Origin of the sequence: Streptomyces sp. NPDC088116, from assembly GCF_044741745.1 — a bacterium.
In the GTDB taxonomy this organism is placed as follows: Bacteria; Actinomycetota; Actinomycetes; order Streptomycetales; family Streptomycetaceae; genus Streptomyces.
The window spans coordinates 557935-741986 of record NZ_JBIUTF010000004.1 but is presented as its reverse complement, the minus strand read 5'-3'; the positions used below and the strand labels follow the sequence as shown (position 1 = coordinate 741986).

Genomic DNA, 184052 nt, shown 5'->3' with positions numbered 1-184052 from the left:
GGGCCCCGGTATCTTTTTATTTTTTTCTTATCCATTTCTTTTTTTATTGTTGTTTTTGGGTGTGCGTTGTGTACCCATCTCTGGGGGTGGTGTTGGGGGGGGGGGCCCCCCCCCCCCCACGGCTCCGGCGCGGAATGACTCGGTACGGTCGGTGTCAGACCGTCTCGGGAAGCTCGTCGAGGCCCTCGGAGACCAGCTTCGCCAGCCGGTCCAGAGCGGCGTCGGCGCCCTCCGCCTCGGAAGCGAGCACGATCTCCTCGCCGCCCTGCGCCCCCAGGCCGAGCACCGCGAGCATGGAGGCGGCGTTGACGGGGTTGCCGTCCGCCTTCGCGATCGTCACGGGGACGCCGGCGGCCGTGGCGGCGCGGACGAAGATGGAGGCGGGACGGGCGTGCAGGCCCTCGGCCCAGCCGACATTGACGCGGCGCTCAGCCATGGTGTTGCCCTTCAAGTCGCAAAAGTCTCCACATGATGCTTGCACCAGCCTCTCATGTGCCGCCGAAAGCTCCTCTGTCGGCCCCGAACCGGCCCCGAACCGGTCTCGTACGGCCTCTGGCCGGCCAGGGAGCCCGGCCCCGGCCACGGACCGGCCCCGGCCGGGCTCGCGCCGTACGCTTTGGACATGGAGAAGCCGCAGGATCACGTCTACCCCGCGCACTGGGAGGCGGACGTGGTGCTCCGCGACGGTGGGACCGCACGGATCCGGCCCATCACCACCGAGGACGCCGAGCGTCTGGTCAGCTTCTACGAGCAGGTCTCCGACGAGTCGAAGTACTACCGCTTCTTCGCCCCCTACCCGCGCCTCTCCGACAAGGACGTGCACCGGTTCACGCACCACGACTACGTGGACCGGGTGGGGCTCGCGGTGACGGTCGGCGGGGAGTTCATCGCGACCGTCCGGTATGACCGCACGGACCGGCGCGGACTGCCCGCGTCCGCGCCGGCCGACGAGGCGGAGGTCGCGTTCCTCGTCCAGGACGCCCACCAGGGGCGCGGAGTCGCCTCCGCCCTCCTCGAGCACATCGCCGCGGTCGCCCGCGAGCGCGGTATCCGGCGCTTCGCCGCCGAGGTGCTGCCCGCCAACAGCAAGATGATCAAGGTGTTCCGGGACGCCGGGTTCACCCAGAGGCGCAGCTTCGAGGACGGCTCCGTACGCCTCACCCTCGACCTCGAACCCACCGCCGAGTCCGTCGCCGTGCAGCGCGGCCGCGAGCAGCGCGCCGAGGCCCGCTCGGTGCAACGGCTGATCGCACCCGGCTCCGTCGCCGTCGTCGGCACCGGCCGCGCGCCCGGCGGCGTCGGCCGCACGGTCCTGCGCAATCTGCTCGACGCGGGCTTCACCGGCCGTACGTACGCGGTGAACAGCGCCTTCGCCGACGACCGGGGCGAGATCGACGGCGTCCCCGCGTTCCGCTCCGTGGCGCGGATCGCGGAGCCCGTCGACCTCGCCGTCCTCGCCGTACCCGCGGACCGGGTACCGGAGGCCGTCGCGGACTGCGGCCGGCACGGCGTCCAGGGCCTGGTCGTCCTCACCGCCGGTTACGCGGAGAGCGGCGATCCCGGAAAGGAGGCCCAGCGCGAACTGGTGCGGCAGGCACGTTCGTACGGGATGCGCATCATCGGCCCCAACGCGTTCGGGATCATCAACACCGCCGATTCCGTCCGGCTGAACGCCTCACTCGCGCCCGAACCCCCCGACCGGGGGCGCATCGGCCTCTTCACCCAGTCGGGCGCCATCGGCATCGCCCTGCTCTCCGGCCTCTACCGGCGCGGCGCGGGTCTGTCGTCGTTCATCTCCGCGGGCAACCGCGCGGACGTCTCCGGCAACGACATCCTCCAGTACTGGTTCGAGGACCCGCACACCGATGTCGCCCTGCTCTACCTCGAATCGATCGGCAACCCGCGGAAGTTCACCCGGCTCGCCCGCCGTACGGCGCTGGTGAAGCCGGTCGTGGTCGTCAAGGGAGCGCGCCACAGCGGCAGTACGCCACCGGGACACTCGGTCCCGGTCAGACGTATCCCGGACACGACGGTCTCGGCGCTGATGCGGCAGGCCGGGGTGATCCGTGTCGACACGGTCACCGAACTCGTCGACGCGGGACTCCTGCTCGCCTCCCAGCCCCTCCCGCAGGGGCCGCGCGTCGCGATACTCGGCAACTCCGAATCCCTCGGCCTCCTTACGTACGACGCGTGCCTCACGGAAGGGCTGAGCCCGCTGCCGCCCCTCGACCTCACGACCGCGGCGTCCCCGGCGGACTTCCGGGCGGCCCTCACGAAGGCTCTGACCAACCCGGCGTGCGACGCGGTCGTGGTGACGGCGATACCCAGGGTCGGCGAGAGCGCCACGATGGACCCCACCGACGGCGGCGCTCTGGGAAGCGCCCTGCGCGAAGCGGTGGCGAGCGCCCCGGCGAAGCCGGTCATGGTGGTGCACGTGGAAATCGGCGGCCTGACCGAGGCGCTGTCGGCGGTGGAGAACAGCCCGCCCACGTCAACGGCCGCTGACGGTGCTGACGGTACGGAGCCGAGACCCGACGGCGCTCCGGGCACGCGCTCCGGTGATCACGCTCCCGCGACCGGTCCCGCCCCCGGATCCACAACCGCGACGGGAACCGCAGCCGCTCAGCGCCCCCCAGCCGCCCCCTCCGGCCGCATCCCCGCCTATCCCGCCGCCGAACGCGCCGTCCGCGCCCTCGCCGAGGCCGTCGGATACGCACAGTGGCGACGACAGGCCGCCGAGCCCGGAAAAGTGCCCGAGGCCATCGACGACGCCATCGACGAGGGCGCGGCCGCCGCGCTGATCGACCGGCTGCTCGGCGGGGGTTCCGATCCCGGCGGCGCGCCCCTCACCGCCGCCGACGCGCGGGAACTGCTCGCCCTGTACGGCATTCCCGTACGGCAGGCGCTCCCCGCCCCCGGCCCCGACGAAGCCGCTTCCGCCGCGGCCCGGCTCGGCTACCCCGTCGCGCTGAAGACCACCGCGCCCCATCTGCGCCACCGCGCCGACCTCGGTGGCGTACGGCTGGACCTCCCCGACGAGGCACAACTGCGCCTCGCCCACCGCGAGCTGACCGAGACGCTCGGCACCGCCGCCGAGCTGCGGCCCGTCGTCCAGTCCATGGCACCCCGGGGCGTGGACACCGTCGTACGGGCCGTCATCGACGCGGCCGCGGGCGCCGTCCTCTCCTTCGGCCTCGCAGGAGCGCCCTCCGAACTGCTCGGCGATGTCGCGCACCGGCTCGTACCCGCCACGGACCGCGACGTCGCCGAGCTGATCCGATCCATCAGAACGGCGCCGCTCCTGTTCGGCTGGCGCGGTTCCACGCAGGTCGACACCGCGGCTCTGGAGGAGCTGCTCCTGCGGGTGTCCCGGCTGGTGGACGACCATCCCGAGATCATCTCCGTGGCCCTGGAGCCCGTCGTGGTCGCGGCCCACGGGCTCTCCGTCCTCGACGCGAGCGTCCGGCTGGCGCCTCCCCCCGCCCGCGACGATCTCGGCCCGCGCAGCCTCCCCAGCTACTGAGCGGTGGCAGGGAGCAGCCGATCGACCGAGGGGATCTGGAGGGGATCGACCGCGGGGATCAACTGACGGGCCGGCCGCAGGATCGCCAGGCCCTCCGGGCGTCTCCGGCAGCCGTCCCGTCCCCGTAGGATGGAGCCCATGGCGAAGACCGGTACGACGACCCAGGGGCTGCGCACGGCGATCGAGCGCAGCGGCTACTACCCGGCTCTCGTGGCCGAGGCGGTGGAGGCCGCAGTCGGTGGCGAGCAGATCGCGTCGTACCTGGTGCACCAGGAGACGACCTTCGACGCCAACGAAGTACGCCGGCATGTCACCGTCCTCGTGCTGACGGCCCACCGCTTCATCGTCAGCCACACCGACGAGCAGGCAGCCGACTCCAGCTCCCCGACGCCGTACGCCACCACCTCCACCGAGTCGGTGAAGCTCGACCGGATCTCGTCCGTCGTGGTCAGCCGCGTCGTCGCCAACCCGGAGTCGTACACCCCCGGCACCCTGCCCCGCGAGGTCGTCCTCACCATCGGCTGGGGCGCCGTCTCCCGGATCGATCTGGAGCCCGCCGCCTGCGGCGACCCCAACTGCGAGGCGGACCACGGCTACACCGGCAGTTCCACCGCCGACGACCTGAGCCTGCGTGTCAGCGAGGCCGGCGACGGCCCGGACACCGTCCGCCAGACGCTCGTGTTCGCCCAGTCCCTCTCCGAAGCCACCGCCGCGATCGCGGCGACCGGCCGCTGATGGCCGCCGAGGCCCTCTGGCAGGACCCCGTCCCGCTCGCCCTCGACACCGCGCCGCTGCCCGAGTACGGCAGCGGTTCGCTGGCCGACCTGCTGCCCACACTCGCGGCCGGCCAGGGCGTACCGGATCTGACCGCGACCATCTCCGAACTGACCCCCGCCGACCGGAACTGCGTCTTCCTGATAGACGGCCTCGGCTGGGAACAGATCAAGACCCACCCCGACGAAGCCCCGTATCTGACCTCCCTGCTCGGCACCTCGCGCGGGCACACGGGCCGCCCGCTCACGGCCGGCTTCCCGGCCACCACCGCGACCTCCCTCGCCTCCGTCGGCACGGGGCTGCCGCCCGCCGCGCACGGCCTGCCCGGCTACACCGTCCGCGACCCCGCGACCGGCGCGCTGATGAACCAGCTCCGCTGGAAGCCCTGGACCGAGCCGCACGTCTGGCAGCCGTACCCCACGGTCTTCCAGTTGGCCGAGGCGGCGGGTGTGCACACCGCGCAGGTGTCCGCCCCGGCCTTCGCACACACACCGCTCACCAAGATCGCGCTCAGCGGCGGGACCTTCCACGGCCGGCTCTCCGGCGAGGACCGGATGGACCTGGCCGCCGCCGAACTCGGCGCGGGGGACCGGTCGCTGGTCTATACGTACTACAGCGAGGTCGACGGCAAGGGCCACCGCTTCGGTGTCGACTCCGACGCCTGGCGCGGCCAACTCATGTACGTGGACCGGCTCGTCCAGCGGCTCGCCGAGCAACTGCCTCCCCGGAGCGCGCTCTACGTGACCGCCGACCACGGCATGATCGACATCCCCTTCGACGAGCAGTCCCGCATCGACTTCGACGAGGACTGGGAGCTGAGCGCCGGGGTCGCCCTGCTGGGCGGCGAGGGCCGGGCCCGCCATGTCTACGCCGTGCCGGGCGCCGAGGCCGACGTCCTCACCGTCTGGCGCGAGGTGCTCGGCGAGCAGTTCTGGGTGGCGAGCCGGGACGAGGCGATCGCCGCGGGCTGGTTCGGTCCGGCCGGTGCGATGGACGAGCGGGTGTACGGACGGATCGGCGATGTCGTCGCGGCGGCCCATGCCCCAGTCGTGATCACCGCTTCCGTCAAGGAACCGCACGAGTCGGCGATGGTCGGGATGCATGGCTCGATGACCCCCGTCGAGCAGCTCGTCCCGCTCCTCGAAGTACGCTCGTAGCCATCCGGGCGACACTCGCCCGACGGCCCGTGGCACCGAATCGCCGGGGCATTCGCCACCTCACGGAAGGGCCGGTGGGCGTCGGCGCCGCCCGGCCTGCTCGACCCGAAAGGTCACTCTCCACTGATGTCCGAATTGGTATTTTTCTCCGGCACCATGGATTGCGGGAAGAGTACGTTGGCGCTCCAGATCGGCCACAACCGTTCGGCCAGGGGACTCCAGGGTGTGATCTTCACACGGGACGACCGGGCGGGAGAGGGCAAGTTGTCCTCGCGGCTGGGCCTGGTCACGGACGCGGTCGAGGCCACCGAGGGGATGGAGCTGTACGCGTACCTCGTGGACCGGCTGTCGAAGGGCGGCAAGGCGGACTACGTGATCGTGGACGAGGCGCAGTTCCTGGCGCCCGAGCAGATCGACCAGCTCGCGCGGATCGTGGACGACCTGGGGCTGGACGTCTTCGCCTTCGGTATCACCACCGACTTCCGCACCAAGCTGTTCCCCGGCTCGCAGCGGCTGATCGAGCTGGCCGACCGGGTCGAGCAGCTCCAGGTGGAGGCGCTGTGCTGGTGCGGGGAACGGGCCACCCACAACGCGCGCACGGTCGGCGGCGAAATGGTCGTCGACGGTGCCCAGGTGGTCGTCGGTGATGTGCACCGCCCCGCCGAGGAGGTCGGCTACGAGGTCCTGTGCCGCCGCCACCACCGGCGCCGCATGACCAGCTCCTCGGCGCACGCCGGCGCACTGTCGCCGGACGTACTGCCGGTCACTCCCGGCTGACCGGTGGGCGGCCGCCGTCCTCCCCGGGGCCGGTGAGCGCCCCGCCCGGGTCAGCGACCGGCCGACCGTACGATCGTGAAGACCGCGCCCTCCGGGTCCGCGACCGTCGCGAGCCGCCCGTTCGCGCCGTCCCACGGCGGCCGGAGCACCTGCCCGCCCAGCCCGGTCACCAGCTTCGCGGCCGCGTCGGTGTCGTCCACCTCGAAATACGTCATCCAGTGCGCACCGCGGTCGCGGACGAGCGCCCGCCCCTTCCCCCGCAGTGAGGCGACCGGCCGCCCGTCCAGGCGCAGGGTCATCTCGTCGGAGTCGGCGGAGACCAAGGCCTCCACGTCATAGCCGAACAGCGACTTGTAGAACGTGGCGACCCAGGACGTCTCACGCGTGATCAGCTCGTTCCAGACCGGAGTGCCGTGGGCCCCGGCCACCACCGTCCCGGTGTGCGCCGCGGCCTGCCAGATCCCGAAGACCGCTCCCGTGGGGTCCGAGGCGATGGCCATCCGGCCCGCCTCCGCCGCGTCCAGCGGCCCGACGGCGACCGTACCGCCGTGGCTCCTGATCGTCTCCGCCGTCTTGTCCGCGTCGTCCGTCGCCAGATAGGTCAGCCAGGCCGTCGGCAGCTGCCGGCCGGGCGGCAGCTGACCGATGCCGGCGATCTCCTTGCCGCCCAGCAGCCCCCGGACGTACGGTCCGAGCTGCTGCGGTCCCGGCCGGAACTCCCAGCCGAACAGCGCTCCGTAGAACTCCTGGGTCTCCGCCAGGTTGTGCACCATCAGGCTCACCCAACAAGGCGTGCCGGGTGTGCGTCGGATCGCTGCCTCGGTCATCGTCACTCTCCTCGGACCATCGTGGTGGCCGTGCGGGGCGGGCGCGGGTCCCCGCCCAGGGGGATGGACGGTGCCGCTTTCGCCACACGCCCCTGGGGTGGAGGGGCCGCGCGTCCGAGCAGATGCTTCCACTAGGTGGCACGCGGTGCCGCACGACCGCGCCGCTTTTGGCGGGATCTCGATCCGGTGTTTACCGCCCGTTTCTCCGCCGTTACGTGTGGGCCCGGCCGTGCGCGAGGATGGCACCCATGACAGCCATCATCACCGCAGCCCAACTCGCGGGCGAGTCGGCCGGGTCGGCCGGCTCGCCTCCGCCCGTACTGCTCGACGTCCGCTGGCAGCTGGGCGGGCCGCCCGGCCGCCCCCAGTACGAGGCGGGACATCTGCCGGGCGCCGTCTTCGTCGACCTCGACACGGAGCTGTCGGGCCCGCCCGGCGCGGGCGGCCGGCATCCGCTGCCCGATCCCGCGGACTTCGGCGCGGTGATGCGACGTGCCGGGATCTCCCAGGACACCCCGGTCGTCGTGTACGACGGCGGACAGGGGTGGGCGGCGGCCCGCGCCTGGTGGCTGCTGCGCTGGACGGGCCATCCGGACGTACGGGTCCTGGACGGCGGTCTCGCCGCCTGGACCGGTCCGCTGTCCACCGACACCCCGTCGCCCGCCGAGGGCGACTTCACCCCGGCCCCGGGCGCGCTCCCACTGCTGGACGCGGACGAGGCGGCGGCCCTGGCCCGCGACGGGCTGCTGCTGGACGCGCGGGCGGCCGAGCGTTACCGCGGCGATGTCGAGCCGATCGACCGGGTCGGCGGCCATGTCCCCGGCGCGCTGTCCGCTCCCACCACCGAAAATGTGGCCGAAAACGGCTGCTTCCTCCCGGCTCGGGATCTCCTGGCCCGTTTCGAGGCCCTGGGTGCCACCCAGGGCACCCAGGTCGGCGTCTACTGCGGCTCGGGTGTCTCCGCCGCCCAGGAGGTGCTCGCCCTGGAACTCGCGGGTATCCCGGCGGCGCTGTACGCGGGCTCCTGGTCCCAGTGGTCGTCGGACGAGTCCCGGCCGGTCGCCACGGGCCCGGATCCCCTCTAGAGCCGACAACCGACAGCCGAGGGGCCCGTACTCACCACACGTGGTGAGTACGGGCCCCTCGGCGTACGTATGTACGTACGTGCAGCTCTCGCTCTTCCCGTCAGTCCTGCTTCTTGCGGCGTGTACCGAACACGATCTCGTCCCAGCTCGGTACCGCGGCCCGCCGGCCCGGACGCACGCCGTCCGCCTCGGCCTGGCGGTCCGTCGTGCCCGTCAGGCGGTCCCGGTGACCGGCCACCGAACGGGGCATCAGCACATCCGCGTACGCCGACCCGGCACCCGCCGAGGCGGCGGGCGCGATCGGCTCCTCGGCGTCCTCCGGCTCGTCCTCCGGATCCGTGGCCGACTCCGGCAGCGCGGGCCGCTCGGGCACGACCATGTCGCCCCGGAAGCTCGGCACCGCCTCCAACAGGCTTGTCAGGGAGTCCCGTTCACTGGTCTCCTCCGGCTCGGGCGCGGGAGGCCGCTCCAACTGCCGGTCGAGAGAACGATCGAGGGAACGGTCCAGCGGCCGGTCACGCGGCAGCCGCGCGATCCGGGGAACGAACGGGAAGCTCGGCTCCTGGGCGGTGACCGTGTCGTCCGTGTCACCGATCAGCGCGCGCGCCTCGTCGTCGACGGCCTGGACGAGCCGCCGGGGCGGGTCGTACGTCCAGCTCGCCGCGTGCGGCTCGCCCGCGACGCAGTAGACCAGCAGGACTTCCCAGGTGCCGTCGTCCCGGCGCCAGGAGTCCCACTGGACGGTGTCCTTCTCGGCACCGCGCAGCGTCAGCCGCTCCTGCACGGCCTCGCCGAGCTGGGGTCCGGTGTTCTCTCCGGGACGGCGCACCGCGGTCTTCCTGGCCCGCTCCGCCATGAAGGCGCGCTCGGCGAGCACCGGCCCTTCGAAGCGGCGGACCCGGTCCACCGGGATGCCGGCGTGCTGGGCGACCTCCTCGGCGGAGGCGCCTGCTCGTATCCGCGCCTGGATGTCACGGGGTCTGAGATGGCTCTCGACCTCGATCTCGATCTGGCCGAGGCGGGCGCGGTCATTGCGCACGGCAGCACGAAGCCGCTCATCGATCGGAAGCGTGTATTCCGTGCTGTCGGCAGCCTTGAGCACCAGTCGTGTGCCGTCGTTGGAGACGGCCACGACACGCAGTTCGGGCATGGGGACCTCCCGGGTGGTGCCTGCCGACGTCACGTGCGTCGCTGCTTCCGCTAGTCGAGTGTGACCTGCCCGGGTGCAGCCTGTCACAACCTTTCCGTACTACCCGGCGTGTCGGGCCGGGGCCCTGGTTCGCCGTTATGGCACGGTACCTGCTTGCGACGCAGAGTGACGAACCCGGTCACTCCATGCAGTAGGCGCCCGTGCGGTGCCGCGGCTCCGCCGGATCGAGTGCCACGTTCGGCCCCCTTCCCGTAGGTCCCCGGACGCCCATGAGGGAGTCCGGCCCCAGGGCTCGCCACAGTACTCCATTCGGGCCACGGGGGTGGACCGCCGCGCCGCTCAAGTTCTGTCCGGGCTGGGGAGTTGGGGTCCGGCGCACTCGGCGGCGGGTGTCTTGCTTCACAGAATCCCTGGAATCGGAACTATCCACTTCGCTCATCGGTCCCTTCTTGGTGCAAGGTGGGACAGATGGGTAAGCAGGGGCTGTAGATGGATTCGAAGCTGAGTAGCGGCACACGGCAGGAAGAGAGCGAGGCGCGCAAGGAAGGGCAGGAGCGGCGGCTCGACCTGAATCTGCCGCACGTCGCGGGCAGCGCGCTCGCGGCGGTCGCGGCGGCGGTGCTCGCCTCCCAGCTCGGCGTGTACGGCACGATCATCGGCGCGGGTGTGGTCAGCGTGGTCGCCACCTGCGGCGGTTCGGTCTTCCAGCACCTGTTCCGGCGTACGGGCGAGCAGATACGCGTGGTCACGGTCCAGGTGAAGCCCGGGGCCCGCCAGGTGCCCGTGCGGTACGACGAGGACGACCCGGTCGACACGTACGCGTCGGGCGATCCACCGGGCCGGAGCGATCCACCGGGCCGGAGCGATCCACCGGGCCGGAGCGAGCCGCCGGATCGGAGCGATCCGCCCGTCAGAGGTGGTCCGGGTGATCCGTACGCTCCTGTTGACGCGACCGGGATGCCGCGGCTGCCGCGCGGGCTGGACGGTGAGTTCACCGAGGCCACGACGCACGGCAGCCGGGTGCGCGGCTGGAAGCGCCCGGTCCGCGCGGCCGCCACCGTCTTCCTGGTCGCGATGATCGGCATCACCGGATACGAGGTGATCTCCGGTCAGGACCTGAGCGGCGGCAAGGGAACGACCGTCGGGTCCGCCGTGCGTGGTGGCGGCGAGCGCTCCGTACCGTCGGACACCCCCTCCGACTCCGAGGACCACGGTGTCGATCCGGGCCGGACGTCGGACAGCCCTACCCCGGACGGCGGCAGCGGCAGCGGTACGGATCCGAGCGCGTCGCCCGACGCCGGACAGAGCGCCGGCACGGGGCGGAGCGGTTCCGCCGACCCGTCGCGGACGCCGTCCACGGCTCCCTCGGGATCCGCCGACGGCAATGCCTCGCACACCCCCGTGCCGACACCCTCCGGCAGCGCCGGCGATTCCGCGACGGGAGGCTCCGGAACGGGGAACTCCGGAGCGGACGACTCCGGCAGCGGTGCCACGACGCAGGGCACCGGATCCGATTCCGGAACGGCCGGCCAATAGGGCCGGTAACGGGGGAGGTGTGGTGAGCATCGGCGGTCAGTCCCCGAGGACCCGCCGCAGATAGTCGTTCCCGAACAGCCGGTCCGGGTCCAGCCGGTCCCGTACCGCCGTGAACTCGCCGAAGCGCGGATAGACCCCGGACAGATACTCCGCGTCCCGGGTGTGGATCTTGCCCCAGTGCGGCCGGCCGCCGTGCGCGGTCATGATCCGTTCCACGGCGGTGAAGTACGAGCGGTAGGGCGTGCCCCGGTACAGGTGCACGGCGATGTACGCGCTCTCCCGGCCCGAGGCCGTCGAGAGCGCGATGTCGTCCGCGGGAGCCGTACGGACCTCCACCGGGAAGCTCACCCGAAGTGGTGAACGCTCGACCATCGCCCTGACCTCGCGCAGCGCTCCGACCACGGCCTCCCGGGGCAGCGCGTATTCCATCTCCACGAAGCGCACCCGGCGCGGACTCGTGAAGACCTTGTAGGGAAGGTCCGTGTAGACGCGGGCGGAGAGGGCGCGGCTGGAGAGTTTGGCGATGGCGGGGATGGTCGCGGGTACGGCCCGGCCGAGCGAACAGGTCACCCGGAAGAGGTCGTTGGAGAGGAACTCGTCGTCGAACCAGCCGCTGACCCGGCCGAGCGGAGCGGCGGGGCCCGCGCTGCGGTTGTTGCGCTTGGTATTGCAGTTGCCGGTGTGCGGGAACCAGTAGAACTCGAAGTGCTCGTTCTCGGCGACGTGTTGGTCGAATTCGGCGGTGACCCGGTCGAAGGCCATCGGTTCCTCGCGGGCCGTCAGCAGGAAGACCGGCTCCACGGCGAAGGTGATCGCGGTGACCACGCCCAGTGCGCCGAGCCCGATCCGGGCGACGGCGAAGACCTCCGCATTCTCCCGCGCCGAGCAGCGCAGCAGCGAGCCGTCCGCCGTGACGATCTCCAGGGCACGGATCTGTGCCGCTATCGACGCCGACTCACGGCCGGTGCCATGGGTGCCGGTGGAGGTCGCGCCCGCGACGGTCTGCTCCATGATGTCGCCCATGTTCGTGAGCGACAGACCTTCCCTGGCCAGCGCCGTGTTGAGCCGCTTCAGCGGGGTGCCCGCCGCCACGGTGACGGTGCCCGCGGCCCGGTCGATCTCCCGGATGCCGGTGAGCAGTTCGGGCCGGACGAGTACCCCGTCGGTGGCGGCGGTGGCGGTGAAGGAGTGCCCCGTGCCGACGGCTTTGACCTTGAGTCCGTCCTCGGCGGCCCGGCGTAATGCCCCGGCGAGTTCCTCCGCGGAGGCCGGTGACACCACACGGGCCGGCCGCGCGGTGACGTTCCCCGCCCAGTTACGCCACGCGTTCACGCCCGTCGTGGTCGCCGTGCTTGTCCGGTTTCTGGTCATCCGCCCCGCGCCCTCCCCGAATCGGCACCGGCTCGCGCAGCCGGCGATACCCCAGGAGCGCCACCACGGCCGCGGCCGCGCCCGCCGCGGCGGGCACCGCGTACCCCGCCCGTGCACCGGCCGCGTCGACCACCCAGCCGGCGGCCGATGAGCCGAGCGCCACGCCGACCGCGAGCCCGGTACTGGTCCAGGTCATGCCCTCGGTCAGCTTGGTGCGCGGTACGTGCGCTTCGACGAGGGCCATGGTCGTCACCATCGTCGGTGCGACGGAGAGGCCCGCGACAAAGAGCGCCACGGCCAGGAGCGGCAGGCTCCCGGCCAGTTGGAGGGGGATCATACTCACGGCCATCACGCAGACACCCACCAGCCACCTCCGGGCGGCCGGTCCGGTGAGATGGAGCAGGCCGAACACCATGCCGGCGAGGCAGGATCCCAGCGCGTAGACCGCCAGCACCAGGCTCGCCGCCGCCTTGTGTCCGTGCTCCTCGGCGAAGGCGACCGTCACCACGTCGATCGCGCCGAAGATCCCCCCGGTCGCCGTGAAGGTCAGCACCAGCACCCGCAGCCCCGGGGAGCGGAGCGCCGAGTCCCCGGTGTGCTGCTCACGCGGCTGCGGTACGGGCTCGGTGCCGCGCTGCGCCGTCAGCCAGAGGACGCCGGTCACCAGGAACACGACCGCGAGCAGCGGGCCCGCGGCCGGGAACAGGGCCGTCGAGAGCCCGATGGAGACGATCGGGCCGAAGATGAAGCACATCTCGTCGATGATCGATTCCCACGAGTACGCGGTGTGCAACTCGCGGGACGCGCCCTGGTAGATCGCCGCCCAGCGCGCCCGCACCATCGAGCCCACGCTCGGCACGGAGCCGGCGCCCGTGGCGAAGACGAACAGGATCCAGTCGGGGGCGCCCTGTTCGGCACAGACCAATAACCCGACGACGGCCGCCGCCGCGATCAGGGTCGCGGGGCGCAGCACCCGCCGCTGACCGTGCCGGTCGACCAGCCGGGAGATCCACGGACCGAGCACCGCGGCGGACATCGCCAGCGTCGCGGAGAGCGCTCCGGCCAGTCCGTACCGGCCGGTGAGCTGGGAGATCATCGTCACGACGCCGATGCCCAGCATGGCCAGCGGCATCCTGCCGATCAGGCCGGCCGCACTGAATCCCTTGCTACCGGGAGCGGCGAAAATCGCATGGTACGAACTGGGCAAGGGGGCGCTCCGGTAAGGAATGAACTGGGTGGGAACAGCTTACGGTCGCGCCCGCGCACCGCATTTCGTTTTCCGGTGAACGGGAGCGCGGCCCGCCGTCGGAACAGGGGCGCGGTTCCCGGTGCGACAGGGCTGGTGGCAGGATCGAATCATGCCCGAAAAGCTTGCGACTTCCCCCTACGACGCTCTGCTCCTGCTGTCCTTCGGCGGCCCCGAGGGCCCGGACGACGTGGTCCCGTTCCTGGAGAACGTGACCCGGGGCCGCGGCATCCCCAAGGAGCGGCTCAAAGAGGTGGGGAAGCACTACTTCCTGTTCGGCGGGGTCAGCCCGATCAATGAACAGAACCGCGTCCTGCTGGACGCGCTGCGCAAGGACTTCGCCGAGCACGGCGTGGACCTGCCGGTCTACTGGGGCAACCGCAACTGGGCCCCGTATCTGACCGACACCCTCCGCGAGATGGTCACGGACGGCCGGCGCCGGATCGCCGTCCTCGCCACCAGCGCGTACGCCTCGTACTCGGGCTGCCGCCAGTACCGCGAGAACCTCGCCGACGCGCTCGCCACACTGGTCGACGAGGGGCTCGAACCGCCACGGGTGGACAAGCTGCGGCACTACTTCAACCACCCCGGCTTCCTGCGCCCCATGGTCGACGGCGTGCTGGCCTCGCTCGCCGACCTCCCGGAGGACGTCCGCGCGGGCGCGCATCTCGCCTTCACCACCCACTCCATCCCGGACGCCTCGGCCGACACCTCGGGCCCGGCCGAGGCGCACGGGGAAGGCGGTGCCTATGTGGCGCAGCATCTCGACGTCGCCCGGCTGATCGTGGCCGACGTGCGCGAGGAGACCGGCATCGAGTACCCCTGGCGGCTCGTCTACCAGTCACGCAGCGGCTCCCCGCACACCCCGTGGCTGGAACCGGACATCTGCGACCACCTGGAGACGCTGCACGGCGAGGGCGTCCCGGCCGTCGTGATGGCCCCCATCGGCTTTGTCTCGGACCACATGGAGGTCCTGTACGACCTCGACACCGAGGCCACCGCCAAGGCCGCCGAACTGGGCCTGCCCGTCCGCCGTTCGGCGACCGTCGGAGCGGACCCGCGCTTCGCCGCCGCCGTACGCGATCTGCTGCTGGAACGCGCCGCCGCCGAGCGGGGATGCGCGGTGGAACGCTGCGCGCTGGGCGCCCTCGGCCCCAGCCACGATCTCTGTCCGGTCGGCTGCTGCCCCGCCCGCGCCCCCAGGCCCGCCGCCGCGGGCACCGACAGCCCGTACGTCTGAAGGAGCCCCCAGTGACCGACGCCCCGTCCGAACAGAACCAGGCCCGTGACACCCCGGCCGACGACGCCCTGATCGCCGAGCTGCTCCCGCTCGCGCTGGAGGCGGTGCGCCGGGCCGGCGCGCTGCTGCGCGACGGACGGCCCGACGATCTGGCCGTCGCCGCCACGAAGTCCAGCCCCGTCGATGTCGTCACCGAGATGGACATCGCCGCCGAGAAGCTGATCACCGGCTATCTCGCCGAGCACCGCCCCGACGACGGCTTCCTCGGTGAGGAGGGCGCCAGTTCGGCGGGTGACAGTGGCGTCCGCTGGGTGATCGACCCGCTGGACGGCACCGTCAACTACCTCTACGGGCTGCCCACTTGGGCCGTCTCCATCGCCGCGGAACGCGACGGCGAGACGCTCGTCGGGGTGGTCGGGATCCCGATGCGCGGCGAGACCTTCCGGGCCGTACGCGGTGGCGGTGCCTTCCTCAACGACCGGCCGGTCCGCTGCCGCCCGGCTCCGCCGCTGGAACGCGCCCTGGTGTCGACGGGCTTCAACTACGTCGCCACCGTCCGTACCCACCAGGCCGAGATCGCCCGGCAGCTGATTCCGCGGCTGCGGGACATCCGGCGCGGCGGCTCGGCGGCCGCCGACCTCAGCGATGTCGCGGCCGGCCGGCTGGACGGCTTCTACGAACGCGGACTGCACCCCTGGGACCTCGCCGCCGGCGACCTGATCGCCCGCGAGGCGGGCGCCCTCACCGGCGGCCGCCCCGGCACCCGGCCGGGCTGGGACCTCACGGTGGCCGCCGCCCCGGGCGTCTTCGAGCCCTTGCAGACGCTGCTGGAGGAGTACGGCGCCTGGCACGACTAGGGCCTCTCGTCTGGATCTTGCCGGGCTCGCGTGCCCCGGCACCGCGCCTCGTCGCGTTGTCGTCACTCCACGACGCTCCGCGTCGCCTCACTCCTGCGCCTTGCGATCCACGGCACCAGACCCCGCTCCCTGATCCGGCCTGATCCAAACGAAAGACCTTAGTGTCCTGTCCGGGTGGCACACGGAAGGGCCCCGGCGCCGTCCCCTCGGCGCCGGGGCCCTTCTTCGTAGGTATGTGGGTATCTACGGCTCGGTATTGTCCTGCGACTCTTGGTGTCCCTGAGACTGTGTCTGTGTGACCTGTCGGTACGACTCAGGTGTGCTGGTCAGACGCTGGCGGCGCCGACCTCCACACCATGCTCGGCGGCGAGCCGCCGAAGGTCTTCCAGCTCTTCCTGTTCGACATCCGCGAGGAAGTCGTCGCCCGTCTCCCGGGCGCGGGTGAGATCAGTTTCCGTGGCCTGTATGCGCTGCAGAAGCCCGGCGGTGAACGCGTCCATTGCGCCCCCTCGTCGTGGGTCGGTGGCACGGGGGTGTGCCGACGTCCTGGTCGGTGGCACGGGGGTGTGCCGACGGCGGGAAGATCACGCGCCCACTGCCTCTGGATGACAGATAAGGGTGTGGCATGCCACAAAGGGCGCGATCTCGGGTGTGAAGTCGTCATCCCCAGGCTTGGTGCGGGAGAAACCTCAACGCTTCAATAAATCCGTTCCTCCCCGGACGTGCCTGGTCGCCCCGCATTGCCTTACCGCCGGTTTATGGCCGTAACCGGCAGGATGGGGCCGCACAGACAGTGCTACGACCTGCCCTGATCACGGGTGACGGGCTCAGAGGAAGGAACAGCGACGTGCGCGTACTCGTCGTCGAGGACGAGCAGCTGCTCGCCGATGCGGTGGCCACCGGACTGCGCCGGGAGGCCATGGCGGTCGACGTGGTGTACGACGGCGCGGCCGCGCTGGAGCGCATCGGAGTCAATGACTACGACGTGGTGGTGCTGGACCGTGACCTCCCTCTGGTCCACGGTGACGACGTCTGCCGCAAGATCGTCGAGCTGGGGATGCCCACCCGGGTCCTCATGCTCACGGCTTCGGGCGACGTCAGCGACCGGGTCGAGGGGCTGGAGCTGGGCGCGGACGATTATCTGCCCAAGCCCTTCGCCTTCACCGAGCTGACCGCCCGGGTCCGGGCGCTGGGACGTCGTACGACCGTGCCGCTGCCACCCGTCCTGGAGCGCTCCGGGATCAAGCTCGATCCCAACCGCCGTGAGGTCTTCCGCGACGGCAAGGAGATCCAGCTGGCGCCCAAGGAGTTCGCGGTGCTGGAGGTCCTGATGCGCAGCGAGGGCGCGGTCGTCTCGGCCGAGCAGCTGCTGGAGAAGGCGTGGGACGAGAACACCGACCCGTTCACCAATGTCGTCCGGGTGACGGTCATGACCCTGCGCCGCAAGCTCGGCGAACCGCCCGTGATCGTCACGGTGCCCGGCTCCGGCTACCGGATCTGATGCCCGTGGCAACCACCCCGGTGCCCCCCGCGGCACCCCCGAAGCCGACCTGGGACCCGAGGCGCCCGGACCAGGCACTGCCCTGGGTACGGCCGACCATCCGGATACGTCTCACGCTGCTGTACGGCGGGATGTTCCTGATCGCCGGCATCCTGTTGCTCTCGATCATCTATCTGCTGGCGGCCCAGGCCCTGCACGTGGGCAGCGAGCTGCCGTTCAAGATCGTGACCGGCAAGGTGAGCAGCGACGTCTGCAACTTCCCGGACCAGGCACCGCCGGAACAGTTCAACGCGGCGATGAACAGCTGCGTCAACCACCAGCGCAAGCAGGCACTCGACGATCTGCTCAGCCGCTCGATCTTCGCCCTGGTGGGCCTCAGCGTCATCGCGTTCGCCTTCGGCTACGCGATGGCGGGACGGGTCCTGTCGCCACTGGGCCGGATCACCAGGACCGCGCGCCGCGTGGTCGGCTCCGACCTGGCGCGCCGGATCGAGCTGGACGGCCCCGACGACGAGCTCAAGGAGCTGGCCGACACCTTCGACGAGATGCTGGAGCGGCTGGAGCGCGCGTTCACGGCGCAGCAGCGCTTCGTCGCGAACGCCTCCCACGAGCTGCGTACACCGCTCGCGATCAACCGGACCCTGCTGGAGGTCCACCTCTCCGACCCCGGGGCTCCCACGGAGCTCCAGCAGCTCGGCAAGACCCTGCTGGCCACCAACGAGCGCAGCGAGCAGCTGGTGGAGGGCCTGCTGCTGCTGGCCCGCAGCGACAACCAGATCGTGGAGCGAAAACCGGTCGATCTGGCCGAGGTCGCGACGCGTGCGGTGGATCAGGCACTCGCGGAGGCGGAGGAGAAGGGGGTGGAGATGCGCGGGGAGTGCGTCCCCGCCGTCGTCCAGGGCAATGGCGTGCTGCTGGAGCGGATCGCCCTGAATCTGGTGCAGAACGCAGTCCGCTACAACATCGCCGAAGGAGGCTGGGTGGAGGTCACCACCGAGACGCAGCAGGGCCAGGCGGTCCTGGTGGTGTCCAACACCGGCCCCGTCGTGCCCGCGTACGAGATCGACAACCTCTTCGAGCCGTTCCGGCGGCTGCGTACGGAGCGGACGGGGAGCGACAAGGGCGTGGGCCTGGGCCTGTCGATCGCCCGCTCCGTCGCCCGCGCGCACGGGGGCCGTATCTTCGCGGAACCGCGCGAGGGTGGTGGTCTCGTGATGCGTGTCACTCTCCCGGTCTGAGAGACTGCGCGCAGTGTTCGGGCGTCAGATTGCTTTGTTCGCTTTGCGCGGAATTTTCGAGACCGGTCTCCAGCGAGGCCTTGTGTGATCGATCACAGGGTCGAATTCCCGCCTATCTACTCTGCGTGATCAAGCCTCCGTGGGAAAGCCGGTAAAGTCCGGGTTTCCAGGGGTCGGGATCACGGGAAGTACACGGGGTGGCGCCCGTGAGGTACGACAAGGGGACCGTGTACGGTCCCCCTCGCCACCCGAAGCCGATCACTCCTCCGGAGTCCGGTTGGGTGTCGATTGAGTAACAGACCTTGATGTGAGGCAAAATCTCCGCCTCAGGTCGGGCACAAGTCCGGCCTCTCACGCGTTACGAGCGCTTGAGACACCACAGACACCCAGAGGGGGAGAGCGACATGGCAACGGATTACGACACCCCACGCAAGACCGATGACGACGTCGATCAGGACAGCCTTGAAGAGCTGAAGGCCCGTCGGAACGACAAATCGACGTCAGCGGTCGACGTAGACGAGTTCGAGCAGGCCGAGGGCCTCGAACTGCCCGGCGCGGATCTCTCCAACGAGGAGCTTTCCGTCCGGGTCCTGCCGAGGCAGGCCGACGAGTTCACCTGCATGAGCTGTTTCCTCGTGCACCACCGCAGCCAGCTGGCCAGGGAGAAGAACGGCCAGCCGATCTGCCGCGACTGCGACTGAGGTCCGTCGGTCGTGACAGGTGATACACCGTCCCGGAAACGGCGCTTCCGGCGCAAGGGCAAGGATTCGCCGGAGGCGCATCAGGGCGGCACAGGCCCGGCCGAGGGCGATCAGCCCGCTGTCGAGCAGTCCGCTCCGACGCCTGGCGTGCATGACGACGAGCGAGGCCCGACGGCCTCGCTCGAAGCGGCACGGACAGGCCACGACGGCCCCATGACCAGGGGTCGGCGCCTGGACAGTGTCAAACGGGGAGTACGCAAGGGAAGCGACAGCGCCAAGGCGGCGCTGGCCCATCTCGCCGACCGGATCATCGAGAACGCACCTCGGATCCCAGTACGCGACCTCGCCACCTTGCGCGGCCAGTTCCCGGGCCTCGGTCCCGAGGAACTGGCGGACAAGCTGGTCGCGGGCGCCGCGAACAGCAGCTCGACGGTCGGTGCGGGGGTGGGTGCGGCCGCGATGATGCCGGTACCGCCCGCGATGCCGGCCGAACTGGCGGCCGAGATCACCGCCGTGGCAGCGATCGAGCTGAAGCTGATCGCGGAGCTTCACGAGGTCTACGGACTGCGTCCGCCCGGCACGCTCAAGGAGCGCAGCACCGCCTACCTGACGTCCTGGACGGAGGAGCGCGGGGTCGACATCACCAGGCCGTCCACCCTCAACGGAGCGCTGAGCGGCCGGATGAAGCGCGAGCTGCGGCAGCAGATCATGAAGCGCACGGTCCGCAGCCTGCCGAACCTCGTCCCGTTCATGATCGGAGCGGCCGTCGGCGCGATGATGAACCGGCGGGACACCAAGAAGGTCGCCGAGCATGTCCGCAAGGATCTGCGGGCCCGGCAGGTCCCCTGGGACGCGCTGCCTCAACTGCCGCCGCTGGAGCGGCCCAAGGAGCTTCCGCCCGAGCTGCCCGGGGAATTGGGGCACTGACCGGCCGGACGGACCCCGGGCGGACGGCCTGGGCCGAAGCTAACCGGCCCGTACGGCGTCCAGCGCCGCCGCGAGCCTCTTCGGGGCCCGGGTCGACAGATAGACGTACGGCGTCGGGTCGTCCGGATCCGTGATCTCCACGCGCAGCGCCGTCGGGACGTAGCTGCGCAGCAGCATGAAGGCACGGGGGTCGGCCTTGTGCAGACGCCAGGCCCGTGCCTCCTCGGCGTCGAGCACCTCGGCCTCGCCGAGCGCCGAGACCGGGATCCGGGCATCGCCCGCGACCAGCGAGTCCGCGACCACCCGGATCCGTGCGGAACCGTAGGAACTGACCCCGGCCGCCGCCAGCGCGCCCGCGCCGATCACCCCGCCGAGCAGGGGCAACGGCCCCAGGGGCAGCAGCATCAGGCCGCCCGATACGGCGATGAGAGCGGCGATCCCCCACCAGGAACGGGGGGCGGTCAGGCGTTCGTCGTAACGCGCGACGGAAGGGTCCATGAAGCCAAGCTTGGCACGGTGCGGTTCGTGGGCGACCGCGCGGGTAAGGTCTGCGCCTGTGAGTAACGTGCCATCTCCGGGGACGCCCCCCGGATCCCCCGCGGGGCCGTGCCCCCTGACGCCGCCGGCCGATGCCGTACCGCCGGTGAGGCATCCCGGTGCCCCGGCGCCCGGTGAGCTGCTCGGGTCGCACTACGAACACTGTTTCGGTTGTGGCGAGGCGCGGCCGCACGGGCTGCGCCTGCGGCCGCGGGCCGGTGAGTGTGTGAGCGTCACCCTCGCCCACCAGGGATCTCCCGGCCCAGGGGTGCGGACCGTGCCGGTGGGCACGCTGCTGCATCCGGAGGCCGGGGCCACCGCCGTGCACGGGCGGAAGACCCATCGCACCGCCACCGGCAGGATCGGCGGTCCCGGCGGGGCCGCCGCCGTCCGTGCCGACGCCTTCATCGAGGTCACGGTCGATCACTTCGTCGACAACGGCCGCCCGGAGGAGATCCGGGCGGCGATGGCCGATTCCGATCAGATCGAGCGCGCCCGCGCCTTCGAGGTGAACCCATGAGCCGTACCCCTGCCGGTCCCGTCGACGTACTGATCCGCCGCGTCGATCCGGAGGTGCCGCTTCCGTCGTACGCGCACCCCGGCGACGCCGGAGCCGATCTGGTCACCACGCAGGCCGCCGAGCTGGCCCCCGGTGAGCGTGCCGTGCTGCCGACGGGGGTGTCCATCGCTCTGCCGGACGGCTACGCGGCCTTTGTGCACCCGCGTTCCGGGCTCGCCGCCCGGTGCGGTGTCGCCATGGTGAATGCCCCCGGGACGGTGGATGCCGGGTACCGTGGAGAGATCAAAGTGATCGTGGTCAATCTCGATCCGCGCGAGAGCGTGCGGTTCGAGAGGTTCGACCGGATTGCCCAGCTGGTCGTCCAGCAGGTCGAGAAGGTGCGCTTCCACGAGGTGGCGGAGCTTCCCGGCTCCGCGCGGGCCGAGGGGGGCTTCGGGTCCACCGGTGGCCATGCCGCCGTGGGCGGCGTTCAGGGTGGGAATCGATACGCTTCGGTCGTATCCGACCGGGAAGGACAGTGACGTGTTCGGACGTCGCAAGAAAAGTGGTTCCGCACAGGACGCGGCGGAGGCAGCGGGCGAGGCCGAGCAGGTTGTCGACGAGGCCGGTACCGACGCTGACGACGCAGGCGAGACGGGTGACGCACCCCGTCGTATGAACCTCCCGCCGGCGCCCCGGCCCGACGGTCCCTGGGACATCTCCGAGGTCTCCAAGCCCGACGAGGGCCGGGTGGACCTGGGGGGCGTCTTCGTCCCCGCCGTCGAAGGCATGGAGCTGCGGGTCGAGGTCGCCGGTGACGCGATCGTCGCCGCCACGGTCGTCGTGCGCGACAGCGCCGTACAGCTCCAGGCCTTCGCCGCACCGAAGAAGGAAGGCATCTGGGGCGAGGTCCGCGAGGAGATCGCCTCCGGTATCACCCAGCAGGGCGGCATCATCGACGAGGTCGAGGGGCCGCTGGGCTGGGAGCTGCGCGCCCAGGTCCCCGTACAGCTGCCGGACGGCACCGGCGGTGTGCAGTTGGTGCGCTTCATCGGGATCGACGGACCGCGCTGGTTCCTGCGTGGTGTGATCTCCGGACAGGGCGCGGTGCAGCCGGAGGCCGCCGGGCTGCTGGAGCAGATCTTCCGGGACACCGTCGTCGTGCGTGGCGAGGGCCCGATGGCGCCCCGCGACCCGATCGTCCTCAAGCTGCCGGACGACGCGCAGATGGTGGCCGAGGGCGTCCAGCAGGACGAGCAGGAGGGCTCCCGCTTCTCCGGTGGCATGGGACAGCTCCAGCGCGGTCCCGAGATCACCGAGGTGCGCTGACCTCCTCGGAGCAGGAACGGACAGGCCGGTGGGCCGTACCCCTTCGTGGGGTGCGGCCCACCGGCGTTTTCACTGGTCACGGGCGCCGCCGTAGGAAATGCGTCAAGCCGGTGCCCCTGTGAGTATGAGATCCGTCAACGGATGTCGAATCCGCCGGATCGGCGGGTTTCCTCTGGGAGTCAGGTTTTTCCGTACTCATCCAGGAGCAACCGATGGCCGATCTGGCCTTCGTCGTCGCCACGATCGCGGTCTTCGCGCTGGTGGCTCTCGTCGCCAAGGCGGTGACGAAGCTGTGACCGCCGAGAACATCGTCGGCCTGGTCGTGGCCGTCGCCCTGCTGGGCTATCTCGTCCTCGCCCTCCTCTTCCCGGAGAGGTTCTGAGCGATGGGTCCCCTCCTCGCCGGCGTGCTCCAGCTGCTGGCGCTCCTCGTGGCGCTCGCACTGGCGTACCGCCCGCTCGGTGACCACATGGCCCGGGTCTACTCCTCCGACAGGCATCTGCGCGTCGAGAAGTGGCTCTACAAGGCCATCGGCGCCAATCCCGCCACCGAGATGCGCTGGCCCGCCTATCTGCGCGGTGTCCTCGCGTTCTCCGCGGTGAGTGTCCTGTTCCTGTATCTGCTGCAACGGTTCCAGGGCGGCCTGCCGGGGTCGCTCGGCTTCTCCTCGATCAGCCCGGCCCTGGCGTTCAACACCGCCGCGTCCTTCGTCTCCAACACCAACTGGCAGGCGTACTACGGCGAACAGACCATGGGCCATGTCGTACAGACCGGCGGGCTCGCCGTCCAGAACTTCCTCTCCGCCGCCGTCGGCATGGCCGTCGCGGTGGCGCTGGTGCGGGGCTTCGCCCGGTCCCGTACCGGTGAGCTGGGCAACTTCTGGTCGGACCTGGTGCGTGGCACCGTCCGGATCCTGCTGCCGATCTCGGTCATCGGCGCGATCGTCCTGGTGGCGTGCGGCGCGATCCAGAACTTCGCCGGGATCCACGAAGTGGGCCAGTTCATGGGCGGCTCGCAGCAGTGGAACGGCGGCGCCGTCGCCTCCCAGGAGGCCATCAAGGAGCTGGGCACCAACGGCGGCGGCTACTTCAACGCCAACTCCTCCCACCCCTTCGAGAACCCCAACGGGATCTCGAACCTCTTCGAGATCTTCCTGCTCCTGCTCATCCCGTTCGCGATGACCCGCACCTTCGGCAGGATGGTGGGCAGCGTCAAGCAGGGGTACGCGATCCTCGCCGCGATGGTGACGATCTGGATCGGCTTCACCGCGCTGATGATGTGGACCGAGTTCCACCACGGCGGCCCGGCGTTCGACATCGCGGGCGGTGCCCTGGAGGGCAAGGAGACCCGCTTCGGGGTCGCCGGCTCGTCGCTCTTCGGGGTGGCCACGACGCTCACCTCGACCGGTGCGGTGAACTCCGCGATGTCCTCGTTCACCGGCTTCGGCGGGGGTATCGCCCTGCTGGGCATGCAGCTCGGTGAGATCGCGCCCGGCGGTGTCGGCTCCGGGCTCTACGGCGCGCTGATCATGGCGGTCATCGCGGTGTTCCTCGCCGGACTGATGGTCGGCCGGACACCCGAGTACCTGGGCAGGAAGATCGGCGGCCGCGAGATCAAGTTCGCCGCCTGCTACATCCTGATCACCCCGGCGCTGGTGCTCTGCTTCACCGCCGTGGCCATGGCGCTGCCCACCCCGGGCCACTCCATGACCAACTCGGGTCCGCACGGCTTCTCCGAGATCCTGTACGCGTACACCTCGGCCGCCAACAACAACGGTTCGGCGTTCGCCGGGCTCGACGCGAACACCCAGTGGTTCAACTCCACCCTCGGTGTGGTGATGCTGCTGGGCCGCTTCCTGCCCATGGTGTTCGTCCTCGCCCTGGCCGGCTCGCTCGCCGAGCAGCGGCCCGTGCCCGGAACCGCGGGCACGCTGCGTACGGACAAACCGCTCTTCACCGGGCTGCTCGTCGGCACCATCATGATCGTCGCCGGCCTGACCTACTTCCCGGCACTCGCGCTGGGACCGCTGGCCGAGGGGCTGGCGTCATGAACGCTCGTACGAAGCGGGAGAACGCGATGTCCCCACTGACCGCGGCCCGCGCGCCGCACCAGGACGTACCCACCGGCCACGGTCCCGGCGACGGCCGGGTAGGCGGGGGGCTGTTCGACCCCAAGCAACTGCTCAGGTCCTTCCCGGAGGCGATACGCAAGCTCGACCCGCGGGTGATGGTGAAATCCCCCGTGATGTTCGTGGTCCTGATCGGATCCGTACTGTCCACGGTCTTCGCCCTGGCGGACCCGGGTGACTGGTTCGGCTGGGCCGTCGCCGGGTGGCTCTGGCTGACCACCGTCTTCGCCAATCTGGCGGAGGCGGTCGCGGAAGGGCGTGGCAAGGCGCAGGCGGACTCCCTGCGCAGGGCCAAGACCGACACGGTCGCCCGCAGGCTGGGCGCCGGCGGCGCCGAGGAGCGGGTGCCGGGTACGGAACTGCGCATCGGCGATCTGGTCGTGTGCGAGGCCGGCGACATCATCCCCGGCGACGGCGATGTGACCGAAGGCGTCGCCTCCGTCGACGAATCGGCCATCACGGGGGAGTCGGCCCCGGTCATCCGGGAGTCGGGCGGCGACCGTTCGGCCGTCACCGGCGGTACGAAGGTCCTCTCCGACCGCATCGTCATCAAGATCACCACCAAGCCCGGCGAGACCTTCATCGACCGGATGATCGGACTGGTCGAGGGCGCGGCCCGGCAGAAGACCCCCAACGAGATCGCGCTGAACATCCTCCTCGCGTCCCTCACCATCGTCTTCCTGCTGGCAGTCGTCACCCTCCAGCCGTTCGCCGTGTACGCGGGACAGCGGCAGTCGGTGATCGTGCTGATCGCGCTGCTGGTCTGTCTGATCCCGACGACGATCGGCGCGCTGCTGTCCGCGATCGGCATCGCCGGCATGGACCGGCTGGTGCAGCGCAATGTGCTCGCCATGTCGGGGCGCGCGGTCGAGGCCGCGGGCGATGTGTCGACCCTGCTGCTCGACAAGACCGGCACGATCACTCTCGGGGACCGTCAGGCCGCCGAGTTCGTCCCGGTCAGGGGGGTGACGGAGGCCGAACTGGCCGATGCGGCCCAGCTCTCCTCGCTGGCCGACGAGACACCCGAGGGACGCTCCATCGTCGTCCTGGCCAAGGAGAAGTACCGGCTGCGCGAGCGCAGGCAGGGCGAGCTGACCGGGGCCGAGTGGGTCGCCTTCACCGCGCAGACCCGGATGTCGGGCGTCGACCTCGTGGACGGCGGGACGCGGCATCAGGTCCGTAAGGGAGCGGCCGGTTCGGTCGTCGCCTGGGTCGAGGAGCGCGGCGGACGGGTGGCCGAGGACGCCTCCGCGCTCACCGAGGCGATCTCGGAGGCCGGTGGTACGCCGCTGCTGGTCGCCCTGGACGACGCCCGCGGCGCGCGAGTCCTCGGTGTCATCCACCTCAAGGACGTGGTCAAGGCGGGGATGCGGGAGCGGTTCGACGAACTGCGCCGGATGGGCATCAGGACCGTCATGATCACCGGCGACAATCCGCTGACCGCGCGGGCCATCGCTCAGGAGGCCGGGGTCGACGACTTCCTCGCCGAGGCGACCCCCGAGGACAAGATGGCGCTGATCAGGCGGGAGCAGGCCGGAGGCAAGCTCGTCGCGATGACGGGCGACGGGACGAACGACGCTCCGGCGCTCGCGCAGGCGGATGTCGGCGTGGCCATGAACACCGGTACCTCGGCCGCCAAGGAGGCCGGGAACATGGTGGACCTGGACTCCAACCCCACCAAGCTGATCGAGATCGTGGAGATCGGCAAACAGCTCCTGATCACGCGGGGCGCCCTGACGACCTTCTCGATCGCCAACGACGTCGCGAAGTACTTCGCGATCATCCCCGCCATGTTCGCCGTGGTGTATCCGGGCCTGGACACGCTCAACATCATGCGGCTGTCCTCGCCCGAGTCCGCGATCCTCTCCGCGGTCATCTTCAACGCGCTGATCATCATCGCCCTCGTGCCGCTCGCCCTGAAAGGCGTGCGGTACCGGCCGACGAGCGCGGACAGGCTGCTCCGCAGAAACCTGGGGATCTACGGCCTCGGCGGACTGATCGCCCCCTTCATCGGCATCAAGATCATCGATCTGCTCCTCTCCCTCATTCCCGGCATCGGGTGAACGGCATGACCTCTATGAACAACTCGGCGGGCAATGCCCTGCGGCTGCTCGGGGCGGGGCTGCGCGCCCTCCTCGTCCTCACCGTCCTGTGCGGTGTGCTCTATCCGCTGGCCGTCACCGGCCTCGCGCAGGGACTCTTCCCCCATCAGGCGAACGGCTCCGAGGTCGAGGAGAGCGGCAAGGTCGTCGGCTCCTCGCTCATCGGACAGCGCTACGACCTGCCGCTGAAGAAGGGCCAGGAGACCCCCGCGCCCGACCTCAAGTGGTTCCAGCCGCGCCCCTCCAACGGCCTCGGCACCAACAGCCTCAACACCCGGTACCGGCTGATCCTCTCCGGCGCGACCAACCTGTCGGGTGACAACAAGGACCTGATCAAGTCGGTCGAGGACGCCAAGGCGGCCGTCGTCAAGGACAACTCCACGCCCGGATACCGGGTGCGGGCCGCCGCCGTGCCCCCGGACGCCGTCACCTCCTCGGGCTCGGGGCTCGACCCGGACATCTCGCCCGCGTACGCCCAGCTCCAGGTCCACCGGGTGGCGGAGCGCAACCACATCTCCGTCGGGCGGGTGGAGCGGCTGGTCAGGGACCACACCCAGCAGCGCGTCCTCGGATTCGTGGGGGAGCCCCGGGTGAACGTCCTCGCGCTCAACACCGCGCTCCGGGAGCTGGTCGGCTGACCTGCCTGGTCAGCCGACCGTCAGAATCGTGTCAAGACCGGCTCGAGAGTCCGGTGCCGCCCTGTTCGCCGTCATCCCTGGCTGTAACTTCGAGACAGTCGGCGCGCCGGACGCGGTGGCTCTTCTGGAAGACAATGGGGCCATGGGACGCGGCAAGCTTCGGATCTATCTGGGCGCGGCACCGGGCGTCGGCAAGACGTACGCGATGCTCTCCGAGGCACATCGCCGGGTGGAGCGCGGCACCGACTGTGTCGTCGGCTTCGTCGAACACCACGACCGGCCGCGTACGGAGGTCATGCTGCACGGCCTGGAGGAAGTGCGCCGCCGTGAGCTGGAGTACCGGGGGAGCGTCTTCACGGAGATGGACGTCGACGCGGTGCTGGAACGACGGCCCGCCGTCGCCCTGGTCGACGAGCTGGCGCACACCAATGTGCCGGGATCGCGCAACGCCAAGCGCTGGCAGGACGTCGAAGAGCTGCTCCAGGCCGGGATCGAGGTCGTCTCCACCGTCAACATCCAGCACCTGGAATCACTCGGTGACGTGGTCGAGTCGATAACAGGTGTACGGCAGCGGGAGACCGTACCCGACGAGGTGGTCCGGCGGGCCGACCAGATCGAACTGGTCGACATGTCGCCCCAGGCGCTGCGCCGCAGAATGGCGCACGGCAATGTCTACAAGCCCGACAAGGTCGACGCGGCGCTCTCGCACTACTTTCGCCCCGGCAACCTCACCGCGCTGCGCGAGCTGGCGTTGCTCTGGGTCGCCGACCGGGTGGACGAATACCTCCAGCAGTACCGCGGCGAGCACAACATCCGCTCCACCTGGCAGGCCCGCGAACGCATCGTCGTCGGCCTCACCGGCGGCCCCGAGGGACGTACGCTCATCCGCCGCGCGGCCCGGATGGCCGCCAAGGGCTCCGGCAGCGAGATCCTCGCCGTCTACATCGCCCGCAGCGACGGTCTCACCGCCGCCTCGCCCAAGGAACTCGCGGTCCAGCGCACGCTGGTCGAGGACCTCGGCGGCACCTTCCACCATGTGATCGGGGACGACATCCCCTCCGCGCTGCTCGAATTCGCACGTGGCGTGAACGCCACCCAGATCGTGCTGGGCTCCAGCCGGCGCAAGGCCTGGCAGTACATCTTCGGACCCGGAGTGGGGGCCACCGTCGCCCGGGAGTCCGGGCCCGACCTCGACGTGCACATCGTCACGCACGAGGAGGCCGCCAAGGGGCGCGGACTGCCGGTGGCGCGCGGCGCACGCCTGGGGCGCTCCCGGATCATCTGGGGCTGGCTGGCCGGAGTCGTCGCCCCCGTCCTGCTCTCGCTGCTGCTGACCGACATGGGCAACACGCTCGGGCTCGCCAACGACGTCCTGCTCTTCCTCTTCCTGACCGTGCTGGCCGCCCTGCTCGGCGGGCTGCGGCCCGCGCTCGCCTCCGCCGCCGTGGGATCGCTGCTGCTCAACTTCTACTTCACCCCGCCCACCCACACCCTGAGCGTGCACGACCCCAAGAACCTGGTCGCCATCGTGATCTTCTTCGCGGTGGCCGTGGCGGTGGCCTCCGTGGTGGACCTGGCGGCCCGCAGGACCCATCAGGCCTCCCGGCTGCGCGCCGAGTCCGAGATCCTCTCCTTTCTGGCGGGCAGCGTGCTGCGCGGCGAGACCACGCTGGACGCGCTGCTGGAGCGGGTGCGCGAGACGTTCTCCATGGAGTCCGTGGCGCTACTCGAACGTACGAGCGATGTCGACCCCTGGACCCGTGCGGGCAGCGTCGGACCCCAGCCCGTCGACCGCCCCGAATCCGCCGACGTGGACATGCCGGTCGGCGACCACATGGCGCTGGCGCTCTCCGGCCGGGTCCTGCCCGCCGAGGACCGCCGGGTCCTCGCGGCCTTCGCCGCGCAGGCCGCCGTCGTACTGGACCGGCAGCGGCTGGTGGGCGAGGCCGAGCAGGCCCGTGCGCTCGCCGAGGGAAACCGCATCCGTACGGCACTGCTCGCGGCCGTCAGCCACGATCTGCGGACCCCGCTGGCCGGCATCAAGGCGTCGGTCACCTCCCTGCGCTCCGACGACGTCGAATGGTCCGAGGAGGACCAGGCCGAGCTGCTGGCGGGCATCGAGCACGGCGCCGACCGCCTCGACCATCTGGTGGGCAACCTCCTCGACATGTCCCGGCTCCAGACCGGCACCGTCACCCCGCTGATCCGCGAGATCGACCTCGACGAGGTGGTCCCGTGGGCCCTGGGCGGCGTACCGGAGAACAGCGTCGATCTGGACATCCCCGAATCGCTGCCCATGGTGGCCGTCGACCCGGGCCTGCTGGAGCGCGCGGTCGCCAACATCGTCGAGAACGGCGTCAAGTACAGCCCCGAGGGCCGACGCGTCACCGTCGCCGCCAGCGCGCTCGGCGAGCGGGTCGAGGTACGGGTCGTGGACCGCGGGCCCGGCGTCCCCGACGACGCCAAGGACCGGATATTCGAACCCTTCCAGCGTCACGGCGACGCCCCGCGCGGAGCGGGCGTCGGCCTCGGCCTCGCCGTCGCCCGCGGCTTCGTGGACGCGATGGGCGGCACCCTCGCCGCCGAGGACACCCCCGGTGGCGGCCTGACCATGGTCCTCACCCTCGCCGCGGCGTCCGGACGTGCGCCGGAACGCCCCGAATCACCCGCCCGGATCAATTCATGACCGGGACAGCAGAAAGGCAGACTTCTATGACCCGGGTGCTCGTGGTCGATGACGAGCCGCAGATCGTGCGCGCCCTTGTGATCAACCTGAAGGCACGCAAGTACGAGGTGGACGCGGCCTCCGACGGCGCGGGCGCGCTCGAACTCGCCGCCGCCCGTCACCCCGACGTGGTCGTGCTCGACCTCGGGCTGCCGGACATGGACGGCGTCGAGGTGATCAAGGGGCTGCGCGGCTGGACCCGTGTGCCGATCCTGGTGCTCTCCGCGCGCCACACCTCCGACGAGAAGGTCGAGGCGCTGGACGCGGGCGCCGACGACTACGTCACCAAGCCCTTCGGCATGGACGAGCTGCTGGCCCGGCTGCGCGCCGCCGTCCGGCGGGCCGAGCCGCTCGGCGGGGACGGCGACGAGACGATCGCGGTCGTCGAGACCGAGGGCTTCACCGTCGACCTGGCCGCCAAGAAGGTCCACCGGGAGGGCAGGGACGTACGGCTCACCCCGACCGAATGGCATCTGCTGGAGGTGCTCGTACGCAACACGGGCCGGCTCGTCAGCCAGAAACAGCTCCTCCAGGAGGTCTGGGGGCCCTCGTACGGCACCGAGACCAACTACCTGAGGGTGTACATGGCCCAGCTGCGGCGGAAGCTGGAGGCGGATCCCTCGCACCCCAGGCACTTCGTCACCGAGCCGGGCATGGGCTACCGCTTCGAACGCTAGACGCGTAGGGTCTTTCGTTTGGATCTGGCCGGATCAGGGAGCGGGGTCTGGTGCCGTGGATCGCAAGGCGGAGGAGTGAGGCGACGCGGAGCGTCGTGGAGTGACGACAACGCGGCGAGGCGCGGTGCCGGGGCACGCGAGCCCGGAAAGATCCAGACGAGAGGGCCCTAGGTCCGAAGTCCCTCTGCCCGGGAACGCCTGGCACGCACGCTCATGTGATCTCGTGTTGATTCGCGTGTCGGCGCTCCCCGGTAGGCTCTAGGCATGAGTGCTGAGAAGCCGACCGGCCGCTTTCGCCGGATGCTCGACCGGCTCTCCAGCTCCCAGGAGGATCTGGAGTCCGAGGAGTTGCGGGAGGACGCGCAGGCATCAGGGTGCACGCGTATCTCCGACTGTGACGACCGCCAGATCGTCCGGGTCACTGGTACGTTGCGGACCGTCACCCTGCGTCCGCGTGCCGGTGTGCCCGCGCTGGAGGCGGAGCTGTTCGACGGCACCGCGCCGCTGGACGTGGTGTGGCTGGGCCGGCGCTCGATCATGGGCATAGAGCCGGGCCGTAAGCTGATCGCCTCCGGCCGGATCTCCCTGAGTCACGGCCGGCGGGTTCTGTTCAATCCCAAATACGAACTCCGACCGCTCGGACAGGAGTAGCCGGTGACGTCATTCGACAAGCCCGCCGCCTCGCCCACTTCCCCCACCTCGCCCGTCTCCCCGGACAGCCCGTCCCCCGACGGCTCGTCCGGCCTGGACGGTGATACGAAGACCGTCACCGAGGCGGCGCTTTTCGAGGCCTTCGGCGGCCTGCGCGGCATGGTGGAGACCGTCCTTCCCGGACTGCTCTTCGTCACGATCTTCACCGTCAACAAGGACCTGCACACGTCGGCGATCGCGGCCCTCGCCGTCTCGCTGCTGCTCGTCGTGGTCCGGCTGGTCCGCCGGGACACCGTCAAGCACGCGTTCAGCGGAGTCTTCGGTGTGGCCTTCGGTGTCGTCTTCGCGATGATGACCGGCAACGCCAAGGACTTCTACCTGCCGGGCATGCTCTACACGCTGGGGCTGGCGCTCGCGTACATCATCACCACCCTCGCGGGCGTGCCGCTGATCGGGCTGATCCTCGGCCCGATCTTCAAGGAGAACCTCTCCTGGCGGACCCGTAACCCCGGGCGCAAGAAGGCGTACGCGAAGGCCAGTTGGGCCTGGGGGCTGATCCTGCTCGCCAAGTGCGCGATTCTCTTCCCGCTCTACTGGTGGGGGGACACCACACAGTTCGGCTGGGTGCTGATCGCGCTCAAGATCCCGCCGTTCCTGCTGGCCGTCTATCTGACCTGGGTCTTCCTCGCGAAGGCACCGGCGCCGATCGACGTGTTCGCCGAGATGGAGGCGGAGGAGCAGGCCGAGAAGGAGCGCAAGGCGGCCCGTGCGGCCGCCGCCGCGGAGACCGGAGAGCGCCCGGCGCCCCGCCACCGCAAGTAGGTACGCGCCCGTACGTGGGTACGCCGGTGCGCTGACCGTGCCGGCCGAGAGCCCGTCCGGCCGAGGATTCGTCCTCGGCCGGACGGGCTTCGCGCTGTGTACGGGCTTCGTGCTGTGCTCCGCCGGTACGTACCCCGTCGCCGGACGGGCCGGCGATCAGCCCGCCGCGTCCTCTTCCGCGCGGCGCACCGACAGCAGCTCCTCCAGCTGCTCCTCGCGGGCCTGGGCCGCGACGAACAGCAGCTCGTCGCCCGCCTCCAGCGTCTCCTCCGGACTCGGTGTGAGCACGCGCGTCCCGCGGATGATCGTGACCAGGGAGGTGTCCTCGGGCCAGGTCACATCGCCGACCTGAGTGCCGGTCACGGCGGACTCCGGGGGCAGCGTCAGCTCGACCAGGTTGGCGTCGCCGTGGCTGAAGCGCAGCAGCCGTACGAGATCGCCGACGCTCACCGCCTCCTCGACCAGCGCAGACATCAGGCGCGGCGTGGAGACCGCGACATCGACGCCCCAGGACTCGTTGAACAGCCACTCGTTCTTCGGGTTGTTGACCCGGGCCACCACGCGCGGCACGCCGTACTCGGTCTTCGCGAGCAGTGAGACGACCAGATTGACCTTGTCGTCGCCGGTCGCGGCGATCACGACGTTGCAGCGCTGGAGCGCGGCCTCGTCCAGTGAGGTGATCTCACAGGCATCGGCCAGCAGCCACTCGGCCAGCGGGACCCGCTCGACCGAGATGGCGGTCGGCGCCTTGTCGATCAGCAGGACCTCGTGTCCGTTCTCCAGCAGCTCGCCCGCGATGGAACGGCCCACCGCACCTGCCCCGGCAATAGCGACGCGCATCAGTTCCCGCCTCCGTCCGGGCCCTCGGCGAATGCCGCCTCGACCTTCTCGATGTCGTCGGTACGCATCATCACGTGGACGAGATCGCCCTCCTGCAGCACCGTCTGGGACGTCGGCAGCATCGCTTCGCCGAGCCGGGTGAGGAACGCGACACGTACGCCGGTCTCCTCCTGCAACGTACTGATCTTGTGGCCGATCCAGCTCGCGGACGTGTGCACCTCGGCGAGCTGCACACCGCCACTCGGGTCGCGCCACAGAGGCTCGGCGCCGGACGGCAGAAGCCGGCGCAGCATCTGGTCGGCGGTCCAGCGGACCGTGGCCACGGTGGGGATGCCCAGGCGCTGGTAGACCTCGGCACGGCGCGGGTCGTAGATGCGTGCGGCGACGTTCTCGATGCCGAACATCTCGCGGGCCACCCGGGCGGCGATGATGTTGGAGTTGTCGCCGCTGCTCACCGCGGCGAAGGCGCCCGCGTCCTCGATCCCCGCCTCACGCAGGGTGTCCTGGTCGAACCCGACCCCGCTGACGCGGCGGCCACCGAAGCCGGATCCGAGCCGGCGGAACGCGGTGGGGTCCTGGTCGATGACGGCGACGGTATGGCCCTGTTGCTCCAGGTTCTGCGCGAGCGCGGCACCCACCCGGCCGCAGCCCATGATGACGATGTGCACGCGCCTTACCCCGCAGTCCTGGTCATCTCGATGACCTGCGAAAACACCCTGTTCACTCTTCCTTTTCGACATGCCGGGTACCCAGCGGGACACCGTGTACGGCGTTCCCCTGGGTCGAGCTTATGCGGCACCACCGACGATGCCGTCATCCCCGTGCGCGTACGTCTCCGGGACGGAGGGGGTGGTGGTCGCACCGGGGGAAGTTCGAGCGCATACCATCCTCTCCGTGTCCAAACTGACCGACGTGCCCAAACGGATCCTGATCGGGCGGGCGCTGCGCAGCGACAAGCTGGGGGAAACACTCCTCCCCAAACGCATCGCCCTCCCCGTCTTCGCCTCCGACCCGCTGTCCTCGGTGGCGTACGCCCCGGGAGAAGTCCTCCTGGTGCTGTCCATCGCGGGTGTGTCGGCCTACCACTTCAGCCCGTGGATCGCGCTGGCCGTCGTGGTCCTGATGTTCACCGTCGTCGCTTCCTATCGGCAGAACGTGCACGCCTACCCGAGCGGCGGCGGCGACTACGAGGTGGCGACCACCAACCTCGGCCCCCGGGCCGGTCTCGTCGTCGCCAGCGCGCTGCTGGTCGACTACGTCCTGACCGTGGCCGTGTCGATCGCCTCCGGGGTGGAGAACCTCGGCTCCGCGATCCCCTTCGTCGTGGAGAACAAGATCCTCTGCGCCGTCGGGATAATCCTGCTGCTGACGGTGATGAATCTGCGCGGCGTACGGGAGTCGGGAAAGCTCTTCGCGATCCCCACGTACGTCTTCGTCGGCGGAGTGTTCCTCATGATCGCCTGGGGCGCGTTCCGGGGCCTGGTGCTCGGTGACTCCATGCACGCGCCGACCTCCGACTTCCAGATCAAGCCGGAGCACCAGGGGCTGGCCGGCTTCGCGCTGGTCTTCCTGCTGCTACGGGCGTTCTCCTCCGGCTGCGCCGCGCTGACCGGCGTCGAGGCGATCAGCAACGGCGTACCCGCCTTCCGTAAACCGAAGAGCAAGAACGCGGCGTCGACACTCGCCCTGATGGGCGCCCTCGCCGTCACGATGTTCTGCGGCATCATCGGCCTGGCCATGGCCACCGACGTGAAGATGGCGGAGTCCCCGGCCACGGACCTGATCCACAACGGTTCCCCGGTCGGCTCGGACTACGTCCAGAACCCGGTGATCTCACAGGTCGCGGCCGCCGTCTTCGGTGAGGGAACGTTCTTCTTCGTCCTCCTCGCGGCGGCCACCGCGCTGGTGCTGTTCCTCGCCGCCAACACCGCGTACAACGGTTTTCCGCTGCTCGGCTCGATCCTCGCCCAGGACCGCTACCTGCCGCGCCAGCTGCACACCCGCGGCGACCGGCTGGCCTTCTCCAACGGCATCGTGCTGCTGGCCGGCGCCGCCGCGCTGCTGATCGTCATCTACGGTGCCGACTCCACGCGGCTGATCCAGCTCTACATCGTCGGTGTCTTCGTCTCCTTCACGCTCAGCCAGACGGGCATGGTCCGGCACTGGAACCGTCATCTGAGGACCGAGCGCGATGCGGGCAAGCGCCGCCACATGATGCGCTCCCGGGCCATCAACACCTTCGGTGCCTTCTTCACGGGTCTGGTGCTGATCGTGGTCCTGGCCACCAAGTTCACCCACGGCGCCTGGGTCGCGCTCCTGGGCATGGTGATCTTCTACGGGACGATGACCGCCATCCGTAAGCACTACGACCGCGTCGCCGCGGAGATCGCCGCGGCGGAGGAACCGTCCGAGGACAATGTCCGGCCCTCCCGCGTGCACTCCATCGTGCTGGTCTCCAAGGTCCACAAGCCCACGCTGCGCGCGCTCGCGTACGCCAAACTGATGCGCTCGGACACCCTGGAGGCGCTCAGCATCAGCGTCGACCCGGCCGAGACGAAGGTGCTGAGGGAGGAGTGGGAGCGGCGCGGCATCAACGTGCCGCTGAAGATCCTCGACTCGCCGTACCGCGAGATCACCCGGCCGGTCATCGAGTACGTACGCGGCCTGCGCAGCGAGAGCCCGCGCGACGCGGTGAGCATCTACATCCCGGAGTACGTGGTCGGCCGCTGGTACGAGCACCTCCTGCACAACCAGAGCGCCCTGCGGCTCAAGGGAAGACTGCTCTTCACCCCGGGGGTGATGGTGACCTCCGTGCCGTACCAGCTGGAGTCCTCCGAGCTGGCGAAGAAGCGGGCGAAGCGCAGGGCGGTGTACAACGCGCCGGGCTCGGTCAGGCGCGGTCCCGTGGATACGAGGCCGAAGGATCCCGGTCGCAGCGGTCCTTCCGGAGGTTCCGGCGGCTCCGGTGGCAAGGGCTGACCGCCGACCCCGCCCCGGCCCCCGTGCGACATTCGTTGTGGCGGGCGGACGGGTGAGACGCACGTAGACTGGTGGGCTGCCGTCCCGCCGTACCCTTTGATCCATTGGAGCCACCCCCTCATGCAAACAGAACCCCAGGCTTCGCTGATCGGGGAGGAGTACGAGGTCGAGGTGGGCCCCGTCGCACACGGGGGCCACTGTGTCGCCCGTACCGACGAGGGCCGGGTGCTCTTCGTACGGCACGCGCTGCCCGGCGAGAAGGTCCGTGCCCGGGTGACGGAGGGCGAGGAGGACTCCCGCTTTCTCCGCGCCGACGCGGTGGAGATCATCGACGCGTCCAAGGACCGGGTCGAGGCCCCCTGCAAGTACGCGGGCCCCGGCCGGTGCGGCGGCTGCGACTGGCAGCACGCCAAGCCCGGCGCCCAGCGGCGCTTCAAGGGCGAGGTCATCACCGAGCAGCTGAGCCGCCTCGCGGACCTCACCCCCGAGCAGGCCGGCTGGGACGGCACCGTCATGCCCGCGCCCGGCGACAAGCTGCCCGCGGGAGAGGTGCCGGCCTGGCGCTCGCGAGTCCAGTACGCGATCGACGAGAACGGGCGCGCCGGACTGCGCAAGCACCGCTCGCACGACGTCGAGCCGGTCGACCACTGCATGATCGCCGCGGAGGGCGTCAACGAACTGGGCGTCGAGCGGCGGGAGTGGCCGCAGATGGCCTCGGTGGAGGCGATCGCCTCATCGGGCTCCGGCGACCGCCAGGTGGTCCTCACCCCGAAGCCGGGAGGCCGGCTGCCACTGGTGGAGCTGGACAAGCCGGTGTCGGTACTGCGGGTGGAGGAGCACGACGGGGGTGTGCACCGCGTCCACGGCCGCGCCTTCGTCCGCGAGCGCGCCGACGGCCGCACGTACCGCGTCGGCATGGGCGGCTTCTGGCAGGTGCACCCGCAGGCTCCTCAGCTGCTGGTCCAGGCCGTGATGCAGGGCCTCATGCCGAGGAAGGGCGACATGGCACTGGATCTGTACTGCGGAGTGGGCCTGTTCGCCGGGGCGATCGCCGAGCGCGTGGGCGAGAACGGCGCGGTGCTGGGCATCGAGTCCGGCAAGCGCGCCGCCGAGGACGCCCGCCACAACCTCCAGGACCTGCCCCGGGTCCGTATCGAACAGGGCAAGGTCGACCAGGTGCTGCCACGCACCGGCATCACCGAGACGGACCTCATCGTCCTGGACCCGCCGCGCGCGGGCGCCGGCAAGCAGACGGTCAAACACCTCTCGGGCCTGGGCGCCCGCAGGATCGCCTACGTCGCCTGCGACCCAGCGGCGCTCGCCCGCGACCTGGCGTACTTCCGGGAGGGCGGCTACAAGCCGCGCACGCTGCGGGCCTTCGACTTCTTCCCGATGACGCACCATGTGGAGTGTGTTGCCATCCTGGAGCCGGTCAAGAAGGACGCCTGACCTGCGCTTTTGTCGATGCGCATGGTGTGCGGTTTGGGCGTTGCGGGCGATATCCTGACGCTGAGATGACGATGTCGTACCTGGCCGCTGGAGGCCGAGGAGCTGTTCGCCGAGCGGTACCCGCAGATGGTCAATACCGGCCTGCCGGCCCCCGACGTGGAGGCGGTGCGCGTGGCGACCACCGACATGTGGGCGGACGAGCCCGGGGGTTGGGTGCACGAGTGGCCGGGACTCGCGGCGCGGTACGCCACGGCCGGATCTCGTGATCTTTCAGCGCTCGCCTACGGATGGGCGCGCTTCCCGACCCTGGCCGACGAGGCCAAGCGGGCCGCTCTCGCCCGCCAGACCGAGCAGTACCTGCTCGCTGCGCCCGGGTTCGGAGTGCCCTTCGCAGGGACGTTCTGGACCTGCCCTACCGGGGCGCCCTCACGCAGGTGCCGGTGCATGTCTTCACCCCGCCCGCTGCCGCGGGGAAGGGGCCGGTGCTGCTGGTCAGCGGCGGCGTCGACAGCTGGAAGATGGACATGCACGGCCTTCTGGTGACGCTCTGCTCGCACGTCGGCCTGCCGGTCGTCGCCTTCGACATCCCCGGGACGGGCGACTCGCAGGTGCCGATGAGCCCGGATGGCGCGGAGATCGCGCGCGGCCTGATCGCTCACGCACGAACCCTGGGCAACGGCATCGTCGCGCACGTGGGCATCTCGATGGGCGGCCACTACTCCGCCCGCTCCGGGCTGGCCGGTGAGGCGGATGCGGCCATCGTGCTGGGCGCGGCGGGGGGCCCTGTAGGGCGAGTCGGTCCGCTCTCCGGTCCCGACTCGCCCAGTGCGGCGAATGTGTGCACCGGCCGAGGGAGTCCACGGCCGTCGTACGTCACTTGCAAGGAGAGTGCGTGGGTCGCTACGGACGGCACGGTGTGTACCAGCTGTCGGCGGCCGGGGGGATGCCTCTCCTGAGGATGCCCCCGGCCCGGCGGGCGCTGGGCGTTATGCCTGGTGGGCCGCGGACATCTGGCCGACCAGAACGGCGAACGGCATGTCGAGGGCGGCGTAGAGGGCGCCCGAGTCGGGGGCGGCATTGTCCGCCAGGGCCTCGACCATGAGGGTGGCGTAGTCGGAGACGATGACACCTGCCTGCTGCATGCGGAGTAGACCGGCCTCCCGCTTGGCCTGGCTGAAGGTGCCGGAGGCGTCCAGGGTGACGTAGGCGTCGTACCCGGCGCCCGTGGCGGAGATCGCGGGTAGAGCCGCGCAGACCTCGAGCGACACCCCGGCGAAGATCAGTTTCCGTCGACCGGTGGCCTCGATGGCTTTACGGACCCGGTCGTCGTGCCAGGCGTTGACGGTGCTGCGGTCGATGATCTTCTGTCCGGCCGGCAGCGCCTGGACCAGTTCGGGAGTGGTCGGCCCCCACAGGCTGTCGGCCGCAGTGGTGGTGACGACCAATGGAATGTCCAACACGGCCGCCGCTCGGGCCAGCGCCACCACGTTGTGCTTCAGGTCGCCGACCGGGATGTCCCGGACGCCGGAGAGGAGGCCCACCTGATGGTCGACCAGCACGACGGCGGCGTTCTCCCGGGTGATCGGCTCATGGAACTTGCTGCGCTCGTTCATCTTCCGCTCCTTCGAGAATGGCATCCTGGGACACAGGCCAGTTGGTCACTAATCTTGATAGTCAATATCGGTGACTACTTTTAGGCTAGACCCCTGCTGCCCGGAGCGCAAGCGTCAGCCGCGAGGAGTCACCGCACACCAGGGGCGATGCCCGGCCACTCGGGCAGCGCTAAAATTGCCGGCCGGAGCAGAGCGGCAGGCATGCGCGGAGACTGGAGGGGTGTTGACCGGACGTCAGGCCAAGGAACCGGATCTCGGCGTACTCGCCGCCCAGGTCCTCTTCTCCGTCCAGCGCGAGTTGTTCACCATGCTCGCCGAGCAGGGCTTCGATGACATCCAGCCCCGCGCCGGCGCCGTCCTCGCCCATCTGCGGTCCGACGGCATCCGTGCGAGCGAACTCGCCCGCACCTCCGGACAACACAAGCAGGTCATCGGCACCCTCATCGACGACCTCGAACGCCTGGGCTATGTCGAACGCAAACCCGACCCCGCGGACCGCCGGGCCAAACTCGTCCACCCCACCGAACGCGGCCTGCTCCAGATGGAGGCCGCCGCCTCCAACATGCGAACGATCGAGGAACGCCACGCGAAGGCGCTGGGCAGACAGGAGTACAACGCCTTCAAGGCCGCTCTCCGCCAGGTGGCGGCACTCCAGTACGAGGTCGAGCACGGCGGCCAAGGCGGCGCCGTTACGCAACCAGGTCGCGGCCCGACCCACCCTCGGTGACGGCGCAGCGTCCTGGTCGTGTCTCTGGACGTGGTCCAGGGCCCTGTGGCCGTGTCCTGGTCGGCCTCATTCCCAACGCCATCCTCGGCCCGCGCGGCCGTCGTCCGGCTCGTACCCGTCCCTCCCGTTTGGCACGCCTACACATCGATGTGCGAGCCCATGATGACCGTGCGGTCGCGGGGCAGGCTGAAGTACTCGGCGGCGTCAGCCGTGATGTAGGAGGTGGCGATGAACAGCCGCTTGCGCCAGGGCGCCATCGTCGGGGCCTTCCCGCGGCGGAGTTCGATCTTCGACAGGAAGTAGGACGCCTGGTCGACTTGCAGCGGTCCTTCGGATTCGGCGGGGTCGAGCATGGCCAGTGTGCCGGGCACGTCCGGTGTCTCCATGTAGCCGAACCGGGCGGTGACGTGGATGATCCCGTCGTCGGCGTATCCGAGGTCGTCGACGACGATCCGCTGTTCGGCCGGGACGCGGGGCACGGGCTCGGTCCGGATGGACAGGATCACGACCTGGTCGTGTCGCACGTGGTTGTGCTCGACGTTGGCCCGCATGGCCAGGGGCGCGGTTTCCTTGCCCCGGTTCAGGAAGACGGCCGTGCCGGGCGCCCGGAGCGTCGGCTCCTGTCCCGTACGGAGGTGGTCGATGAACTCGGGCAGCGGACCTTCCTGGCGCGCTCGTTCCGCGGTGACGAGTTCGCGGCCGCGCTGCCAGGTCGTCATGACCGTGAACGCGGTGAGGCCGATCAGCAGCGGCAGCCACGCGCCGTGGACGAGCTTGGTGAGGTTGGCCGCCACGAACAGCAGGTCCACGATGAGGAGCGAGCCCGCGCCGATGGCGAGCAGCCACCGGGGCGTACCCCACTTGGCACGGGCGACATGGAAGAAGAGCAAGGTGGTGATGGTGATGGTGCCGGTGACCGCCATGCCGAACGCGTAGGCCAGCGCCGCGGAGCTGCGGAAGGCGAAGACCAGGGTGAGTACCGAGAACATCAGGAGCCAGTTGATCCAGGGGACGTAGATCTGGCCGATGGTGGATTCGGAGGTGTGCGCGATGCGCAGCCTCGGCAGGTAGCCCAGCTGGGCCGCCTGGGAGGCGACGGAGTACGCGCCGGTGATCACCGCCTGGGAGGCGATCACGGTCGCCGCCGTCGCCAGTACGACCATCGGCCAGCGTCCCCAGTCGGGCACGAGCAGGAAGAACGGGCTGCTGATGTTGTCGGGATCGTCGAGGATCAGCGCGCCCTGGCCCAGGTAGCTCAGGACGCAGGCGGGCAGTACGAGGAACAGCCAGCCTCGGGTGATCGACCGGCGGCCGAAGTGCCCCATGTCGGCGTACAGCGCCTCGGCGCCGGTGACCGCGAGCACGATCGCGGCCAGGGCGAAGAAGGCGGTGCCCCAATGACCGAACAGGAAGCCCAGGGCGTACGTCGGTGACAGCGCCCTGAGAATGTCCGGGTGGCCGGCGATGCCGACGACGCCGCACGCGCCGATGGCCACGAACCAGAGGATCATGACCGGCCCGAACACCCGGCCCACTGCCGCGGTTCCCCGGCGCTGTACCAGGAACAGCGCCACGATGATCAGCGCAGTGATCGGCACGACCGCGCTGTCCAGCGACGGTTCGACGACCTTGAGTCCTTCGACCGCGGACAGCACCGAGATCGCCGGGGTGATCATGCTGTCACCGAAGAACAGCGACGCGCCGAAAATGCCGAGCGCGGCAAGTACGACGGTGGCCCGGCGCCCACGCTGTGAACTCCACCGCCGCAGCAGGGTGATCAGCGCCATGATGCCGCCCTCACCGTCGTTGTCGGCGCGCATCGCCAGCAGTACGTAGGTGACCGTGACGATGATCATCACGGACCAGAACACCAGCGACACCACCCCGTACACATTGTCCGTGGTGACCGGGACGGGGTGCGGGTCGCGCGGGTTGAACACCGTCTGGAGGGTGTAGATCGGGCTGGTTCCGATGTCGCCGAAGACCACGCCGAGAGCACCGATGACCACTGCGAGGCGTACCGTGTCGTGCGCGCTCGCCGGACGGGCCCGCGGTGCCTGCGAGGCGGATCCGTCATCCGACGCGGTTCCCCGTCGGCGGTCGGCCATGGTGTTCCTCCTCCGTACTGTCCGCCGAGCCGCGGACCAGGGCATCGGGGCGGACGATACCGATCCCCTTCCGCAACGATCGGCAGGGGAGTCTCTTCGTCCCGAGTGGCGTCCCTGCCGATGTGGCCTTCGACGGGGACCGGGGGCGGCCCGCTCCCGCGCCGCTAAACGCCGACGTCGCGCCGCCGGAAGTCGTCCTGAGTCTCGCGGCGCACCAGCAGGCGCGCCGCGCCCTCGTGCACGGCGATGACGGGCGGTCGGCCGACCAGGTTGTAGGCGGAGGCCATGGACAACTGGTAGGCGCCCGCCATCGGCACGGCGAGCAGGTCGCCGGCGTGGACGTCGTCCGGCAGCAGGACATCGTTCGCGAGAACGTCGCCCGCCTCGCAGTGCCGGCCCACCACCGTGGCCGTGACCGGCTCGGCGGTCGAGGGGCGGCCGATCAGGCGCGGCGCGTAGCGGGCGCCGTACAGTGCGGGCCTCGGGTTGTCGCTCATGCCGCCGTCGACGGCCACGAACATCGTCGTCCCCGTGTGCTTGACGGCGAGTACGCGGTACAGCGTCACCCCTGCCGGGGCAGCGACGGCCCGCCCGGGTTCGACGGTGAGTCTCGGCACGGGCAGCCCCGCCGCCGCGCAGCTCGCGGAGAGTTCCCCGCCCATGCGGCGTGCGAGGGTGGTCAGGTCCAGAGACGGCTCCCCCGGCCGGTAGGCGACGCCGTGCCCGCCGCCCATGTCGAGTTCGGTGAACGTCACGTCGTGGGTGTCCTTGATACGGGCCATCAGCCCGACCATCCGGCGCGTGGCGACCAGGTACGGCTCGACATCGGTGATCTGGGAGCCGATGTGGCAGTGCAGGCCCGTCAGTTCGAGCCGCGACTGGCCAAGGACCTGGGCGATGGCACGCTGGGCGGACCCGTCGGTGGGTGACAGGCCGAACTTCTGGTCGTCCGTTCCGGTACGGATCTTCTGGTGACCGCCGGCGGACACCCCGGGCACCACCCGGACCATGACCTTCTGCCGCTCTCCAGGGTCGACCAGCGCGGCGATCCGGGCGATTTCCGAGGGGCTGTCCACGACGATCCGCCCGACCCCGAGCCGCAGTGCCGTTTCGATGTCGCGCGGAGACTTCGCATTGCCGTGCAGAACCATCCGTGCCGGCGGGAACCCGGCGGTGACGGCGAGTTCGAGCTCACCGGCGGAACAGACGTCGAGTCCCAGGCCCTCCTCCTCGATCCACCGCGCCATCGCCCGGGACAGGAACGCCTTGGCCGCATAGAGCACATCGGCGTCGGGGAAGGCGGCCCGGTACGTCCGGCACCGCGCCCGCACCTCCTCCTCGTCCAGGACATACGCGGGGGTGTCGAACCGGTCGGCGATGTCGGCGAGCGAGACTCCGCCGACGCTCAGGTGCCCGTGCGGGAGACGGGCGGTGGAGGCGGGCCAGACGGACAGATCGTCCGGTCCGGCCAAGAACTCGGTGAGAACGGGAGCGGACATGGAGGTACCTCCTCGCGAAGCGGGAATCGAAGCACGGGTCACAGGGAGCGGACAGGCTCTTCGGCTGTGTGTACCGGCTCCGTACTGACTGCCGCAGCCGAGAAGACCGGGTCGACGACGAGTCGGCTGACACCGAGAGGCGACGTGAGAGAGCGCAGGAGGGACTCGGCGAGCCTGATCGAGGGCTGCCCGGCGCCGAGCGTCGCGGCCAGCAGGTCCTGGCTGGTGAAACCGACGGCGGCGCGCTCGCCCAGCGCGGTGCGGAACATCCGCAGGGCTCGGCCCGCCGCTTCCGGCCGGACGGGTACGTACAGCAGCCCGGCCGGAACCTGTTCTTCGGGGTCGGGGTCGTCGTCGTACTGGAACATGCACATGGGTTGCCTCCAAAGGCAGTCACGATCGGCCGTCGCACGGCGGACGACGTCGAAGCTATGCCCGCCCCGCACGCAGCGCCCTGTCACCTGACGCGACCTTGACGGCTGTTGACCAGCCCATACGGAACGCTGACGTCCGACACCCCAGGGCGGGCGGCGGTTCATCGGGCTGGGCGGCGTAGTGCCCTCGGGAGGATGAACCACAGGCCGGTGAACATGACGAGTGTGATGGCCGTGACCGCGAGAGCGGCGGTCCGGCCGAGGACGACGTCCATGAGCAGGAGAACGGCGCCGTTGAGCGCGAGGGCGAGGAAGACCAGACCGATTTCGGCGAACTGAGCGGACAGGGCGACGATCTGGACCTTGGCGCCCCGGTGGAACAGACCACGGTGCAGTGCGACGGGAGTCGCGAGCACGGCCGAGGCAACCACTGTGAGCAGCAGCGTCACCACGTACGTGGTCCGTTCGAAGGTGTCGAGATGCGGGAATCGGCTGGTGAAGGCCACGCCGAGGAGAAAAGCGAAGACGATCTGCACACCGGTCTGTACGACTCTCAGTTCTTGCAGGAGTTCGATCAGGTTGCGGTCAGCCCGCTCGGCGGGTGTCTCCCCGCCAAGTGGAGGCAGATCGGGACCAATCGGTGGGATATGCGCCATGAGGCTCATTGTTCTCCGGCCGTCCGGTCGCATCGCGCGGCGCACCGCGGCGTGTCCGACCCCACGAACGGGGGCCGGCTCCGGGGCCCGCCGCCAGTGCCGCTGGACTGAGCACTGGTGAAGGAGGTGCCCAAGGGTGTGGAAACACCGCATCACCCAGCACGGCACTGACCCCCCGTAGCACCAGGGCGACGACAGGACTCCTACCGCGAGATGATCGACCGCCGGGAGTCAGGCGACACCGTGAGGCACGGGATCGGGTGCGGCGTCGCCGCGCTCTGCGCGGTACTGATGATTCCCGCGGCTTCGCGGTTGGATCCGTCCACGCCCTGGGGCACGAGGGCCGCCGGGCCCTGCCCGCGGTGCGGTGGGACGACGAACCCGCACACCAGACACCCCCACCACACCGAACACGCCGAACACACTGAACACACTGAAAACACCGGAGGTTGATCCATGTCCCTTCCCTATCGGTCGAGCCGACGCTCCGTACTCAAGTCCGGCATGGGACTCACACTCGCCGGAGCCGGTCTGTCGGCTGCCACGCCCGCCGTTGCGGCCGGGCAGCGCGCCACGCCGCTGTGCGACCAGCCCGGTGACTCGGCGAGTCAGCAGGGCCTGGGCTCCAGCGATCTCGGCATCCCGTACTACCGCGAGCACGACGGCAGTTGGGGCTACGTCTTCGGCGACTCATGGACGGGGATGCGGCAGAGCGGCGACTGCATCGGCTCCCCGGCGATGCTGAACCAGGCGAACTTCGATGCTTCCGGCGCGACACCGATCTCGTTCACCTGGGCGCAGCCGGCCGGCGGCCGGGCAGGCCAGCTGTTCGACTACCGGCACGACACGGACAACGGCCATGGCTTCGAGGTGAGCCGCATTCCCAACGACTGCATCGAGTTCGGCGGCCGCACGTACATCCAGTACACGTCCGTGGCCACCTGGGGACCGCCGGCCGGCCATGACGGTTCGCTGATGTCCGGTGTCGCCTACTCCGACGACCACGGGGTGACCTGGACGGACCACGACCACCACTGGGCCGGCGACACCCAGGGGGCGAACCAGTCCCTGTACGGCATGTGGTCGTTCGCGGGCATCGACCCCGACGGCTGGCTCTACATCTTCACCAAGCGCTGGAACGGCACCCACAAGAACACGGCCGACGGCGGAGCCATCCAGCTGTTCCGGATCAAGCCCGCCGACTTCCGCGACGGCAACTTCGGTGCCCAGCAGAACTGGACCCATCTCGGAGGTTCCTGGCAGTGGACCACCGCGGCGGCGCCGTCGGTGATCCTGACCGGGCACAACACCGGCGAGTTCTCCGTCAAACGGATCGGCGGCACCTACTGCATGAGCTACTTCGACGTCGACATGGGCGCGATCTGCACCCGCACCGCTCCCCGCCCCGACGCCGGGTGGAGCATCCCGATCCCGCGGATCACCGCCTTGACGGTGCCCAACCTCTACGGCGGCTACATCCACCCGGGCAGCGCGAGCGCGATCTCGCTGACCCTGCTCGTGTCGCAGTGGAACGGGACGCTGGGGCAGCCTTACCGGGTGCTGCAGTTCGACGGCATCAAGGCGTGAGGGGCGCCACCGAGGAGGCGGGCGTCGAGGTGCGCCATGCCGCTGTACCGGGACCTGATGACCGCGTACGGACCGCATGCACCGGGGACCGTCCAGGTGCGGTACGCGCTCGCACGTCTCCGCCTGCGCTCTCGCGTACTACCGGCAGCGGCCGGGCCGCGACGCGCACGTGACCGACCGTACGTGTCGTGGAGTGGACCGGTGAGTCGTTTCCCCGAAGAGGGAAGAGTCGGCTGAGAGTGATGTAGGAATAGCCGACGGACGGCCATCTGATGACGCCGTCTGCGACGGCCGCGCCGAACACACCGCCCATGTGCCAACGATGTGCGGGCCGTCGTGCCCTGCCATGCTGGGAGGAGAATCAATGTCGGATCCCCGATACCTGACGGCGGTCCTGGTCGGCGCGGTCGCGTCCACCACGCTGCTGGCCGTGCCCGCCTCGGCCTCCACCGCCTCGTCGATGCGGGCGGCCGTGATCAGACTGACCAACGTCGAACGGGCCAAAGTCGGCTGCCCGCCACTGAGGAGCAGCACCGCACTCAACAGGGCCGCCCAGCGCCACTCGTCCGACATGGCGGAGCATGACTTCATCGAGCACACCGGCTCCAACGGCAGCACGTTGACGCACAGGGCCGAGGCGGCCGGCTACACCGGCTGGAAGACGCTGGCCGAGAACGTCGTCGGCGGCCCGGAAACCGCCGCCGAAGCGGTCGATTCCTGGATGGACTCTCCTGGCCACAGGGCGAACATCCTCAACTGTTCGCTCAAGCACGTGGGCGTCGGCTACGTGAAGACGTCCGGCATCTACTGGACCCAGGACTTCGGCGATCTGAACTGATGCCCCGCGCCCTCCGGACGGCACGGGTTGGGAGACGACAGGCAGGAAGCCCATCCGGGCCGGAAGGTGCCAGGACGGCGACATGCGGGCCACCCTCAAGGTGCTGCGCCGGGAGGGAGAGGGCGGAGATGAGGGCTTCCGGCCGGTGCCTGGGCTGTCGGACCTGCCCGCTCTGATCCGGACGGCCGAGGCGGCGGGTGTACGTGTCGACCTCTCGTCCCGGTATGCCGAGGAAACCCGGACGGTGTCGCGCTGTCCGCGTACCGGATTGTCCAGGAGGCGCTGACCAACGTCATCAAGCATGCCGCGCCGAGTCGCTGCCGCCGAAGACCGCACTGTGCTGGTCTCCAGCCACCTGATGACCGAGATGTCCAAGGTCGCGGACCACCTGGTCGTCATCCACAGGGGTCGTCTCCTCGCGGACACCGGCATGCCGGACTTCATTCGACGTCATGGACGGACGTATGTACGCGTATGGGCCTCGAACCCTCAACTGCTCGGCCAGGAAATGGAACGCAACCGAGCCTCGCTGGTGTCCGCGCCGGACGGCAGCCTGGAGGTCGGCGGCCTGCCCGCGGCCGAGATCAGCAGACTGGCCACTGCCAACGGAGTCCTGCTCGACGAACTGAGTACCCATACGGAATCCCTTGAGGACACCTTCCTCGAACTCATCGGCAAGGGAGCGAGGAACACCCGTGTCTGAGACAGTCGCGGCCATCCGGGCCGAGTTCACCAAGCTGCGAGGCGTCCGCGGCACGTACACCGCACTGCTGCTGTTCGTCCCCTTCAGCGTCCCCGATCGCGCCCCGTGATGCGGGTCTCGCTGGTCGCCGTGCCCCGGCGCGGCCGCCTCCACGCGGCGAAAATGGCCGTCACCGCCGGCGCCGCCGCGACCGTCGCGGTCCCTGTCACCGTCGTCGGCTGCCTGGTCACCCAGCTCGCTCTCGGGCCCCACCGCTCCCCGATCGACGCGAGCGGTGGGGCCCGAGCTCTGATCGGGGCGGTCGTCCACCTGACACTGATGAGCCTGTTCGCGGCCGGCCGATGCTGGGGGAGCGCGGTTTCGGCAACGACGGAGCCGGCGGTCGATTCGCCTTCGGCGACGACGAGTTCGGTGTGAGCTTCGATTACACCGCCAACCGCGTGATCGGCCACGGCGATTCCCGTGCGAACCGCCTTGTCGCGGCTGTGCGCGACTGCCTGGCAGGCTGACACCCGCGAGCAGGCGGCGCACCGCCCCACGGCATTCGGGGCGGGGGCATCGAATTCGAGCGGTTCTCGGGTAAAAGGAAGTGCCGTAAAGGTTTCTGACTCCCGATCGTCGGGTTCAGTCGCAGCCGAGCGTGATTTCCTTGGGTGGGAGATCATAATTCTGAACGAGATGGCGACAGGCAGTCAGAAATGCAGCCGTCGCTGACCCATTGATGCCGCCGATGGTGAACCCGGACAGGAAGTCGCCCGGCGGGGGCGTGGAGACGGGCCGGGGAGAGGTGGTGCTGCCGCTCGGCAGGGCGAAGACTTCAGGCGCCAATATGGGCGATTTGCTCGTGTTCTACTTTAAGTCTTGTTTGGTGGATTGGCGTAACTTGATGCTCTCTGTTCGGTGTTGTGGCGCCCGTGATCACCTTGTCTGGTGATTCGCGTCACGCCCGGTGATGTGGTGCGGTTCCTGTCCGCCCGTCCACTTCGTCCACAGGGAAGGAGAGTTGAGTTTCCTGGCGTCGAATGAGGGAGCGGGATTTTCCCCTCCGGATTCCCTTATGGAGTGGCGCTGTGAATTCAGGACTTGTTTCGCCCGGACGTTCTCGTCTAGTTTCACGTCACTCCGGGTGGAACGCCGAATCCTGCCGCTGTCCGGAAACCACACCCACTCACCTACGGCAGGAGCGGGGAACCCAAGTAAGTCGCCGATCCGATACCGGACCGGCTAGGGGTGAAGTCGCATTCCCACCGCGGCCGGGCATCTCCCGCCCGAACCCGACAGCTCACCTCGCAGGCGACGGAGAGGAATTCGTCATGCCCGCAAAGGCCAAGCACCGTCGTCCCAGAATCAGCCCGCTCGCCCGAGGCCTCGTCGCCGTCGGTGCGGGTGGCGCCGTACTCGCCCTGCCGCTGGTGGCCGCGACCTCCGCGAGCGCCGCGCCGTCGGCCGGCCAGGTCGCCGCCGAAGCGGCTCCCGCGCCCGCCGCCGTCAAGGCCAAGGCGTCGACCTACTCCGTGGTCGCCGGTGATTCCCTTTCCAAGATCGCGCACGCTCACTCCGTGAGCGGCGGCTGGAAGAAGCTGTACCAGGACAACCGGAAGGCCGTCGGCGGCGACCCGTCGCTGCTCCACCCCGGCACCGAGCTGAAGCTCGGCGAGAAGGCCAAGGCCGCGACCGGCGCCACGCAGGCGAAGTCCGATACGAGCGGCACTGTCGTCCAGGCGGCGGCGAAGACGTACTCCGACAATCTGGACGGCTGGATCAGGGAGTCGCTGGACGTCATGGCCGCCCACGGCATTCCGGGCACCTACGAGGGCATCCACCGCAACATCATCCGTGAGTCCGCGGGCGACCCGGCGGCCATCAACAACTGGGACTCCAACGCCGTGGCCGGCACCCCGTCCAAGGGGCTCCTACAGGTCATCGACCCGACGTTCCAGGCCTACCACGTGCCCGGTACGTCGACCGACAGCTACGACCCGGTCGCCAACATCACGGCCGCGTGCAACTACGCCGCCGACAAGTACGGCTCGATCGACAACGTGAACGGCCCCTACTGACATTCGTCAGGACGCCGACAGGCAGGCGGCCCCGGCCGGAGCGGTGACCCGCGCCGGCCGGGGCCCGCGTGCTGACCGGGGCCCGCGTGCTGGTGGAGAGCGACAGGGCCGGGGAGTGGTCGGCGTCCGGGTTCACCCGCGGCGTGCGCGCAGCTCCCGCAGGCCCGCCGCCGTCAGTACGAGCGCCGCCGCACCCAGGGACCACAGCAGCTGCGGACGCGCCGTGTCGTCGGTCAGCATCAGCCCGAACAGGACCGCCATGGCGACCAGAGCCGCGATGGTCAGGCCAGGGAAGAGCCACATCTTGAGGATCAGGCGCTCCGGTGCCTCCTCCTCGATGCGCCGCCGCAGGCGCAGTTGCGACGCGGCGATCAGTGCCCATACGAAGAGGAGCACCGCGCCGACCGAGTTGAGCATGTAGAGGAAGACCGTGTCGGGCCACTTCAGATTGAGCAGCACGGAGACGAAGCCGAACGCCACGGAGGCCAGGACCGCCCGGCGCGGCACGCCTCCCTCGCTCACCTTCCGCAGCGAGCCCGGCGCCTCACCCCGCTCGGCGAGCGAGAAGACCATCCGGGACGACCCGTAGAGGTTGGCGTTGAGCGCCGAGAGCAGGGCCACGAACACCACGATGTTCATGATCTGCCCGGCGGACGGGACGCCGATCGCGTCGAGGACGGTGACGTACGGACTCAGCCCCGCCTTCTGTGCCGTCCACGGCAGCGCGGTGACGATGACCAGCATCGAACCGACGTAGAAGAACAGGATCCGGAACACCGAGCTGCGCACCGCCCTGGCCACCGAGCGGACCGGGTCGTCGGACTCGGCCGCCGCGATCGTGACGACCTCCAGGCCGCCGAAGGCGAAGACGACGGCGAGGACACCGGAGACGACGCCCTGCCAGCCGCCCGGCAGGAAGCCTCCCTGTCCGGTGAGGTTCGTGAAGCCGACGGGGTCGGTGTCGGGCAGGATGCCGAGGATCGCGAGCAGCCCGAGGACCAGGAACGCGACGATCGCGAAGACCTTCAGGGCGGCGAACCAGAACTCGAACTCGCCGAAGTTCTTCACGGCGGCGAGGTTCGTGCCGGTGAAGAGCAGCATGAAGAGCAGTACCCACGCCCACTGGGGTACGGACGGCAGCCAGCCGTTCGCGATCTGAGCCGCGCCGGTCGCCTCCACGGCGAGTACGACGACCAGCAGGAACCAGTACAGCCAGCCCACGCTGAACCCGGCCCACCGGCCCAGGGCCCGCTCCGCGTGTACGGAGAAGGACCCCGACGCCGGCATCGCGGCCGACATCTCGCCCAGCATCCGCATCACACACATCGCGAGCACGCCCGCGATCAGGTAGGAGACGACGATGCCGGGCCCGGCGACCGCGATCCCGGCCCCTGATCCGACGAAGAGTCCGGCTCCGATGACCCCGCCGAGCCCGAGCATGGTCAGATGCCGCTGCTTGAGCCCGCCGGAGAGCGGTTCGTCAGGTGTCCCCGTGTCCGGCCCCGATCCGGTCGTGGCCGACGGGGTGGACGGGAGGTGGTTGGCCATGTTCGGTCAGGCTGCTTTCGGGGGCTCGCGAGGCTGGCGGGAGCGTCCAGTGTCTCCGGGCCGCGGCCCCGCAGGCAAAACAGTTCGGTCTGTCGTCGGCCCGTGTGACGGGCGTCACCCGGGTCCGGCTCCAAGGCCGATCGCGGTCACCTCGCGCGGTCCGGGACCGTACGTGGCGGTGTCACGTCACGGGCGCGGCCGGTGGGAGCGCCGTCGGGGCCACTGCCGGGGCCATCGGGGCGACCGGCGGGAGTGACGGTTCGACGAGTCGGTCCAGGGCCTCCTCGACGCCGGAAGCGACCTGGATCACGACGCGCTCCTCCGGGCTGATGAAGGCGTCGGAGACCATGTTGTCCAGAAGCGTCAGCAACGGGTCGAAGAAGCCTCCCTGGTTGACCAGGACAAGCGGCTTGTGATGGATGCCGAGTTGGTTCCAGGTCGCCACCTCCAGCAGCTCGTCGAGGGTGCCGAAGCCGCCCGGGAGTACGGCGAACCCGGCCGCCAGGCGGTACATCAGCGCCTTGCGTTCGTGCATCGTCTCCACGACGATCACCTCGGTCCGCGACTCGTCGGGCTGTTCGCGTTCGTAAAGATGCCGCGGGATCACCCCGGTGACCGGGGCCCCGGCGTCCAGTGCGGCGTCCGCGACGGCGCCCATGATGCCGACCCCTCCGGCGCCGTAGACCAGTCCCGTACCGCGTCGCGCCAGTGCCCCGCCGAACTCGGTGGCGAGCCGCAGATGCTGGGGGCTGGCGCCGGGGCGGGCGCCGCAGAACACACCGACTCGTTCCACGCGAGCTGCTGGCACGGACATGTCTGTCTCCGTCTCTCCGGGTCTCTCTGTCGGCAGGGTCTCCACGGGCCTCGTCCGGGACGGCCGCCCGCCCCGGGGCTCCGGCCGTGCAACCCGGCCCGATCGAGGCGGCCCTGAAGGAAGATCTCGATGTGGGCCACGCAAAGTATCCGACTGGCTACCTTAGGCGATGAGCGCTTCTGGTGCCCTCTGCTCTCGGAGTCGGATATTTCCACTACAGATGCATTCGTAGTATTAAACCCCCAAATGGATTACTTTCGGGGTCATCTGGCGTAGGCAGGGGCATACCGGTACCGCGAGACGTTTGATGCGGAGCTCGGCGGGTGCATGCGACCCGCCCGCGGCGCGGCGGCCGGGTGGGTCGCCGCCCCGGTTCCGCTGGTCTCCCTTACCGCCGGGGCTGTTGGGGCCTACCGGTCCGGATCGAGATGTGGAGGCTGTTCGATGGTGCCCGTCATGCAAGGTGACGAACGCGAGCGGTTCCTGGCCGACATCCATGTCGGCGTCCTGGGTGTCACCGACACCCGTGGAACCAGCGCGCCGTTGCTCGTACCTGTCTGGTACCGGTACGAGCCCGGCAAGGACGTCGTGGTGCAGACCAGCCGTAAGTCGGTCAAGGCCCGACTGCTGCGCGGGGCCGGGCGGTTCAGTCTCTGTGTGCAGGACGAGACCGCCCCCTACCGGTACGTCAGCGTGGAGGGTCCGGTCGTCTCTGTCGCCGACCCGGCCGACGCGGTGGAGCGCGAGGCCATGGCCCATCGCTATCTCGCCGACGGCGAGGCACGCGACTACCTGGTGGCGACCCACGAACAACTCGTGGACGACATCACTTTCCGGATGCGCCCGGAGCGCTGGCGGACCGCGAACTTCGCCGCGTTCGCCGCAGAGTTCGCCGGTGCCGACGGCAACCGCTGACCCGTCCACGACAGCGCCGGAAGGCAGGACCGCTATGAGCACCGACCCCCGCACGGCCCCTCACCCCGACCTCGGTACGGCCTCCCGGCCCGACTCGGCGACGAGGCCGGGACCGGCCGCAGGGCCGCCCGAACCGGACCCCGGCCACGAGCCGGGCTTCAGCTACCCACGCGACCACGGCCTGCCGGAGCTGTTCGAGGCCCGGTCCCGGACCAACCCGCAGGCACCCGCCGCCCGTTACCACGATCACGTCATCACCTACGGACAACTCGGCGCGGATTCCGACCATCTCGCGGCGCGGCTGCTCGCGGCCGGTGTCGAGCCCGGTTCCGCGGTGGGGGTGTGCGGCAGCCGCTCGTTGGAAGCGCTGATCGCCTTCCTGGGCATCCTCAAGGCGGGCTGTGCCTACGTACCCCTCGACGAGGACCATCCACCGGCCCGGTTGCGGGCCATGGCCGAGGACGCCGGGGTCCATGTCGCCGTGATCCTCCCCGGCAGCACCCGTCGCATCCGCGGCCTGCACACCCGTATCGAGATCGACCCGGTGGCGGACACGGCTCAGGGCCCGGCCCGGCGTGAGTCTCCCCGGCAGCTCCCGGCCGGGGCTCCGCTGCCGGTCCCGAAAGCGACCGACCCCGCCTACGTGATGTTCACCTCCGGCTCGACCGGCCGGCCGAAGCCCGTCGCGATCCCGCACCGGGGTGTGGTCCAACTGGTGCTGTCCGAACCGGAACTGCCACCGCCCGGCCCCGGTGACGGGGTGCTGCACGGCTACGGCCTCTCGTCCGACGCCTCCACGATCGAGATCTGGCGCGGACTGCTCGGCGGCGCCTGCCTCGTACTGGTGGACCGCGAGGAACTCCTCTCCCCGGCCGCCCTGGAGGACTGCTTCCGCACCCAAGGCGTGACCGTCGCCTACTTCACCACCAGCGTCTTCCACCACCTGGCCAGAACCCGGCCTGCCGCCCTGCGCGGACTGCGGTTCGCCTCCGCCGGGGGAGAGGCGATGGACCCGGGCCTGGTCCGCGCCGTGCAGGAGGCGTGCCCGGACACCACCGTCGTCAATTTCTACGGCCCCACCGAGAACAGCGTGGTCTCCACCGCCTACATCCTGCCGAAGCTGGCCGAGGACGTGGCCGACGTCCCCATCGGCCGTGCCTTCGGCACCTCCACCTGCCATGTGCTGCGCCCGGACGGCACCCCCACGGCGCCGGGCGAGGAGGGAGAGCTGTACGTCGGCGGGGACGGCCTGGCGCTGGAGTACATCGGGGACGCGGAGTTGACGGCCGAACGGTTCGTCAGCCGGCCGGACGAGCCGGGCGGCCGCCTGTACCGGACCGGCGACCGTGTCGCCCGACGCCACGACGGGATGCTGGAATACCGGGGCCGGCTGGACCGGCAGGTGAAACTGCGCGGTCAGCGCATCGAGCTGGACGAGGTCGAGGCCCGGTTGCGCTGCCATCCCGAGGTCGGCGAGGCGGTCGTCGAACTCAGGGCCGACACCCTGACCGCCTTTCTCACCCCCGCGCGGCCCGGCGACACCGTGCCGGTGGACGCGCTGCGGCGGTACTGCGTGCAGTGGCTGCCCGCGCAGGCGGTACCGGCCCTCGTGGTCAAGGACCGGTTCCCCGTGACGAGCGGCGGCAAGGTCGACCGTAAACGCCTGCTGGCCGAGCCCCGCGCCGACGAGTCCGGCGCCGACCAGTCCGGCACCGAGGAGTCCCGCGCGGCCGGGTCCCGCGCCGGAGGGCAGCACGGCGAAGCGGCGGCCGGTGACGGGAAGGAGGGTCCCGCAGCGAAGGTCGAAGGACTGCTGGACGCGCTCGCCGAGGTGTGGCACCTGGTGCTGCGCGTACGGCCGGCGCCCGAGGACAACTTCTTCCACATCGGCGGCGACTCCCTGCTGGCCGCCGAAGTCGTCGCCCGTACGCTCGCGCTGCTGAGCCTCGACGCCGCCCTCGGCAGCGCTCTCATCCGCGCCCTGCTGGCCGACTCCACGCTGGAGGGGTACGCGGCGGCCGTCGCCGCCCACCGGGGCGGACACCCCGAGGCCCCGTCACCGGACACGGACATCGACTTCGTGCGCGAGACCGAACTGGGCTTCTCGCTGCCGCCCGCCGAAGGGCCGGAGCCCCACCCCGACGACCCCTCCGACGTGCTGCTCACCGGTGCCAGCGGATTCGTCGGCGCCTTCCTCCTGGACCGGCTGCTGCGGGACACGACGGCCCGTATCCACTGCCCGGTACGGGCCTCGGGCGCCGCACACGCCGAGAGGCGCGTACTGGCCGCGCTCACCCGCTACGGCCTGCACGCCGACGACGCAGCGCGGCGCCGGCTGGTCTGCTTCCCCGCCGACCTCGCCGCGCCGGGACTCGGTCTCTCCCCGGAACACACCGCCGACCTGGCCGCCTCCCTGGACCTGATCGTGCACAACGGCGCCCAGGTCAACTTCCTCTACCCGTACACCGCGCTGCGGGCCGCCAACGTCGACGGCACCCGGGAGATCGTCAGACTGGCCGCGCCCCGGCGGGTGCCGGTGCACTTCCTCTCCACGGTGGCCGTCCTCGCCGGCTTCGGCACGGCGGGCGCGCGGGAGGTCGACGAAGATGTCCCGCTGGCCTACGCGGACCGGCTCACCATGGGGTACGCGGAGAGCAAGTGGGTCGGCGAGGGCCTGCTGCGACGCGCGGCGGAGCAGGGTCTTCCGGTCGCCGTCCACCGGCCGTACGAGGTCACCGGGGACCGGCTGCACGGCGCCTGCAACACGGAAACAGCGATCTGCTCGCTGTTCAAGACCATCGCCGAGACGGGCCTGGCCCCGGACATCGCGCTGCCGATGGACTTCGTCCCGGTCGACCATGTCGCCGAGGCCGTCGTGCACATCGCCACCCACCACAAGGCGACCGACCGGGTCTACCACCACACCAACCCGCGTCCCGCCGTACTGGGCGACGTCCTGGACCGGATGCGCGCGGCGGGCTGCGAGATGCGGATGCTTCCGTACACAGAGTGGGTGGGCGAGTTGGTACGCCATGTCGCCCGGAATCCCACCAGCCCGACCGCGCCCTTCGTGTCCCTCTGCGTGGACCGGGTGAACAAGGGCGACATCTCGGTGAAGGAGATGTACCTGGAAGGGATCTTCCCCCGGCTGGGCCGCGGCAACATCGAAGAGGCCCTGGCCGGGAGCGGGTTCCAATGCCCGCCGGTGGACGCGGTGTTGCTCGACCGCTATCTGGAGTACTTCTTCACCTCGGGCTACATGACACGGCCCACGGCCGCTCCCTGTGACGCCTCGCGGGAGCCGGAGGGGCTGGTGGGGGCAGCGGTGACGTAGACGGCCCGCCACGTTCGCGGGAAGCGGAGGGGCCGGGGCGCGTCGCCCCTCCGCTTCCCGGAGGGCGGGTCCGGTCGTACGGCATGCCCTTCGGTGTGGCGGGACGGTCCTCGGCCCCGGCCGGTTGCGACGGTCCTCATAGCTCATCCGTCACGACGGGCCGGGGTGAAGGCCGGAAAGACCACTCGCAGGAGTGGTTGCGTTCCGCCGTCGCGGCGGGTCTCGGGAACAAGCCCTCATACGATGGGAGACGATCGCCTCTTCGCCGGGCCCACCCACCTCCACACCGGGGCACGGCGGTTCCGGAGGCCCGAACATGCGGATCCTGCTCGTCGCGAGCGCGTTCAACAGTCTCACGCAGCGTGTCTTCGCCGAATTGGGCGATCGCGGGCACAGCCTGCGGGTCCATCTGGCCGTGGGGGACGACCCCTTGAGGGATGCCGTACGCAGGCACGCGCCGGAGTTGATCGTGGCCCCGATGCTGAAGGCCGCGATCCCCCGGGATGTGTGGACCGCGCACACCTGTCTGATCGTGCACCCCGGGCCGCTCGGTGACCGTGGGCCGTCCTCGCTGGACTGGGCCATCCACGAAGGCCTGGACAGCTGGGGCGTGACCGTGCTTCAGGCGGACGAGGTGATGGACGGCGGCGCGGTCTGGGCCCATGCGCTCTGTCCGCTGCCGCCGGTGGGCAAGAGCGACCTGTACCGCAACGAGATCTCCGACGCCGTGCTGGAGGCCGTCCTTCGCGCGGTGGAGCGCTTCGCGGCCGGTGACTTCACTCCCCGCCCGCAGTACGGCGAGGACTGGGACGTCGAGGATCACCACCGGCCGTACCTGGACCAGACCGTGCGGCATATCGACTGGTCGTCGGACAGCACGGCCGTGGTGCTGCGCAAGCTCCGGGCGGCCGATTCCCAGCCGGGAGTGCTGGACGCGCTGTTCGGCGAGGAATGGTTCCTGCACGGCGGCCATCCGGAGGATGAACTGGACGGCGGCCCAGGTGAGTTGGTGGCGACGCGCGCCGGGGCGGTCTGCCGGGCGACGGTGGACGGCGCCGTATGGCTCCCGGAGCTGCGCAGGCGCCGGCGTACGGGCGGCTCGGCACCCTTCAAGCTGCCCGCGACCATGGCCCTGCGCATGGCCCTGGGGGACCGGCTCCCCGTGCTGCCCGAGGTGCCCGCGCCGCTCAGCCCGGCCGAGGACCGGCGCACCTGGACGGACATCGGTTACCGGGAGGACGGGCCGGTCGGATTTCTGCGCTTCTCCTTCCCCGGCGGGGCGATGAGCACCGCACACTGCCGACGGCTGCTGGACGCGTACCGATTCGCGTCGTCGCGGCCGACCTCGGTCCTGGTGCTGGGCGGCGGCCGGGACTTCTTCTCCAACGGCATCCACCTCAATGTCATCGAGGCCGCGGCGGACCCCGCCAAGGAGTCCTGGGCGAACATCAACGCGATGAACGACCTCGTGGAGCGGATCCTGAACACCACCGACCGGCTGGTGGTGGCCGCGCTCGGCGGAAACGCGGCGGCGGGCGGCGCGATGCTGGCCGCGGCGGCGGACGAAGTCTGGTGCCGCGACGGGGCGTTGCTCAATCCGTACTACCGGCTGATGGGTCTGTACGGCTCGGAGTACTGGACGTACAGCCTGCCCCGCCGGGTCGGGGCGGCCGCGGCCGTACGCCTCACCCAGCGGGCCCTTCCGGTGACCGCGGTCATGGCGCACCGCATCGGCCTGGTGGACCAGGTCGTCGAGGCGCCACCGCAGGAGTTCGCGCCGCGGGTCGCCCACCTCGCGAGCCTGCTCGCGACGACCTCCGACGTCCAGAAGCGCATCGCAGCCAAGAAGGCCGCCCGCGAGCACGACGAGGCGGTCAAGCCGCTCGCGGACTACCGCGCGGAGGAACTGGCCCTGATGCACCGGAACTTCTACGGTCCCGGCGAGCCGTATCACGCACTGCGTTCCGCCTTCGTCCGCAAGGAGCCCGTGCGCCGCGCCCCGCCGCATCTGTGACCGGGACGGAGCGCGCGCCCGTGCCACGGGCCCGACCCACGGTGCCGTGGTTTCTCAGGCGTCCGGCGTGCCCAGCGCGGCGAGGGCCGAGCGGACCTGGCCGAGTGGGTCCTCGCCGACCGGGCGGAGTACGACGGTGTCGGCGCCGCTGTCCCACAGACCGCGAATCCGCCGGGCCGTGGTGGCCGCGTCACCGGCGACGAGGAACACCTCTTCCGGCGGGACGCGGAGGAACTCGGTGTACTCCGCGACGACCGGCGCGCTCGCGGCGGTCACCCGTTCGGGATCGTCGTCCACACAGAGGTGGGTGAAGAGGACAAGTTCGTGCGGCCGGGCGGGGTCGGCCGTCTTCCGGCCCTTCGCGATGGCGTCGAGCGCGGCCGCGATCGCGCGCGGGCCCTGGCCCTCGGCCATGACCGTGCCGTCGGCCGCGCGGCCGGAGAGTTCCAGGGACCGTGGACGTACGACGCCCGCGACCACCGGCGGCGGCTCGGCCGGCGGGTGGACCAGACGTACCGCGTCGACCTGGACTGTCTGCCCGTCGAACGTCGTCGTCCCGCCGGCGAGCAGGGACCGTACGGCCGTGATCGTCTCCTCCAGCAGGGCCAGCTTGGTGGGGATGGAGGCGCCGACCTGGGCCATCCACTCCGGCGCTCCGTGCCCGATCCCCGCGATCAGCCGGCCCGGGAACGCCCTGGCGAGTGTGGCCAGTTCCATGGCGAGCAGCGCCGGGTTGCGCAGCGGCGCCGGCATGATGCCGATCCCGACACGCAGCCGCCGGGTGGCGGCCAGGGCGATGGCCGCCGAGGAGATGCCGCCCGCCCAGGCGAGGTCCTCCACGACCCACAGGTCGTCGGCGCCGAGTTCCTCCACTGCGGCGGCGAACTCCGCGAGATCTTCCGGGCGCTGGTCACGGTCGAAGATCACGCCGACGCGGCGCGCGGCCGGGGAAGTGACCGAATCAGTAGTCATTCCGTCACCCTAATGTTGCCCCGCATCAGACGACAGACGGCGAAGGGATCGGCCGGACCGCAGATCCTCGCGCCGAACTGGTCATCCGTACAGGGGTGTTCGGCATCGTCGAGTGAGCCTCAGGAGGCCCGCGCCCCGGCTCGCGCGCCTCCGCTCGTACGCGGCACGCGCGCCGGGGTCCGCGCCTCGGTGTGGGACTCCTCGCCGTCGCCGCCCTCGGGCCGTCAGCCGCTCTCCGACAGCACGCGCCGGTCCTGCCCGCTGCCGCTGTCCTGCCCGCCGCCCCGTTTCCCGCCGTCCCGCTCCCGCACCCGCGCGAGCAGGGCGGTGGGGTCGGGTTCCGCCTGGAGGGCGGAAAGGAGCAGCATCCACAGGTCGTGCAGCCCCTCCTCGATCTGACGGCGCCCCTCCAGGGCGTCGGAGACGGTGTGCAGCCCGAAGAAGGCGCACACCAGACCGTGGGCGGCCACCTGGGGCGTCACGCCCTTGGCCAGCTGCCCCTCCTGGCGGGCCTCTTCGAGCAGGCCGGTGACCGTCTCCAGCCAGCCCACGAAGGGGCGCGGCAGCGCGGCGTCGATGGCCCTTCTCTCCGCCCACAGCCGGGACCCGGCCCGGATGATGACGTCGTCGCGAAAAGCCCTGGCGACGTCGAAACTCAGGCCCACCAGCCGTTCCAGCGCCGGGAGACCGCCCGACCTGTGGCGGCCGATCAGCCCCGGCCAGGTCGCGAAATGTTCCTCCACAATGGCCAGCGCCAGATTCTCCTTGCTGGCGTAGTGGAAGTAGATGGCCCCGCTGGTGCGGCCGGATCGCGCGCTGATATCGCTGATGCTGGTGCCGGCATAGCCTCGTTCGTCGAACAGGAGTGCCGCCGCCTCCAGGAGAAACCTGCGCGTCGTTTTCGCACGAACCTGCTCAGCCCGAACCTGCACGTGTACCCCCGGAGTTCCGTTTCATAATGACCGTACGTAATGACGGCATGCAATGTAGCGCTTTTCGCGGGGGCGTGACGGGCCGGGGGCCGGCGTGCGCATCATGAAGAATTGCGATGTTCTTATCGCATGAAGACATCGGTTGGTGACGCGTCCCGGCGGACCACCGGAGGTGCCCGGCCGTTGTCCTGGTCGCGCACCGTCGCCCGCGAGCTGGTGCACCGGGACTCCGTGGCGGAGGTACTGCTCACCGACGTGCGCCGGGTGCGCGACGGCGGATACGAGGCCGCCGCCTCCTGGTCCCGGTCCCACCCGACCTTTCCGCGGGGCGGCGGGGATCTGCACAGTCCGCTGATGGTCGTGGAAACGCTGCGTCAGCTCGGCATCTATATTCCCCTGCGGTATTTCGCGGTCTCGCCGCACGCGCGTCTGCTGATCACCGATCTGTTCTTCGCCCTCGACCCGTCGGCCGAGCCGCGCGCGCTGTCCGGAGCCACCTGCGTCACCTGCCTGGTGCGGGCCGGGGAGGTGCGACGCGAACCCGACGGCACGGTCTGCGGTCTGCGGCTCCAGGTGTCCTACCTGGCCGGTGGGGTGCCGTTCGCCCGAGCCGGGGGCGGTGCGCGGTTCCTGAGCGCCGAGCGGTACGCCGCGGTGCGGTCGGGGCGTACCGCGCCGGCCGCGCCCCACCCGGTGGACGCGGCCCCCGTCACCCGCCCCGATCCGCGAAGTCTGGGCGTGCCGGGCGCGCATGACGTCGTGATCGCGACCGACGGCACGGCACTCCTGGTGGAACCGGCCGATACGAGGCATCCGTTCTTCTTCGACCACGCCACCGATCATGTGCCGGGCATGATCCTTCTGGAGGCCGCCCGCCAGGCCGCCGCCCTGGAAAGCAGTGGCATTCTGCTGCGCCCTACCGCCGGTCGGCTGAATGCCGCGCGCTTCGTCGAATACAGTCCGGCCGCCCGAGTCCTGTGTGTGCCGCACCACGCGACCTGCGTCTTTCGATTTATTCAGGACGGCGAGCAGAAGGCTTTCGGGGTCTTCGACTACCAATAAACATATAGAGACACTTAATGTGATTCCTTGACTGCGCAGAGTTTGCCTCTCTAGCGTAGTGATCGTTATGTTCTCCGGTGGTCGCCGGAACTCGCCTTTTCTGTAAGGCCGCGCCTGCCGGAATCGCGCCCGCTCGCCAGCGGGTAACCAACAACGCCCGCGGTGCTTCGCACTGTCGCGGCGGCCCGCGCTGCCGCTTTAAGGGCTCTCTTCGACAGAAAGCAAGCGGATGACAGCTCATCGCATTCTTTCCTGGACCCCCGCGGCCATCGTTTTCGACTGCGACGGCACCCTCATGGACACCGAAAGCCACTGGCAGGACGCGCGCATTCGCGCCCTGCGCGAGTACGGCTTCACCCCCGCGCCCGGGTTCGCGGAGCGCTCCAGGGGGCTGCACTACACCGAATGCGGACGGCTCATGGCCGAAGAGGCGGACCGCCCGGAACTCGACGCCGAAATGACCGGCCGGCTGCTCGCGCATTTCCTCGCGCTGGTCACCGACGACCCCGTCACCATGCCCGGCGCCCGTGAACTCGTCGAGGAAGTCGCGAAGTTCGCCCCGCTGGCCGTCGCCAGCAACTGCCCGAGAGAAGTCGTCGAAGCCGGTCTCGACACGGCAGGACTTCTCACCCGCTTCGACCACATCGTGGTGCCGGACGACGACATCCGGCCCAAGCCCCATCCGGACGTCTATCTGACGGCCGCGCGGCTCTGCGGCGCCGAACCGGCCGACACGCTGGCGATCGAGGATTCCCGTTGCGGCATCCTGGCCGCCGAGCAGGCCGGTATGCGGATCATCGGGGTCGGCCCCTGGCCCGGGGAGGAGACCGCGGTGCTCGTGGACCTGTGGGTCCGTTCGCTGGAGGAGCAGGAAGTACGAGGGTGGGCCGGTGCCCGTGTGCCGGTTCAACGGTCGGGCTGACGGTGGCCCCCGGCGGCCGCTGACGCGGATCCGGCGGGGGCCGTTCCGAGCGCTTCCGCGGGCCCGGCACCCCACCGTACGAGGTCCCGGCACCCCACCGTACGGAGGTACCGCGTGGCCACGATCCGGCCCCGCAGCCGGCGGGCCTGTCGGTGGGCCTGTCCGTGGACCCGCCCGTGAGTCCAGCCGTGGCCCTGCCCGTGGAACTCGCCCTCCCCGGGATTCGGCCTACCATGAGCCAGTAGGACATATCCGTCCAGAAGCCGCCGCACAGGGAGATGGCCATCGGATGGACGAGGAACGTGCCGGCCGTCTCGTGACGTCGCTGCGGGCCCGGGGGGTGATGGCCCACCTGGCCCACCTGGGGGTGTATCAGTGCGGCGTGCAGATCGTGCTCATCGAGGGGGGCGAGGCGGTCTGGGACATGGACGCGGTGCTGGGGCTGCGGGCGGAGGTCGTGGAGGACGGCGTGCTCATCGGGTTCGTACCGCACGTGCGGGGGTCCGAGAACTTCACCGACGAGCAACTCGTGGAGACCATCGCCACCACCCGGTACGCCAAGGAGGGGCTGCATCCTCCGGTGGACGACACCGTCGGCCCGACCGGTGAGGACTCGCCTCCGTACCGGGGTCCGGCCGTCGGTCCCGCCCTGCCGAAGCCGTCCGTCCGGCGGAGGTTCGGGCTGCCCTGGCGGCATCGGCGCCCCAGATAGTCGCCGGGGAGGGGCAACGGAAGGCGCGGGGAGGGATCCCGTACGTATGTACGGGTATGAGGCTGTGTCACGCGGTCGGCTGCTGTTTCCACGGATTCGCCCCGTGCGCCCGGTCGGAGTGGGCATGCTGGTGCGCATGGCAGAGCTTGGTGAGAACGTTCCCGCATACCGGACGATCCGGGTGTCAGGGCCGGACGGGCCGGTCGAGGCGGTCGCCGATGTGGAGGCATGGCAGGCGCGGGAGAGGTATCCGGACATCCTCTCGGCCGGCGGCCCGCTCTTCGGAGTGATCCGTGAACGGGAGGCGGGCGGCTGGGTGGTGGTCTCCTCGTTCTCGGGTCTGGCTCCGCAGGACGCCCGCGACAGCATGGGCTCGCAGTTCCGGATGCGGGCCCAGGAGGCCGAGAAGGCCGGTGACCTGGAGGGGAAGGCCGAATGCATGCGCGCGGCCGAACGCATGGAGTGGGAGACCGTCGACGAGATGACCGTGCTCGGCGTCCGCTACCGGGTCGCGCGGGCGGAGTGCTTCGTACGCTCGGGGCCCGAGGGACCCGAGCCGCCGAGGCCGACCGATCCGGACCCCATGGAGCCGGGCGAGGCGTACAGGGCCCCGGATCCCACGGCCGGGTTCGTGTTCGATCCCGTCATCCCCACCGGCATGTCCGAAGGCATCCTCAAGGTCGAACTGCTGTCGATGGTGCGCAAGGCGGGCACCGTGCCCGACGACATCCTGGAGGATTCCCGGCGCGCCGCGTACACGCACCCCGGAGGGATGATGCTGCCCGCGACATTCATGACGGCCGAGAAGGACCGGCGGGGCTGGCGGCCGGACTCCAGCGCGACGAGCACCACGCCCCAGGGCGCGCGGGACACCCTGACCATGGGGCTGCGCGTCATGATCCCCTGGCAGCTGGGGCTCGATCCGCAGGAGCGCGTGCCGTACTCCGAGGCGGCGGACCGGTTCGACGAGGAACCGGCCGACGAACTGGAGGTCGAGGGGCGCCTGTTCAGGGTCGTACGGATCGAACGGCTGGTGCGCCTCGGCCCGGACGGCCCCGAAGGCCCGCGCCCCTCCGACCACGACCCTCAGCCGCCCGTGATGGTCCAGCATCAGCAGCAGTTGGCGGCCGGTCTGATCCCGGAGGACGAGGACGAGAACGCGCCCATCGAACTCGACGAGAACACCCAGCGGCTGGCCGCGCTTTTCCACGAGAACGAGGCGCGTCGCAAGGCGGTGCGCGAACGACGGGAGGCGGGACGGTCGTCCGAGTCCCGTGACGCGTGATGCCCGGTCCGGCGCGTGATGCCCGGCCGTACGGTCGCGGGGCCCGGGAGGGCCGGGGCGTCGGCGGCGCTCTCAGCAGCGCTTGCCGACGTGGCCCGGCTCTCCCTCGGGCACGACGTCCCTGTCCCGTAGGACGATCGACAGCCGGTCCGCCCAGTTGCGGCAGGCGACGGTGAAGTCCGTCTCCCGGTACTCGACCACCAGCACCTTGTCGTCGTAGGAATCGGCGTAGTCCGCGCACTCGTCGTAACGCGCGCACTCCTCGGCGACGGCGAAGTCGAAGCCGGTGTCCTTCCCGAGCGCGGTCATCTCCGCCGCGTTCTTCTGACCGATCGCCAGTCCCGCCTCATGGGCGCGGGCGGTCAGCAGCCCGGCGAAGCCGATCGCCTGCCTCTGGTCGAGCAGTCCGTCCGACCGGAGGTAGGAGTCCAGGTTGTCAGCCTCGACGGCGTCGAATCCCTTGTCCGCGCAGCCGTCGATCCAGCCGCCGACGACTCCCGCCAGCCGGTCGCGCCGGCCGGCGGTGGAGATGTCCAGCAGCGGTTCGTCCCAGTCCTCGTCGACGACCAGCTCGCCGTCGGCATCGCGCAGCAGCAGGTCGGGGTGGTTGTCCTGCCACCACTTCACGGCGTCGTCCGGCTGGGTCTGGAACGCGTTGATGTAGCAGACGTTGTACGCGCCGGGGGCGGGGTCCGCCGTCCTGTCCCTGACGACCGTGGTCACCCCGTCGGGCGGGTCGTACGCTCCGCCGAGCTGGTAGTCGAAGGGCGCGTTCGCCTTCGGCGGCCGTGCGTTCGTGGAGGCCCCGGACCCGGAGTCGGACCCGGCGCATCCGGTGAGTGCGAGCGCCAGCGCGAGCAGCGGTGCCGCGATCGGCGCCAACGGTGCCCGGAGGATGGGGAGGTGGGGCAAGGCGGTCTCGATTCCGGAGCGGTCTGACGAATCCCTTCAGTTTCGCACCGGGTCTGACCAGGCAGGACTCCGCCCTTGCCCTGTCCTCGGCCGCCTTCGGCGGACAGGCGTCACCGCTCCTCACTCCTTCACGGCGCCCGAGTTGGCACCGTTCACGAAGTAGCGCTGGAAGCAGAAGAACAGCGCGGCCACCGGCACGGTGGAGAGCAGCGCGGCCGCCAGCTTCAGCGGGTACTGCGTGCCCCCGCCGAGCCCGCCCGAGACGAAACGGGCCAGGCCCGTGGTGAGCGTCTCGTACTGGCCGGACTGGGTGGCGACGAGGAAGTGCGTGAACTCGTTCCACGACCCCTGGAACGACAGGATCGTGAGGGTGATCAGCGCCGGCCTGGCCATCGGCAGGACGACCGACCAGAAGATCCGGAACACGCCCGCGCCGTCGACCCGGGCGGCCTCCTCGACCTCCCTCGGCACCGACTCGAAGAACTGCTTCATGATGAAGATGCCCGCCGCGTCCACCAGCAGCGGCAGGATCATGCCGGTGTACGTGTCGAAGATCCCGAAGGTGTTCAGCACCAGGAACTTCGGGATGAGCAGGGCCACTCCGGGCACCGCCATCACCGCGAGCACGAAGCCGAACAGCACCGAGCGGCCCCGGAAGCGCAGCCGCGCCAGCGCGTACCCCGCCATCGAGTCGAACAGCACCCGGCCCGCCGTCACCACCACCGCCACGAACGCCGAATTGCCGAGCCAGCGCAGGAACGGCACCCCGTCCGCCGACCGGCTCAGCCCGAACAGCCGCTCGTAGGCGGCCGTTGTCGGCGTCGTGGGCAGCAGCGACAGCGGATGCGCCGCCGCGTCCGGGTCCGTCTTGAACCCGGTCACCAACTGGAGCGCGAACGGCAGCAGGTAGAGCAGGGCGACCCCCACCACCAGGACGTATCCCGCCATCCGCAGCGGAACGGGGAACCGGCCCAGGACGGGCCGCCCCTGCTCGCGCGCGGCCCGGCGCAGACGTGCCCGCCCGGCCCGGCCCGCTTCCTCGGCTCCCTTCACACGGCCGGTCCGCCCCGCCTCTTCGGCGTCCTCGGCCCGGTCGCGTACGGCCGTACCACCGGTGCTCATCGGTTCCTCCCGGTGCGTGCGCCCCGCTCCCGCAGCGCCCAGCGCTGGAACGCGGTCAGCGTGAGAATCAGCGCGAGCAGCACGAACGCGATCGCCGCGCCCTGGCCGAAGTCCGCGTTGTCGAAGCCCGCGGAGTACGACAGGAAGGCGGGCGTGAGGGTGGTGTTGCCCGGGGCGCCCTGGCCCATCACGTACACCTGGTCGAAGACCTGCCAGGTGGCGATCAGCCCCAGTGTGAGGACCAGGAACAGCACGGGACGCAGCGCGGGGAGCGTCACGTACCGCAGCAGCTGGCGGCGGTTGACGCCTTCGAGGGCCGCCGTCTCCTCCAGCTCCCGGGGGATGTCCTGGAGCGCCGCGAGGAAGATCAGCATGAAGGTGCCGGAGGTGGTCCACACGGCCAGCAGGATGATCGTGCACATCGCGACCGAGGGCCCGGAGAGCCACTCGAACCACGAGAGTCCCATGAAGGAGTGGTCGGCCAGCGCCCCGGAGGGCCGCTCGGGATCGACGATCCCCAGCCCGCCCAGAAGGAGGGAGAACACCCCGCGCGGGTCCGCGAACCAGTTCGGTCCCTTCACCCCGATCCAGGACAGCAGGGAGTTGACGGCTCCGCTGCCCTGGAACAGGAAGAGGAAGACCGTGGAGACGGCGATGGAGCTGGTGACCGAAGGGAAGAAGAAGGTCGTACGCAGGGCTCCCCGCCCGCGCAGCAGCTTCTGGTTGACGATCAGTGCGAGGGCCAGCGCCAGTCCGGTCTGGAGCGGCACGGTCAGCAGGACGTAGTAGGCGTTGTTGCGCAGGGCGGTCGCGAAGAGCGTGCGGTCGAGTCCGTCCTGGGTGAACAGCGTCCGGTAGTTGTCGAGGCCCACGAAGTCGGCCTGGCCGCCGAAGGGGTTGGACTGCCCGTCCCAGTGCAGCAGGCTCACCCACAGCGCCATCAGGATGGGCAGGACCAGGAACAGACCGAGGACGAGCAGCATGGGGCTGACGAACAGCCAGCCCCAGGCGCTCTCCCCGCGACGGCCCGCGCGCGGGGCGCGGGCGCGGGCCGTCGCGGTCGAACCGGTCCCGCCGGGCGTGTCAGGTTCGCCCGGCGAGCCGGTCGTACGGGAAGTGCTGCTCGCGCGGCGGGTGTCGCCGTTCACACGGTGGGCGCGCTCGCCCCCACCGCGGGTACCGGTGCTCGCGCGCGTGGTGCGGATGGGCATGGCGGCTCAGTTGCCCTTCGCGATCGCCTGTTCGCCGTTGCGCTGAAGGTCGGCGAGGATCTTCTTCGGGTCGGCGGTACGCAGCGACTGGAGGTCGGTGTTGAACTGGCCGAGCACCTTGTCGAACCCGGCGATCGTCACCGGCGCCTGCGCGTAGGCGCTGCCGTCCACCCATGCCTTGACGCTCGGCTCCCGCTCGGCGTACGTCGCGAGCGCGCTCGTCCGCGTCGGCATCACACCGAACGCGTCGGCGAAGGCGAGTTGCTGGTCGGGGGAGGTCAGATGGGTGACGAGGTCGACGGCGGCCTCGCGGTGCGCGCTCTCGGAGGCGACGCCCCAGCAACTGCTGAAGGCGAGTGTGGCCCGGCCGGCCGGACCCGCGGGCAGCGGCGCGACGGCGTACTTCACGTCCGGGTAGTCGAGCTTCATCCCGCCGTCGAGCCAGTTGCCCTCGATGGTCATGGCGGCCTTGCCCTTGCCGAGCGCCTCGCCGCCCCAGCTGGTGTCCACCTGCTTGGCGAACTTCATGGAGCCCGACTTCAGCATGGACCGGACGAAGCCGAGACCTTCGGCGTTGCCCGCGCTGTCGGCGGTCATCTTCTTCTGGGCCGGATCGGTGAGCCAGCCGCCCGCCTGCTTCATGAAGACCCCGAGGCGCTGGTACTCGTCGCTGGTGACCAGGCCGGTCACGCCGTCGCCGGTGAGCTTGTCCGCGACGGCCTCGAGCTCTTTCCAGTCCTTCGGATAGTCCTTCTCGCTCAGTCCGGCCTTCTGCCACAGGTCGGTGTTGACGACGAGACCGAGGGTGGAGGTGTCCTTGGGCAGGCACATCAGCTTGCCGTCGTACGAGAAGGAAGCGCGCAGCTGCTCGGAGAAGTCACCGGTGTCGGATATCCGGTCCCCGTACGGGTACAGCGAACCGGCCTTGGCGTAGTTCGCGAACTGGTCGGAGTTGACGTAGAAGACGTCCGGCGGCTTGTGGCCCGCGAAGGACTGGGCCAGCTGCTGGTTCATGTCCTTGGCGACCTCGACCGTGACCGTGTCGCCGGACTTCTCGGCGTACGCGGCGGCCGCGGCCTTGACGGCCTTGGTCTCGGCGTCGCCCGACGTGGCGATCAGCACCCTCAGTCGCTGCTTGCCGCTCGCGTCCTGCTCGGGTTCCTCGGCGCTGCCGAAACTGGATGAACAGCCGGTGGCGGCCAGCAGCGCCGCGCAGGTGGCGAGGGCGGCGACGGCCGTGCGGGTGACCATGAATTCCTCCAGGAGAGATGGGACATACGGCTCGGCAGCCCGGAGAGGGCGTGCTGTTGATCGGGGGCCTCGACAGGGCGCGGGGCGGTGCGGGGCCGGCGGTCCTGCCGGCGGATGGCCGTTCCGGCCGCTGGTTCAGCCGGCCGGCGCGGGCGTGCTGTCGCGGACGACGAGGGACGGTTCGAGGAGTACGCGCTCGGGCGGGGCGCCGGGCTCCGACATCCGGGCGAGCAGCAGCCGTACGCACTCGCGGCCGACCGCCTCCAGCGGCTGGGCGACGGTCGACAGGCCGGGGGAGAGGAGGGCTGCCGCGGGCGAGTCGTCGAAGCCGATGACGGCGACATCCGTGCCCGGCACGGCTTTTCGCTCGCGCAGGGCGTGGTAGCAGCCCAGCGCGAGCATGTCACTGGCGGCGACCACGGCGGTCGCGCCCGCGTCGAGCAGCGGCTCCACGGCGGCCCGCGCCGAGGGGATGTCGTCGACACTCCATGCCCGCCGGCCGCGTACCGGCAGGCCGTGCCGCCGCATGGCGCGCTGCCAGCCGGAGGCGCGGTCGTCACCGACGCCGGAGCCGCGCGGCCAGCCGAGGAACGCGATCGCGCGGTGCCCGAGGCCCACCAGATGCTCGACGGCCGCGTCCGTGCCGCAGGCGCCGTCGACATCCGCCCAGTCGCCGATCTGCCGGCCCGACCACATCCGGCCGAAGCCGACGAACGGTGTGCCGCGCTTGGCCAGCCAGGACTGGCGCGGGTCGCCGCGGTCGGTGCCGCTCAGCACGAAACCGTCGACGTTGTGCAGATCGAGGAGGTCCTCGTGGCCGGCCAGGCTGGCGCTGCCCGGGGGCGAAGCGAACAGCAGGATCCGGTAGCCGGCCTCGTCGGCGGCCTCGGACAGCGCGTGCAGGAAGCGGTCCATGACCGGGGCCGAAGTGCCGGGTGCGGAGGGACGGATGCCGTAACCGATGAGTTTGCTGGAGCGGGTGCGCAGGGTCTGGGCGGCGCGGCTCGGCCGGTAGCCCATCTCGTCGATGGTGCGGCTGACCCGTTCCAGGGTCTCGGGACGGAGCAGGCCGGGGGAGTTGAGGGCGTTCGAGACGGTTTGCGGAGAGACCCCGGCCCGTCGCGCGACCATGGCCAGGGTTACCGGACCGGCCTTGGGCGAAGGGGAGTTGGTGGTGCGGGGCATGACTGTCTCCGGAACCGTTCGTGCGAATGTCTGAGTTCATTGGAGCGTTCCAAAAGCGTTGTCAGCGGCCTGAAGTCGTAGTTAGGCTTCTTGGAACGCTCCAATGCCTGAGAGGTTCTGCTCTTTTGGACACCACTGTCAAGACCCACGACATAACGAACCCGGGCGCGGGGGCCGGTCCCTCGGCCGAAGGCCTTCAGCCGTTCCTGCACGACGCCTGCGTGACGCTGTACGCGCCGAGCTTCGCGATCTCGCACGCGGACGGGCAGCTCGACGGCGACGCCGACGGCTTCTACCACGGCGACAGCAGGGCGCTGGCCCGGCTGACCGTGGCGGCCGAAGGCGTCGCGATCGCGCCGGTACGGGGAGCCCTTGACGGTGCGGACCGGGCGTCCTTCCGGGGGGTGCTGCGGGGGCTCGGCGAGGTGACGCCGGACCCGGCGGTCACGCTGCACCGGCGGCGCCGCGTCACGCCCGGCCGCCTGGAGGAGACCCTCGAAGTCACCAACGCGGGGGTACGGCAGGTCGGCGTCCGCCTGATCGTCACGGCCGCCACCGACCTCGCGCCGATGGAACGCGTCAAGTCGGGCCATGCGCAGAGCCTGGTCACGGCCACGGCGACCGAGGGCGGCGGACTCGGATGGTCCCGGGGGCCGTTCGCCGTACGGCTCGTCAGTACACCGGAGCCGTCGGCCGTCGACGCGGCGGCCGGGCGGATCGAGTACGAGATCGAGCTGGCACCCGGCTCGTCGTGGACCGCCGTACTGCGCTGTGACGCGGCCCATGAGGACGGCGACCAGTTCCCGGCGCCGACGGCGGGCAGCGTGCCGTGGCGTACTCCTGTACTGCGCAGCGCCGACCGGCGCTTCGACCACTGGCTGCGTCAGTCGGCGGCCGACCTGGACCGGCTGCGCCTGACCGATCCGGCATCGGGGTCCGGTTCCGATTCCGGTTCCGGCTCCGCCGATCAGTTCCTGGCCGCCGGAGCGCCCTGGTTCCTCACGCTCTTCGGCCGCGACTCCCTGTGGGCCGCCCGGATGCTGCTGCCCCTGGGCACCGGCCTGGCCGCGGGCACGCTGCGTACCCTCGCCCGCCGTCAGGGAGCGAAGTCCGGCCAGGACACCGAGGAGCAGCCCGGCAAGATCCTGCACGAAGTGCGCCGTGCCACCCAGAAGTTCACCGACGACTTCGCCCTGCCGCCCTGTTACTACGGCACGGTCGACGCCACGCCGCTGTGGATCACCCTGCTGCACGACTCCTGGCGCTGGGGCCTCGCCCCCGAGCAGGTCGAACAGCTGCTGCCGCACGCCGAATCCGCCCTCGCCTGGATGCGCGATCACGGCGACGCGGACGGCGACGGCTTCCTGAAGTACATCGACCGGACCGGCCGGGGCCTGGCCAACCAGGGCTGGAAGGACTCGGGCGACTCCATCCGGCACCGCGACGGGCGCCTCGCGACATCGCCGATCGCGCTGTGCGAAGTCCAGGCGTACGCGTACGAGGCGGCCCGGGGCGGCGCCGCCCTGCTGCGCGCCTTCGTCCGACCGGGCGCCGACGAGTGGGAGGACTGGGCCGAGCGGCTGAGCGACCGGTTCCGCGGCCGCTTCTGGGTGGAGGACGAGCGGGGTCCGTACCCCGCCGTCGCCCTCGACCGGGACGGGAGGCCGGTGGACTCGGTCACCTCGGGCTTCGGGCATCTCTTGGGTACGGGGCTGCTCAACCATGAGGAGAGCGCTCTGCTGGCCGCCCGGCTCAGCGCGCCCGACCTCGATTCGGGCCATGGCCTGCGGACCCTGAGCAGCGACTCCGTGGGCTACAACCCGTACGGCTATCACATCGGTTCCGTATGGCCGCACGACACCGCGATCGCCGTGCACGGGCTGGTCAGGGCCGGGTTCCCGGAGGAGGCGGCACCGCTCGCGGCGGGGTTGCTGACCGCCTCCACCGGTTTCGACGCGCGGCTTCCGGAACTCTTCGCCGGGCACGGCGCGGCGACCGACGCCGTCCCTTCGCCCTATCCGGCGTCCTGTCGGCCGCAGGCCTGGGCGGCGGCCTCGTCGGTCATGGTCCTCCAGTCCGTGCTGGGGCTCGCCGCCGATGTCCCGGGCGGGACACTGACCGTCGCGCCCACGTTCTCGCAGGCATACCGGCCGCTGACGGTGCGGGGCCTCGATGTCGGGGGCAACCGGCTGGACATCGCGATCGACGCGGACGGTGCGGCACGCGTCGAGGCGCCGGCGGGCCTGGAGGTGAAGCGACGTCACGCGACGGGCGGTTGACCTGCGACGGGCCCGGCCGGTGCGGCTTCGGGGCCCGTCCGGTTGTGGCACCGGTCGAGGCCGGCCCGGTTCACCGAACGGGGGTCGGCGCGGTGGCGCCGATCACGGTCGGCTAACCGGGCCGTGTCGCTGATTGGCCCGAACGGGTGAGGCGCGGGAGGATGGCCGGATGCAGACAACGTGTGCGGGCGAGGTGGTCCGGTGAGCAGGTACGACAGGTACGACGTCACCGACGAGCAGTGGGAGGGGCTGGCCCAGGTCGTTCCGCTGCGTGGCCGCAACGAGTGGCCCTCGCGGGTCGACCACACCACCGTGCCCCAGGACTACACGGCGGAGAACCGCCGCTTCATCGTCCTGAGGGTGCAGGTGTTCGCGGACGCGCGGGAGGTCGCCGACCATATGATCGCGAAGATTCCGGTGCTGCTGGATCTGACCGGTGCGGAGAGCGAAGTGGCCAAGCGCATCCTGGACTTCAGCAGTGGGGTGGTCTTCGGCCTCGGCAGCGGGATGCACCGCGTCGACAAGAACGTCTTCCTGCTGGCGCCCGCCGGTACGGAGGTCGAGGGGATCGCGGCGGACATCGTCCCCTGAGGCCGCGGGGTCCTGCCGCTGCCGTCGGCGCCGGGACCCCGTACCCCGGACTTCGTGCCCCGGACTCTGCGCGCCGGGCGGGCCCCATGCCCCGGGGCGGGCGCCGGTCCCCCGATCGTAGGAAGGTATTTCAGGCGGAACGGTTCGGCACCTTTTGTCCCGCATACGGTCCGGCCATGGAAGCTACCTGCACCCGCCCCGCCGTCACCGAACTGCGGCTCTCGGCCTTCACCTCGCACCGTGGAGCCGCCTTCCCGCTGGGCCCGATGACGCTCTTCACCGGGGCGAGCGGGAGCGGAAAGACCACGGCGCTGCGCGCGTACGAGTCCCTCGCCCGGCTCGGCGCGGGCGCCTCGCTCCGTGAGGTGTTCCCCGATCCGGTGGCCTGTGTTCCGGAACGGGCCGCCGCCGATGCCCAGGGGCGGCGCGGTTTCCGGATCGGCTGCACCGTGGACGGTCCGGCCGGTCCCGTACAGCTCGATCTCGCCGTACAGGCCGAGCCCGAACTCCGTATCGTCGGCGAGCGGTTGACCTGCGGCGGACAGACCCTGCTGGCGACGGCGCTGCGCGACCCGGGGCGCCGCTCGGTGCAGGCGGCCTGGCACACGGCGGGCGCGGCGCCGGTGACCCGCGCCCCGCTGCCCGACGACCGGCTGGGCACGGCGCTGCTGCCGCTGCGTGTCGCGGGCCGGACGGAGGGGCAGTTACAGGTGCTCGCCGCGGCCGAACAGACCGTGGTGGCGCTGCGCTCCGTCTTCGCCTGCGATCCGCAGCCGCAGCTCATGCGGCGGCCGGTGGCCGCGGACCAGGGCCGGCTGCGGCGCGGCTGCGAGAACCTGGCGGCGGTGCTGGACCGTACACGCGACCGGTGCGGGGGGAGCCACGACCGGCTGGCCGCGGCGGCGCGCGCCGGGTGCGCGGGGCCGGTGACGGAGCTGGCGGTCGAGCAGCTGGGCGACGGTACGGTGCGGGCGCTGCTCGCCCGGGACACCTCGGGGGCCAGGGTGGCGACCCCCGTGGACCGGCTCGGCGAGGGGGAGTTGAGATATCTCGCGCTCGCGCTCGTGCTGCTCACCGGTCCCGGTGTGCTGGCGGGGGACCAGGCCGTGGAAGTGCCCGCGGCGCTGCGGTCGCTCACGGTCCTCGCGGACGGATTCGACCGGAGCCTGGACCGGCGGCAGGCGCGGGAACTGCTCTCGCTGGCGGCGGCGGTCTGCGCGGAGGGGCCCCTCAGGCTGGTGGGGGCGGTCGGCGATGCCTCGTGCGTGCGTGCGGCCGCCGGTGTCACGGTGGTAGATCTGAACCCATGACGGATCTGGATGTAGCGGGACTGCAGCGCAGGCTGGCCGAGTTCGCGGCGGCACGGGACTGGGGGCAGTACCACACCCCCAAGAATCTGGCGGCGGCGCTGAGCGTCGAGGCCTCGGAACTGCTGGAGATCTTCCAGTGGTTGACGCCGGAGCAGTCGGCGCGGGTGATGGAGGACCCGGAATCCGCCCACCGGGTGGCCGACGAGGTCGCGGATGTCCTGGCGTATCTGCTCCAGTTCTGCGAGGTGCTGGGCATCGACGCGTTGGCCGCGCTCGCCGCCAAGGTGGACCGGAATGAGGTCCGATACCCACCCAAGGCGCCTTCTGCTGAGCCTGATTCCCGCTGATTGTCACTCTGTGGAGTTGGCGAGTTATGCACAACGAGCCTGCTGTCCACAGATTTCCGCATTGCTCTGGCGTTTCTGCCGCCATTACCTCACTCTGGGTAGTGGAGCGAGTGGGCAGGATTGTCGTACGAACGGGGGCTGCGGATGGATGCGGAACGGCTCATCGGAGTGAGTCGGCATGCTCTGGCCGGCAGTGCGGACGCGCTGGAGGTCATCGCGGAGGCCTGGCAGGCACAGGCTCTCGCCCAGGCGATCGGCAACCAACTGGCGCTGACCGGACCGAAAGAGCTGAAAGGCGCGGCCCGCGAGCTTGCCGAAGCGGGCGGGCGCGGGTGCGGATTACCGGACCAGCCGGGGCTGCGCACCGGCGGGGTACGGGGCGCCCAGCTCTCCGCGGTGCCGGACCCCGGAGCGGCTCTGGCAGGACTCGGAGTGCTGCTGGGCGAGGTGGGCATCGCGTTGGTCGCGGTGGCGTGTGACACGGACGAGGAGGCGTTGTACTGGCAGTGCATAGAGGCGATCGACGCCGCCGACGAGTCGAACGACCGGGTGGGCGGGATGCTGCGCCGGCTCGTGGCGATGGAGCGCGAGCGGGAACGGGAACGGGAGCGCGCGCGGGAGCGTGAGCGCGAACGGGGGTGGGAGCGTGAGCGAGGGCGGGAGTGGGACGGGCCGTGGGTCCGCTGAGCGCGGGGCCACTCGGTTCGCTGTCGGTGGTACGCGGGTCCGCCGCGGTGCCGTCCGGCTCGCCGGATCACCGCCGAGGTGGGCCACAGGACCGGGGGAACGCCGCGGAGGCATAGGCTCGACGTGGACCTCCCCCCCCAGTTCTGGAGCAACAGTGAAGCCCGCCCGTACCCTCGCCGCCGCACTGGGCCCTGTCCGGCCGGTCACTGCCGGGCCCGCAGGACCGGCCGGACAGGACCTCGCCGAGGGGATCGTCGTTCTCGACGGTGGTCTGTCCAACCAGCTCAAGGCGCAGGGCTGTGACCTGTCCGACGCGCTCTGGTCGGCGAGGCTTCTCATCGATGACCCCGGGCAGATCGAGGCCGCCCACACCGCGTACGTGCGGGCGGGCGCCCAGGTCCTCATCACCTCCAGCTACCAGGCGACCTTCGAGGGCTTCGCCCAGCGTGGTGTGGCACGCGACGAGGCGAGCGCGCTGCTGGGCCGCAGTGTGGAGCTGGCGCGCGCCGCGGGGGAGACCGGGGAGCGGGAGGTGTGGGTGGCCGCCTCGGTCGGTCCGTACGGGGCGATGCTCGCGGACGGCAGTGAGTACCGCGGCCGGTACGGACTCCCGGTGGCGGAGCTGGAGCGTTTCCACCGGCCGAGGATCGAGGCCCTCGCGGCGGCCGGTCCCGATGTGCTCGCGCTGGAGACCGTGCCCGACACCGACGAGGCGGAGGCGCTGCTGCGGGCCGCCGACGGCTGTGGAGTGCCGGTCTGGCTCTCGTACTCGATCGCGGGGGAGCACACCCGGGCAGGCCAGCCGCTCGCCGACGCCTTCGCCGTGGCCGCCGGGAACGATTCCGTGATCGCGGTGGGGGTCAACTGCTGCGAGCCGGGGGACACGGACCGCGCCGTCGAGATCGCCGCGTCGGTGACGGGCAAGCCGGTCGTCGTCTATCCGAACAGCGGCGAGGAGTGGGACGCGGTGGCGCGGGGCTGGCGTGGAGAGGCCGCGTTCGACGCGACCAGGCTGCGCTCCTGGCAGCGCGCGGGGGCACGGCTGGTCGGCGGCTGCTGCCGGGTCGGGCCCGCCGAGATCGCCGAACTCAGTGCGTCGGCGCGTCGATGACGCATCGAGAACACGCACTCGCCCGTGAGCCCCTCGGCCTGACGGCCCTGGCAGATTGGCCGACAGCGCATCGCTCCGGCGTGCCCGGGAAACGGTCCTCGTTGTTCCGGCCCTGGAATCGGAACCGCTGGATCCGCGGCTCTGACCTGCTGTTTCTTCCGGGCGTTCGGCGCCGCTCCGGCTCCGGGGTGGTGCTCGGCCCTGGGTGACGGTCCAAGGTCACCGAAAAACAAGGGACGATTCGGCCGTTCCGGCGGTAACAGAAGGGCCGGAGGAGCATCATGGTCGTGTTGACGAGGTTGTGACGAGCCTTTAGCGTTTCCTCCCCACCGCGTGAAGGATCGTCAAAATCCCTTGATCAACGGGGAATTGGTACAGGGAGAACACGCCGCGCAATCGGCGGTCCTTTCGCCGGTCGGGATGATGCCGCACGGGGGTGGCGCATGAGTCTTTTCGAACGTAACCGTTCGTTTCTTGACGCTCTGACGCCACACGACCGCTCCGCGCTGCTCGCCCTGGGGACCCGGCGTACCTACCTGCCGGGCGAATTGATGCTCAGGGAACGGGACACGACCACCTTCGTCCTGGCCCTCCGCTCCGGCTGGTCCGTCGTCTCCGTCGACACCGACCGGGGCGCCCGCCTCATCCTGGCTCTGCGTGGCGCGGGTGAGGTGATCGGTGACATGGCGGCCTTCGACCAAGGGCCGCGCAGTGCCACCGTGACCGCACTCGGCCAGGTCGAGGCGACGGTCCTGTCGGCGGAGCGGTTCCGCGGCTTTCTCGCCGCGCGTCCGCATGCCACATCGTTGATCATGCGCCAGTTCAGCGCCCGGCTGCGCAGTTCCGACGTCGAACGCCGCTCGCTGGCCTCCAGCTCCGTGCTTCAGCGCCTCGCCGCGCGGCTGGTGGAGCTGACCGAGCGCGTCGGCAGGGTCGGCAGCGAGGGCACGTCCGTCGAACTTCCGTTGCCCCAGCACGACTTGGCGGCCGCGATCGGTGCCACCAGGGAAGCCGTCGCCAAAGCGCTGCGCCTGCTGCGGGAACAGGACGTCGTGCGCACCGGAAACCGACAACTGCTCGTCACGGACATACAGGTGTTGCGTCTCCTCGCCGAAGGACAGGCGGCGCAGCCACCGCGTGGGGGACGGCCGGAGAAAACTCCTCCGACTGTGTAAACGACTACATCGCCGCTCGTGACAGGCGGCCAGGCTTGACCTGTCACCACGGCACAGGGGGACTCGGTGAACGGTGTGGAAGCAGTCAGCAGACTGGTGGTCTTCGGCGACGCCTGCGGTTCGGGCACGCTGGGGATGGCAGCCAAGAAGCGCATGCGGGACGCCCTGTACGGGGCGTTCGGCGAGGCGTACGGCTCGGTGGGGGTCGAGCTGGGCCGAATCCACCAGGAGGACCGGGGGGACGGCATCCTCACCGCTCTTGATCCGGGCACGCCTCCGACCCTGATGGTCGGACGCTGGCTGGAGACCCTGTACCAGTGCCTTCGTGAGCACAACTGGAGCAGTGCCGACCGGCTGCGCCTGCGGGTCGGGATGAGTCTGGGACCTGTGCTCGACGACGGCAGAGGGCTGGTGGGCAGGGCTGTCGACCTTGCCTGCCGGCTCTGTGACAGCCCCACCGCCAAGCAGATCATGGTCGATGCGCCCGGCGCGGATCTGCTGCTGGTCGTCACCGACTGGCTGTACGCCAACGTGGTGGCGGAGGGCGGGCGTTATGTGGAGCCCGAGCACTACCGGAGCGCTCGCGTCCGGTCCAAGGAGACGGACGAGACCGCCTGGTTCCACATCCCGCGGTTATCCGCGCCCCCTGTCCCACGGCTTTCCGAGCCGTCGGAGCCGGGGGGCACGGCGCGGCACAAGACCGGCGGTGGGCCGACATTGGGGGACGGCCCACCGCCACCTGGGCCCGGACCTGCGGATGGTCCACGGTTACCTGAGCCGGGACCCGGGGGCGGCCCACGGTCGGCCGGGCCCGCACCGGGCGAGCGCCCGCGGTCGTCCGGCGCCGGACGGACGATCAACGCCCAGGGCGACATGCAGTACTTCGAAGGCAACGTGATCCACGGGGGATTCACCGGATTCAGCAAGGGATCCGACCGATCCCAGCGATCCGACCGGTCCGACGATTCCGAGCGATCCGAGCGATCCGAGCGGTCCGAGCGATCCGACGGACCAGAGCGGCCCGACCGCACCACCGGCACGGAGTCCGGTGATGGCGCATGAGCGACCTGGACGAGGCTCCGGCCGCTCCCGAGGCGCCGAACGAGGAGCCCAGACCCGCACAGTCGAACAAGCCGGGCCAGGGCAACAAACCGGGCCAGGGCAACAAGCCGTCACCGGGCAACAAGCCGTCGCAGTCCTCGGGGGACGGCCAGACGGACAGTCCGGAGCAGCCCGAGGCCAATCCGTTCGACCACGCGGGGCGCAACCCGCTCGGGGACGCCGGCGGCACCGGAGGTTCCGGTACCGCGCACGCCGCCCGCCGTACGTTCGCGGCCGGCCACCCGGGGCGGACCGTCAACTTCGGCGCGGACGGTCAGTACTTCGAAGGCTCCACCTTCATCAGCCAGTTCGGTGTCGCCGGCGGCCATGTCATGGTCCAGGGACCCGTCCACGCCGAGGAACTGGCACGGCTCGGCGCCATCTACTGCGAGGCCGCCGGCTACCGGCGGATGAAGGAACACCTGCGCGAGCGCGGACTGCTGGTGCTGTGCGGGGAACACAACAGCGGGCGTACGACGACGGCCCTCGCCCTGCTCTCCGAGCTGGCGGACAACCGGGTGATCCGGCTGGACCCCAGCAGCAAGGTCCACGAGATCACCGGGATCAGCGAGGGGCACGGTCATCTCCTGGAGATCGAGGCCGACGACACCGGGTGGCAGGAGACGGAGCATGTCAACGGCCGCAGCCGCACACGGGTCCGCACCGCCGCACTGACCGAGTTGCATCTCGACGGCTTCAGGAGCCGGCTCGTCGCGGCGAACGCCTTCGGCGTGGTGCTGGTGGAGAGCGGCGATCTGGCGGACCGGCTGCTGCGCGGACGGTACGGAATGGCCTGCCCGCCGCCTCCCTCGGAGGACGTTCTCCTGCGCCACCTCCGGGTGGCGCTCAAGGACGAGCCCCGGGAGGCCCTCGAAGAGGCCCTGGACCTGGCCGCCCGGCCGGACGTCCAGGCGGCCCTCGGTCTGGACGAGCTGCGTCCGGGCGAGGCCGCGCGGCTCGCCGACCGTCTCGCCCTGCGTCAGAAGGGCGAGCTGACGGAGCAGCGGTTACTGGAGGACTGCTCGACCTTCGTCGGCGCGCAGGCCCGGTCCTGGTTCGCCGGGGCGGACCGGCCCGGCACCCTTCCCGAGGCCCTGCCGACGCTCAGCGCCTCCGCGTTCCGGATCGCCGTCGCGGTGTTCAACGGTTCGCCCTACAGCCTCACCGCCGAGGCCGGCGAGCAGCTGGCCTGGGAGCTGGCGGTGACCCTCGACCCCGGGACGCCCGTGGGCCGCCGGCTGTTCGGCACCCACGCGGAGGCCCGGCCGGTCGCCGCCCGGTCCGTGCTCAAGGACGGTGAACTCGACCTGGGGGACGCCCAGGTCCCGGTGCGGGCCATCCACTTGCAGGGGGAGGCGCTGGCCACCGCCGTGCTGCGGGAGGTGTGGCACGGACACCACAACACCCGTGGCCCGCTCGTGCGCTGGCTGCGGGCCCTGTGCGACGACGCGCGGCCCGTGCTGTGGGTACGGGCCTCCATCGCGGCGGGCGTGCTGTGTTCCTGGGACCTCGCCTACGGAGCCGATGAACTGGTCCTCCCCATGGCGACGGCCGACAGCCCCGTACAGCGGATGTCGGCCGCGACCGCGCTGGCCGAGGCCTCGCGGGAGCCGTCCGTACAACCGGCCGTGCGCAGCATCCTCAGGGGGTGGGCGGGCAGCGCCAACGACGAACTGCGGATCACCGCGGTCCTGGCCCACGGCTACGGGATGGCGGCCGGTTCCGTCTCCGCCTCGCTCGACGCGCTCGGCAAATCGGTGCGCGTGGACGAGGACGACGAGGACGACGACCGTACGGTCCTGCTGTCCGAGGCCTCGTTCAGTGTGACGCGGCTGCTGGCAGGACCCGATCCGGCGACCGTCGTGCACCGCCTCGAAGGCTGGCTGCGGGTGGGCCGGCGGGAGTCCGCCGACCTGGCGCTGCTGGCCGTGATCCGGGCGCTCAGGACACGTACGACCTTCCTGTGGGGCCTCCAGGACGTGCCCGGACTCGAAGGGCAGAGCGACCGGATGCTCGTCGTCGCCCTGCTGAAGGCAAGGCCCGAGCTGGCCGGGGAGCTGGCGGCCCTGGTGCGGCGCGCGCTGTCGACCGCCCGCTCCGGTGAGGTGACGCAGGACGCGCTGGCCGCACTGCTGCGCGCGGTGGCCGCAGACGGGGAGCAACTGGACCTCGCCTGCGGCCTCCTGGTCCGGCTGGCCCGGGAGCGCAGGGACCGCGACCGGCTGCGCCATCTGCTGGCGCGGCTGGTCAGGGACCCCGATGAACCACTGGACAGGACCGCCGCCCGCGCGATGTGGGACGCGGTGGGAGAGGGAGCCGAGGCATGAGTCCGTCACCGCAGTACGGAGAGCGGCGCGGGCGGGATGAGGATTCGTTCCGGCCGCGGGATGAGCACGACCGGGACGAGGAGTCGTTCCGGTCGCCGGAGCGCGACGGCCGTGACAACGGCCCGTTCCGGCCGAGGGAACCGCGTGACCGGGACGAGGAGCGGCCCCCGCAGAGGCAGCAGCAGGTCCAGGACCCGCTCCGCTCGCGCGGCCGGTACGAGGAGTCGGTCCGGCCGAGGGAGCGGCGCGGGCGGGACGAGGAGCTGTTCCAGCCGCGCGATCCCGGCGGGCCGGAGGACTATTCGCCGGACACGCGGGTCGAGCAGTACAACGAGAGTCCGGTGGGCCCGTTGGTACGGGAACGCCGGCCGCCCTACCGGCGCGAGAGCGGCCAGATCGTCGCCGTACTGCTGTACGCGAACGGTGGGCACAGCGTGGTGTGGCCGAACCGCCGCGAGGACCACGACAAGCCGATGCTGCGCCAGCCGTTCACGGTCTTCGAGGTGCTGCTGGGGCGGAACGTGACCTCGTTCGACCTGGCTCTGCCCGCCGCGGGCGACGCGCAGTTCTTCGACGCCCGGGTGGAGTGCCACTGGGAGGTCGACGATCCCTACGCCGTGGTCGACAAGCGGGTCTGGGACGTGCGCGAGCTGCTGCACGGCGAACTCCTCCTCGAACTGCGGCAGGTCTCCCGGCGTTTCCGGCTGACCGACGCGCAGCGAGCCGACGAAGCCGTCCAGGAGGAGCTGCGCAAGGGCCGTATCGAGCTGGGCCGGGACCTCGGTCTGCGCCTGACGATCCATGTGTTCATCGATCTGAGCGACGCCGTCAGGAGACGGAAGAGCGAGCGCGACGAGATCGACTTCGACATGACCAAGAACGAGGCACAGGCGGAGGCGGACCTGCGCAGGGAGGCGCTGGAACGGCGGCTGGTACGGGAGCGGGCGGCCGAGCTGGAATCGGTGCTCCGCCGGGGTGAGGAGGCCGAAATCATCAACCTCATGGCGAAGAACCCCGACAAGGAGTGGGAGATCCGCAGCGCGATCCGGGAGGAGAAGCGCGAGGGGCAGGCGGACTTCCTCAATCTCTTCAACCGGCTGCTCGACACCGGACATCTCGAACGCCATGACGTCGGTGACCAGATGTACGAGACCTTGCGGATGCTGCGGGAGAGCGGTGGGGCCGTGATCGGTGGGGTCACGGACCATTTGCTCCTCGGGCAGCCGCAGCGCCGGGAGTTGGAGGAGGGCCCCGGCTCGGGGGAACGACGACGGTACGGACGCGGCGATCGGGATCGCGAGCGAGACCGGGACCGGGACAGCGACGGGGACGGGGACGGGGACCGGGAACGGGGCCGAGAGCGGGACGGTGACCGTGACGGGCGTCGCGGCCGCGCCGAGGACCGTGACCATGACCGTGACTGGGATCGGGATCGGGATCGGGATCGGGGACGTGATCGGGACCGGGCCCCCGAGCCCCAGCGGCCCCCGTGGGACGACGAGCCCCGGGTCTACCGGCCGACGCGGGTCGAGTCCGCCGCGGAACGGGACCGTAACGACCGCCGGGACCGTGAGGAGGAACGCGACCGAGGGGACGAGCGGGGCGGCTCACGGCGTGCCGCCAGGCCGAGTTCCGACTTCGACGACTGGGGTGACGAATGAGCACAGCGACCACGGGGGCCGGCCTGTCCGAGCCCAGCGCCGACGATCTACGGTACGTGGCCGAGAGCCTGGTCACGACGGTCCGTGAGGACATAGCCAGGGCCGACACGAAGGCGGCGATCCTGCTCTCCGGGGCCATAGCCTTCTGCGCCGTCACGTTCTCCAAGGACGGACTGCCCCAGCCTCTGCCGCCGTTGACGCTGACCCTTCTGACCATCGGCGGACTCCTCTGTGTGGCCGGACTGCTGATGCTGATCTCGGTGGTCCTGCCGCGCACCCGGATCGGCGCGGACGCCACGTTCCTGCGCGATCTCACGACCGGCGCCCCGTCCGAGGCATTGAGGGCCCGGCTCACCGCGTCCGGCGAGGACATCGTGGGCTGGCTGCTGACCCAAGCGACCGTGCACGCCGCCGTGCTGGCCGCCAAGTACCGATGGCTGCGCCTGGGCGGTACCGCGCTGATGCTCGGCGCGGTGCTGATCCTGCTGAGCGAGTTGTGGTGAGAGACGATGCACATGAGAAGTAGCCGGAGAAACCAGAGAAACCAGCGGCACCCCATAAGCCTGAGCCGCCCCATGAACGGGGATCGCGGGAGAAGGGCGTCGCGCACGACGGCGCTGGCCGGCGTACTGCTGGCCCTGATCGGCACGTTCGCCGCGACGGGCGCGGTCCCCGGCAGCGCCACCGGGGCGCCGGGCGACACCCCGGCCGTCCGCGAGGGCGCCGACCCGATCGACTTCGTCGTGCTGGTCGACCAGTCGAAGAGCCTCTCCGACAAGGACCTGTCCCGCGAGGTGGAGGCCGCCGCGCTGCTCAGCCAGGGGGAGATCTCGGAGCGGTCGCGGGCAGCGGTCATCGGGTTCAGCAGCTCGGAGAAGAACGGCCAGTCAGAGGTTCGTGAGGTGTGCGAGCTGACGGTGGTCGACAAGAGTGGACGGGAGCATCTGAGCGACTGCGTCAAGCAGTTGTCCCGCCGGGACTCCACGTCCATGGGACCGGGCACCGACTTCCCGGCCGCCCTGCGCCAGGCGCTGACCCGGCTGAAGGAGAAGAGCCGCCCCGGCACGCCCAAGGTGATCTTCCTGCTCACCGACGGCCGGCTCGACGTACGGGACAGCCCGCAGTACGGAGCCGACCCGACGAGCCGTCAGAAGGAGGCGGCCGAACAGCTGACCGAGGAGCTGGGCCGGGCCCGCGAGGAGTCCGTACAGATCTGGCCGCTCGGTTTCGGCGGCGAGATCGACCGGGCCGCGCTCACCGAGATGGCCGCCGGCGGATTCCGTAACGGCTGCTCCTATCTGCCGTCCGCCACCCCGCGCATGCGGGTGCTCGACAGCTCGGCGGAGATCGACAAGGCACTTCAGGAGACCTTCGCCGCCGCGCGCTGCGCCCAGGTGGTCCAGGGGTCGATCGGCAAGCCGCCCGCCGATCTGAACGTGACCATTCCCAAGATCGCCACGGACGGGTCGATCACGGTCAGCAAACACGACCCCAAGGTGACCGCGACCTACTACGACCCGCGCGGCAAGAGGGTCCCCACGCATGGGCCGTTCGACGGATCGACCTTCGAGGTCACCGGGCAGGACGGTCCGGTCGAGGCGCTGCGGGTGAAGAACCCGCGCCCCGGCACGTGGCGTGTCCATCTGGAGGCGCCGGCTGGGCACGGCGACCGGGAGGTCGCCGTACGGGCCATCTGGCAGGGCAAGCTGCGCTCGTCCGTCCGGCTCACTCCCACCTCGCCGCGCCCCGGCGAACCGGCCGTGGTCGAGGTGCGCATGCAGACCCGGCGCGGGGTCGTCATCGACGATCCGGCCCAGCTGAAGGGGATCAAGGTCGCCGCCCGGCTCTCCGGCAGCGGCTTCGACGCGTTGACCGTGCCGCTCTCGGACAACGGCAAGGCGCCGGACGCGCGCGCCGGAGATGTCATGTTCAGCGGAAGGCTGACCGTACCGGACACGGCCACGGGGGATCTGGCGCTGACGGCCGAGATGACCGCGCCGGGGGTCACGGGCGATCAACGGCCGCTGAACGCGCGCATCACATCGGGTACGCCGCCGGTCACGGCCGAGTTGTCCGTCGAGCGGGGGAACGCGCACCCCGGTGACGTGGTGAAGGGCACCCTGGGCATCACCAACAACGGCAAGGAAGCGCGCAGGCTGCGGCTGGCCCTCGCCGACCAGGCGGCCGGATCCGGGCTGCGGATCAGCCCCGCCACGGTCGAGGTGGCGGCCGGTGAGCGCAAGAACGTCGGCTTCGGCATCACCCTCGGTTCCGCGATCGCTTCCGGCGAGGTCGGCGGCCGGGTCACGGTCGCCGACCTGGACGACGACGGGCGTGTCCTGGACAACACCTTCATCGGCGTCGTCGTGGAACCGGTACCCACCTGGTGGGAGCGGTGGTGGGGCGCCGTCGTTGCGGGAGCCGCCGTGCTGCTCGCCCTCGCCGTGTTCACGGTCGTACAGCTCGGGGCGAGGCGGCGCAGGCGCGATCTGGCCGGTGTACGGCTGGAGTTGCGCGGCGAGGGAGCCGCCTCCGACGAGCTGACCGTACGGCAGGGACAGAGCCCCGGCGGGGACTTCCACTTCGTGGTGGACCGCTCGCGGGGCGCGGCGCCTTCGCTCCAGCGCGGCGGACCGGCCGCGGCCGCCACGCACCGGCTGCGGCGCACCTCCGGCGGGGAGTTCCTGCTCCGGCCGCACCAGGGCAGGGAACGGACGCTGCGGCCGGGGGAGGCCGCGTCGCTGGGCGACGGGCTGGAGATCGTCGTTCACGACCGGCGGTCGGCCGGCCGGCCGGGCCGCCGCGACCGGACCGGTGACGACCGGAACCGCTCACGGACCGGTCGCCGTACGGCCGCGCCCGACCGTGACGGGCGCGGTGACGGACGACGGAGCGCGCGCGGTGAGGGACGGCGTGACGGACGCGGCGGGGGACGGGGACGGGGCGACGGAGGGCCTGAGGACCGGCGTGCGGACCGGCGTGAGGACCGGAGCGCGGACCGGCGTGACGGACGGGGACGTCCCGAGAACGACGACCGGCGCGACGACCGGCGCGACGACCGGCGGGGGGAGCGGCGGCGCGAGAGGGATGCGCCGCGCACCTCGGACGGCTCGTCCGGCCGTCCCCCACGCGCCCGGCGCCACGGAGACGACGGCGGCTCCCCGCCGAACACGGGGGAGCAGACCGCCGGTTCACGACCGTTCGACCCGAATTTCTGAGTGACGACGGGCCGCCGTCGCGTCGGCGGCGGCCCCAACGGGAGACGACATGAAGATCTACCAGCCCATGCTGTTCGTCGGTCTGGGCGGCACAGGGGGCAAAATCGGCGCCGAGTTGGAGCGGGGTCTGCGCCGGGAGCTGTGCGGTCCGGACGGCACCAAACTGGTGTCGGACGGCCGCCGCGCCCCGTTCCAGCTCCCGGACTGCCTCCAGTTCGTGTACGCCGACTTCAGCGAGGCGGAGCTGGAGCGACTGCCGCATCTCAGTGCCAAGGGCACCGAGGCCGCAGCGCACGCCCGTACCTCACGGGTCATCCACGATCTGCTGCCCGCCAACTACGACAGTTCGCCCGAGGTGACCCGCATGCTGCGGGTCGCCCTGCACGACGAGACGAAGGGGTGGCTGCCGCCCCACGACCGGCAGCCGCGGGTGGCGCCGCTGCACAACGGCGCCGGTCAGCTGCCCACCGTCGGCCGGGCCGCGCTCTTCGCCACCCTGCGCGGCGGGCTGGAACCGGTCCTGCGACAGCTGCGCGCGGCGATCGGCACGATCAGCCAGGCGGCCGGCGACCTGCGGGAGATGGGCGGAGGGCAGATCCGCGGCTGCGACGTGTTCGTGGCGTTCTCCGTGGCGGGCGGTACCGGCGCGGGCATCTTCTACGACTTCATGCATCTGATCGGGCACGAGTTCCGCAAGTCCAAGGTGCCCGGGGTGAAGATCTATCCGCTGGTGGTGATGCCCTCGGCGTTCCCGCCGGAGGCGGGCGGCGGCCGGGAGGCGGAACTGAACTCCGCACGGGCGCTGGTGGACCTCTCCCGGCTGGTGGACGACCAGAACGTGCCCGACGCGCAGGCCGACTTCGGGGACGTCGAGCAGCACGGCTCGCTCAGCGTGCGCTATCCGGGACAGGGCCTGGTGGCGCTGCGGCCGTCCACCGTACAGACCGCCTTCCTGTTCAGCCGGCCCTCCGGCATCAGGCCGGAGGACCTGCGCCGGTCGATCACCGCGATGGTGATGTCCCTGATCGGCACGGAGCTGGGGGACGACAACACCGCGGGCCGTACGGACGGCGACCATCAGTCGTTCGCCGCCAGCTTCGTCAACAAGAGCGTGGAGCGCTCCACCCCGTCCCGTTCCGGGATCGGGTACCGGGGCATGTCCACCAGCCTGGCGGCCTCCCTGACGGTGCCGGTGGACGACCTCGCGGAGATCGTGGCCGGCCGGCTGCTCGCGCAGGCCGTACGGGGCATGACCGACGACGCCCGGCGCGCCACCGACAACGGCACCGAGCTGGTCAGGGACATGTTCGAACGGTCCGGCATCGGGCAGCTGTGGAACAGGGACGCGCCGGAGATCGATCTGCCCGATCCGCTGCCCAAGGGCACCAAGGCGATCGGCCAGGCGCTGCGCGACCGGCTCGGTGACATGGAGGACGGACTCAGCCGGCTCGACCGGGATCTGGACCGGGACGTCCCCAGGCTGGTGGAGGACTTCAGACCGGGCAGTGGCGCCCGTGAACTGCTGGGCCAGCTGGGCCCGTTCCGGCTGGAGCGGGTGCTCACCGGACTGCCGGGGCACCCGCAGCGACCGGCCGAGGTGGGGTTCGCCGGGATGCTCGACAACCGTAAGAACGACCCCGAGCGGCCGGAGGGCGTCGAGCCGTCCGCCCCGCCGATTCCCCGGATCAGGCGCAGTGTGGCCGGCATGGTCCCGGCCCGCTGGGGCGACCCGGACGTCCAGGACGCGCTGGACGAGCAGGACGCCTGGTACCGCTGGCGCGCCAACCGGCAGTGGCATCGCGCCTGGAAGGACCACGAGTCCCGCTGGCGCCCGCCGCTGGTGCGCTCCATGAAGGAGATCGCGGAGCTGGTACGGGCGCTGCGCGCGCATGAGGAGGACGAGCGCAAGCTGTTCGCCGAACGCCGCAAGGAGCTGTACCGGGACGACCGCACCGGTGTCTCCTACCTGCTGCCTCCGCAGAACAACCTCCCGGCCTTCTACGACGACGTCTTCGACCGGCTGGCCCAGCACGAGAGCCTGCCGGAGAACACGGACGCCGCTGGACTGCTCGCCCGGCTGATCCAGCCGGAGGACTGGCAGCGCGCCCTGGACTCCGTACGCCGCTCCCCGCGCGCCGCCGTCAAGGAGATCAAGCAGGTCGTCGAGCGGCGCGTCAAGGCGCTGTTCGGTGAGGAGGGCGTGCTGGACGACCGTCCGCTGCTGCCGTCCCTGGGCGTACTGCTGCGAGCGGCGGCCGGCGACGAGGACGCGGAGGCCACCGTCGACAGCCGCTGGCTGGAGCAGTTCCGCTCCCAGCTGGCCGGCCTGCTGCCCGTGGGCTTCACGCCCGACGGCAGCGGCCCGCTGAAGGTCCTGATCGTGCACCCGCAGAGCGAGGCCGACGGCCGGGCCGCCCGGTATCTGGAGCAGCAGCTCAACCTGCCGCGCGATCCGGGCACCGCGCCGGAGTTCCGGGCCGTGGAGGCCGAGGCGATCACGGTCGTGCTGTTCCGCAGCGGGATGAGTCTCACGGACGTGTCCGAGGTCCGGCAGGCGCTGCGGCTCTGGGCGGAGGCGCGCGACGCGTCGGGCGGCGACGACTTCCTGCACTGGAGACAGCGTCTCGGCTTCCGTGACGACTGGCTGGCCAGTACGGAGGACGACCGGCGGCGCATCCTGCACCGCATCCTGAGCGCGATGTGGAACGGCCGCGTCGACACGGAGGGGGATCCCGCCTCGCCCGACCTGATCAGGATCAGGCTCCAGGACGGCGACTCCGCCACGATGACGCTGCGACTGGAGTCGTTCGACGACAACGTGTCCAGCTGGGCCGGGCTGCTGCGGGCGTACGAGCAGTGGGCCCTGCTGGACGAGGGTCAGATCATCGAGGACTTCTGCGACCGGCTGATGCGGACCCAGCCCGCCGGGCTCTCCACCACGCCCTCCGCTCCGGATCCGCTCTTCCGGATGCTGGTGCACGAGGTGGCGCCGCGCCAACTGGACCTGCTCGACGAGCTGTCCGGGCAGTTCACCGCGGAGGACGAGGAGTGGCTCGTACCGCTGCGGCACTTCTGGGAGGAGACCTTCAACGGGGCGCTCGACCTGCGCTTCCCGGGGGCCTCGCGGCCCACCCGGCCCACGCTGCGCGCGCTCGACCAGCGGCACGCGCAGGGACCGGGGGCCGCCCCTCGTACCAACGGGCACCATCGCGCGGCTCCGTCGGCGGGGCCGCGGCCTCGGACGGAATCCGCGGATGAGCGCGAGCCTTCGGCGGAATACGAGCCGCGTGGGTCGCGCGGGGCGCGCGGGACCTCAGGAGCGCGCGGGTCCTCTGAGTCTTCAGAGGCGCGTGGGCCGTCTGGAGCGCGTGGGCCGTCTGGAGCGCGCGGGTCCTCCGGGGCGCGCGGGGCACGAGGGGCGCGCGGGCCCGCCGGTGAGCGTGAGTTCTCCGAAGAGCGTGAGTACGTGGAGCCGCGTGAGTACACGGAGTCGCGTGAGTACGTCGAGCCGCGTGAGCCCTCCGTGCCGTCCCAGGGAGCCGACCCCTGGGACACCGGCCGTTGGGGCGACGGCAACCGGGACGAGAGGAGCAGGGACGAGAGGAGCAGGGACGACGGGAGCAGGAGCGACCGGAACAGGGACGAAAGGTATCGGGACGACCGGAACAGAGGCGAGAGGTATCGGGACGACCGGAGCGGGGACGACAGGCGCGGGGACGACGTCGGCTGGGGCGACGGAGACGAGGACGACGGCGGTTGGGGCGACGGCGACTGGAGCGACGCGACCAAGCGTGACGGCGGACAGGGGGGAACCCGGTCGTGATCTGGGACCACCGACACTCCACCGGGGTGGTCTGCCTCGATCTGCGCCACCGCGGCGACCCGGCGGCCGAGCGCGACGCCCTTCTGGACGTCGTGACCGAAGCGCTGGCGCGGACGCGGGCGTCCGAGGCCCGGCGTTTCCTCGTCCTTGACGACGCCGCCGAGCTGGCCGCGCATCAACTCCTCTACGAACGGCTCTACTCGTACGGACCCGCCCGGCTGCTGTGCCTGGCCGTCGACGGGCAGGACGAAGGCAAGCTGCTCCGGCCACTCGCCCTGGGACCGCCGGCCGCCGGAGTGCTCTGGATCCCCGAGGCCTTCGCCGGAGCCGGAGCCGGAGCCGGACATGGACCCGGACCCGGACCTGGACATGGACCCGGACATGGACATGGACCCGGCCCCGGACCTGGTGCCGGGCCACACGAGGGCCACGCGCTGTCGGCTTCCGAGGCGGAGACCGACGCGGCCCTGCGCCCCCTGGTCGAACTCCTCGCGGAGCCCTCCGTCTTCGACACGGTCCTCGGCGAGCTGAAACATGTTCAGCACGGGGTCGCGGTACCGGCCGTCCGGGTGCTGGAGCACGACCTGACTGAGGTGGCCAGGACCCGTGCCTGGCGGCAGGCGCTGGAACAGCTCATCGGTCAGGAGATCTCCACCCCGGCGCTCGTCACCGAGGGAGCACCGGGCACCGGTCCGGGGAGCGGCGACGCCGTCCCCGCCCAACTGGCGCCCCTGATCGGGCACGCGCTGCCCAGAAGCCTGGAGGGCCGCTCCTGGCTGGTGCCCGGCGGACCCGCCGAGAAGCGGCAGCTGGCCTGCGACCGGGCGCTGCGGGACACGGAGGACGGATACGAGCAAGTGCGCCGCGCCACCGGCCTGTTCCAGCCCCGGAGCCGCTCCGTCGACCTGCCCGAACGGCTGGAGCGGCTCGCCGACGAACTCGGTGACTACCGCGACACCATCGCGGGCGCCCTGAGCGACGGCGGCGGCGACCGGCTCCGTCCGGAGCAGCGTGCCCGCCTGCTCAAACGGGGCATCGATCTGCCGGAGATCGCCGAGGCCTCGCGCGGCACCGTCGGCCCGGGGCTGCGCACGTACACCGAGCGGCTGATCGCGTACGGACTCCCGCTGCGCTCGGTGGCGGCCCGGCTGGGCGCGCTGTCGGACCTGTCCGCCCCGGCGGGCAGCGCGGCCAGGCTCGCCCGGCTCGACGAGATCTGCTCGCCCCGGCGGCTGAGGGAGCTGGCCTCGCCCGTCCCCTTCGCGCTGAAGGGCTCGCTGTCCGTCCATGCGGCCCCGGTGTTCCTGCTGGCCCTCGTGGCCGGGCTGTGGCCGGTGTTCGGCTGGGCGCTGGGCCCGCTGACCGGTCTCGCCGCCGCGGGCGCGACGCTGTTCATGCTGCGGCGCAGGCCCAACCGTTCGTACGACGGCAGGCTGGACGGCGGTGGCAGCACCCGGTCCGGTATCCGGCTGCTCGCGGGCCTGGTGGGCGGCGTACTGGGCGCTCTGGCCGGTCAGCTGCTGGGCCTCCCGCCCTGGGCCGGGGCGACCGCGCTGTGCGTGGCCCTCGCCGCCCTGGTCCTGCTCGTCCTGCGTGACTGGACGGCGGCCGTCGACCTGTGGTGGTCGCGGACGGACGGCGAGTGGGCCGCGCGTGCCCTCGCGGACATCGACGACCTGCTGGCCGAAACGGCCGTCCACGACTGGCTGTTCGCCGACGCCCGCTACCACTGCTCGGACGGTGCCCGCGCGGTCGCCCGGCTGGTACGGAACCTGGCCGAGACCGCTGAGGAGCGGCTCGACGCCGCCGCTCCCGACGGGACCGGTGCCTGGGAGTCCGAGGCGGCCGCGCCCGCCGCCGGTCCGGTCGGCGGTGAGCCGTGGGACGCGGGCCGGAGCGAGGCCGAGCCCTGGAGCTGGGAGACCTGGGGCGACAGCGCCGCCGACGACGACTGGGCCGGAAGCATGACGCCGGCCGAACCGGCACGGGCAGCACCGGAACCGGAACCGGCTGGCGACGAGGCGCACCGGTACGGATCGGCCGCTCCGCGCGAACAGACCGGGACAGCCCTGGAGTACGACGTATCGGCGGGCTCCTGGCCGTCGGCTCCACCCGTCGACCCGCCCTGGCTGGAACGCGAGCGCGGCGACGGCGGCCCCGCCCTCGCCGGAACACTCCTCGGCGACCTCGCCGACGGAGTCTCGGGCATCCTCGCCACCCGCTGGGCCACCGTGGAGAACAATCCGGCGGAAGCGGGCCGGGCCTCCCTGCGGGCACCCATGGCCGAGGTGCTCGAAGAGGAACACGCCGCGCTGCTGCGCAACGGCGCCACCTCGCCGCCGCGCTTCGCCCGCGATCCCGGACAGCGCCCGGGGGCGGCCGAGTTGCTCGGTGTCTCCGCCGACCGGGTCGGCCAGCTGCTCGGCCCGGACGGTGGCGCGGACGGCGACGAGGCCGTGCCGCTGTGCGCGGCGGGGCACCGCCGGATGCTCTCCAAGGATCCGGCGGCGATACGGCAGATCAGGTTCGCCCCGGAGGCGATGCGCCGGGGCACCGAAGCGGATCTGCCGCACGACGGCTGGCATGCCACGGGCGAGGACGTCGTCTGGACACCGGGCGGGCGGCACGCGGGCGTACTGCGTCTGGTGCCGCTGCGCGGGGAGATCGTCCTGACCGTCCGGGGGGACCAAGGGGAAGGATCATGACCTCAGTTGACGCGGGCGCCTCGGGCCCCGCAGGTGACGACGGGGCGGGACTCGGCGCCCCACCGGAGCTCGGCTTCCTCACCCACGGCGGCGAGGCCGTCCGTATCGCCGCGCGGTGGCACGGGGACCGGCCGGCGCCGGAGACGGCGCCGCTGCTGGGCCGCGCGGTGACGCTCGGCGAAGGGTGGCGCGTCGTCCAGTACCGGCTGCCGCTCGCGGCCCAGAGCGACCCCGCCGCGTACGCGGCGCTGGAGCGCCAGGTGAGCGCCGGGGTCGCGGTGGAGCGGCGGTACGGCTCCGAGCGGTACGGCGAGGTGTTCACCCGCCTGGTCGGCTTCGACCTGGAGGCGTCGGAGCCGTTCGTCCTCTACCGCGTCCCCGACGGCGAGCCGATCGAGCGGCGCCGGGGGACGCTGACCGTCGCCGAACAGCAGCAGGTGATCGCCCAACTCGTCCTCGCCGTAAGGCTGCTGGCGGAGGTGGGGCTGGTGCACCGGGCGATCTCCCCGGGCACCGTCCGGTGGGACGGGACCCACGTACGGCTGGCCGAGCCGTACGGCGCGCTGCGTGCGGGCGAGCCCCGGGAAGCGTACGGCGCCGCCCCCTGGGCTTCGCCCGAGCAGCGGCAGGGCGTGGGACTCACCGACCACCGCGACGATCTGTGGTCCGTCGCCCAGCTCGTCTACTTCCTGCTGTCCGGCCGTCAGGGCCCCGGCTCACAACCGCCCGCCGACCTCGGTGAGTTCCGCCGGCTGGCCGCCCTCCACGAGGGCGGGGTGTTCGCCCCGCGCGCGGAACAGCGTCCCGCCGCGACCGAGTTGATGCGGCTGCTCAATGTCGGCGACCCGCTCGCCCACGCGACCACCGGAGCCGATCCGCTCAGCCGGGCACGCGCGGAGTTCGACGCCCAACGCGCCAAGAAACGCGAGGAGATGGGCTGGGACCGGCAGGCGTGGGAGGCGTGGGAGGAGCCGGGTTACGAGTATCCGCCGCCCCGGCGCACCCTGCGTTCCTGGCTCAGCGGGGGCGGCGCTGCCCCGCCTCCCGTGCGTGAGCCCGCCGCCGAGCCCCCGCCGCCGCCCCGGCGGCCCACCCTCTGCCCGCACTGCCTGCTGCCGGTCTCCCTCGACGACACCCGGCTGGTCACCCTCGACTCCAAGAAGGTGGCCAAGCCGCTGGACCTCAGCGCGGAACACCGGCCCATGCACCGGCAGGACGCCCTGCGGCAGGCCTACCAGATCTGCCCGCACGCGCCCGCGTCGGCGCAGCACTATCTGCCGGTCCCGTATCTCACCAACGGTGAGCCGCTCACCGTCGCGCTGGTGGGCAGCTCGGCGGCGGGCAAGACCCATCTGCTCGCCGCCATGCTGGGCGAGATCGAGCAGGGCGGCCTCGAACCGTACGGACTGAAATGTCTGCCCCTCAACCCCGACACCCACCGCGAGTTCCTGCGGGAGCGGGTCCAGCGCCTGCACCGGGGCAAGGTGCTCGAACGCACCGGCCAGGCGTCCTTCGCCCACTTCACCGACGGACTGCTGGTCACCGGCCCCGGCGGGACCCGGCCTGTCGTCTTCTTCGACCTCGCGGGCGAGGACCTCGCGGAGAACGGTGAGGTGACCGGCTTCCTCATGGGCGTCGGCGCGTTCATCTTCGTACTCGATCCGCTGCGGGCACTGCGCCTGCCCGCGCTCGATCCGGTGCGCGCGCGGACCAGGCTCCAGCAACGGGACCTGGGCGACGAGGCGTTCACCACCGTACTGAACCGGGTCCCGCGACCCGGCTCCTACATCGAGGCGCCGGCCGCCGTCGCGCTGAACAAGAGCGATCTCCTCCGCTTCGACCCGTCGGTCGACCGCTGGCTCGGCCGGGCCCTGCCGACGGAACTGGACGAGCGGACCTTCCGCGAGGAGAGCCGCGACGCCTACGCGTTCGCCGCGCACCACGGCAGCCCCGCCTGGCTGAAACCGTTCGACGACTGCGCGCGCTGCACGCTGCACTTCGTGGCGGCGACCGGCGCCCAGGAGCGGGGCGGCCTCTATCCGCACGGTGTCAGGCCACGCCGGGTCCTGGCACCGCTGTTGTCGATCTTCGCCATGTGCGGGCTCCTCCCCGGAGCGAATCTGAGTGAGGTGGGGACCTGATGGCCCGTCATGAGGAGCTGCTGGACCAGATCGTCTTCCGCTGGGAGGCCGACAACAGCATGGGCACCACCGGGTTCGGCCCGGTGGCCTGGTCGAACGGCCGGGACACGGCCGAGACCGTCTTCCGCCATGTCGCGCCCCTGCTGCGCACCACGGCCGCCGAGACGGTCCCGGCCCTGATCAGGCTGGAGAGCAAGGGGCGCGCCCTGCTGATCCACCGCGCCGCCCTGCCCGACCCGGACGGGCAGCCGAGCACCGTGTGCCACGCGCTGACCGGCGCGTCCGCCACTCTGGACGCCGAGACCTGCCTGGGCCTGCACGCCTGGTCGTGGGAGAACGGCGGGCTGCGGCTCGGCGAGGTGCGTGGCGGCCTGGAGCAGGTGCGGACGGCGGCGGTACTGGAGTCGGCCGAGGAGGGACGGCGCGCGCTGGTGCGCGGACTGCCGGCGCTGGAGGAGACCCTGAAGTCGGTGGCCGCCGAGATACTCCGGCGGCCGGGGCAGAAGTTCACCGTGCTGGACCGGCAGGGCGGCCGGGCCGCGCACCGGGTGCTGTGGGGGCTGTACGGGATCTTCCGGGGGATCAGGCCCAGCGGCTGGTCGTTCGCCACCCACGACACGATCGAGGAACGGTCGATCCAGTTCGTCTTCGTACGGAGCTGGGCGGGACCGGTACCGCAGAACACCGAACGGACCCGGACCGACCCCGGGGAACGGCTGGGGGACCGGGCGGAGGAGGTGGCCGGCTGGCTGGTCGACCACTATCTGCGCGGGGTCGAGCAGGGGGAGGAAAGGGAGTTCGGCGTCTCGGAGGCGCTGACCGCCGCCGTGAGCCGCCGGTCGCACCACCGCGACGGGGGCGCGCTGCTGGATGCGGCGGAGGAGGCCGTGTACAGCCTGCGCGGCCGGCCACGCAGGCTGTACACGCCGGAATCCGGTCGGTCGGAGCCGGTGCGGGAGGAGCCGGGCGGAGGCGGGAGCGCACGGGGCGAGTTCTTGCGCGACGAGTTTTTCCGGGATGAGTCTTCACGGGGCGATCGGGTGCGGCCCGACGCCGGGCGGCCCGGTCCCGTAGGAGGCGAGTCCGCGAGACCGGATTCGGGACGGCCGGAGTCTGTACGGTCGGATTCTGTACGGGGGGATTCGGGACGCCCCGACTCTGGACGAGCTGATTTTGTACGGTCGGAGCTGTCCGGGTCGGAGCCGCCGCGCACGGAGCCAGTACGCGGTGAGCCGCCGCACGCCGAGCCGGTACGCGGTGAGCCGCCGCGCACGGAGCCGGTACGCAGCGAACCCGTACGCAGCGAACCCGTACGCACCGAGCCCGTACGCAGCGAATCCGCACACAGGGCACCCGTACACGGTGACCCCGTGCACAGCGAACCCGTACGGACCGACCCGATCCGGTCGCAGCCGCCACGTGCCGAGCCGCCGCCCCGGGTTCCGTCCCCGTCCCCATCCCCATCCTCGTCTCCGTCTGCGGCGCCTCCTCCGCCGTCGAGCCCTCCCGCCCTGCGGCGGGTCGTTCCCGAGTGGCCGGACTACGCCGGGTCGGTCGGCCTTATCGCCCGCCGCCGCCTGCGGCGCGGGACGGTCGGCTACGACAAGCTCCTGGCCGTGCTGCGCACCCTGGAGGAACCGAACGCCGCACAGAAGAACGTCGCCCGCACCCTGCGCGGATGCTCCAACAGGGACCTGATCCAGGTCCTGCGGGAAGGCGGTCTGCACTACGCGGCGGTCACGCTGATCCTCAAGGAGACCGCCGCCCGGTACGGCGAGTGGGGCAAGGGGCTGCGGCTGGGCCTGTGCTTCGCGGTGCTGGACAGGAAACTGTTCGTGGCGGGCCGTCGGTGGCCGGCGTCCGAGACCCGGGCACCCCGTGAGGAGACCCAGGCCGCCAACGCCGCCGCGCTCTACCGCTGGGCCGTACGTCCACAGGCCTCACGCGATTCGCTGGTCAGCGGGCGGCTGACGACCTTGCTGCCCGAGTTGAGCAGTGGCCCGGACGCGGCGGGCCGGGCGGCGGTCCAGCAGATCCTGGAGGCGGAGAAGGGGCCGGGGATCCGGGACGAGGTCTGGCTGGCGCTCCTGCGGGCCGAGCGCCGCGACCGTACCCGGCAACAGCCGGAGATCGTCCACGAGCCTTCCCCCGACCACGAGCCTTCCCCTGCCCACGCCCCGTCCCCCGCCCACGCCCCTTCTCCCGACCGCCGGCCGCCGCGTGACCATGACACTCCACGGTCCTACGAGCCGCCCCTGTCGTACGAGTCAACTCCCGCACGGGGGCTGCCCCGTGGGTACGAGCCCCGCCAGGAGCGGTCCGCCGCCGTACCCACCGCGCCCCCGTCCCCGCCCGGTCCCGCCTCCGGACACGTCGACCATGACGAGCGTCCGTCCAGGATCGAGGACGGGCGGCTCATCGTCCTCGCCCTGACGGTCATCCTCGGGCTGGCGATCTTGGGACTGGTGGTGGTGCTGGCGATGTGATCGCGTCACGATGGGCCCATGGGATTTCGTGTGGACTCAGAGACCGGGCGGCTGCGCCGCGTCATTTTGCACCGGCCCGATCTGGAACTGAAGCGGCTCACCCCCGGCAACAAGGACGCGTTGCTCTTCGACGACGTGCTGTGGGTGCGCCGCGCCCAGGAGGAGCACGACGCGTTCGTGGAGGTGCTGCGCGGCCGGGGTGTGACGGTCCACCTCTTCGGCGATCTGCTGCGTGAGTCGCTGGAGCTGCCGACGGCGCGGCGGCTCGTACTGGACCGCGTCTTCGACGAGAAGGAGTACGGGCCGCTCGCCACCGGCCATCTGCGCGAGATCTTCGACGAGCTGCCGACGGCCGATCTGGTCGAGGCGCTGGTCGGCGGAATGACCAAGCGGGAGTTCCTGGAGCGGCACGCGGAGCCGACCTCGGTCCGCTTCCATGTGATGGGCCTCGACGACTTCCTGCTCGACCCGCTGCCCAACCATCTCTTCACCCGGGACACCTCCGCCTGGATCTACGACGGGGTGTCGATCAACGCCATGCGCTGGCCGGCCAGGCAGCGCGAGACCGTGCACTTCGAGGCGATCTACAAACACCACCCCCTCTTCACCGGGCCGGACGCCGGCGCCTTCGCCCACTGGTCGGAGGGGCAGGACGACTACCCCTCCACCATCGAGGGCGGCGACGTCCTGGTCATCGGCAGGGGAGCCGTGCTGATCGGGATGAGCGAACGCACCACGCCGCAGGCCGTCGAGATGCTGGCCCGGGGGCTCTTCGCGGCCGGTTCCGCCACCACGATCGTGGCGCTCGACATGCCCAAGCGCCGGGCGTTCATGCATCTGGACACGGTGATGACGATGGTCGACCAGGAGACGTTCATCCAGTACGAGGGTCTGGGCATGCTCCGTTCGTACACCATCCAACCGGGCGGAGACGGCAGCGAGTTGAAGGTCACCGACCACCCTCCGGAGCATATGCACCGCGCGATGGCGGCGGCCCTCGGGCTGCCGGAGATCCGGGTGCTGACCGCCACCCAGGACGTGCACTCGGCGGCGCGTGAGCAGTGGGACGACGGCTGCAACGTGCTCGCCGTCGAGCCGGGCGTCGTCGTCACCTACGAGCGCAACGTCACCACCAACACCCATCTGCGTACGCAGGGAGTCGAGGTGATCGAGATCCCCGGCAGCGAGCTGGGCCGGGGGCGCGGCGGACCCCGCTGCATGAGCTGTCCGGTCGAGCGGGATCCCGCGTAGGGGCCCCTGTCTCCGCGTCTCGCTCCGTATAGCAATGCGGAGCATCGTATATAGTTTCATGGTCTCTGTATGTGCCACCCCCCGATTCGCGTCCAGGAGCAGCCACCATGGCGATACACCTCGAAGGCCGCCACTTCCTCAAGGAGCTGGACTTCACGGCCGAGGAGTTCCGCGGCCTGATCGACCTGGCCGCGGAACTCAAGGCCGCGAAGAAGGCGGGCACCGAGGTCCAGCGGCTGCGCGGCAGGAACATCGCGCTGATCTTCGAGAAGGCGTCGACGCGCACCCGCTGCGCCTTCGAGGTGGCGGCCGCGGATCAGGGGGCGGCCACGACCTATATCGACCCGGCGGGCTCGCACATCGGGAAGAAGGAGTCGGCGAAGGACACCGCCCGGGTGCTCGGGCGGATGTTCGACGGTATCGAGTTCCGCGGCGACGCCCAGGCGACCGTCGAGGAACTCGCCGCCCATGCCGGTGTCCCCGTCTTCAACGGGCTCACGGACGAGTGGCATCCCACCCAGATGCTCGCCGACGTGCTCACGATGACCGAGTACAGCGACAAGCCCCTGACCGAGATGGCCTACGCCTATCTCGGGGACGCCCGCTTCAACATGGGCAACTCGTACCTGGTCACCGGCGCCCTGATGGGGATGGACGTGCGGATCGTCGCGCCGCGCGCCTACTGGCCGTCCGACGAGATCCTCACCCTGGCCCGCCAGGCCGCCGAGGTCAGCGGAGCCCGGCTCACCCTCACCGAGAACATCACCGAGGGCGTCGCGGGCGCGGATTTCGTGGCCACCGACGTCTGGGTGTCGATGGGGGAGCCCAAGGAGGTGTGGGACGAGCGCATCGCCGCGCTCGGTCCGTACGCCGTGACCATGGACGTCCTGCGCGCGACCGGCAACCCCGGGGTGAAGTTCCTGCACTGCCTCCCGGCCTTCCACGACCTGGGCACCGCGGTCGGGCGGGAGCTGTACGAGCGGCACGGTCTGACCGAGCTGGAAGTCACCGACGAGGTCTTCGAGTCGGCGCACTCGGTGGTCTTCGACGAGGCGGAGAACCGGCTGCACACCATCAAGGCCGTCCTGGTGGCCACCCTGGCCGCGGCGGCCACGTCCGGGGAGTCCGCGTAGTCCGGGCTCTGCGGGTGCTCGCGACTCACGTGTGGTTCACGCACTCTCCGCCCGGCGCGCGGGGAGTGTGAACCAGACGGCCTTGCCCTGATCGGTGGGGCGATGGCCGCAGGCCGCGCTGAGCGTGCTGATCAGCAGCAGGCCGCGGCCGTCCTCCTGCCAGGGATCCGGCATCGTCCCGGGGTGCGAGAGATTGCCCGGCGGAGCCGGATCGCCGTCGTGCACCTCCACCTGGCACCCGGTCGGCAGGATCTCCACGACCAGCTCGATGGGGGTTTCCCCGGTGGTGTGCTGAATGGCGTTGGCGACCAGTTCCGCGGTGAGCAGTTCCGCGGTGTCGCTGTGCGTCGGCTCGTCCAGATGTGCGAGCGCCGTACGGACCATGGCCCGCGCGAGGGGGACCGCCTCGACGCTGTGCGGAAGCGTGGCTCGCCAAGGAGAGGAGCCTGCGGCTTCGAGCATGGCGTGGGGTCCGATCGGGGCGCGGGTGCGGGCGAGGCGCGGCGGCGGGGCACTTGTATCAGGTTCAACCATACGGAGCGTGAGCGTATGGGCAAGGGGCTGGGGCCCACCGGACAAGGGACCTATGTCCTGACCGGAACGGGACCTTCGGCAGCCTACGGACGTCACCTCACGGACGTGTCACGGAAGGGTCGCAGGCGTATCGCGCGCTCGTGACGACGGTCACATCCGAGTGATACGGTTCCTGGGCGGGGCTTGTGCCGACGGGCCGTACCGGCGGCCTCGGCGGACTCGTACGGAGCGGCACGGCAGACGGCACGGCAGGCAGCGCGACAGAGCATCCGCAGCATCAGCTGAAGGAGGCCGCACTCCATGAGCCACTCCCCGAATCCCTCCCCGAGCCAATCCGGGAGCCCCTTTTCCGGCTCCGCGCCCCGTACTCAGGAGTGGCGCCATCTCCGGCTGACGCGGGACCCGGACGACGGGGTCGCGACCGTCACCCTCGCCCGCCCCGAGAAGCTCAACGCGCTCACCTTCGGCGCCTACGCCGACCTGCGCGATCTCCTCGCCGAGCTGTCCAGGGAGCGTTCCGTACGCGCTCTCGTCCTGGCCGGGGAGGGGCGCGGCTTCTGCTCGGGCGGGGACGTGGACGAGATCATCGGCGCCACACTCGCCATGGACACCACCCAGCTGCTCGACTTCAACCGGATGACAGGACAGGTCGTCCGGGCGATCCGCGAGTGCCCCTTCCCGGTGATCGCCGCCGTGCACGGAGTCGCCGCGGGCGCCGGTGCCGTACTGGCGCTCGCCGCCGACTTCCGGATCGCCGAACCCTCCGCCCGGTTCGCCTTCCTCTTCACCCGCGTCGGTCTCTCCGGCGGTGACATGGGCGCGGCCTATCTGCTGCCCCGGGTGGTCGGGCTCGGGCACGCGACCCGGCTGCTGATGCTAGGCGAGCCGGTACGCGCGCCGGAGGCCGAGCGGATCGGCCTGATCAGCGAGCTGACCGACGAGGGCCGGTCCGGCGCACGGGCCGCCGAGCTGGCCCGCCGGCTCGCCGACGGACCGGCCCTCGCCCACGCCCAGACCAAGGCCCTGCTCACCGCCGAACTGGACATGCCGCTCGCCGCCGCCGTCGAACTGGACGCCGCCACCCAGGCGTTGCTGATGAACGGCGAGGACTACCGGGAATTCCACGCCGCATTCACCGAGAAGCGGGCGCCGAAGTGGCAGGGCCGCTAGCCGTGGCCCGCGCCCCGCGCGTCGCGGTCATCGGCGGCGGACCCGGCGGGCTGTACGCGGCGGCCCTGCTCAAACGGCTCGACCCCGCCCGCGAGATCACCGTCTGGGAGCGCAACGCCCCCGACGACACCTTCGGCTTCGGTGTCGTCCTCTCCGACGAGACCCTCGGCGGTATCGAACACGCCGACCCCGTCGTCCACCGGGCGCTCCAGGGCGAGTTCGTCCGCTGGGACGACATCGACATCGTCCACCGCGGCCGGACCCTCACCTCGGGCGGCCACGGCTTCGCGGCCCTGGGCCGGCGCAGACTGCTGGAGATCCTGCACGAGCGCTGCACGTCCCTCGGCGTACGGCTCCGCTTCCGCACCGAGGCGCCGCCCGCCGCCGAACTCGCCTCCTCCTACGACCTGGTGGTCGCCGCCGACGGCGTCCACAGCCTCACCCGTACCGCCCACGCCGACGTCTTCAGGCCCACCGTCACCACCCACCGCTGCCGTTATGTCTGGCTCGCCGCGGACTTCGCGTTCGACGCGTTCCGCTTCGAGATCGCCGAGACCGCGCACGGCGTGATGCAACTGCACGGCTATCCGTACGCCGAATCGGCGAGCACCGTCATCGTCGAGATGCGCGAAGAGGTCTGGCAGGCGGCCGGATTCGCGGACCTCGACGAGCGGGAGTCCACCGAACGCTGCGCCAAGATCTTCGCCGACGCCCTCGGCGGGCGTCCGCTCCGCTCGAACGCCTCGTCCTGGACGGCCTTCCGTACCGTCGTCAACGACCGCTGGAGCCACGGCAATACGGTGCTGATCGGCGACGCCGCGCACACCGCCCACTTCTCCATCGGCTCCGGCACCAAGCTCGCCGTCGAGGACGCCCTCGCGCTCGCCGCCTGTATCGAGGAGCAGCCGGATCTGCCGTCCGCGCTCGCCGCGTACGAGAACGAGCGCCGCCCGGTCGTCGCGTCCACCCAGCGCGCTGCCGCGGCCAGCCTGCGCTGGTTCGAGGAGCTGGCCACGTACACCGGCCAGCCACCACGCCAGTTCGCCTTCGGCCTGCTCACCCGCAGCCGCCGGGTCACCCACGACAACCTGCGGCTGCGCGACCCCGCCTTCACCCGGACCGTGGAGGAGGACTTCGGCTGCCCGCCCGGCACGCCCCCGATGTTCACCCCCTTCCGGCTGCGCGGACTGACCCTGCGCAACCGGGTCGTCGTCTCACCCATGGACCTGTACTCCGCGGTCGACGGCGTCCCCGGCGACCTCCATCTCGTCCACCTCGGCGCGCGCGCCCTGGGCGGCGCGGGCCTGGTGATGACCGAGATGGTCTGCGTCAGCCCCGAGGGCCGGATCACCCCGGGCTGCACCGGCCTCTACACCCGCGAACAGGGCGACGCCTGGCGCCGCGTCACCGCGTTCGTCCACGCGTCCTCACCCGGCACCGCCATCGGCGTCCAGCTGGGGCACGCGGGGCGCAAGGGCTCCACCCGGCTGATGTGGGAAGGCATGGACGAGCCCCTGCCGACCGGCAACTGGCCGCTGTCCGCCGCCTCCCCGCTGCCGTACCGGCCGGGCGTCAGCCAGATCCCGCACCAGCTCGACCGCCGCCAACTCATCGAAATACGCGAGCAGTTCGCCTCCGCCGCCCGGCGCGCCCAGCGCAGCGGCTTCGACCTGCTGGAACTGCACTGCGCCCACGGCTACCTGCTCTCCGGCTTCCTCTCCCCCCTCACCAACCGTCGTACGGACGCGTACGGCGGTTCGACGGCGGCGCGGCTGCGCTTCCCCCTCGAAGTCTTCGACGCCGTACGCGCGGACTGGCCCGAGGACCGGCCCATGACGGTCCGGATCTCCGCCACCGACTGGGCGCCGGGCGGGACCACCGCCGAGGAGGCCGTCGAGATCGCCCGCGCCTTCGCCGCGCACGGCGCCGATGCCATCGACGTCTCGACCGGCCAGGTGGTGCCCGACGAGAAGCCCGAGTTCGGCCGTTCGTACCAGACGCCGTTCGCGGACCGCATCCGCAACACCCTGTCCGTCCCGGTCATCGCCGTCGGCGCCATCTCCTCCTGGGACGACGTCAACTCCCTTGTGCTCGCGGGCCGTACGGATCTGTGCGCGCTGGCGCGTCCCCATCTGTACGATCCGCACTGGACGTTGCACGCGGCGGCCGACCAGGGATACGAAGGCCCGGCCGCGCCCTGGCCGTTGCCGTACCGCGCGGGCAGCCGCACACCCCCGGCGGGCCGCACCGACGATCCGAAGCCGCGCCTCACTCTGCGGTGAGCGGGCGCTGTACGAACTCCAGCCCGGCGTCGCGCAGCCGGGTGTGCAGCTGGGCGAAGACATCGGCGGACCGTTCGCCCGGCCAGTTCTCCGGCAGCAGTTCGGCGGGCAGGCCGGGGTCGGCGTACGGCAGCCGGCGCCAGGAGTCGAGCGCGAACAGGTAGTCGCGGTAGGCGTCGGTGTTCCGCTCCAGCGCCCTGTCCCGCTCCTCCGTCATGTTCCGCTCCTCCCACCCGCGCAGTACCGGCTCGTGCGCGGCCAGGAACTCCTCGTGCAGGGCGGCGATCGCGTCGAGGTCCCACCAGCGGGCCACCGCGCGGTCCGTCGCCTCGAAACCGAGGTGCTCGCCGGTGAACAGGTCGACGTACGCGTCGAGTTGGAGCCGCCGCAAGGTGTGCCGGGTCTCCTCGTACAGCCGCCCCGGCGCGATCCAGACACCGGGCGCCGCCGTCCCGAAGCCGAGCCGCCCCAGCCGTGAACGCAGCAGATGACGCTTGTGGCGCTCGGCCTCGGGGACGGAGAAGACGGCCAGCACCCAGCCGTCGGAGAGCCGGGGCGAGGGGCGGGCGTAGATCCGCCGGTCGCCGTCGTCGAGCAGCTGGCGGGCCTCCGCCGACAGGACGTATCCGGCCGCGCCGTCCACCGTGCGCTCCGGGATCAGCAGACCGCGCCGCTTGAGCCGGGAGACGGCCGAGCGCACGGAGGGCGCGTCGACGCCGAGGGCTCCCAGCAGGCGGATCAACTCCGCGACGGGGAGCGGGGATTCGTCCGGTGTGCGGCCGTACGCGCCGTACAGGGTGACGATCAGGGAACGGGGAGTGTGCTGCTCGGCCACGTGATCACCTTAGGTCCTCCCCGTTCTGCGTGATCACCTCAGGGGGTGCCGTACGGGCCCGGACCGCGCAGCCGGAAGCGCTGGAGTTTGCCGGTGGGGGTGCGGGGGAGGGCGTCCAGGAAGACGATCGCGCGCGGGCACTTGTACGGCACCAGCCGGGCCCTGACGAAACCACGCAGCGCCTCGGCGGTGCCCTCGTCGCGCGCCACCCCGTCCCGCAGTACGACATACGCGGCGACGATCTCGCCGCGCAGCGCGTCCGGACGGCCGACCACCGCCGCTTCCACCACATCGGGATGGGCCAGCAGCGCGTCCTCGACCTGCGGGCCGGGGATGTTGTAACCGGCCGAAATGATCATGTCGTCGGCGCGGGCGACATAGCGGAAGTAGCCGTCCGGCTCGCGTATGTAGGTGTCGCCGGTCAGATTCCAGCCGCCCTGTACGTACTCCAGTTGGCGCGGATCGGACAGATACCGGCAGCCCACCGGGCCGCGTACGGCCAGCAGTCCCGGCTCCCCGTCGGGCACCGGCGCACCCGAACGGTCCACGACGCGCGCCTGCCACCCCGGCACCGGCACCCCGGTCGTGCCCGGCCTGATCGCGTCGTCGGCGGCCGAGATGAAGATGTGGAGCAGCTCGGTCGCCCCGATGCCGTTGATGACACACAGCCCGGTCCGCTCGTGCCAGGCCCGCCAGGTGTCGGCGGGCAGATTCTCACCCGCCGACACACAGCGCCGCAGGGAGGAGATGTCGTACGGCTTCGACCTCAGCTCGTCGAGCATCACGCGGTACGCGGTCGGCGCGGTGAACAGGACCGACACCCGGTGCTCCGCCACCGCCGCCAACAGCTGGGCGGGGCGGGCCTGTTCGAGCAGCAGCGCCGATGCCCCGGCCCGCATCGGGAAGAGCATCAGCCCGCCGAGGCCGAAGGTGAAACCGAGCGGCGGACTGCCCGCGAAGATGTCGCCCGGCTCCGGGCGCAGCACCTGACGCGAGAAGGTGTCGGCGACGGCCAGCACATCGCGGTGGAAGTGCATGCACCCCTTGGGCCGGCCCGTCGTCCCCGAGGTGAAGGCGATCAGCGCCACATCGTCCGCCGCCGTCTCCACCGCCGCGTACCGCTCCGGCCTGCCGTCCGCCAGCCGCAGCAGATCGTCCGGCGCGTCCCCGCCGTACGCCGTGATCCGCAGCCCCGGCACCTCCGCCTTGACCAGGTCGTCCAGCGACCGGATGTCACACAGGGCGTGGCGGACCCGGGCGATCTCGCACATGGTGGCCAACTCGTGCGCCCGCTGCTGGGCCAGTACGGTGACGGCCACCGCACCCGCCTTGAGCACCGCCAGCCAGCAGGCCGCCAGCCAGGGGGTCGTGGGCCCGCGCAGCAGCACCCGGTTTCCCGGCACCACGCCCAGATCGGAGGTCAGGACGTGGGCGATCCGGTCGACCCGCCCGCGCAGCTCCCCGTACGACCAGATCTCCCCCGAGGGCGTCCGGAAGACGGGGCGGTCCGCGCCGAACCGCTCGGCCGTGCGGTCCAGCAGCTCGGCGGCGCAGTTGACCCGGGCGGGCGAGCGCGTCCCGGGCGGCAGGGGGAGGAGGTGGGGCCACTGCTCGGCGGGCGGGAGATGGTCGCGCGCGAAGGTGTCGATGTGGGCCGACGGGGTCAGCTCCATGGTTCGCCCCCTGGTCATCGTCGGGGTCGTTCATCGAGCGTATCGTGAAGTTGACGACAGTCAACGGTCCGCGATAAAGGCGTAGGAAGTGGGAGCTGGGATGCCCGTATTCTCGCTCGATCCGGTACAGACCGACTGGTGCGCGCAACTGCGGGCCCTGGCCGAGGAGCAGCTGCGCCCGCTCGTGGAGAAGGGTGAGCCGGGCCGGGTGAACCGGCCCCTGATCGCGGCGCTCGGCGAACTCGGCCTGCTGGAAAAGCTGTTCGGGCGCGCGAACGCGGACGACCAGGGAGCCGGAGCCGGCGCGCTGGACCTCTGCCTGCTGCGCGAATCCCTCGCCCAGGGCTGTACGGAGGCCGAGACCGCGCTCGCCCTCCAGGGCCTCGGTACGTACCCCGTCGTCCAGGCCGGTACCGACCGCCAGCGGGCCCACTGGCTGCCCGAGGTGCGCGCCGGCCGCGCCGTGGCCGCCTTCGCGCTGAGCGAGCCGGGCGCCGGTTCCGATGCCGCCGCGCTCGCCCTGCGGGCCGTACCCGACGGCGACGGCTGGCTGCTGACCGGCGGGAAACGCTGGATCTCCAACGCCCCCGAGGCCGACTTCTACACCGTCTTCGCCCGCACGGAGGAGGGCGCAGGAGCGCGCGGAGTCACCGCCTTCCTCGTCCCCGCCGACCGGCCGGGACTGACCGGCTCCCCGATCGAGATGCTCTCCCCGCACCCCATCGGCGCCCTCGCCTTCGAGACCGTGCCCGTGTCCCGCGACGATGTCCTCGGCGAGGTGGGCGGAGGCTTCCGGGTCGCCATGAACACCCTCAACCTCTTCCGCCCCAGCGTCGGCGCCTTCGCCGTCGGTATGGCGCAGGCGGCCCTGGACGCGACGCTCGGCCACACGGCGGACCGGACCGCGTTCGGCGGCCCGCTCAAGGACCTGCAATCGGTCGCGCACCAGGTCGCGGAGATGGCGACCCGTACCGAGGCCGCGCGGCTGCTGGTGTACGCGGCGGCCGAGGCGTACGACACCGGCGCACCGGACGTGCCCCGGCGCTCGGCGATGGCGAAGCTGTTCGCGACCGAGACCGCGCAGTACGTCGTCGACGCCGCCGTGCAACTGCACGGCGCCCGCGCCCTCCAGCGCGGACACCCGCTGGAGCACCTGTACCGAGAGGTCCGGGCGCCACGGATCTACGAGGGCGCCACCGAGGTCCAGCGCACCATCATCGCGAAGGAGTTGTACGGATGAGCCTGGAGCGCGTCAACCCCGCCGGTCTCTCCCCGGCCACCGGTTTCTCGCACGCGGTCACCGCCACCGGCGGCCAACTGGTCCTCCTGGCCGGACAGACCGCGCTCGACGGGGCCGGGAAGGTCGTGGGGGAGACACTTCCCGCCCAGTTCGAGCGGGCACTCGGCAACCTCCTGACCGCACTCGCGGCGACGGGCGGCGGCCCGGACGACCTCGCCCGGGTGACCGTCTACGCGACGGACATCGCCGACTACCGCGCCCACGCCGCCGAACTCGGCCGCGTCTGGCGCCGGTTGGCGGGCCGCGAGTATCCCGCGATGGCGGTGATCGGGGTCGTACGGCTCTGGGACGAACAGGCCCTGGTCGAACTGGACGGGATCGCGGTCCTGCCGCATCCGAAGCCGTAGCGGACATGCGGGCCGCCGCAGGCGCCGCCGGCAATGTGCGGCCGGCGCCGACGGCGGTGGAAGAACCGGCGGATGCCCGCGGCGAGTTGAACCTGGTCGCGAACCCGGTTACCTGTGGAGAGGGGCGAAGGAAGCCGGGTTGTCACGGACGGAAATCGTCGGCGTGGTCCTGCGCCCACTCCGGGAACGTCTGGGCAGGCATTCCGGTGAGCTTTTCGACGATGGCGGAGGTCTCGGGGGTGGTCTCGGCGCCGGCCTCCCACGCGCGCATGATCGCCTCCACTCCCATCGCGGGCATCGTCCTGCCCAGATCGGCCCGCGCCTGTTCGGGTGTGACCGTCTCGATGGCGATCTTCCTGCCAATGGCCGAGCCGATGTGCCCAACCTGTTCACGCAGGGTGAGTACCTGCGGCCCGAACAGTGTGTACGCCTGTCGCCCATGCCCCCGTTCGGTCAGCGCCGTCACCGCGAGGGCGGCCATGTCCCGCTCGCTGACGGGAGCCGTCAGCGCCTCCGGGTACGGAAGCCGCACAGCTTCCCCGCCCTTGATCGCCTGTGTCCACCACCATCGGGTGTTGGTCGCGAACATTCCCGGCCGGACGAAGGTCCAGGACAGCCCGGACTCCTCCAGTGCCGATTCCACGACCCGATGATCCCGAGCGATCGGATTACGGTCGGCGCCGGGCTGCACGACCGCCCCGGACGACAACAGCACCACGTGCCGCACCCCGGCCGCACGAGCGGCCGCCACGAACCCGTCGATGCCCGTGGGTTTGGCGTAGAGAAAGACCTGCGACGCGCCCTCCAGCGCGGCGGGCAACGTCTCCGGCACGTCCAGATCCGCCGCCACGTGGGCGGCGTCCCCTGTCCTGCTCGTCGACCGGACCGGCACGCCCAGGGCCGCCAGACCTCCGGCGACAAGGCGGCCGACGTTCCCCCGTGCGCCGAAAACAACCGTGACCATCGTGCGGGCCTCCCCTGAATGCGGTGTCTCGGGACGTTGGTTCCCGAAGTCCTCGTCCCAGTATTGATCAGGTTCACACTTGCATGTTGAATCGAAAAGTTTCAACATAGAAGAATGTCGATACAGGAGCCGGTGATGCTCGGCCAGGATGGCGCCGGTGCGGACGGATGCCGCCCCACCCTGCTGACCGCGCCGATGGACGAGGGCCAGGCCGAGACGCTGGCGAAGGTGTTCAAGGCCCTGGGCGACCCGGTGCGGCTGCGGCTGCTGTCGATGATCGCCTCACGCGCGGGCGGGGAGGTCTGCGTCTGTGACCTCACCCCGGCCTTCGGCCTGTCCCAGCCGACGATCTCCCACCACCTCAAGCTCCTGAAGCAAGCCGGGCTCATCGACTCCGAGCGGCGCGGGACGTGGGTGTACTACCGGCCGCTGCCCAGGATGACCGACCGCCTGGCCGCGATCCTCACCCGCCCCGCCGAACCCGAATCCGCCGGGGCCGTCTCGTGAGCACCGAAGTCACCACCACGGCGGCGCCCGCAGGGCCGGTGGCCGGACAACTGTCGTTCCTCGACCGGTTCCTCGCTGTGTGGATCCTGATCGCGATGGCCACCGGCCTCGGCCTCGGCCGCCTTGTTCCCGGCCTGGGGGACGCGCTCGCGAAGGTCACCGTCACCGGCGTCTCGCTGCCGATCGCGCTCGGCCTGCTCGTGATGATGTACCCGGTCCTGGCCAAGGTCCGCTACGACCGCCTGGACACCGTCACCCGCGACCGACGCCTGCTCATCCCGTCCCTGGTACTGAACTGGATCGTCGGCCCGGCCCTGATGTTCGCTCTGGCGTGGGTCTTCCTCCCGGACCTGCCCGAATACCGCACCGGCCTGATCGTCGTCGGCCTCGCCCGCTGCATCGCCATGGTCATCATCTGGAACGACCTCGCCTGCGGCGACCGCGAGGCCGCCGCCGTCCTCGTCGCCCTGAACTCGGTGTTCCAGGTTTTCGCGTTCGGCCTGTTGGGCTGGTTCTACCTGAGCGAGCTGCCCGGCCTGCTCGGCCTGGAGCGGACCGCACTCGACGTGTCCGTATGGGAGATCGCCCGCAGTGTGCTGATTTTCCTCGGCATCCCCCTGCTGGCCGGGTTCCTCACCCGTCGCCTCGGAGAGAAGGCCAAGGGGCGCACCTGGTACGAGACGGAACTGATCCCCCGGGTCGGCCCGTTCGCCCTGTACGGGCTGCTGTTCACCATCGTCGTGCTCTTCGCCCTCCAGGGCGACGCGATCACCACCCGCCCCCTGGACGTCCTACGGATCGCACTGCCACTGCTGGTGTACTTCACCGTGATGTGGGCCGGGTCCATGGCCGTCGGCCGAGCGGTCGGCCTGGACCACCCGAAGGCAACCACGCTGGCGTTCACCGCCGCGGGCAACAACTTCGAGTTGGCCATCGCGGTTGCCATCGCCACCTTCGGAGCCACGTCCGGCCAGGCCCTCGCCGGGGTCGTCGGTCCCCTCATCGAGGTCCCTGTCCTGATCGGCCTGGTCCATGTCGGCCTGACAGCCCGCCGCTTCTTCCCTCAATCCGCACCGGAAGGTTCCGTCCGTGCCTGAGAACCCGAAGCCGACCGTACTGTTCGTATGCGTCCACAACGCCGGCCGCTCGCAAATGGCCGCCGCGTTCCTGACCCACCTCGCACACGGCCGCGTCGAAGTACGCTCAGCGGGCTCCACACCGGCCGGCACCGTGAACACGGCCGTGGTCGAGGCGATGAACGAGGCCGGCATCGACATCTCGGCCGAAACCCCGAGGGTACTGACCGTGGAAGCCGTACAGGCGTCCGACGTCGTGATCACCATGGGCTGCGGTGACACCTGCCCGGTGTTCCCCGGCAAGCAGTACCTGGACTGGACGCTCGACGACCCGGCCGGGCAGGCCATCGAGGTGGTACGGCCCATCCGCAACGAGATCGAGCGACGCGTCCGTGTGCTGCTCGCCGAACTCACCGCCTCCTGAAAACCGGCCCAAGCTCGAGCCCGAAGGCGCTCATCCGTACTTCGACGGTGCCGCCTCGGACGGGGAAGGCGGCAGGAAGTCCGGACTCGGCGCGCGACACCCGCCAGGTACAGGTGGGCTTCGGCCTCGCCGGACGACTGATCCGCTCCCGGCCGCGCTACTCGCTCGGCTCCGCCGCGCAGGCGAGGTCCTGCGGCGGGCGCTGTCCGGCGGTCAGGAAGGTCGTCACCGCGTCCTTCGCGCATGTGTTGGGTCCGAACGGATGGACACCGTGCCCGCCCTGGTCGCCGGTCACCATCGTGGCCCGCTGTCCGAACGCCCGCCGCAGCTCCTGGGCGCCGGCCGGCGGCGTTCCCGGGGCGCGTTCGTTCGGCTCGCCCAGCGCCGCCCGGGGTCAGCAGCACGCCGCGACGCTGCGAGGGCTCCTTGCTCGCCGGCCGGGAGATCGCTATCTCGATCTGCCGGCCGCCGGGATCCCGGTAGTCCAACGGGACTTCGAGCGTCGAGCACTCGAGCCGGGGCGCGGCGACCTTCTCCGGGCACGCGCCCCAACGCACGGTGTCCGGCGTCGCCGCCACCGACACTCCCGGAATCGTGGTCGCCGCCACCGCCGTGGCGGCGAGGGCGAGGGACAAGGTTCTGCGCATCTGATGTCCTCCTGAAAGGGCGTACGTTGGCGCACGGGCGCACACGTACGGCGGGAACGGGCGGGCTCGGGACGGCGCCGCCCCAGGGTCTTTCGTGTGGATCCGGCCTGATCCAAACGAAAGACCCTAGGTGTCGAGCACCGACTGGCCCAGGACCTGGCTCATGACCACGACCGGCGAACGGTCGGCCGCCGGGACAACCGCGTCGGCGACGGCCCTGCCCAGATCGGGTGGGAGATCGGTCGGCGCGGACCGGTCCAGGATCACGGCGATCTGGGAGCGCATCCCCCGCAACCGTTCGATGGACGCGGCCAGTTCGGTGTCCAGCGCGCGCAGCGCCTTCTCGGGGTGTTCGTCGGCGTCGCCCAGCTCGGTGATGTGCTTGAGCGAGAGCCCGAGCCCGGTCAGGCGTGTGATGCGCAGTACGCGGACGAGGTGGGACACGCCGTACCTCTTGTAGCCGTTGGCCCCGGCGTTCGGGCTCGGGGAGCAGGCCGGCCTCGTGGTAGTGCCGTACCGCGCGCAGCGTCGTGCCGGCCGGCTCGGCGAGTTGACGGGTACTCCACCCTACGATGTCCCCCCGGACCCAGGTTCTCCGCGACGCGGACGCGTCGATGCCTCCAGCGGAACCCATGCCGCTGCGGCATGGTCAAGGCGATCTCGCGGGTGGGCCGGCGGCTCTCCTGAAGGCGTGGCCTTACGTGGTGGGGCGGAGGAGTCGTTCGTGGCGGCGGAGAGCTTCGGCGAGCCCGTCCGGCACGTGGCCGAACGGGCTGGGCCGCCGGTGGGATCCGCGGGGGCGTCGACTCGGTCTACGGTCAGACGCCGTCGATCAGGCGGACCGCGATGTCCGGACTGAACACCCCGGCCGGGACCGTGGGGGCAATGCCGCACTGTCCGTCCGAGTTGCCCGGCGTCTTGATCCAGAGCAGCATGTCCGCTCCGCCGCCGGTCTGGGGCGGTGTGCCCAGCTTGCGGCCGGCCGGGTTGCACCACTCGCCGCTGGAGCCCTTGCCGTTGCCGTTGCGGCTGGTGTCGACGACAAAGCCGGCGGCGCCGCCGAGTTCCGAGTCGACGGAGGAGGCATACGAAACGGACGCGCCGGTGCTGTAGTAGTTGGAGACATTGACGGAGAAGCCGCGGATGTTGTGCACGCCCGCCGAGTTGAGACGGCTCGCCATGGTGGCCGGGGCAACCCAGCCGGCGTTGCCGCCGTCGAGGTAGGCGGAGGTGTTGGGCGCCTTCTCCCGGAATTTCTCGGTGGCGTAGCGGAGCATGTCCAGGCGTTCCTGGATCTGTGCGGCGGACATGCAGGCGAAGTCGCCGAGCGCGTCCGGTTCGATGACGACCACCGCGGGCTTCGTCCCGATGGCCGCGGCGAAGGACGCGATCCAGGTGCGGTAGGCGCCGACGCTTCCCGCACCGCCGCCCGAGTGGCCGCCGCAGGCGTCACGGCCCGGGATGTTGTACGCCACGAGGACGGGGAGCTTGTCGTGGCTGTCCGCGGCACCGACGTAGCTCGCGACACTCGACGCGCTGCTGCCGGTGCCGAACCAGCGGGCGATCGGCCGCGAGCCTATGGAGGAGTGGATACGGGCGGCCCGCGAGTCGCCGGGGTTGTCGCGGGCCCAGGCGGCCGGTGAGGAGTCCGGGCTGACGTAGAACCCACTGGTCAGCGTGGTGGGGTCGGCGGCGGACGCCGGGTGGGGGACGAGGAGTGACATGGCGCCGAGGGCGACCGCGAGGGCAGCACCCGCGAGCAGGCGGGGCATACGTCGGGATACGGATCGCACAGGCACACGTGACTCTGCGGTCATGGCGAATTCTCTTTCTGCGCAAGGGTGTTGCGGGGCAAGGAACACACTCCACCGGCGTCGGCGGGCTGTCCACACGTCCGCGGCGAGCGGCCCGTCCGTTCCAGCGCGTCGCGCGGTCGCGGCCGAGGCCCTTGAAGGGCAGCCCACAAGCCGGCCGGCGAACCCGTCATCACCTCGCCGTGCTTGAGGAGTCGTCATGCCGAACGGCACCCATGCAACGCCACGCATGCAACGGCACCCATGCAACGCCGCGCATGCAACGGCACCCATGTAACGCCGCGTGTAAAGGCGCTCACATATCGCCGCTCGCCATGGCGATACTCACATGGCGATACTCACATGGCGATGCTCTCGTAACGATCCGCGACACATCCCGCGCGCATATCGCGCCGACCCCGCCCGGGGAACCGTCCCCGGGCGCGGTCGCGATTACCGGGAAAATAGAGGCAGTTCGGCGACGGAGCCCGAGAGTTCATGAACATTCGGCGAAGTGTATTCACTTCCCGTCCATATGTTGCACACGAAATGGACCGCGTTGCTGATCGCTTTTCAAGGGGTGCTCACAAGCCCGTAGTTGAAGGGTGCATTATGCGGGCTAGTATTTCGGCACCACTTGCGCCGTCCCCCTCACCTTTGCGAACAGGAGTGGCTCAGCCGTGCAGAGAATTGAGACCGATGTCCTTGTCGTGGGCACTGGTCCCGCGGGGGCAGGCGCGGCGCTCGCCCTCAGCACCTACGGTGTGCCGAACATCGCCGTGACCCGCTACGGCTCCCTCGCGGACACGCCCCGGGCGCACATCACCAACCAGCGCACGATGGAAGTCCTGCGCGACCTCGGAGTCGAGGACCGGGTGGTGGCGCAGGCCACGCCGCAGCACCTGATGAGCAACACCGTCTTCTGCTCCAGCCTGGCCGGTGAGGAGCTGGGCCGGCTGCGTTCCTGGGGCAACGACCCGCTGGTCCGCGCGCGCCACGAACTCGCCGGCCCGAGCCGCATGTGCGACATGCCCCAGCATCTGCTGGAACCGGTGCTCGTCGAAGCCGCCGTATCCCGTGGCACCTCGCTCCGATTCGATACCGAGTATCTGTCGCACGAGCAGGACGACGAAGGCGTCACCGCGCTGGTCAAGGACCGGCTGCGCGGCGACCGTTACGAGATTCGCGCCAAATACCTCATAGGCGCCGACGGCGGTCGCAGCAGAGTCGCCGAGAACTCCGCCCTGCCGGTCAATGGCCGCACTGGCATCGCGGGCAGCCTCAACATCGTCTTCGAGGCCGATCTCAGCGCCTTTACCGCCCACCGTCCCGGCACCCTTTACTGGGTACTCGCCCCCGGAGCGACCGTCGGCGGGATAGGCGCGGGGCTGGTGCGCTGTGTCCGCCCCTGGAACGAATGGATGGTGGTCTGGGGTTACGATCTGGACCAGGGCGCGCCCGAACTCACCGAGGAATACGCACTGTCGGTGATACGCCCCCTCATCGGCGACGACACCGTACCCGTGAAGATCACCTCCACCTCGTCGTGGACGGTCAACCAACTCTACGCCGAGCGTTACCGGGACCGCCGGGTGCTGTGCGCGGGCGACGCCGTGCACCGTCATCCGCCGTCCAACGGTCTCGGCTCCAACACGTCCATACAGGATGCCTACAACCTGGCCTGGAAGCTGAAACTCGTCCTCGACGGCACCGCTTCGTCCGCCCTGCTGGACACCTACGACGCCGAGCGGGTCCCGGTGGGCAAGCAGATCGTCGAGCGCGCCAACAAGAGCATCGGCGAGACCCTGCCCCTCTTCGAATCGCTCGACCTGCTCTCGACCGACGACCCGGACGAGTTGTGGGGCCGGGTGGAGGCGCGCAAGGCCGCCACACCCGAGGGCGAGTCGGCCCGGGGCAGGCTCCGCGAGGCCATCGCCGCCAAGGTGTACGAGTTCAACGCGCACGGTGTGGAGATGAACCAGCGCTACGACTCGGCGGCGGTCGTTCCCGACGGCACCCCCGATCCCGGTTTCGCGCGGGACGCCGAACTGCACTACCAGCCGACGACCCGGCCGGGTGCGCGGCTGCCCCACGCCTGGATCACACGCGGACGGACCGGTCTGTCCACACTGGACCTCGGCGGACAGGGCCGGTTCACCGTGATCACGGGCATCGGCGGCGACTGCTGGCTGGAGGCGGCCGAGGCCGCCTCCCGGCGCTGGGGACTGGAGATCGCCACCGCGGTCATCGGCCCCGGGCAGGAGTACGAGGACCCGTACGGCGACTGGGCGCGACTGCGGGAGACCGGTGACGGCGGCTGCCTGCTGGTACGCCCCGACAACCACATCGCCTTCCGCCACCCCGGCGCGGATCCCGCGGCGGCGAAGCTTCTCACCCTCGCACTGGGGCAGATCCTGGCCCGGGACGGTGAGTGAGACGTAACGAAGACCGCCACGCACGCCACGAGCACCACCCGCTCAATGACCACCACGCACACGAATGAAGGGTCACCATGGGCCTCTCGCTACTCAGGCGCAACAAGGCGAAGGGCAGCCGCAAGGAAACCCCGCTGCTGTCCCGGGTCCCTCTGACCGCAGGAGTTCTCGCCCTCGAAGTCGCCGGTCCCGTCGGTCATCCGCTGGACGGCGCCGAGGTCCAGGTGAAGGCGAACCACACCGGACACGTGGTGATGAGGGGCCGTACCGACCCGTTCGGCACGCTCACCATCGGCCTGCCCACCGGGCGCTACTCCGTACTGATCACGGCCGACGGTCTGCTGCCCGTCCAGACCACGGTCGAGATCTTCGCCGGCCGGCAGAACCTGTCGCGGATCGCGATGGAACACTCCCGCCCGCTGGAGCCGCCGGAGCCCGGCATCTGGCTCTTCGACCCGCCGCACACCGCCATCCGGTTCATCGCCCGCCACGTCGGTATGGCCAATGTGCACGGCCGGTTCACCCGCTTCGAGGGCGGCGTACAGGTCGGGGAACGGCCGCAGGACTCCTACGCGGAGTGCACCATCGACGCCTCCAGCCTCACCACCGGAAACAAGACCCGCGACGACCACCTGCGCTCCGCGGACTTCCTCGACGTGGAGAACTACCCGCACATCTACTTCGTCAGCCACCGCTTCCAGCCCCGGCCGGGCAACAAGTGGACCATCCACGGCAGCCTCACCCTGCACGGCAACAGCCGCTCCGTGCAGCTGGAGACCGACTACCTCGGATCCGTCAACGGCGGCTACGGCGAGGAACTGCGGTGCGCCGCCAAGGCCCGGACCGAACTCCACCGGGAGGAGTACACGCTGAATTGGGGGAATATGCTCGCCAGGGGCATCGCGATCGTGGGGCCCACCGTCCAGCTGGAGCTGGACGTCCAGGTGATGTACCGCTGCGACGAGACCCCGACCCCGCCGGAATAGCCTCCGGTCCGCTGCTCGGCTGTTTGCTCTCGCCGTCTCCGACCCGCTTTGATGCCGGTGGTCGGCGTGCGGCTGTTCGGGGCGGCGAGAGGCGTATCGGGGATGGCGGGCAGACGGGCGCTGGGGCGCCCATTCGGTTGGTTATGGGCGTCGTTCGCGGTCAGCTCGTACGGCACAGGGCTCGGGTTCGGCGCGTTCGCCCTGATCGCGGTCCTCGCGCTGGACTCCGGACCGGCCCAGGTGTCGGCGCTGGCCGCCGCGGGGCGGGCCGTCGGAGCCCTGGTCGCGGTGCCGCTCGGCCCGTGGGTGGAGTTCCGCCGTAAACGGCCGGTCATGGTGGCGATGGACCTGATCCGCTTCGCGGCGCTGATGAGCGTCCCCGCCGCGTTCGCGCTCGGCCGGCTCGGTTTCGCCCAGCTCCTCGTCGTCTCCGTCGTCGTCGCCGCGGCCAACATCGCTTTCAACGCGGCCAGTGGCGCGTATCTGAAGGCGCTCGTTGCGCCGGAGGACCTGCTCGTCGCGAACAGCCGGTTCGAGTCCACGACATGGACCTCGACCATGCTCGGACCACCGCTCGGCGGGGTCGCGATCGGGCTGTTCGGCCCCGTGACGACCGTGGTGGCCAACGCGGCCGGCTACCTGCTCTCGGCGCTGGGCATCCGCGCCATCGGCGGTACGGAACCGAGCCCCGCGCGAACCGGTGCACCGCGGCTGCGAGCACGCGATCTGCTCGAAGGCTGGCGTCATATCCTCGGCCACCCCACGCTGCGTCCGCTGTTCTTCAACTCGATCCTGGTCAACGGCCTGATCATGGCCTCCGAGCCGCTGCTCGCCGTCATCCTGCTGGACCACCTCGGGTTCGCACCCTGGCAGTACGGTCTCGTCTTCGCGGCCCCGTGCGTCGGCGGCCTGGTCGGCTCACGCCTCGCGCACCGGCTCGTGGCCCGGTTCGGGCAGCACAAGATGATGCTCACCGCCGGAACGCTGCGCGCGTGCTGGCCCCTCGGACTTGCGTTCGTCCAGCCCGGAGTCCCCGGGATCGTGCTCGTCATCGCCGTCCAGCTCGGCCTGGTGACCTGCTGCGGCCTGTTCAACCCGGTACTCGCCACCTACCGGCTCGGCCACACCGAACCCGACCGGGTCGTCCGCACCCTCTCCGCCTGGTCGATCAGCAGCAGCGCGGCCATCGCGGCCCTGACCGCCCTGTGGGGCCTGCTGGCCGCCGTCACCGGCCCCCGCACCGCGATCGCGGCCGCCGGAGTCCTCCTCCTGGCCACCCCGCTGCTGCTCCCGCGCCGCGAGAACGCGCCCGGCGGCAAGCCCGCCGTAGTCCAGGAAGCCGTCGACCGCGCCTGACACCGGAGCCTCGACTCCGGTTCCGGGCGGGCCGGGTGGCCCGGGGGAGCACCGAGCCTTGGCATGCGGCTCGGCGTGCCTACGGGGTGGGGAGGATCGGTCGGGACGTGCTGTTCCGGGGACAGACCCACGAGGCGGTGCCGTTCACCACTCGGGCCGTCGCCGGGTGGGTGTGGCGGGGGACCGGGCAGGGGGGCGCCGGGGAGCCGCCGGTGTTCTCCAGCACGCTGTCCTGCAACTGGTCGGCCAGTAGCGCCACCGCGTCGTCCTCGCTCATGGCCAGGTCGACGAGCACACTGGTCGAGGCCTCGTCCGCGTACTCCAGAGTCACGCGCACAACAGTGACGTCGTCCTCCGGCGTGCCCTGCGCGCGGCTGCTCACGCCCCCGTGCGTCCGCAGGCTGGAGGTGAACCCGGCCGGTCCGCTCGCGAGGCCGGGGGCGTCCGCGGACTCCGCCGGTGTGACGTCCAGCGTGTGCCCGGGAGGTGCGTCGAGCTGGCGGAGGATGCTCTCGGCCCAGTCGCGTACGGAGTCGGTGTCGAGGTTCATCGTGGGCCGGCTACTTCTTCGCCTTGACGTCCGCGGCCCAGGTGAGGGTGCCGGTACCGGGCTTCCCGCCGATGTTCACCCGGAACGTCATGTGGTCCTGGAACTGCACGTGGTCACCATGCTTCACCGGCTTGAGCGTGCCGTGGAAGTGATAGTTCTTCGCCACCACATGGCCCGCGTTGTTCGGCTTCCGCTTGCCGTTGTTCCACCATGACACACCCTTCTCGGTGACCTTGCCGGTGATGACGGCCCGCACCTGCGCGGAGATCTTGTAGCCCCAGTTGATCGTGTGGTGATGGCAGTTGAAGCGGGCGTTCAGGGTACCGCGGGCGTCGCTCCAGCTCGGGTTCTTGTCGCATCGTAATGTCGCGGGGCCTTTCGCCCTGCCGGTGGCGTCCGGTCCGCCGGCGGCGTCGGCCGACCGGCCGGAGTTGAGTTCTCCGACCGGTGCACCGAGGAGGCCGGCGATCCGCCTGCGGTCGGCCGACGACAGCTTCTGGGGTGTGCCGCCGGTGGCCGCGTCCAGGGTGAGGCTCAGCGTGGACTCCGTCGCCTCGGTGAACTGTGTGGCTTTGAAGGTCTGTTCTCCCGCCCGTGGCGCCTGTGCGGCCGCGCGGTCTCCCGTACGTGTCTGACCGGCGGCGCCCGCCAGGGCGGTGGTGATCCCGGTTGCCGAGATCGCCAGGGCGGCACAGGTCGTGACGGCGGCCTTTGTCCACGAAAGACGCATGATGCGGTTCCCCTCGTTCGCTCGCTGCGATGACGTCCGTGATTTTTCCACCCGGGAGTTCCGATCATTGGTGAAACATGAATGAAAGGTGTGTTCGAGACAGAGGGGTGAAGGTGATCCGCCGTACCTCAGATGCACCCGTGTGCGAATCGCCCGTGATGACGATGCGTCAGAAACGTATCGGTCGAAGGGTGGAGCGCCGGCGGCCCGTCGGAAGGATGCGCCACCCGACCGGAGTTCGGAAGAATCGTCCCTTCGTGGAGCGAGCGGACGGGAGGAGTGGCCGGATGGCAGGCGACCGGACGGCGCGTGAGCTGGCTCCGAATGAATTGGCGTCATATTCCGTGGTGGCACGCGACGTTGTGCCCCATGGCAAGAAGCCGCATGACGTGATGACACGTACCGCGATGTCGAGTGACCGGATGCCAGGAGAGAGACCCGCATGAGATTCGCCCGGATCGTAGGCGCCGCTGTGGGCGCCGCACTGTTGTTGACCACCTCCGTGTCCACGGCCTCCGCCGCGTCGGACACCGGGGCAGGACTGGACCGGGGCGCCCTGCGCGGCAGCCTCGACGCCGTCCACGCGGCCGGCATGTACGGCGCCTTCTCCTCCGTGCGCGAGGGCGACCAGCGGTGGACCGGAGCCACCGGGGTGGCGGACGTGGACACGGGGCGCCCGGTCGAGCCGGGCATGCGCCAGCGGATCGGCAGCATCTCCAAGACGTTCACTGCGGTCGCCGTACTCCAGCAGGTGGAACGTGGCCGGATAGCCCTCGACGCGCCCGTCGCCGACTATGTCCCGGACCTGATCCCGGGGGAGCGGGGCCGGACCGTCACCGTACGGATGCTCCTCAACCACACCAGCGGCATCGGCGATTACATCGTCGGCGCCTTCCCCTCCCTCGCCGACGACTCGGTCGCGAGCCTCGACGAGGAGCGCTTCCGCTCGATCCGCCCCCAGGAACTCGTACGGTTCGGCCTGGCGGCCCCCGCCACCGGCAAGCCGGGTGAACTCCCCGGTACGTACGCCAACGCCAACTATGTGATCGCCGGACTGATCCTGGCGAAAGTCACCGGCCAGGACGCCGAGACGTACATCACCCGCAACGTCATCGACCGGGCCGGGCTGCGCCACACCGGCTACCCGCGCACTCCGTACATCGCCGGACCGCATCCCCGGATGTACGAGTCCTGGTACGGCCTGATCGACCCGCCCCGCGACTACAGCGTCTACGACATGTCCTGGGCGAACACCGCCGGCGCGGTCGTCTCCACCACGGACGACCTGAACCGCTTCTACCGCACCCTGCTCGGCGGCGGGCTGATCGGCCCCGCCGCCCTCACCGAGATGCTCCGCACGGTCCCGGTGAGCGGGATGAAGTACGGGCTCGGCATCTACGCCCTCGACCTGCCCTGCGGCCGTTTCTGGGGCCATGACGGGGCGGTCTTCGGTGCCGGGACGTACGCACTGTCGAGCCGCGACGGCAAGCGCCAGTTCTCCATGGGCTGGAACCTGATGAAGTACCAGCGGTTCAACGCGGACGGCACGGCTCAGCCGAGTCCGATCGACGACGCCATCGTCGGCCATCTGCTGAAGGCGCTCTGCCCGGACGCGCCCGCGACCGCGCGGCAGTCCCTGCCCGAGGGCCTGCCCGGCGCGGATCTGTAGCGGCCGGGGGGCCGGGGGCGGTGGTCCGTCCCCGGCCGATGCCCTTGCAGGTACGTGCAGTTGGCAAGAGCTGAAGTGTTGCCGAGGAGGGCGAGGGGCGCGGGTCAGCGCGGTTGCCGCAGTCCTGCGATGAGCCGCTCGACCAGTCGACGTGCGTCGTAGTCGGGATCGCCGTCCGCTCCGATGCAGAGATTCCCGACGCCGCGCATCAGCTCGTAGGCCGTCAGGTCGGACTGGATCTCACCGGAACCGGTCGCGGCGTCGAGCAGTCGGGTGCACACCGGTACGAGGCGGTCGAGGAAATAGGCGTGCAGTGTGTCGAAGCCGGCGTTGTCCGACTGGAGCACGGCGGCGAGTCCGTGTTTGGTGACCAGGAAATCGACGAAGAGGTTGATCCACCGGCCCAGCGCGGCGTGCGGAGTCGCGCTGGTCGCGAGCAGGGCGGGACCGGCCTCGGCGCAGGCGTCGACCTGGTGCCGGTAGACGGCGATGATGAGGTCCGCGCGCGTCGGAAAGTGGCGGTAGATCGTGCCCAGTCCGACGCCCGCCTCGGCCGCGATGTCGCGTACCGGCGCTTCCACGCCTGAGGTGACGAAGACAGCGGCGGCCGCCTCGAGCAGCGTCTCCTTGTTGCGCCGGGCATCCGCCCGCCTGGACGGGGCCACTTGCCCCGTGCCCTCGTCGCTGCCGTTCACCGCGCCGCTCCCTCCGCTGCCGAGCCTGTCCCATGGGCGATATTCCGTATCGCTCCTTCTGGAACAAAGTTCCGTTTTCTTATGATGTCAGAGCAGGGTCCGACGGCCAAGCCACGCGTTGTCGCGGTGGCGCACGCGGAGCTACGAGCGGGGCCGCCGGCTCCTGGCCTCGGCCGCGGCGTTCCGGAGCGGTCCCCCGGCCGCCGCCGCACCCCCTCCTGCCCCGCGGCCTCGCGGGTCGGACACGGTGCGGCGGCGGCCGCCCTTCAGATGTCGCGGAAGATGTCGATCTGCGCGCCCACCGAGTTGAGCCGCTCCGCCAGATCCTCGTAACCGCGGTTGATGACATAGACGTTGCGCAGTACGGATGTGCCCTCCGCCGCCATCATCGCCAGCAGCACGACCACCGCGGGCCGCAGCGCCGGCGGGCACATCATCTCGGCCGCGCGCCAGCGGGTCGGCCCCTCCACCAACACGCGGTGCGGGTCGAGCAGTTGGAGGCGGCCACCGAGGCGGTTGAGGTCCGTCAGATAGATGGCGCGGTTGTCGTAGACCCAGTCATGGATCAGGGTCTGCCCTGTCGCCACCGCGGCGATGGCCGCGAAGAACGGCACATTGTCGATGTTGAGGCCCGGGAACGGCATGGGGTGGATCTTGTCGATCGGCGCCTCCAGTTTGGAGGGCCGTACGGTCAGATCCACCAGCCGCGTACGGCCGTTGTCGGCGGAGTACTCGGGGGTGCGGTCGTGGTCGAGCCCCATTTCCTCCAGTACCGCCAGTTCGATCTCCAGGAACTCGATCGGGACCCGGCGGATGGTCAGCTGGGACTCGGTGACCACGGCGGCGGCGATCAGGCTCATCGCCTCGACCGGGTCCTCGGAGGGGGAATAGTCCACGTCCACGTCGATGTTCGGCAGGCCGTGCACCGTCAGGGTGGTCGAGCCGATGCCGTCGACCCGTACGCCCAGCGCCTCGAGGAAGAAACAGAGGTCCTGCACCATGTAGTTGGACGAGGCGTTACGGATGACGGTCGCGCCGTCGTGGCGGGCGGCGGCCAGCAGGGCGTTCTCGGTGACGGTGTCGCCGCGCTCGGTCAGGACGATGGGGCGGCCCGGTGTGATCGAGTGATCCACCTGTGCGTGGTACAGGCCCTCCGTCGCGGCGATGTCGAGCCCGAACCGGCGCAGCGCGATCATATGCGGCTCGATCGTGCGCGTACCGAGGTCGCAGCCGCCCGCGTACGGCAGCCGGAAGGTGTCCATCCGGTGCAGCAGCGGGCCGAGGAACATGATGATGGAGCGGGTGCGGCGAGCCGCCTCCGCGTCGATCGCCTCCATGTCCAGCTCGGCGGGCGGCACGATCTCCAGGTCCACCCCGTCGTTGATCCAACGGGTGCGTACGCCGATGGAGTTGAGCACCTCCAGGAGGCGGAACACCTCCTCGATACGCGCCACCCGGCGCAGTACCGTGCGCCCCTTGTTGAGCAGCGAGCCGCAGAGCAGCGCCACGCAGGCGTTCTTGCTCGTCTTGACGTCGATGGAACCGGAGAGCCGGCGGCCGCCGACCACGCGCAGGTGCATGGGCCCGGAGTAACCGAGCGACACGATCTCACTGTCGAGCGCCTCACCGATGCGCGCGATCATCTCAAGGCTGATGTTCTGGTTGCCCCGCTCGATGCGGTTCACGGCGCTCTGGCTGGTAGCCAGGGCCTCGGCGAGTTGGCTCTGTGTCCAGCCACGATGCTGACGGGCGTCACGGATGAGCTTGCCGATGCGTACGAGGTAGTCGTCTGCCATGGGTGAAGGCTATCTCATATGTGAGATAAGAGCCTTGCTGGGATGGGCCGTCGGGGTGACGGCAGCCCGGACTCCGATCCTCCGAGCCCGGGGCAATGCCTGCCACCGATGCGCCGCCGAACGGGGTACGGAAACCGCCGTACGGGGTAGGGGCACCAGCCGTACGGCGTGCGGGAATCGCCGTACGGCGGTGCGGGAACGGCAGCCTCAGCGGTCGCGCCGCTTGGTCGTCGTCCTGCGCCATCCGAACGGTCCCGGCAGATCCAGCGACGTCGTCCGCCGCCCGGTGCTGCTCGTCGTGTGCCGAGGGCCGTGCTTGCCGCCACCGGTGGTGATGGACCAGGAGCGCCGGTTGATGTTGAGCCGTACCCCCGGCAGGATCCGGAAGCTCTTGCGGAATGTGAGCGGCATCTGCGCCTCCTTCGTCGGGAGTACGTGTTACCCGCGTGCGCCGATGCATGTCCTGACGGCCGGTCCGACGTCTCTCCGGATCCGCCGTCTCTCCGGATCCGCCGACTCTCCGGAACCGCTGTCTCTCCGGAAAGCCGTACGTGTGACGGTCTACTGCGGCTTGAAGGAGCGGATCTGGTAGCTCCCCTGGAGGTTGCCGCCCTGTCCGGCCGGGGTCGAACCGACCCGTGCGTTGTAGTTGGTCTTTGTGTAGTACTGAACGCGATGGCCGGTCGAGTTCCACAGGGAGCGGACATTCTGCCCCCGCTGGATGAAGGAGCAGTTGTCGGCAGTGTTGGCTTTCCTGCTGTCCGGCCATTGGCAGCGTGTTCCGCCGCCCTTCCAGTCGCTGTAGATACAGAAGTTCCCGGGAGAGCAACTGTATGCGGCCTGCGCGCTGTTGGTGGCTCCGGCGCGGTCGGTCGCGGTCGCGGTGGGGCCGGTGCCGAGGCCACCTGCCAGGGCGATCGAGGCCACGACGAGCGCGGTGATCCGGTTCATGGGAAGAACCCCTTTTCCTGATGGCGTCCGGGACGGTAGAAGCCTGGCACGGGCGGGACATGCGCGGGCAGAGGCGAAACGGGGGCGCCCGAAGCGCACACCGCCGCCCGCGGCACGCCTCTGCCCCCGGCGCGATCTGCCGCGCTTGCCGCCTCCCCGCCGCCTCGCCACGCGCCCGCCGCCTCGCCACGCGCCCAAGGGCCCGGAAGCGCCCCTGGGCGCGTGGCGATGAGTTCTCACCGCCCGGGGAGTCAAAACGGGTACAAGCGGATATCGAGTGCAGGCGGATACCTGGTACCGGGCTCCGGCGGATTCCGCACACCACCCCGAAAGGCGGCATCATGAGCAAGCTGATCGTCACCGCGTTCGTCACCCTGGACGGCGTCATGCAGGCACCGGGCGGTCCGGGCGAGGACGTCGACGAAGGCTTCGAGCACGGCGGCTGGCAGGTCCCGTACGTCGACGAGGATTTCATGGACCTCATGATCGGGATCTTCGAGCGGACCGCCGACCATCTCCTGCTCGGCAGGGAGACCTACGACATCTTCGCCGGCTACTGGCCCCGCGTCACCGACGAGAACAACCCGATCGCCGTGAAGCTCAACTCCATGCCCAAGTACGTCGCCTCGCGCACCCGGGACAACCTGGAGTGGAACAACTCCCACCTGCTGAAGGGCGAGGCCGCACAGTCCGTCGCACGGCTCAAGGAGCAACTCGACGGCGTGATCATGACGCAGGGCAGCAGCGCTCTCATCGGCACCCTCCAGGAGCACGACCTCGTCGACGAGTACCGGCTGCTCGTCAACCCCGTGATCCTCGGCACCGGCAAGCGGCTCTTCCACGAGGGTGCCGCCCCCGCCGCCTGGAAGCTCACGGAGTCCCGCACCAGCAGCGTGGGCGTGCAGTACTGCGCCTACGAACGGGCGGGGAAGCCCGTCTACGGATCCTTCGAGCTGGACGAGCAGGAGTGAGGATGCCCGACCTTCCCGGACGGCAGGCCGGGTTCGTCCGCCTGGCTACTCACCGGTCGGTGAGATCCACGGATCGGCGGCCCACCCCTACGCCTGCCGGAAGAAGCCGGTCAGCTTTTCGACCGCGAGCCCGACGTACGGCTCCTTGTCGTAGAGATCGACGTGACTGGCGCCGTCGATCCAGTGGAGTTCCTTCGGGACGCGGGCGTTCTGGAACGCTTCCACGCTCATCCAGGAGGTCACCGCCTCGCGTCCGGCGATCATGAGGAGCGGGCGGGGCGCGATCAGCTGGGCGAAGCGGAAGGCGTCGAAGCAGGCCATGCGGTCGATGCTGGACCAGGTGAAGGCCTTCGCCGAGCGTGAGTGCTGAGCGCGGTCGGAGCAGTAGTACTCCCAGCCCTCCACGGCGTGACGGCCACCCAGCGCGCGGGCCTGCTCGGCCGTGTCGGGGAAGAGCGGGAACGTCTGGACTCCCTCACCGCGGGCCTCGGCGGTCCGTGCCGCCGAGGCCGCGGTGAGCATGTCCTGGAAGACGGCCGGGTCCTGGGTGCCGTCGGCGCCTTCGCGGAACTGGCGGGCGATGTCCGTGGCGCTGACGGTGGCGACGGCCTTGATCCGGTGGTCGGACGCCGTCGCGGCGAGGGCGTAGCCGCCGGAGGCGCAGATGCCCAGCGCTCCGACGCGGTCCGCGTCGACCTCGTCACGGGTGGTGAGGAAGGAGACCGCGGCCTTGATGTCCTCGACCCGGTGGGCCGGGTCCTCCAGGCCGCGTGGCTCGCCCTCGCTCTCGCCCTGGTAGGCGGCGTCGAACGCGAGGGCGACGAAGCCTTGCTCGGCCAGGCGAAGCGCGTACAGGGCGGCGGTCTGCTCCTTCACGCCGCTGCCGGGGTGGCCGACGACGATCGCCGGGCGCGGGCCGACGGCCCCGTCGTCCGGCGTGTACAGGTGGCCGGCGAGGTTCAGACCGGCGCTGGGGAAGGTGACGTCGGTTCTCACGATGGTGCTCCGATCACAGAGGGACAGGCTCACAGAGGGACGGCTCGCGGTGGGACGGGCTCGCGGTGGGCGGGCTCCGGTGGCCTCCCGCCTGGCGGCCACACATCCACGGTGGCGTCGGCGCGTGAGGGGTACCAGGGAGGGCGCTGCCTATGCACGCCAGTACCAGGCGCGCGGCCGTCCGTCTGCGGACACTTGAGTCATGGAACTCCAGGACAACGCTTCCGGCGGCAACGAGCTCGGCGACTTCCTGCGTTCCCGCCGCGCCGCCCTCACCCCGCACCAGGTCGGCCTTCCCGACGACGGCCGTCCACGCCGGGTACCGGGCCTGCGCCGCGAGGAGCTGGCCCAGCTCGCACACGTGAGCATCGACTACATCGTCCGCCTGGAGCAGGGGCGCACCCGCCGGGTCTCCCGCCCGGTCCTTGACGCGCTCGCCGACGCACTGCGACTCGCCGCGGACGAACGCGCCTACCTCTTCACCGTCGCCGACGTCGCCCCCGGCGCTCCCACGCCGAGACCGGGCAGGCAGCAGGTCGACCCGCAGCTGCGGCAGATGCTCGCGGCCATGCACGACATCCCCGCCATGATTCTCAACCGGCGCATGGACGTCCTGGCCTGGAACCGGGGCGCGGCGGCCCTGCTCACCGACTTCGGCGCGCTCGCCCCGCCCGAACGCAACCTGATCCGGCTGACCTTCCTCGACGACGCCTACCGCGCGCTGTACGCGGACTGGCCGCGCGCCGCGCGCGAGTGTGTGGCCGTTCTGCGCATGGAAGCGGGCCGCCACCCCGAAGATCAGGTCATCGCCGCGCTGATCGGCGAGTTGAGCATGCGCGATCCGGACTTCCGTACCTGGTGGGCCAGTCACCGGGTCCGCGGTCCGCGACAGCTCACCAAGACCTACGTCCACCCCGTCGTGGGGAGCATCACCCTGGATGTCCAGCAGTTCTCCGTCGACACGCAACCCGACCAGCAACTGGTCGCGTACACCGCCCCACCCGACTCTCCCTCCCAGGAAGCACTGCGTTTCCTCCTCCAGTGGGCGGCCCGCCCCGACCAGGCGAACGGCAGGCCGGCCACGTACGACAGCCGCCACGGGAAGTGATCAGGGGCGCGCGCCCCGGAACGAGCCAGGCGGTGAAGAACGCGACGCCGCCGCGCGGCGTACGGGGCCGAGAGGTCGGACCGACCCGAGCCTGGGCATGACCGAGCGGCGGTCATGTACTAGAGTTATCTCGACATCGAGATATCTACCGAAGGCGTACCGCAGCCGCCGATCTGTAAGGGTTACCTAACTAAGCCTTACCTTAGCGGATCGACGAAGAATCGTGGCGGCAGCATGGCAGTAGTACGCGCACATTGATGAAGGAGACTGTCGTGTCGGCGAACAGCTTCGACGCCCGCAGCACGCTGCGCGTGGGCGACGAGTCCTACGAGATCTTCAGGCTGGACAAGGTCGAGGGGTCAGCCCGCCTCCCTTACAGCCTGAAGGTGCTGCTGGAGAACCTCCTCCGAACCGAGGACGGCGCGAACATCACCGCCGACCACATCCGCTCCGTCGGCTCCTGGGACTCCCAGGCGCAGCCGAGCCAGGAAATCCAGTTCACCCCGGCCCGCGTGATCATGCAGGACTTCACCGGTGTGCCCTGTGTCGTGGACCTCGCCACCATGCGTGAGGCCGTGAAGGAGCTGGGCGGCGACCCGGCGAAGATCAACCCGCTGGCCCCGGCCGAGCTGGTCATCGACCACTCCGTCATCGCCGACAAGTTCGGTACGGCGGACTCCTTCGCGCAGAACGTGGAGTTGGAGTACGGCCGTAACAAGGAGCGCTACCAGTTCCTGCGCTGGGGCCAGACCGCCTTCGACGAGTTCAAGGTCGTCCCGCCCGGCACCGGCATCGTCCACCAGGTCAACATCGAGCACCTGGCCCGTACGGTCATGATCCGTAACGGCCAGGCGTACCCCGACACCCTCGTCGGCACCGACTCCCACACCACCATGGTCAACGGCCTCGGCGTGCTGGGCTGGGGCGTCGGCGGCATCGAGGCCGAGGCCGCGATGCTCGGCCAGCCCGTCTCGATGCTCATCCCGCGCGTCGTCGGCTTCAAGCTGACGGGCGAGCTGCCCGCCGGCACCACCGCCACCGACCTGGTCCTCACGATCACCGAGATGCTGCGCAAGCACGGCGTCGTCGGCAAGTTCGTGGAGTTCTACGGTGAGGGCGTCGCCGCCACCTCCCTCGCGAACCGCGCCACCATTGGCAACATGTCGCCGGAGTTCGGCTCGACCGCCGCGATCTTCCCGATCGACGACGAGACGCTGAAGTACCTGCGCCTGACCGGCCGCAGCGACCAGCAGGTCGCCCTGGTCGAGGCGTACGCCAAGGAGCAGGGCCTCTGGCTCGACCCGGCCGCCGAGCCCGACTTCTCCGAGAAGCTGGAGCTCGACCTCTCCACGGTCGTCCCGTCGATCGCCGGTCCGAAGCGCCCGCAGGACCGCATCATCCTGGCCGAGGCCAAGGAGAAGTTCGCGCAGGACGTACGCAACTACGTCTCCGAGGACGAGGAGGCGGGCAAGGAGTCCTTCCCGGCCTCCGACGCCCCGGCCTCCGCCAACGGCGTGCCGAGCCGCCCGACGCTGGTCACGGCCCCCGACGGTTCGACGTACGAGATCGACCACGGCGCCGTCACCGTCGCCGCGATCACCTCCTGCACCAACACCTCGAACCCGTACGTCATGGTCGCCGCCGCGCTGGTGGCCAAGAAGGCGGTCGAGAAGGGCCTGACCCGCAAGCCGTGGGTCAAGACCACCCTCGCCCCGGGCTCCAAGGTCGTCACCGACTACTTCGACAAGGCGGGTCTCACCCCGTACCTCGACAAGGTCGGTTTCAACCTCGTCGGCTACGGCTGCACCACCTGCATCGGCAACTCGGGACCGCTGCCGGAGGAGGTCTCCAAGGCCGTCAACGAGCACGACCTGGCCGTCACTTCGGTGCTCTCCGGCAACCGTAACTTCGAGGGCCGGATCAACCCCGACGTCAAGATGAACTACCTGGCGTCGCCGCCGCTGGTCGTCGCGTACGCCCTGGCCGGCTCCATGAAGGTGGACATCACCAAGGACGCCCTGGGCATCGACCAGGACGGCAAGCCGGTCCACCTCGCGGACATCTGGCCCACCGAGGCCGAGGTCAACGACGTCGTGGCCAACGCCATCGGCGAGGACATGTTCAACAAGTCCTACCAGGACGTCTTCGCGGGCGACGCGCAGTGGCAGGCGCTGCCGATCCCGACCGGCAACACCTTCGAGTGGGACCCGCAGTCCACCTACGTCCGTAAGCCCCCGTACTTCGAGGGCATGACGATGGAGACCAGCCCGGTCGAGAACATCACCGGTGCCCGCGTGCTCGCCAAGCTGGGCGACTCGGTCACCACCGACCACATCTCCCCCGCCGGTGCGATCAAGGCCGACACCCCGGCCGGCAAGTACCTCAACGAGCACGGCGTCGAGCGCCGTGACTTCAACTCGTACGGTTCCCGACGGGGCAACCACGAGGTCATGATCCGTGGCACCTTCGCCAACATCCGCCTGCGCAACCAGATCGCGCCTGGCACCGAAGGCGGCTACACCCGCGACTTCACCGTCGCGGACGCTCCGGTCTCCTTCATCTACGACGCCTCCCAGAACTACCAGGCCGCCGGCACCCCGCTGGTCGTCCTGGCGGGCAAGGAGTACGGCTCGGGCTCGTCCCGCGACTGGGCCGCGAAGGGCACCGCGCTGCTCGGCGTGAAGGCCGTCATCGCCGAGTCCTACGAGCGCATCCACCGCTCGAACCTGATCGGCATGGGCGTGCTCCCGCTCCAGTACCCGGAGGGCGCCTCGGCCGAGGCGCTGGGCCTGACGGGTGAGGAGACCTTCTCCTTCACCGGAGTGACGGACCTCAACAACGGCTCGACCCCGAGCACGGTCAAGGTCACGACGGACACCGGCGTGGAGTTCGACGCGGTCGTCCGTATCGACACCCCGGGCGAGGCGGACTACTACCGCAACGGCGGCATCATGCAGTACGTGCTGCGCAGCCTGATCCGCAAGTAACGGGCAGGGAAGTAGCGGAGAAGGGCGGCGGGTTACCTGTTACGGGTCACCCGCCACCCGGCCGGGGGCCGTGTCCCGTACCTATGTGTACGGGGCGCGGCCCCTCCGCATAGGGGGCGTGCCGGGAAGATCCGGTGGACGTGCGAACCGGTCGACATGCGAACCGGCGGACCTGGGAACGATGAATGGGCCGGGGGCGCCGCCGGTGATGGCGTGAACTCGTTCCCGGCGTGTGTTGCTCTGTGTAATCAGTCACATCTATAATGTTGAGCAGTTTCGCGCTCAACCAATCTCAGATGGAGGCAGGCGTGACACGTTCCTGGGAGGCCGACCCGTCCGCGTTATTCGAGCGGCGACTGGGAAAGTCGGCCAAGGAGCTGGGTATCTCCGACAAAGGAGATGAATGCCCGGACATCTGGCAGCTCGACAACGGTGATATAGCGGTGATCGGCAGGGACCTCACTTCCCACTACGCCCCGCGACTTCCCGAGGGTGTCGCTCTCGCCGCCGACGAACGACTGGTCGTCATTCCCGGGAACATGCTCAGTTCGGCGAAGACGGATATCGCCGATGCTTGACCTCCATGCACCGGTCCTCCGCCCCGAGTTCGGCGAGCGGCTCGTACGAGAAGTCTACCGACGTGATTTCCGGGAACGTGACGCGGCGATTCAAGGCCGGGACTCCTGGAAGCTGGAACGCCGACAGCACTTCGAGGAACAGGGAAACGCCAGCAGGGACGCCCTCTCCCGAGGCAGCTGTACGTCAACCTGCGTGGCTACGACCCGGGGGAGCCGGTCACGGCCCAGGAGGCACTGCACCGCTTCATGCCCGCCCTCGGCATCGACGCCCGGTCGGTGCCGCAGGATCCCGACGCCGCGGCCGCGCTGTACCGCTCCCTGCTGGCCGATCGCCGGGTACTGATCGTCCTCGACAACGCCGCCACGGTCGGCCAGGTCCGTCCGCTGCTGCCCGGCAGCCCGGGGAGTTTAGTCGTCGTCACCAGCCGGAGCCGGCTCTCCGGCCTGGCCGTCCGCGACGGCGCGCGTCGGCTCACGCTGGGCACACTGCCGCAACCGGAAGCCGTCGCCCTGCTGCGCGCCGTCACCGCCGGATACCGGCCGGAGGACGACCAGGCCAAGCTCACCGAGCTGGCCGAGCTGTGCGCGCGGCTGCCGCTGGCCCTGCGGATCGCCGCCGAACGCGCCGCGAGCCACCCGCACATGCGGCTGGACGACCTCATCGCCGACCTGCGGGACGAGAGCGCCCTGTGGGACGCGCTCAGCACGGGCGACGACGAGGAGGCCGAAGCGGTTCGTACCGTATTCGCCTGGTCCTACCGGGCCCTGCCCGACCGGGCCGCGCGGCTGTTCCGTCTGCTGGGGCTGCACCCCGGTCCCGAGTTCGGCCTCCACGCCGCCGCCGCCCTCGCCGGACTGACCGTCGCGCGGACCCGGCAGCTGCTGGACTCCCTGGTCGGCGCCCATCTGCTGGAGCAGACCGCGCCGGACCGCTACCAGTTCCACGACCTGCTGCGGGCCTACGCCACCGACCAGGCGCAGCACGAGGAGCCGGCCGAGGAGCGGGAGGCCGCGCTGCGGCGCGTGCTGGACTGGTATCTGCACACCGCCGACGCGGCCCAGAGCTGGATCAGCCCCGCCGAACCCCACCTGGAGCTCGACCCGCCGTCGGACGGCGTGCGGCCGCTGTCCTTCGCCGACTACGACACCGCCGTGGACTGGGCGGAGCGCGACCACGTCAACCTGCTCCAGGCCGTACGGGCCGCGGCGAACGGACACGACCGGCTGGCCTGGCAGTTGGCAGCCGTCCTGGCGAGCGCCCAGTTCCCCTCGGCTCCCGTCGCCGACTGGCTGACCGTCGGCCACATCGGCCTCGCGGCGGCCCGGCGGTCGGGCGACCGCGCCGGAGAAGCCCAGCTCATCACCGAGAACGGCGTGAACTGTACGCGGGTCAACCGCCATGCCGAGAGCCGGGCGAGCCATATCGAGGCGCTGGGGATCCGGCGTGAGCTGGGCGACCGGTCCGGTGAGGCGCACTCGCTCAACCTGCTCGGTCTGAACCACCTCCGTGTCAGGGAACTGACCGAGGCCGCCGACCACTTCGAGCAGGCCAGCGCACTCTTCCAGGAGCTGAACTCCGCCCACTGGGAGGCCACCACCCTCTCCAACCTCGCCAGCACCCACTACCGCGCGGGTCGCCTCCCGGAGGCCACCACCGTCGCCCACCAAGCGCTGGAGGCACACCGCGCCCTCGACAACCAGCGGGGCGAGGGCAACATCCTGCGCCTGCTGAGCCACCTGGAGTGCGAGCAGGGAGAAACGGAGAAGGGGCTCGAATCGGCGCGCGAGGCACTGGAGATCGCCCTCACCCTGCGTGATCACCGGCTGGAGGGCTACTGGCTCCTCACCCTGGGCGACGCCCAGCAGGCGAACGGCCAGTTCGGCGAGGCGCTGACCTCGTACCAGAGATCGGCCACGCTCCACCGCCGCCTCGGCAACCAGAGCCGGGAGGCACTGGCCTGGCAAGGGGTCGGCCGGACGTACGTCCGACTCGACCGCCAGGAAGAGGCGGCGCAGTTCCACCGCCAGGCCGTCGCCGCCCACCACGAACTCGGCGATACGTGGGACGAGGCGATGGCCCTGGACGGCCTGGCCGAGGCATTGCTCGACAAGGACCCGGACGAGGCCGTCCGGCACTGGACGGAGGCGCTGCAACTCCTGGCCGGGTATGACGACCCCCGGGCTGTCGGAACGCGCGGAGACATCGAGCGGAAGCTGTCCGAGGCCGGTTGAACGGTGCCGTACGGATCAGAGCCCGTCTGTCCTGATCGCGTTGACGAAGGATGTCCAGCCGTCGGCGCGGAAGATGAGGGCGGGGCCGTCGGTGCGCTTGCTGTCGCGTACGGGGACCACGTCGGGGATACCGTCGGCGACCTCGACGCAGTTACCGCCGGTGCCGTCGCTGTAGGTCGACTTGCGCCAACGTGCCTGGATCAGAGCGTGTGTTGTGCTCATGGGGTCTTGTCGTCCTCCGCCATCGATGCGAGTAGGGCCCGGGAGGCCGCTGGTGACATGGCGGCGGCCCTGGCGAGATCGTATGCCCGCTGGTTCTGTTCGACCAGGGCCGATTCTTCGATCAGATGGCCGCTGCCTCCGCCCTCGGTGTAGACGACGGGCGGAGAGTCGTGGAAGGTCATGATCGAAACCATGCTGTCCATGAACGCCTCCCTCAGCCGATGAAGGGCATGATCTGGACCACCACCTTGGGCCTCTTCATCAACTCGGTGATGTGCAGGAGCTGTTGGCGCATCACGTCAGGACCGCCGATCGGTGCCAGGAGTACCGCCTCGTGCAGAATTTCCCAGACGACGGGTGCCGTATCGCTGTCGAGGATCTTCTGACGGTCCATCCGGGCCCGTACCAGTTCCTCCACGTACTCTTCCGACGCGAATGGATTCGCCGTACGGGTGAGAGCCCGCGCGTAGGCCTCCGTCTGCAACAGGCCCGGTACCAGCACCGGCGCGTATTCGCAGATGACTTTGGCCAGTGGCTCAAGTGCGGCCGCTTCCGCGAAATACTCCGCGACCTTCGACGCGCGGGCCAGCTTCGCCAGCCGCTGGAGATGCTTGCCGCTTCCCAGTACCTCGTCCATCGTGCGCGACAGGTCCACTTGAGGCCGTCTCAGCACCGCCTCGAACTGGCCGATGTAGCTGCCCGAGCAGAAGGCCCGCATCCCGAGTTGCGCCTGAGTCAATCCGGCGTCCTCGCGCAACCGGCGAAGTTCTGCTCCGTAAAACGCTCTTGGGTTCGCGTACGGGTCCTGGTCCTTGGAGTGAGTCATGTAACTCAACGTATCTCTACAGTCGCTCCTCGTGTGCGGAAAGCGCGAAAGAGCGGGGCACCGGCGCGCGCCGGTGCCCCGCTCCCTCAACTCACGCTCCTACCGCAGCAGTTCCACCTCCGCCAGGCTCGCCGGAGCATCGCTCACCAAGCGGTACTTCTCGTACGTCCCCGGCTTGGCCACGGTGAAGACCCGGGTCTGTTTGTCCCAGGTGAAGGACTGTTCCGACCGGCTGTCCAGGGTCTTCCAGGCCGTGCCGTCGGCCGACCCCTGGAGCACCCAACTCCCCGGCGCCTGAGCCGACTTGGACGATGTCAGCGTGTACTGGACCGCCTTCGTGGCCGACGCGACCGGCAGGTCCACCGACTCGACGGCTCCCTCCGTACGCGACGAGTTGTCGAAGAGCGCGCCCGACCCGGTCAGCGCGTCCGTGCGCGGTGTCGGCGTCCTGTCGTCCGTGGTGATCGAGACGGGGGCCGCCTTCTTCCCCGTACCCCAGGACGACGGCTTCGGGCCCATGGCGAACTCGATCGTGCCGCCGCGTGCGACCACCTTGTGCGGAAGCGCCGTCGAGTTCCAGGACTTGCCGTTGACCTTCAGCCCCTGCACGTAGATGTTCTTCGCGCTGTTCTTCGGGGCCTTGACCACCAGCTTGCGGCCGTTGTCCAGGCGCACGGTGACCTTCTTGAAGAGCGGCGAGCCGATCGCGTACTCCCCGGAGCCCATCACCAGCGGGTAGAAGCCGAGAGAGGAGAAGAGGTACCACCCCGACTGCTCGCCGTTGTCCTCGTCGCCGTGGTAGCCCTGGCCGATCTCGCTGCCGGTGTACAGGCGGTCCAGGACCTCGCGGACCTTCTCCTGGGTCTTCCAGGGTTGCGAGGCCGCGTTGTACATGTACGTGGCGTGGTGGGCGACCTGGTTGGAGTGGCCGTACATCCCCATCCGTACGTCGCGCGCCTCGGTCATCTCATGGATGACCCCGCCGTACGAGCCGACGAACTCGGGAGCGGCCGTCTCGGGGGTGGAGAAGTACGTGTCCAGCTTCTGCCCGAGGCCCGCTCGCCCGCCGTACAGGTTGGCCAGGCCGCGCGAGTCCTGGGGCGCGGTGAAGGCGTAGCCCCAGCCGTTCGTCTCCGTGTAGTCGTAGCCCCAGATCCTCGGGTCGTACGTGTCCGAGGGCACCCGCCAGTCGCCCTTCAGGTTCCGGCCCTGGAAGAAGCCGGCCTTCTGGTCGAAGAGCGAGACGTACTCCTGGGCGCGGTTGCGGAAGTACGCCGACTCCTCCCGGTAGCGCTTCTTCTTCGTCTTCTTGTAGAGCGCCTCGCCCATCTCGGCGATGCCGTAGTCGTTGAGGTAGCCCTCCAGTGACCAGGAGAGCCCCTCATGGGTCTCCGTGGAGGCGTAGCCGAGGAACGGCGACGTCTCCATGCCCTTGCGGCCGACGCCCGAACTGGGCGGCGCCACCGTCGCGTTCTTCAGCGCCGCTTCGTACGCCGCCTCCGCGTCGAAGTCGACGCCCTTCACATAGGCGTCGGCGAAGGCCACGTCCGAACTGGTGCCGGTCATCAGGTCGGCGTAGCCGGGGGAGGACCAGCGGGAGATCCAGCCGCCGTCCTTGTACTGCTGGACGAAGCCGTCCACCAGCTTGCCCGCCTTCTTCGGGGTGAGGAAGGAGTACGCGGGCCAGGTGGTGCGGTACGTGTCCCAGAAGCCGTTGTTGACGTAGACCTCGCCGTCGACGATCTTCGCGCCCGTGTGCGTCGGAGTGTCGGGGCCGGTCTTCGGGGAGAAGGGGCTGGCGTACTGCTGCCTGGGGCGGGACTTCGATCCCGTGTTCTCGAAGCCGGAGTTGGGATACAGATACAGCCTGTAGAGGCTGGAGTAGAGCGTGGTCAGCTGGTCGTGGTCCGCGCCCTCCACCTCCACCCGGCCCAGGATGTCGTCCCAGGCCTTCTGCGCCCGGTCCTTGACCCGCTCGAATCGCGTGCCGGCGGGGATCTCGTCGGCGAGGTTCTTCTTGGCCTGGTCGACGCTGATCAGCGAGGTCGCCAGGCGCAGCGTGACCGTACGGTCCTCGCCCGCGTCGAAGCGCAGATAGCCGGTGACGTCGGGGCCCGCGCCGCCGGTCGGCTTCCCGCTCGCGGTGACGGGCGCGTCGAAGACGCCGTACACGAAGAGCCGGGTCGCACCGGCCGACAGGCCGCTCTTCACGTCGGAGAAGCCCGTGAAGGAACGGGTCTGAGGATCGAGGGTCAGGCCACCGGCGTTGGAGATGTTGTCGAGGACCATGCTCGCGTTGTCACCTGGATAGGTGACGCGCATCATCGCCGCGTGGTCGGTCGGCGTCATCTCGGTCTTGAGGCCGTTCTCGAACGTGACGCCGTAGTAGTGCGGCTTCGCCGTCTCGTTCTCGTGCCGGAAGGGCAGCGCCCGAGCCGTACGGGACGCGTCGGGCGTGCCCTCCGCGACCGACGGCATCATCTGGAAGGTCTGCCGGTCGCCCATCCAGGGGCTCGGCTCATGGCTGGTGCTGAAGGCCTGCACGGTCGGCAGATTGTCGGCGTTGTTGCCGCGCGCGTACTCGTACAGCCAGCTGGTCGAACCGGCGTTGGTCACCGGCGTCCAGAAGTTGAAACCGTTGGGCACGGCGGTCGCGGGGAAGTTGTTGCCGCGCGAGAAGGAGCCGCTGGAGTTCGTGCCGCGTGTGGTGGACGCGTAGTCCGACAGGTGCGCCGGCGGCTTCTCCGGGGCCTTGGGGGCGATCGAGATGTCGTCGATCCAGCCCTGGAACTTCGCGGGGCCCTTGGGGGAGTCGTACGCCACCAGGATCCGGTCGACGGTCCTGCCGGCGGCGACGGAGCCGATCCGGGAGTCGACCTGGTTCCACTGGTTGACGTAGAGGCGCTTGGCCGCGCCCTGGCCCTGCGGGGTCAGCGGCCCGCCGTGCGCGTCGACGGCCTTCAGATCACTCAGATAGGTGCCGTCGGTGAACGCGAGATCGACCGACACGTTGGTCGCGGGGTAGTTCAGGTCGGTCTCGGGGAGGGCGGGGAAGATCCGGTACGAAAGCGCGGTGTCGCGGCGCACGGCCGTGTGGACGTCGAAGACCTTGTTGTACGAGTACGCCCGCCCGTCCGGCTTGTGCGTGCCCGCGTACTTCAGCGCCCTCTTCCCGGTGAACCCGGCGCCGGCCTTGGCGGTGGGGGAGCCGGCCGGGCCGCGGTCGGTCCGGGTGTGCATGTCCTGTGGCGCAGGGGTGCTCGTATCGCCGTCGGAGAACTGGACATCGGCCAGTTGTGTCGCGTCGGAGGCGCCGTTGTTGGCGGTGATGTCGAGCCGGTAGTGCTGGTACGCGGTCGCGTTGGCGATCTCGTACGACGTTGTCCGGAACCGCTCCTTGAAGGTCTCGCCCTTCCGGGAGTCCAGGTCCTGCCACCGCTTCCCGTCGGTGGAGCCCTGGAGCGTCCAGTCCTTGGGGTCGCGCTCCGCGTGGTCGTTCGCCGAGGTCAGGGCATAGGTGACGACCTTGACCGGCTGGTCCAGGTCGAACTCGGCCCAGGCGGTGGGGGTGAACGCCAGCCATTTCGTGGCCGACTGGACATCGATCAGGTTTTCCTTGGTCTCGCCACCGTTGGTGTTCTCGCCGCTCGCGCGCAGGTCGACGACCCGGTCGGTGACATTGCCCGGAATTCCTCCTGTGAAGCCGCCGTCGACGCCTGATGCCCGTTTCTTTCCATCGGGTCCCACTTCGACGGTGTTGCGCCAAGCCGGTTGCGGATCTTCCTCCTCGAATGAGGAGGAGAATTCCTTTTCCGCCGAACGGGGTTGGGCGGGCTGCGCTATGGCGGCGGACGGCGCTGTCACGACGAGCAATGAGGCGGTCGCCACCAGGGCGGCTGTATGCCATTGTCTGCGCCGGGGTCCGGTTCTCTGCTGCATACCGAGCCTTTCCTCCTGCGTACCAATTTGGACAACGTTGTCACGTGGGAGCGCAGGGTCAAGTAGGGGTCAAGTGTGCAGAGGTGTCAAGGGTGTTGGTGATACGGCGTGTCCGGAATTGGACATTCCGGGATGGCCGGCGTGGTCGAATGGGTACACAACCGGCTCAGGTATCCACGAGGTCTCAACTAGGGAAAGTCTGCCGCCCAAACCTGCTTACGATCTTGCCCAGTTGACCGGAAGTGGACTATACCTGTCGGCATCTGCACCGGTCTTCACGATCGAGACGGCCGACGCGTCCACAAACGACGCGCCCTCATCGACGCACTCGCACAGACGCACTCGCACGGACGCACTCTCATCGACGTATCCAGTACGCACGAGAACCCCCGCACGACCCAGCTGCAATTGACCGCGGTGGCAAGGCCCTTCGCTCGGACGAGAAGGACGGGCGGCCCGTACACCGCCTGAGTCCTGAAGAAGGCGAGGACTTGAGCATGGGATTCACCTCCGCTCAGCACAACGAGGGCCTTGGCCGTCGTGACGTGATCAAGCGGTCTGCCGCGATCGGTCTGGTCACCGTCCCCACGATGAGCTTCCTGGCGTCGTGCGCGAGCAGCGACAGCGGGACGGACCAGAAGGTCGACAAGGGCAAGACGTCCGCGAAGAACCCGCTCGGTGTGAACGACTCCGCGCCGCTCGACTTCGTCGTGTTCGACGGCGGTTTCGGTACGGCCTACGCGAAGGACGCTGTCGCGCAGTACGAGAAGGGCTACCCGAAGGCGAAGGTGAAGTTCAGCTCGACCGAGAAGATCCAGTCCACGCTCCAGCCCCGCTTCAACGGCGGCACCCCGCCCGACCTGATCGACAACAACGGCGCCGAGCAGATGGACATGGGCGTCCTCGTCGGGAAGAAGCAACTCGCCGATCTGACACCGCTGTTCGACGCCCCGTCGTACGACGACCCCTCCAAGAAGGTCCGCGACACGCTGCGGCCCGGAGTCGTGGAGATGGGCCAGTTCGACGGCGACCCGGTGTGGATCATGTACTACGCGTACACGGTCTACGGCGTGTGGTACTCGCAGACCGCGCTCGACCGGCTCGACGCCGAGTACCCCGAGGACTGGGACGCGATGCTGGCCCTCTGCGCGAAGGCCAAGAAGAAGGACATCGCGGGGTGGACGTACGCCGGCAAGTACCCGTACTACATCCCTTTCTCGCTCTACCCGTTCATCGGGAAGATCGGCGGCCGCGAGGTCCTGGACGCCATCGACAACCTGGAGCCGAACGCCTGGAAACACCCGGCGGTGAAGTCCGCCTTCGAGGCGTACTACGAGCTGTTCAAGAAGGGGTACATCCTCAAGGGCACCCCCGGTCTCGACCACATCCAGTCACAGACCGCGTGGACCGAGGGCAAGGCGCTGTTCATCCCGAACGGCTCCTGGGTGGAGAACGAGGCGGCCAACACCACGCCGAAGGACTTCCAGATGAAGGTGGCGGCGCCGTCCGGCCTGGACAGCTCGGACAAGCTGCCGTTCGGCACGATCTGGGCCTCCGGCGGCGAACCCTTCATCGTGCCCGCGAACGCCAAGAACCCCGACGGCGGCATGGAGCAGCTGCGGATCATGCTGAGCGAGGCGTCGTCGAAGAACTTCACCTCCAAGGTGAAGTCGCTCAGCGCCTTCAACGGCGGCACCGACGGCCTCACCCTCACCACCGCGCTCCAGTCCGGAGTCGACGCGCTGGCCAAGGCGGGCGACAACGTACTCAACCCGCGGCTTCAGGACTGGTACGTCGCGCTACAGAAGGAAAAGATCGGGGTGAGCGTCCTCGGCGAGCTGATGGCGGGGCGCATGACCCCGGCCGAGGCCGTCACGAAGGCTCAGGCGTACGCGGACGCGGCGGCCAAGGACGACTCCATCAAGCACTACAAGCACCAGTAGGGGGAGGGACCGGGAGTCCCGACGGGGCTCCCGGTTCCGGCTCGTCGTACGGGCCGGAACCGGCCCGTCGGACGGGCCCCAGGCCGGCACGGCGGTACCCGCGGGAGATTCGGGGTCGGGAGACATGCAGCACGGCAAGTACGGGTTCATCGTGGGGTTCTTGGTCGCCCCGCTGGCGATCTACGCCCTCTTCGTCATCTGGCCGTTCATCCAGTCCATCTACTACTCGTTCACCGACTGGACCGGTCTCAGCCCGGACTTCACGATGGTCGGCCTCGGCAACTACACCCGGATGCTCGACGACGAGACCTTCTGGAAGTCCCTCCAGCACAGCCTCACCTTCGCGCTGCTGCTGCCTGTCGTGGTCCTCGGGATGGCGCTGTTCTTCGCGTTCATGCTGAACGTCGGCGGGCGCGCGCGTAAGGGAGCCGCCGTCGCGGGCGTCCGCGGCTCCGGGTTCTACAAGATCGTGTACTTCTTCCCGCAGGTGCTCTCGATCGCGATCGTCGCCCTGCTCTTCCAGTTCGCGTACAACCCGCACAGCGGGGCCATCAACTCCGCGCTCGGCGCCGTCGGTCTGGACGGTCTCCAGCCGGACTGGCTGGGCGATCCGGGCCTGGCGCTGTGGTGTGTGATGGCCGTCCTGGTGTGGAGCCAGGTGGGCTTCTTCGTGGTCCTCTTCTCCGCGGGCATGGCGTCCATCCCGAAGGACTTCTACGAGGCGGCGCTGCTGGACGGCGCCAACCGCTTCGTCACCTTCTTCCGCATCACCCTGCCCCTGCTCTGGGACACGGTGCAGTCAGGGTGGGTCTACATGGGCATCCTCGCCCTGGGCGCGGAGTCCTTCGCGGTCGTGCAGATCATGACCGTGGGACCGGGCGGGCCCGCCGAGTCCACCAACGTTCTGACCCTGCTCGTCTACCAGAAGGCGTTCCGCGACGGTCAGGCGGCCTACGCGACCACGATCGGTGTCGCCCTGCTCGTCGTCACGCTGGCCTTCGCCGCCCTCGTGATGCGGCTGGGCCGACGCGAGCGGCTGGAGTACTGATGAAGACCACCGACACCCCTCCTCCGCTCGGCCCCGGCTCGGGGGCCGGTCCCGGGACCGGCCCGGCCGACGCCGGCCCGGTGAAGACGCGGCCCGCCGTGACGAAGAACGACACACCGCCGGCGGGGCAGAAGGGCGGCGGCGTCCTCAACGTCTTCTCGCACGGCGTGCTCGTCATCTGGGCGATCCTCGTCGTGATGCCGCTGCTGTGGGCCGTGATGACGTCCTTCAAGGACGACAAGTCCATCTTCACCTCGCCCTGGGCACTGCCGGACACGCTGCACTTCGAGAACTGGACCCGCGCCTGGAACCAGGCGCACATGAGCGACTATTTCCTCAACACCCTTCTGGTGGTGGCCGGTTCACTGGTCGGCACACTGCTGCTGGGCTCGATGGCCGCCTACGTACTGGCGCGCTTCGAGTTCCCGGGGAACCGCTTCATCTACTACCTGTTCATCGGCGGGATGAGCTTCCCGATCATCCTGGCCCTGGTCCCGCTGTTCTACGTCATGAACAACATGGGGCTCCTGAACACGATCCACGGCCTGATCCTCGTCTACATCGCCTACTCGCTGCCGTTCACCGTCTTCTTCCTCACGTCGTTCTTCAGGACGCTGCCCACCTCGGTGGCGGAAGCCGCGATCATCGACGGTGCCTCGCACACCCGGACGTTCTTCCAGGTGATGCTGCCGATGGCCAGGCCGGGCCTGATCAGTGTCGGCATCTTCAACTTCCTGGGGCAGTGGAACCAGTACCTGCTGCCCACGGTGCTGAACACCGATCCGGAGAACAAGGTGCTCTCCCAGGGGCTGGTGCAGCTCGCCGTGAGCCAGGGCTACAAGGGCGACTGGTCCGGGCTCTTCGCCGGCCTGGTGATGGCGATGCTGCCGGTGCTCGCCGCGTACATCGTCTTCCAGCGGCAGGTCGTGGCCGGTCTGACGGCGGGAGCGCTGAAGTAGCGGGCCGTCCGGGAAGCGGCGAAAAGCGAGAACACAGCGGGAAACCGTCCGTCGGCTCTGAGCCGGCGGACGGTTCGCTGCGTAGAGCGTCGGCAGAGGGTCCGTGGACGCCCGTAGAGCGCCCGGACCCGGACTTGGTTCGGTCCAAGGCCGCTCATCCGTAGCCGTACTCGCTCAAGGTCTTGACGGGGGGCGGCCCCAAAGGCTGAGCTTAGAGTTCACAAGTTGGAGATACGTCGGGGTCTCATGGTCGCGGCCCCGGCCGGGGGCGGTGGTCGTGCCGTCCGCCGAGGGCAGGAGTGGATGAGTCGTGGAGACTCCAGGGTCGCAGTCGTCTCTGCACCGGGCCAACCTCGAACGGGTCGTGCGCGCGGTGCGCATGGCCGGTTCGCTCACCCAGGCGGAGATCGCGCGGAGCACGGGACTGTCGGCGGCCACGGTCTCCAATATCGTCCGTGAGCTGAAGGACGGCGGAACGGTCCAGGTCACGCCCACGTCGGCGGGTGGCCGCCGGGCCCGCAGCGTCTCGCTCAGCGGGGACGCGGGCATTGTCGTCGGAGTGGATTTCGGCCATACGCATCTACGGGTGGCCGTCGGGAACCTCGCCCATCAGGTGCTCGCTGAGGAATCCGAGCCCCTCGATGTGGACGCCTCCTCCGCCGAGGGATTCGGCCGGGCCGAGGAACTGGTCGAGCGGCTGATCGTGACCACCGGCGTCAGCCGTCAGAAGGTGATAGGTGTCGGCCTCGGTGTCCCCGGGCCGATCGATGTCGAATCGGGCACGCTCGGCTCCACCTCCATCCTGCCGGGCTGGACCGGCATCAACCCCAGCGACGAACTGGCCGAGCGCCTCGGCGTACCGGTGTACGTCGACAACGACGCCAACCTCGGCGCGCTCGGCGAGCTGGTCTGGGGGAGCGGTCGCGGGGTCAGGGACCTGGCGTACATCAAGGTCGCCAGCGGTGTCGGCGCCGGTCTGGTGATCGACGGGCAGATCTATCGCGGTCCCGGCGGTACGGCCGGCGAGATCGGGCACATCACGCTCGACGAGTCGGGCCCCGTCTGCCGTTGCGGCAACCGGGGCTGCCTGGAGACCTTCACCGCGGCCCGCTACGTACTGCCGTTGCTCCGGCCCGGCCATGGCGCGGATCTGACGATGGAGCGCGTCGTCCAGCTCGCCAGGGAGGGCGATCCCGGCTGCCGCCGCGTGATCGCCGATGTCGGCCGCCATATCGGCAGCGGCGTGGCGAATCTGTGCAACCTCTTGAACCCCAGCCGGGTGGTGCTCGGCGGAGATCTGGCGGAGGCTGGGGAGCTGGTCCTCGCGCCGATCCGCGAGTCGGTCTCCCGGTACGCGATCCCGAGCGCGGCCCGCCAGCTCTCGGTTCTCCCCGGGGCGCTCGGCGGCCGTGCCGAAGTGCTCGGCGCACTGGCCCTCGTACTCAGCGAGATGGGCGATTCGACCCTTCTGGACGGCACCCTTCCTGTCGGCGCGCCTGCCTTCACTTAGATAACGAATGGCACCGTTGTCATCTCGTTAAGAATTTACTCCTTGACGCTGCCCCCGGACCCGAGTTGACTTCCAGCCACCTCGGCCGCAACGACGCGGCCTCGTCAGGGAGGTTTTTGAAGTGAACGCAATGATGCGTCGTGCCGCCGTGGTTACAGCCGCTTCCGCGATGGCCGTCTCACTCGCCGCCTGTGGCAGCGCCAAGGAGTCCGGCGACAAGGCCGAAGCGTCCAAGTCGGACAAGAAGGGCCCGATCACCGTCGGGCTGCTCCTGCCGGAGAACGAGACCGCCCGGTACGAGAAGTTCGACAAGCCGCTGATCGAGAAGAAGGTCGGCGAGCTCACCGACGGCACGGGCAAGGTCGTCTACGCCAACGCCAAGCAGGACCCGACGCTGCAGAACCAGCAGGTCGACACCATGGTGACCAACAAGGTCGACGTGCTGATCGTGGACGCGGTCGACTTCAAGGCCATCGCCGGTTCGGTCAAGAGGGCGAAGGAGGCCGGCATACCGGTCGTCGCCTACGACCGGCTGGCCGAGGGGCCGATCGACGCGTACACCTCCTTCGACAACGAAGAGGTCGGCCGGGTCCAGGGCAAGGCCCTCCTCGACAAGCTGGGCTCCAAGGCCTCGTCCGGTGACATCGTCATGATGAACGGCGCCATCACCGACCCGAACGCCGCGCAGTACAAGAAGGGCGCGCTCTCCGTGCTGGAGGGCAAGGTGAAGATCGGCAAGGCGTACGACACCAAGGAATGGAAGCCGGTGAACGCCAACTCCAACATGGAGGCCGCCATTTCCGCCCTCGGCAAGGACAAGATCATCGGCGTCTACTCCGCCAATGACGGCATGGCGGGCGGCATCATCACCGCCCTCAAGGGCGCCGGCTTCTCCACGCTCCCGCCGGTCACCGGTCAGGACGCCGAACTCGCCGCCGTCCAGCGCATCCTCGCGGACGAGCAGTTCATGAGCGTCTACAAGTCCTACCCGCAGGAGGCGGCCACGGCCGCCGAGATGGCGGTCGCGCTCGCCAAGGGCGAGAAGCTCGACTCCATCACCAAGGGCAACACCGTGGACAGCGCGACCACCAAGAAGGTGCCCTCCGTCCTCGTCCCGGTCGTCTCGCTGACCAAGGACAACATCAAGGACACGGTCATCAAGGAAGGCATCTACACGACCGGTGAGATCTGCGCCGGCAAGTACAAGGCCGACTGCGACAAGGCCGGTCTGAAGTAGGCCTGAGCCAGGCCGGCTTGGCCCCGAGCCAGGCCCGGCCCCGGGCCGACGCGGATCTCTTCCGGTGCGGAACCGGAGCAGGTCTCCTCCGGCGGGTCCTCCCGGACGCGTAGGAGCCCCCTCCGGCGACCCGCCCCCGGTGAAGCCTGTCCGGCACCCCGCCCGTCAACGCCCCGCAGCTGGGGCGGGGTGCCGGATGGAACAACCACTCCGCGGGACCGCCCATCGGCCATCGGCCCCCTTTCGTTCTCTTCTGCTCGACCTCCGCGCCCTCCTCCGGCGCGGTATCCCCGCCGGTCAGGCGGCGAAGGAGATGGTTCACGTGACCGCTACGCCCGTGCTGGCGTTGCGCGGGGTCTCAAAGCGATTCGGTGCCGTCCAGGCGCTCACCGACGTAGAGCTTGAGGTCCACTCCGGTGAGGTGGTCGCCCTCGTGGGCGACAACGGCGCCGGGAAATCCACGCTGGTGAAGACCATCGCCGGTGTGCACCCCATCGACGAAGGTGTCATCGAGTGGGAAGGCAGGCCCGTCTCGATCGGCCGGCCGCACGACGCCCAGAATCTGGGCGTCGCGACCGTCTACCAGGACCTCGCCCTGTGCGACAACATCGATGTCGTCGGCAATCTCTTCCTCGGCCGTGAGCTCCGCAAGTGGGGTGTCCTCGACGAGGTCGAGATGGAGCGCCGTTCACGCGAACTGCTCACCACGCTGTCGATCCGTATCCCCAGTGTCCGTATCCCGATCGCCTCGCTCTCCGGCGGCCAGCGGCAGACCGTGGCCATCGCCCGGTCGATGCTCGGCGAGCCGAAGCTCGTCATCCTCGACGAGCCGACGGCGGCCCTGGGCGTGGAGCAGACCGCCCAGGTGCTCGACCTGGTCGAGCGGCTGCGGGAGCGCGGCCTCGCCGTGCTCCTCATCAGCCACAACATGGCGGACGTGAAGGCCGTCGCGGACAAGGTGGCCGTGCTCAGGCTGGGCACGAACAACGGCGTCTTCGACGTCGCGGCCACCTCGCAGGAAAGGATCATCGCCGCCATCACCGGAGCCACGGACAACGCCGTGACCCGCCGCGCGTCGCGCACCGTGGAGGTTCAGAAGTGAGTACGGACAAGACCTCCACGTCGCTCGACAAGGACCCCGGCAAGAGCCCCGGCGGCAAGGGCGCCGACGCCACGGTTTCCGTCGGCAGGATCCCCGCCCCGGTGGACGCCCCCGCCGCCGCGGACGGCGCGGTCACCGCCGTCGACCCGCGACTGCTCGTACGCGAACAGGGATTCGCCGGCTATCTCTCGGAGTTCGGGCGCAAGATGCGCGCCGGCGATCTGGGCTCCGTCCCGGTCATCGTCGGCCTGGTCATCATCTGCGCCGTCTTCCAGAGCCTGAACTCGAACTTCCTGTCCGCGGAGAACCTCAGCAACATCTCCGTGGCCATGGTCGGCACGGGCATGATCGCCGTCGGTATCGTCTTCGTGCTGCTGCTCGGCGAGATCGACCTGTCGGTCGGCTCGGTCAGCGGTGTGTCCGGCGCGATCTTCGCCGTACTGAGCGTCACCCATGGCATGAACGAGTGGCAGGCCTTGGTGATCGCCATCGTCAGCGGCGCCGTCATCGGCGCGATCCACGGCTTCTTCTTCGCCCGGGTCGGCGCGCCCGCGTTCGCCGTCACCCTGGCGGGACTGCTCTTCTGGCTCGGCTTCATGCTCCAGGTGCTGGGTTCCAACGGCACCATCAACCTGGACTCCGACGGTCTGGTCGCCCAGCTGACCACGTACTACTTCAGCGATGTCGCGGCCGCCTACGGCCTCGCGGTCGTCGCGGTCGTGGTGTTCTTCCTGACCTCGTTCCTGGAGAACCGCCGCCGGGAGGCGGCCGGAGTCCCGTCCCGCCCGGTCAGCGAGACCGTGCTGCGTACGGCCGTCCTCGCGGTCGTGGCCTTCGCGGCGGCGTTCATGTTCAACCAGTACAAGGGCCTGCCGCTGGCGCTGGTCATCTTCCTGCTGGTGCTCGTGGGAACCGACTTCGTGCTGCGCCGCACCACGTACGGACGCAAGGTCTTCGCGCTCGGCGGCAGCGTCGAGGCCTCTCGCCGCGCCGGTATCAACGTCACTCTGATCCGGGTGTCGGTCTTCTCGATCGCCGGTACGTTCGCGGCCATCGGCGGTCTCTTCATCGCCTCCAAGATCGCCGCCGCCAACCAGGGCGCCGGTACCGGCGACCTGCTGATGAACGCCATCGCGGCGGCCGTCATCGGCGGCACCAGCCTCTTCGGCGGCCGGGGACGCACCTGGAACGCGCTGCTCGGTGTCATGGTCATCACATCGATCCAGTACGGGCTGGCTCTGGAGGGCATCGAGACCCCGACCCAGTACATGATCACCGGTGGTGTGCTGCTCGCCACCGTCGTCATCGACTCCGTCACACGGAAGACCCAGAAGACCGCGGGCCGCGCCTGACGCCGGTTCGCGCGGCTGTGCCCGGCACCCGGACCCGGGCGCCGGGCACAGCCATGCACGGGTTCGTGTACGGGGCCAAGATCGGTCCGGGTCCGGGCCCGAGCCCGCCAAGCACGGCTGGATCCTGCCTGCCGTCCATATGACCTACATACAGCCGTTCAGGTGATGTACAACTCACGGCCCACTGACGGACCGGGCGGTCGGAACATTAGACTCGGCGGATCGGCATGCTCGACCAGCTCAATCGCAAGGAGGCACGGGTGGCGTTGCTGACCCACATCAGGGAACCGCGCGATCTGGACCGGCTCAGCCCGGAGCAACTGGAGCAGCTGGCCGGAGAAATCAGGACATTCCTGGTGGAGGCGGTCTCCAAGACCGGCGGCCACCTCGGACCCAATCTCGGCGTCGTCGAGCTGACCATCGCCCTGCACCGTGTTTTCGAGTCCCCGGCGGACAAGGTCCTCTTCGACACGGGCCACCAGTCGTACGTGCACAAGCTGCTCACCGGCCGTCAGGATTTCTCGAAGCTCAAGAGCAAGGGCGGGCTCTCCGGCTACCCGTCCCGCGCCGAGTCCGACCACGACATCATCGAGAACTCGCACGCCTCCACCGTGCTGGGCTGGGCCGACGGCCTCGCCAAGGCCAACGAGGTCCTCGACAAGGACGACCATGTGGTCGCCGTGATCGGTGACGGCGCGCTCACCGGCGGGATGGCCTGGGAGGCGCTGAACAACATCGCCGCCGCCAAGGACCGCCCGCTCGTCATCGTCGTCAACGACAACGAGCGCTCGTACGCGCCGACCATCGGCGGTCTCGCCAACCATCTGGCGACCCTGCGCACCACTGACGGCTACGAGCGTTTCCTGGCCCGCGGCAAGGACCTCCTGGAGCGCACTCCGGTCGTCGGCAAACCCCTCTACGGCACCCTGCACGGCGCCAAGAAGGGCCTCAAGGACTTCATCGCCCCGCAGGGCATGTTCGAGGACCTCGGTCTGAAGTACGTCGGCCCCATCGACGGCCATGACATCCAGGCCCTGGAGTCCGCGCTGCTGCGCGCCAAGCGCTTCGGCGGCCCGGTCATCGTGCACTGCATCACCGAGAAGGGCCGCGGCTACCAGCCCGCCCTCCAGGACGAGGCGGACCGCTTCCACGCCGTCGGCAAGATCCACCCCGACACCGGACTGCCCATCGCCTCCTCGGGCACCGACTGGACCTCGGTCTTCGGCGAGGAGATGGTCAAGCTCGGCACCGAGCGCGAGGACATCGTCGCGATCACGGCGGCCATGCTCCAGCCGGTCGGCCTGGACAAGTTCGCGAAGGCGTTCCCCGACCGCGTGTACGACGTCGGAATCGCGGAACAGCACGGCGCGGTCTCCGCGGCGGGCCTCGCCACCGGCGGCGTCCACCCGGTCTTCGCCGTCTACGCGACCTTCCTCAACCGCGCCTTCGACCAGGTCCTGATGGATGTCGCCCTGCACCGCTGCGGTGTGACGTTCGTCCTGGACCGGGCCGGCATCACCGGCACGGACGGCGCCTCGCACAACGGCATGTGGGACATGTCGATCCTCCAGTGCGTGCCGGGGCTGCGGATCGCCGCCCCGCGCGACGCCGACCAGGTCAGGGCCCAGCTGCGCGAGGCGGTGGACGTCGAGGACGCCCCGACCGTGGTCCGTTTCTCCAAGGGCGCGGTCGGCCCGGCGGTCGCCGCCGTCGGCCGGATCGGCGGCATGGACGTGCTGCGCAGGACCGAGGAGGGCGTCGCCGACGTGCTGCTGGTCTCCGTCGGCGCGCTCGCCCCGATGTGCCTGGAGATCGCCGACCTGCTCGCCAAGCAGGGCATCACCACCACGGTCGTGGACCCGCGCTGGGTCAAGCCCGTCGACGAGGCACTCGCCCCGCTCGCCGAGCAGCACCGCGTGGTGGTCACCGTCGAGGACAACAGCCGTGCCGGCGGTGTCGGCTCCGCCGTCTCCCAGGCGCTGCGCGACGCCGGCGTCGACGTACCGCTGCGGGACTTCGGAATCCCGCCGCGCTTCCTCGACCACGCCTCCCGCAAGGAGGTCCTGGCCGAGATCGGGCTGACCGCACCGGACATCGCACGCCAGGTCACCGGCCTGGTCGCGAAGCTGGACGGCCAACTGGAGGACTCACCCACCGATGTGGCCCGCGACTGAGCGGACCGTCCTCGGACACCACCCCGGACACATCCTGGGAACAGCGACACGGCTGCCGATGGGCCGGTCGGACCACCCCGTACAGGGCGGACCGACCGGCCCATATGTGTGAAAAACGCCATGAGCGGGTACCTGGCCGCCGCAACCTCTCGATCGTTGCCGGATGAACGCGCATACGGAGGTACGCCGGTGAGCACGCGACAGGACCCGGGTTCAGTCAGCAAGGGCATGTTCCGCACCAAGAACGTCGAGCAGTCGATCCGCGACACCGAGGAACCGGAGTACGCGCTCAAGAAGACCCTCTCCGCCCTGGACCTGACGGTCTTCGGCGTCGGCGTCGTCATCGGTACGGGCATCTTCGTCCTGACCGGTGTCGTGGCCAGGCAGACGGCCGGCCCCGCCACCGCGCTCGCCTTCGTCGTCGCCGGTGTCGTCTGCGCCCTGGCCGCCCTCTGCTACGCGGAGTTCGCCTCGACGGTGCCGGTCGCCGGATCCGCCTACACCTTCTCGTACGCCTCGCTCGGTGAGCTGCCCGCCTGGATCATCGGCTGGGACCTCGTCCTGGAACTGGCCCTGGGCTGCGCGGTCGTAGCCGTCGGCTGGTCCGGCTACATGCGCTCGCTGATCAGCAACGCCGGCGGGAGCCTGCCCGACTACCTGTCCGGCACCCACGACGGGAAATTCGGCTTCGACCTGCTCGCCTTCCTCCTCGTGCTCATCCTGACCGGCGTTCTCGTCGCCGGGGTGAAGCTGTCCTCGCGCGTCACGACCGTCATCGTCGCCATCAAGGTCACCGTCGTCCTCCTCGTGATCTTCGTCGGCGCGTTCTTCATCACCGGCTCCAACTACAAGCCGTTCATCCCGCCGTCAGAGCCCACCTCCGGCGGCAGCGGACTGGCCGCCCCGATCGTCCAGCTCATGTTCGGCTTCACCCCCAGCAACTTCGGCGTCATGGGCATCTTCACCGCCGCGGCCGTCGTCTTCTTCGCCTTCATCGGCTTCGACATCGTCGCGACCGCCGCCGAGGAGACCCGCAACCCGCAACGCGACGTCCCGCGCGGCATCCTCGGCTCCCTCTTCATCTGCACCGTGCTGTACGTCGCCGTCTCGATCGTCGTCACCGGCATGCAGAAGTACACCGAACTGTCGGTGGACGCCCCGCTCGCCGACGCCTTCAAATCGGTCGGCCACCCCTTCTGGGCCGGGCTGATCAGCTTCGGCGCGGCCGTCGGGCTCACCTCGGTCTGCATGATCCTGCTGCTCGGCCAGACCCGGGTGTTCTTCGCGATGAGCCGCGACGGACTGCTGCCCAGGACCTTCTCCCAGGTCCACCCCAAGTTCGGCACGCCGTACCGCTCCACGATCCTCCTCGGGCTGATCGTGGCGGTCGTCGCCGGCTTCACCTCCATCGAGGAACTCGCCGAACTGGTCAACATCGGCACGCTGTTCGCCTTCATCGTGGTCGCCCTCGGCGTCATCATCCTGCGCCGGACACGCCCCGACCTGCCGCGCGCGTTCCGTACCCCGCTGGTGCCCTTCCTGCCGATCGCCTCGGTACTCGCCTCGCTGTGGCTGATGTTCAACCTGCCCGCAGAGACCTGGCTGCGCTTCGCCATCTGGATGGTCGTCGGCTGCGTCGTGTACTTCGTGTACGGACGGAGCCACAGCCGCGTCGGCAAGGCGGGCTGACTCCGCGGGCCCGGTCCTGCGCAGACCCTCTATCTATCCTCGCCCGGCAGCGGGCGCACGGCTCTCGGCCCGGCGCACCGGGCGCCGTGCTCCTCCACCCGCCGGCGCAGCTCCCGGTCGGCGGTGACGACGACACACCCCGGACCGTCCGCCGCCGCCCGCGCGGCCAGCTCCACGATCCGGTCGTCCCCGCTGCCGTCCGTCGGCTCGACCCGTACGCCCGGCACCGACTCCACACCCCGGGCCGCGCCCTCCACGACCAGCACGACCTCAACAGGCCCCGGACACCCGGCGATTCCCCGCCCGGCGTACGGCACCAAGCTGTCGCGCAGCCGCTCCGTGGCCCCGCGCCGGTCGCGCCACCAGCCGTCGGGGACGGAACCGACCACATTCGCCGCGTCGACAATCAGCTGAATCCGCACCCCGGCAGCGTGCCACAAGGACCACGCCGAAGGACGCCCCGTGCGATCGCAACCCGCCCTCGGGCGTGGTACGGAAGTCCCGCCTGCCCGCGACGCCCGGCACGCACGCTCGCCGCGTTGTCGGAGTCGTCCGAGTACGTCCAGTACACGGGCGATCCTCCGCCTTGCGAGCGCACGCACCGGACGCCGCAGGCCCCGCCCTCAGGACGGACGGCGCTACTTTCGCAACCCGCCCTAGTACCATCGGCCTCCGGGTTTCCTGCGCTCAGGAAGGCGGCAGCGGGACATGACACCGAGGTCCGGACGGACGTCCAAGGGATCGGGCGACGCCGAAGGGAACGCCGCCGAAGCGGCACAGGAGCCCCTGCCCACGCCTCCCGCGCCCCCTCCGTACACCTCCCTCCCCCCGACCACCGGCTGGTTGCTGCGCGGCAAGGACGGCAGGCTCACGGCCTATGCCCCGACGGCCGACGGGTTGCTCCGCTGGACCGAGACCCGGGTGGGCGGCCCCCACTGGTCCGGTCCCGATGCGCTGGCCGCCCGCGGCCTGTTGCCGTACCTGTCCGTCGCGCAGAGCGCCGAGGGCTACGTCCACCTGCTGGGGGTACGGAAACGACCACGCGCCGACGGGCCCGGCGACACGGATCTCGTGCACGCGGTCCAGTTCCAGACCGGCCGTCCCCTGCGGGACTGGCAGTCACTGGGCAACCCGCACGGCAAGGACCGGGAGAAAGGGGCGCGGATCGGGCTGCCGTCCGCCGTACTGGACACCACCGGCTCGGTGCACCTGTTCCTGCGCAACGCGAACGGCGGCCTCTCGGCCAAGAACCAGTCACCGACCGGCCGTTGGCAGCCCTGGGGCGGGGCCGATCCCGACGGCACGACGCTGACCGGCGAGGCGTCCGCCGCCGTGACCGACCGCGGACGGATCGACCTCCTCGTGCCGGCACCGGGCGCCATGGTGCGCTGGCTGAGGGAGAAGCCCGACGCGAAGCTGGAACGCGCCGAGGACGAACCGGCGGGCGAGGTCGCCCCCGGCACGATCGGCGCCGAGCGCACCGCCGGTGGCCGCCTCACCCACTTCTGGCGCGACGCGCCGGACGGCACGGTCCGCGCCTGGCGGCCGGGCGCGGAGCCTGCCCGGCTGGGCGGCCGGGGCACCGGCCCGCTCGCCCTGCTGCGTACCCCGGTCGACGGCGTCGACTGCACGATCCTGGCCCAGCGCGGCACCGACGGCCACCCGCACATCGCCGCCTACCCGACGGAGACCGAGGAGGCGGGCCTCAACTGGACCCGCACGGGCGAACGCTGCGTCGGCGCACCGGCCCTGGCACTGGACGGCGAGGGCCGGGTGGTGCTGGCGGTGCTCGGCGAGGACGGCACGCTACGGGTGGCGAGGCAGAAGGAGGAGCCGGGACTGGCGCTGGAGGCATGGACCCGGATCTGACGTACGGCCGCTTCTCCCCACCGTGAACGGGCCGGTACGGGAGTCTCCTCCCGCACCGGCCCCGCCGACGTCAACTCGCGTTGCTACGCGGGCACGCTCGCCACGCCCGGCGCCAGGAACGGCTTGCCGTTCACCCGCTCCGAGACACCCTCCCGGTCCAGGTACGGCGTGATGCCGCCCAGGTGGAAGGGCCAGCCCGCGCCCGTGAGCAGACAGAGGTCGATGTCCTGCGCCTGAGCCACGACACCCTCGTCCAGCATCAGACCGATCTCCTGCGCCACCGCGTCCAGCACGCGCTCACGCGTCTGCTCCTCGGTGAGGACGACATCGCCCTGCTTGAGGAGCGCGGCGACCTCCGGGTCCAGCTCCGGCTGCCCGGAGTCGTACACGTAGAAGCCCCGCTTGCCCGCCTTGACGACCGCCGCGAGGTTCGCGGAGACGGTGAAGCGCTCCGGGAACGCCCCGTGCAGGGTCTCGGAGACATGCAGACCGATCGCCGGGCCGACCAGCTCCAGCAGCACCAGCGGAGACATCGGCAGCCCCAGCGGCTCCACCGCGCGCTCCGCCACGTCGACCGGGGTGCCCTCGTCGATCACGTTCTGGATCTCGCCCATGAAGCGGGTGAGGATGCGGTTGACGACGAACGCCGGGGCGTCCTTCACCAGCACCGCCGACTTCTTGAGCTTCTTCGCCACCCCGAACGCCGTGGCCAGCGCCGCGTCGTCGGTCCGCTCACCGCGCACGATCTCCAGCAGGGGCAGGATCGCCACCGGGTTGAAGAAGTGGAATCCGACGACCCGCTCGGGGTTCTTCAGCTTCGACGCCATCTCGGAGACCGACAGCGACGAGGTGTTGGTGGCGAGGATCGCGTGCGCCGGGGCGACCGCCTCGACCTCCGCGAACACCTTCTGCTTGACGCCCATCTCCTCGAAGACGGCCTCGATGATGAAGTCGGCGTCCGCGAAGCCCTCGGCCTTGTCCAGCACACCCGAGACCAGGCCCTTGAGCCGGTTCGCCCTGTCCGGGTTGATACGGGACTTCAGCAGCAGCTTGTCGATCTCGGCATGGACGTACGAGACGCCCTTGTCGACGCGCTCCTGGTCGATGTCCGTGAGAACGACCGGCACCTCCAGGCGGCGCAGGAAGAGCAGCGCCAGCTGCGAGGCCATCAGGCCCGCGCCGACGACACCGACCTTGGTGACCGGCCGGGCCAGCGACTTGTCGGGGGCACCCGCCGGCCGCTTGGCGCGCTTCTGCACCAGGTTGAAGGCGTAGATCCCCGAACGCAGCTCGCCGCCCATGATCAGATCCGCCAGCGCCCGGTCCTCGGCGTCGAAGCCCGCCTGGAGGTCGCCGTCCTTGGCGGCGGCGATGATGTCGAGCGCACGGTACGCGGCCGGGGCCGCGCCATGCACCTTGGAGTCGGCGACGGACCGCCCACGCGCCACCGCCTGGTCCCAGGCCTCACCCCGGTCGACCTCGGGACGCTCGACCGCCAGCTCGCCCTTCAGCACGGACGCGGTCCAGATCAGCGACTGCTCGAGGAAGTCGGCACCCTCGAAGAGCGCGTCGGCGATCCCGAGGTCATAGACCTGACCCCCCTTGAGCTGCTTGTTCTGGTTGAGCGAATTCTCGATGACCACCGAGACCGCGCGGTCGGCGCCGATCAGATTCGGCAGCAGCACACAGCCGCCCCAGCCCGGTACGAGGCCCAGGAAGACCTCGGGCAGCGAGAACGCGGGCAGCGCGGCGGACACCGTGCGGTACTGGCAGTGCAGCCCGATCTCGACACCGCCGCCCATCGCCGCGCCGTTGTAGTACGCGAACGTCGGCACCGCCAGCGTGGCGAGCCGCTTGAAGACCTCGTGGCCGCCCTTGCCGATCGCCAGCGCGTCCTCGTGCCGCTTGAGCAGCTCCACACCCTTGAGGTCCGCGCCGACAGCGAAGATGAACGGCTTGCCGGTGACACCGACACCGACGATCTCGCCCTCCGACGCCTCCTTCTCGACCTGGTCGATGGCCGCGTCGATGTTCGCCAGCGACTGCGGGCCGAAGGTGGTCGGCTTGGTGTGATCCAGGCCGTTGTCCAGCGTGATGAGGGCGAACCTGCCCGCCCTCACCGGGAGTTCGAGGTGGCGTACGTGCGCCTGTGTCACGACCTCACCGGGGAAGAGCTCTGCCGCGCCCTTCAGGAGTTCAGCGGTAGTCACTTGTTGCCTCCGTCGAAGTGCGGGTTCTCCCAGATGACCGACGCGCCCATGCCGAAGCCGACGCACATGGTGGTCAGCCCGTAACGGACCTGCGGCCGCTCCTCGAACTGCCGCGCCAGCTGCGTCATCAGCCGTACGCCGGAGGAGGCCAGCGGGTGGCCGAACGCGATGGCGCCACCGTACTGGTTGACACGCTCGTCGTCGTCCGCGATGCCGTAGTGGTCCAGGAAGGCCAGCACCTGTACCGCGAAGGCCTCGTTGATCTCGAACAGGCCGATGTCGGAGATCGACAGGCCCGCCTTGGCGAGGGCCTTCTCGGTCGACGGGATCGGTCCGTACCCCATCACCTCGGGCTCGACGCCCGCGAAGGCGTACGACACGAGCCGCATCCTGACCGGCAGGCCCTGCTCCCGCGCGAAGTCCTCGGCCGCGATCAGCGAGGCCGTGGCGCCGTCGTTGAGCCCGGCCGCGTTGCCCGCCGTCACCCGGCCGTGCGGCCGGAACGGAGTCTTGAGACCCGCCAGCGACTCCAGCGTGGTGCCGGGACGCATCGGCTCGTCGGCGGTCGCCAGACCCCAACCGGTCTCGCCCGCTTCGGCGTTGGTACGCCGGATGGAGATCGGCACCAGATCCTGCTGGATCAGGCCGTTCGCATACGCCTTGGCCGCCTTCTCCTGCGACCGCACCGCGTACTCGTCGGCACGCCGCTTCGTCAGATGCGGGAATCGGTCATGCAGGTTCTCGGCCGTCATCCCCATGAACAGCGCGGAGTCGTCGACCAGCTTCTCCGACACGAAACGCGGATTCGGGTCGACGCCCTCACCCATCGGGTGCCGGCCCATGTGCTCGACACCGCCGGCCACGACGATGTCGTAGGCGCCGAACGCGATGGAGCCCGCGGTGCTCGTCACGGCGGTCAGCGCGCCCGCGCACATACGGTCGATCGAGTAGCCGGGAACGGACTGCGGCAGCCCGGCGAGAATCCCCGCCGTCCGCCCGAGCGTGAGGCCCTGGTCACCGATCTGCGTCGTCGCGGCGATCGCGACCTCGTCGATACGGGCGGGATCGAGGTCCGGGTTGCGGCGCAGCAGCTCCCTGATCGCCTTCACAACGAGATCGTCGGCGCGAGTCTCGTGATACATGCCCTTCGGGCCCGCCTTGCCGAACGGGGTGCGGACGCCGTCGACGAAGACGACATCCCTGACGTTACGAGGCACGATGGCTCTCCTCCAGGTGCGGGACGGCACTGCTCCGGGGCACGCCGACGACGCGCTCCCACCCCCATGCTACTTACGAGTAACCATGCTGCCCAGCCCCTCTCTGTTTTTTGAGGGCTCGGTTCGCCTCCGGCGCGCTTGCTGTGTCAACACCCCGGCCGGACGGCGCCACCGCACCCCCGCCGGACGGCGCACCGCCCACTCAGCCCGACGAAGACGCCGACAGCGCCCGAGTCAGGAGCGGCGCCACCTGTTCCACCTGCCATACCCGCGCGCCATGCGCGCCCAGCGCCTCCGCCACGCTCGCCTCTGTAGGCTCCTGCGGCGGCTCCCAGCACACCCGCCGCACGGTGTCCGGCGTGATCAGGTTCTCCTGCGGCATGTTCAGCCGTTCCGCCAGCTCGGAGACCGCCGCGCGGGCCGCCGACAGCCGTGCGGCCGCGTCCGGGTCCTTGTCCGCCCAGGATCGCGGCGGCGGCGGGCCGGAGACCTGCTGGCCGGGTTGCGGCAGCTCCGTGTCGGGCAGTGCCCTGGCCCGGTCGACCGCGGCCTGCCACTGTTCCAGCTGGCGCCGCCCCATCCGGTGGCCGAAGCCGGGCAGTGCCATCAGCGCGTGCACGTTCGCCGGCAGGGACAGCGACGCCTCGATGATCGCGGTGTCGCTCAGCACCTTGCCGGGCGAGATGTCACGCCGCTGCGCGACCTTGTCGCGGGTGGTCCACAGTTCCCGTACGACCGCCATCTGACGGCGGCGCCGTACCTTGTGCATTCCGGATGTCCGGCGCCAGGGGTCCTTGCGCGGCGGGGCCGGCGGGGCCGAGGCGATCGCGTCGAACTCCTGGTGGGCCCAGTCCAGCTTGCCCTGCCGGTCCAGCTCCTTCTCCAGCGCGTCCCGCAGGTCGACGAGCAGCTCGACGTCCAGTGCCGCGTAGCGCAGCCAGGGCTCGGGGAGCGGGCGGGTCGACCAGTCGACGGCGGAGTGGCCTTTCTCCAGCGCGTAGCCGAGAACGTTCTCGACCATCGCGCCGAGGCCGACCCGGGGGAAGCCCGCCAGCCGGCCGGCCAGCTCCGTGTCGAAGAGCCGGGTGGGCATCATGCCTATTTCGCGCAGGCAGGGAAGATCCTGGGTGGCGGCGTGCAGGATCCACTCGGTGCCGTCGAGGGCCTCGCCGAGGCCGGAGAGGTCGGGGCAGCCGACCGGGTCGACGAGTGCCGTGCCCGCGCCTTCGCGGCGGAGCTGGACGAGGTAGGCGCGCTGCCCGTACCGGTAGCCGGACGCGCGCTCGGCGTCGACGGCCACGGGGCCGGTGCCGGCGGCGAACGCCGCGATCACTTCGGCCAGCGCGTCGTCGGTGGCGACCACCGGCGGAATGCCTTCGCGGGGCTCCAACAAGGGGATCGGCGCCGATTCGACGTCGTCCGGGGGAGCGCCCCCGGTGGTTCGCAGTGCTGGGTCTGCTGCGGTCTCTTGGGCGTCGGTCACCTGTCAAGGGTATCGGTGAACAGAAGGCGCCCGCCGACGGAACGTTCCGTCGGCGGGCGATGGGGGGCGAGAAGCGGTCAGTGGATGATTCCGGTACGGAGGGCCACGGCGACCATTCCCGCCCGGTCACCCGTGCCGAGCTTGCGCGCGATACGGGCGAGGTGGCTCTTGACGGTCAGTGCGGACAGCCCCATGGAGACGCCGATGGCCTTGTTGGACTGGCCTTCGGCGACCAGTCTGAGCACCTCGACCTCACGGCCGGAGAGCTCGCGGTAGCCGCCCGGGTGGCTCGGGGCGCCCGGGGGGCGGCGGTGCATCCGTGCTCCCGCGCCGATGGGGGCGGCGCCGGGGCGGGTGGGGTGGCCGATATTCGTACGTGTGCCGGTGACGACATATCCCTTGACGCCGCCCGCGAGGGCGTTGCGCACCGCGCCGATGTCGTCGGCGGCGGAGAGGGCGAGGCCGTTGGGCCAGCCCGCGGCTCGGGTCTCGGACAGCAGGGTCAGCCCGGAACCGTCGGGCAGGTGGACGTCGGCAACGCAGATGTCGCGCGGGTTGCCGACGCGGGGGCGTGCCTCCGCGATGGACGACGCCTCGATGACGTCACGTACTCCAAGGGCCCACAGGTGGCGGGTGACGGTGGAGCGGACGCGTGGGTCGGCCACGACGACCATGGCCGTCGGCTTGTTCGGGCGGTAGGCGACCAGGCTTGCGGGCTGCTCGAGGAGAACGGACACCAGGCCTCCTGGGGAAGGTGCGGGACGCAGCCGGCTCGGGGGATGAAGCCGGGGCGATCCGTGCTTGAAGGGTCATTGACCTCTTCGGCAGCAACCTCGCCCGCCTTTAGAGAATGATCACGATTTGGTGAGTAACAATTCGGGCAATTAGGACGGGTGATCGAGCGCCCTATGACTGGTCCCCATGCGAGGGGTGTACGGAGGGCACGCTGCGGCGGTGCCGTGAAGGGACGTCAGGGCGCCTGCGAACGTCAGGGTGCTGGTGATGCGGAGGCGAGCCGGAACGGCGGGAACAGGGGAAGCGCGGTGGGAACAGGGAAGCCGGGACCCCCGCGCCGGGGCCACGGTGCGTGGCTGCGTCAGCGGGCCTGGGGGCCGCGTCGTTGCGGCAGTGACACCACGCCCGCGGCCGGTCCCGCGTCGCCGGGTCCGGTGAGCGGCCCGGGAGCGGCCGGCGGCAGCCCCGCGACCTGGCAGAGCAGATCGCACCAGGCCGCCAGGTGTGCCGCCGAGTCCGGCACCGAGCCCAGGCCCTCGCGCGGCGTCCAGGACGCCCGGATCTCGATCTGTGTCGCGGGCCGGCGCTCCGACAGGCCGCCGAAGTAGTGCGATCCCGCGCGGGTGACGGTGCCGCTCGCCTCGCCGTACGACAGTCCGCGCGCCTCCAGCGCGCCCGTCAGCCAGGACCAGCACACGTCGGGCAGCAGCGGGTCGACGGCCATCTCCGGCTCCAGTTCCGCCCGTACGAGCGTCACCAGCCGGAAGGTGCCGTGCCAGGCGTCGTGCCCGGCCGGGTCGTGGAGCAGGATGAGCCGGCCGTCCGCCAGGTCGTCCTCGCCGTCCACGGCCGCCGCCTCCAGGGCGTACGCGTACGGCGCCAGCCTTTTCGGCGGCGGGGTCGGGTCGATCTCGATCTCGGGGCGCAGTCGCGCAGCCCGCAGTGCTTCGACCGCCGTCCGGAACGCGGACGGGACGGAGCCCCCCTCCCCGCTGCCCTTTCCCTCGGTGCCGTTGGAATGATCGGAAAACTGTCCCTGAGCCGCAGCCATGCGGGGAAGAGTAGGCGGAACCCGCGTCTCGCGCAGGGAGGGACACCCGGGCCGGGGCGGCCGCTTCCCCGTTGCATGCGAAGATTCTGGGCGTGAGCGCCATTGACCGCCCTTCGGGCCAGCAGACGAAGACGTACGAATCGGCCTTTATGAAGGCGTGCCGACGTGAACCGGTGCCGCACACACCGGTTTGGTTCATGCGCCAGGCGGGGCGTTCGCTGCCGGAGTACCTGAAGGTGCGCGAGGGGATTCCGATGCTGGAGTCCTGCATGCGGCCCGACTTGGTCACGGAGATCACGCTCCAGCCCGTACGGCGTCACAAGGTCGACGCCGCGATCTACTTCAGTGACATCGTCGTCCCCCTCAAGGCGATCGGTGTCGATCTCGACATCAAGCCGGGTGTCGGTCCCGTCGTCGCCGACCCGATCCGCTCCCGCGCCGATCTCGACCGGTTGCGCGACCTCACGCCGGAAGACGTCTGGTACGTCACCGAGGCGATCGGCATGCTGACGGCCGAGTTGGGATCCACCCCGCTCATCGGCTTCGCCGGTGCGCCGTTCACCTTGGCGAGCTATCTCGTGGAGGGCGGCCCGTCCCGTAACCACGAGCACACCAAAGCGATGATGTACGGCGACCCGGAGTTGTGGGCGGACCTGCTCGACCGGCTCGCGGACATCACCGGCGCCTTCCTGAAGGTGCAGATCGAGGCGGGCGCGAGCGCGGTACAGCTCTTCGACTCCTGGGTGGGCGCGCTGGCCCCCGCCGACTACCGCGGTTCCGTCCTGCCGGCCTCGGCCAAGGTCTTCGACGCGGTCGCCCCGTACGGCGTGCCGCGTATCCACTTCGGTGTCGGTACAGGCGAGTTGCTCGGCCTGATGGGCGAGGCCGGCGCGGATGTCGTCGGTGTCGACTGGCGTGTGCCGCTGGACGAGGCGGCCCGCCGGGTCGGCCCCGGCAAGGCGCTCCAGGGCAACCTCGACCCGGCCGTCCTCTTCGCCCCGGCCGAGGCGGTCGAGGCCAAGGCCCAGGAGGTGCTGGACGCGGCGGCCGGCCTGGAGGGCCATGTCTTCAACCTGGGCCACGGCGTGCTGCCGAGCATGGACCCGGACGCCCTGAGCCGGCTCGTGGAGTACGTCCACACGCGGACCGCCCGGTAGCCCTGTCGCCGTCTTCGGAGGCGTCGGGGAGGCGGGTCAGATTCCCGCCTCCCTCACCGCCGTCGTCGCCTTGCGCGCTGCGACCAGGATCGGGTCCCAGACCGGGGAGAACGGCGGGGCGTAGCCGAGGTCGAGTGTCGTCATCCGCTCCACCGTCATTCCGGCGGTCAGCGCGACCGCCGCGATGTCCACGCGCTTGGCGGCGCCCACGCGGCCGACGATCTGGACGCCCAGCAGCCGGCCCGTACGGCGCTCCGCGAGCATCTTCACCGTCATCAGGGCCGCGCCCGGGTAGTAGCCGGCGCTGTTGGTGGACTCGATGGTCGCGGTGACGAACTGGAGGCCCGCCCGGTGGGCGTCCTTCTCCCGCAGGCCCGTGCGGGCGATCTCCAGGTCGCAGACCTTGCTGACGGCCGTACCGACCACACCGGGGAAGGTCGCGTAGCCGCCGCCCACGTTCGCGCCGATGATCTGGCCGTGCTTGTTGGCGTGCGTGCCGAGCGCGATGTGGCGGGTGGTGCCCGAGACGACATCGAGGACCTCGACACAGTCGCCGCCCGCCCAGATGTTCTCGTGGCCGCGCACCCGCATCGAGAGATCGGTGAGCAGTCCTCCGTGCGGTCCGACGGGCAGTCCGGCGGCCTGGGCCAGGGTCGTCTCCGGTTCGACGCCGATGCCGAGCACGACGACGTCCGCCGGATACTCCGCGTCCTCGGTGGCCACGGCTCGCACCCGGCCGTCGGCGCCGGTGAGGATCCCGGTGACGGCAGCCCCGCCCACGGTGGTGATGCCCATGCCGTCCATCGCCTCGTGGACCAGCCGTCCCATGCCGGGGTCGAGCGTGGCCATCGGCTGCGCGTCGCGGTGGACGACGGTGACCTCGTAGCCGCGCTTGAGCAGCGCCTCCGCCATCTCCACCCCGATGTAGCCCGCTCCGACGACCACCGCCCGGCCGCGCTCCGTACCGGCGAGAGTGTCGAGCAGCGCCTGGCCGTCGTCGAGGTTCTGCACCCCGTGCACGCCCGGCGCGTCGATCCCGGGCAGCGCGGGCCGTACCGGGCGCGCGCCGGTCGCGACGACCAGTTTGTCGAAGCGCGTCCAGCTCTCCGTACCGTTCCCCGTGCCGTCGGAGAGTTCGCGTGCGCGGACCCTGCCCGCCGGATCGATCTCCACGACCTCCGTGCGCATCCGCAGGTCGATGGCGCGCTCGCGGTGCTCCTCCGGCGTACGGGCGATCAGGTCGTCGCGCGACGGTACGTCGCCGCTCACCCAGTACGGGATGCCGCACGCGGAGTACGAGGTGAAGTGGCCGCGCTCGAAGACGACGATCTCCAGCTCCTCCGGGCCCTTCATCCGGCGGGCCTGCGATGCGGCGGACATGCCCGCCGCATCGCCGCCGATGACCACCAAGCGCTCTGCCGCCATTGCGCGTCCCCTCGGTCGTGTCCGCGTCGGTCATGTCCACGTAGGTCATGTCCGTGTCCGTGTCCGTGTCCGAGGGGAACGCTACGCGGGCGCCGGGGGTCAGTCCCGCCCGGCCATGCCCTCGGCCGCTGTTCCCCCTTCGCCCGCCGTGACGGGGGTGGCCGCCGGTGCGGGCCGTCGGGGCAGCCGGCCGTGTATCAGCCGCCACAGCAGGTAGAGCACGGCCAGTGCGGCGGCGAACGGCGCCACCGCGCCGATTACCACGGTGATCCAGCGCAGGGTCGCGGTGAACGCGTCCCAGCCGCCGTCCAACGCGTCCAGGAATCCCGGTCCTTCGTCCGCCTTCTCCTCCTCGGAGGCCGGGGTCTCGGTCAGTTCGAGGGTGATGGTGGCCAGGGTGGTGCGGTCCTTGAGGGACGCCTGCTGGGCGAGCAGCGACTCCAGCGCCGACTGACGGGTGCTCAACTCCCCTTCCAGCGCCACCACATCGCTGAGACCGGTGGCCCGGTCCATCAACTTCCGTACGCGGTCCACGCTCACCCGCTGCGAGGCGACCCTGCTGTTCACGTCGACCACCTGGTCGGTGACGTCCTTGGCCTCGCTCCGGCGCGCGATCAGGGTGCCGGTGCCCGCCAGTTCGGCCAGGACCGAGTCGTACGAGTCCTGTGGCACGCGCAGCACGACACTCGACATCACATGGTCGTCCTCGACCCGCTCGGTGGACTCGTTCTGCACGAGACCGCCGGCCTTCTCGGCCGCGTCACGCGCCGTGGTGAGCGCCTTCTGTGTGTTCTTGACACGCACGGTGAGCTGGGCGGTGCGGATCACATGGCTCGCGGCCGGTGTGGACGTCCGCGCCTTTTCCCCCGTGGCGCCGGGCGCCGCCGACGGGGCACTGTCGGCCGCGGACCCGGCCCCCGCCGGGCCCTCCTGCCGCTCCTGGGCCGGTTTCGCCGCGCTGTCCGACGCGGTGCTTTTCTCGTCGCTCGCGGAACATCCCGCGAGCGCGAGTGAGGCGGTGAGAAGTGCTGCGGCAAGCGCCGGCATCGCACGCATGATGGCCCCCCTGGGACAGATCTCTTGAATGGCGCCGGTTCGACGTGCGGGGCCCCTGTGCGGGTTGCTCATTTCCGGTTCCGAAGAGGTCACGGTCAGGACTCGGTACGGACCTCGATACGGGAGCCGGTACGGAAGTTGGTACGGGAGCCGGCACGCGCCCCGGCCGGGGCGGCACCCGTTCCGTGACGAGGCGACCGGCGGAGGCGGCCCGGCGCCGGTTTGAGAGAGTGGAGGGCATGGAGTCGAGCGCGCAGCACATGGACACGCATATGGGCCATGTCGTGGTCATCGGGGGCGGTATCGCCGGTCTCGCGGCCGCGCACCGGCTGCTGGGCGCCGGGATCAGGGTGACCCTGCTGGAGGCCGGCGACCGGCTCGGCGGAAAGCTCAGGACGGGGGAGATCGCGGGCGCTCCCGTCGACCTCGGCGCCGAATCGATGCTCGCGCGCCGCCCCGAGGCCGTCGATCTGGCCCAGGCCGTAGGGCTCGGCGAGCTGCTCCAGCCGCCCACCGCCACCACCTCCTCGGTCTGGACGCGTGGCGAGCTGCGGCCCATGCCCAAGGGCCATGTGATGGGCGTTCCCGGCGATCCCGCCGCCCTCGCGGGGCTGCTCTCCGCCGAGGGCCTCGCCCGCATCGCCCGGGAGCCGGAACTGGCCCCCACCGCGATCGGCGACGACGTCCCGGTCGGCGAGTACGTCGCGGAGCGCCTCGGCCGCGAGGTCGTCGACCGGCTGGTGGACCCGCTGCTCGGCGGGGTCTACGCGGGCGACGCGTACCGCATCTCCATGAAGGCCGCCGTCCCACAGCTCCTCGACGCCGCCAGGAACCACGACTCGCTGCTGGAGGGCGTCCGGGCGGTCCAGGCGAAAGCCGCCCCACGGCAGCCGGGCGGCGCTGTCTTCACCGGCATCGAGGGCGGTGTGGGGCGGCTGCCAGGCGCCGTCGCGGACGCCGTACGGGCAGCGGGCGGCGAGATCCTCATGGAGACGCCCGTACTCGGCCTCACCCGCCCCCACAGCCCTGAGGGCGCACGCGGTGCCTCCGCCACCGGCGGCTGGCGGATCCGTACCGACCGGCGGACCCTGACGGCCGACGGCGTGGTCCTGGCGACCCCCGCGTGGTCCGCCTCCGCACTGCTCAGCGACGAGTCCCCGGTCGCCTCGGCGGAACTGGCCGAGGTCGAGTACGCCTCGATGGCCCTGGTGACGATGGCGTTCCGGCGCCGCGATCTCACCACGGTCCCCGAGGGCAGCGGATTCCTCGTGCCGTCCGTCGACGGCCGCACGATCAAGGCGTCGACCTTCTCCACCCGCAAGTGGGGCTGGGTCGCGGACGCCGCGCCCGACCTCTTCGTCCTGCGTACGTCCATCGGCCGGTACGGCGAGGAGGAGCGGCTGCACCACGACGACGCCGATCTCGTCGACGTCTCGCTGCACGACCTCGGCGAGGCCGTCGGGCTCTCCGCGAGGCCGGTGGCGACCGAGGTGACCCGCTGGATCGCCGGTCTGCCGCAGTACCCGGTCGGCCACCAGGAGCGCGTCGCCCGGGTCCGCGAGGCGGTCGCCAAGCTGCCCGGACTGCGGCTCTGCGGCGCGGCGTACGACGGCGTCGGCATCCCGGCCTGTATCGCGAGCGCCCGGCGGGCCGCCGACGAGATCATCGCCACGTCGACCCTGGCGCGGGGCACCGGCCGAGGCGCGGGAGAATAGCCCCATGACTGCTGCTCCAGAGAAGACCGCGAACGCGGGCAAGAAGGCCAAGGACCTCAACGAGGTCATCCGCTACACGCTGTGGTCCGTCTTCAAGCTGCGCGACGTGCTGCCCGAGGACCGGACCGGCTACGCGGACGAGGTCCAGGAGCTGTTCGACCAGCTCGGCGCCAAGGACATCACCGTACGCGGGACGTACGACGTGTCCGGGCTGCGCGCCGACGCCGACGTCATGATCTGGTGGCACGCCGAGACCGCGGACGAGCTCCAGGACGCGTACAACCGCTTCCGCCGCACCCGGCTCGGGCGGGCGCTGGAGCCGGTCTGGTCGAACATGGCGCTGCACCGTCCCGCCGAGTTCAACAAGTCGCACGTGCCGGCCTTCCTGGCCGACGAGAAGCCCCGCGACTATGTGAGCGTCTACCCCTTCGTGCGCTCGTACGACTGGTACCTGCTGCCCGACGAGGAGCGGCGCCAGATGCTCGCGGACCACGGCAAGATGGCCCGCGGCTACCCGGACGTGCGCGCCAACACCGTGGCGTCGTTCTCGCTCGGCGACTACGAGTGGATTCTGGCGTTCGAGGCCGACGAGCTGTACCGGATCGTCGACCTGATGCGCCATCTGCGGGCCTCCCAGGCGCGGTTGTACGTGCGGGAAGAGGTCCCGTTCTACACCGGCCGCCGCAAGTCGGTGGCGGACCTGGTGGCGGGTCTGGCGTAAGGCTCCCCCAAAGCCTCGCCGCTCGTGTGCATGCGAGCGGTGATCTGTGCGAGGCTGGAGGGATGTGGATTTGGTGGCCGGGACCGCTCCGTACGAGCGAACCCGGCCATCCCGCCCGGAAGATCAGATGATCGGCGACAGCCTCCAGCTGTTCGACCGGTCGTCCAGCGACACCGGGTTCGGCTCCGGGTTCCCATCGGCCGCCGACTCGCGGAACGTGGCGACTTGCGGGGAAGAATCTCGTTCTTCCCCGTTCTGGCCCGTTCCGCGTCGATCGCGGCCGATGGAACCCGGGTCGATGCTTCCCCGAGAGCACACCCTGCCCTGCCCGCGAGGTCGCTGAGGCCCGGTCAGATCACGCGGAACAGGTCGGCGGCGGCGTGGACATCGGTGAGGTCGTCGATGGACCGGAGGTTGTCGCACAGGGCCTCCAGGACCGAACCGGCCTCGGTGGCGCGCGGGGCGCCGATGGCCACGCCGAAGACCCGGAAGCCCAGCAGGCGCTTGGTGTCGTTCCAGCCGCGCATCCATTCCTCGGTGACGCCGCATTCGTCGTCGGTGATCATCACGATGTCGCCGCGCGCGCGTGCCGCGTCGTTGAACTCCTCCTCCAGCAGTTCACCGGCCGCTGTCAGCGGCCTCTGGTAGCTGGTGCCGCCGCCGAGGAAGGTCTCCGCGAAGTCGAGCACCCGGGCGATACCGGCGGGCCGGTCCGCCGGGAAGCGGAAGACCTGGATCCTGTCGGCGGCGGAGAACAGGATGCCGACGAAGTCACGCTTGGCATGACGCGCCTGATCCAGCAGCGCGAGGGCGCACGCCTTGGCCCACGCCTCCCGGGTGACTCCGCCGGGCCCCGCCTCGTACATGGAGTGCGAGGTGTCCACGCACGCGATGACGGCGCCCTGGCCGGTGCTCTGTTCCCCCTGGCTGTCGTAGAGCATCAACTCCCCGGCGGCGTAGCGCGCGGCGAACACCGCACGCAGCGCGGGCAGACCGAGGTTGGTCAGCTCGGAGGGGATGACACGGGAGAGGTCGTTTCCGAGCGTGACGCCGACCAGTTCCCCGGTGGCGTTTTCCACCTTGCGAGCGCGCTCACCGCCGGCCATCTGCCGGAAACGGCCGATCAGCCCGGCCCACTGCGCGAGACGGCTGGTGCGCAGCCGCTCCGCGAGGCCGGCGCGCCGGTCGAACGGCATCCGCTCCAGCTCGCCGGGAGCAACGCCCCATGCCCGCATCAGCGCGGCCTCCTCCCGTACGGCCTCGGCGGCCTTCGCCGCCGCGTTCCGCGCGCCGGCACGGATGCCGGGGGCCGCCGCCGCGAGGGCCTGCGCGGCGTCCTGGGCGGCCTGTTGAGCGGCGGCCTTGGCAGCCTCGGCGGCATCGATCGCCTGTCGTACGGCGTCGGCGGCCGGGGCCGGTACGGTGCCGTCCTCGTCGGCTCCGTCGGCGGCCCGCTGGAGCGCCTCGCCCACGGCGGTCGCCGCGCCTTCGGCGTCCTGCCGGGCCTTCTTCGCCCGCTCGGACTGCTCCTGGGCGTTCCGGGAGCCCGCCGGCATCCGGCGCAGCGCGGCGGCCTGGGCGAGCACGGCCATGGCGGCGGCGTAGGCGTCGCCGGCCGTCTCCCGGCGCAGCTCGGCGAACTCCGGTGACTCCATCAGTGAGGTGATGACCTGATGGTTGACCAGCCGGGAGGGGTCCATCTCCGCACGCTCGCGCAACCGCGGGCCGGCCTTGTAGGCGGCCAGGAACGTGTCGGTCAGGAGGTCGGTGGTGTGGTCGTAGCGCTCGTTCAACTCCTCGGCCAGCTCGCGCAGTCCGGCCGACTGCTCGTAGGTGTCGCGCCATGCGATCTGTTCGAACCGGTCCGCGACCACGGCCGCGGTGTGCCGCTCGGGAGCGGCGCCGGACAGGCCCAGCCACTTCCCGGCCGGGCCCGCCAGCTCGTTGAGCCTGCTCGGTGTCCTGCCCATGGTCCTTATCCCCCCCGGTGTTCAGAGCTGCGCCTGCACCATGCTCGCGTCCAGGCCGAGTGCCTCGGTGAGAACGCGGGCGCGGACGGCGCGCTGGCGGCCGGTGACCCGGTCGATGGCGGCGGTGGAGCGGCCGGCGCCCGCCGCCTCCTCGCGCAGCTTCTCCAGCCGCTTTCCCGCCATGGCGAGCTTGTTGTGTGCCTTCTTGATGACCCACTCGCTCAGCGCCTCGCGGGACTGCCCGGCCATGGCGTCGAGCTGGGCCTCCAGCTCCTCGATGGCGTCGGCCAGTTCGAGTGCCTCCTTGGCGTCGGGGTTGATCAGTTGCAGCACCTCGCGCTCGACGGCCGGGCGCTCGGCGGGGGAGTCCCACAGCACATGAGTCAGCACCGACAGGTCGGTCTCGGCGACCGCCGGGCGGCCGTCGAGGTACGCGGACGCCTGGAGCAGGCCCACCGCCTGGCGCCAGCGGCGGTCGGAGGCGACGAGTTCCTTGCGGCGCAGGGCGGCCCGCAGCGTACACACCGCGTCCACGATCACGTCGGGGACGTCCACGGCCGGGACGGCTTCGCTCACCGCGTGCTGTAACGCGGCCAGTTCGATGGTGGTACGTGCCGGTGCCGCCGGGCGGTTGACGGCGGAGCGGACCAGCGCGGCGAATTTCGAGGGGTCGGCCAGGTACCCGACCTCGATCCGCACCAGCAGCCGGTCGTAGATCGCGGCCGAATCCTCGCCGCCGGGCAGTTCGTTGCTCGCCGTGATGGCCCCGATCAGAGGGCAGCGGATCGGCTCGCCGCCGCTCTCGGGGTGGTATATCCGCTCGTTGAGGTAGCCCAACGTCTCGTTCAGCGCCGCCGTGGAGCACTTGAAGATCTCGTCGATGAACGCGACATGCGCGGTCGTGGCGCGGCCGTCGTAGACCTGGCGGTACTCGCCCCGGGCCAGCGCGGCGACGTCGATGGGACCGAACATCCTGGTGGGCGCGGTGAACTTCGACAGGAGTATCTCCCAGTAGGCCGCCCCCTCGACCCTGCCCGTGAGCTCCCGGGCCATCTCGGACTTCGCGGTTCCGGGCGGGCCGAGCACCAACGAGTGCTGTCCGGCCAGCAGCGTCACCAGCAGCGTCCGCACCACGTCGTCCCGCTCGTAGAAACGGTCCGACACCTCGTCGCTGATCGCCCGCAGCCTCTTGGCCGTGTCGTGCGCGTGCTGCGTGTCCGGCCCGTTCTGTGTGTCCTGCGCGTTCTGTGTGTCCTGCGCGCTCATCTCGACTCCCTGCCTGTGACGCCTTGTCGGGCTGATGGGACGGCCCTCGCCCTGAAGCTACGACGAAGTGACAAGTATCCGAGGGCGGATCCTGGCGGTCCGCCTCCCCGAGCCCGCCGTCTGAACGGAGTGCGGGCCCCGCAGAGCACTGCGAGGCCCGCACTACCGGTGGCGGATCACGGTCAGGGCGGCATGGCGTTGTTCGCGTGCGTGTGCCATGAGCCGCGGAGATGGGCCCGTGCTCCCAAGCGTTCACGAACGAGGATCCGGATTGAGCTTTCTTTGCAGGTCGACAAACCTCTTGGCTGATTTGGGCGCCGCCGGTTTCGGCTCCGGGTGCGGTGCGCATTCCGTGCGTCGTGCGGGCGCCTTTCCGGCCAGCAGGTAGTTCTCGACGTACGTGTTGACGCAGGCGTTCCCGCCGCCTGCGACTCCGTGCGTACCGGCGTTCCGTTCGGTCACCAGGGACGAGCCGGCAAGACGCCGGTGGAGTTCCAGCGCCCCCTCGTACGGTGTGGCGGCGTCGCGTTCGGCGGCCAGGATCAGGGTCGGGGGCAGCTCGCCCGGCCGGGTGCGGAGGTCCACCGGCCTCTGCCGGGGCGCGTGCCAGAAGGCGCACGGCAGATTCATCCAGGCGTTGTCCCAGGCCTCGAAGGGTGCGACCCGGGCGAGTTCGGTGTTGTCGCGGTCCCAGACCTGCCAGTCCGTCGGCCAGGGCGCGTCATTGCACTCGACCGCCGTGTAGACGGCGTTGCTGTTCTCGCTGTCGGCCGCGGCCGCCGGCTTCGGGGCGGCCTGGGAGATCAGCGGCTTGGGGTTGCCCTTCAGATACTCGGCGAGAGCGGTGGCGCGGCTCGCCCAGTAGTCGTCGTAGTAACCGGCCCCCAGCATCGCCGCCTGGAGCTGACCGGGACCGACCTTCCCACCGGCCGGCTCACGGGTGATCCCGGCGCGGACCTTCTCGTAACTGCGCCGTACCGCCTCCGCGTTGGCGCCCAGGTGGTACGTCTTGTCGTGCTTGGCGACCCAGGTACGGAAGTCGGCCCAGCGCCGTTCGAACGCGACCGACTGGTCCATGTTGTTGCCGTACCAGATCTGCCGCGGGTCGGGGTTGACCGCGGAGTCGAAGACCATCCGGCGTACGTGGGACGGGAAGAGCTTCGCGTAGAGCGCGCCGAAGTACGTTCCGTACGACGCTCCCATGAAGGTCAGCTTCCGCTCGCCGAGGGCCGCGCGCAGCACATCCAGATCGCGGGCGTTGTTGAGCGAGTTGTAGTGGGGGAGCGCGGCGCCGGCGTGACGGGCACAGCCTTTGGCGTACGCCTTGGCTTTGGCGATCCGCTCCCGTTTGTAGGACTCGGAGGGGTGTACCGGGGACTGGGTGGGGACCTTGGCGAAGTCCGCCGGGTTCTGGCAGGAGAGCGGGGCGGAGCGGCCGACTCCACGCGGGGCGTAGCCGACGAGGTCGTACGCCCTGGCGATCCGCTTCCACCCGGGGAGAGCGGCGGCCAGCGGGAAGTACATGCCGGAGGCGCCGGGGCCGCCGGGGTTGAAGACCAGGGCTCCCTGCCGTTGGCCGGTCTTTCCGCTCGCGCGGACGCGGCTGACGGTGAGACTGATCTTCCGGCCGTCGGGCTCGGCATAGTCGAGCGGGACCTGGACCTTGCCGCAGGTGATGGGGGCGGGCAGACCCTCGGCCTTGGGGCAGGCGCGGAACGTGATGCCGGCGCCTCCGGCGCGCGCGACGGCGCGGATGACGCCGTGGGCCTCGGGGGCGGTGGCGTTCCGGGGATCGGCGCTCCTGGCCGCGGCGCCTCGGGCAGTGACGTTCTGGAGGGCTGCTCCTCCCCTGGTGACGTCGGCGCCGTCCGCGGGGGCGACAACGAGGGTCGACAGGACCAGGGAGCCGAGGGTCGTCAGAGCCCCGTACTTCACTACCGCTCTCATCGCGTTCCCTTCGTGCGAGCGGCTGAGGGTCAGCCGCACGCCGAAGGGTCGGCACAGGGGCGGGGCGTCGCAAGGACTTGTACGCGGTGTCGGGGGCAATGACCCCGGTGCGCCGTGCCGCCACCCGGGAGGGCCTCCCGGAGTGCGGGACGGGGCGGACTGTGCAGGTGGGGGTCCGGCAGGGGGTGACAGGGGTGGGGCGTGACGGCGAGTCGTACGGGCGGCTTCCCCGATGCGGGTCACCTGGTCCAACGCCGTTTCGGTGGGCGGGTGTTCAGGAACCCCCGCCGCCTCCGCCACAACTGCTTCCTCCGCCTCCACCTCCGCCGCAGCTGCTGCTGCCGCTGCTTCCCCCACAGCCGCTGCCACCGCCGGAAGCACCTCCGCCTCCGCAGGACGCGACGCCGCATCCGGACCCGGCGCCGCCGCACCCCGTACCGGAACCGGGCTCCGCGCCGGAACACCACGCCACCGTCGCGGCGGCCGTGTGCGGTGCCGGTACATAGTCCCGCCCCGGCCGCATCCGTGCGGCCACCCGCAACTGCTCCCGCAGCAAGGGGTCCGGTATTCCCGCGAGACCGTGCGCCGCGACCAGTTGGGCGACCGGGGGCTGCGTCAACGACGGCTGACCCGTCGGAAGCGAGGCTCCGTACGGAACCCCTGCCTGGAAGTTCAGCAGTGCCCGCCGTCCGCCGTGGGTGACGCGATGCCGAGCGGCCGACGCGCAGGTCGAGCCGAAGAGCCCGCCCACGAACAGAATCGGCAGAACGGAGAAGGCGAGCGCGCCGCTGCCGCCGCGAGGGCCGTCGGCGACGGCGACGGCGACGATGGACAGGACGAGCGCCACCGGCAGGGACAGGAAGCAGACCGCCGCCTGGATGACGCCCCACTTGCGCACCGTACGGCACTCGGCCGGTGCCACCAGCAGCCCACGGGCCGCGAGAACGTCCCCCACCTGCTGCACGGCCCAGCCCCGCATCACCGCCAGACGCAGCGTGTGCAGGGCGCCGCTGGGCGCCGCCGCATGCTCCTGGAGCACCAGCTGTTCCACCGGGTGGTGGGCGACCGCCCGCTGTACGGCGACGATGCCCGGCCCGCCGACGGTCAGCCGGCCGTCCGCGTGCATCCCGGCTATCGCGGCGTCCGCGACCCGGCCGGGACCGCCGCCGAGGAACGCGGCCTCCATCGCGTCATGGATGGCACTGTCCGAGCCCCGGGCGCGCAACTGCCTGACAGCGACGAGGAGCAGGACGGTCGAGACCGCGACGCCCAAATGGACCAGCAGAACGAGAGCGAGCGTCATGGGTCACCTCCCCATGAGCGCGGCGCGCGCCACTCGGACGAGATGGGTCGCCCTGCGGGGCGGACGCGCGCCGGCGCGCTCCTCCCACCAGAGCGTCAGCCGCCGCCGGGCCGCGGAGCGCTCGGGCCGCCCGTCGATCAGCAGATGTTCGGTGAAGTCGAGCGCGTCGCGGCGGTATCCGGCGCTCATGGGCCGGTGCGCGGCGTACGCGAGGAAGGCCGGGCGGTATCCGGCGCCGAGGATCTCCGGAAGTTCCGGTGCCACCTTGGCGATCACGTCGGCGCGCTTGGCGGCGAGGGCGCGGCTCTGCACGTCCAGCCGCCGGGGGTCGAATCCCGGCGGTACGGGCGCGCCGGCGACCAGGGCGGAGAGGAGGGCGGTCTGGCCGAGGGCGAGACGCTCGCGGGCGCCGTCGGCGACTCCGGTCGCGGGCACGGAGTCGGCGGCGGGAGCTGGGGGCGTGGCCCAGGCCTCGGTCTCGCTCCCGGGCTCTGCCTTGATGTTCGGCCCGGGGGCCGTGGTGGCCGGTCCCGCGGTGGCCGTGATCGTCTCGCGGATCACGGTCAGTTCACCCGCCAGCTCCGCCGCCGGAGGGAAGTCGTCGTCGCGCTCCAGCAGTACGCCCGGCGGGGCGACCCGCGAGCGCAGCTGCGCCAGTACATCGAGCACCGGCCGCGTGACCGGGTGGGCGTGGGTGTCGTGCCAGACGCCGTCGCGCTCGATGCCGCCCGCGACATGGACGTACGCGATGGCCTCGACCGGCAGTTCGTCCAGGGCCTTCGCAGGGTCCTCGCCGCGGTTCACGTGATTGGTGTGCAGATTGGCGACATCGATCAGCAGCCGGACGCCGGTGCGCTCGACCAGCTCCGCGAGGAACTGCCCCTCGCTCAACTCCTCGCCGGGCCAGGAGATCAGCGCGGCGATGTTCTCCGCGGCGAGCGGCACGGGCAGGGAGTCCTGGGCGATCCGTACGTTCTCGCAGAGCACGCGCAGCGCGTCCCACGTACGCGGGACCGGCAGCAGATGACCGGCTTCCAGCACGGGGGAGCCGGTGAGCGCTCCACCGGCCCGTACGAAGGCGATGTGCTCGGTGACCAGCGGCGACCCGAGGGCCTCGGCTCGCTCGGCGAGGTCCCTCAGGCGCTGTGCGTCCGGGCGGTCCGCGCCGCCGAGCCCGAGCGAGACCCCGTGCGGGACGACGGTGACACCGCGCTCGCGGAGGCGTACGAGGGAATCGGGCAGGTGGCCGGGGCAGAGGTTCTCCGCGACGGCTTCGACCCAGTCGACCCCGGGCAGCGCTTCGACCGCGTCGGCGATCTCCGGCCGCCAGCCGATGCCGATCCCCAGCTGTGGCGTGTTGCTCAAGGCTCCCCCTCTACGGTCTCCTCGGCGCGCGTCACGTCGTGGTTCTGGGGTCATGACCCCGGCGCGCGCCGGTGAATCCGTAGAGGGAGACGTTCAGAGCTTGATTTGAGGTTCCATCGAGCGGTGAGCCCTGAGGTGTCGGAATCCCGCGACCAGTGTTACGCGGTCTCCGGGCCCGGTGCTATGTGGTCTCCGGGTCCGGCCGGTTGGTGTTGACCGCGGTCGGGGCGCCCGGCTGGGTGGAGGGCTCGGAGGTGAAGCTCCCGTTGCCCGTCGGCTCGACGGCCTTCGGCGCGGGCGGCAGGTTGCCGTTCGGGGGCGGCGGGCCGGTCGGGCTGGCCGTCGCGGTGCCCGCGGCCTCGTTGGCGAGACCGTCGAAGTCGACCATGCCGGTGGCCTCGAGCATCGTGATGTGGTCCAGCACGGTCTGGTTGGTGTCCGAGGCCAGCTGCCGGATGAGCGTGTTCCGGGTGGTGTGACGTACCTGGGCGATCAGGGCGAAGACCTTGCCGTGCGCGTTGCGCAGCAGATTGGCGAACTTCCTCTCGTACTCCTGGCCGCTGGCCGCCGAGAGCTCCCTGAGCCAGCCCTGCTGCTGTTCGTTGGGCTGGTTCGGCAGCTGGACACCGAGCTTCGCCGCCACGTTACGGGCCCGCTTGTCGAGGTCGGTATGGCCGACGACAAGGTGGTCACCGCAGTCCTTGATGGCCTTGGTGGGGGCCCGTTCGATGGCCTGCTGCCCGGCCGGCAGCTCCCAGAGTCCGGCCAGCCGCACCTTGACCAGGAAGTCCCGGTCGGTCGCGGAGAGCGGGCCCCACTGCGTCGCCACCGAGGAGGCGTTGAGGTTGGCCTGGCCCGTACCGGAACGGTCGGCGTAGGACCAGACGGGGAAGGCCAGCGCCCCGACTGTGACGGCCAATGCCGCGATGATGAGCGCCGTACCGTTGATGCGTCGCAACAATGTGCTGCCTCCCGAACCGAATTGTGACACCGCTGAATCAACCGCTGACCGAAGGGCCGTTCAACCTACTTGGCGGCATGGGGAGATACGTACGACAGAGGCGGAGCGTTCAGCCCGCGGTGACGGATGATCAGCCGGGGCCTGTCCGGGGCCGGACAGGCCCCGGCTGTAGCGCGGCGATCACTCGCGCGGGAGGGGGCAGAGGCGACTGCCTCCTTCGACCGCGACAGTCTCGCCGGGGGCGATCTCCGTGAAGCCGGCGTCATGGACCACCGGCAGCCCGCCTGCCGTGAGTTCGTGCCAGCGGTGGGCGTCGGCCGTGCGTACGGCGAGCGGGAATCCGGCCTCGCGCCAGGCCTTGCGGTCGGTCTCCGACAGTTCCCACCAGGCGAGTTGGGCGCCGTGGCCGACCTGGGCCATGGTCTTGCCCGCCGACATGTCCAGCTCGGGGTTCAGCCACAGGACGGGGTGTGCCGGGTCCGGTGCGGGCGGTGGTTCGGGGTCGTCCAGGTCGGTGCCGGAGACCTGGAGCTTGGCCAGCTCCTTGGGCCAGCCGTCCAGCGGAACGGGTGGGAAGACGCGTACCTCGGCGGGTGGCACCGGCGTCGCCGCTGGTTCCGGCGCTGTGGCGGGCCCGCTGTCCCCGGCCGTGGGTCCCTCGGCCGTGGATCCATCGACCGTGGGTCCCGTGACCGTGAGGCCCGGGAGTGCCGAGGCGCGGCGCCACTCCGCGCCACGCGCCCGCCGTACGACCTTACGGATCTGGGCGTCCTGCCAGTCGCGCATGGCCTGGGCCCACTCGCCCTCGCCCAGCGACCGTTCGTCGGAGAGCATGACGAGCACCGCGCGGGCCGCGGTCTCCAGGGCGTCGGTACGGGCGGGAGGCGAGGCCTTCTCGATCCGGACCACCAGCGGCAGTACGTACTGCGGAGCGGTATCGCGGGAGGCCTGCTCGTGCCGCAAGGGCCGGGAGGGCCGGGAGGCACCGTCGGGGCTGCCGCCGTCGGTGCGACCGCTGTCGTCCGTGCGGTCGGGGCGCTTCGTCTCGTTCGTATCGCTGGTGTCGCTGCTCACGGTTCCAGTCTGCCAGCCGCACCCGCGCCCTTTCCCGGCCGAACCCTCCTTGGCAGAAGGCGGGCCTCGGGGCGACGATGCACGGCATGAAGAGCGATCTTTTCTCCACGGAGCACATGGCGCAGGCGGCGACCGTCCCCGGGATGACCCTCCAGAACGCCAAATCGATCAAGTACGCCGTGAACGGCGAGATGTATGCACGGCAGGGATCCATGGTCGCCTACCGCGGCGGCCTCCAGTTCGAGCGCAAGGGCCAGGGCCTCGGCGGCATGTTCAAGCGGGCCGTCACGGGCGAGGGGCTGCCGCTGATGGCCGTCAAGGGGCAGGGCGAGGCCTGGTTCGCGCACGAGGCCGCCAACTGCTTCATCGTCGACATAGAGCAGGGCGACGCGCTCACGATCAACGGCCGCAACGTGCTCTGCTTCGACGCGACCCTCTCGTACGAGATCAAGACGGTGAAGGGTGCCGGAATGACCGGCGGCGGCCTCTTCAACAGCGTCTTCTCCGGTTACGGGAAGCTCGGGGTCATCTGTGAGGGCACCCCCATCGTGATCCCCGTCAGCGCACAGGCGCCGGTGTATGTCGACACGGACGCGGTCGTCGGGTGGAGCGCGCATCTCGACACCTCGCTCCACCGGTCGCAGTCCGTCGGCTCGATGATCCGAGGGGGTTCGGGCGAGGCCGTCCAACTGATGCTCCAGGGAGAGGGCTTCGTGATCGTCCGGCCGAGCGAGGCCACTCCGCAGAAGCCCTCCGCGTAGGGCCTGTCCGGGGCACCGAACCGCCCCGGAAGTCCAATTGCCCCGGGCACTGAACCGACCCGGGTGTTGAACCGTACTGGGATCATGTGGTGAAGAAACTCCAGAGCGTGGGCCGCCGTTACGGCCTCCGCGGACCGTGGGTGCTGCGCGGGATCGATCTCGATCTGCCCGCGCGCGCCCTGGTCCGCGTCGAGGGCGCCAACGGCAGTGGGAAATCAACCCTGTTGCGGTTACTCGCGGGCATCGAGGCACCCACGGAGGGGCGCGTCGCCGGACGGCCCCGCACGGCGTACGTCCCCGAGCGCTTCCCGGTCTCCCTGCCCTTCACGGCCACCGGCTATCTGGTCCATCTGGGCCGGATCCACGGGCTGGGGCGCGAGGCGGCGGAGGCCGGCGCCGACGAGTGGCTCGAACGGTTCGGGGCGGCGGAACACGCCTATACGGAGATGTCCGAGCTGTCCAAGGGGACCAGCCAGAAGGTCGCGGTCGCCCAGGCGCTGCTCGCCGAACCGGAGTTGCTGGTGCTCGACGAGGCCTGGACCGGGCTCGACGTCTCGGCCCGCAAGGAACTGGACCGGGCGGTCGCCGAGCGGATCGCGGCGGGCGGCTCGGTCGTGTTCGTCGACCACGACCCGCGTCGGCTGGCGGGCGTCGAGGACGAGGTGTACGTGGTGACGGAGGGCGGCCTGGTGCGCCGTACGGGCTCCGGGGAGCGTGCGGACGGTACGCGCGAGCGCCCGGGGGCCGAAGCCGTGCGGGGCCCGAGGGTACGGATCGTGGCCGAGGGGCCGTCGGGAGCCGCGCCACCCGACGGACTGCCGGGCTCACCGGCGTACGAGACGGGCCCGGAGGACGGCTCCATACTGCTCACGGCACCGGCGGCGCACTCCGACACGCTGCTGCGGGCGTTGCTGACGGCGCGTCCGCCCTGGCACATCAGGGAGGTGGGATTCACCGGGCCCGCAGAGCCCGTCGATCCCGCAGGGCCCACCGAGGCCGCTGGGTCTGTCGACCCCGTCAAGTCCTCTGGGCCCGCAGAGGCCGTCGGGCCTTCTGCGCCCGCGGAGTCCTCCGAACCCGCGGAGTCCTCCGATTCTGCCGAGTCCTCCGATCCCGCCGCTCGCGGAGCCATTGGTGAGACCGTTTCCGTCACCACCTCCGCAAGCCCGGACACGACGACGAGGGGCCCCTCCTCATGACGGCCCTGCTGCGCTATCAGATCGCCCTGCTGCTGCGTTCGCAGCGCTGGCTGCCGCCGGTTCTTCTGTACGGGGCATTTCTCGGGGTCGGGGTGCAGGCCGGGCAGCCGATCCTGGACTCGCTCGGCTACGCGGCTGCCGCGCTGCTGCCCGTCACCGCCTGGCTGGTCCGGGTCTGTGTCACGCAGGAGCCGGCCGCCGCGCGTGCCGTCACCGCGGCCGCGACCGGGCCGTACCGGACCCACCTCGCCGCTCTGCTGGCCGCGACCGCCCTCGCGGGCGCGCTCGCGACGGCCGGCACGCTGATCGTCCTGGTGATCAGCGAGCCGCTGAACGCCGACCACACGGTGGACGTCCCCCTGCTTCCCGCCGGGACGGCGGGACTGCTCGCGGCCGCTGTCTGTCTGCTGCTCGGTCTGGCGGTGGGCACGCTGTGCAGTCGGCCGCTGCTGCGCCGCCGGGGCTGGTCGATCGCGGTGAACGTGGTGGTGGCTCTGGTGGCTCTGGTGGCCGGCGGGTCACCGGCGAAGTACGCGATCAGCGGACTGGTGACCGGCTCGCTGACGGGCGCGGTCCACGTACCGGCCCTGCCGTTCGTCGCGGCGGCCCTGCTGGCGGCGGTGGCGGCGGCCACGGCCTGCGCGGTGGCCGTGCGGCGGGGCTGAGCCGTGGTGGTGAGGCTGAGCCGCGGTGGTGAGTACGCTCGGTGGCATGGCCGAAGGGACAGCTGCCGCACCGGAGTCGCACGAGCCGCAGGGGTCGCACGAGCCGCACGAGCCGCAAGTGGCAGAAGTGGCAGAAGTGGCAGAAGTGGCGCAAGCGGCAGAAGTGGCAGAAGCGGTGGAAGCCGTCGCGTACGCCGACTGCGTGCTGTGCGCGAAGCCGACCGAGTACCCGCGGACGGTCAGGGGCGCGACGCTCTGTCCCGTCTGCGAATGGCAGGAGGCCCAGCGGACGGCGTGCTCGGGCTGAGCGCCTCCGCGGTCGGGTCTCGGCCGCGCCCGCGACGTCCCCTGGGCGCCGGACATACGCGTACGCCCGTACACGTACGCACGCCGGGGCTCACGCTCACCGCTTCATCAGCTCGGAGACCTTGACGAAGCGGTAGCCGCGCTCGCGCAGTTCGGGAACGATCCGCCGCACGGCCTCCTCCGTCACCGGCGCCGCGCTGCGCGTGCAGTGCATCACCACCAGTGAGCCCGGCTTCACGTCCTTGAGTACCTGCTCGGCGACGGCGTCGGCGTCCGTGGCGAAGGCGTCGCCGCTGACGACGTCCCACTGCACCGCCGTCACCTTGGCCGGGGCGAGAGCCCGGAGCGACGCCTTGTCGTAACAGCCTCCGGGGAAGCGGAAGTACGGCACCACATTCGTCGCCCCCGCCGCACGGAACGCGGTGAAGGCACGCTGTACGTCGGCGTTCATCTGCTCGCCGCCGACCCTCGGCAGCCCGTAGCAGTCCGCGGTGAACGCGTAGTGGCTGTAGGAGTGGTTGGCGATCTCGAAGAGCGGGTCGTTGCCGATCGCGTTGGCCTGGGTCGGATACTCCTCGGCCCACCGTCCGGTCATGAAGACCGTCGACGGGACTTCGAGCCGTCGCAGCAGAGCGATCAGCGAGGGATTGTCGAAGCGTTCGCCGCGCGCCGCTCGCGGGCCCTGATCGGCCGTCATGTCGGCGTCGAAGGTGAGCGCCACGGTCTTCCCGGCGGCCGGGCCGCCGCGCTTGAAGACGGGCGTCAGACCGCCGGGAGCGGGGGCCAGGGTCGGGGGCCCCTTCACGGCGGCGGCTCCGGGGGAGGCGGACTGGGGGGAGGCGGGGGACCCGGGGGTCACGGGCTTTTCGGCGCTGCCACCGCACCCGGCGAGGGCGACACCCAGGACGACAACAGTGGCGAGCGAACGCGCAAATGTGATCATTCACGGAAAATATATGATGATCTGTCCGGAATGGGTGTACGGCACTCACCCGCGAGCCGAAGCCACCGAGCGGGGTCAGGACACGGCCGGGAGCAGGTTCGGGGCCCCTCCCGCCCGGACCGGGATCAGGGCATCGCCAGGAGCTCTTCACGGGCTTGCCCGACGTCGAAGCCGGCCGTCGGATAGCTCGGGGCGAGCGCTTTCAGGTGCTCCAGCAGCAGCGTGCTGATCGCCCAGTTGCGGTACCACTTACGGTCCGCGGGGACCAGGTACCAGGGTGCCGCGGCCGTCGAGCAGCGGTGCAGGGCCAGCTCGTACGCCTCCTGGTAGGCGGGCCACAGGGCACGGTCCTCGATGTCGGACGGGCTGAACTTCCAGTGTTTGTCCGGGTTGTCGAGGCGGGCCAGAAGGCGGGCGCGCTGTTCCTCGTAGCTGATGTGGAGGAACACCTTCACGATCGTCACGCCGTCATCGGCGAGTCCCTGTTCGAAGCGGTTGATCTGCCCGTAGCGGCGGCCGAGGTCGCGCCTCGGCACCAGTTCGCGGACACGGGCGATCAGAACGTCCTCGTAGTGCGAGCGGTCGAAGATGCCGATCTCGCCGAGGCCCGGGAGCGCCTGCCGGACGCGCCACAGGAACGGGTGCCTCCGCTCCTCCGTGGTCGGGGTCTTGAACGCCTTGATCCGGCAGCCGGCGGGGTTGAGGTGGCCGATCACATGCTTGACCGTGCCGCCCTTGCCGCTGGTGTCCATGCCCTGGAGGACCAGGAGGACCCGGCGGGTGTCGCCCGCCGTGCTGGACGCGTACAGGCGTTCCTGGACGCCCGCCAGGTCTTCCCCCAGCCGGGTGAGGGCCGCGAGGGCCGTCGCCTTGTCCTTGGGGCCGCCCGGGGTGGCCCGGGAGTCGTACGAGGAGAGGTCGACCGAGTCCGCCTCGGGGATACGCAGCAGGTCGCGGAGAGCCGGTTTCGGCGCCTTCCGCTTGTTGTCCTTCCTCGCCGACTTCTCAGTCGGCTTCTTCGCCACCTTCTTGACCACTGCGCACCCCTTCCGGTCGGTTCTCCCGAGGGTGCGTCTGATGTTCGCGGTCCGCGACCGCTGGTGGAACGGCGGCCGCGGACGCGCGCCGGTACGGCTGTTGCTATGAGCGCCAGGGGCCGGTCACGGCAAAGGTCGTCCCCGGGTGGTAGCAGTTCATGTACATCGTCTCGCCGTCCGGCGAGAAGGTGACTCCGGCGAATTCGCCCCACTCCGGTTTCTCCGGCGTGCCGACGTTCTGCGCGCCGCGCGCCATCGCGTACACCTCGCCCTGCCGCGTCACCCCGTACACATGCTGCGCGCCCCCGCCGTCCTCGCACACCATCAGGCCGCCGCTGGGCGCGAGGCAGATGTTGTCGGGGGACTCGCCCGGCAGCTGGATGTCCGTGTCCGGGCCGAAGACGATCACGAGCGTGAGCCGGCGCCGCTGCGGCTCGTACTTCCACACCTGCCCGAAGTGGGTCGCGGCCGAGCCCTCCGAGCGGTGCGCGAAGCTGGACACGAAACAGACCGAGCGGCCGCCCCAGTAGCAGCCCTCCAACTTCTGCGCGTGGGTGATGCCTTGGGGGCCGAAGTCCTGCAAGCGGATGGGGGTCTCTTTCGCCAGCGGGTCCGGTACGGGGACCCACTCGATGCCGTCGAAGCTCGCGCCCGTCTCCTGCACGGTCGAGAGGTCCGGCACCCCCGGCACCCGCATGGCCTCCAGGGCGCCGCCCGCGCGCAGCGAACCGATTCCGCCGCGCGGCTTTTGGGGCAGGAAGCGGTAGAAGAGCCCGAACGGCTTGTCGAACGCGTCCTCCGTCTCGTACACCGTGCCGTTGCCGGGGTCGATCGCGATCGCCTCGTGCTGGAAGCGGCCCATGGCGGTCAGCGGTACGGCTCCGGTGCGGCGCGGATCGGCGCCGTCGACCTCGAAGATGAAACCGTGGTCCTTGGTGTAGCCGTTGGTGCCGGCCCGGTCCTCGGTCTCCTCGCAGGTGAGCCAGGTGCCCCAAGGCGTGGGCCCGCCCGCGCAGTTGACGGCGGTGCCGGCGATGGCGACGTGTTCGGCGAGAACGTTGTTGCGGGCGTCCAGTTCGAGCGCCGTACAGCCGCCCTTGCCCATCGGGTCGTATGTGATGCCGGAGACGGTCGGGACGGAGATCGGGGCCGTGGGCCGGTTCTCGTGGTTGCGTACGAGGTGGACCCGGCCGCGACGGCCGGCGAACGCGGCCATGCCGTCGTGGTTGCTGGGGACCTTGCCCTCGCCGGAGCGGAGCTGGTCGCCCTCTCTGGACAGGACCTTGTAGCGGAATCCCTTGGGAAGATCGAGCAGGCCGTCCGGGTCGGGCACGAGCGGACCGTAGCCGCTGTGGCCCAGTCCCTGAGCGTGTGCGGTGCCGGTGAAGAGTTCCGACACGGCACCGCTGAAGGCGATACCCGCGGCGGTCGCTCCGGTACGGGCGAGGATCTGACGTCGTGTTGCGGACATGAGGCAACTCCCTGCTGGCGGACAGGAGATGTGACCCGCATGTGTGTATCACGTGGTGTCGGACACGTGAACCACGCGAGTCACCGCCGGCCTCGGGTGTCGCGTGGTGCGGCTGCTTCCGACGATCCGCCGGACGGCTGATTCGCTTCGGGTCCGAACCAGGTTCGGACCCGAAGCGAATGCAACACGAACCCTGATGCGGTCCGAGTCAGGCGAGCTCGGCGCTCAGCGTGATGGTCGTCCCCGCCAGCGCCTGGCTGACCGGGCAGTTCGCCTTGGCATCGGCGGCCGCGGCCTGGAACGCCTCGGCGTCCAGACCCGGGACCTCACCCTTCACGGTGAGGTGGATGCCGGTGATGCCCTCGCCCGGCTGGAACGTGACATCGGCCTTGGTCTCCAGCTTGGTCGGCGGAGTGCCGGCGCCGGTCAGGCCGTGCGAGAGAGCCATCGAGAAGCAGCTGGAATGGGCGGCGGCGATCAGCTCTTCCGGGCTGGTCTTGCCGTTCGCCTGCTCCGCGCGGGACGGCCAGGAGACCGCCTGGTCGGAGATGCCCGAGGAGTCGAAGGAGACGGTGCCCGAACCCTTGAGCAGCTCGCCTTCCCAGACCGTGTGAGCGGTGCGAACAGTAGCCATGGTGGTTCCTTCCGATGGTCAAGGATGGTCACGGGGGACCGCCGCCCCTGAAGGGTTGCCGCCCCCAAAGCCCCCAACCTACTGGGTGACCAGCCCTTTCGCGTCCCTCGCCAGGGCAGTCAGACGGGAGATGGCACGGAAGTACTTTTTGCGGTAGCCGCCGTTCAACATCTCTTCACCGAACAGCCGGTCGAAGGGCAGGCCGGAGGCGAGCACCGGAACCTCCCGGTCGTACAGCCGGTCCGCGAGGACGACGAGCCGCAGCGCCGTCGACTGGTCGGGCACCGGCGAGACATCCGTGAGGCAGACGGCCCGCAGTCCGTCCGTGAGCGCCCCGTACCGGCTCGGGTGGACCGTGGCGAGGTGGTCGAGCAGACCGGGGAAGTCGTCCAGGCTGGCGCCCTCGGTGGCGTACGCGGCCTTGGTCACCTGCTCGTCGGTGTACGGGGGAGGGGCCTCGGGCAGCCCGCGGTGGCGGTAGTCCTCGCCGTCGATACGCAGTGGCCGGAACTGTGCCGCCAGGCCCTGGATCTCCCGCAGGAAGTCGGCGGCGGCGAACCGGCCCTCGCCGAGCTTGCCCGGCAGGGTGTTGGAGGTCGCGGCCAGTGCGACGCCCGCGTCGACCAGCCTGCTGAGCAGGCTGGAGACCAGGACGGTGTCGCCCGGGTCGTCCAGTTCGAATTCGTCGATGCAGAGGAGCCGGTGGCCGCTGAGCGTCTGCACGGTCTGCTGGAAGCCCAGCGCGCCGACCAGGTTCGTCAGCTCCACGAACGTGCCGAACGCCTTCAGCTCCGGCGCGGCGGGGGTGGCGTGCCACAGGGACGCCAGCAGGTGCGTCTTGCCGACGCCGTACCCGCCGTCGAGATAGACCCCGCGCGGGCCGGTGGGTGCCTGTGGTTTACGGGCGAACCAGCGCTTTTTGGCCTGCCCCGGCCCCTGGCCCTTCCGGGCCGCGTGCGATCCGCCCAGTCCCGCGGCGAAGTCGCTCAGGACGGTGACGGCCTCGGGCTGGCTCGGCTGGTTCGGGTCGGGGACGTACGTATCGAAACGTACGGAATCGAAACGCGGCGGCGGCACCATCTCCGCGACCAGCCGGTCGGCGGGAACGCGCGGCTCACGTGCGCAGAGGGAGAGCGGGGCCGCGCCGGTGAGCGAGGAATGGCCGGAAGCGGCGGTGGAGTACGACACAACTCTTCACTCTATGCGCCGTGCCAGACTGCTCGACATGCGACGCCTGTTCCCTGTGACCGATCAGACAGTCTCCGCTCGGACAGTCTCCGCCGCGGACCGTGAATGGACGCTCGGCGAGCTGGCCGACGCCTACGCGTACCCGACGGCGGCCACCGCCACGGGGTCGGGCGAGCGGGTGGAGGCGGGGGCTGATTCCGGCCACGCGGGGCAGGAGGGCCGTGATGGACGCCCCGGCCGCGACGGGCACCCGGCCGCCCCGCTCTGGCTGCGGGCCAACATGGTCTCCACCCTGGACGGCGCCGCCCACCACGAAGGCCGTTCCCAGGCCATCTCCTCCCCGGCGGACATGCGGATCTTCGGCACCCTGCGGGCGCTCGCCGACGCGGTGGTGGTGGGGGCGGAAACGGTACGTCTGGAGGGTTACCGGCCGGCCCGTGCCCGGGAGGCCTTCGCCGAGCGGCGGGCCGCGGCCGGTCAGGGACCCGCGCCGGTGATCGCCGTGGTCAGCGCGAGCCTGGAGCTGGATTTCTCGCTGCCGCTGTTCAGCGGCCCCCTCGTCCCCACGCTCGTACTGACGGGAGCCGCCGCGTCCCGGGAGCGGATCCTGGCCGCCGAGAAGGCCGGCGCCGAGGTGGTGATCGCCGGAGACGGTCCGGGCGTGGACCCCGCCCGTGCCGTACGGGCCCTGGCTGACCGCGGTCTCGTCCGGCTGCTCACCGAGGGCGGGCCCCGGCTGCTC

General features: G+C 70.5%; 149 protein-coding genes, 3 pseudogenes and 1 riboswitch (1 of these 153 running past the window's edge). Of the genes and pseudogenes, 91 read left to right on the top strand and 61 right to left on the bottom strand.

Translation table 11 applies throughout. From position 1 onward, the window contains the following. Window positions 1-154 precede the first annotated feature (154 nt). Window positions 155-436 carry an HPr family phosphocarrier protein gene (locus tag ACIOJD_RS20170; protein ID WP_401884319.1) on the bottom strand — a complete coding sequence of 94 codons (282 nt, stop codon included), beginning with the start codon at window positions 434-436 and terminating at the stop codon, window positions 155-157. 186 nt (window positions 437-622) lie between these two features. On the opposite strand from ACIOJD_RS20170, the gene ACIOJD_RS20165 reads away from it, so the two are divergent. The 4 genes from ACIOJD_RS20165 (at window position 623) to ACIOJD_RS20150 (ending at window position 6231) form a co-directional block, all read left to right on the top strand. Then, window positions 623-3523, top strand: coding sequence for a GNAT family N-acetyltransferase (locus tag ACIOJD_RS20165; protein ID WP_401915277.1), 2901 nt, complete (start codon window positions 623-625; stop codon window positions 3521-3523). A gap of 138 nt (window positions 3524-3661) precedes the next feature. Beyond that, on the top strand, window positions 3662-4258 hold the full coding sequence (locus tag ACIOJD_RS20160; RefSeq protein ID WP_401884316.1) for a DUF5998 family protein: 597 nt from the start codon (window positions 3662-3664) through the stop codon (window positions 4256-4258). Next, the gene (locus ACIOJD_RS20155) at window positions 4258-5454 is read left to right on the top strand and encodes an alkaline phosphatase family protein (RefSeq protein ID WP_401915274.1); all 1197 of its coding nucleotides are present in this window, start codon (window positions 4258-4260) and stop codon (window positions 5452-5454) included. The genes ACIOJD_RS20160 and ACIOJD_RS20155 overlap by 1 nt, the downstream gene beginning before the upstream one ends. Before the next feature lie 126 nt (window positions 5455-5580). Continuing rightward, window positions 5581-6231 (top strand): thymidine kinase, encoded by a 651-nt coding sequence (locus ACIOJD_RS20150; protein WP_401884313.1) that lies wholly within the window; start codon window positions 5581-5583, stop codon window positions 6229-6231. 50 nt (window positions 6232-6281) lie between these two features. Here the strand turns inward: ACIOJD_RS20150 and ACIOJD_RS20145 are convergent, their stop codons facing one another. After that, a complete protein-coding gene (locus ACIOJD_RS20145) occupies window positions 6282-7058 on the bottom strand; it encodes a VOC family protein (RefSeq protein WP_401915271.1) in 777 nt (258 codons plus the stop codon). Window positions 7059-7306: 248 nt separating this feature from the next. Here ACIOJD_RS20145 and ACIOJD_RS20140 point away from each other — a divergent pair, with 248 nt between their 5' ends. After that, complete coding sequence (locus ACIOJD_RS20140) at window positions 7307-8143, top strand: sulfurtransferase (protein WP_401915269.1); 837 nt, start codon at window positions 7307-7309, stop codon at window positions 8141-8143. A 100-nt stretch (window positions 8144-8243) separates the two neighbouring features. On the opposite strand, the gene sepH is transcribed toward ACIOJD_RS20140, so the two are convergent. After that, complete coding sequence (sepH, locus tag ACIOJD_RS20135) at window positions 8244-9293, bottom strand: septation protein SepH (protein WP_401915267.1); 1050 nt, start codon at window positions 9291-9293, stop codon at window positions 8244-8246. A 489-nt stretch (window positions 9294-9782) separates the two neighbouring features. Here sepH and ACIOJD_RS20130 point away from each other — a divergent pair, with 489 nt between their 5' ends. Next, complete coding sequence (locus ACIOJD_RS20130) at window positions 9783-10829, top strand: hypothetical protein (protein WP_401915264.1); 1047 nt, start codon at window positions 9783-9785, stop codon at window positions 10827-10829. Window positions 10830-10865: 36 nt separating this feature from the next. Here the strand turns inward: ACIOJD_RS20130 and ACIOJD_RS20125 are convergent, their stop codons facing one another. Further along, entirely contained in the window at window positions 10866-12200 is a 1335-nt protein-coding gene (locus tag ACIOJD_RS20125) for a D-arabinono-1,4-lactone oxidase (protein WP_401915262.1), read from the bottom strand. Next, complete coding sequence (locus ACIOJD_RS20120) at window positions 12145-13407, bottom strand: MFS transporter (protein WP_401915260.1); 1263 nt, start codon at window positions 13405-13407, stop codon at window positions 12145-12147. Before ACIOJD_RS20120 ends, ACIOJD_RS20125 begins: the two co-directional genes overlap by 56 nt. Before the next feature lie 151 nt (window positions 13408-13558). On the opposite strand from ACIOJD_RS20120, the gene ACIOJD_RS20115 reads away from it, so the two are divergent. Then, window positions 13559-14686, top strand: coding sequence for a ferrochelatase (locus ACIOJD_RS20115; protein WP_401915257.1), 1128 nt, complete (start codon window positions 13559-13561; stop codon window positions 14684-14686). Then, the gene (locus tag ACIOJD_RS20110) at window positions 14683-15543 is read left to right on the top strand and encodes an inositol monophosphatase family protein (protein ID WP_401915571.1); all 861 of its coding nucleotides are present in this window, start codon (window positions 14683-14685) and stop codon (window positions 15541-15543) included. The genes ACIOJD_RS20115 and ACIOJD_RS20110 overlap by 4 nt, the downstream gene beginning before the upstream one ends. A 326-nt stretch (window positions 15544-15869) precedes the next feature. On the opposite strand, the gene ACIOJD_RS20105 is transcribed toward ACIOJD_RS20110, so the two are convergent. Then, window positions 15870-16043, bottom strand: a complete 174-nt coding sequence (locus ACIOJD_RS20105) for a hypothetical protein (protein ID WP_401884300.1) — start codon at window positions 16041-16043, stop codon at window positions 15870-15872. 347 nt (window positions 16044-16390) lie between these two features. Between ACIOJD_RS20105 and ACIOJD_RS20100 the strand changes: the two genes are divergently transcribed. The 4 genes from ACIOJD_RS20100 (at window position 16391) to ACIOJD_RS20085 (ending at window position 19910) form a co-directional block, all read left to right on the top strand. Beyond that, a complete protein-coding gene (locus ACIOJD_RS20100; RefSeq protein ID WP_401884299.1) occupies window positions 16391-17044 on the top strand; it encodes a response regulator transcription factor in 654 nt (217 codons plus the stop codon). Between the two features lie 5 nt (window positions 17045-17049). Then, entirely contained in the window at window positions 17050-18282 is a 1233-nt protein-coding gene (locus ACIOJD_RS20095) for a sensor histidine kinase (RefSeq protein ID WP_401915254.1), read from the top strand. A 404-nt stretch (window positions 18283-18686) separates the two neighbouring features. After that, complete coding sequence (locus ACIOJD_RS20090) at window positions 18687-18983, top strand: DUF4193 domain-containing protein (protein WP_030350183.1); 297 nt, start codon at window positions 18687-18689, stop codon at window positions 18981-18983. A gap of 12 nt (window positions 18984-18995) precedes the next feature. Beyond that, window positions 18996-19910: a hypothetical protein gene (locus ACIOJD_RS20085; protein WP_401915252.1), complete on the top strand. Its 915-nt coding sequence runs from the start codon at window positions 18996-18998 to the stop codon at window positions 19908-19910. Window positions 19911-19949: 39 nt separating this feature from the next. On the opposite strand, the gene ACIOJD_RS20080 is transcribed toward ACIOJD_RS20085, so the two are convergent. Further along, a complete protein-coding gene (locus tag ACIOJD_RS20080; RefSeq protein ID WP_401915249.1) occupies window positions 19950-20408 on the bottom strand; it encodes a DUF3093 domain-containing protein in 459 nt (152 codons plus the stop codon). A 58-nt stretch (window positions 20409-20466) separates the two neighbouring features. Between ACIOJD_RS20080 and ACIOJD_RS20075 the strand changes: the two genes are divergently transcribed. From ACIOJD_RS20075 to ACIOJD_RS20025, 11 genes are all read left to right on the top strand, one after another. Next, window positions 20467-20967 carry a PaaI family thioesterase gene (locus ACIOJD_RS20075; protein ID WP_401915246.1) on the top strand — a complete coding sequence of 167 codons (501 nt, stop codon included), beginning with the start codon at window positions 20467-20469 and terminating at the stop codon, window positions 20965-20967. Beyond that, window positions 20964-21488: a dUTP diphosphatase gene (dut, locus tag ACIOJD_RS20070; protein WP_401915243.1), complete on the top strand. Its 525-nt coding sequence runs from the start codon at window positions 20964-20966 to the stop codon at window positions 21486-21488. The genes ACIOJD_RS20075 and dut overlap by 4 nt, the downstream gene beginning before the upstream one ends. A 1-nt stretch (window position 21489) precedes the next feature. Then, entirely contained in the window at window positions 21490-22275 is a 786-nt protein-coding gene (locus ACIOJD_RS20065) for a DUF3710 domain-containing protein (RefSeq protein WP_401915241.1), read from the top strand. Window positions 22276-22567: 292 nt separating this feature from the next. Continuing rightward, window positions 22568-22657: a K(+)-transporting ATPase subunit F gene (kdpF, locus tag ACIOJD_RS20060; protein WP_037727062.1), complete on the top strand. Its 90-nt coding sequence runs from the start codon at window positions 22568-22570 to the stop codon at window positions 22655-22657. Between the two features lie 3 nt (window positions 22658-22660). Next, complete coding sequence (gene kdpA, locus ACIOJD_RS20055; protein ID WP_401915238.1) at window positions 22661-24325, top strand: potassium-transporting ATPase subunit KdpA; 1665 nt, start codon at window positions 22661-22663, stop codon at window positions 24323-24325. A 26-nt stretch (window positions 24326-24351) separates the two neighbouring features. Beyond that, on the top strand, window positions 24352-26466 hold the full coding sequence (gene kdpB / locus ACIOJD_RS20050) for a potassium-transporting ATPase subunit KdpB (RefSeq protein WP_401915569.1): 2115 nt from the start codon (window positions 24352-24354) through the stop codon (window positions 26464-26466). A gap of 14 nt (window positions 26467-26480) precedes the next feature. After that, complete coding sequence (locus ACIOJD_RS20045) at window positions 26481-27143, top strand: potassium-transporting ATPase subunit C (RefSeq protein WP_401915567.1); 663 nt, start codon at window positions 26481-26483, stop codon at window positions 27141-27143. Window positions 27144-27285: 142 nt separating this feature from the next. Then, entirely contained in the window at window positions 27286-29829 is a 2544-nt protein-coding gene (locus ACIOJD_RS20040; protein ID WP_401915236.1) for a DUF4118 domain-containing protein, read from the top strand. 26 nt (window positions 29830-29855) lie between these two features. Beyond that, window positions 29856-30545, top strand: coding sequence for a response regulator (locus tag ACIOJD_RS20035; protein ID WP_401915234.1), 690 nt, complete (start codon window positions 29856-29858; stop codon window positions 30543-30545). Window positions 30546-30809: 264 nt separating this feature from the next. Then, window positions 30810-31196 (top strand): OB-fold nucleic acid binding domain-containing protein, encoded by a 387-nt coding sequence (locus tag ACIOJD_RS20030; protein ID WP_401884288.1) that lies wholly within the window; start codon window positions 30810-30812, stop codon window positions 31194-31196. Window positions 31197-31199: 3 nt separating this feature from the next. Next, window positions 31200-32018 (top strand): DUF3159 domain-containing protein, encoded by an 819-nt coding sequence (locus ACIOJD_RS20025; RefSeq protein WP_401915231.1) that lies wholly within the window; start codon window positions 31200-31202, stop codon window positions 32016-32018. A 156-nt stretch (window positions 32019-32174) separates the two neighbouring features. Here the strand turns inward: ACIOJD_RS20025 and ACIOJD_RS20020 are convergent, their stop codons facing one another. Beyond that, on the bottom strand, window positions 32175-32858 hold the full coding sequence (locus ACIOJD_RS20020; RefSeq protein ID WP_401915230.1) for a potassium channel family protein: 684 nt from the start codon (window positions 32856-32858) through the stop codon (window positions 32175-32177). Further along, a complete protein-coding gene (locus ACIOJD_RS20015; protein WP_401915227.1) occupies window positions 32858-33526 on the bottom strand; it encodes a potassium channel family protein in 669 nt (222 codons plus the stop codon). The genes ACIOJD_RS20020 and ACIOJD_RS20015 overlap by 1 nt, the downstream gene beginning before the upstream one ends. A gap of 226 nt (window positions 33527-33752) precedes the next feature. On the opposite strand from ACIOJD_RS20015, the gene ACIOJD_RS20010 reads away from it, so the two are divergent. The 3 genes from ACIOJD_RS20010 (at window position 33753) to ACIOJD_RS20000 (ending at window position 38242) form a co-directional block, all read left to right on the top strand. Beyond that, window positions 33753-35837 carry an APC family permease gene (locus tag ACIOJD_RS20010; RefSeq protein ID WP_401915224.1) on the top strand — a complete coding sequence of 695 codons (2085 nt, stop codon included), beginning with the start codon at window positions 33753-33755 and terminating at the stop codon, window positions 35835-35837. A 120-nt stretch (window positions 35838-35957) separates the two neighbouring features. After that, a complete protein-coding gene (locus ACIOJD_RS20005; protein ID WP_401915221.1) occupies window positions 35958-37286 on the top strand; it encodes a class I SAM-dependent RNA methyltransferase in 1329 nt (442 codons plus the stop codon). A gap of 440 nt (window positions 37287-37726) precedes the next feature. After that, the gene (locus ACIOJD_RS20000) at window positions 37727-38242 is read left to right on the top strand and encodes an alpha/beta fold hydrolase (protein ID WP_401915219.1); all 516 of its coding nucleotides are present in this window, start codon (window positions 37727-37729) and stop codon (window positions 38240-38242) included. 30 nt (window positions 38243-38272) lie between these two features. Here ACIOJD_RS20000 and ACIOJD_RS19995 read toward each other — a convergent pair whose 3' ends face one another. Beyond that, window positions 38273-38899 carry an isochorismatase family protein gene (locus tag ACIOJD_RS19995; protein WP_401915216.1) on the bottom strand — a complete coding sequence of 209 codons (627 nt, stop codon included), beginning with the start codon at window positions 38897-38899 and terminating at the stop codon, window positions 38273-38275. 223 nt (window positions 38900-39122) lie between these two features. Between ACIOJD_RS19995 and ACIOJD_RS19990 the strand changes: the two genes are divergently transcribed. Further along, window positions 39123-39626, top strand: coding sequence for a MarR family winged helix-turn-helix transcriptional regulator (locus ACIOJD_RS19990; protein WP_401915214.1), 504 nt, complete (start codon window positions 39123-39125; stop codon window positions 39624-39626). Between the two features lie 137 nt (window positions 39627-39763). Here ACIOJD_RS19990 and ACIOJD_RS19985 read toward each other — a convergent pair whose 3' ends face one another. The 4 genes from ACIOJD_RS19985 to ACIOJD_RS19970 form a co-directional block, all read right to left on the bottom strand. Then, window positions 39764-41734 carry a potassium transporter Kup gene (locus ACIOJD_RS19985; protein ID WP_401915211.1) on the bottom strand — a complete coding sequence of 657 codons (1971 nt, stop codon included), beginning with the start codon at window positions 41732-41734 and terminating at the stop codon, window positions 39764-39766. A 164-nt stretch (window positions 41735-41898) separates the two neighbouring features. After that, on the bottom strand, window positions 41899-43233 hold the full coding sequence (lysA, locus tag ACIOJD_RS19980; protein ID WP_401915209.1) for a diaminopimelate decarboxylase: 1335 nt from the start codon (window positions 43231-43233) through the stop codon (window positions 41899-41901). 38 nt (window positions 43234-43271) lie between these two features. Further along, a complete protein-coding gene (locus tag ACIOJD_RS19975; RefSeq protein WP_401915206.1) occupies window positions 43272-43607 on the bottom strand; it encodes an SAV_915 family protein in 336 nt (111 codons plus the stop codon). 161 nt (window positions 43608-43768) lie between these two features. Then, complete coding sequence (locus ACIOJD_RS19970; protein ID WP_401915204.1) at window positions 43769-44263, bottom strand: DUF6328 family protein; 495 nt, start codon at window positions 44261-44263, stop codon at window positions 43769-43771. Between the two features lie 456 nt (window positions 44264-44719). Between ACIOJD_RS19970 and ACIOJD_RS19965 the strand changes: the two genes are divergently transcribed. From ACIOJD_RS19965 to ACIOJD_RS19945, 5 genes are all read left to right on the top strand, one after another. Beyond that, window positions 44720-45850: a DUF4185 domain-containing protein gene (locus ACIOJD_RS19965; RefSeq protein WP_401915201.1), complete on the top strand. Its 1131-nt coding sequence runs from the start codon at window positions 44720-44722 to the stop codon at window positions 45848-45850. Between the two features lie 364 nt (window positions 45851-46214). Beyond that, window positions 46215-46688 (top strand): CAP domain-containing protein, encoded by a 474-nt coding sequence (locus ACIOJD_RS19960; RefSeq protein ID WP_401915198.1) that lies wholly within the window; start codon window positions 46215-46217, stop codon window positions 46686-46688. A gap of 301 nt (window positions 46689-46989) precedes the next feature. After that, window positions 46990-47391 (top strand): hypothetical protein, encoded by a 402-nt coding sequence (locus tag ACIOJD_RS19955; RefSeq protein ID WP_401915195.1) that lies wholly within the window; start codon window positions 46990-46992, stop codon window positions 47389-47391. 105 nt (window positions 47392-47496) lie between these two features. Further along, on the top strand, window positions 47497-47808 hold the full coding sequence (locus tag ACIOJD_RS19950) for a hypothetical protein (RefSeq protein ID WP_401915192.1): 312 nt from the start codon (window positions 47497-47499) through the stop codon (window positions 47806-47808). A gap of 705 nt (window positions 47809-48513) precedes the next feature. Beyond that, a riboswitch (cyclic di-AMP (ydaO/yuaA leader) is annotated at window positions 48514-48700 on the top strand. A gap of 4 nt (window positions 48701-48704) precedes the next feature. Then, a complete protein-coding gene (locus tag ACIOJD_RS19945) occupies window positions 48705-49451 on the top strand; it encodes a transglycosylase SLT domain-containing protein (protein ID WP_401915189.1) in 747 nt (248 codons plus the stop codon). Between the two features lie 132 nt (window positions 49452-49583). On the opposite strand, the gene ACIOJD_RS19940 is transcribed toward ACIOJD_RS19945, so the two are convergent. Next, window positions 49584-50999, bottom strand: coding sequence for an amino acid permease (locus tag ACIOJD_RS19940; RefSeq protein WP_401915187.1), 1416 nt, complete (start codon window positions 50997-50999; stop codon window positions 49584-49586). Window positions 51000-51180: 181 nt separating this feature from the next. After that, on the bottom strand, window positions 51181-51813 hold the full coding sequence (locus tag ACIOJD_RS19935) for a TIGR00730 family Rossman fold protein (protein ID WP_401915184.1): 633 nt from the start codon (window positions 51811-51813) through the stop codon (window positions 51181-51183). A gap of 456 nt (window positions 51814-52269) precedes the next feature. Here ACIOJD_RS19935 and ACIOJD_RS19930 point away from each other — a divergent pair, with 456 nt between their 5' ends. The 3 genes from ACIOJD_RS19930 to ACIOJD_RS19920 all read left to right on the top strand — a co-directional run bounded on the left by ACIOJD_RS19930 (window position 52270) and on the right by ACIOJD_RS19920 (window position 58076). Next, on the top strand, window positions 52270-52728 hold the full coding sequence (locus tag ACIOJD_RS19930; RefSeq protein WP_401915181.1) for a pyridoxamine 5'-phosphate oxidase family protein: 459 nt from the start codon (window positions 52270-52272) through the stop codon (window positions 52726-52728). Between the two features lie 34 nt (window positions 52729-52762). After that, window positions 52763-56062, top strand: coding sequence for an amino acid adenylation domain-containing protein (locus tag ACIOJD_RS19925; protein WP_401915178.1), 3300 nt, complete (start codon window positions 52763-52765; stop codon window positions 56060-56062). Window positions 56063-56378: 316 nt separating this feature from the next. Next, a complete protein-coding gene (locus ACIOJD_RS19920; protein WP_401915175.1) occupies window positions 56379-58076 on the top strand; it encodes a hydrogenase maturation protein in 1698 nt (565 codons plus the stop codon). 54 nt (window positions 58077-58130) lie between these two features. Here ACIOJD_RS19920 and ACIOJD_RS19915 read toward each other — a convergent pair whose 3' ends face one another. Together ACIOJD_RS19915 and ACIOJD_RS19910 are read right to left on the bottom strand one after the other, a co-directional pair. Next, complete coding sequence (locus tag ACIOJD_RS19915) at window positions 58131-59048, bottom strand: LLM class flavin-dependent oxidoreductase (protein ID WP_401915172.1); 918 nt, start codon at window positions 59046-59048, stop codon at window positions 58131-58133. Between the two features lie 224 nt (window positions 59049-59272). Beyond that, window positions 59273-59980, bottom strand: coding sequence for a ScbR family autoregulator-binding transcription factor (locus ACIOJD_RS19910; protein ID WP_401915169.1), 708 nt, complete (start codon window positions 59978-59980; stop codon window positions 59273-59275). Between the two features lie 129 nt (window positions 59981-60109). Between ACIOJD_RS19910 and ACIOJD_RS19905 the strand changes: the two genes are divergently transcribed. The 4 genes from ACIOJD_RS19905 to ACIOJD_RS19890 all read left to right on the top strand — a co-directional run bounded on the left by ACIOJD_RS19905 (window position 60110) and on the right by ACIOJD_RS19890 (window position 63961). After that, complete coding sequence (locus ACIOJD_RS19905) at window positions 60110-61042, top strand: ScbA/BarX family gamma-butyrolactone biosynthesis protein (protein WP_401915166.1); 933 nt, start codon at window positions 60110-60112, stop codon at window positions 61040-61042. A 229-nt stretch (window positions 61043-61271) separates the two neighbouring features. Continuing rightward, complete coding sequence (locus tag ACIOJD_RS19900; RefSeq protein WP_401915163.1) at window positions 61272-61964, top strand: HAD family hydrolase; 693 nt, start codon at window positions 61272-61274, stop codon at window positions 61962-61964. A 289-nt stretch (window positions 61965-62253) separates the two neighbouring features. Then, the gene (locus ACIOJD_RS19895; RefSeq protein WP_401915160.1) at window positions 62254-62676 is read left to right on the top strand and encodes a hypothetical protein; all 423 of its coding nucleotides are present in this window, start codon (window positions 62254-62256) and stop codon (window positions 62674-62676) included. Window positions 62677-62812: 136 nt separating this feature from the next. Further along, window positions 62813-63961: a DUF5954 family protein gene (locus tag ACIOJD_RS19890; protein ID WP_401915157.1), complete on the top strand. Its 1149-nt coding sequence runs from the start codon at window positions 62813-62815 to the stop codon at window positions 63959-63961. Window positions 63962-64033: 72 nt separating this feature from the next. On the opposite strand, the gene ACIOJD_RS19885 is transcribed toward ACIOJD_RS19890, so the two are convergent. The 5 genes from ACIOJD_RS19885 to ACIOJD_RS19865 all read right to left on the bottom strand — a co-directional run bounded on the left by ACIOJD_RS19885 (window position 64034) and on the right by ACIOJD_RS19865 (window position 69642). Next, complete coding sequence (locus ACIOJD_RS19885) at window positions 64034-64843, bottom strand: endo alpha-1,4 polygalactosaminidase (RefSeq protein ID WP_401915154.1); 810 nt, start codon at window positions 64841-64843, stop codon at window positions 64034-64036. A 150-nt stretch (window positions 64844-64993) separates the two neighbouring features. Continuing rightward, window positions 64994-65821, bottom strand: coding sequence for a carbohydrate ABC transporter permease (locus tag ACIOJD_RS19880; RefSeq protein WP_401915564.1), 828 nt, complete (start codon window positions 65819-65821; stop codon window positions 64994-64996). Window positions 65822-65991: 170 nt separating this feature from the next. Next, window positions 65992-66978, bottom strand: coding sequence for a carbohydrate ABC transporter permease (locus ACIOJD_RS19875; protein WP_401915561.1), 987 nt, complete (start codon window positions 66976-66978; stop codon window positions 65992-65994). Between the two features lie 234 nt (window positions 66979-67212). Beyond that, entirely contained in the window at window positions 67213-68457 is a 1245-nt protein-coding gene (locus tag ACIOJD_RS19870) for an extracellular solute-binding protein (RefSeq protein WP_401915151.1), read from the bottom strand. 135 nt (window positions 68458-68592) lie between these two features. Continuing rightward, window positions 68593-69642 carry a LacI family DNA-binding transcriptional regulator gene (locus ACIOJD_RS19865; protein ID WP_401915148.1) on the bottom strand — a complete coding sequence of 350 codons (1050 nt, stop codon included), beginning with the start codon at window positions 69640-69642 and terminating at the stop codon, window positions 68593-68595. Window positions 69643-69767: 125 nt separating this feature from the next. Between ACIOJD_RS19865 and ACIOJD_RS19860 the strand changes: the two genes are divergently transcribed. The 18 genes from ACIOJD_RS19860 to argF all read left to right on the top strand — a co-directional run bounded on the left by ACIOJD_RS19860 (window position 69768) and on the right by argF (window position 98988). Further along, window positions 69768-71921 (top strand): glycogen debranching N-terminal domain-containing protein, encoded by a 2154-nt coding sequence (locus ACIOJD_RS19860; protein ID WP_401915145.1) that lies wholly within the window; start codon window positions 69768-69770, stop codon window positions 71919-71921. A 201-nt stretch (window positions 71922-72122) separates the two neighbouring features. Next, window positions 72123-72512 (top strand): cell division protein SepF, encoded by a 390-nt coding sequence (locus ACIOJD_RS19855; RefSeq protein ID WP_401915142.1) that lies wholly within the window; start codon window positions 72123-72125, stop codon window positions 72510-72512. 176 nt (window positions 72513-72688) lie between these two features. Then, on the top strand, window positions 72689-73822 hold the full coding sequence (locus ACIOJD_RS19850) for an ATP-binding protein (protein WP_401915139.1): 1134 nt from the start codon (window positions 72689-72691) through the stop codon (window positions 73820-73822). After that, window positions 73819-74169, top strand: coding sequence for a nucleotide pyrophosphohydrolase (locus tag ACIOJD_RS19845; RefSeq protein WP_401915136.1), 351 nt, complete (start codon window positions 73819-73821; stop codon window positions 74167-74169). The genes ACIOJD_RS19850 and ACIOJD_RS19845 overlap by 4 nt, the downstream gene beginning before the upstream one ends. Window positions 74170-74313: 144 nt before the next feature. Next, window positions 74314-74856, top strand: coding sequence for a DUF6099 family protein (locus tag ACIOJD_RS19840; protein WP_401884215.1), 543 nt, complete (start codon window positions 74314-74316; stop codon window positions 74854-74856). 154 nt (window positions 74857-75010) lie between these two features. After that, window positions 75011-75967 (top strand): homocysteine S-methyltransferase, encoded by a 957-nt coding sequence (gene mmuM, locus ACIOJD_RS19835; protein WP_401915134.1) that lies wholly within the window; start codon window positions 75011-75013, stop codon window positions 75965-75967. 443 nt (window positions 75968-76410) lie between these two features. After that, complete coding sequence (locus ACIOJD_RS19830; protein WP_401915132.1) at window positions 76411-77142, top strand: Crp/Fnr family transcriptional regulator; 732 nt, start codon at window positions 76411-76413, stop codon at window positions 77140-77142. Window positions 77143-77208: 66 nt separating this feature from the next. Further along, complete coding sequence (locus tag ACIOJD_RS19825) at window positions 77209-78204, top strand: hypothetical protein (RefSeq protein WP_401915130.1); 996 nt, start codon at window positions 77209-77211, stop codon at window positions 78202-78204. Continuing rightward, window positions 78201-80570, top strand: a complete 2370-nt coding sequence (locus ACIOJD_RS19820) for a hypothetical protein (RefSeq protein WP_401915129.1) — start codon at window positions 78201-78203, stop codon at window positions 80568-80570. The genes ACIOJD_RS19825 and ACIOJD_RS19820 overlap by 4 nt, the downstream gene beginning before the upstream one ends. After that, window positions 80567-82231, top strand: coding sequence for a hypothetical protein (locus ACIOJD_RS19815; protein ID WP_401915126.1), 1665 nt, complete (start codon window positions 80567-80569; stop codon window positions 82229-82231). The genes ACIOJD_RS19820 and ACIOJD_RS19815 overlap by 4 nt, the downstream gene beginning before the upstream one ends. Then, the gene (locus ACIOJD_RS19810; RefSeq protein WP_401915124.1) at window positions 82228-82734 is read left to right on the top strand and encodes a Pycsar system effector family protein; all 507 of its coding nucleotides are present in this window, start codon (window positions 82228-82230) and stop codon (window positions 82732-82734) included. The genes ACIOJD_RS19815 and ACIOJD_RS19810 overlap by 4 nt, the downstream gene beginning before the upstream one ends. Window positions 82735-82806: 72 nt before the next feature. Then, window positions 82807-85449 (top strand): VWA domain-containing protein, encoded by a 2643-nt coding sequence (locus ACIOJD_RS19805; protein WP_401915121.1) that lies wholly within the window; start codon window positions 82807-82809, stop codon window positions 85447-85449. Window positions 85450-85498: 49 nt separating this feature from the next. Beyond that, complete coding sequence (locus ACIOJD_RS19800) at window positions 85499-89272, top strand: tubulin-like doman-containing protein (protein WP_401915119.1); 3774 nt, start codon at window positions 85499-85501, stop codon at window positions 89270-89272. Continuing rightward, on the top strand, window positions 89269-91977 hold the full coding sequence (locus ACIOJD_RS19795; RefSeq protein WP_401915117.1) for a hypothetical protein: 2709 nt from the start codon (window positions 89269-89271) through the stop codon (window positions 91975-91977). Before ACIOJD_RS19800 ends, ACIOJD_RS19795 begins: the two co-directional genes overlap by 4 nt. Continuing rightward, window positions 91974-94118, top strand: coding sequence for a hypothetical protein (locus ACIOJD_RS19790; protein WP_401915115.1), 2145 nt, complete (start codon window positions 91974-91976; stop codon window positions 94116-94118). The genes ACIOJD_RS19795 and ACIOJD_RS19790 overlap by 4 nt, the downstream gene beginning before the upstream one ends. Continuing rightward, the gene (locus ACIOJD_RS19785) at window positions 94118-96604 is read left to right on the top strand and encodes a hypothetical protein (protein ID WP_401915113.1); all 2487 of its coding nucleotides are present in this window, start codon (window positions 94118-94120) and stop codon (window positions 96602-96604) included. Before ACIOJD_RS19790 ends, ACIOJD_RS19785 begins: the two co-directional genes overlap by 1 nt. An 18-nt stretch (window positions 96605-96622) precedes the next feature. Then, complete coding sequence (locus tag ACIOJD_RS19780) at window positions 96623-97855, top strand: arginine deiminase (protein WP_401915110.1); 1233 nt, start codon at window positions 96623-96625, stop codon at window positions 97853-97855. Between the two features lie 107 nt (window positions 97856-97962). Further along, window positions 97963-98988 carry an ornithine carbamoyltransferase gene (gene argF, locus ACIOJD_RS19775; RefSeq protein WP_401915109.1) on the top strand — a complete coding sequence of 342 codons (1026 nt, stop codon included), beginning with the start codon at window positions 97963-97965 and terminating at the stop codon, window positions 98986-98988. 36 nt (window positions 98989-99024) lie between these two features. Here the strand turns inward: argF and ACIOJD_RS19770 are convergent, their stop codons facing one another. Further along, window positions 99025-99450 (bottom strand): ATP-binding protein, encoded by a 426-nt coding sequence (locus ACIOJD_RS19770; RefSeq protein ID WP_401915559.1) that lies wholly within the window; start codon window positions 99448-99450, stop codon window positions 99025-99027. Window positions 99451-99822: 372 nt separating this feature from the next. Here ACIOJD_RS19770 and ACIOJD_RS19765 point away from each other — a divergent pair, with 372 nt between their 5' ends. Beyond that, window positions 99823-100692 carry an enoyl-CoA hydratase family protein gene (locus tag ACIOJD_RS19765; RefSeq protein ID WP_401915106.1) on the top strand — a complete coding sequence of 290 codons (870 nt, stop codon included), beginning with the start codon at window positions 99823-99825 and terminating at the stop codon, window positions 100690-100692. After that, window positions 100677-102974 (top strand): bifunctional salicylyl-CoA 5-hydroxylase/oxidoreductase, encoded by a 2298-nt coding sequence (locus tag ACIOJD_RS19760; RefSeq protein ID WP_401915104.1) that lies wholly within the window; start codon window positions 100677-100679, stop codon window positions 102972-102974. Before ACIOJD_RS19765 ends, ACIOJD_RS19760 begins: the two co-directional genes overlap by 16 nt. Here ACIOJD_RS19760 and ACIOJD_RS19755 read toward each other — a convergent pair. Together ACIOJD_RS19755 and ACIOJD_RS19750 are read right to left on the bottom strand one after the other, a co-directional pair. Further along, on the bottom strand, window positions 102961-103809 hold the full coding sequence (locus ACIOJD_RS19755) for a PaaX family transcriptional regulator C-terminal domain-containing protein (protein ID WP_401915103.1): 849 nt from the start codon (window positions 103807-103809) through the stop codon (window positions 102961-102963). The genes ACIOJD_RS19760 and ACIOJD_RS19755 overlap by 14 nt on opposite strands. Before the next feature lie 38 nt (window positions 103810-103847). Next, window positions 103848-105482, bottom strand: coding sequence for an AMP-binding protein (locus tag ACIOJD_RS19750; RefSeq protein ID WP_401915100.1), 1635 nt, complete (start codon window positions 105480-105482; stop codon window positions 103848-103850). 100 nt (window positions 105483-105582) lie between these two features. Here ACIOJD_RS19750 and ACIOJD_RS19745 point away from each other — a divergent pair, with 100 nt between their 5' ends. Both ACIOJD_RS19745 and ACIOJD_RS19740 read left to right on the top strand, forming a co-directional pair. After that, window positions 105583-106722, top strand: a complete 1140-nt coding sequence (locus ACIOJD_RS19745; RefSeq protein WP_401915099.1) for an acyl-CoA dehydrogenase family protein — start codon at window positions 105583-105585, stop codon at window positions 106720-106722. Beyond that, the gene (locus ACIOJD_RS19740; protein WP_401915096.1) at window positions 106719-107129 is read left to right on the top strand and encodes a RidA family protein; all 411 of its coding nucleotides are present in this window, start codon (window positions 106719-106721) and stop codon (window positions 107127-107129) included. Before ACIOJD_RS19745 ends, ACIOJD_RS19740 begins: the two co-directional genes overlap by 4 nt. Before the next feature lie 142 nt (window positions 107130-107271). On the opposite strand, the gene ACIOJD_RS19735 is transcribed toward ACIOJD_RS19740, so the two are convergent. After that, complete coding sequence (locus ACIOJD_RS19735) at window positions 107272-108093, bottom strand: NAD(P)H-binding protein (RefSeq protein ID WP_401915094.1); 822 nt, start codon at window positions 108091-108093, stop codon at window positions 107272-107274. 114 nt (window positions 108094-108207) lie between these two features. Here ACIOJD_RS19735 and ACIOJD_RS19730 point away from each other — a divergent pair, with 114 nt between their 5' ends. The 3 genes from ACIOJD_RS19730 to ACIOJD_RS19720 are packed head-to-tail and all read left to right on the top strand — an operon-like array spanning window position 108208 to window position 110100. Next, window positions 108208-108600, top strand: a complete 393-nt coding sequence (locus tag ACIOJD_RS19730) for an ArsR/SmtB family transcription factor (protein WP_401915092.1) — start codon at window positions 108208-108210, stop codon at window positions 108598-108600. Further along, window positions 108597-109697 (top strand): ACR3 family arsenite efflux transporter, encoded by a 1101-nt coding sequence (gene arsB, locus ACIOJD_RS19725; RefSeq protein WP_401915089.1) that lies wholly within the window; start codon window positions 108597-108599, stop codon window positions 109695-109697. The genes ACIOJD_RS19730 and arsB overlap by 4 nt, the downstream gene beginning before the upstream one ends. Beyond that, window positions 109690-110100, top strand: a complete 411-nt coding sequence (locus ACIOJD_RS19720; RefSeq protein WP_401915086.1) for an arsenate reductase ArsC — start codon at window positions 109690-109692, stop codon at window positions 110098-110100. Before arsB ends, ACIOJD_RS19720 begins: the two co-directional genes overlap by 8 nt. Window positions 110101-110257: 157 nt before the next feature. On the opposite strand, the pseudogene ACIOJD_RS19715 reads toward ACIOJD_RS19720, so the two are convergent. The 3 genes and pseudogenes from ACIOJD_RS19715 to ACIOJD_RS19705 all read right to left on the bottom strand — a co-directional run. Next, a pseudogene (locus tag ACIOJD_RS19715) lies at window positions 110258-110476 on the bottom strand (alpha/beta hydrolase); the annotation flags it as partial. A gap of 397 nt (window positions 110477-110873) precedes the next feature. Further along, window positions 110874-111191: a hypothetical protein gene (locus ACIOJD_RS19710; RefSeq protein ID WP_401915084.1), complete on the bottom strand. Its 318-nt coding sequence runs from the start codon at window positions 111189-111191 to the stop codon at window positions 110874-110876. A 374-nt stretch (window positions 111192-111565) separates the two neighbouring features. Beyond that, window positions 111566-112519, bottom strand: coding sequence for a glycoside hydrolase family 6 protein (locus ACIOJD_RS19705; protein ID WP_401915081.1), 954 nt, complete (start codon window positions 112517-112519; stop codon window positions 111566-111568). 701 nt (window positions 112520-113220) lie between these two features. Between ACIOJD_RS19705 and ACIOJD_RS19700 the strand changes: the two genes are divergently transcribed. From ACIOJD_RS19700 to ACIOJD_RS19690, 3 genes are all read left to right on the top strand, one after another. Then, on the top strand, window positions 113221-114975 hold the full coding sequence (locus tag ACIOJD_RS19700; RefSeq protein ID WP_401915079.1) for an FAD-dependent oxidoreductase: 1755 nt from the start codon (window positions 113221-113223) through the stop codon (window positions 114973-114975). 77 nt (window positions 114976-115052) lie between these two features. Continuing rightward, window positions 115053-115961 (top strand): YceI family protein, encoded by a 909-nt coding sequence (locus tag ACIOJD_RS19695; RefSeq protein ID WP_401915076.1) that lies wholly within the window; start codon window positions 115053-115055, stop codon window positions 115959-115961. 102 nt (window positions 115962-116063) lie between these two features. Beyond that, window positions 116064-117317, top strand: a complete 1254-nt coding sequence (locus ACIOJD_RS19690) for an MFS transporter (RefSeq protein ID WP_401915073.1) — start codon at window positions 116064-116066, stop codon at window positions 117315-117317. A 79-nt stretch (window positions 117318-117396) separates the two neighbouring features. Here ACIOJD_RS19690 and ACIOJD_RS19685 read toward each other — a convergent pair whose 3' ends face one another. Next, on the bottom strand, window positions 117397-117867 hold the full coding sequence (locus tag ACIOJD_RS19685; RefSeq protein ID WP_401915070.1) for a hypothetical protein: 471 nt from the start codon (window positions 117865-117867) through the stop codon (window positions 117397-117399). Between the two features lie 10 nt (window positions 117868-117877). Continuing rightward, window positions 117878-118597: a hypothetical protein gene (locus ACIOJD_RS19680; protein WP_401915067.1), complete on the bottom strand. Its 720-nt coding sequence runs from the start codon at window positions 118595-118597 to the stop codon at window positions 117878-117880. Window positions 118598-119039: 442 nt separating this feature from the next. Here ACIOJD_RS19680 and ACIOJD_RS19675 point away from each other — a divergent pair, with 442 nt between their 5' ends. Then, window positions 119040-120266 (top strand): serine hydrolase domain-containing protein, encoded by a 1227-nt coding sequence (locus ACIOJD_RS19675; RefSeq protein ID WP_401915066.1) that lies wholly within the window; start codon window positions 119040-119042, stop codon window positions 120264-120266. A 104-nt stretch (window positions 120267-120370) separates the two neighbouring features. Here the strand turns inward: ACIOJD_RS19675 and ACIOJD_RS19670 are convergent, their stop codons facing one another. From ACIOJD_RS19670 to ACIOJD_RS19655, 4 genes are all read right to left on the bottom strand, one after another. Then, window positions 120371-120961 (bottom strand): TetR/AcrR family transcriptional regulator, encoded by a 591-nt coding sequence (locus ACIOJD_RS19670; protein ID WP_401915064.1) that lies wholly within the window; start codon window positions 120959-120961, stop codon window positions 120371-120373. Window positions 120962-121227: 266 nt separating this feature from the next. Next, window positions 121228-122757, bottom strand: coding sequence for a helix-turn-helix domain-containing protein (locus tag ACIOJD_RS19665; RefSeq protein ID WP_401915061.1), 1530 nt, complete (start codon window positions 122755-122757; stop codon window positions 121228-121230). A gap of 207 nt (window positions 122758-122964) precedes the next feature. Beyond that, complete coding sequence (locus tag ACIOJD_RS19660) at window positions 122965-123168, bottom strand: DUF4236 domain-containing protein (protein ID WP_401915059.1); 204 nt, start codon at window positions 123166-123168, stop codon at window positions 122965-122967. Between the two features lie 150 nt (window positions 123169-123318). Next, window positions 123319-123708 (bottom strand): peptidase inhibitor family I36 protein, encoded by a 390-nt coding sequence (locus ACIOJD_RS19655; protein WP_401915056.1) that lies wholly within the window; start codon window positions 123706-123708, stop codon window positions 123319-123321. Window positions 123709-124049: 341 nt separating this feature from the next. Between ACIOJD_RS19655 and ACIOJD_RS19650 the strand changes: the two genes are divergently transcribed. After that, window positions 124050-124679 carry a dihydrofolate reductase family protein gene (locus ACIOJD_RS19650; protein ID WP_401915055.1) on the top strand — a complete coding sequence of 210 codons (630 nt, stop codon included), beginning with the start codon at window positions 124050-124052 and terminating at the stop codon, window positions 124677-124679. An 87-nt stretch (window positions 124680-124766) separates the two neighbouring features. Here the strand turns inward: ACIOJD_RS19650 and ACIOJD_RS19645 are convergent, their stop codons facing one another. Further along, a complete protein-coding gene (locus ACIOJD_RS19645) occupies window positions 124767-125678 on the bottom strand; it encodes an alpha/beta hydrolase (protein ID WP_401915557.1) in 912 nt (303 codons plus the stop codon). Between the two features lie 199 nt (window positions 125679-125877). Between ACIOJD_RS19645 and ACIOJD_RS19640 the strand changes: the two genes are divergently transcribed. From ACIOJD_RS19640 to ACIOJD_RS19625, 4 genes are all read left to right on the top strand, one after another. Beyond that, window positions 125878-126783, top strand: coding sequence for a helix-turn-helix transcriptional regulator (locus ACIOJD_RS19640; protein ID WP_401915052.1), 906 nt, complete (start codon window positions 125878-125880; stop codon window positions 126781-126783). Window positions 126784-127055: 272 nt separating this feature from the next. Next, window positions 127056-129770: an aconitate hydratase AcnA gene (acnA, locus tag ACIOJD_RS19635; RefSeq protein WP_401915049.1), complete on the top strand. Its 2715-nt coding sequence runs from the start codon at window positions 127056-127058 to the stop codon at window positions 129768-129770. Window positions 129771-130078: 308 nt separating this feature from the next. Next, a complete protein-coding gene (locus ACIOJD_RS19630) occupies window positions 130079-130348 on the top strand; it encodes a hypothetical protein (protein ID WP_401884081.1) in 270 nt (89 codons plus the stop codon). A 246-nt stretch (window positions 130349-130594) separates the two neighbouring features. Further along, the gene (locus tag ACIOJD_RS19625) at window positions 130595-132580 is read left to right on the top strand and encodes a tetratricopeptide repeat protein (protein ID WP_401915046.1); all 1986 of its coding nucleotides are present in this window, start codon (window positions 130595-130597) and stop codon (window positions 132578-132580) included. A gap of 15 nt (window positions 132581-132595) precedes the next feature. Here the strand turns inward: ACIOJD_RS19625 and ACIOJD_RS19620 are convergent, their stop codons facing one another. The 4 genes from ACIOJD_RS19620 to ACIOJD_RS19605 form a co-directional block, all read right to left on the bottom strand. Continuing rightward, window positions 132596-132802 (bottom strand): DUF397 domain-containing protein, encoded by a 207-nt coding sequence (locus tag ACIOJD_RS19620; RefSeq protein WP_401915044.1) that lies wholly within the window; start codon window positions 132800-132802, stop codon window positions 132596-132598. Then, a complete protein-coding gene (locus tag ACIOJD_RS19615; protein WP_401915041.1) occupies window positions 132799-133005 on the bottom strand; it encodes a Scr1 family TA system antitoxin-like transcriptional regulator in 207 nt (68 codons plus the stop codon). The genes ACIOJD_RS19620 and ACIOJD_RS19615 overlap by 4 nt, the downstream gene beginning before the upstream one ends. Window positions 133006-133016: 11 nt before the next feature. Continuing rightward, a complete protein-coding gene (locus tag ACIOJD_RS19610; protein ID WP_401915039.1) occupies window positions 133017-133541 on the bottom strand; it encodes a DUF5753 domain-containing protein in 525 nt (174 codons plus the stop codon). 186 nt (window positions 133542-133727) lie between these two features. Continuing rightward, window positions 133728-137567 (bottom strand): GH92 family glycosyl hydrolase, encoded by a 3840-nt coding sequence (locus tag ACIOJD_RS19605; protein WP_401915037.1) that lies wholly within the window; start codon window positions 137565-137567, stop codon window positions 133728-133730. A 497-nt stretch (window positions 137568-138064) separates the two neighbouring features. On the opposite strand from ACIOJD_RS19605, the gene ngcE reads away from it, so the two are divergent. The 9 genes and pseudogenes from ngcE (at window position 138065) to ACIOJD_RS19560 (ending at window position 150581) form a co-directional block, all read left to right on the top strand. Then, window positions 138065-139510: an N-acetylglucosamine/diacetylchitobiose ABC transporter substrate-binding protein gene (gene ngcE / locus ACIOJD_RS19600; protein WP_401915035.1), complete on the top strand. Its 1446-nt coding sequence runs from the start codon at window positions 138065-138067 to the stop codon at window positions 139508-139510. Between the two features lie 107 nt (window positions 139511-139617). Continuing rightward, window positions 139618-140558, top strand: a pseudogene (locus ACIOJD_RS19595) (carbohydrate ABC transporter permease). Then, a complete protein-coding gene (locus ACIOJD_RS19590) occupies window positions 140558-141517 on the top strand; it encodes a carbohydrate ABC transporter permease (RefSeq protein ID WP_401915033.1) in 960 nt (319 codons plus the stop codon). The pseudogene ACIOJD_RS19595 and the gene ACIOJD_RS19590 overlap by 1 nt, the downstream one beginning before the upstream one ends. Window positions 141518-141827: 310 nt before the next feature. Then, a complete protein-coding gene (locus ACIOJD_RS19585) occupies window positions 141828-143027 on the top strand; it encodes an ROK family protein (RefSeq protein WP_401915031.1) in 1200 nt (399 codons plus the stop codon). Window positions 143028-143160: 133 nt separating this feature from the next. Beyond that, the gene (locus ACIOJD_RS19580; RefSeq protein ID WP_401915554.1) at window positions 143161-144264 is read left to right on the top strand and encodes a substrate-binding domain-containing protein; all 1104 of its coding nucleotides are present in this window, start codon (window positions 143161-143163) and stop codon (window positions 144262-144264) included. A gap of 313 nt (window positions 144265-144577) precedes the next feature. Then, window positions 144578-145366, top strand: coding sequence for an ATP-binding cassette domain-containing protein (locus tag ACIOJD_RS19575; protein ID WP_401915030.1), 789 nt, complete (start codon window positions 144578-144580; stop codon window positions 145364-145366). Further along, window positions 145363-146718 (top strand): sugar ABC transporter permease, encoded by a 1356-nt coding sequence (locus ACIOJD_RS19570; RefSeq protein WP_401915027.1) that lies wholly within the window; start codon window positions 145363-145365, stop codon window positions 146716-146718. Before ACIOJD_RS19575 ends, ACIOJD_RS19570 begins: the two co-directional genes overlap by 4 nt. A 227-nt stretch (window positions 146719-146945) precedes the next feature. Then, a complete protein-coding gene (gene dxs, locus ACIOJD_RS19565) occupies window positions 146946-148892 on the top strand; it encodes a 1-deoxy-D-xylulose-5-phosphate synthase (protein WP_401915024.1) in 1947 nt (648 codons plus the stop codon). 228 nt (window positions 148893-149120) lie between these two features. Further along, complete coding sequence (locus ACIOJD_RS19560) at window positions 149121-150581, top strand: amino acid permease (protein ID WP_401915551.1); 1461 nt, start codon at window positions 149121-149123, stop codon at window positions 150579-150581. A 29-nt stretch (window positions 150582-150610) separates the two neighbouring features. On the opposite strand, the gene ACIOJD_RS19555 is transcribed toward ACIOJD_RS19560, so the two are convergent. Then, window positions 150611-151003 carry an NTP pyrophosphohydrolase gene (locus ACIOJD_RS19555; RefSeq protein ID WP_401915021.1) on the bottom strand — a complete coding sequence of 131 codons (393 nt, stop codon included), beginning with the start codon at window positions 151001-151003 and terminating at the stop codon, window positions 150611-150613. 286 nt (window positions 151004-151289) lie between these two features. Between ACIOJD_RS19555 and ACIOJD_RS19550 the strand changes: the two genes are divergently transcribed. Beyond that, on the top strand, window positions 151290-152450 hold the full coding sequence (locus tag ACIOJD_RS19550) for a hypothetical protein (RefSeq protein ID WP_401915019.1): 1161 nt from the start codon (window positions 151290-151292) through the stop codon (window positions 152448-152450). Window positions 152451-152533: 83 nt separating this feature from the next. On the opposite strand, the gene ACIOJD_RS19545 is transcribed toward ACIOJD_RS19550, so the two are convergent. The 5 genes from ACIOJD_RS19545 to ACIOJD_RS19525 form a co-directional block, all read right to left on the bottom strand. Further along, window positions 152534-154660: a 3-hydroxyacyl-CoA dehydrogenase NAD-binding domain-containing protein gene (locus ACIOJD_RS19545; protein WP_401915016.1), complete on the bottom strand. Its 2127-nt coding sequence runs from the start codon at window positions 154658-154660 to the stop codon at window positions 152534-152536. Then, the gene (locus ACIOJD_RS19540; RefSeq protein WP_401915013.1) at window positions 154657-155877 is read right to left on the bottom strand and encodes a thiolase family protein; all 1221 of its coding nucleotides are present in this window, start codon (window positions 155875-155877) and stop codon (window positions 154657-154659) included. Before ACIOJD_RS19540 ends, ACIOJD_RS19545 begins: the two co-directional genes overlap by 4 nt. Before the next feature lie 202 nt (window positions 155878-156079). Continuing rightward, complete coding sequence (locus ACIOJD_RS19535) at window positions 156080-157360, bottom strand: HRDC domain-containing protein (RefSeq protein ID WP_401915010.1); 1281 nt, start codon at window positions 157358-157360, stop codon at window positions 156080-156082. A gap of 77 nt (window positions 157361-157437) precedes the next feature. Then, window positions 157438-158097, bottom strand: a complete 660-nt coding sequence (locus ACIOJD_RS19530) for a LuxR C-terminal-related transcriptional regulator (RefSeq protein ID WP_401884048.1) — start codon at window positions 158095-158097, stop codon at window positions 157438-157440. 359 nt (window positions 158098-158456) lie between these two features. Then, entirely contained in the window at window positions 158457-159146 is a 690-nt protein-coding gene (locus ACIOJD_RS19525; protein WP_401915008.1) for a DUF3000 domain-containing protein, read from the bottom strand. Between the two features lie 92 nt (window positions 159147-159238). Between ACIOJD_RS19525 and hemE the strand changes: the two genes are divergently transcribed. Beyond that, complete coding sequence (hemE, locus tag ACIOJD_RS19520) at window positions 159239-160303, top strand: uroporphyrinogen decarboxylase (protein WP_401915006.1); 1065 nt, start codon at window positions 159239-159241, stop codon at window positions 160301-160303. A gap of 36 nt (window positions 160304-160339) precedes the next feature. Here the strand turns inward: hemE and ACIOJD_RS19515 are convergent, their stop codons facing one another. Next, window positions 160340-161728 (bottom strand): FAD-dependent oxidoreductase, encoded by a 1389-nt coding sequence (locus ACIOJD_RS19515; RefSeq protein ID WP_401915005.1) that lies wholly within the window; start codon window positions 161726-161728, stop codon window positions 160340-160342. 99 nt (window positions 161729-161827) lie between these two features. Further along, entirely contained in the window at window positions 161828-162784 is a 957-nt protein-coding gene (locus ACIOJD_RS19510; protein WP_401915004.1) for a DUF4349 domain-containing protein, read from the bottom strand. Window positions 162785-163023: 239 nt separating this feature from the next. Between ACIOJD_RS19510 and hemG the strand changes: the two genes are divergently transcribed. Continuing rightward, window positions 163024-164499, top strand: coding sequence for a protoporphyrinogen oxidase (hemG, locus tag ACIOJD_RS19505; RefSeq protein WP_401915000.1), 1476 nt, complete (start codon window positions 163024-163026; stop codon window positions 164497-164499). A gap of 4 nt (window positions 164500-164503) precedes the next feature. Beyond that, on the top strand, window positions 164504-165220 hold the full coding sequence (hemQ, locus tag ACIOJD_RS19500; protein WP_401914997.1) for a hydrogen peroxide-dependent heme synthase: 717 nt from the start codon (window positions 164504-164506) through the stop codon (window positions 165218-165220). Between the two features lie 350 nt (window positions 165221-165570). Here hemQ and ACIOJD_RS19495 read toward each other — a convergent pair whose 3' ends face one another. The 7 genes from ACIOJD_RS19495 to ACIOJD_RS19465 form a co-directional block, all read right to left on the bottom strand. Then, window positions 165571-167190 (bottom strand): VWA domain-containing protein, encoded by a 1620-nt coding sequence (locus ACIOJD_RS19495; protein ID WP_401914994.1) that lies wholly within the window; start codon window positions 167188-167190, stop codon window positions 165571-165573. A 21-nt stretch (window positions 167191-167211) separates the two neighbouring features. Continuing rightward, window positions 167212-168456, bottom strand: a complete 1245-nt coding sequence (locus ACIOJD_RS19490; RefSeq protein ID WP_401914991.1) for an AAA family ATPase — start codon at window positions 168454-168456, stop codon at window positions 167212-167214. A gap of 252 nt (window positions 168457-168708) precedes the next feature. After that, a complete protein-coding gene (locus ACIOJD_RS19485) occupies window positions 168709-170403 on the bottom strand; it encodes an alpha/beta hydrolase (RefSeq protein ID WP_401914989.1) in 1695 nt (564 codons plus the stop codon). A gap of 274 nt (window positions 170404-170677) precedes the next feature. Beyond that, window positions 170678-171706 carry a TIGR04222 domain-containing membrane protein gene (locus ACIOJD_RS19480; protein ID WP_401914986.1) on the bottom strand — a complete coding sequence of 343 codons (1029 nt, stop codon included), beginning with the start codon at window positions 171704-171706 and terminating at the stop codon, window positions 170678-170680. 3 nt (window positions 171707-171709) lie between these two features. Next, window positions 171710-173071, bottom strand: coding sequence for a DUF692 domain-containing protein (locus tag ACIOJD_RS19475; RefSeq protein ID WP_401914983.1), 1362 nt, complete (start codon window positions 173069-173071; stop codon window positions 171710-171712). Between the two features lie 181 nt (window positions 173072-173252). After that, a complete protein-coding gene (locus ACIOJD_RS19470; RefSeq protein WP_401914980.1) occupies window positions 173253-174029 on the bottom strand; it encodes a DUF4142 domain-containing protein in 777 nt (258 codons plus the stop codon). Between the two features lie 183 nt (window positions 174030-174212). After that, the gene (locus tag ACIOJD_RS19465) at window positions 174213-174995 is read right to left on the bottom strand and encodes a peptidyl-tRNA hydrolase (RefSeq protein ID WP_401915548.1); all 783 of its coding nucleotides are present in this window, start codon (window positions 174993-174995) and stop codon (window positions 174213-174215) included. 197 nt (window positions 174996-175192) lie between these two features. Between ACIOJD_RS19465 and ACIOJD_RS19460 the strand changes: the two genes are divergently transcribed. From ACIOJD_RS19460 to ACIOJD_RS19445, 4 genes and pseudogenes are all read left to right on the top strand, one after another. Beyond that, on the top strand, window positions 175193-175867 hold the full coding sequence (locus ACIOJD_RS19460) for an AIM24 family protein (protein WP_401914978.1): 675 nt from the start codon (window positions 175193-175195) through the stop codon (window positions 175865-175867). A 140-nt stretch (window positions 175868-176007) separates the two neighbouring features. Continuing rightward, window positions 176008-176805 (top strand): annotated as a pseudogene (locus ACIOJD_RS19455) (ATP-binding cassette domain-containing protein); the annotation flags it as partial. A gap of 257 nt (window positions 176806-177062) precedes the next feature. Beyond that, entirely contained in the window at window positions 177063-177731 is a 669-nt protein-coding gene (locus ACIOJD_RS19450; protein ID WP_401914976.1) for an ABC transporter, read from the top strand. Window positions 177732-177777: 46 nt separating this feature from the next. Beyond that, on the top strand, window positions 177778-178038 hold the full coding sequence (locus ACIOJD_RS19445; RefSeq protein ID WP_401915589.1) for a hypothetical protein: 261 nt from the start codon (window positions 177778-177780) through the stop codon (window positions 178036-178038). Window positions 178039-178134: 96 nt separating this feature from the next. On the opposite strand, the gene ACIOJD_RS19440 is transcribed toward ACIOJD_RS19445, so the two are convergent. The 5 genes from ACIOJD_RS19440 to zapE all read right to left on the bottom strand — a co-directional run bounded on the left by ACIOJD_RS19440 (window position 178135) and on the right by zapE (window position 183310). After that, the gene (locus tag ACIOJD_RS19440) at window positions 178135-178980 is read right to left on the bottom strand and encodes a polysaccharide deacetylase family protein (RefSeq protein WP_401914974.1); all 846 of its coding nucleotides are present in this window, start codon (window positions 178978-178980) and stop codon (window positions 178135-178137) included. 125 nt (window positions 178981-179105) lie between these two features. Further along, window positions 179106-180017, bottom strand: coding sequence for a PPK2 family polyphosphate kinase (locus ACIOJD_RS19435; protein WP_401914973.1), 912 nt, complete (start codon window positions 180015-180017; stop codon window positions 179106-179108). Between the two features lie 103 nt (window positions 180018-180120). Then, the gene (locus ACIOJD_RS19430) at window positions 180121-181488 is read right to left on the bottom strand and encodes an alkaline phosphatase PhoX (protein WP_401914970.1); all 1368 of its coding nucleotides are present in this window, start codon (window positions 181486-181488) and stop codon (window positions 180121-180123) included. Window positions 181489-181696: 208 nt separating this feature from the next. Further along, window positions 181697-182122 (bottom strand): OsmC family peroxiredoxin, encoded by a 426-nt coding sequence (locus ACIOJD_RS19425; protein ID WP_401914968.1) that lies wholly within the window; start codon window positions 182120-182122, stop codon window positions 181697-181699. A gap of 78 nt (window positions 182123-182200) precedes the next feature. After that, on the bottom strand, window positions 182201-183310 hold the full coding sequence (gene zapE, locus ACIOJD_RS19420) for a cell division protein ZapE (protein ID WP_401914966.1): 1110 nt from the start codon (window positions 183308-183310) through the stop codon (window positions 182201-182203). A 37-nt stretch (window positions 183311-183347) separates the two neighbouring features. On the opposite strand from zapE, the gene ACIOJD_RS19415 reads away from it, so the two are divergent. Then, window positions 183348-184052 carry the 5' portion of a pyrimidine reductase family protein gene (locus tag ACIOJD_RS19415; protein WP_401914964.1) on the top strand. 180 nt of this gene lie beyond the right edge of the window, so the window shows 705 of its 885 coding nt (coding positions 1-705); it begins with the start codon at window positions 183348-183350; the stop codon falls past the right edge of the window.

What these genes read in the sequence shown, in the direction of transcription:
- ACIOJD_RS19745 (WP_401915099.1), top strand. Translation starts at nt 105,583, where the DNA reads ATGCCCGTATTCTCGCTCGATCCGGTACAGACCGACTGGTGCGCGCAA.
- ACIOJD_RS19940 (WP_401915187.1), bottom strand. Translation starts at nt 50,999, where the DNA reads ATGGCCAACCACCTCCCGTCCACCCCGTCGGCCACGACCGGATCGGGG.
- ACIOJD_RS19660 (WP_401915059.1), bottom strand. Translation starts at nt 123,168, where the DNA reads ATGCCGCTCACATTCCGCAAGAGCTTCCGGATCCTGCCGGGGGTACGG.
- ACIOJD_RS19605 (WP_401915037.1), bottom strand. Translation starts at nt 137,567, where the DNA reads ATGCAGCAGAGAACCGGACCCCGGCGCAGACAATGGCATACAGCCGCC.
- ACIOJD_RS19695 (WP_401915076.1), top strand. Translation starts at nt 115,053, where the DNA reads ATGGGCCTCTCGCTACTCAGGCGCAACAAGGCGAAGGGCAGCCGCAAG.
- ACIOJD_RS19730 (WP_401915092.1), top strand. Translation starts at nt 108,208, where the DNA reads ATGTCGATACAGGAGCCGGTGATGCTCGGCCAGGATGGCGCCGGTGCG.
- ACIOJD_RS20020 (WP_401915230.1), bottom strand. Translation starts at nt 32,858, where the DNA reads ATGCGCGTCGCTATTGCCGGGGCAGGTGCGGTGGGCCGTTCCATCGCG.
- ACIOJD_RS19765 (WP_401915106.1), top strand. Translation starts at nt 99,823, where the DNA reads ATGAGCCACTCCCCGAATCCCTCCCCGAGCCAATCCGGGAGCCCCTTT.
- ACIOJD_RS19525 (WP_401915008.1), bottom strand. Translation starts at nt 159,146, where the DNA reads ATGGCTGCGGCTCAGGGACAGTTTTCCGATCATTCCAACGGCACCGAG.
- ACIOJD_RS19445 (WP_401915589.1), top strand. Translation starts at nt 177,778, where the DNA reads ATGGCCGAAGGGACAGCTGCCGCACCGGAGTCGCACGAGCCGCAGGGG.
- ACIOJD_RS19590 (WP_401915033.1), top strand. Translation starts at nt 140,558, where the DNA reads ATGAAGACCACCGACACCCCTCCTCCGCTCGGCCCCGGCTCGGGGGCC.
- ACIOJD_RS20125 (WP_401915262.1), bottom strand. Translation starts at nt 12,200, where the DNA reads ATGACCAGAAACCGGACAAGCACGGCGACCACGACGGGCGTGAACGCG.
- ACIOJD_RS19935 (WP_401915184.1), bottom strand. Translation starts at nt 51,813, where the DNA reads ATGTCCGTGCCAGCAGCTCGCGTGGAACGAGTCGGTGTGTTCTGCGGC.
- ACIOJD_RS19790 (WP_401915115.1), top strand. Translation starts at nt 91,974, where the DNA reads ATGACCTCAGTTGACGCGGGCGCCTCGGGCCCCGCAGGTGACGACGGG.
- ACIOJD_RS19810 (WP_401915124.1), top strand. Translation starts at nt 82,228, where the DNA reads ATGAGCACAGCGACCACGGGGGCCGGCCTGTCCGAGCCCAGCGCCGAC.
- ACIOJD_RS19575 (WP_401915030.1), top strand. Translation starts at nt 144,578, where the DNA reads ATGGTTCACGTGACCGCTACGCCCGTGCTGGCGTTGCGCGGGGTCTCA.
- ACIOJD_RS19905 (WP_401915166.1), top strand. Translation starts at nt 60,110, where the DNA reads ATGAAGACATCGGTTGGTGACGCGTCCCGGCGGACCACCGGAGGTGCC.
- ACIOJD_RS19460 (WP_401914978.1), top strand. Translation starts at nt 175,193, where the DNA reads ATGAAGAGCGATCTTTTCTCCACGGAGCACATGGCGCAGGCGGCGACC.
- ngcE (WP_401915035.1), top strand. Translation starts at nt 138,065, where the DNA reads ATGGGATTCACCTCCGCTCAGCACAACGAGGGCCTTGGCCGTCGTGAC.
- ACIOJD_RS19690 (WP_401915073.1), top strand. Translation starts at nt 116,064, where the DNA reads ATGGCGGGCAGACGGGCGCTGGGGCGCCCATTCGGTTGGTTATGGGCG.
- ACIOJD_RS19735 (WP_401915094.1), bottom strand. Translation starts at nt 108,093, where the DNA reads ATGGTCACGGTTGTTTTCGGCGCACGGGGGAACGTCGGCCGCCTTGTC.
- ACIOJD_RS19440 (WP_401914974.1), bottom strand. Translation starts at nt 178,980, where the DNA reads ATGATCACATTTGCGCGTTCGCTCGCCACTGTTGTCGTCCTGGGTGTC.
- ACIOJD_RS19850 (WP_401915139.1), top strand. Translation starts at nt 72,689, where the DNA reads ATGGAAGCTACCTGCACCCGCCCCGCCGTCACCGAACTGCGGCTCTCG.
- ACIOJD_RS20115 (WP_401915257.1), top strand. Translation starts at nt 13,559, where the DNA reads ATGCCCGAAAAGCTTGCGACTTCCCCCTACGACGCTCTGCTCCTGCTG.
- ACIOJD_RS20040 (WP_401915236.1), top strand. Translation starts at nt 27,286, where the DNA reads ATGGGACGCGGCAAGCTTCGGATCTATCTGGGCGCGGCACCGGGCGTC.
- ACIOJD_RS19960 (WP_401915198.1), top strand. Translation starts at nt 46,215, where the DNA reads ATGTCGGATCCCCGATACCTGACGGCGGTCCTGGTCGGCGCGGTCGCG.
- sepH (WP_401915267.1), bottom strand. Translation starts at nt 9,293, where the DNA reads ATGCCCGAACTGCGTGTCGTGGCCGTCTCCAACGACGGCACACGACTG.
- ACIOJD_RS19895 (WP_401915160.1), top strand. Translation starts at nt 62,254, where the DNA reads ATGGACGAGGAACGTGCCGGCCGTCTCGTGACGTCGCTGCGGGCCCGG.
- ACIOJD_RS19650 (WP_401915055.1), top strand. Translation starts at nt 124,050, where the DNA reads ATGAGCAAGCTGATCGTCACCGCGTTCGTCACCCTGGACGGCGTCATG.
- ACIOJD_RS19930 (WP_401915181.1), top strand. Translation starts at nt 52,270, where the DNA reads ATGCAAGGTGACGAACGCGAGCGGTTCCTGGCCGACATCCATGTCGGC.
- ACIOJD_RS19705 (WP_401915081.1), bottom strand. Translation starts at nt 112,519, where the DNA reads ATGCCCCGCCTGCTCGCGGGTGCTGCCCTCGCGGTCGCCCTCGGCGCC.
- ACIOJD_RS19955 (WP_401915195.1), top strand. Translation starts at nt 46,990, where the DNA reads ATGCCGCGCCGAGTCGCTGCCGCCGAAGACCGCACTGTGCTGGTCTCC.
- ACIOJD_RS19750 (WP_401915100.1), bottom strand. Translation starts at nt 105,482, where the DNA reads ATGGAGCTGACCCCGTCGGCCCACATCGACACCTTCGCGCGCGACCAT.
- dut (WP_401915243.1), top strand. Translation starts at nt 20,964, where the DNA reads ATGAGCCGTACCCCTGCCGGTCCCGTCGACGTACTGATCCGCCGCGTC.
- ACIOJD_RS20140 (WP_401915269.1), top strand. Translation starts at nt 7,307, where the DNA reads ATGACAGCCATCATCACCGCAGCCCAACTCGCGGGCGAGTCGGCCGGG.
- lysA (WP_401915209.1), bottom strand. Translation starts at nt 43,233, where the DNA reads ATGTCCGCTCCCGTTCTCACCGAGTTCTTGGCCGGACCGGACGATCTG.
- ACIOJD_RS19780 (WP_401915110.1), top strand. Translation starts at nt 96,623, where the DNA reads ATGGGATTTCGTGTGGACTCAGAGACCGGGCGGCTGCGCCGCGTCATT.
- argF (WP_401915109.1), top strand. Translation starts at nt 97,963, where the DNA reads ATGGCGATACACCTCGAAGGCCGCCACTTCCTCAAGGAGCTGGACTTC.
- ACIOJD_RS19805 (WP_401915121.1), top strand. Translation starts at nt 82,807, where the DNA reads ATGAACGGGGATCGCGGGAGAAGGGCGTCGCGCACGACGGCGCTGGCC.
- ACIOJD_RS19995 (WP_401915216.1), bottom strand. Translation starts at nt 38,899, where the DNA reads ATGAACGAGCGCAGCAAGTTCCATGAGCCGATCACCCGGGAGAACGCC.
- dxs (WP_401915024.1), top strand. Translation starts at nt 146,946, where the DNA reads ATGCTCGACCAGCTCAATCGCAAGGAGGCACGGGTGGCGTTGCTGACC.
- ACIOJD_RS19580 (WP_401915554.1), top strand. Translation starts at nt 143,161, where the DNA reads ATGCGTCGTGCCGCCGTGGTTACAGCCGCTTCCGCGATGGCCGTCTCA.
- hemG (WP_401915000.1), top strand. Translation starts at nt 163,024, where the DNA reads ATGGAGTCGAGCGCGCAGCACATGGACACGCATATGGGCCATGTCGTG.
- ACIOJD_RS19820 (WP_401915129.1), top strand. Translation starts at nt 78,201, where the DNA reads ATGAGCGACCTGGACGAGGCTCCGGCCGCTCCCGAGGCGCCGAACGAG.
- ACIOJD_RS19515 (WP_401915005.1), bottom strand. Translation starts at nt 161,728, where the DNA reads ATGGCGGCAGAGCGCTTGGTGGTCATCGGCGGCGATGCGGCGGGCATG.
- ACIOJD_RS19785 (WP_401915113.1), top strand. Translation starts at nt 94,118, where the DNA reads ATGGCCCGTCATGAGGAGCTGCTGGACCAGATCGTCTTCCGCTGGGAG.
- ACIOJD_RS19640 (WP_401915052.1), top strand. Translation starts at nt 125,878, where the DNA reads ATGGAACTCCAGGACAACGCTTCCGGCGGCAACGAGCTCGGCGACTTC.
- kdpA (WP_401915238.1), top strand. Translation starts at nt 22,661, where the DNA reads ATGGGTCCCCTCCTCGCCGGCGTGCTCCAGCTGCTGGCGCTCCTCGTG.
- ACIOJD_RS19840 (WP_401884215.1), top strand. Translation starts at nt 74,314, where the DNA reads ATGGATGCGGAACGGCTCATCGGAGTGAGTCGGCATGCTCTGGCCGGC.
- hemQ (WP_401914997.1), top strand. Translation starts at nt 164,504, where the DNA reads ATGACTGCTGCTCCAGAGAAGACCGCGAACGCGGGCAAGAAGGCCAAG.
- ACIOJD_RS19945 (WP_401915189.1), top strand. Translation starts at nt 48,705, where the DNA reads ATGCCCGCAAAGGCCAAGCACCGTCGTCCCAGAATCAGCCCGCTCGCC.
- ACIOJD_RS19560 (WP_401915551.1), top strand. Translation starts at nt 149,121, where the DNA reads ATGTTCCGCACCAAGAACGTCGAGCAGTCGATCCGCGACACCGAGGAA.
- ACIOJD_RS19675 (WP_401915066.1), top strand. Translation starts at nt 119,040, where the DNA reads ATGAGATTCGCCCGGATCGTAGGCGCCGCTGTGGGCGCCGCACTGTTG.
- ACIOJD_RS19425 (WP_401914968.1), bottom strand. Translation starts at nt 182,122, where the DNA reads ATGGCTACTGTTCGCACCGCTCACACGGTCTGGGAAGGCGAGCTGCTC.
- ACIOJD_RS20090 (WP_030350183.1), top strand. Translation starts at nt 18,687, where the DNA reads ATGGCAACGGATTACGACACCCCACGCAAGACCGATGACGACGTCGAT.
- ACIOJD_RS19925 (WP_401915178.1), top strand. Translation starts at nt 52,763, where the DNA reads ATGAGCACCGACCCCCGCACGGCCCCTCACCCCGACCTCGGTACGGCC.
- ACIOJD_RS20160 (WP_401884316.1), top strand. Translation starts at nt 3,662, where the DNA reads ATGGCGAAGACCGGTACGACGACCCAGGGGCTGCGCACGGCGATCGAG.
- ACIOJD_RS19510 (WP_401915004.1), bottom strand. Translation starts at nt 162,784, where the DNA reads ATGCGTGCGATGCCGGCGCTTGCCGCAGCACTTCTCACCGCCTCACTC.
- ACIOJD_RS19450 (WP_401914976.1), top strand. Translation starts at nt 177,063, where the DNA reads ATGACGGCCCTGCTGCGCTATCAGATCGCCCTGCTGCTGCGTTCGCAG.
- ACIOJD_RS20005 (WP_401915221.1), top strand. Translation starts at nt 35,958, where the DNA reads ATGCAAACAGAACCCCAGGCTTCGCTGATCGGGGAGGAGTACGAGGTC.
- ACIOJD_RS19845 (WP_401915136.1), top strand. Translation starts at nt 73,819, where the DNA reads ATGACGGATCTGGATGTAGCGGGACTGCAGCGCAGGCTGGCCGAGTTC.
- ACIOJD_RS19985 (WP_401915211.1), bottom strand. Translation starts at nt 41,734, where the DNA reads ATGGCCGACCGCCGACGGGGAACCGCGTCGGATGACGGATCCGCCTCG.
- ACIOJD_RS19655 (WP_401915056.1), bottom strand. Translation starts at nt 123,708, where the DNA reads ATGAACCGGATCACCGCGCTCGTCGTGGCCTCGATCGCCCTGGCAGGT.
- ACIOJD_RS20130 (WP_401915264.1), top strand. Translation starts at nt 9,783, where the DNA reads ATGGATTCGAAGCTGAGTAGCGGCACACGGCAGGAAGAGAGCGAGGCG.
- ACIOJD_RS19625 (WP_401915046.1), top strand. Translation starts at nt 130,595, where the DNA reads ATGCCCGCCCTCGGCATCGACGCCCGGTCGGTGCCGCAGGATCCCGAC.
- ACIOJD_RS19550 (WP_401915019.1), top strand. Translation starts at nt 151,290, where the DNA reads ATGACACCGAGGTCCGGACGGACGTCCAAGGGATCGGGCGACGCCGAA.
- ACIOJD_RS19480 (WP_401914986.1), bottom strand. Translation starts at nt 171,706, where the DNA reads ATGACGCTCGCTCTCGTTCTGCTGGTCCATTTGGGCGTCGCGGTCTCG.
- ACIOJD_RS20045 (WP_401915567.1), top strand. Translation starts at nt 26,481, where the DNA reads ATGAACAACTCGGCGGGCAATGCCCTGCGGCTGCTCGGGGCGGGGCTG.
- ACIOJD_RS19880 (WP_401915564.1), bottom strand. Translation starts at nt 65,821, where the DNA reads ATGGCGGGATACGTCCTGGTGGTGGGGGTCGCCCTGCTCTACCTGCTG.
- ACIOJD_RS19865 (WP_401915148.1), bottom strand. Translation starts at nt 69,642, where the DNA reads ATGCCCCGCACCACCAACTCCCCTTCGCCCAAGGCCGGTCCGGTAACC.
- ACIOJD_RS19770 (WP_401915559.1), bottom strand. Translation starts at nt 99,450, where the DNA reads ATGCTCGAAGCCGCAGGCTCCTCTCCTTGGCGAGCCACGCTTCCGCAC.
- ACIOJD_RS19975 (WP_401915206.1), bottom strand. Translation starts at nt 43,607, where the DNA reads ATGTGCATGTTCCAGTACGACGACGACCCCGACCCCGAAGAACAGGTT.
- ACIOJD_RS20165 (WP_401915277.1), top strand. Translation starts at nt 623, where the DNA reads ATGGAGAAGCCGCAGGATCACGTCTACCCCGCGCACTGGGAGGCGGAC.
- ACIOJD_RS20145 (WP_401915271.1), bottom strand. Translation starts at nt 7,058, where the DNA reads ATGACCGAGGCAGCGATCCGACGCACACCCGGCACGCCTTGTTGGGTG.
- kdpB (WP_401915569.1), top strand. Translation starts at nt 24,352, where the DNA reads ATGTCCCCACTGACCGCGGCCCGCGCGCCGCACCAGGACGTACCCACC.
- ACIOJD_RS20170 (WP_401884319.1), bottom strand. Translation starts at nt 436, where the DNA reads ATGGCTGAGCGCCGCGTCAATGTCGGCTGGGCCGAGGGCCTGCACGCC.
- ACIOJD_RS19870 (WP_401915151.1), bottom strand. Translation starts at nt 68,457, where the DNA reads ATGGTCACCCGCACGGCCGTCGCCGCCCTCGCCACCTGCGCGGCGCTG.
- ACIOJD_RS19815 (WP_401915126.1), top strand. Translation starts at nt 80,567, where the DNA reads ATGAGTCCGTCACCGCAGTACGGAGAGCGGCGCGGGCGGGATGAGGAT.
- ACIOJD_RS20035 (WP_401915234.1), top strand. Translation starts at nt 29,856, where the DNA reads ATGACCCGGGTGCTCGTGGTCGATGACGAGCCGCAGATCGTGCGCGCC.
- ACIOJD_RS19615 (WP_401915041.1), bottom strand. Translation starts at nt 133,005, where the DNA reads ATGGACAGCATGGTTTCGATCATGACCTTCCACGACTCTCCGCCCGTC.
- ACIOJD_RS19965 (WP_401915201.1), top strand. Translation starts at nt 44,720, where the DNA reads ATGTCCCTTCCCTATCGGTCGAGCCGACGCTCCGTACTCAAGTCCGGC.
- ACIOJD_RS19830 (WP_401915132.1), top strand. Translation starts at nt 76,411, where the DNA reads ATGAGTCTTTTCGAACGTAACCGTTCGTTTCTTGACGCTCTGACGCCA.
- ACIOJD_RS19875 (WP_401915561.1), bottom strand. Translation starts at nt 66,978, where the DNA reads ATGCTGCTCGTCCTCGGTCTGTTCCTGGTCCTGCCCATCCTGATGGCG.
- ACIOJD_RS19430 (WP_401914970.1), bottom strand. Translation starts at nt 181,488, where the DNA reads ATGTCCGCAACACGACGTCAGATCCTCGCCCGTACCGGAGCGACCGCC.
- ACIOJD_RS19490 (WP_401914991.1), bottom strand. Translation starts at nt 168,456, where the DNA reads ATGAGCGCGCAGGACACACAGAACGCGCAGGACACACAGAACGGGCCG.
- ACIOJD_RS19485 (WP_401914989.1), bottom strand. Translation starts at nt 170,403, where the DNA reads ATGAGAGCGGTAGTGAAGTACGGGGCTCTGACGACCCTCGGCTCCCTG.
- ACIOJD_RS19970 (WP_401915204.1), bottom strand. Translation starts at nt 44,263, where the DNA reads ATGGCGCATATCCCACCGATTGGTCCCGATCTGCCTCCACTTGGCGGG.
- ACIOJD_RS19920 (WP_401915175.1), top strand. Translation starts at nt 56,379, where the DNA reads ATGCGGATCCTGCTCGTCGCGAGCGCGTTCAACAGTCTCACGCAGCGT.
- ACIOJD_RS20030 (WP_401884288.1), top strand. Translation starts at nt 30,810, where the DNA reads ATGAGTGCTGAGAAGCCGACCGGCCGCTTTCGCCGGATGCTCGACCGG.
- ACIOJD_RS19890 (WP_401915157.1), top strand. Translation starts at nt 62,813, where the DNA reads ATGGCAGAGCTTGGTGAGAACGTTCCCGCATACCGGACGATCCGGGTG.
- ACIOJD_RS19800 (WP_401915119.1), top strand. Translation starts at nt 85,499, where the DNA reads ATGAAGATCTACCAGCCCATGCTGTTCGTCGGTCTGGGCGGCACAGGG.
- ACIOJD_RS20105 (WP_401884300.1), bottom strand. Translation starts at nt 16,043, where the DNA reads ATGGACGCGTTCACCGCCGGGCTTCTGCAGCGCATACAGGCCACGGAA.
- ACIOJD_RS19915 (WP_401915172.1), bottom strand. Translation starts at nt 59,048, where the DNA reads ATGACTACTGATTCGGTCACTTCCCCGGCCGCGCGCCGCGTCGGCGTG.
- ACIOJD_RS19495 (WP_401914994.1), bottom strand. Translation starts at nt 167,190, where the DNA reads ATGGGCAGGACACCGAGCAGGCTCAACGAGCTGGCGGGCCCGGCCGGG.
- ACIOJD_RS19900 (WP_401915163.1), top strand. Translation starts at nt 61,272, where the DNA reads ATGACAGCTCATCGCATTCTTTCCTGGACCCCCGCGGCCATCGTTTTC.
- ACIOJD_RS20080 (WP_401915249.1), bottom strand. Translation starts at nt 20,408, where the DNA reads ATGGACCCTTCCGTCGCGCGTTACGACGAACGCCTGACCGCCCCCCGT.
- ACIOJD_RS19620 (WP_401915044.1), bottom strand. Translation starts at nt 132,802, where the DNA reads ATGAGCACAACACACGCTCTGATCCAGGCACGTTGGCGCAAGTCGACC.
- ACIOJD_RS19680 (WP_401915067.1), bottom strand. Translation starts at nt 118,597, where the DNA reads ATGCGTCTTTCGTGGACAAAGGCCGCCGTCACGACCTGTGCCGCCCTG.
- ACIOJD_RS19665 (WP_401915061.1), bottom strand. Translation starts at nt 122,757, where the DNA reads ATGGCAGACGACTACCTCGTACGCATCGGCAAGCTCATCCGTGACGCC.
- ACIOJD_RS19685 (WP_401915070.1), bottom strand. Translation starts at nt 117,867, where the DNA reads ATGAACCTCGACACCGACTCCGTACGCGACTGGGCCGAGAGCATCCTC.
- ACIOJD_RS19740 (WP_401915096.1), top strand. Translation starts at nt 106,719, where the DNA reads ATGAGCCTGGAGCGCGTCAACCCCGCCGGTCTCTCCCCGGCCACCGGT.
- ACIOJD_RS20155 (WP_401915274.1), top strand. Translation starts at nt 4,258, where the DNA reads ATGGCCGCCGAGGCCCTCTGGCAGGACCCCGTCCCGCTCGCCCTCGAC.
- ACIOJD_RS20150 (WP_401884313.1), top strand. Translation starts at nt 5,581, where the DNA reads ATGTCCGAATTGGTATTTTTCTCCGGCACCATGGATTGCGGGAAGAGT.